This is a genomic window from Sinorhizobium sp. Y406 (assembly GCF_058732025.1).
Genome location: NZ_CM178974.1, coordinates 2932501 through 3159288 on the forward strand (window position 1 = coordinate 2932501; position 226788 = coordinate 3159288).

Sequence of the window (226788 nt, forward strand, 5' to 3'; positions counted from 1 at the left end):
AATAAGTGCGCTTGAGCTCGACTTCCCCCGGCAGCACGATCTCGAGGGCGGGTTCGTTGCGCGCCATAAAGTGCGGCAGCACGCAGAGACCGAGTCCCTGGCAAGCGGCTTTCAACTGGGTCAGGATGCTCGAGCTCTGGAAATGAGCCCGCAGCCCCGGCTGTATCTCGCCGAGATAGTCGAGGCCCGGCGCGAAGATCATATCCTCGATATAGCCGACGAAACGGTGCGACGCGAGATCGTTGCGCGTGCGGATCAGCGGGTGCTTGGCCAGATAGCTGCAGGCGCCATAGACATGCAACGTATAGGGCGTGAGCACCTCGGCATGGTAGGGACCGGCTTTCGGCGCGGCGAGCGAAACGGCGATATCGGCCTCTTTGCGCGACAGCGCCATGATCTGCTGGATCGCCACCAGCTCCAGCGAGATGTTCGGATAACGGCTGGCAAAATCGCTGAGGCGATCTGCGAGGAAGAAATTTCCGAAGCCCTCGAGCGTGCTCAGCCGCACCACGCCGCGCTGTGCCGTGGCGCTGTCGCTGATGTCGAGCTGCAACTGCTCCGTTTCCCGCTCGATGCGCTCGGCGGTCTCGACGAAGCGCTGGCCCATTGCGGTCAACACATAGCCGCGCGGATTGCGCTCGAAAAGCTTGACCTTGAGGGAGAATTCGAGCCGGTCGATGCGGCGCGACACGGTCGCGTGACTGGTCCTCAGCCGCCGTGCCGCCGTGGAAAGCTGACCGGTCCGCGCGACCGCCAGGAAGAACTGCAGATCGTCCCAGGTGAAATTCGCATTCATGCCGCCGCCTCCCGTCTGTTCAGAAATGAACAGATCCTGTTTGCAATTTAAGGTTTGACACGCTTGCGTCAAAGCGAAATTTTCCCGATGGTAAAAGAAGAGCCGGACGTAGGAGGAGCATGTCTGGCCAAATCTGAACAGAGCGAATGAACCGAGTTGCCGCCCGAAACGCTGAAAGCGTCCCGGGAACGACTCCGCGTTCAAGAGAACTCGTGCAGACGGCTCTGATGTTTTGGAGGAAATATGATGCGTAAGACACTGGTCGCCGCCTTTGCAATGCTTGCCAGCAGCACGGCGGCTTTCGCCGATGCATCCGACGGCAAGGTCAAGATCGGAATCCTCAACGACCAATCCGGCGTCTACGCCGATTTCGGTGGCAAGTCCTCCTACGAGGCCGCGCTGATGGCGGTGGAGGATTTCGGCGGAACGGTTCTCGGCGTTCCGGTCGAAGTCGTCACAGCCGATCACCAGAACAAGCCGGACATCGCCTCCAACATTGCACGCCAGTGGTATGACACCGAGCAGGTGGACAGCATCATGGAGCTCACCACCTCTTCCGTTGCGCTCGCCGTCCAGGCGATCTCGAAAGAAAAGAAAAAGATCGACATCGTCACGGGCGCCGCGACGACGGAACTCACCGGCAAGCAATGCAGCCCCTATGGCTTCCACTGGGCCTATGACACCTATTCGCTTGCCGTGGGCACCGGCGGTGCGCTCGTCAAGCAGGGCGGCGACAGCTGGTTCTTCCTGACGGCGGACTATGCCTTCGGCTATTCGCTCGAGGAAAATACCGGCAATTTCGTCAAGCAGAACGGCGGCACCGTCGTCGGCGCCGTTCGCCATCCGCTGGCGACCACAGATTTCTCGTCCTTCCTGCTTCAGGCCCAGTCTTCCGGGGCCAAGGTGATCGGCCTTGCCAATGCCGGCCTCGACACCTCGAACGCCATTAAACAGGCGGCAGAATTCGGCATCGTCCAGGGCGGGCAGCGCCTTGCGGCGCTTCTCTTCACGCTGGCCGAGGTGCACGGCCTCGGCCTCGACGCCGCGCAGGGCCTGACGCTCACCGAAGGCTTCTACTGGAATAGGGACGAGGAAAGCGCCAAGTTCGGCAAGCGCTTCATGGAACGCACCGGCAAGATGCCGAACATGGTCCATGCGGGCACCTATTCGGCCGTTCTGCAATATCTCAAGGCGATCGAAAAAGCCGGCAGCGACGATGCCGACGCTGTTTCCAAGGCGTTGCACGCGATGCCGGTCAATGACGTCTTCGCGCAAAACGGAACCGTCGCGCCGAATGGCCGCATGATCCATGACATGTATCTGCTCGAGGTGAAGAAGCCCGACGAAGTCAAGGAGCCGTGGGACTATTTCAACGTCCTTGCGACCATTCCCGGCAAAGAAGCTTTCATCGATCCGGCCGAGAGCGGCTGCGAACTGGTGAAGTCCTGATCGGCGGCGGGCAATGAGCGTCGCCGTGCCTGCCGAGGACGGCGCGCCGCGGGTGGTTCTTTCCGCCCGCGGTCTCCGCCGCGACTTCGGCGGCTTCACCGCCGTCAACAACGTCGACCTCGACGTCCAGCATGCCCGCGTGCACGCTTTGATCGGCCCGAACGGAGCCGGCAAGACGACCGTCTTCAACCTCTTGACCAAGTTCCTGCAGCCGACCCACGGAACCATCATCCTGCTCGGCGAGGACATCACCAATATGGCGCCGGACAAGGTCGCCCGCATGGGCCTCGTGCGCTCCTTCCAGATCTCGGCGGTGTTTCCGCATCTGTCGGTACTCGACAACGTCCGCGTCGCGCTGCAGCGGCCGAACCATCTTGCGATCCAATTCTGGAAACCCCTTTCGGCGCTCGATGCCCTGAACGCCAGGGCCGATCATCTGATCCGCTCCGTTGGGCTCGAAAAGGAGCGCCACGCCATTGCCGCCGATCTCTCCTATGGCCGCAAACGCGTGCTGGAGATCGCCACGACGCTGGCTCTCGATCCAAAGGTGATGCTTCTCGACGAACCAATGGCCGGCATGGGTCATGAGGACGTTGGCATGGTGGCCGAGATCATCCGCGAGGTTGCGCGCGAACGCGCCGTGCTGATGGTCGAGCACAATCTGTCGGTCGTCGCCACCCTTTGCCATCACGTCACGGTGCTCCAGCGCGGCGAGATCCTGGCGGAAGGCGACTATGGCACCGTCTCCGACGATCCGCGCGTGCGCACCGCCTATTTGGGCACGGAGGAGACCTGAGATGAAACCGCTTCTCGAAGTCTCGGGCCTTAATGCCTGGTATGGCGAAAGCCACATCCTGCATGGCGTCGACATGACCGTCGGCGAGGGCGAGATGGTGACGCTGCTCGGCCGCAACGGCGTCGGCAAGACGACGACGCTCCGGGCGATCATGGGTATCGTGCGCGAACGCAAGGGCGGCATCCGTTTCGCCGGCGAGGATCTGATGCGTCTGCCGCTGCATCGCGTCGCCCATCGCGGCCTCGGCTTCGTGCCCGAGGAACGCGGCATCTTCTCGACATTGTCCGTTTACGAGAACCTGCTGCTGCCGCCCGCCGTCGCGACAGGCGGGATGACGATCGACGAGATCTTCGAACTCTTCCCCAACCTCCACGAGCGCCGCAACAGCCCGGGCACCAGGCTCTCCGGCGGCGAGCAGCAGATGCTGGCGATCGCCCGAATCCTGCGCACCGGCGTCCGGATGATGCTGCTCGACGAGCCGACCGAGGGTCTCGCGCCGGTCATCGTGCAGCGTATCGGCGAGGTCATGAAGAAGCTCAAAGAGCGCGGCATGACGGTCCTCCTCGTCGAGCAGAACTTCCGTTTTGCAAGCAAGGTCGCGGATCGTTTCTATCTCATGGACCATGGCCGGATCGCCGGCGAGTTCCCGGTGTCGGAACTGCCCGAGCGCATGGACATGCTGCATGATGTGCTCGGGGTTTAAGCCATGACGATGATCTTCGGGATTCCGCTCCAGGCGCTTCTCGGGCAACTCCTGATCGGGCTCATAAACGGCTCCTTCTATGCGCTGTTGAGCCTCGGCCTCGCGATCATCTTCGGCCTTTTGCGCGTCATCAATTTTGCCCATGGCGCGCAATATATGCTGGGTGCCTTCGTCGCCTGGCTGCTTCTCTCGTATCTCGGCATCGGTTATTGGCCGGCGCTCGTGCTCGCGCCGGTTCTCGTCGGTCTTCTCGGCGCGGCGGTCGAGCGGACCATGCTCCGGCGACTCTATTCGCTCGACCCGCTTTACGGCCTGCTCTTCACCTTCGGACTGGCGCTAACGGTCGAGGGAACATTCCGCTACCTTTACGGCGCCTCCGGCCAGCCCTATGCGACGCCAGCGCTTCTGACCGGCGGCACGAATCTGGGCTTCATGTTCCTGCCCGTCTACCGCGGCTGGGTCATCCTCTTTTCGCTGATCGTCTGCCTCGGAACCTGGCTCGTTATCGAAAAGACCAAGCTCGGCTCCTATCTGCGCGCTGCGACGGAAAATCCGGTGCTGGTGCAATCCTTCGGCATCAATGTACCGTCCCTGCTGACGCTCACCTATGGACTCGGCGCGGCGCTTGCCGCCCTTGCCGGCGTGCTTGCCGCGCCGATCTATCAGGTCTCGCCGCTGATGGGATCGAACATCATCATCGTCGTCTTCGCCGTGGTGGTCGTTGGCGGCATGGGCTCGATCATGGGCGCGATCGTCACCGGCTACCTGCTCGGCGTCGCCGAGGGACTGACCAAGGTCTTCTATCCAGAGGCCTCGAACATCGTGATCTTCGTGATCATGGCCATCGTTCTCCTGATACGGCCAGCAGGCCTCTTCGGCCGGGATGCCTGATATGACGCTGACACTCGAACTTGAAAAGCGGAAGGAACGCTCGCCCGTCGTCGCCCAGACGGTGTTTCTCGGCGTCGGTCTCGCCTTCTTCATCTTCGCACCACTTTTCCTATACCCCGTCTTCCTGATGAAGCTTCTGTGTTTTGCGCTCTTTGCCTGCGCGTTCAACCTGCTTCTCGGTTATACGGGGCTGTTATCCTTCGGCCACGCCGCCTTCTTCGGCGGCGCGGCCTATTTCACGGCGCATGCGGTCAAGGAATGGGGCCTCCCGCCCGAGCTCGGCATCCTCGTCGGCGTGATCGGCGCTGCCTTTCTCGGTGCGGTGGTCGGCTTCTTTGCCATTCGTCGCCAGGGCATCTATTTTGCGATGATCACGCTGGCGCTGGCGCAGATGTTCTATTTCTTCTGTCTGCAGGCCGAATTCACCCATGGCGAGGACGGCATCCAGTCGGTGCCGCGCGGCTACCTCTTCGGCTTCCTCGATCTTTCCCGACCGATGAACATATATTATTTCGTCCTCGCCGTCTTCGTCATCGGCATCGGCATCATCTGGCGGATCATCAATTCGCCCTTCGGCATGATCCTGAAATCAATCCGCGAGAACGAGACGCGCGCGATCTCGCTCGGCTATTCGGTCAGAAACTACAAGCTAGCAGCCTTCGTGATGTCGGCGGCGCTTACGGGCCTTGCGGGCGGCCTGAAGGCGCTCGTTTTTCAGTTTGCGACGCTGACCGATGTGGGCTGGCAGATGTCGGGCGAGGTCATTCTGATGACGCTGCTTGGCGGCATCGGCACGCTGATCGGGCCGCTCTTCGGCGCCGGACTCGTGGTGACCCTCCAGAACTACCTGGCGACGTCCGAATTTCCGGTGACGATCATCACCGGGCTCGTCTTCATGGCCTGCGTGCTCGTCTTCCGCCGCGGCATTGTCGGCGAGTTCTACAATTCACGCCTCGGCCGAAAACTCGGCTTCGAGTACCGCCACTCGCACTGACGCCAGTTGCCCGATTGCTTTTTAGCCGTGCCGATACCAGAGAAAGCCCATGGATACCTTCGATTTCATCATCGCTGGAGCGGGAAGCGCCGGCTGCGTTCTCGCCAACCGCCTTTCGGAGAATCCGGCGCATCGCGTGCTGCTGCTCGAGGCCGGGGGCCGCGACAACTATCACTGGATCCACATTCCTGTCGGCTATCTTTATTGCATCAACAATCCGCGCACCGACTGGTGCTTCACCACCGCACCGGAGGAGGGGCTGAACGGGCGGTCGCTCGGCTATCCGCGCGGCAAGGTGCTCGGCGGCTGCTCCTCGATCAACGGCATGATCTACATGCGCGGCCAGGCGCGCGACTACGATCATTGGCGCCAACTCGGCTGCACCGGCTGGAACTGGGAAGCGGTTCTGCCGCTCTTCAAGAAGTCCGAGGACCACTATCGCGGTGGCGACGCCATGCACGGCGCCGGCGGCGAATGGCGGGTCGAGAAGGCCCGTGTCCGCTGGGCTGTACTCGACGCCTTCCAGAAGGCGGCGGCCGAGGCCGGTATTCCGGAAACGGACGATTTCAACCGCGGCACCAATGAGGGCTCGGGCTATTTCGATGTCAACCAGCGCTCAGGAATTCGCTGGAACACCGCCAAGGCTTTCCTGAAGCCGGCCAGGCGCCGCCGCAATCTCACGATCATGACCAAAGCGCATGTCCGGAGGCTGATTCTCGAAGAGGGACGTGTCGCCGGCGTCGAATTCCAACACGACGGCGTCACCAAGCGCGTGCGGGCCCGCCGGGAGACAGTGCTTTCGGCCGGCGCCATCGGCTCGCCGCACATTCTGGAGCTCTCGGGCATCGGCGACCCGGAAATCCTCCGGCAGAACGGCGTCGAAGTCCGTCACGACCTGCCCGGCGTCGGCGCCAACCTGCAGGATCACCTGCAGCTTCGCCTCGCCTACAGGGTCACCGGCGTACCCACGTTGAACGAGAAGGCGAACTCCCTCCTCGGCAAGGCTGCCATCGGGCTCGAATATCTCGTCTGCCGCTCCGGGCCGATGGCGATGGCACCAAGCCAGCTCGGGATCTTTACCCGCTCCGGACCGGAAAAGGAGACGCCGGACCTCGAATATCACGTGCAGCCGGTCACCTTGGAAAAATTCGGCGAGCCCGTGCACCCATTTCCGGCGATCACGGCCAGCGTCTGCAATTTGAGGCCGGAAAGCCGCGGATCGGTGCATCTAAATGGCCCGGATTATGCCGCGGCACCCGACATCCGCCCCCATTATCTGAGTACCGAGACCGATCGCGAGGTGGCTGTGAAGGCAATCCGGCTCACCCGCCGCATCGTCGCGCAGCCCTCTTTCGCGCGCTACGATCCGGTCGAGTTCAAGCCGGGCCCGGCCTACGAGACCGATGAGGAACTGAAGCGAGCGGCGGGCGATATCGGTACGACGATCTTTCACCCCGTCGGCACATGCCGGATGGGCGCCGACCCCGAAAGCGTCGTCGATCCGCACTTGCGCCTCCGCGGCCTTGACGGCCTTCGCATCGCCGACGCTTCGATCATGCCGACCATCACCTCCGGCAACACCAACTCGCCGACGATCATGATCGCGGAGAAGGCGGCCGAGATGATCCTGGCGGCAAACCGGTAGAACGCCGGCCTATTCCGCCGCTTGCGTCTCCGGCATCGGCACATAGTTCAGGATCGGCGACAGCCAGCGCTCTGCCACGCGAACATCCATGCCCTTGCGCTCGGCATAGTCCTCGACCTGATCCCGCTCGATCTTGGCCACACCAAAATAATAGGCATCCGGATGGCCGATATAGAGACCGGAAACCGAGGAGCCCGGCCACATCGCAAAGCTCTCCGTCAGCCTGACACCGATCGCAGCCTCGGCATCCAGGAGCCGGAACAGTGTTTCCTTCTCCGTATGATCCGGCTGTGCCGGGTAGCCGGGCGCCGGGCGGATGCCCCGATAGGGCTCCGCGATCAGTTCCTCGGGTGTGAAGGCTTCCTCCGGTGCGTAGGCCCAAAGCTCCTTGCGCACATATTCGTGCATGCGCTCGGCGAAGGCTTCCGCGAAGCGATCGGCAAGCGCTTTGACCATGATCGAGGAGTAATCGTCGTTAGCGCGTTCGAAACGCTCGGCAATCGCCACCTCCTCGATGCCGGCCGTCACCACGAAGCCGCCGAGATAATCATGCGTGCCGCTCTGAACCGGCGCGACGAAATCGGCGAGCGCGACATTCGCTCGGCCGTCGCGCTTTGCAAGCTGCTGGCGGAGCGTGAAGAACGTGGCAAGCTTGCTCTCACGCGCCTCATCGGTGAAGAGGCGGATATCGTCGCCGACCGTACCGGCCGGCCAAAAGCCGACGACCGCCTTCGGTGCGAACCATCTCTCCGCGATAATCTTTGCGACCATCGCTTGGGCATCCTCGAAGAGCTGGAGGGCGGCCCGTCCCTGCTTCTCGTCGTGGAGAATCCGCGGATAGACGCCTTTCAGCTCCCAGGTCTGGAAGAAGGGCGTCCAGTCGATATAGCGCGCGAGCTCTGCGAGGTCCCAGCTCTCGAATACGCGGGTACCGAGGAAAGAGGGCGTCTTCGGCCGATAAGCGCTCCAGTCGAGCCTGTGGGCGTTGGCGCGGGCCTGTGAAAGCGGCAGGCGGCGTTTTTCCGCCTCGTTGCGGGCATGCACCTCGGCAACCTTCAGATATTCGGCGCGCACCGTCTCCATGTAGGCCATCCGCACTTCAGGCGACATCAGGCTCGAGACGACGCCTACGGCGCGGCTCGCGTCGGTGACATAGACGGTCTGCCCGAGCGTGTAGCGCGGATTGATCTTCACCGCCGTATGGACGCGGCTGGTCGTCGCCCCGCCGATCAGCAGCGGAATGTCGAAACCTTCGCGCTCCAGTTCGGAGGCGACGTGCACCATCTCGTCGAGTGACGGCGTGATCAGGCCGGAAAGCCCGACGGCGTCGACCTGCTGCTCCCTGGCCACTTCGAGGATCTTTGCGGAAGGCACCATGACGCCGAGGTCGATGATCTCGTAATTGTTGCAAGCGAGCACGACGCCGACGATGTTCTTGCCGATGTCGTGCACGTCGCCCTTGACGGTCGCCATCAGGATCTTGCCGGCGCTTTCGCGCGCGTCGCCGCCATTGGCCGCCTTTTCCGCCTCCATGTAGGGGAGCAACACGGCGACCGCCTGCTTCATCACCCGCGCCGATTTGACCACCTGCGGCAGGAACATCTTGCCGGACCCGAAGAGGTCGCCGACGACGTTCATGCCCGCCATCAGGGGCCCTTCGATGACATGGAGCGGGCGCTCGGCGGCACGCCGCGCCTCGTCCGTGTCCGCTTCGACGAATTCGGTAATGCCGTTGACGAGCGCATGCTCCAGGCGCTTCTCGACCGGCCATTGCCGCCAGGCGAGGTCCTTTTCCTTGCCCTGTGCGCCGCCCTGCCCCCGATAGCGTTCGGCGATCTCCAGGAGCCGCTCCGTCGCGTCTTGGCGGCGGTTGAGCACGACGTCCTCGCAGGCCTCGCGCAGATCCGGGTCGATCGCGTCATAGACCGCGAGCTGCCCGGCATTGACGATGCCCATGTCCATGCCGGCCTGGATGGCGTGATAGAGGAAGACCGCATGCATCGCCTCGCGCACCGGCTCGTTGCCGCGGAAGGAGAAGGAAAGGTTGGAGACGCCGCCCGAGACGTGCACATGCGGCAATGACGCAGTGATTTCCCGTGCTGCCTCGATGAAATCGACGCCGTAATTGTTGTGTTCCTCTATGCCGGTCGCAACGGCGAAGATATTGGGGTCGAAGATGATGTCCTCCGGCGGGAAGCCCACCTCCTCAGTGAGCAGCCGATAAGCACGGCGGCAGATCTCGACCTTGCGAGTCTTCGTGTCGGCCTGCCCCTTTTCGTCGAAGGCCATCACCACCACGGCAGCGCCATAGGCGCGCACCAGCCGGGCGTGATGCAGGAACGCCTCCTCCCCCTCTTTCAGCGAGATCGAATTGACCAGCGCCTTGCCCTGGACGCATTTGAGGCCGGCCTCGATCACCTCCCATTTCGAGGAATCGATCATCACCGGCACGCGGGCGATATCCGGCTCTGAAGCGACGAGGTTCAGGAACTCGACCATGACCTGCTTCGAGTCGATCAGGCCCTCGTCCATGTTGACATCGATGATCTGGGCGCCGTTCGCCACCTGATCGCGTGCGACGTCGAGGGCAGCGGCATAGTCGCCAGCGGTGATCAGCTTGCGGAACTTCGCCGAACCGGTGACATTGGTGCGCTCGCCGACATTGACGAAGGGAATCTCGTCGGTGAACGTGAACGGCTCGAGGCCGGAAAGGCGCATGCGCCGTTCGATCTGCGGAATCTCGCGCGGCGGATATTTTTCGACGGCCTCGGCAATGGCGCGGATGTGGTCGGGCGTCGAGCCGCAGCAACCGCCGACGATATTGACGAGCCCGTCGCGCGCAAAACCCTCGATCTGCGCCGCCATCGCCTCGGGGCTCTCGTCATAGCGGCCGAACTCGTTCGGCAAGCCGGCATTCGGATAGGCGCAGATAAGCGTATCGGCAACCGACGAAAGCTCGTCGATATGGGCGCGCATGGCATTGGCGCCGAGCGCGCAGTTGAGCCCGATCGTGAAAGGCTCCGCATGGCGCACGGAATACCAGAAGGCTTCCGACGTTTGGCCGGAAAGCGTGCGGCCGGAAAGATCGGTGATTGTGCCTGAGATCATGATCGGCAGACGAACGCCTTTCTTGGCGAAGATTTCCTGCGTTGCAAAGATCGCCGCCTTGGCGTTCAGCGTGTCGAAAATCGTCTCGATCAGGATGATGTCGGCGCCGCCGTCGATGAGCCCGCGGACCTGTTCGGCATAGGCGAGCCTCAGATCGTCGAAGCCGACGGCGCGATAGCCAGGATTGTTGACGTCCGGCGAGATCGACGCGGTGCGGTTCGTCGGCCCGAGCGCGCCGGCGACGAAGCGTCGCCGGCCGTCCTCGGCGTGAGCGCGCTTGGCCGCCCGCCGGGCAAGCCGCGCGCCGTCGTGGTTCAGTTCATAGACCATGTCCTCCATGCCGTAATCGGCCTGGGCGATGCGGGTCGAGGAAAAGGTGTTGGTTTCGAGAATGTCGGCGCCGGCAATGGCATAGCGATAGTGGATGTCCTCGATCGCCTTCGGCTGCGTCAGCGTCAGAAGATCGTTGTTTCCCTGCTGGTGACAGCTGCAGCCCCCGAACCGGGCGCCGCGGAAGTGATCCTCGGCGAAGCCGAACTGCTGGATCTCCGTTCCCATGGCGCCGTCCATGATCAGGATGCGCTCTGCCGCCGCCTGACGCAGGGCCCGGAAGATTTCCGATCCGTCAGGCTTCGGTGAAACATCTCCGAAGAGGGAGTTGGCGGCCATGGGAAATCTCCCGTTCTGAAAACGACATCAACTAACTCACATAAACATATCTTTATGTCAACATACGAGGAGATCACAATTTGACTTCCGGCAAGAAAAAGCCCGCCGTAATCGCGGCGGGCGGCAGATACTCGTTCTCTGAAGGGCGGAATGGCCGGAAGATGCAGCCCCTCGCAGGCTTGCAGCATCGCATGTGCGTCGACCACGGTGCTGGAGGCAATCTCACATCCGCTTGAGGCAATCCTCAAGTTCGTAGATCGCGCAGAGGATGTGATAGAAGCTGCTGGCCGGCGCGGGCTCGTCGACGAAGGTGCCGTCCGCCTTCAGCTTGTCGCGCCACAAACCGGGAACCGGTGTTTGCAGAAAGCGGTCGAGCGCGGCCGCTGCGCGTGAAGCCGAGGCGAGATAACGCGTCCGCTCCGCGCCCTCGCCCAAGGCCGCGAATCGGATCGCCGCCTTCAGCCATTCCGTCTGCGGCCAGAGCCGCGCCACCGGATCAGCGACGGAAAAGTCTTCGAAGAGCGTCATGACGGCGACGCCACGGTGCTCACAGATGCCGTGCGTCTCGCCGATCTCGAAGAGCCGTCGCGCCGTAACGATCGCTTGCGACTTGCCGCGCCGCTCCGCCCAGCGAAGAAGCAGCCACGCCCATTCGAATTGGTGGCCGGGTTCGACGATCCGGCCTTTCTCCCCCGGAAAGGGCGCCCAGTCATGGTCGAAGAACTCGCGCAAGGCGCCGGTTTCGGCGTCGACGAAATGCTCCATCGCCAGATGCGCGATCTCGTCGGCAAGATTGGCCCAGGCGACCCGGTCGAAGCGTTCCACCTCTTCACTGGCGAGACAGGCCTCGAAGAGGTGCATATGCGGATTGGAGCAGAGCGGCAAACGCGGCGGATTGTCCTCCTCGAAGCCGGCGATCGGATGCTTGCAATGGGCCTCGAGGCTGAGCCTCATCTCGTTGCTGCGCTCAGCCATCTCCGCGTTTCGCTCCGGCACGACTTCGCCCAGATGGGCGAAGGCAAGCAGCGCGAAGGCCTGGTTATATATGTCGAAGCCGGTATCGATGATCTCGCCGTCGGCATCAGCAAGCGCCCCGTAAAAGCCGCTCGGCTGACGGTAGACCCTATCGAAATAGTGAAGCCCGCCCTCGACGACAGTGCGCCAATCGCCGCTCCAGCCGCGCCGCCCCGCTTCCGCGAAGCAATAGACCTGCCGCGGCTGCACGCGCGAGCGGCGAGCGGCGCGGGTCGGCTCGCCCTGCAGGTCGATCGTTTCGACGAAGCCGCCGCCGACCGCGTCATAGCCCTTCTGCCGCCAGAGCGGCAGGGCCGCCTCGGCGAGCCAGCGGTCGAACTCCCGTGCCTGCAAGTGAATGTCCATACCCTGCGCGTTCTCTCTCAGTCCTCGAGTTTCAGTGCATCATGGTCGGCGCCCAGGACCTCGCAAAGCGCCTCGACGACCAGATTGTGATCATCCCGCTGCGGCAGACCGGAAACCGTGACGGCGCCGATGCATCCGGTGCCTTTGACGACAATCGGAAAGCTGCCGCCATGGGCCGCGTAGTCGGCATCCGGCAGGCCGAGCTTCGCCTGCAGGTTCGTCTGCTGCTTGAGCAGGTTCAAGCCGGTGGCATAGCTGCTTCTGAACAGGCGGAACACCGTGTTGCGCTTGCGCCGCACCCAGTTTGGATTGTCCGGCGTCGCCCCTTCGAGCGCCGCATAGAAGACCGGCATGGAAAAAAGCGTGATGTCGATGACGACACCCAGATTGCGCTCGGCGGCCATGCCGCGTAGCGTCGAGCCGAGCAGCCAGGCAGCGTCGAGGTCTAAGCGGTCGAACTGCAGCTCTTGTTCCTGAAGCGCGATACGGCGCAGGTCGTTGTCGATGTTCATGATACCTCAGCGGGTTCTGTTTCAATTAGACGCACGGATCGGGCGATAAATCGTCGCCGCGCTCCGAACTTACTCCTTCCAGAGCCAGGCGGCGCCGCGCACACCGGAACTGTCGCCATGCACCGCCTTCAGGATCGGCGTCTCGAAACTGTCGGCGAAGACGTACCGGGTGATCAGGCTCGGCAGTTCACCATAGATCTCGTCGACATTGGACATGCCGCCGCCGAGCACGAAGACATCCGGATCGACGATATTGGTTAGAAGCGCGAGGCTCCGGGCGAGGCGATCGACGAAGCGTTGATAGACGCCGGTCGCGGCGGGGTCGCCCGCGCGCTTCAAATCGATGATGTCGCGGCCGCGGCGGTCGACGCCGGTGGTCGTGCGATAGTCGAGCTCGAGCCCGGTGCCGCAGGCATACATGTCGAGGCAGCCGAGCTTGCCGCACCAGCACCTGTGGCCGGGATATTCTTCCGGCCTCATCCAGGGAAGCGGATAATGCCCGATTTCGGCGGCAATGCCCTGATAGCCGGCGTGAACCTTCTTGTTGATTGCCAGCCCTCCGCCATGACCGGTGCCGGCAATGATGCCGAAGACGATGCGCGCCTGCCTGCCGGCTCCGTCGACGGCTTCGGAGACCGCCAGGCAATTGGCGTCGTTGGCAAGGCGCACCGGCCGGCCGAGGGCCGCTTCCAAGTCGCGCCCGAGCGACTTGCCGTTGATGAGCACGGCATTGGAATTGCGCACGATGCCGGTGCGCGGATTGGGGCTGCCGGGGATGCCGATGCCGATCGACCCGCGCTCCCCCGCCGTCTGCTCCGCGGCGGCCACGAGGTCGACCACGGCACGGACGCAATCGTCATAGCCGCCGGTCGGGGTTGGAACCCGGTGCCTTGCACGCGTGCCGCCATCGCGGCCGAGCGCGATGACCTCCATTTTCGTGCCGCCCCAATCGATACCGATGAACATGTGTGGATCACGTCCCAGGATGGTGTCTTTCAGATGGCGCCTCTCCCCGAGGCCGCCGTCACCCTTGCTTAGCATCCGCTCCGTTGGCGCCGCTAGTCCATCCGCCAAAATGGCGACGCCATCGAAAAACACTTGGCGAACAAGCCTCGCTTTTGTATGGGTCTATAGCAAGTGGTCCCGTAGCTCAGCAGGATAGAGCACCAGATTCCTAATCTGGGGGTCGCGCGTTCGAATCGCGCCGGGATCACCATTTCTTCCCTTGCCAAAGCAGCGTAGTAACCGGGCAGCCCGCCGGCGCATGATGCTACCGGACGGACCGATGTGGCGCGGCTCCAGGACCCCTCATCGCCCATTTGGGGGTGGCCCAACGGAGTTGCGCACCACCAGGTCGGGTCTGAGCAGGATCTCCGTTTCGGAAGCTGCCCGGTCCGAAAGCATGTCGAGCAGCAATGCCATCGCATGCTTGCCGATCGCGGTGCGTGGCTGGCGGATTGTGGTCAGGGAGGGGGTCATGAAACTCGCTTGCGGGATGTCATCGAAACCGGTGATCGAAAAATGGTCCGGTATTTCGTAGCCGCGTGCCTTCACCCCGAGAGCGACGCCAAGGGCGGTCTGATCGTTGACGCACATGAAGGCGGTGGGAAGATCATCGCGCATGAAGAACTGTTCCAGCGCGAGCCTTCCGCTTTCCACCGATCCGTCACCTTCAAGGACCAATTGCCGTCTCAAGGGAATGCCGGCCGCAGCAAGCCCTGCCTCGTATCCCGACCGACGGCGACGATAGGCAAGGCGCGTGCTGGAGTCCCCGATGAATGCAATTCGCCGGTGACCTTCCGAAATGAGGAGGTCAACAGCCTTGCGAGCACCCTGGACGTCGTCGACCCCGACATAAGGAATGCCGCCATTGAAGACCGGCTCGAATACGCCCACGGTCGGCGGCAGACGTGCGGTCATGGCCTCGTGACCGAAAGGAAGAATGCCCGTAAACAGGATCATGCCCGCGGCCTGGTTCGAATTGAAGAATTTCAGGTATTCCAGCCCACGCTGCGCGTCGTTTTGTGTGTGGCCGATCAGCACGCCGTAGCCGTGGCCCCGGGCTTCGTTTTCAAGGCCCACCAGAATACTGGAGAAATTCGGGTCGCCAATATCGGGCGCGACCACGAGTATCATATTCGAGCGCCCGAGCCTTAGGCTGCGCGCCATCGCATTGGGCGTGTAGCCGGTTATCGCGATTGCTTGATTGACCTTGAGTCTGGTCGATTTGGCGACCTTCTCCGGCATGTGAATGGCCCGCGAAACTGTCGCGATCGACACTTCGGCCATCCGTGCGACATCTTCGATGGTGGCGGGCGGGGAACTGGACACTCGATTGGCCTCGGACTCTATGGCGAGACACTACACAGACTTGCCCGACGGTCAAATGCGCGACCAGAAAAAATTGCCGGACAAACAGCATGTAAACCTTTACATCGGGCAGTGTAAAGGTTTACATCAACAAAAATGAGGTGGAGGCCTCAGGGAGGGGAACATGGGCACGGACGTCGTCGAAAGCGCTCCCGTCGTGCTGTCCGCGCGACGCGTCAGCAAATCGTTCAGCGGTGTGCAGGTGCTGTTCAGCGTCGATTTCGAGCTGCGCCAGGGCGAAATCCACGCGCTGATGGGTGAAAATGGCGCCGGCAAATCCACACTCGTGAAGATTCTCTCCGGCTTCGAGCAGCCGACCTCGGGCGAGATCCTGTTAGACGGCAAATCCGTGACGCTTCCGCCCAACGGTGCCGCCGAGGCGCTCGGCATTGTCATTATCCATCAGGAATTCAATCTGGCGGAACATCTCACCGTCACCGAGAGCCTCTTTCTCGGGCGCGAGGTAACCCGTTTCGGAGTTCTCGACCGCAAGTTCATGCGTGCGGAAACACGCCGCGTCCTCGATCTCCTCGGCTCTCACGTCGACGAAAACGCGATGATCGGCTCTCTGTCGATTGCCGAAAGGCAGATGGTCGAGATCGCCAAAGCCATCAGCCGTGACGCGCGCGTCGTCTTCATGGACGAGCCGACGGCAGTGTTGTCGCGCGAGGAAACGTACTTCCTGTTCCAGCTGGTGCGCAAGCTGCGCGAAAAGGGCACCAGCTTCGTCTTCGTGTCGCACAAGCTCGACGAGGTCATGGAACTGACGGATCGTGTGACGGTGTTGCGCGACGGCCAGTGGATCAAGACGGCGCCCACCTCCACCCTCGACGGCGAGGCTATCGCCCAGCTGATGGTCGGCCGCGAACTATCGAGCCTCTACCCCGGTAAAAGCGAGCCCAACGTCGACGAAGAAGTGGTGCTACGGGTCAGTTCGGTATCCACCGGCTATGTCCGGGACGCGAGTTTCGAGGTTCGCCGCGGCGAGGTCCTCGGCTTTTCAGGGCTGATCGGCTCCGGCCGAACGGAGTTGATGGAAGCGCTCGTGGGACTTCGCTCGCGCCTGAAAGGCGAGGTACTGGTTCGCGGCCAGCCGGTACCGTCAGGTGATGTCCATGCGATCAACAAGGCCGGCCTCGTCTACATGACCAAGGATCGAAAGGCCAAGGGGTTGTTGCTCAATGCCGGGATGATGGCGAACCTGACGCTGCAGTCGCTCGGCCGCCATACCCGCCTCGGCTATCTCGACCCGGCAAGCGAGCAAGCGGCTCTCGTCAGGGCTCGCCGCCGCTTCGATATCCGCGTCAGGGACGACACTATCGTCGCCGGACGCATGTCGGGGGGCAATCAGCAGAAACTCCTGCTTGCCAAGGTCATGGAAACTGATCCGAGTATCATCATCATCGACGAGCCGACGCGGGGCATCGACATCGGCACCAAGCAGCAGATCTATCACTTCATCTCGGCGCTGGCCCGGGATGGCCGCTCGATCGTCGTCGTTTCGTCCGAGATGCCGGAGATCATCGGCCTCTGCAGTCGCGTAGCGGTCATGCGGGAAGGCCAAATTGCCGGCATACTCGAGGGCGACGAGATCTCTGAACAGGAGATCATGCGCTACGCCGCAGGTCTGAAGAAGAAGGCGGCCTGATCCGCGCGGGCGGATCCTTTGCCGCCGACGGCAACAATGCAATTCCCGAAAGGTGAGGCGGAGGCCCGATTGGATATGAGCGTGAACCAGGAAAGCAGTCAGGTGGCGATCCGCCGCCGCAGCTGGCGTGACATTGATCTGAGGGCTGTGGCGCCATTCGTTGCGCTGGCTTTGCTCCTCCTGGTGGGCGCGCTGGTCAATCCCAACTTCATCAGCATCAATAATCTCGCCAACGTCGCCACCCGAAGCGCATTCATCGCCATCATCGCAGTCGGGGCGACCTTCGTGATTTCCTCAGGCGATCTCGACCTGTCCGTCGGCGCAATGGTCGCCTTCATCGCCAGCCTGATGATCCTCTTCATGAATTCCGGCGTAATTGCCGATCCGGTGCTCATGCTCCTGACGGCTATCCTTTTCACGATAATTGCCGGTGCGCTATGTGGCCTCACCAACGGTCTGATCACGACGGTCGGCAGGATCGAGCCCTTCATAGCGACGCTCGGCACCATGGGCATTTATCGGGGGCTGACGACCTGGCTTTCGCAGGGCGGAGCAATCACGCTCAAGGAGCCTCAGCTCCAGGAGATGTACCGTCCCGTCTATTTCGGCACGATCTTCGGCGTGCCGGTTCCCATCGTCGTTATTCTTTGTGTGACCGCCGTCGCCGCCTTCATTCTCTACCGCACCCGCTACGGGCGGCACGTCGTCGGCGTCGGCTCCAATCGTGACGTCGCGCGATACTCGGGCATTTCCGTCAATCGCGTTCGCACGGTCGCATTCGTGATCCAGGGGCTGTGCGTAGCGGTAGCCGTGCTGCTCTACGTGCCGCGCCTCGGCTCGACGTCGGCGACCACAGGCATCCTGTGGGAACTGCAGGCGATCACAGCCGTCGTGATCGGCGGCACGGCACTCAAGGGTGGGGCGGGTCGGGTGTGGGGCACAATCTGCGGTGCCTTCATCCTCGAGCTGGTCGGCAACATCATGCTGCTGTCCAACTTCATCAGCGAATACCTGATCGGCGCCATTCAGGGCGCCATCATCATCATTGCGATGCTCGTCCAGCGCTCGCTGGTGCGCAAATCGTGAGACAGCCGGGTCCACAGGTCTCCCGGCCTGCAAAAGGTTGACCTGTTTTGGGAGGTACATAATGCGTAAGAAGCTATTCGGCCTGACCCTCGCGGCCATGACCGCCCTCACCGGCGTGACGCATGCGCAGGAGGAAAAGAAAGTGACGATCGGCGTGTCGATACCGGCAGCCGATCACGGCTGGACGGCCGGTGTGGTCTTCCATGCCGAACGGGTCGCAAAGCTCCTGATGGAGCGAAATCCGGGTCTCCACGTGATCGTCAAGACCTCGCCCGATCCGGCGAGCCAAGCCAACGCCGTGCAGGATCTCGAGACACAAGGCATCGACGCTCTGGTCATTCTGCCGACCGATCCGGATCCGCTCGTCAACGCCATCAAGGAAGTGAAAGACAAGGGTACTTTTGTCGCCCTGGTCGATCGTGCGCCGAGCGTCAACGACGCATCCGTACGTGATCTCTACGTTGCGGGCAACAACCCGGCACTCGGCCAGGTCGCTGGTGAGTACATCAAGGCAACGACACCGGATGCCGAAGTCGTCGTAATCCGCGGCCTGCCGATCCCGATCGATCAGCAGCGCCAGGACGGCTTCGACAAGGGTATCGAGGGGTCGAACGTCAAGGTTCTCGACCGCCAGTACGGCAACTGGAATCGCGACGATGCCTTCAAGGTCATGCAGGACTACCTGACCAAGTACCCGAAGATCGATGTCGTCTGGTGCCAGGACGACGACATGGCTGTCGGCGTGCTGCAGGCCATCGAACAGGCGAAACGCACCGACATCCAGTACGTCATCGCCGGTGCCGGCTCGAAGGAGATGATCAAGAAGGTCATGGACGGCGACAAGATGATCCCGGTCGACGTGCTCTATCCGCCGGCGATGATCGGTACTGCGCTCGAGATGACCGCTGCCAATTTCTACAGTCAGGTTCCAGTCCGCGGTGTCTACACGATCGACGCAACGCTCGTGACCGAGGATAATGCGCAGGACTTCTACTTCCCGGATTCGCCATTCTGATCCGGCATTGAGCAGAGGCGGCCCCTATTTGCACGGGCCGCCTCGATCGGGTCGCATGCAATCTGCATACGTTACGCAAAGCTGCGGACAGAGCCGGGGAGACCATCCGTGCGGTCGTCCCAAGCTCCGCCGGGCCCCAGGATCGCTACCTCAGTTGCGCCTCTATCCCCTTTTGACGCAAACCACCCCCGGATCCTCCTCGCCCTTCGTCACGTCGAAGAGCGTCGCCTCCTCGCCTTCGGTCCACCAGATATAGCGTCCGCCAGCATAGCGCGCGCCCGAGCCTGAGATAATTCCCGAGGCGGCGATGTAGTGGCCGCCGATCGAGAAGGTGACGAGCGACAGGGGGCCGGCATTGATATATTCGGCGTCGACGCCCTCCCCGGCGCAATCGTATCGCACCGTCTGCCGGTCGACAGCGCCGGCACCGGGCACACGCAGGATGACCTCCGCCCCGCCCGCTGCCGCGGCCTCGGTCGATACGAGCCGCATGACCGGAGTGCCGTCGGCGCCCGCCAGCGTGAGCCTTGTGCCGTCTATACTCCAGTCGAGCCTATTCCGCAGAGCGTCGAAGAACTTCTGCTCCTGCTCCATGATGGCCGGTTCGCACATCTTGCGCGCCGCGGCGGTGGGTCCGAAGGTGATGGTCTTGCCCGAGAGGGTGAAGGCGCCGGTGAAAAAGTTGCAGCCGCCCATGCCGCCATAGGTACCGTCCTCCCGGATATCCAGTTCCGTCTCGAATTCGTCGACGACGCCTTCGCCGCCGATCGCCTCGGCGCGCCAGGAACCGACGAGCTCCTGCGGCACGTTCTCGGCGGCGACCGTATTCATGGAGGCAACTTCGATCAGCACGCAGGCGCACATGGCAGCCGTCAGGGTCTTTGACATGGGAAGTTCCTCGCGCAGAGAGCGACGCATGGTTGCAGCCAGGCGGATTCTTAGCGCAGCGGTGCCGGAAAGAGAAGAGCGGCGGCTTCTGCCCTTGTTGCCGAGGGCTTTCGGCTGTAGAGCCTATGGGAAACTCCAGAACCAGAAGAATACGGGAATTGGCAATGGCATCCGGCGACGAGAAGCGCCGCCTGACGATATTGGGCTCCACCGGTTCGATCGGCACCAGCACGCTCGACGTGATCGAGCGACTCGGCGGCCGTAAGAATTTCGAGATTGCGGCACTCACCGGAAACGGCAACATACCCTTGCTCGCCGAACAGGCGCGCCGCCTGGGGGCGGAGCTTGCGGTCACCGCCGACGCGGAGCGCTACGGCGAATTGAAGGAGGCCCTGAGCGGCAGCGGCATTGCCGTGGCGGCCGGCCGCAGCGGCCTTATCGAGGCGGCCGAGCGCGACGCCGGCTGGGTGATGGCGGCAATCGTCGGCAATGCCGGGCTTGCTCCGACCCTTGCCGCCGCGCGGCGCGGCGCCGCCATCGCGCTTGCCAATAAGGAGTGCCTCGTTTCCGCGGGCAGCCTCTTCCTGGAAGCGGTCCACAAGGGGGGCGCGCGGCTGCTACCCGTCGACAGCGAACATAATGCCATCTTTCAGGTCCTCGAAAACGAGCAGCGACACGCGGTCGAACGCATCATCCTGACGGCCTCCGGCGGCCCGTTCCGCACCAAGTCGCTCGAGGAGATGCGGCACGTCACCGCCGACATCGCCCGCGCCCACCCCAACTGGTCAATGGGGTTGAAAATATCGATCGACAGCGCCTCGATGTTCAACAAGGCGCTGGAAATGATCGAGGCGCGCCACCTCTTCGGGCTGCGTCCGGATCAGATCGAGGTGATCGTCCATCCGCAATCGGTGATCCATTCCATGGTCGGCTATAGCGACGGATCGGTGCTGGCGCAACTCGGCTGTCCCGACATGCGCACGGCGATCGGCTATGCGCTCTCCTATCCGAAGCGCTCAGCGCTGCCGGTCGAGCGGCTCGATTTCGCAAAGCTCGCGCGGCTCGATTTCGAAGCACCGGACGAAATCCGCTTCCCGGCGCTCCGCCTGGCGCGCCGGGCGATGGAGGCGGGCGGCGTGCAGGGGGCGGTGCTAAACGGCGCGAAGGAAACCGCACTCGAAGCCTTCATCAAGGCGAGGATCGGCTTCCTGGCGATGGCGGAAATCGTCGAGGAGGTGATGGATGCGTTGGCTGACCTGCCGGCGGCCGCCACCATGGACGATGTCTTCGCGGCGGATGAAAAAGCCCGGCATACTGCGGCCGGGTTGATTGAATAACACGCGATATTCGGTTCGAACTGTCCCTCATCCGCCCTTCTCCCCGCAAGCGGGGCGAAGGAGACTCGCGGCGTGCTTCCCACCCCACCCATTCACCCACAGATGAGGAGAAGGTGCAAGTCCGTCCCCTCTCCCCGTTTGCGGGATGAGGGGCTTCGGCTCGTGAGCGCTTACGCCACCGCCCTTGCCAGCGCGCAGCGCGACCAGAGTGAATGCAGGGCGCCGACCAGGTGATCGATATCGGCATCCGAATGCAGCGGCGTCGGCGTGATACGCAGGCGCTCGGTCTTCTTCGGCACCGTTGGATAGTTGATCGGCTGCACATAGACGCCGCAATTGTCGAGCAACAGGTCCGAGATCCATTTGCACTTGGCGGCATCGCCGACCATCACCGGCACGATATGGCTCGGATTGAGCATGTGCGGAATGCCGCGCTTGTCGAGCAGCGAGCGCAAGCGTCGCACCCGCTCCTGATGCGCGAAGCGTTCGACCTGGCTCTCCTTCAGATGCCGGATCGAGGCGAGCGCGCCGGCGGCGAGCGCTGGCGGCAGGGCAGTCGTGAAGATGAAGCCGGAGGCAAAGGAGCGGATGAAATCGCAGAGCGCCGCCGAACCGGTAATATAGCCGCCCATGACGCCGAATGCCTTGCCGAGCGTGCCCTCGATTACAGTCAGGCGATGCATCAGCCCCTCGCGCTCGGCGATGCCGCCGCCGCGCGAGCCATACATGCCGACCGCATGCACCTCGTCGAGATAGGTCATCGCGCCGTATTTGTCGGCGAGATCGCAGATCTCCCTGATCGGCGCGATGTCGCCGTCCATCGAATAGACCGATTCGAAGGCGATGATCTTCGGCGCGCGCGGATCGGCCGCCGCGAGCTTGGCTTCAAGATCGGCCACCGAATTGTGCTTGAAAATGACGCGTTCGCATTTCGAATGACGAATGCCCTCGATCATCGAAGCGTGATTCCCAGCATCCGAGAAGCAGATGATGCCGGGAATCCTGGAACAGAGAGTTCCAAGGGCGGCCCAGTTCGACACGTATCCCGAAGTGAACAGCAGCGCGGATTCTTTGCCGTGCAGGTCGGCAAGCTCGCGCTCGAGCAGGACGTGATAATGGTTGGTACCGGAGATGTTGCGGGTACCGCCGGCGCCGGCGCCGCATTCGTCAATCGCCCGCTTCATTGCCTCGACGACCACCGGAGATTGGCCCATGCCGAGATAGTCGTTCGAGCACCAGACGGTGACCTGCTGGCTGCCCTCGGCCGTGTAGCGTGTCGCCTTCGGGAAGTCGCCACGGTGGCGGGCGAGATCGGCGAATACGCGGTAGCGGCCTTCCTGATGCAGCCCGTCCAACTCGGCTTTGAAGAAACTCTCGAAATCCATCATCATCTCCACAACCCTGCCCGCCTTTGTTCCTTGAAAGCGGTCAGAGGGTCAACCCCGGAAAGCCCCCGTTGCCTGCGGCAAATGGCCCTCAGTTTTGAACTGTTCCAAGATAGCTAGTTCAACTCAATCCCCGCAACTTTGACCGAAGTCAAGCAATTACGAAAAAGGACGGCCGCTGCCGCCCTTTTCCGATGCAAAGTCCCCCCTTTCACGCGGCCGCCACGGCGCGCTTCGTCATCACCTTGATGAGATTGGCGCGATAGGGTGCGGTCGCATGAAGGTCGGAAAGCAGGTCCGAGGGATCGACCGTCACGTTCGCCACCGCGTCCGGCGACCAGTTGCCGGCAAGCGCCGATTCGAGGCCCGCATGGCGGAACACGCCGTTGGAGCCGGCCCCGGTCACGGCGACGCGAACGTCGCCAACGTCGCGACGGGCGACGAACACGCCCGTCATCGCATAGCGTGAAGCCGGGTTGGCGAACTTCTGATAGCTCGCCCTTTCGGGTGCCTCGAAGCGGATGGCGATGATGATTTCGCGATCACTGAGTACCGTCTCGAACAATCCGGTGAAGAAATCGCCGGCCCTGATTTCCCGCCTGTCCGTGACCACCATCGCGTCGAGCGCCAGGATGGCCGCCGGATAGTCCGCCGCCGGATCATTATTGGCGACGGAGCCGCCGATCGTGCCCATGTGACGGACATGCGGATCGCCGATGTGGCTCGCCAGCGCGCAAAGGGCGGGACAGACGGCCTTTACTCGTTCCGAGGTCGCGACCTCCTCATGCGTCGATGCCGCGCCGATCGTGACCGTCCGCCCGTCGACCGTGATGCCCTTCATTTCGGCGATGTGCCTGAGATCGATGAGGTCGCTCGGCGCAGCGAGCCGCTGCTTCATGGTGGGAATAAGTGTCATGCCGCCGGAAAGATATTTGCCCTCCGCAGCGGACCCCATGAGCTTCAGTGCCTCGTCGATCGAAGAGGCACGGCGATAATTGGTCTCGTACATTCTCGTTCCTCCCGATCAATGGCCGGCCTGCGCGGCGGCCCAGACCTTTTCGGGCGTCGCCGGCATGGTGACCGCATTGTTGCCGATTGCGTCGGTGATCGCGTTGATCAGTGCCGGCGGTGATCCGATCGCCCCCGCCTCACCGCATCCCTTGATGCCGAGCGGATTGTTCGGGCATGGCGTATTGGTCGTCGATACGCGGAAGGACGGCAGGTCATCGGCGCGCGGCATGGCGTAATCCATGTAGCTCGCCGTCAACAACTGCCCGCTGTCCGGATCGTAATGCACGCCTTCGAGCAGCGCCTGCCCGATTCCCTGGGCAATGCCGCCATGCACTTGCCCCTCGACGATCATCGGATTGATGATATTGCCGAAATCATCTGCTGCGACGAACTGGACGATCGTCGTCTTGCCCGTTTCCGGATCGACCTCCACCTCGCAGATGTAGCAGCCGGCCGGGAAGGTGAAATTGGCCGGATCATAGAAGGCGCCCTCCTTGAGACCCGGCTCCATGCCGGCGGGCAGGTTGTGGGCGGTATAAGCGGCGAGCGCCACCTGAGACCAGGGGATCGACTTGTCGGTGCCGGCAACCTTGAGCGCGCCGTCCTCGACGACGATATCGCTCTCGTCGGCCTCCATGATGTGCGCCGCGATCTTCTTCGCCTTGGCTTCGACCTTGTCCAGCGCCTTGACGATCGCCGACATGCCGACCGCACCCGAACGAGAGCCGTAGGTGCCCATCCCCATCTGCACCTTGTCGGTATCGCCATGCACGATGTTGATGCTGTCGATCGGCACGCCCAGCCGGTCGGCGACGAGCTGGGCAAAGGTGGTCTCGTGGCCCTGGCCGTGGCTGTGCGAGCCGGTCATCACCTCGATCGTGCCAACCGCGTTGACCCGGACCTCGGCCGACTCCCATAGGCCGACGCCGGCGCCAAGCGAACCGACCGCGGCCGAGGGCGCAATTCCGCAAGCTTCGATATAGCAGCTCATGCCGATGCCGCGTCTCATGCCGCGCCGCTCCGATTCCGCCCTGCGCGCGGCAAAGCCGTCGACATCGGCGGCCGCCATGGCGGCATTGAGCGACGCATCGTAGTCGCCGGCGTCATAATTCATGATGACCGGCGTCTGGTGCGGGAACGACCGGATGAAGTTGATGCGCCGGAGTTCGGCCGGCGAAATGCCGAGCTCGCGCGCCGCCGTTTCCATCGTCCGTTCCAGGAGATAGGTCGCTTCCGGGCGACCGGCGCCGCGATAGGCGTCGACCGGGGCGGTGTTCGTATAGACCGTGCGGACATTGGCGTGTATCGCCGGGATGTCGTATTGCCCGGAGAGCAGGGTCGCATAGAGATAGGTCGGCACGGCCGAGGAAAAGAGCGACATATAGGCGCCGAGATTGGAGATCGTATCGACCTTCAGCGCCGTGATCCGATGGTTCGCGTCGAAAGCCATTTGCACGGTCGAAACATGGTCGCGGCCATGCGCATCGGTGAGGAATGCCTCGGTGCGGTCCGAGGTCCACTTGACCGGCACGCCGGTGCGCTTGGACGCCCAGAGACAGACGATCTCCTCCGGATAGATGTAGATCTTGGAGCCGAAGCCGCCGCCGACATCGGGCGCGATCACCCTCAGCTTGTTCTCCGGCGCGACGTTATAAAAGGCGCTCATCACCAGGCGCGCCACATGCGGGTTCTGGCTGGTCGTGTAGCAGGTGTAGTGGTCGTCGCCCGGATCGTAAATGCCGAGAGTTGCGCGCGGTTCCATCGGGTTGGGCGACAGGCGGTTGTTGAGGACCTTGAGCTCCGTCACATGCGCTGCGCCGGCAATCGCCCGGTCGACCGCGGCAGCATCGCCGATCTCCCAGTCGAAGATCAGGTTGCCTGGAGCTTCTGAATGGATCTGAGGCTGGCCGTCACCCAGCGCCTGCACCGGATCCGTGACCACCGGTAAAGGATCATAATCGACGATCACCGCTTCCGCCGCGTCGCGGGCCTCGGCGACGCTGTCGGCCACGACGACCGCGACCGCATCGCCCACATAGCGCACGGTCTTGTCCGCAAGCGGCCGCCAGACGCCCATCCTCATCGGCGAGCCGTCCTTCGAATGGATCATCCAGCCGCAGATGAGATTGCCGATTCCGTCAGCCAGCAATTGCTCTCCGTCGAGCACGTCGATGACGCCGGGCATGGCCTTCGCGTCCGTCGCGTCGATCCTCGCGATCCTGGCATGCGCATGCGGGCTGCGCACGAAGACCGCATATTTCATGCCCGGCACCCTCATGTCGTCCGTGTAGCGCCCCTTGCCGGTGAGGAACCGCCTGTCTTCCTTGCGCGCGACCGGCGCGCCAATCCCTTCAACACCCATTGCCTATCTCCTCCCGAGATATTCAGCACACTCCTGGAATTCCGATGCGGTTTTCCGCCCGCATCCCGCGTCCCGACGAATCTGTGCCCCCGCTCATTCCGCGGCCTGGCGTGCGCCGCCGCCCATCTCGGCGGCCGCGGCCAGGATCGCCTTGACGATATTGTGATAGCCGGTGCAGCGACAGATATTGCCCTCGAGCTCGGCACGCACCGTCGCCTCGTCGAGATTGCCGCCATGGCGGCGGATCATGTCGACGGCGGTCATGACCATGCCCGGCGTGCAGAAGCCGCATTGCAGGCCGTGATGCGCATTGAAGGCCGCCTGGACCGGATGAAGCTCGCCCTGTTGCGCCAGCCCTTCGATGGTCGTGATCGCCGATCCCTCCGCCTGGGCGGCGAGGATCGAACAGCTCTTGACCGATCGGCCGTCCATCAGGATGACGCAAGTGCCGCACTGCGTCGTGTCGCAGCCGACATGCGTCCCCGTCAGTCCGAGATTTTCGCGGATGAAGTGCACCAGCAGCGTCCGGTCGTCGCAGGTGCCCGTCACCTGGCGGCCGTTGACCGTCATCGTTATTTTCGCCATTTCGCTCCTCCGGGGGTTGGTCGGTGCCAACTCGAGCGCGGCCTTGAAGTCGGGTGAGATCTGTTCACGCGACGGAAGGACGCGCCCACTGAAATCGATGCCCTCTGCCAGCGCCCACTCCTCCCGGGCCGAACTGGCACGCTGCATCATTTGTCTTTTTTTCAAATGTCGCAACCGTTTGCGGCCACGGAACGGCAAAAATTCCGCCGCCGTCTGTTCCGGCCTGGCAACCGCCTTCATCTTCTGTTCAGGAAAGATGACATTATCTTGCCGAGGAAGATTCGCCGCCTCCCGTAGACATTGCCGGACAGTGGATTATCTTCCAGGTTGCAAATTCAAAGGGGAAGCAGCCGGTTGCGCTGCCCTTCCATCACCCAGGAGACGGACGAGGCGACAGGCTGAGATCCGTAGAATTCGGAGAGGACAAGATGAAGAAAGCCATCGCACTTGTGCTGGTCGCCCTGGCGGTCGCAAGCTGCACGCAAACGGAAAAGGGTGCCGGCATCGGTGCCGCCTCGGGCGCGATCATCGGCGGCGCGATCACGAACGACGTACGCGGCGCGGCCGTCGGCGCAGCCATCGGCGGCGTGTCCGGCGCGGTCATCGGCCATGTCACCGAGCAGCCGGGCCAGTGCTACTACCGCGACCGCTACGGCCGCCGCTATATCGACGCCTGCTGATTGCGGCGACCAACGAAAAGGAAGCCCCCGGCGCGATTGCGGTCCGGGGGCTCTTTTTTTTTGACCATGCGCCGAATTGGCGACCACGTTAGTCCCGCAACGGAACTTTTGCGGCTCACAGAGGTTCCGCCAAACGAGGAGCATCGGCATGATCGCGACGGCCCACCGGGTAAGCAGCCAGACCTCGCGCGAGATCAATCGCAGAATCCGGCAGGAGACCGAGGAACGGCTTGCCCACTACGAGTCGCATCCGGAAGAGATCGAGCAGAGACTGGCCGAACTGGATCTCGAGTGGGATATCGAGCGGACGCTCGAAGCTAATGCATCGTTGCTTGCCTTCACCGGTGTCGCACTCACGGCGACGGTTGATCGGCGGTGGCTCGCCCTTCCCGCTATCGTCACCGGCTTTCTGTTTCAGCACGCGATCCAAGGCTGGTGCCCCCTTTGCCTGTACTTAGAAGACTGGGATTCCGCACCGCCGAAGAAATCAACCAGGAGCGCTACGCATTGAAGGCGCTAGGCGGAGATTTCAACGGCGCTCGGGGTCCGGGCAGGCTCGCTTCCGTACTGCGCGCGGTAGGGATACACCGCGAGCTTGGTGGTCAGGCCTGACTCCGCGCGGGAGAAGGTGATTCCGGTTTGCCAGCATTCGTCTTAACCTCGGAAAGCTTCTTCGGCGGCATACTCCTGCACCAACATTCTGCAGTGGCGTCGTAATTTTCGGCGCAACGACCGTTGTGCAGCGTCTGCTTTGCACAGCGAGCGTGTGCTCCTGGGACCACATCGCCCGCCGATTTTGTCAGATACATCGGCCGACTCCCCTTCCCGGAATGGAACGACCGCGCCACGATCATTAACAAATGGGGAACCATGCCATGCTAACATGGCCATTGCCGCACAAGCAGGCAGTGAGTAAAGAGTCGCCTGAAACGGGATGCGGAGGGAATGTCGCCACCACGGTCGAGTACTGCGCACTGGAAGGGAGCGGCGGCGTTTGTCCTTGCGGCGTCGACGGCGCTTGGCCCGTTTTCCGCCGGTAAGGCGCTTGCGATCAACATCTTCGGCCTGCGGCTCTTCGAAAGCGCGGAGGAGGAGATCCAGGTCATCGACCCTGTCCGCTATGCCCTCACTTTCGAATCCGGCGCGGACGACGCGGATCTGCGCGAGGCGCTCGAAAACGCATCCAGGCTTTACCAGGATCGCGACAAACCGGTTTCCGGTGACCTTGGCCTCTTGATCAAGGCGCGCGACGACCGGGAACGCCTGCTTGCGGCTCTCTATGAAAACGCACGCTATGGCGGTGTCGTCAGCATCCAGATCAATGGGCAGGACATCGAAACGCTGCCGCCGGATCCCTCCTTTCCGGATGGCGCGGTGCCGGTGGCGGTGCGGGTCACCCCGGGGCCGGTATTCACATTGGGCAGGGTAACTCTGCAAGGCGATGCGGCGCAGTTCGCCCCTTCTGCGTACGGGCTTACGCCCGGCGCACGTGCCAACTCGACGCTGATCATCAGGGCAGGCGAGCAGATCGTCGCCGATCTGAAGGAACAGAGCCGGCCTCTTGCGAACCTTACCGAACGCAGCGTCGTTGCCGACCACGCCACTTCGACGGTCGACGTCACGATCGCCGCCGAGGGCGGCCCGGTCGCCCCCGTCGGCGATCTCACGGTCACCGGCACAAGGACCGTCGATCCGACATTCGTGCGCGATTATTCGCGCCTCAACGAGGGTCGGCCCTACTCGCCGGAAAACATCCGCAAGGCGGCCGAGCGTCTGCGGCAGTTGAATGTCTTTTCCAGCGTCACCATTACTGAAGCCGATCGGCTTGCGCCGAACGGTACCATTCCGATGACCATTCAGGTTTCAGAGGGCAAGCACCGCTATTTCGGCTTCGGCGGCCAGGTCTCGACGACCGACGGCCTTGGCCTGCAGGGCTACTGGGGTCACCGCAATCTCTTCGGCCGCGCCGAGTCGATACGGATCGAGGGCTCGGTCGATCGAATCGGTGAAACGGCGGATATCGGCGGGCTCGACTATTCCGCCAGCATCCTCTTTGCGAAACCCGGCGCCTTCGGCCCGGCATCGACCTTCACGGCGAGCGTGAAGGCTGCCATCTCCGACCCGGATGCCTATCGCGCCAAGACCATTACGGCGGCGGCGGGCGCCGGTTTCGAGCTTTCGCCGGAGGATACGGTCTCGGCCGGCGCGGAGCTGAGCCTGGCCGATGTCGACGACGCATTCGGGTCAAACCGCTATCTCACCGCCGCCATTCCGCTCGAATATGTTCGCGATACCCGCGACGACAAGCTGAACGCGAAGGAAGGCTACCGTGCGCTGATCAGCGCTAAGCCAAGCTACGAGATCGAGGGAAAGACCTTCTTCAGCTCATTCGAGGCCACCGCCTCCGGCTATCAGGCCCTCGGACCCGAGAACCGTTTCGTGCTCGCCGGCAGGATCGGCGCTGGCACACTTGTCGGTGGCGGCGAACTCGCCGACATTCCGGCGCCGCGGCGCTTCTATCTCGGCGGCGGCGGCTCGGTGCGCGGCTACGCCTTCCAGGAGATCGGCCCGCGCAATGCCGACAACCAGCAAACCGGCGGCCGATCCTATGTGAGCGGTTCGCTGGAGGCGCGCATTGCGGTCACCGACACGGTGGGCATCGTACCTTTCATCGATGCGGGCAGCGTCTCGGCGGGCGAACTGCCGGACTTTTCGGATGTCCGCGCCGGCGCCGGTATCGGCCTGCGCTATGCGACGCCCTTCGGGCCGATCCGGCTCGATTTCGCGGTGCCGCTCAACAAATATCCCGGGGGCACCGATTACGGCATTTATGCTGGAATCGGCCAATCTTTCTGATTTGTGCCGATCGGCCTGTTATAATCATCGTTGCGGCACCCCACCTCCGTCCTGCCGATTCCAGAGCGGCGTAACATGGGCTATGGATAGGATATGAATCAGGTCATCCGCTTTCTCCGGCTCGCATTGCGCTATCTGTCTGCCGTCTTCGCCGTCGCGTTGGTGCTATTGCTCCTCGCCATCGGCTTTCTGGGTTTCACGACGCCCGGCGCGCGGGTGGTCGCCTGGGCGATCGAGAAATACGCGGCAACCCCCGACCAGATCGTTCGCATCTCCGATCCGAGCCCTTTGCTGGCTGGGCAATTCACCGCCGGCAGTGTGACGCTCTTCGATGGAGAGGGCATCTATGCGGAGGTGCGGGATCTGGCAATCGACTGGTCGCCGGCGGACCTGCTCTCCATGCGCTTCGACGCGTCGAAGGTCTCAGCCGGCTCCGTCCGGCTGGAACGGATGCCGGTTCCATCGCATGAGACGGAGGAGGTACGTTCGACCTTGACGCCACCGCTCGACGTGAAAGTCGACGCGTTCGAGCTGAACGAGATCGTGATCGGCGAGGCGATCGCAGGTGAGGACCAGTTCCTGACGGCAACCGGCAGCGTTCACGCCACCGATTCGAGCGTGGCTCTCGCCTTCGAGGCATCCGAGCGCGACCGCCGCGAGGCGCGCGCCGTCGCCGATCTCGTGTTCGATCCGGCCGGCAACCAGTTGAAGATCGAAGCAAAGCTTTCCGAACCGAAAGGCGGGACACTGGCGAAGCTGCTGCGCCTGTCGGGCGAACCGGCCGTCGATATCGCGCTGACCGGCGAAGGCCCGCTCTCCGACTGGGCAGGATCGGGCACCGCCGCGCTCGACGGCACGGAAATTCTTCGTCTCCGGGGGCGCCACGTCCTCGCCGCCGACGGCATGCACAATCTTACGCTTTCCGGCGGCGGCGCTTTCGCGCCGCTGATGCCGGCCGCCCTCAAGCCGCTCTTCGAGGGCACGACCGAAATCGACCTTGCCGCCGCCTTCGACGCCGAGAGCATGATCCGCATCGAGTCCGGCAGGCTTTCCACCGGCGCGCTGACGCTCAATGCCTCGGGAAGGATCGACAGCCGCGGCGAGAACAATCTGCAGGCAAGCCTCGCCGGCACGGACGCCCCGGTCGACTTCCGCTGGCCGATCGGGGACGGAGATCTGCGGGCGCTGATCAACACGGCCAATCTGTCGCTGGTCGGCGACGGGCAATCGGCGATCCTCGATATCGCCGCCGATGTCGCGTCCGTCGAACTGCCGCAGGGTTCCCTCGGAGACATACGGCTGTCGGCGCGAAGCGACGCATTCGATCTGCAAGCGCAGAGGGGAGTGCTGAAGACGACCCTGGAAATCGGCGAAAGCCGTTTTGCGAGCGCGGAACTCGACAGGGCGATACAGGCGCCGTTTGAGGTCGAAGGCATGCTTGCCGTCGCCCCGGAGACGATCCGTTTCGATCCGCTGACGATCGAGAGCGCCAGCATCGGCGGCACCGTCAGCGGCGCACTCGACCGCTCCAGCGGGCTGATCGAGGCTGCGTTCAAGCTTTTTGTGATCCCCGAGGTTCTTCCGCCCGCGATCGCCGGAAAGTTCGACGGCACGATTGCCCTTTCCGGCAATCTCTCGGCCGAAGCGGATGGACGGATCGAACTGAGCAAGCTTGAGGTCAAGTCGGAAACGCTTGCCGCCTCCGGCTCGCTCGCCCTTGCGGGCGAGACCCTGACGGCAGATCTCTCCGGCCAACTGCCCGATCTCGGCAGGATCATTGACGATGCCGCAGGGCCTGCCGCCTTTCGCGCAGCCATCGAGGGTCCTCTCGCAAAGCCCGGCATCAAGGCGGAGGTGACATCCACCGGCGCCACGCTTGGCGGCCGCACGCTCAACGATCTTACGATCAACGCCGATGGAACGGTGGTATCCGGCGCCCCGCAGGCGAAAGTCACTGCAACCGGCACGCTCGACGGGCAGCCGATCGACCTGCGCGCCGACGTGGTTTCGCAAGACGGCCGCACCTCGGTGCCAACCATCGAAGGAACGGTCGGTGGCAACCGGCTGACCGGCAGGCTCGATCTCAGCTCCGGTTTCAAGCCGAGCGGCACGATCAATTTCGACCTGTCGGACCTCGGCCTCATCACAAGCATGCGGGGCCAGCAGGTCTCCGGCGACCTGTCCGGCACCGCGACCATAGAGACGACCGACAGCACGACATCCGTCGCCATCAAGGCGCAGGGCACCCATGTCGCGCTCGGCGCGATAACGGTCGCTACGCCGGAGGTGGACATCCGCATAGCCGACATCGCCAGGCCGGCAATCATGAGCGGCCAGATCCAGGCGGAGAGCCTCGCGCTCGGGAACAACCGCGTGTCGGAACTCGGCATCACCCTCGAACAGCGGCAGGCCGCAACCGACTTTTCGCTGCAGGGCAGCTATGACGGTGCACCGCTGACCGCATCGGGCGAGTTTAGCCAGAATGCCGGTGGCGCCGAGATCCACCTTTCCTCCGTTTCCGCCGCACCGAGGGGCGTGCCGCTCGAGCTTGCGGGCCCGACAGCCGTGGCGATCGAAGACGGTGCAGCCCGCCTCGACGGGCTGACGATCCGCGCCGCCACCGGCACCGTCACGATCACCGGCACCGCCGGCGACAAGCTTGACCTCACGGCACGAATAGACGCCCTGCCCGCCGGCCTGATCGATCGCTTCGCACCAACACTTGGGGCGCAGGGCACGATTTCGGGCAGCGCCAAGGTAAGCGGCGAGGCTCAGTCGCCGGTCGTCGATTACGATCTCGCCTGGAGCGAGGCTTCCGTCGCATCGACGCGATCGATCGAGATCGCCGCGCGCGACCTGAATGCCAGCGGCAAAATCACCGTCACCGAAGCGGCCATCCGCTTCGATCCGACGGCGATCGAAGGTGCAGAGTTCCGCGGCAGCATTACCGGCACGCTCGACCGGACCAGCACGACGGCCGAGGTCGAGTTCGAACTCACGGCCGAACCGAATGCGCTGCCTGCCGGGCTGGCAACGCGTTTCGACGCGCCCGTGACCGTTTCGGGCAAGATCGAGACCGGAGGAGAGGCCACGCGGTTGAGTGCGCTCGAGATCACCTCCGGGACGGTTACCGCCACCGGTACCGCAGCCCTTGCCGAGGGTGCGCTGACGGCCAAGGTCGAGGGTGCGTTGCCGGACCTCGGCAAGCTTCTGGGCGATGCGCGAGGACAGGCGTCCTTCAATGCCGACATCTCCGGTCCGCTCGATGCGCTGAGCCTGAAGGGAGAGATCACCTCGAGCGGCGCCACGCTCGCCGGCCGTTCCCTGACGGACCTGACGATCAGCGCCGACGCGACGCTGGAGCCGGGCAGCCCTCAGGCGAAGCTCAGCGCGACCGGCGCGCTCGACGGACAGGCAATAGACGTCCGGGCCGAAGTGGTTTCGAGGGAAGGACGCACGTCCATCCCGACGCTTGAGGCGACGATCGGCGACAACCGCGTGACGGGCGCACTCGATCTCACCCAGGATTTCAGGCCCCAAGGCACGATCAACTTCAGTCTGCCCGATCTCGGCCTGATCGCCGCCATGGCCGGGCAGCAGGCCTCCGGCGACCTTTCCGGCTCGGCAGCCGTGCGGACCGCCGATGGCACGACCTCGGTTTCGCTGAACGCCTCCGGCAGCGCCATCAAGCGCGGCGCGCTGACGATTGCCAAGCCCTTCGTGGACATCAGCATCGCCGATGTCAGCGAGCTGGCGATCCGGGGCAGCGCCAAGGCCGAGAGCGTCATGCAAGGCGAAAACCGCGTGACCGATGTCAACCTCACCTTCGACCAGCAGGGCGAGAGGACGGGCTTTGCCGTCGACGGCCGATATGATGGCAGTCCGCTTACCGCCAAGGGCGATCTGGCGAGAGCCGGTGACCGCACGGAAATTCGCCTCACCTCCTTCACGGCCGCTCCGCGGAACATCCCCCTGAGCCTTGCCGAACCCGCCGTGATCACCATCGAGAACGGCGTCGTCCGACTTGGCGAAATGACCATACGGGCGTCGGATGGCACCATTGACGTCACCGGCACTGCGGGGGAAATGCTGGACATTTCGGCGAGGCTGAACGCACTGCCTGCCGGCCTTATCAATACCTTTGCCCCGACGCTGGAGGCCGCAGGCTCGATCAACGGCACGGTCGAGGTCAAGGGAAGCGCCGGCGAGCCCGTCATTACCTATGATCTTCGTTGGAGCGATGCCTCGCTCGCCACCACGCGCGGCGCCGGTGTGGCCGCACTCGATGTTTCGGCCACCGGCCGATATGCCGGCAATCGCGTCACGGTCGAGGCAACGGTGTCCGGTCCCGGCGAGTTGTCCTTCCGGGGTGGCGGCCATGTCGATCTCGGCGGCACCATGCCGCTCGAAATGACCTTTACAGGAGACGTGCCCTTCACGCTGCTTGCAGGCGTCATGGCGGAACAGGGCTTCACCCTCACCGGGTCGGCCGATGTCAATCTTACGCTCTCAGGTTCCGCAAGGTCGCCGCGGATCGCAGGCACCCTATCGACAAGCGGCAGCCGTCTCGTCGACGTCCGGCGCAATCTCGCCCTCAACAACCTCGCGGCCAATGTCACGCTTGACGGGCAGCAGGCAAGGATCTCCGATCTCTCGGCCAATCTTGCAACGGGCGGATCGATCCAGGCAAGCGGCAGCGTCGGCATAACGCCAGGCTCCGGCTTCCCGGCGGATATGAGAATCCGCCTGAATGATGCCACCTATATCGACGGCACCTTGTTCATGGCCAATCTTACGGGGGATCTGACGCTCACGGGTCCGCTCACCGCAACGCCGGTCCTCGGCGGCCAAATGTCGGTCCGCAGAGCGGCGATCACGATTCCCGAGAAGCTGCCGGCTTCGCTGGCCTCGATCAACATCGAACACAGGAATGCGCCGGCTGGGGTCCGGAAGATGGCGAATGAGGTGCTCCGGGACAAGCCGGCCGATGCCGGCGTCAACGGCGACGGCATCATTGCCTTCAATCTCGACGTCCGTTCGCCCGGGCAGTTCTTCGTGCGCGGACGCGGCATCGATGCCGAACTCGGCGGGAATCTCACGATCCGCGGCACGGCCAGCCAACCGATCGTCTCAGGCGGCTTCGACATGCGGCGTGGTCGCCTCGAGATCCTTGGGAAGCGTCTGACCTTCACGGAAGGCCATATCGGCTTTGGCGGCGATCTCGTACCGACTCTCGACCTCGACGCGACCTCGAGCGCGGGCTCGACGACCATTACCGTCACCATCGCCGGCCCCGCCAACAATCCGGCGGTGACCTTCTCCTCCTCCCCGGCGCTGCCGCAGGACGAAATCCTGGCGCAACTGATCTTCAACCGGTCGCTGAACAACCTGTCGGCCTTCCAGATCGCGCAACTTGCCACCGCAGTCAGCCAGCTCGCCGGCGGCGGCTCGACCTCGCTGCTCGATGGTCTGCGCAACAGGCTCGGCGTCGACGATCTCGACATCACCACCGACGAAAGCGGCGGCGCACAGCTGCGCGCCGGCAAGTACCTCAACGACCGAACCTATATAGAACTGCAACAGGGCTCCGACTCGGCGTCCAGCAAGGCGACGATCAATCTCGATATCGGCCGCGGCGTGAAGCTGAAGGGCTCGGCGGCCGGCGACGGCTCGGCATCCGGCGGCGTCTTCTTCGAGAGGGAATACTAAGAGAAGACAAGAGGTTGGCGCTGCCCCCTCCCCACAAGGGGAGGGGCAGGAATTTGCAGCGCCGCCTCAGCTTCATTCACCCTCTCTCGCAGCAGCGACGGCGGAGAGGAGCGAGGCGGGAGCAGCAGGTGAGACCCCTCCCCCTTGTGGGGAGGGGTGGGGGAGGGATTTAGCAAATGGCCACGCGAAGGGTCGGAGGAGCAAGTCTCTCCGATCACGCGGCATTCCGCTCGGCGGTGAACGTGTCCAGCACCTCCCCCTCGTCCGTGAGCGTGAAGAGCGCCCAGATGTGACCGAAGGGATCGATGAGCGCGCCGACGCGATCCCCCGTTGGCAGCGTCTCGACTGCGTTGCGCAGGCTTGCGCCGGCGCCGATCGCGCGCTCGAGCACCCGATCCACGTCGTCGACATGGAGTTCCAGAATTGCCGCGGTCGTGCCGAGAGCGTGCGGCGAGCGCGGACCGCCGAGCCGCGGTTCCGCATCCCGGCGCGGATTGGCGCCCGCCACCCTGAATAGGGAATCGCCGACGCAGAGATCCGCGCTCGTCAAAATCCCGCTCCATTCATGGCGACGGAGGAGTTCCGCACCGAAGACGTCACGATAGAAGGCGATCGCGCGCTCCTCTTCCCCATGCCTGACGAACAGTTTTATGCAAATCTGCCGCGCCTGCGGGCCGCCTGGAAAACCGAGCATGACATCCCTCCATAGGTCGCGCCTGTCTGGACCAGTCCGACCCGGAACAGCAAACGCGACCGACTTGTGACGATTGAAATGGAACGACGCCGAAGACCGCGTCGTTCCTGTGCCTCTCTTTGTGCTGAGGCGACTATGATATACGAAGCTCAGAACAAATCAAGAACAAAAACCAGTGTGCCTCAATATGCCCCGGCCATCTTGCTGGTCTTGAGCAGGATGTTCGATTCCGTGATCGTGATGCCGTCGATCAGCCGGATGCGCCGCAGGGTCGCGTCGAAGCTTGCAAGATCGCGATCCTCGAGTTCGGCAATGAAGTCCCACCGGCCGTTGGTGCTGTGCAGCGCCCGCACCTGCGGCAGACCCCGCAATTGCTCGGCCACGCGGTCGGCCATCTTGCCGTGCACCTCGATCATGACCACGGCGCGTACGCCGGAGGCGGAGATTTCCGATCCGGTGCGGATGGTGAAGGCGGCAATCGTGCCATTTGTCACCAATCGATCGATCCGCGCAGCAACCGTCGCTCGCGAAACGCCGGTCAAGGCGGAAAGCGTCGACACGGGTGTTCGCGAATTTTGCCGCAGCGCGCTGATGAGCGCTTGATCGAGATCGTCCATGCCGTCACTTTGCCAAAGCGAGCTTATCACTTTGCCAAGAGTAGCCTTCTGATTGACAGTTTTCCATCTTTTTGTCGTCATCGCATTCGGTGATAATCCGCACCGGCTCCAGGGAACCGAACCAAAGGAAGAGGCGGAAAATGAAAACCATCACATTGATCGGCGCACCCATCGAGGAAGGCTCCGGCCGCCGCGGCGCGGCCATGGGCCCGACGGCGCTTCGGATCGCCGGCATCGATACGGTTCTTGCTGAACTCGGCCATGGGGTCGAGGACGAAGGCGATTTCCGGCCTTCCGCGGCGCGCGACCTCGCCAGCCACCCGGGCGCCAACAATCTGCAGATGGTTGCCGCTTTCACCCGGGCGCTCAACGATGCGGTGCACGACGCCGCCCGCAAGGGGCATGTTCCGATCATCCTGGGCGGCGACCACGCGCTCTCGATGGGCAGCGTCTCCGGAATGGCGCGACATGCAGACGAAGTGGGTCGGCCGCTCTTCGTGCTTTGGCTCGACGCCCATGCCGACTTCAATTCGCCGGCGACCTCTCCCTCGGGCAACATGCACGGCATGCCCGTTGCGTTCTTCTGCGGCGAGGCCGAGTTCGCCCCGATCCTTGCGCCGGACCGGCCGCTGGTCGATCCGAAGCGGGTGTTCCAGGTGGGCATCCGCTCGGTGGATGCGCGCGAACGCGACGAAATCGCCGATCACGGGGTAAACGTCTATGACATGCGGGCCGTCGACGAGCTGGGCATGGCCCATATCATGCGGCACATCCTGGATGAGGTGCGCGCTGCAAACGGCCTCCTGCATGTGAGCCTCGATGTCGACTTCATGGATCCGGAGCTCGCGCCGGGCGTCGGCACGACGGTTCCGGGCGGCGCCACCTTCCGCGAAGCCCATCTGATCATGGAAATGCTCTACGACAGCGGCCTCGTCTCCTCGCTTGACCTGGTCGAACTCAATCCCTTCCTCGACGACCGCGGCAGGAGCGCCCGCGTCCTGGTCGAACTCACCGCAAGCCTTTTCGGCCGCCGCATCCTCGACCGGCCGACCCGCGGCGCCTGAGAACGACAAATGACGGCGGCTGTAAATGCCGCCGCCGGTCGAACACCGCATTGTCGATAGGGGAAAAGCAAGTCTTAACGATTCCCGGGATAGGATAACCGTCAACGCGCAAAGCGGACTACCCGCGCATGATGCAGCTTGCGCCTCGCCGAATGCCCTCGGCGGACCATGGTTCTCGTCCGAACCGGCGCGGCGCGCATTCGAAGGGAACCTCACGGATTTGGCGAAGTCGGCGCACGGGCGTCGACGGATAAGCTTGAAGGACCTTCGATGACAGGCACATTGAAAACGGCCGGCTTCGACGGCGAAACGCTGGAAATCATCGCGTTCCGCCTCCATGATCAGGAATTCTGCGTCAAGACGACGACCATTCGCGAGATCCGCGGCTGGGCGCCGTCGACGCCCATCCCGCATTCGCCACCGGAAGTAATCGGCGTGATGAACCTGCGCGGCACCGTTATCCCGATCATCGACCTTGCCCATAAACTGGGCATGAAAACGACCGTCGCCAACGAGCGCAGCGCCATCGTCGTCGCCGAGGTCCACAACATGGTGATCGGCCTCGTCGTCGATCGCGTCTCCGACATCCTCACCGTCCAGGGCAGCCAGGTGCAGCCGGTGCCGGAAGTGACCGCCTCGTTCGACAAAAGCTTCGCCGAAGGCGTTATCGCCAACGAGTCCGGCATGATCTGCTTCCTCAACCTATCGCGGATGTTCAAGGAACGCGAGGTGGAAGACCTCGCGGCCTGAGAAGCCCCCTCCCCACAAGGGGAAGGACTCGCTGAGCCACCCCGTCTCCGGCCACAAACCCTCTCCAACAGCCAGACAGATGCTAAGCTGATGAAATCTCATGATTTCGCCGCAGGCACCAAGCCCCTCCCCCTTGTGTGGAGGGGTTAGGGAGGGGTTTTTTCTTCCAACTTACCGGCTATCAGCTGGCGCTACGCCGCCTCCGGCCGCCGGATCTTCGAAGCCGCTTCCAGCACCAGAGGCTTCAGCCCCTCGCCGCCCTGCTCGATATGCTCGAACAGCTTGCGGCGCATGCGCGGCTCCCAATACTTGTTGATGTGCGTCGCGACGCCTGCGGCCGCCTCGTCCGCCGGTTGGCTCTGGAAGAACGTGGCGATCTGGTTCGCCATGTAGATGAGCTTTGCATTAAAATTCTCAGAGGACATCGGGAAGGGCTCCGGTTTCAGCGCGTGAGGGGGACGCGGGCGGCAAGCCGCGCGACTTCCTCGCTCCGCTCTATGCGTTCGGCATGGGTAAAGATTTCGAATTCGTCGCCGCGCACGAGCGCGACCAGCGTCATGCCCGCTTCCTCTGCCGCGCGGATAGCAAGCGCCGTCGGTGCCGAGATGGCGATGATGATCGGGCTACCGGCGATGGCGGTCTTCTGGACCATTTCGACCGACACGCGGGAGGTGACGACGACGGCTCCCTGGGCGCCCCTGAAGCCGGCGCGTGCCGCAGCCCCGGTCAGCTTGTCGAGCGCGTTGTGGCGGCCGACATCCTCGCGAACGGCAACCAGGCCCCGCCCCGGCACATAGAACGCCGCGCCATGCACGGCGCGCGTTTGGTTATGCAGGGGCTGCTGCCCGTCGAGAAGCCCGACTGCCTTGACCACGTCCTCATCGCTGAGCTTCAGGGGCGATGTCGACACGTCGGGCGTAGAGCGCACGGCCTGCTCGATCGATTCGATCCCGCAGAGCCCGCAGCCGACCGGCCCCGCCATGTGGCGGCGGCGCAGCCGCAGGGCCTCGTTCACCTCGTCCTTGAGAGTGATTTGCAGGTCGATCCCCTTTTCTTCGGCCACGACATCGATCGCCTCGATCTGATCCGGATCGGCGATGATGCCCTCCGTCAGGCTGAAGCCGACGGCGAAATCCTCGAGATCGGCGGGGGTCGCCATCATCACCGCATGGGTGGAGCCGCCATAGGTCAGGGCGACCGGCACTTCCTCCGGTACCACGCGCGATTGACCGACACGTTTGCCGGCACGCCGCGCCCGCTCGGGAACCGTCTGCGTCGTCTGGAAGCGGGTCATGTCGGCCGCCCGGATGGGCACGGCCGACGGGGAGGTCGATTGCTTGTCCGCCATCCCGCCTCCTATTCCGCCGCCTCCAGCTTGCCGGTAATGCGCCGCGACTGGCGGGCCTGCTCGTCATAATCACGCTGCCAGTCGGTCGGGCCGTTCGAGGGCGCGACCTGCACCGCGGTCACCTTGTATTCCGGGCAGTTCGTCGCCCAATCCGAGAAATCGGTGGTAATGACGTTGGCCTGCGTCGTCGGGTGATGGAAGGTGGTGTAGACGACGCCCGGCGCCACGCGGTCGGTGATCAGCGCCCGAAGCGTCGTTTCGCCCGAACGGCTGGCAAGCTTCACCCAGTCGCCTTCGCGGATGCCGCGCTGTTCGGCATCGTGCGGGTGGATCTCCAGTCGGTCTTCGGGATGCCAGACGACGTTTTCCGTGCGCCGCGTCTGTGCGCCGACATTATAGTGGCTGAGGATGCGGCCCGTCGTCAGAAGCAGCGGGAAACGCGGGCCGGTCTTCTCGTCGGTCGCCACATATTCCGTGCGGATGAACTTGCCCCTGCCGCGCACGAAGCCGTCGACATGCATGATTGGCGAACCGAGCGGCGCCTTCTCGTTGCAAGGCCACTGCACGGAGCCCATCTTGTCGAGATAGTCATAGGACACCATGGCAAAGGTCGGCGTGGTCGCTGCGATCTCGTCCATGATTTCGGATGGATGCCCATAGTTCCAGTCGAGCCCCATCGCCTGGGCGAGCTTTTGCGTCACCTCCCAGTCGGCATAGCCGTTCTTCGGCCGCATCACGCGGCGCACGCGGTTGATGCGCCGCTCGGCATTGGTGAAGGTGCCGTCCTTTTCCAGGAAGGTCGAGCCCGGCAGGAAGACATGGGCGTAATTGGCCGTCTCGTTGAGGAAGAGATCCTGCACGACGACGCATTCCATCGCGGCAAGGCCGGCGGCCACGTGCTTGGTGTCCGGGTCGGACTGCAGGATGTCCTCACCCTGGATGTACAAGCCCTTGAAGGTGCCGTCGACGGCAGCATCGAGCATATTGGGGATGCGCAGGCCCGGCTCATTGTTGAGCGTCACCCCCCAGAGCTTCTCGAAGGTCTCCCGCGTGGCATCGTCCGAGATATGCCGGTAGCCGGGCAGCTCGTGCGGGAAGGAGCCCATGTCGCAGGAGCCCTGCACGTTGTTCTGGCCGCGCAGCGGATTGACGCCGACACCGGGCCGGCCGATGTTGCCGGTGGCCATCGCGAGATTGGCGATCGCAATGACGGTGGTCGAGCCCTGGCTGTGCTCGGTGACGCCGAGGCCGTAATAGATCGCGCCGTTGCCGCCGGTGGCATAGAGCCGCGCCGCGCCGCGGACCAGGTCCGCCGGCACGCCGGTATAGGCTTCGGTCGCCTCCGGGCTGTGATAGGGCTCGGAAACGAAGGCCGCCCAATCCTCGAATTCCGACCAGTCGCAGCGCTCGCGGATGAAGGCCTCGTCCGCCAGTCCCTCGGTGACGATCACGTGCGCCATCGCCGTCAGGATGGCGACATTGGTGCCGGGCTTGATCGGCAGGTGATAGGCAGCTTCGACATGGGCCGAGCGGACGAGGTCGATCCGGCGCGGGTCGATGACGATCAGCTTCGCGCCCTGGCGTAGCCGCTTCTTCAGCCGAGACGCGAAAACCGGATGGCCGTCGGTCGGGTTGGCGCCGATGATGACGGCGACATCGGTGTGTTCGACGCTGTCGAAATTCTGCGTGCCGGCCGAAGTACCGAAGGTCTGGTTGAGGCCATACCCGGTCGGCGAATGGCAGACGCGCGCGCAGGTATCGACATTGTTGTTGCCGAAGCCGGCGCGCACCAGCTTCTGCACCAGATAGGTTTCCTCGTTGGTGCAGCGCGAGGAGGTGATACCGCCGACCGAATCTCGGCCATACTGGTACTGGATGCGGCGGAATTCGGAGGCGACATGCGCATAGGCCTCCTCCCAGGTGACCTCGCGCCAGGGATCGGTGATCTTCTCGCGGATCATCGGATTGAGGATGCGATCCTTGTGCGTCGAATAGCCATAAGCGAAGCGGCCCTTGACGCAGGAATGGCCGCGGTTCGCCTGGCCGTCCTTCCACGGCACCATGCGCACCAGCTCCTCGCCGCGCATTTCCGCCTTGAACGAACAGCCGACGCCGCAATAGGCGCAGGTGGTGACGACGGAATGCTCCGGCTGGCCGATCTCGATCACCGATTTTTCCGTCAGCGTCGCCGTCGGGCAGGCCTGCACGCAGGCGCCGCAGGAGACGCATTCCGAGGAAACGAAATCCTCGCTCATTCCGGCGGAGACGCGCGAATCGAAGCCGCGGCCGCTGATCGTCAGCGCGAAGGTGCCCTGCACCTCCTCGCAGGCGCGGACGCAGCGCGAGCAGACGATGCATTTGGCGGGATCAAAGGTGAAATACGGATTGGAGTGGTCTTTCGGCGCCCAGTTGATGTTGATGTCGCCATTGTTGCGCGCCTGCACATGATTGGCGCCATCATAGCCATAGCGCACGTCCCGAAGACCCACGGCGCCAGCCATGTCCTGCAGCTCGCAATCGCCGTTGGCCGCACAGGTCAGACAGTCGAGCGGATGATCGGAGATGTAGAGCTCCATCACGCCGCGGCGGACGTCCTTGAGGCGCTGCGTCTGAGTGGAGACGCTGATACCCTGTGCCACCGGGGTGGTGCAGGAGGCCGGCATGCCGGCACGGCCTTCGATCTCGACGAGGCAGAGCCGGCAGGAGCCGAAGGCGTCCATCATGTCGGAGGCGCAGAGCTTCGGCACTTCGATGCCCGCTTCCATCGCCGCGCGCATGATCGAGGTGCCCTCCGGCACGGTGATCTCGCGCCCGTCGATCGTCAGCGTTACCAGCTTTTCAGACATGGAAGCAGGAGTGCCGTAGTCGATTTCATGAATGAGGGACATTACTGGGCCTCCTGGGAATTGGCGTTTAGTGAGGTGGACGTCGCCGCCATCATTCCGCCGACTCCCTCACCGGCGCCGGCTGGAAATCCTCCGGGAAATGCGTCATCGCGCTCACCACCGGATAGGGCGTGAAGCCACCAAGCGCGCAGAGCGAGCCGAATTTCATCGTGTTGCAGAGATCGGCAAGCAGTTCGCGGTTCTTTTCGGGCTCGACCCCGTCCCTGATCTTGTCCGCCACTTCGACCCCCCGCGTCGAGCCGAGGCGGCAGGGCGTGCACTTGCCACAGCTCTCCACCGCGCAGAATTCCATGGCAAACCGCGCCTGCTTCAGCATGTCGGCCGTATCGTCGAAGACGACGATGCCGGCATGGCCGATGAGGCCGTCCTTCGCCGCGAAGGCTTCATAGTCGAACGGCGTGTCGAACAGCGCCCGCGGGAAATAGGCGCCGAGCGGACCGCCGACCTGCACCGCCTTGACCGGCCGGCCGCTTGCGGTGCCGCCGGCGATGTCGTCGACGATCTCGCCTAGCGTCAGGCCGAAGCCGATTTCGAACAGGCCGCCATGCTTGACGTTGCCGGCGATCTGGATCGGGATCGTGCCACGCGAGCGCCCCATGCCGAAATCGCGGTAATAGGCGGCGCCCTTGTCGAGGATCACCGGCACCGAGGCGAGCGAGATGACGTTGTTGATGACGGTCGGACGGTCGAACAGGCCCCTGTGGGCGGGGAGCGGCGGTTTGGCGCGCACCAGCCCGCGCTTGCCTTCGAGGCTGTTCAGGAGCGACGTCTCCTCGCCGCAGACATAGGCGCCAGCACCAGTACGGACCTCCATGTCGAAGGCGTGGGCGGACCCGAGCACCGCGCGGCCGAGGACGCCGGCGGCTCGCGCAACCTCGATCGCCTCGGTCATCGCCGCGATCGCGTGCGGATATTCGGAACGCGTATAGATATAGCCCTTCGTGGCGCCCGTCGCGATGCCTGCGACCGCCATGCCTTCGATCAGCACGAAGGGATCGCCTTCCATGATCATCCGGTCGGCGAACGTGCCGCTGTCGCCTTCGTCGGCGTTGCAGACGATATATTTCTGCGGCCCCGGCGCTTCGAGCACCGTCTTCCACTTGATGCCGGTCGGGAATCCTGCGCCGCCGCGGCCGCGCAGGCCGCTTTCGGTAACCTCGGCGACGATTGCCGCAGGCTCCATCGCAACCGCCTTCTCGAGGCCGTTGAGGCCGCCATGGGCGCGATAGTCGTCGAGCGACAGCGGATCCGTAACGCCGCAACGGGCAAAGGTCAGCCGCACCTGACGCTTGAGGAACGGGATCTCCTCCGTCTTCCCGCGACAGAGCGGATGCGAGCCGCCGGTGACGAGACCCGCATCGAGGAGAGATGCAACATCGCCTGCCTTTACCGGGCCATAGGCAATACGACCCTCGGGGGTTTCGACCTCGACCAGCGGCTCCAGCCAATGCAGGCCGCGCGACCCGTTGCGGACGATCGTCGCATCGAGACCGCGCGCCGCCAGTCCCTCGGCCATCGCCGTCGCCACTTTTTCAGCGCCAAGCGCCAGCGCCGCCGCATCCCGCGGAATATAGATCTTGGCGGTCATCGGCGTACCTCCTCGACCAGCGCTTCGAGCGCCGCATCATCGAGCCGGCCGTGCACCTCGCCATCGAGCATTGCCGACGGCGAGCAGGAACAGAGCCCGAGACAGTAAACGGGCTCGAGGGTCACCTCGCCGTCAGGGGTCGTCTCGTGGAAATCGATGCCAAGCAGGGCCTTCGCCCGGTCGGCCAGCCGGTCCCCGCCCATCGACTGGCAGGCTTCGGCGCGACAGAGCTTCAGCACGTGCCGCCCGGCCGGGTGTTCACGGAAGTCATGATAAAAGGTGACGACGCCGTAGACCTCGGCGCGCGACAGGTTGAGCTCGCGCGCAATCACCGGCATGGATTCCTGCGGCACATAGCCGAACTCGTCCTGCAGCGCGTGCAGGATCGGAAGCAACGGGCCTTCGAGCCCCTTAAATTCGTCGATGATCGCCAGCGTTTGCTCGGCCACGTCCGCGCGCGGCAGATGGATATTCACGCCAAGAGCCCTCCCGGCTCGCGGCGCGGTGCGCTCCAGACCTGGGCCCGATCGCCTTCCGCACCGAATGTCTCCAATTTCGCAGGGGCTGGAGCCTCGTCGACCCCTGCACGTCTGACCAGCTTCGCGCTTATGGCCGGATGGGTCAATAATGCTGTTCCGTTGGACGATAGAAAAAATCTATCGAGCTGCGTTGCGCTCACCGAGGATGCGCGCCTCGTGCAGCAACGCCGACACCAGCGGCGTGAATGGTTCGCGATAGGTGGCAACGAGTCCGACGGTGTGCCGCACATCCGGTTCGACGATCGGGATCATTCGGATATCTTCGTGAAAACCAAATGATTTCGCGACATTATAGGGCATGATGCTCGCCCATCGACCGGTGCGGACATGGGAGAAAAGCACGATCATCGAGTTGGATTCGAGCGTCGGGCTGGCGACGGCTCCCGCCTCGGAGAAGTGCTGATTGATGATCCGCCTGTTCTGCATGTCGGCCGTCAATAGACAAAGCCGAATGTTGCTAACCTCTTTCCAGGTCACGCTTTCGCGATCCGAAAGCGGTGTCCCGGCGGCCGTCACGAGGTGATATTGCTCCACCTGCAGCGGCACGCTGGTGACGCGGCCGAGCGGCTCGTTCTCCAGGTAGGTCAGACCCGCATCGATTTCGAGATTTTCGAGCAGCGCCAGAATCTGCAGCGACGTCGTCGAGAGAACCGAGAACGTCACGTCCGGGTGTTTCTCCTGGAACGGCGCCGTGATCATCGGCACCATTGCGAGCGTTGTCGGGATCGAAGCAAGTCGGATATGCCCCGACAGCCCCTTGCGCGCCGCCCGCATCTCCTCGCGCATGGTGCGGCTGTCTCCGACGATCCGTCGCGCCCATTCGAGCACCCGCTGGCCCTCCGGCGTCAGCCCCTGAAAGCGCGAGCCGCGATTGACGAGCATCACGCCGAGCTGGTCCTCGAGCTGCCGGATTGCCGCCGACAGCGTCGGCTGCGTCACGCCGCATTCCTCGGCCGCCCGTCCGAAGTGCCGCTCGCGGGCGAGCGCGAGAAAGAATTCCAGCTTGTCGATCATGCCTTATCCCTTCAGGACGAATTGGTGCCGCCCCTCTCCTCGGGTTTGACCCGAGGATCGGGTTTAATCCGAGGACTGACCTCTCGCCCTCGCGCCTCTCTAGGGGAGAGGCGGTCGGAGCGTGCCGCTTGTCCCTTCTCCCCGCCCGCGGGGAGAAGGGACAAGCGGCAGCGGGATGAGGGAAAAAGCACTCTGATGCCGCTTAGCAGATCAACTGACCGCCGTTCACTTCCAGTATCTGACCGGTGATATAGCCCGAAAGCGCATGCGAGGCGAGGAAGAGATAGGCAGGCGCGCAATCGTCGGCTGTCCCGAGCCGTCCGAGCGGAATCGATTTCCGCGTCGCCTCCAGCTTCTCCGGCGTGGAATAGCGCTGATGGAAGTCGGTGGCGATCGTGCCCGGCGAAACACAATTGACCCGGATCCCTTCCGGTGCCAGCTCACGCGCCAGCGCCTTCGAATAGGTGGCGACGAAGGCCTTGGTGGCGGAATAGATCGACGAGCCGGCGCTGCCGCCCGTGCGCGCCGAAATCGACACGGTGTTGACGATCGCCGCATGCGCGCCCTTGCGCAACAGCGGCAGCATGGCACGCGTCATCTCGACGACGGAGGTCTGGTTGAGCCGAAGGATGGCACGGTATTCCTCATCAGTGAGTTCCGCGGCTGGGAAGCGACCGACCATTGTGCCCGCATTATTGACAAGCACGTCCAGGCTGTCGAATCGGCTCCCCACCTCGTCCGCGAGAGCTTGCACGCCGCCAGATTCGACAAAATCCGCGCCGCAGAGAAACGCCCGGCCCTCGCCCGCCGCGAGATCGAGGAAGACGGGACGGTCACGGGGAATCGTCCGCCCCGTATGAACGACCACTCTAGCGCCGCAATCAAGGAATTGCCGGGCGACCTCGAGGCCGATGCCGCGGCCGCCGCCGGTCACCACCACATTCATGCCGCTGAACAAGGCCGGATGAAACATGTCTTGCATTCCTTTCCTGAAGCAGGCGAGCGCATCGCTGGACGGACTGCAACTTCTATATCGATGCCTGTGGCGAGCGAAAGCCCGAGTCTGCGCAATTTCGCCGATTCTGAAATTGCACGGCTTTCGTTTTTGCATATTATGAAACCAAACGAAAACAGAGGGAGCGCGACATGTATCTCACCGGACGCCAGGAAGAAATCCTCGCGCTCGCCAAGACCGAAGGACGGGTGCTCGTCGAGGAACTCGCCCAGCGCTTCTCGGTGACGCCGCAGACGATCCGCAAGGACCTGAACGATCTCTGCGACGCGCGCGTCCTCAATCGCGTCCATGGCGGCGCCATCTTCCCGAGCGGTAATGAGAACGTGAAATACGATGCCCGCCGGCAGATCGCCGCGGCGGAGAAGCAGGCGATCGGTCGCGCGGCAGCGGCCCTGATCCCCGACAACGCCTCGCTCTTCATCAACATCGGCACCACCACGGAGGCGGTCGGCGAAGCGCTGCTCGACCACAAGGAATTGATGGTCATTACCAACAACATCAACGTTGCCAATCGGTTGCGGATCTATCCATCCATCGAAGTGGTGATTGCCGGTGGCGTCGTGCGCGGTTCGGACGGCGGCATCGTCGGCGAGGCGGCCGTCGATTTCATCAGGCAGTTCAAGGTGGATTTCGCCGTCATCGGCGCCTCCGCAATCGACAGCGATGGCGCGCTCCTCGATTTTGACTATCGCGAAGTGAAAGTGGCGCAGGCGATTATCGCCAATGCGCGGCACGTTATCCTGGTCTCGGATTCGACGAAGTTCGAACGCACCGCGCCGGTCAGGATCGGCCATATCTCCCAGGTCCAGACCTTCATCACCGACCGTTGTTTCGCCGAAAATGTTCGCAGAATTTGCGCCGACCAGGGTGTGAAGCTGATCGAGACCGAGGTGTGAGCGCCCGCGTTTTCGCTTCCGTGAAGACTCGCAAAACATTCGTTTGACATTCGAAATGTTTTCGTTTTTACTGCCGTTACTTTCGCATTTGCATTCAATTTGTGCATTGCGAAAAGAGGAGGGGCAATCGCAGTGTCAGAGCAGGCAATCTTCGACGTCTTTGTCATAGGCGGCGGCATCAACGGATGCGGCATCGCGCGTGATGCGGCCGGCCGGGGCTATTCCGTTGCGCTGGCCGAGATGAACGATTTCGCCTCCGGCACCTCGTCCGGCTCCACCAAGCTCATTCATGGCGGCTTACGCTATCTTGAGCATTACGAGTTCCGCCTCGTGCGCGAGGCGCTGATGGAGCGCGAGGTGCTTTGGGCCATGGCGCCGCATGTCATCTGGCCGATGCGGTTCGTGCTGCCCTACCACAAGGGCGGGCCGCGCCCGGCCTGGCTGATCCGCCTCGGCCTGTTTCTCTATGACCATATCGGGGGCCGCAAGCTGCTGCCTGCCACAGGCACGCTGGACATGACCCGCGATCCCGCCGGCGAGCCGCTGAAGCGCCTCTTCACCAAGGCTTTCGAATATTCCGACGGCTGGGTGGACGACGCCCGCCTCGTGGTGCTCAATGCGCGCGACGCAGCCGACCGCGGCGCTCGCATCATGGCGCGAACCCGCGTCGTCTCGGCCCGGCGCGAGGGAAGCGTCTGGGCAATCGAGGCCGAAAACGCGGCGACGGGCGCCCGCGAAACTCTGCGCGCCCGCATGCTCGTCAATGCCACCGGCCCCTGGGTGGACCGGGTACTTAGCGACGCGCTGCACAAGACGGACGTTCACAATGTCCGTCTTGTCCAGGGCAGCCACATCGTCGTGAGGAAGAAGTTTGACGACCCGCGCGCCTATTTCTTCCAGAATCCGGATGGGCGCATCATGTTCGCCATTCCTTACCAGGGCGCTTTCACCCTGATCGGAACGACCGACCGGGACTTTGGCGGCAATCCGGCGGAGGCGCATATCAGCGATGCCGAGATGGACTATCTCTGCAAGGCCGCGAGCGAATACTTCGCCGACCCGGTAACCCGCGACGACATCGTCTGGAGCTATTCGGCCGTTCGCCCGCTCTATGACGACGGCGCAAGCAAGGCACAGGAAGCGACCCGCGACTATGTGCTGCGGCTTGAGGGCAAGAACGGGGAGGCCCCGCTGCTGAACGTCTTCGGCGGCAAGCTCACGACCTATCGGCGGCTCGCCGAATCCGCGCTCGACAAGATCGGCGAGGCGGTCGGCGTCAAGGGCGGCAAATGGACCGCCTCTTCGCGCCTGCCAGGCGGCGACTTCCCCCCGACCGCCTATGAGGCGGAGGTGGACAAGCTGAAGGCACGCTACCCTTTTCTCGCCGCCTCCCACGCCCGCCGGCTGGTCCGGCTCTATGGGACCTTGGCGGCGCGGCTCCTCGGCAAAGCGGCAGGCAGTGCCGACCTCGGCAAGCACTTTGGCGGGGACCTTTACGCGGTCGAGGTGGACTGGCTGATCCAACAGGAATGGGCGCGGCGCGCGGAGGACGTGCTGTGGCGCCGCACCAAGCTGGGATTGCAGCTCTCGCGGACTGAAGCCGCTGAACTGGAGGATTATATGCGCGGCGCCGTCAACGCCGCCGCCTGACGCATGTGGCCCAAGTGTGTGCAGCGGTTTTGGGGCAACGACATGCATGAACTGCCGATGGCTGGGTGGAACACCGGAGAATTCAATGCTTGAAATGAAGAACATATCGAAGGTCGTGGGCGGGGAGACGCATATCTACCCGACCAGCCTTGCGCTGGAGAGGGGGTCGCTCAATGTTCTGCTCGGCCCGACGCTTTCCGGCAAGACCTCGCTGATGCGGCTGATGGCCGGTCTCGATAAGCCCGCCTCCGGTTCGCTCCATTTCGACGGCGCCGATGTCACCGGCCTGCCGGTGCAGAAGCGCTCGGTGGCAATGGTCTACCAGCAATTCATCAACTATCCGGCGATGACCGTCTACGACAACATCGCCTCGCCGATGCGCATCAAGGGCCTCGACAACGCCACAATCGACCGGGAGGTGCGCAAGGCAGCCGAGCTCCTGAAACTCACCCCCTATCTCGACCGCACGCCGCTCAACCTTTCCGGCGGCCAGCAGCAGCGCACAGCGCTTGCCCGCGCCATTGTCAAGAATGCGGATCTGGTGCTGCTCGACGAGCCGCTTGCCAATCTCGACTACAAGCTGCGCGAGGAGCTGCGGGAGGAACTGCCGAAGATTTTTGCCGCTTCCGGGGCGATCTTCGTCTATGCCACGACGGAGCCATCCGAGGCGCTGCTGCTCGGCGGCAATACCGCCACCTTGAGCAAGGGCCGCATCACGCAGTTCGGCCGCACCATCGACGTCTATCGGCGGCCGGCTGACATCGTCACCGCCCGCACCTTCGCCGATCCGCCGCTGAATACCATCGACCTCGTCAAGTCCGGGTCGCATTTCATGCTGGAAGGTAAGCCCGTGCTTTCGGTTCCTCAGCATCTGGCAACCGTTGCCGACGGGCCCTGCACGGTGGCCTTCCAGCCGCATCACATCTCGTTCGGACGGCAGAACGGCAGCGGAAATCCGCTCACGGTCAAGACGGCGATATCGGAGATCACCGGATCGGAGAGCTTCATTCACGTCGGCTTCGCCGATGCGCGCTGGGTGATGCTGGCGCCCGGCGTTCACGACATCGAACCGGATGCGGACCTCGAGGTCTTCGTCGACACCCGCCATTTGATGGCCTTCGGGCCGAACGGCCGGGCGACCGGCGGCACGGCCTGAGCGGAGCGCTGGGAGGAGACCATGGCACGTATCAATCTCGAGCATATCCGTCACGCCTACGGAGCCAAGCCGAAGTCGGAAGCCGACTACGCGCTGAAGGAAGTCCATCACGAATGGAACGACGGCGGCGCCTATGCGCTGCTCGGCCCTTCGGGCTGCGGCAAGACCACGCTGCTCAACATCATTTCCGGGCTCATCAATCCGTCGGAGGGCCAAATCCTCTTCGACGGCACCGATGTGACGCATCTCGCCACGCAGCACCGCAACATCGCCCAGGTGTTCCAGTTCCCGGTCATCTACGACACGATGACGGTCTACGACAATCTCGCCTTCCCGCTGCGCAACCGCCATGTGCCGGAAGCGGAGGTCGACCGCCGGGTGAAGGAGATCATCGAGATGATCGGCCTCGGCGGCTGGGCGACGAAGACCGCGCGCGGGCTGACCGCCGATCAGAAGCAGAAGATCTCGCTCGGCCGCGGCCTCGTGCGCTCCGATGTCAGCGCCATTCTGTTCGACGAGCCGCTGACCGTCATCGACCCGGAGATGAAATGGGTGCTGCGCTCGCAGATCAAGCGCCTGCACAAGCAATTCGGCTTCACCATGGTCTATGTTACGCACGACCAGACCGAGGCTCTGACCTTCGCCGACAAGGTGGTCGTCATGTATGACGGACAGATCGTCCAGATCGGCACCCCTGCCGAGCTCTTCGAGCGGCCGAGCCACACCTTCGTCGGCTATTTCATCGGCTCGCCGGGCATGAACGTGCTGCCGGCCGAGATCGATGGAGCCACGGCGGCGGTCGGCGGCGAAAGCATTGCCCTCGGCTTCCTGCCGAAGATCAAGGCCGGCGCCGCGACCGAACTCGGCATCCGCCCGGAATTCATTTCGCTCGGCCGCGAAGGCATGCCGGTCGCGATCACCAAGGTCGAGGACATCGGCCGCCACAAGGTCGTGCGCGCCCGCTTCGCCGACCGGCCGATCTCGATCATCGTCGGCGAGGACGGCGATATCCCCGCCGAGCCGCGCATCACCTTCGATCAGAAGGCCATCAATATCTATGCCGATTCCTGGCGCGTCGGCGAGGAGGCCTGATATGGAAAAGACCTGGAACAACAAGGCTTGGTTCATGGTCCTGCCGGTGCTGGTGCTCGTCGCCTTCTCGGCGGTGATCCCGCTGATGACCGTGGTCAATTATTCCGTGCAAGACACCTTCGGCAATAACGAGTTCTTCTGGGCCGGCACCGACTGGTTCCAGGACGTGCTCGAATCCGACCGTTTCTGGGACGCGCTCACCCGCAACCTGATCTTTTCGGCGATCATCCTGGCGATCGAAATCCCGCTCGGCATCGTCATCGCGCTGAACATGCCGAAGAAGGGCATTGGCGTGCCGATCTGCCTCGTCTTGATGGCGCTGCCGCTGCTCATTCCGTGGAACGTCGTCGGCACCATCTGGCAGGTCTTCGGTCGCGTCGACATCGGCCTGCTTGGACGCACGCTCGCGGCGCTCGGCATCAACTATAATTACGTGCAGAACCCGATCGACGCCTGGGTGACGCTGATCGTGATGGATGTCTGGCACTGGACGAGCCTCGTGGTGTTGCTCTGCTATGCCGGTCTCGTCTCGATCCCGGACGCCTATTACCAGGCCGCCAAGATCGACGGCGCCTCCCGTTGGTCGGTCTTCCGCTACATCCAGCTTCCGAAGATGAAGCGCGTGCTGCTGATCGCCTTCCTCTTGCGCTTCATGGACAGTTTCATGATCTATACGGAGCCCTTCGTCGTTACCGGCGGCGGTCCCGGCAACTCGACGACCTTCCTGTCGATCGACCTCGTCAAGATGGCGATCGGCCAGTTCGACCTCGGCCCGGCCGCGGCCCTCTCGATCATCTACTTCCTCATCATCCTGCTGCTCTCGTGGATCTTCTACACGGTGATGACCACGAGCGACGCAAAGGGCTGAGAACGGGAGGGAGGAGAAAACCATGATGACCACCAAGCAACCGCTGTCGCAGCGCCTCTCCTGGCTGGTGCCGACGCTCTACATCGTCTTCCTGCTCCTGCCGATCTACTGGCTCGTGAACATGAGCTTCAAGGAGACGAGCGAGATCCTGAGCACCTTCTCGCTGTGGCCGCAGAACCCCACGCTGCGCAACTACACCGTGATCTTCACCGACCCGTCCTGGTACAACGGTTACATCAACTCGATCACCTATGTGGTGATGAACACGGTGATCTCGGTTGCTGTGGCTCTACCGGCGGCCTATGCCTTCTCGCGCTACCGCTTCCTCGGCGACAAGCACCTGTTCTTCTGGCTGTTGACCAACCGGATGGCGCCGCCGGCCGTCTTCGCGCTGCCCTTCTTCCAGCTCTATTCCGCCTTCGGCCTGATCGACACCCACATCGCCGTCGCGATTGCGCACTGCCTCTTCAACGTCCCGCTCGCCGTCTGGATCCTGGAAGGCTTCATGTCCGGCGTGCCGAAGGAGATCGACGAGACCGCCTATATCGACGGCTACTCCTTCCCCCGCTTCTTCGTGAAGATCTTCGTGCCGCTGATCGCCTCGGGCATCGGGGTCGCCGCCTTCTTCTGCTTCATGTTCTCCTGGGTCGAACTCCTGATCGCCCGCACGCTGACGACGACCGACGCCAAGCCGATCGCCGCGACGATGACGCGGACGGTATCGGCCTCCGGCCTCGACTGGGGCGTGCTCGCCGCCGCCGGCGTGCTGACGATCATCCCCGGCGCGCTCGTGATCTATTTCGTCCGCAACTACATTGCCAAGGGCTTTGCCCTGGGGAGGGTCTGATGGCAATCGTCGCCACGCGCAACAACCGCTGGCCCGTCGCACTCGTCGCCGTGCTCGTCATCTATGTCGCCGCCGCGGGCCTGCTCATCTCCGCTCTGCCGGTCAAGGACGGCGAGCGCGACTGGTTCGCCTCGCTCGTTCCCGGCGGCTGGATGGCCTGGTCATTCCCGACCGCCATGTTCTTTCTGACGATCTTCGCGCTCCTGTCGCTGATGGCTGTCTGGGAATATGCCCGGCCCGGCGGCAATCCACGCGTCGGCATCCTGCGCTTCGAAACGACGCGCGGCGACCGCCTCTTCGTGTCGCTTCTCGGAAGCGCATTCATTCACCTCGCCTGGCTGGGACTGATCGGCGCAAATCTCTGGTGGGCGATCGCCCTCTCGGTGATCTACGCCATCGGCGTGTTCCGCTACGTCTGAGGCATCGGAATGAAGGGTGTTCCCGAGGGGTGCCCTTCGAAACTGCAAGGCATCGCAATCGCAAACCCAAGGGAGGAATTGATGCGACGGCACCTTTTGACAACGACGGCAGCCATGCTGCTGGCCCTAACCGGCTCGGCCTTTGCCGGCATGGATGAGGCAAAGCAGTTCCTGGACAAGGAGATCGGCGATCTCTCCTCGCTCGACCGAGGCGCCCAAGAGGCGGAAATGCAATGGTTCGTCGATGCGGCGAAACCCTTCGCCGGCATGGAGATCAAGGTGGTCTCCGAAACGATCACCACCCATGAATACGAATCGAAAGTGCTGGCGCCAGCCTTCACCGCGATCACCGGCATCAAGATCACCCACGACCTGATCGGCGAGGGCGACGTGGTCGAGAAGCTGCAGACCCAGATGCAGTCGGGCGAGAACATCTATGACGCCTATATCAACGATAGCGACCTGATCGGCACCCATTGGCGCTATCAGCAGGCCCGGAACCTGACCGACTGGATGGAAAACGAGGGCAAGGACGTCACCAATCCCAACCTCGACGTCGACGACTTCATCGGCAAGTCCTTCACCACGGCTCCGGATGGTAAGCTCTACCAGCTTCCCGACCAGCAGTTCGCCAACCTCTACTGGTTCCGCTACGACTGGTTCAACGACCCGAAGATCCAGGAGGAGTTCAAGGCCAAGTACGGCTACGACCTCGGCGTGCCGGTCAACTGGTCGGCCTATGAGGACATTGCCGAGTTCTTCAACGGCCGCGAGATCGACGGCAAGAAGGTCTATGGCCACATGGACTACGGCAAGAAGGACCCGTCGCTCGGCTGGCGCTTCACCGACGCCTGGCTGTCCATGGCCGGCAACGGCGACAAAGGCATCCCGAACGGCAAGCCCGTCGACGAATGGGGCATCAAGGTCGACGAGAACTCCAGGCCCGTCGGCTCCTGCGTCGCGCGCGGCGGCGACACCAACGGCCCGGCCGCCGTCTACTCGATCGAGAAGTACCTGACCTGGCTGAAGAGCTACGCGCCGCCGGAAGCGCAAGGCATGACCTTCTCCGAAGCCGGCCCGGTTCCGGCCCAGGGTGCGGTCGCCCAGCAGATGTTCTGGTACACCGCCTTCACCGCCGACATGGTCAAGGACGGCCTGCCGGTCGTCAATGCCGACGGCACGCCGAAGTGGCGCATGGCGCCCTCCCCGCACGGCGTCTACTGGAAGGACGGCATGAAGCTCGGCTATCAGGACGCCGGCTCCTGGACTCTTCTGAAGTCCACGCCCGAGGACCGCGCCAAGGCCGCCTGGCTCTACGCGCAGTTCGTCACGTCCAAGACCCTCGACGTGAAGAAGAGCCATGTCGGCCTCACCTTCATCCGCCAGTCGACCCTCGACCATCCGAGCTTCACCGAGCGCGCACCGAAGCTCGGCGGCCTGATCGAGTTCTATCGCTCGCCGGCGCGCGTGCAGTGGACCCCGACCGGCACCAACGTGCCTGACTATCCGAAGCTGGCACAGCTCTGGTGGCAGGCGATCGGCGATGCCTCTTCCGGCGCCAAGTCCGCGCAGGAAGCGATGGACTCGCTCTGCGCCGAACAGGAGAAGGTGCTGCAGCGCCTCGAACGCGCCGGCATCCAGGGCGATATCGGTCCGAAGCTCGCCGAAGAGCACGATCTCGAATATTGGAACGCGGAAGCCGTCAAGGCCGGCAACCTCGCTCCGCAGTTGAAGGTCGAGAACGAGAAGGAACAGCCGATCACCGTCAATTACGACGAACTGGTCAAGAGCTGGCAGACGAACTGAGGCTATCGACTGATAAGCGCCGCCCGGAACTTTCGGGCGGCGCACGAAATCGGAGATGCGGCGCCGGGGCTGGAAACAGCCCCGGTTTTCGCTCTTCAGCAGTGAACGGATCGAAGAAAAATTTCAGTAGTGAAATCCGGTAAAGCGAGGATACCCCCTCTGGCCAGAGGGGGTGCTTCGCTGCCAGTGCCAGTGACAGGATTCGATCCAGAAGAGCCTCACTCAATCCTTGCGCTTGCGGCAATAGAGCTCCAGCCGGTGGCGCACCAGATCGTAGCCGAGTTCGGCGGCGATCTCCGCCTGCAGCTGCTCGATCTTGTCGGAGCGGAACTCGATCACGTCGCCGGTGTCGATGTCAATCAGGTGGTCGTGGTGGGGCGCGTCGGCCGTCTCGAAGCGGGCGGTGGCGTTCTCGAAGGCGTGCCGCTGCACGACCCCCTGCTGCTCCAGCGCCGAAAGCGTCCGATAGACGGTGGAGAGCGATACCGTTGCATCGATCTCCTTGGCACGCCTGTGCAACTCGCTTGCATCCGGATGGTCTTCGGCCTCGGCCAGGATCTTCAGGATGGCGGCCCGCTGGCGCGTCACGCGCACGCCACCATCGCGCAGGATTCCCTCCAATTCCTCGACCTTATTCTTCGTCTTTGCCATCCGCCGACACTATCCAAGGGCGACGACATTGAAAATAGCTAGTTGCAAATGGTTCTCATTTGCATTGACTTATGCAGACTATTCGCCTACCCATAGTGGGAGTTGGCAAAATGGAGTTGTGAATGATCGATCTGACGAGGCGCACGATACTGGCCGCCGCCGCGGCAATGGCCGCCCTATCCCTCACGCCCACGGCTGCAGCGGCGGAAAAATTCAAGGCCGTCACCACCTTCACCGTCATTGCCGACATGGCGCAGAACGTCGCAGGCGACGCGGCGATCGTGGAATCGATCACCAAGCCGGGCGCCGAAATCCACAACTACCAGCCGACCCCGCGCGACATCCTCAAGGCGCACGGCGCGCAACTGATCTTCTGGAACGGGCTCAATCTCGAACTCTGGTTCGAGAAGTTCTTCCAGAACTTCGACGATATTCCCGGCGTCGTCGTATCCGACGGCGTCGAGCCGATGGGCATCGCCGAGGGTCCGTACACGGGCAAGCCGAACCCCCATGCGTGGATGTCGCCAACGTCGGCGCTGATCTATGTCGACAATATCCGCGACGCCTTCGTCAAATACGACCCGGAAAACGCGGAGACTTACAAGGCGAACGCCGAGGCCTACAAGAAGAAGATCGAGGCGGCGATCACGCCGATCCGCGCGGAACTGGACAAGATCCCGGCCGAAAGGCGCTGGCTTGTCTCGAGCGAGGGCGCCTTCAGCTATCTCGCCCGCGATTTCGGCCTGAAGGAGCTTTACCTCTGGCCGATCAATGCCGACCAGCAGGGTACGCCGCAGCAGGTGCGCAAGGTGATCGACGCGGTCAGGGCCAACAACATCCCGGTGGTCTTTTCCGAGAGCACGATCTCGCCCGATCCGGCCATGCAAGTGGCGCGCGAGACGGGTGCAAAATATGGTGGGGTGCTCTATGTGGACTCGCTGAGCGAGGCGGGCGGTCCCGTTCCGACCTATATCGACCTGCTGCGCGCCACCTCCGAAACCATCGCGAAAGGTCTTTCGCAATGAACCTGCAGACAAAGGCCCGGCCGGTCAGGCGGCCGGTGCCCCAAGACGAGGGAAGCGGCATTCGCGTCCGCGACGCGACGGTCGTCTATCGCAACGGCCACCGGGCGCTCAGCGATGCCTCCTTCGAAGTCCCGACCGGGACGATCGCCGCCCTTGTCGGGGTCAATGGCAGCGGCAAGTCGACGATGTTCAAGGCGATCATGGGTTTCGTCCGCCTCACCAAGGGCGAGATTTCCGTCCTGGGCCTAAGCGTGCCGCAGGCGCTGAAGAAGAACCTTGTCGCCTATGTGCCGCAGGCCGAGGAGGTCGACTGGAACTTCCCGGTCCTCGTCGAGGACGTGGTGATGATGGGCCGCTACGGCCATATGAACATGCTGCGCATACCGAAAAAGGCGGACCATGAGGCGGTCGAGGCGGCGCTGGCGCGCGTCGGCATGAGCGATTTCCGCAAGCGCCAGATCGGCGAGCTGTCCGGGGGACAGAAGAAACGTGTCTTCCTCGCCCGGGCGCTCGCCCAGGATGGCCGCATCATCCTGCTCGACGAGCCCTTCACCGGCGTCGATGTCAAGACCGAGGACGCGATCATCCGCTTGCTCCTCGGCCTGCGCGACGAGGGACGGGTCATGCTCGTCTCCACCCATAATCTCGGCAGCGTGCCGGAATTCTGCGACCGGACCGTGCTCCTCAAGAACACCGTGCTCGCCTACGGCCCGACCGAGTCAACCTTCACCCGCGACAATCTCGAACTCGCCTTCGGCGGCGTGCTGCGTCACTTCGTGCTCGGCGGCGAAAGCCTGCATGACGACGCTGATCCCCGTCAGCTATCGGTCATCAGCGACGACGAGCGGCCGCTCGTCATGTATGGCGCGAAAGGACAGATGGTGCCGCAGCCGGCCAAGCCCGAAACGGAAGCGGAGACGGACGCCGGATGATCGCGACGCTCCTGGAGCCGTTTACCTATTCCTACATGCTGAACGCCATGTGGGTCAGCGCGCTGGTCGGCGCCGTCTGCGCCTTCCTCTCGGCCTATCTGATGCTGAAAGGCTGGTCGCTGATCGGCGACGCGCTCTCCCATTCGATCGTGCCCGGCGTCGCCGGCGCCTATATGCTCGGCCTGCCCTTTTCGCTCGGCGCCTTCTTTTCCGGAACGCTTGCCGCCGCCGCCATGCTGTTCCTCAATCAGCGGACGCGGCTCAAGGAGGATACGATCATCGGCCTGATCTTCACCTCCTTCTTCGGGCTCGGGCTTTTCATGGTGTCATTGTCGCCGACCTCGGTGAACATCCAGACGATCGTGCTCGGCAATATCCTCGCCATCACGCCCGCCGACACGCTGCAGCTGGCGATCATCGGATTCGTCTCTCTCGCGATCCTCTCCGCCAAATGGAAGGATCTGATGGTGACCTTCTTCGACGAGAGCCACGCCCGCTCGATCGGCATCAACACGATGTTCCTGAAGGTGCTGTTCTTCGCCCTGCTCTCCGCCTCGACCGTGGCCGCGCTCCAGACCGTCGGCGCCTTTCTCGTCATTGCCATGGTCGTGACGCCCGGCGCGACCGGTTATCTGCTGACGGACCGCTTCCCGCGGCTGATCGTCATCAGCATTGCCATCGGCGCACTCACCAGCTTCGTCGGCGCCTATGCGAGCTATTTCCTCGACGGGGCGACCGGCGGCATCATCATCGTGCTGCAGACGCTGATCTTCCTTCTCGCCTTCGTGCTTGCCCCGAAACATGGCCTCATCGCCGCTCGCCGCCGCGCATCCGCAGCCCTGGAGGCTCAGCGATGATATCTCTCGACATGCTGACCGCCGTCTTTGAGTTCGAGTTCATGCGCAACGCGCTGATCATCTCGGTGCTCGTCGCAATCCCCACCGCCATGCTCTCCTGCTATCTCGTGCTGAAGGGCTGGTCGCTGATGGGCGACGCGATCTCGCATGCGGTTTTCCCGGGCGTCGTCGTCTCCTACATCGTCGGCCTGCCGCTTGCCGTCGGCGCCTTCGCCGCCGGCATGTGTTGCGCGCTCCTGACCGGCTATCTCAAGGAGAACAGCCGCATCAAGCAGGACACTGTGATGGGCGTGGTCTTTTCCGGCATGTTCGGCCTCGGGCTCGTGCTCTACGTGAATATCCAGAGCGATGTGCATCTCGATCACATCCTCTTCGGCGACATGCTCGGCATCGGCTGGGCCGACATCCTCGAGACCGGTGTAATCGCACTCATTGCCGCCGGCGTGCTCGCGGTCAAATGGCGCGACCTGCTGCTTCACGCCTTCGATCCGGCCCAAGCGCGTGCGGTCGGACTGCCGGTCGCGTGGCTGCATTACGGCCTGCTTGCGATCCTGTCGCTGACGATCGTCGGCGCGCTGAAGGCCGTCGGACTGATCCTCGCAATCGCCATGCTGATAGCCCCCGGTGCGATCGCCTATCTGCTGACCCGGACCTTCAGCAGCATGCTCGTGACCGCGGTCCTGATCGCCGTCGTCGCGTCCTTCTCCGGCGTCTACATCTCCTTCTTCATCGACAGCGCCCCGGCGCCCACCATCGTGCTGCTGATGACGGCGATATTCCTTCTCGCCTTCGGCTATTCCACCTGGAGGACGGCACGGATGGAGGCGCAGCGCAGCCGCACCCGTTAGCGGCGAGAAGCCACTGGAGAGCGGCACCCTGATCCCCTATTGTGCGCCCTTTCAGTTGAGTGAAAGTGAGTTGCAGACCGATGGAGAGAAAGCATAGGGGCCGCGCCGGCATTGCTTTCTTCACGGGTGCCGTCGCGCTGATCTTCACGGCGATCCTGGCCACCGTGCTTCTTGCAAACGAGCAGCGTAATCTGAAGCAGCTTCTGGCCGCACTGGGACTACCGGCAAGCACACCGGAACCGGAAGAACCGCCCGCGCCACCTCGCCCACCGCCGCGCATGCCACCGCCGCAGGTGATGCTTCCGGAGCGTATCTTTGCGGATCTCGATGCGCCGGAGCAGCAGTTCCTCCGGCAGATCCGCAGCAATCCGCGAGCGCTTTGCGACGGCCTGCGCGATGCCGGCTTCCGCAATCTCGAATGGACGGCCGCCGAAAGCGGCCGCTGGGAGTGCTCCTCGCTCGTCCCCTTCCCACGGCCGGGGGAGGAGAAGAGCTCGTCGATCTTCATCTTCGTGAAGGGCAGCGACCAGGACGAGATCTCCTCCTTCCGGGTGAAGTTGAACATCGAACATCCCGAAGACGCCCAGGCCGTGACCAGCGCTGCGGCACGGGCCGCATCGGTGTTTCTCACCCATGTGCGCTGGGCCGACCGCGAGAGCATCGCGCTCAAGATCCAGGCGCTCGACGCGTTCGATCTTGAGCGCTTCGGCAGCCGCATCCGGTTCGCCCAAGAATCCGGCGAAACCCCGCGTTACAACTTCCTTGCCAATCAAAGGACCGAAACGCGGGCGAAGACCATTGCCGGGACCTACTTCGATCGGGAGAAATGGCTGACGCCGGGCGACGGTTCGCCGGTTACCTTTGTCCTCGGTCCCGCGGCCTGGAATGCCGGTGGCGCTGGGCGGAACGATAGACGCTGACAGCGACTCTCAGCGATCGATACGGGTCGAAAGGATGATCGAGGAGAGCGTCTTTTCCACGCCGTCGATTTCGCCGATACGGTCGATCAGCAGATCCAGCTCGCTGATCGAGCTTGCCGCGACGACGGCAATGAGATCGAAACTGCCGCTGACCGAATGCAGCGTCCGGATCTCCCGGATCGCCGCAAGCTCGGGCGTGACGCGGCTCAAGGCCCGCGGCGCGATGGTGATCAGCATATGCGCCTTCACCAGCCCCTTCTCGTAAGTCTCCGACAGCCGCACGCCGTAGCCGGCGATCACGCCCTCGCGCTCGAGCCGCTCGATGCGCGCCTGCACGGTCGTGCGCGAGAGGCCGAGCCGCCGCGCGATCGTCGCCGTCGGCATGCGGGCGTTTTCGCTGAGGATGGCGAGAAGTTCACGGTCCTTGGCGGTAACCTGCATAATGTCGATCCTGATCGGCGAAATGCCGATTTCCTCACATCGATTTAGTCATTTCAACGCTTCAAAGCAATGGTGGATAGGAGGAGAATGATAATGGAAGGCTCAGGGGGAAGAAGAATGAAAGAGATCGTTGTCATCGGTGCCGGCAAGATCGGATCGACCATCGCGCGCATGCTCGCCCACTCCGGCGATTACCGTGTCTGCGTCGTCGACCGCAACGCCGAGCAACTGCAGGACGTCGCAAAGCACGACGCCATCTCGTCGGCCGTCGTCGACATCGCCGACGGACAAGCGCTCGTCGATCTGCTCAAGGGCAAGTTCGCGGTGCTGAGCGCCGCACCGTTTCACCTCACGGTCGCGATCGCCGAGGCGGCCGCTAGAGCCGGTATTCATTATCTCGACCTGACGGAAGACGTCGAATCGACCCGGCAGGTCAAGGCGATCGCGGCAAAAGCCAATTCCGCCTTCATCCCGCAATGCGGGCTTGCGCCCGGCTTCATCTCGATCGTCGCCTACGATCTCGCCAAGCGCTTCGACAAGCTAGAAAGCGTGCGCATGCGCGTCGGCGCCCTGCCGCAATATCCGTCGAATGCACTCAACTACAATCTGACCTGGAGCACGGACGGAGTCATCAACGAGTATATCGAGCCCTGCGAGGCCATCGTCGAAGGCACGCTGGTCGAAGTGCCGGCCATGGAAGCGCGCGAGGAATTCTCGCTCGACGGCGTCACCTACGAGGCCTTCAACACCTCGGGCGGCCTCGGCACGCTCTGCGAAACGCTCGCGAGCAAGGTTCGCACGCTGAACTACAAGACGATCCGCTATCCCGGCCATGCCGCCATCTTCAAGGCGCTCCTGAACGATCTCGGCCTGCGCCATCGCCGCGAGGTCCTGAAGGACATCCTGGAAAACGCCCTGCCGACCACCACGCAGGACGTCGTGGTCATCTTCGTCACCGTTTCCGGCTTCCGCGACGGACACCTGGTCCAGGAAACCTATGCCAACAAGGTCTATAGCGGCGTCGTGGCCGGGCGGATGCAAAGCGCCATCCAGATCACCACGGCCGGCAGCATCTGCGCCGTGCTCGACCTTCTGGCAGAAGACAAGATCCCGACCGAGGGCTTCATCCGCCAGGAGGATATCGCGCTCGACACCTTCCTCTCCAACCGCTTCGGCCGCCACTACGCGCAGAAGCATGAGGCAGAGCGCGCGGCGAGCTGACGCGCGGCCCGACTATTCCAAAATCCAGTCGCAAAAGGGGCCGATTTCATTCGGATTTTTGCGACAAGGATCCCTCGTCCACTTGCCTGAAGGTTTTCGATGCGGGCCGCGAGGTGACGGTTGCCACCGGGTGCATTCCGACCCGCGTTGGAAAACGTTCAGGATAACGGAGATTCAGTTCGAAGGCAGCGGAGGGCTGCTTGGGGCATATCCGCCTTGTCCTTGGGCAAGGAATTGCACGATTACCGAGAGCAATGCCTCCGCACTATAGCGATCGAGCATGACCTCGACTGTTGTGTCGGTGGATGATGTTAGGTCAAGGGTTCCGATGAGCGGGTCCCTCGACGAGACAGCAATGTCATTGCCATGAAACTCCGCTCTGATCGTGGCTCCGTCTTCCATGTGACGCTTCCCCTCGACGCCAATTGTTTCAGGCAAGTCGAGCGGAATTTATCCGTATCCGTCAACCGGCTAAATGGGATGAGCCCGATCCGTATCTTCCGAACTACTCTCTGATCCCCCCCCGCCTTGGTTGCGTACGCAGTCATTGCAGTGACCGCCAGCATTGGCCTTTCCTGTAAATCCCTGCCGCCCCCCCCCTGACCTTCCAACGCCACCGGCTTTGGCGCGAAATCTGGGATATTTGCGAAGGATCATACGGCGGACGGAATACGCGCGATGACCTTGATCTCGAAATCGAAGCCAGCCAGCCAGTTCACGCCGATTGCGGTCCAGTTTGGGTAGGGCGGCTTGCTGAAAATCTGCTGCTTGACGGCCATGATGGTTCCGAACTGGTTCTCCGGGTCTGTGTGGAACGTCGTCACGTCCACAATATCGTCAAACGTGCAGCCGGCTGCGTCCAACGTTGCTTTGAGGTTTTCGAAAGCCAGTTGCACCTGATGTTCGAAATCCGGGTGAGGCGTGCCATCTAAGCGGCTGCCGACCTGTCCGGATACGAACAAAAGGTCACCGGATCGAATGGCGGCCGAATAGCCGTGCTCCTGGTAAAGGGCATGCCTGTTTGCAGGAAAGATTGCGTCACGGTGGTTCATTTTTTCATCCCTTTTCACTGGCTCGCACCCGGTGCATCGAGCTTCACAAGCCGTGCAAGCTGATATACGGTACGTATATGAACTATGAGATATACGCTCCGTATGTCAACTGTAAAATACGCGACGTATGCGAAATAGAGGACGAGATGGCGAGACGACGCGCCGAGATGATGGAGGAGAATCGGGTCAAGCTGATCGCGGCTGCACGAAAGGCCTTCGCCGAAAAAGGGTATTCAGCCGCTTCAATGGATGAGTTGACCGCCGAAGCCGGTCTGACGCGGGGCGCGCTCTACCATAACTTCGGAGACAAGCGTGGGCTTCTGGCGGCGGTCATACATCAGATCGACTCTGAAATGGCGTCGCACGCGCAAGAAATAGGCGAACGTGCGGGAGGCGATTGGCAAGGATTGCTGGCAGAGGGTGCGGCCTATATCGAGATGGCGCTTAATCCGGAAGTGCAACGCATCGTTCTGCTCGATGGACCTGCGGTCTTGGGCGATCCTTCGCAGTGGCCGAGTCAGAGCGGTTGTCTGCAGGCGACTGAGCGAACCGTAGAGCGGCTCATCAAACAAGGAATCATCAAACCCGTTGACGCAGAAGCTGCCGCTCGGCTTCTCAACGGCGCTGCCCTTAATGCTGCTCTATGGATCGCTGCCAGTGACAATCCGCAGGATGTGCTGCCCAAGGCTGTCGAAGCATTCCACTCCTTGGCCACGGGGCTTCTTGTTAGGCACGCATAAACGACCGGCGATCCTAGAGCGCCGCGCGTCTTATTAGACGGGCAAAGGTCGCTGTAGCACTTTGAATTGCTGCATGTCTTTGCCCTTTAATCGAGGTCGATTAAAGGAGACATGCAGTAGGTGTCGTGGATATCACTCGTTTGCACTCGGTTGAAATCCACGCAGCCCGCCGGCACTGCCGCATTCCTCATCGCACAAACAAGAAACCCCGCGGGAAGCGGGGTCTGCTGCATCTCCTGGTCAGTCTCCCTTTTCGGGATGACCCTTTCAGGCCGGGATGACGACCTCGCCGAGCTTGGTCAGTTCGGCGATGAACTGTTCGATGCGAGTCCTCTTCTCGTCGCCGGCACCTTCGAGTTCGGCGCGCACCGAGGCGATGCGGTTCTCGAGCACCGAGACGTCGAGTTCGTCGACATGGACCGCCGATTCGGCAAGCAGCGTGCAGCCGGTCGGCAGGATATCGGCGAAACCGCCGAACACGGCGAAACGCTCGCTCGTGCCGTCGGCCATCTTGACGGTGACAACGCCCGGCTTGACGGTCGTCATGGTCGGCGCGTGATTGGCCATCACGGTCATTTCACCCTCGGTTGCCGGGATGACGACTTCGGTCACCTGCGCGGAAAGCAGCAGGCGCTCCGGGGAAACAAGTTCGAAATTGAAACTGTCGGCCATGACCATTCACTTCTGGTAAGCGCACCGCAACGAACGGCGGCTGTGCATGTTCTCAACCGCTGACGCCGCGGCAGAATGAAAACCGTGGCGCCATGCGCCACGGTTTACGATGTCAGGATCAGGCGGCTTCGGCAGCCAGCTTCTTGGCCTTCTCGATGGCTTCGTCGATGGAGCCGACCATGTAGAAGGCGGCTTCCGGCAGGTGGTCGTACTCGCCATTGACGAGGCCCTTGAAGCCCTTGATCGTGTCTTCGAGCGCGACCAGCTTGCCCGGCGAGCCGGTGAAGACTTCGGCAACGAAGAACGGCTGCGACAGGAAGCGCTCGATCTTGCGGGCGCGGGCGACGGCGAGCTTGTCCTCTTCGGAAAGCTCGTCCATGCCGAGGATGGCGATGATGTCCTGGAGCGCCTTGTAGCGCTGCAGCGTGCCCTGGACCTTACGGGCGACCTCGTAGTGCTCTTCGCCGACGATCATCGGGTCGAGCATGCGCGACGTCGAGTCGAGCGGGTCCACGGCCGGATAGATGCCCTTTTCGGCGATCGAGCGCGACAGAACCGTCGTGGCGTCGAGATGCGCGAACGAGGTCGCCGGCGCCGGGTCGGTCAAGTCGTCAGCCGGAACATAGATCGCCTGAACCGAGGTGATCGAGCCCTTGGTGGTCGTGGTGATGCGCTCCTGCATCGAACCCATGTCCGTGGCGAGCGTCGGCTGGTAACCCACGGCCGACGGAATGCGGCCGAGCAGCGCCGACACTTCCGAACCCGCCTGGGTGAAGCGGAAGATGTTGTCAACGAAGAACAGAACGTCCTGACCTTCGTCACGGAACTGTTCGGCAACCGTCAGGCCGGTCAGAGCGACGCGAGCGCGCGCGCCCGGCGGTTCGTTCATCTGGCCATAGACGAGAGCGGCCTTGGAGCCTTCGCCGCCGCCATGCTTGTTCACGCCCGATTCGATCATTTCATGATAGAGGTCGTTGCCTTCGCGGGTGCGTTCACCCACGCCGGCGAAGACCGAATAACCGCCATGCGCCTTGGCGACGTTGTTGATCAGTTCCATGATCAAAACGGTCTTTCCGACGCCAGCGCCGCCGAAGAGACCGATCTTGCCGCCCTTTGCGTAAGGCGCAAGCAGGTCGACCACCTTGATGCCGGTGACGAGGATCTGCGCTTCCGTCGACTGTTCGACGTAGGAGGGAGCGTCCTGGTGGATCGCGCGGCGTGCCGAGGTTTCCAGCGGGCCGGCTTCGTCGACCGGCTCGCCGATGACGTTCATGATGCGGCCGAGCGTTTCCTTGCCGACCGGAACCGAGATCGGGCCCCCGGTGTCGGTGACCGACTGGCCGCGAACCAGACCTTCGGTCGAGTCCATGGCGATCGTGCGAACCTCGTTTTCGCCGAGATGCTGCGCGACTTCGAGAACGAGGCGGTTGCCCTTGTTGTCGGTTTCCAGCGCGTTCAGGATCTGCGGGAGGTTGCCCTCGTCGAAGGCGACGTCGACGACGGCGCCGATGACCTGCGTGACGCGGCCGACAGCACCGGTAGCCACAGCGGCCGTCTTGGCGGGAGCTGCCTTCTTCGGAGCAGCAGGCTTCTTTGCCGCTGCGGTTTCTTTCGGGGTAGCTGCCTTAGCCATAATTCTTACCCTCTTCTCGTAACCTTAGAGCGCTTCCGCGCCAGAGATGATTTCAATGAGTTCCTTGGTGATCTGCGCCTGCCGCTGACGGTTGTAATTGAGCGTCAGCTTGTTGATCATCTCACCGGCATTGCGCGTCGCATTGTCCATGGCACTCATCTTGGCGCCCATCTCACCGGCGACGTTCTCGAGCAGGGCCCGAAAGATCTGGACCGAAATGTTGCGCGGAATGAGATCCGTGAGGATGGCCGCGGCGTCCGGCTCGTATTCGTAGATCGCCGATGCGCTGCCTGCCTCGGCGGCAACGGTTTCGGCCGATGCCGGGATCAGCTGCTGGGCAGTCGGAACCTGCGAAATGACGGACTTGAACTCGGAATAGAACAAGGTGCAGACGTCGAACTCGCCCTTTTCGAAGAGTTCGATGACCTTGTGACTGATCCGGTCGGCGTTCTCGAAGCCGATCTTCTTGACCTCGCGCAGATCGACGCGGTCGATGATCAGCGACGCGAATTCCCGCCGAAGGATGTCGAAGCCCTTCTTGCCGACGCAGATGATCTTGACCGTCTTGCCCTGCGCGAGCAGCTTGCGCACGTGATCGCGGGCAAAGCGGGCGATCTGCGAGTTGAAGCCGCCGCAGAGGCCGCGTTCGGCCGTGCAGACGATCAACAGGTGCGTGTTGTCCCTGCCGGTGCCCGTCATCAGCTGCGGCACGCTGTCGTCCGCGCCGACCGCCTGGGCGATATTGGCGAGAACGGCAGCCATGCGCTGCGAATAGGGCCGGGCGGCCTCGGCCGCCTCCTGGGCGCGCCGAAGCTTCGCCGCGGCGACCATCTTCATCGCCTTGGTGATCTTCTGCGTCGCCTTGACGGAGGCGATCCGGTTCTTCAGATCCTTAAGTGAAGGCATCCGTTGTCCGTCCTAGTTGGAGTCCGCTCAGGCGAAAGACTTGGCGAAGCTGTCGATAGCGGCCTTCAGCTTGCCCTTGATGTCGTCCGAGATCGCCTTCTCCTTGCGGATGGCCTCCAGCACGTCCTTGCCTTCCGAACGCAGGTAGGAAAGCAGGCCCTGCTCGAACTTGCTGACCTGATTGACGGGCAGCTTGTCGAGGTAGCCGTTGACGCCGGCGAAGATCACCGCAACCTGCTCTTCCGTCTTAAGCGGCGAGAACTGCGGCTGCTTCAGGAGTTCGGTCAGGCGGGCACCGCGGTTCAAGAGGCGCTGCGTCGCGGCGTCGAGATCCGAGCCGAACTGGGCGAAGGCCGCCATTTCGCGATACTGCGCGAGTTCGCCCTTGATCGAGCCGGCAACCTGCTTCATCGCCTTGATCTGGGCGGCGGAGCCGACGCGCGACACCGACAGACCGACATTAACGGCCGGGCGGATACCCTGGTAGAACAGGTCGGTTTCCAGGAATATCTGGCCGTCGGTGATCGAGATCACGTTCGTCGGAATGAACGCGGACACGTCATTGCCCTGGGTCTCGATGACCGGCAGTGCCGTCAGCGAGCCGGCGCCATTGTCGTCGCTGAGCTTCGCGGCACGCTCCAGCAGGCGCGAATGCAGGTAAAAGACGTCGCCCGGATAGGCTTCGCGGCCCGGCGGGCGGCGGAGCAGCAGCGACATCTGGCGGTAGGCGACGGCCTGCTTGGAGAGGTCGTCATATCCGATCAGAGCGTGCTTGCCATTGTCGCGGAAATATTCGCCCATCGTGCAGCCGGCGAAGGGCGCCAGATACTGCATCGGCGCCGGATCGGAAGCGGTCGCGGCGACGATGATCGAGTACTGCAGCGCACCGCGCTCTTCGAGCACCTTCACGAACTGCGCAACCGTCGAGCGCTTCTGGCCGATGGCGACGTAGACGCAATAGAGCTTGTCACCTTCCGGACCGTTGTCGTGAATGGCCTTCTGATTGAGGATCGTGTCGAGGATGATCGCAGTCTTGCCGGTCTGGCGGTCGCCGATGACGAGCTCGCGCTGGCCGCGGCCGACGGGGATCAGCGCATCGATGGCCTTGAGGCCGGTCGACATCGGCTCGTGAACCGACTTGCGCGGAATGATGCCGGGCGCCTTGACGTCAACGCGGGCGCGCTGCTTGGCATTGATCGGGCCCTTGCCGTCGATCGGGTTGCCGAGCGCGTCGACGACGCGGCCGAGCAGCTCCGGACCAACCGGAACATCCACGATGGCGCCGGTCCGCTTGACCGTGTCGCCTTCCTTGATGTCACGGTCGGAACCGAAGATAACCACGCCGACATTGTCGGATTCGAGGTTCAGCGCCATGCCGCGAATTCCGCCGGGGAATTCGACCATCTCGCCTGCCTGGACATTGTCGAGGCCGTAGACGCGGGCAATACCGTCACCGACGGAAAGCACCTGACCGACTTCGGAGACTTCTGCTTCCTGGCCGAAATTTTTGATCTGATCTTTGAGAATTGCGGAGATTTCCGCGGCGCGGATATCCATCAGCCGACCTCTTTCAGTGCAAGCTTAAGGGTAGAGAGTTTGGTGCGAAGGGAGGTGTCAATCTGGCGGGACCCGACCTTGACGATCAGACCTCCAAGAATAGACGGGTCGACGGTGACGTTGATCGCCACGTCTTTGCCGGTGACGCCTTTCAGCGTCGCCTTCAATTCGGTTTGCTGCGCTTCAGTGAGCGCATGCGCCGACAGGACGTCGGCGGTGATTTCGCCCCGGTGGCGCGCAGCGATCAGGCGGAAGGCCTGGATGATGCCCGGCAGCGCAAAGAGGCGACGATTGCGGGCAATGACCTTGAGGAAGTTGCCGACCAGCCCGGAAAAGCCGACCTTCTCGACAAGCGCGGAAACGGCCTTGAACTGGTCGTCGGCGGAAAAGACCGGGCTCACGACCAGCCGCTTCAGGTCGTCGCTGCCGTCGATCAGCGCCTGGACGCGAACGAGTTCGGCGCCAACCACCTCGACCGAACCGGCCTCGAGCGCCAGCTCGAAGAGCGACGAGGCATATCTTTCTGCAACACCGGAAATAAGCTGGGATGTGTCTGCCACGGGCACAAGCTTCTCTCAAAATCATCCAAGAGCGTCAGCGACAGCGAACTGCTCACCTAACACCTTGAATTTGCTGCAATAACTCGCAGGATATCGAGGCCGTGAGACCCACTTCCCCCGCAATTCGCGGTTCGTCTAGCATAGGATGTTTGGACTCGCAACACGCCAGGGCCAGGAATGCGGCATTACGCGTCCGGTTCGCGTTGATTTTGCCGTAAATTCCGCTGCGTCCCCGCGACTCCGGTCAGATCAGCCCGAAGACATAGGCAAGCGGAAGAGCCGCGAGCGCCGCCTGGACGGCGAGTGCGAGCCAGTTGAAGAGAGTTGCGCCATCGTCGCTCATCATCGACAGAGCGCGACCGAAAGCCGCAAGTGCAAAGGCGGCCCCGACGGCGAGATAGACCATCGGCTGGGCGAGCAGGACGGCCCCGAGACCAAGGCCGACATGCATGCCGCCCATCGTGGACCGGGCCTCCGCCAGGCCGCCGCGGCGGCCTTCGGCAAGGCCGATGCCGGCCGCGCGAAAGGCAAGGCGCGGGGCGATCAGCATGACGAGACCGATCAGCGCCGCCACGCCGGCCGCTGAGAAGGCCACGAACTCCCCGGTTTCCGTCGGAATATAGAACTCCATGTCCATTCCCCCGCGGCAGATGATTTGCGGCGCCTCGTTCATGATTGCGGCATTTCCGGCATGCGGCAGGTGATTCGCCGTTGCGCCTCCCCATCTAACCGAAATGCGCGGCTATGGGAATCGGCCGTCTCTTGCAACACACGATCACAGGAAACTCTGCGGATCGACGTCGAGCTGGACGCTGACCGATCCGCGCTCCTTCGGACCCGCGGCGATCATCGCTCTCAGGAAGGCCTGCATGTCGCTGCTGCGCCGTCCGTGGACGAGCAGGCGGAAACGGTGGCGGCCGCGGATCAGCGCCAGCGGCGCCTCGGCCGGCCCGAGCACCGAAATGCCGTCGACATGCGGCGCGGCGCTGCGCAAGGACCGCGCATGTCCCTCGGCGTCCTGGCGGGAATCGGCGGAGACGATGATGGAGGCGAGCCGGCCGAAGGGCGGCAGCATGGCGCGTTCCCGCTCCTGGATCTCGCGCTCGTAGAAGGCATCGGAGTCCCCCGAAACGATCGCCTGCATCACCGGATGCTGCGGCTGGTAGGTCTGCAGCAGCCCGAGGCTCTTCAGGCCCGTTCGTCCTGCACGGCCCGTGACCTGCGACAACAGTTGGAACGTTCGCTCGGCCGCACGCGGATCGCCATTGGCAAGGCCGAGATCGGCGTCGACGATGCCGACCAGCGTCATCATCGGAAAATTGTGGCCCTTGGCCACGAGCTGGGTGCCGATGACGATATCCGCCTCGCCGCTCGCGATCGCCTCGAGTTCCAGCCGCAGCCGCTTGACCCCCATCAGGTCGGAGGACAGCACGATGGTGCGGGCCTCGGGAAAATGCCGCTCGACCTCCTCCGTAATGCGCTCGACGCCCGGACCGCAGGCAACGAGATGATCAAGCGTGCCGCATTCGGGACACGCCTCCGGCGTCCGTTCCGCATAGCCGCAATGATGGCACTGGATCTGCCCGCGGAACCGGTGCTCGACGAGCCAGCTGGAGCAATCCGGGCATTGGAAGCGGTGGCCGCAGACGCGGCAGAGCGTCAGCGGCGCGTAGCCGCGGCGGTTCAGGAACAGAAGAGCCTGCTCGCCCCGGCCGATCGTCTTGCCGATCTCATTCAGGAGGACCGGCGAGAGAAAGCCTCCGCGCTCCGGCGGATGGCGGCGCATGTCGACGATGCCGAGATGCGGCAGCGCCGCGTCGCCGAAGCGGGTCGGCAGATGGATCGGCCGGTAGCGCCCGACCTCGCCATTGACCCGGCTTTCGATCGAAGGCGTCGCGGAGACGAGCACGACCGGGAAGTCGCTGATCCGCCCGCGCACCACGGCCATGTCGCGGGCATTGTAGAAAACGCGATCCTCCTGCTTGTAGGCGGGATCATGCTCCTCGTCGACGATGATGAGGCCAAGATCCTCAAAGGGCAGGAAAAGGGCAGAGCGGGCGCCGGCGACGACGCGCACCTGGCCGGTCGTCACCTGCCGCCAGACCTTTTCCCTTGTGCGTGGCGCCAGGTCCGAATGCCACTCCGCCGGCTTCGCCCCGAAACGGTCCTGGAAGCGTTCGAGGAAGCTGGCGGTCAGCGCAATTTCGGGAAGCAGGATCAGCACCTGCTTTCCCGCCCGAAGCGTGGCGGCAATCGCCTCGAAATAGACCTCGGTCTTGCCGGATCCGGTAATCCCGTCGATCAGCGATACCGAGAACTTGCGCTCCTCGACCGCCGCGAGCAGATCGGCGGCCGCCTGCTTCTGCGGCCCTTCGAGACGCGGAGCGGTAAAGTCGGGATCGGGGGCGGCAACGACCGGCGGCGGCGGCATGAACTGCGTTTCGAACACGCCCTGCGCCTGTAGACCGTCGATGACGCTCAAGGAGACGCCGGCCGCATGGGCAAGACCGGAGCGGGTCCACGAATACCCGTCGCCGGCCGCGGCGATCACCCGCTCGCGCGCCGCCGTCATTCGTTCCGGCCGCATCTCCGTCAGGCGCAGCGCTTCCACCATCGGTTCGGGATCGAAGGCGGTGGGCGCGCGAAGCGCCATGCGGGCGACGAGGCCCGGCGGCGTCACCGTATAGGCGGCCACCCAGTCGAGAAAGGCACGCATGTCGGGGGTCAGCGGCGGGCAGTCGAAGACCTTCTCGACCGCTTTCAGCTTCTTGCGGTCGACCGTGCCGTCGTCGGGACCGTCCCACACGACGCCGACGACCAGCCGGGGGCCGAGCGGCACCTGCACGATCGAACCCGGCTCGACCGCCATCCCATCGGGCACCGCATAGGAATAGGCCTTCGGCGCCGGCATCGGCAGCAGAACGGGCACCACGCGGCGGTCGAGTACGGCCCCGAATAAATCGGTTGAATTGAGAGTCATTTTGCCGTGACCTTGCCACCGCTTTCAGATAAAGAAAACCGCGCAGCGAACCGCCGCCTTGTGGATAGCAGGGTTTGTCATGGTTCCACCCGACTTTCAACGCGCGCAATCTCCGCCATGGTTCTTACGGCAGTGGATATGCGCCTGAACGGCTGAGTGCCAAAGGAAGGCTCCCATGAAATTTTTCGTTGATACCGCCGACGTGAAGGAAATCCGGGAACTGAACGATCTCGGCCTGCTCGACGGCGTCACCACCAACCCCTCGCTGATCCTGAAGTCGGGCCGCGACATCGTCGAAGTCACCAAGGAAATCTGCGACATCGTCGACGGCCCCGTTTCGGCGGAAGTCACGGCTACCGAATATAGCGAGATGATGAAGGAAGCGGCCGCTCTTTCGAAGATCGCCGACAATATCTGCATCAAGGTGCCGCTGACGCTTGACGGCCTGAAGGCCTGCAAGGCGCTGACCTCCGACGGACATCAGACCAACGTCACGCTCTGCTTCTCGGCCAACCAGGCGCTGCTCGCCGCCAAGGCCGGCGCGACCTTCGTCTCGCCCTTCATCGGCCGCCTCGACGATATCGCCTTCGACGGCATGGACCTGATCCGCGAGATCCGCCACATCTTCGACAATTACGGCTACGAGACCGAAATCCTCGCCGCCTCGGTGCGCACGGTCAACCACGTCAAGGAAGCCGCCCTCATCGGCGCCGACGTCGTCACCGCACCGCCGGCAACCTTGAAGGCGCTCGTCAAGCATCCGCTGACCGACAAGGGCCTCGAAATGTTCCTGGCCGACTGGGCGAAGACCGGTCAGAAGATCGGCTGATCGAATCGCGTTCGGAAAGAAGACATCAAGGCCCCGCGGCGATGCGGGGCCTTTTTGGTTCAGCCAATGCGCCAAAAACAGAAGGCCCCGGAAGCCCCCCCGGAGACCGCCACTCCGACCGGAAAACGCGCACCGAGGGGGACAGGCACTTCCAGCGCCTTGTCCGCCCCCATACCCCTGATCTGCATGCCTGCGCCGCTGTCAAGCACGGCCAATGCGCTACAGCGCCGGGCGTCTTATTAGACGCGCAAGGGTCGCTGTAGCGCTTTGAATTGCTGCATGTCTTCATCCTTTAACCGAGGTCGACTAAAGAAGATATGCAGTAGGCCCTCATGGCACAGTCTCGAGATCGGTTTCGCGAAACTCATCATCGGTCGCCAAGATCGGAACCCGATAGTATTTGGCGCATGCGTAATGGATGCAGTCTGCCAGATTGAGGCCATGACGGCCTTTACGGTAACGATGTGCAGCCGAGAGCGCGAGATTGTTGGCGCGCTTCGCAGGCGGCAGATCGCAGATTTCAATGGCCCGGGCTTCGAGAAAGTCCATGATCAGCGGTTCCAGCGCCTCTATGGCCATATCGAACTTGTCGGGCCGGGAAAGCGCGAGAGCCGTTTCGAGAATGGCGAGCGGTGATGTAATGCGCGTCTGCGCCTTCATCAGCGCCTCAGAAACGCGATCCGATTCCCCTTCGTCGGACAGGACGGCGATTGGTGCGCAGGCGTCGACGAACACGCGCCTTACGCCTCCCACATCTCATCAAAGGCTTCCTTTGGCAGCGGCTTTCTGGCTTTCTCATTGAGTTCGACGTGGTATTTTTCGCGCAACCGCGCTGCGGTCTGAGCGGGCGTTTCGACGTTCAATCGCCGTTCGATCGCCTCGCGCATGGCGATGATGATGGCATCGGAAATGCTCACCTTCGCGATCTTCGCGAATTTCCGGGTGAGTTCGTCGGCCCTCTCATTGGTCACGTTGATCGCCATGGTCGCAGCCTGCATGTAGATAAATTCCCGACCTTGTGTAGATCCTTCTATCTAATTCGCAATTGTGTCCTGGCCGGCTGAGACGCCTTGGTCGGGCGCTAATGTGTCCATCGCAGGTACGGTTCAAGCAGCTTCGGCGGGTGCTGCGAACACCGCGTCGCTATCCCGCGCGAGCTCGATCACCGTATGGCGCTCAAGCGCACGGGTGACGTCCGCCGGATCGCCTTCCAATGCCTCGGGTGCGATGAGGTTGCCGATCCGGAAGTCGAAGAGGTCGCCCTTCTTGTTCAAAAGTTCATGGAAGACGGTCATGTCGCGCAGTTCCGTCGACCACTTGGCGAACCAGTAGAACAGGCCGGAATTGCGGGCGCTCATGTGCACCGGCAGGATCGGCAGGCCGTATTTGCGCGCAAAGCTCACCGCCGAGCTTTTCCAGGGCCGTTCATTGAGACGCCCATCCGCCCAATAAGCGATGCGGCCGGAGGGAAAGAGCACGGTCGCCTTTCCCGCTTCGATCGCCCGATTGGTGACCTGCAGGGTCTCGCGCGCCTTGAGCTTCGACTTGTACTCTTCCCGCCACTCGACCGGGATGATCATCTCGACGAAGCGCGGATTGACGCGGATGGCATCGCGATTGGCGAAAAACATCATGTCCGGTCTGCGGCTCTTGAGAAGGTCGAAGACGGCGATGCCGTCGGCAATGCCGGTCGGATGATTGCTGACGAGCAGGAATCCGCCGCTTGCCGGGATTCGCTCCGGCCGGTCGACACGAACATCGAGCGAGAGAACCGAACTCAGATGCTCAAATGCCTGGAAGCCCTGCATGTTGGCGACGGAATCGGCGAATTCGATCGCCTTGCGGTAGTTGAGCAGCGTGTAGAGAAATGGCCGCACCACCGGCCACAGCGGGTGGTGAGCGATCTTGCGCCCGCGCTCGGCGATCAGCGTGTCGACGATATGGCCGGGCTGCCCCTGCGAGACCAGGGCAATCGCCTCTGCAAAATGCGCCAGCGCGCTCGCCGAATCACGTCTCGCCATGGTCCCACCCGCTGTTGCTGATCGAACATCGCAGTTCAATATGATCGAACAATGACAAATTCCAAGGGTGCCTCATCAAACAAAATGCATGTTGCCGCGCCGCGCGTCTTTCAGACGCGCAACAGTCGTCGCAACTCTTTCAATCTGCGCATCGAGCTTTCCGAAAGTCGGGTGCGATTTTCGGGCCGATGCGTTAGCAAAAACATAAGGCACCAGTGGCATGGTCCGGGCACGCATGAGGACCGGGCCGACGATGAACGAACTTCTTGTGATAGGCCATCCCGAGGTGATGGCGGAGCGTCAACGGTGGCTTGCCAGCCTTGCCGGAGAACGCCGCCTGTCGGAAAAGACGATCGAGGCTTATGAACGCGACACGCGGCAATTCCTCACATTCCTGACGGGGCATCTCGCCAGCCCTCCCCGGCTTGCCGATATCCACAGCCTCCGTCCTGCCGATCTCCGGGGCTTTCTCGCGCAGCGGCGCAAAGGCGGCGCGGGCGCGCGCACGCTCGGACGCGGACTTGCGGGTCTACGCTCGTTCCTGCGTTATCTCGAACGAAACGGCCTCGCCAACGCGGCAGGCGCTGCTGCCGTACGCTCGCCGAAACAGCCGAAATTGCTGCCTAAACCGCTCACCGATCGCGAAGCGCTTAAAGTGGTGACGACGGATGCGCAATTGGCCGAAGAGCCTTGGATCGCCGCGCGCAATGCCGCGGTGTTGACCCTTCTTTATGGGTGCGGCCTGCGCATATCCGAAGCGCTCGAACTGTCGCCTGAAGACATCGCCGGCGCCGCCTCGCTGCGCGTCGTGGGCAAGGGTGGCAAAACCCGCATCGTTCCTCTGATCGACGCGGCGAGCGAAGCGGTTGCGGCCTATCGCCAGCTCTGCCCCTATCACCTCGGCCCCGACGAGCCGCTGTTTCGCGGCGCCCGCGGCGCCAGGCTGCAGCCGGCGATCATCCAGCGCGAAATGCAGAAGCTGCGCGCCGCCCTCGGTCTTCCGGATTCGGCGACGCCGCATGCGCTCCGCCACTCCTTCGCGACGCACCTGCTTGCCGGCGGTGGGGATCTGCGCACCATTCAGGAACTGCTCGGCCATGCCAGCCTCTCGACGACCCAGGTCTATACGGGGGTCGATTCGACCCGGCTGCTCGAAATCTATGATCGCGCCCACCCGCGCGCCTGAAGCGCCAAAACACGCCATTCCGGCCGAGGGACATGCAAACGAATTATGGCCCGCTCTCGACCCTGATCGAAAAACGGGGGCGCACTCCTGGCCAAGATGCATTAGGGTCAGGAGCTGGGGCCAGGAGCTATGATCCGGCGCTTGCCCGTTAACCACGCCCGTTAAGGGTCCCGTGACCATGGAAGCGTAAGGTTCCTTGTTATCACTCGGGAACAGACAGCCATGACGACGATGCTCAGACCCGCTCGCACCCTCGCGGCCAAGGCCGCCGACGGCCTCATCTGGCTGATCGCGCTCATTCACGTCCTGACGGCCGCAAGCCTTGTCCTCGTCCTGCTCACCTTTTCGCCGGCGCGCGCCGCCCAGGAGGTGGAGTGCAGCGGCAGCAATATCCTGGCAGGTCTGGAACAATCCGATCCGGACCGGCTTGCAGCCCTGCGCGAGGAAGCCGCTGCCGTGCCCAACGGAAAGGGCCTGCTCTGGAAGATCGAAGGCGGCGGATTGGCCCCTTCCTTCCTGCTCGGAACCATGCACGTGACCGATCCGCGCGTCCTGGCCATGCCCGCGGGCGCCGCCGAGGCCTTTGCAGCGGCCGCCACCGTGATCGTCGAATCGGACGAGATCATCGACGAGAGGAAAGCCAGCGCCGCCATCATGATGCGGCCCGACCTCACCATGTTCGCCGACAACAGGACGATCGACGATTTCCTCGAGCCGCAGGACCGGGAGCGCCTCGCCGCCGGCCTCAAGGCGCGCGGCATTCCCCTGCCGCTGGTCTCGAAAATGAAGCCGTGGATGATCGCAAGTTTCGTGGCGCTGCCGGCCTGCGAGTTCAGCCGCAAGGCGGCCGGCGCCTCCTTCCTCGACAAGAAGCTCGCCGAAGACGCCGTCGGACAGGGCAAGCGCTTGAAGGGCCTGGAGACGCTGGTCGAACAGCTCTCGGCCATGGATTCGCTTCCCGTCGAATGGCATCTCCAGGCCCTGATCGACACGCTCGCGCTCGGTCGGACGATCGATGACGTCCTGACGACGACGACCGATCTCTATCTCACCGGCGACACCGGCATGATCATGCCGATGATGAAGGCCGTCTCGGCGCAGGTATCGCCCCACGATCTCGGTTATGCCGATTTCGAACAGCGGATCATAATCGACCGCAACAGGACAATGGCAGCCCGGGCCGAGCCGATCCTGAAGCAGGGCAACGCCTTCATGGCCGTGGGTGCGCTGCATCTTCCGGGCAAGGATGGCCTCGTCGAGCTCTTGCGCCAGCAGGGTTTCACAGTCACCCCGGTCGATTGACGGTCATCGCGTCGCATTTAGTTCGGCAAGCAGGGCGGGAACGATCGCCTTGTGAAAGGGCGTCACGGCCGCAAGATAGAGGTAGCCGAACAGGTTTCTGCGGCGCACCAGCGTCGTGATGCCGATGACCTGGCTCTCCGCCGGTCCGTCACGCACCTCGACGACGATACGAAAATCCAGATGGCGGTCGTCGAAGCCAAGGACGGTGGCATGCTCGCTCTCGCACACGATCGAGAAGGCGCCGATCAGGTCTGAATCTGCGGCGGGTGCCGGGGCCTTGAGACCGAGGGGCAACGTCAGCCGATTGCGCAATCCCAAGAGATTTCGCACCCAGCGCGGTGCGCTGCCAAGCGTCCGCCTTGCCGCTTCGAGCGCACTCATGCGCTCGCCGAAAAACAGAAGTTCGTGGCAATCGGCCCAGTCGGCGCCGGGCAAGCATGCGTTCGGCAGGCGGGCGGCTACGCTTCGCGGTCTCATGAACACCAATCCTCCTTCACGCGCCAGCCTTTCGGGAGGGCTATGGCTGCGGTGGCGTGTTCATGATTGCGCCCGATCGGGGCGCGAAGGCAGGGGGCCGCTTGTCGCAGCCCCCCGGCCAATTGTCACAGGGGGCCGCTTGTCGCAGCCCCCGGCCAATTGTCACAGGAGCCCGGTTGTCACGTGCGCCGCAGCCCTCGAGGGCTGGGGGTTTTACCCAACCGTGCTTTCCGAAAATCGGCTCCGACTTTCGGGGCCGATGCCGTCGAGTCACATGTGGATTGGCTTGGCGAAGGTCGCGAGCGCCGCTTCCTTGACCGCTTCCGACATCGTCGGATGCGCATGGCAGGTGCGGCCAAGATCTTCCGACGAGCCGCCGAACTCCATCAGCACGGCGATCTCGTGGATCATCTCGCCGGCGCCGAAGCCGACGATATGGCCGCCGAGCACGCGGTCGGTTTCCTTGTCGGCGAGGATCTTCACGAAGCCGTCCGTCTGAAGCATGGCGCGGGCGCGGCCATTGGCGGTGAAGGGGAACTTTCCGACCCTGTAGGCGACGCCCGCTGCCTTCAGTTCCTCTTCCGTCTTGCCGACGGAAGCGACCTCCGGCTGGGTGTAGACGACGCCCGGGATTACCTCATAATTCACGTGACCGGCCTGGCCGGCGATGATCTCGGCCACCGCCACGCCTTCGTCTTCGGCCTTGTGGGCGAGCATCGGGCCGCGCACCACGTCGCCGATCGCATAGACGCCGGTAATGCTCGTCTGGAAATGATGATCGATCTCGATCCGGCCGCGGCTGTCGAGGACGACGCCCGCCTTGGCCAGGCCCATATTTTCCGAGCACGGTTTGCGGCCGGTCGCGACCAGCACGACATCCGCTTCGAGCGTGGTCGCCTCGCCGCCCTTGACCGGCTCGAACGTAACCTTGGCGCCGTTGTCCGACTTCTCGACACCGGTCACCTTGGCGCCGAGTTTGAATTCCAGCCCCTGCTTCGTCAGCATCCGCTGAAGCTGCTTGGCGACCTCGCCATCCATGCCGCCGAGAATCGTATCCAGGAACTCGACGACGGTCACCTTGGCGCCGAGGCGCGCCCAGACCGAGCCGAGTTCGAGGCCGATGACGCCGCCGCCGACGACGATCATGCTGGCCGGCACTTTCTCCAGTTCCAAAGCACCGGTCGAGGAGACGATCACCTTCTCGTCGAATTCGAGATCGACGCCAGGGATGCCGGCAACGTCCGACCCCGCGGCGATAACGATATTTTTCGCCTCGAGGATCTGCTCATCGCCATTGTCTTTGGTGACGGAAACCTTGCCTTGGCCCAGAACCTTGCCCAAGCCCTGAAAACCGTCGATCTTGTTCTTCTTGAAGAGGAAGGAGACACCGTCGACATTCGCCTTAACCGTTGCGTCCTTGTGCGCCATCATCTTCTTGAGATTGAGCGTCGGGCTTGCGACCTCCACGCCCAGCGCATCGAGGCCGTGCGCGGCGTGGTGGAACATTTCGGAAGCGTGCAGCAGCGCCTTCGACGGAATGCAGCCGACATTGAGGCAGGTGCCGCCATAGGTGCTGCGCTTTTCGACCACGGCGACCTTCATGCCGAGCTGCGCCGCCTTGATGGCGCAGACATAGCCCCCCGGACCGCTTCCGATTACGATGAGATCATAAGCCATTTGATAATCCTTCTTGGGAGGGGCGGTCACCGGCCGCCACTGACATTAAGAATGGCTCCCGTCACGTAAGTCGCCTTGTCGGACAGGAGATAGAGAATTGCATCGGCAACTTCGCCGGCCGTGCCGGGACGCTGAATGGGGATGGAGGGCGCAAGATCCCGCGCGCGGTCTGGCAGACCGCCGGAGGCGTGGATCTCTGTGTCGATGATGCCGGGGCGAACGGCGTTGACGCGAATGCCTTCGCCGGCAACCTCACGCGCCAGGCCGACCGTGAAGCTTTCGATCGCCCCCTTCGAAGCGGCGTAATCGACATATTGGCCGGGCGCGCCGAGCACGGCTGCGACGGACGAGAGATTGACGATCGAACCGCCGCGCCCGCCGCGACGCGTCGACAGGCGAAGCACCGCCTCGGCGGAGCAGCGGATCGCGCCGGTCACGTTGACGCGAAACATCCGCTCCAGCCGCTCGGGCGAAATCTCGTCGATCCGCTGCGGGGGACCGACGATGCCGGCATTGTTGACGAGCCCGTCGAGCCGCCCGAATGCCGCGTCGACCGCCGCAAAGATTGCCCGCACCCCATCTTCGGTGCCGACGTCACCCTGAACCGCAATCGCAAAGCCGCCGCTTGCAGAAATGCGGCCGACGATATCCTCCGCCGCCTGGACGTTCGCCGCATAGTTGACCGCGACCCGCCAGCCTTCGGCTGCGGCCGCAAGACACACGGCCGCCCCAATGCCGCGGCTGCCGCCGGTCACGAGAAGAACGCGGCGCTCGCTCATGCGGCGCATCCCGTGAACCGAAAAGCGTCGGAACTGTCCGACTGCGCCTTGCCTTCGCCCCAGGCGGTCGAGGCGCGCAGCGACGGTCCGAAATCCGGAAGCAGGATCTGTACGGCAGCCGGTGAGTCCTCCGCTTCGAGCAGGCCGATCTTGCCGGCGCCGTCGACCGTATAGATCGGCCCCTGCCAGACCGTGCAGGCCGACAGCTCGGCACCGGTCACGTCGCCGGTCGGGCAATCATGCATGACGATGCCGTGCGGACGTTCCGGCTCACCGGCGGCCATGACCACCCCGTCGAGAGCCAGGCTGGCGCCGGCAATCCTGATCTTGAAGTGATTGCTGGTGACAGCGGCCTCGGATCCGACCGGCTCGAAGCGGAGCTCATGGCCGGCCTGGTCCTCATAGATCGCGTTTGCCTGGCTGCATTCGCTGCCATGCGCCGGGCATACCCCGAGCGCAAGCGCGAGCGCGGCGAGGAGAACTTTGCCGCCACGCATCGTCAGGCAGCCTTTTCGGTCGCGAGTTTCAGGCCGAGCGCGATGAAGACGAGGCCGCTCGCCCGATCGATCCACTTGCTTGCGCGAGTGAAGGCCGCCCGCATCCTAGGCGTCGTCATGAAAAGGCTGACGGCGACGAACCAGAGGATCAGCGCACTTGCCATAATGAGGCCGTAGGCGAACTTGACCGCCATCGGCGTATGCGCGCTGACGACGGTCGAGAAGATCGACAGGAAAAAGAAGACCGCCTTCGGATTGAGTGCATTGGCCGCGAAGCCGAGACCGAACGCCTTCAGCGCCGACTGCCCCTTGGGCGCGCCGGTGGACTGCCCCGTCTCGACCGCGATATGCGTCTCACCGGCTCTGAGCGCCTTGACGCCGATATAGATCAGGTAAGCGACACCGCACCATTTGACGATGTTGAAGAGGTATATCGATTGCGAAATGATCAGCCCTAGGCCGAGAATCGTGTAGGTGACATGGAACATCAGCGACGCGCCGATGCCGAAGGCGGTGATGATTGCCGGACGCCGACCGTGCACCAGCGACTGCCGCATCACCATGGCGAGATCCGCACCGGGCGAAACGATGGCGAAGGTGAAGATCGCCATCAGGGATGCCAGTTCGACCAGGTAGTTGCTCATGGTTTGCGACCGATAGTTCGAGGACCCGTATGGTGCCGAAGAGAGTATTGGATGCGCGCAGAGCGTGCGTTTCAGAACCCTAACCGCTGGCTCCGTGCCTGTCGATGCCCCTACCGGTACGCGACCCGAACGGTGCGCATCGACAACCTGGCATGGGGGAGAACGAAAGGGGCTCTCGCCCCTTCCTTAAAGATCGAGCACCAGGCGTTCCGGATCCTCGAGGCTCTCCTTGACACGGACGAGGAAGGTCACGGCTTCCTTGCCGTCGACGATGCGGTGATCATAGGAGAGCGCCAGATACATCATCGGGCGGATCACCACCTGGCCGCCGATGGCGACCGGGCGATCCTGGATCTTGTGCATGCCGAGGATGCCGGACTGCGGGGCGTTGAGGATCGGCGACGACATCAGTGAGCCATAGACGCCGCCATTGGAGATAGTGAACGTGCCGCCCTGCATGTCGGCCATCGACAGCGCGCCGTCACGCGCCGCCTTGCCGAGACGGCCGATTTCTTTCTCGATTTCGGCGATCGACATCTGGTCGGCATCGCGCACGACCGGCACGACGAGGCCCTTCTCGGTGCCGACGGCGACGCCGACATGGCAGAAGTTCTTATAGATGATGTCTGTGCCGTCGATCTCGGCATTGACCGCCGGCAGTTCCTTGAGTGCGTGGGTGACGGCCTTGGTGAAGAAGCCCATAAAGCCGAGCTTCACGCCATGCTTCTTCTCGAAGACATCCTTGTACTTCGTGCGCAGGCTCATGACCGCGCTCATATCCACCTCGTTATAGGTGGTGAGCATCGCCGCGGTGTTCTGCGCATCCTTGAGGCGCTTGGCGATCGTCTGACGCAGGCGGGTCATCTTGACGCGCTCTTCGCGTGCAGCATCCTCGGTCGGCGCGGGTGCGCGGGCCTGGACCTTGGCGGGTTCCGCGGCGGCCGGCGCAGAAGTACCCTTGGCGATCACGGAAAGCACGTCGCCCTTCAGGACCTGGCCGCGCTTGCCGGAACCATCGATCTGGTCGGCGGAGAGGTTGTTTTCGGCGATGAGCTTGGCAGCAGCCGGAGCCGGCCGGCTCGCCGCAATCGCAGCGCCCAATATGTCTCCGAGTCCTGCGATTTCCGGATCAGCAGCGGCAGGCTGGGCCTTCTTCTCGGCCGGAGCAGCCGCGACGGGCTCGGGCTTCTTTTCGGCCGGAGCAGCGGCGGCGGCGCCCGCGCCTTCGGCGATCTGGCCGAGCAGCGCGCCGAGGCCGACGGTCTCGCCCGCTTCAACGACGATTTCGGAGAGCGTGCCGGCGGCCGGCGCCGGCACCTCGATCGTCACCTTGTCGGTTTCCAGTTCGAGCAGAGGCTCGTCGGCCTTGATCGCATCGCCGACCTTCTTGAACCAGGTGCCGACGGTCGCTTCGCTGACGGATTCGCCAAGGGTGGGAACGCGGATTTCTGTTGCCATGATTTTTGTTCCGTTGATCAGATATCTGTTTCTGTCGGTTGGCGGACGTGGAGGGCGTAATCACCCCCCCAGCGCGTCCTCGAGGAAGGCGGCAAGCTGCGCCAGGTGCTTGGACATCAGGCCCGTGGCAGGCGATGCCGCGGCCGGACGGCCGGTGTAGCGCACCCGCTGGTACTTGGCGTCGATATGGGCGAGCACCCATTCGAGATAGGGGTCGATGAACGACCAGGCGCCCATGTTCTTCGGCTCTTCCTGGCACCAGACCATCTCCGCATGGCGGAAGCGGCTGAGCTCGTTGATGAGCGCCTTGGCCGGGAACGGATAGAGCTGCTCGACGCGGAGCAGATAGACGTCGTCGATGCCGCGCTTCTCGCGCTCTTCCAGGAGGTCGTAATAGACCTTGCCCGAGCACATCACGACGCGGCGGATCTTCGAGTCCTTCTGCAGCTTGATCGGGCCGTTCTTGTTAACCTCCGCATCGTCCCAGAGCAGGCGGTGGAAGGAGCTTTCGCCGGCCATTTCCGAGAGGCTGGAAACGGCGCGCTTGTGGCGCAGCAACGATTTCGGCGTCATCAGGATCAGCGGCTTGCGGAAGTCGCGCTTCACCTGGCGGCGCAGGATATGGAAATAGTTCGCCGGCGTCGTCACATTGGCGACCTGCATGTTGTCTTCCGCGCAAAGCTGCAGGAAGCGCTCGAGGCGAGCCGAGGAGTGCTCCGGTCCCTGGCCTTCATAGCCGTGCGGCAGCAGGCAGACGAGGCCCGACATGCGCAGCCACTTGCGCTCGCCCGACGAGATGAACTGGTCGAAGACCACCTGCGCGCCGTTGGCGAAGTCGCCGAACTGGGCTTCCCAGAGCGTCAGCGCGTTCGGGCGGGCGAGCGAATAGCCGTATTCGAAGCCGAGCACCGCCTCTTCCGAGAGCATCGAGTTGATGACCTCATAGCGCGCCTGCGTCGGCGACAGGTTGGCAAGCGGGATGTAGCGTTCTTCGGTCTGCTGGTCGTAGAGCACCGAATGGCGCTGCGAGAAGGTGCCGCGCTCGCAGTCCTGGCCCGAAAGGCGGATCTTCGTGCCCTCGGTCACCAGCGTGCCGAAGGCCAGCGCCTCGCCCATGGCCCAGTCGATGCCCTCGCCGGTCTGGATCATGTTGGCGCGGTTTTCCATGAAGCGCTGGATGGTGCGGTGCGCGTTGAAGCCAGCTGGAATCTCGGAGATCTTGCGGCCGACCTCCTTCAACTGCTTCATCGGCACCGAAGTCCGGCCGCGGCGCTGCTCATCCTGGTTGTCGGCGGTGCGCAGGCCCGACCAGACGCCGTCGAGCCAATCGGCCTTGTTCGGCTTGTAGGACTGGCCGATCTCGAACTCCTGCTCGAGTTGAGCGCGCCAATCCGCCTTCATCTTTTCCACTTCGCCTTCGGTCATCAGGCCTTCGGCGATCAGGCGTTCCGAATAGAGCTGCACCACCGTCTTGTGGGCGCGGATCGCACGATACATTTTCGGCTGGGTGAACGCCGGCTCGTCTCCTTCGTTGTGACCGAAGCGGCGATAGCAGAACATGTCGATGACGACCGGCTTGTGGAACTTCATCCGGAACTCGGTCGCGATCTTCGCCGCATAGACCACCGCTTCCGGATCGTCGCCGTTCACGTGGAAGATCGGCGCCTCGATCATCTTTGCGACATCCGACGGATAGGGCGACGAGCGCGAGAAGGCCGGATTGGTGGTGAAGCCGATCTGGTTGTTGATGATGAAATGCACGGTGCCGGCGACGCGATGACCGCGCAGACCCGAAAGCCCGAGGATTTCGGCGACGACGCCCTGACCGGCGAAGGCGGCATCGCCGTGCAGCAGCATGGGCATCACCTTGACGCGCTCGCGCAGCGGAATGATGTCGCCTTCGAAGACGGCGGCGATCTGGTCCTGCTTGGCGCGCGCCTTGCCCATGACGACCGGGTTGACGATTTCCAGATGCGACGGGTTCGCCGTCAGCGACAGGTGCACCTTGTTGCCGTCGAACTCGCGGTCGGACGAGGCACCGAGATGGTATTTCACGTCGCCCGAGCCCTCCACCTCGTCGGGCGCATAGGAGCCGCCCTTGAACTCGTGGAAGATGGCGCGGTGCGGCTTGGCCATGACCTGGGAAAGAACGTTGAGTCGGCCGCGATGCGCCATGCCGAGAACGATTTCCTTGAGGCCGAGCTGGCCGCCACGCTTGATGATCTGCTCCAGCGCCGGAATCAGCGATTCGCCGCCGTCGAGGCCGAAGCGCTTCGTGCCCTTGTATTTGACATCGATGAACTGCTCGAAACCTTCCGACTCGATGAGCTTCTGCAGGATGGCCCGCTTGCCCTCGGGGGTGAATTCGACCCCCTTGTCCGGCCCCTCGATCCGCTCCTGGATCCAGCCCTTCTCTTCCGGGTTGGACATGTGCATGAACTCGACACCCATCGTCGAGCAATAGGTGCGCTCGAGAATTTCGACCATCTCGCGCACGGTCGCGTATTCGAGGCCGAGCACGTTGTCGATGAAGATCTTGCGGTCGTAGTCCTTCTCCTCGAAGCCGTAAGTCTTCGGCGAGAGCTCTTCGTAATCCTCGACCGGGTCGGCAAGGCCGAGCGGGTCGAGCTTGGCATGCAGGTGGCCGCGCATGCGGTAGGCGCGGATCATCATGATGGCGCGGACGGAATCGCGGGTCGACTGATGAACCTCGGCCTCGCTCACCGGAACGCCGGCGGCGGCGGCCTCCTCGGCCTTCGCCTTGACCTTCTTCTCGACGACCTTCTCGACCGTGCCCCAGTCGCCGTCGAGCGCCGAGACGAGTTCGCCATTGGCGGCGATCGGCCAGTTGCTCTTCTTCCAGGAGGCGCCCTTGGCCGCCTTCACCACATCTTCGGGCCGGTCGGCAAGCGTCTTGAAGAAGGCCTGCCATTCGGCGGAAACGGACGACGGATCCGCTTCATAGCGCGCGTAGAGCTGCTCGATATAGGCGGCATTGGCGCCGTCTAGAAACGAAGTGAGCTGGAATTGCTCGTTGGCCTCTTGCCTTGTCATGGTTTCTCGCGGACTTCCATCCGCCTCCTGACTTGAAGATTGGGATGCCGGGTGGTCCCGGCCGTTCATACATGCCTGATGCCGGGATCGGGTGATCGAATGATCGGGAGACAGTCCCGATTCCGGCCTGTGTCGGCCGGAGCGGAGTGCCGGACGCCCGCTCGGTGCCCTTGCCGCATCCCGCTCCGATGCCTTCTTTGCGTCGTTCATGGCCCGACGGGGCGACTTCAGCGCCGCCCCGTCGATCGTATCGTTTAGCCCTTCAGGACCTCGACAAGCGTCTTGCCGAGGCGAGCGGGCGACGGCGAAACGCGGATGCCGGCCGCTTCCATCGCCGCGATCTTGTCTTCCGCCCCGCCCTTGCCGCCGGAGATGACGGCGCCGGCATGGCCCATGGTGCGACCGGGAGGTGCGGTGCGGCCGGCGATGAAGCCGACCATCGGCTTCTTGCGTCCGCGCTTGGCCTCGTCTTTCAGGAACTGCGCCGCATCCTCTTCCGCCGAGCCGCCGATTTCGCCGATCATGATGATCGACTTCGTCTCGTCGTCGGCGAGGAACATCTCGAGCACGTCGATGAACTCGGTGCCCTTGACCGGGTCGCCACCGATGCCGACCGCCGTCGTCTGGCCGAGACCCTCATTGGTCGTCTGGAACACCGCCTCGTAGGTGAGCGTGCCGGAACGCGACAGCACGCCGACCGAACCCTTGCGGAAGATGTTGCCGGGCATGATGCCGATCTTGCACTCGTCGGGAGTCAGGACGCCGGGGCAGTTCGGGCCGATGAGCCGCGAGGACGACTTTTCGAGCCGCGCCTTGACCTTGACCATGTCGGCGACCGGAATGCCTTCGGTGATGCAGACGATCAGCGGGATTTCCGCTTCGATCGCCTCGATGATCGCCGCAGCGGCACCGGCCGGCGGGACATAGATCACCGAGGCGTTGGCACCGGTGACCTCGCGGCCCTCGGCGACGGTCGCGAAGATGGGTAGCTGTTCGCCCTTGGAGCCGGTCCAGGTCTCGCCGCCTTTTTTCGGATGAATGCCGCCGACCATCTTGGTGCCGTGATAGGCGAGCGCCTGCTCGGTATGAAATGTGCCGGTCTTGCCGGTCAGGCCCTGAACGAGAACCTTGGTGTCTTTATTGATCAGGATGGACATGAAACCTCAGGCTCCCTTGACGGCTGCAACGATCTTCTGGGCGGCATCGTCCAGGTCATCGGCGGAGATGACGTTCAGGCCCGATTCGTTGATGATCTTCTTGCCGAGTTCGACATTGGTGCCTTCGAGGCGTACGACGAGCGGCACCTTGAGGCCGACTTCCTTGACCGCGGCAAGCACGCCCTCGGCGATGACGTCGCATTTCATGATGCCGCCGAAGATGTTGACCAGGATGCCCTTCACCGCCGGATCGGCCGTGATGATCTTGAAGGCGTGCGTGACCTTTTCCTTGGAAGCGCCGCCGCCGACGTCGAGGAAGTTCGCCGGCTCCGCGCCGTAGAGCTTGATAATGTCCATCGTCGCCATGGCGAGGCCGGCGCCGTTGACCATGCAGCCGATATTGCCGTCGAGCGCCACATAGGCGAGGTCGTGCTTCGAGGCTTCGATTTCCTTCCCGTCCTCTTCCGTCGTGTCGCGCAGCGCGACAATATCTTCGTGCCGGAAGAGCGCATTGCCATCGAAGGAGACCTTGGCGTCGAGCACGCGCAGACGGCCATTCTTCATGACGATCAGCGGATTGACCTCGAGCAGGCTCATGTCCTTCTCGACGAAGGCCTTGTAGAGGATCGGAAAGAGCTTTTCGCCGTCGGCGCGGGCTTCACCCTCAAGTTCCAGCGCGTCGGTGAGCGTCTTCAGGTTCTCGGCCGTGACGCCCGCATTGGGATCGATCGCAACGGTGACGATCTTCTCGGGCGTGTGCTCGGCAACCGCCTCGATGTCCATGCCGCCTTCTGTCGAGACGACGAAGGCAACGCGGCCGACGGAGCGGTCGACGAGGATAGAGAGATAGAGCTCGCGTTCGATGTCGGCGCCGTCTTCGATATAGAGGCGGTTGACCTGCTTGCCGGCGGGACCGGTCTGCTTCGTCACCAGCGTGTTGCCGAGCATTTCCTTGGCGTTGGCGACGACCTCTTCCACCGATTTCGCCAGCCGCACGCCGCCCTTCGCATCGGGCCCCAGTTCCTTGAACTTGCCCTTGCCGCGGCCGCCGGCATGGATCTGGCTTTTCACGACATAGAGCGGTCCCGGCAGCTTGCTTGCGGCCGCTTGCGCCTCGTCGGCGGTGAAGATCGCGACACCTTCCGCGACCGGCGCGCCATAGCCCTTCAACAGGGCCTTGGCCTGGTATTCATGAATGTTCATGGGTTCTTTCCTGTCTGATTGGCCGGACGGCGGTTAGTTCAGGCTGGGTGCAATGTTGATGCAGGCCTCGCAAAGGCCGGCGACGGCCGCTACCGACTTGTCGAAGGCTTCCTTCTCGCCCTTGTTGAGGTCGATCTCGATGATGCGCTCCACGCCGCCGGCGCCGATCACCGTCGGCACGCCGACATACATGTCGTTGACGCCATACTGGCCGGAGAGATAAGCCGCACAGGGCAGCACGCGCTTCTTGTCCTTGAGATAGGCCTCGGCCATCTCGATCGCCGAAGCCGCCGGCGCGTAATAGGCCGAGCCGGTCTTCAGGAGGCCGACGATTTCCGCGCCGCCGTCACGGGTGCGCTGGATGATCTGGTCGAGCTTTTCCTTGGTGGTCCAGCCCATCTGCACGAGATCCGGCAGCGGGATGCCGGCAACGGTGGAATAGCGGGCGAGCGGCACCATCGTGTCGCCATGGCCACCAAGCACGAAGGCGGTGATGTCCTTGACCGAAACCTTGAATTCCTCGGCGAGGAAAAGGCGGAAGCGGGACGAGTCGAGGACGCCGGCCATGCCGACGACCTTGTTCTTCGGCAGGCCTGAGAACTTCTGCAGCGCCCAGACCATGGCGTCGAGCGGATTGGTGATGCAGATGACGAAGGCGTTCGGAGCATATTTCTTGATGCCGGCGCCGACCTGCTCCATGACCTTCAGGTTGATGCCGAGCAGATCGTCGCGGCTCATGCCGGGCTTGCGCGGTACGCCGGCGGTGACGATGCAGACATCGGCGCCTTCGATTGCCGCATAGTCGCTCGCACCCGTCAGCGATGCGTCGAAACCTTCGACCGGCGAAGACTGGGCGATGTCGAGGCCCTTACCCTGGGGGATGCCGTCGGCAATATCGAAGAGGACGATATCGCCCAGTTCCTTGAGGCCGGCGAGATGCGCCAGCGTGCCACCAATCATCCCTGAACCAATAAGTGCGATCTTGTTGCGCGACATGAAAGTGCTTCCTTTGTGATCCATGATCGAGGCCTGAAACGCGGCAAACGCCAAACCTTCGGGAAAGCCCTTAACCGGCAAAGGTTAAAATATCAATCGCTTATTTTTGGTGAAGCAAATTCAATCGGTTAAACGTGAAAATTCTTACGTAAACGTAAGAGTTCTCACTGCTGTTCCGTCATAAAACGGTCAATTTTGCAGGGTGTTGGGCGGCATATTCGGCGCTCTGCATCTCGATGAGCCGCGAGACGGTGCGGTCGAACTCGAAGCCTTCCGTGCCCTTTTTCGAGGTCAGAAGGTGCTGCGGTTCGGCGACGGCCGAGGCAAAGAGACGGGCGCCCTGGTCGTATAAGGCATCGACGAGAATGATGAATCGCTTCGTCTCGTTGCGCGCCTGCGGCCCGAGATGCGGCACGTGGTCGAGGAAAATCGTCCGGTATCGCGACAGGAGCGCAAGGTAATCGGCTGCGCCGAGCGGCTGGGCGCAGAGGTCGGAAAAGGTGAAGCGGGCGCTGTCGCCGGCGGCTGCCGGCACATGGATCTTGCGGCCCTTGCGGCCGATCTCGGCGGGGACGGCCGGCGCGCCGCCCGTTTCCACGTACCAGGCGCGGTCCATCGCGGCTTCCGTTTCCGGCCCGAGCGGCGACAGCCAGACCGGCTGGCCATCCGTTTTGCCGAGGCGGTAGTCCGTCTCGGTGTCGAGCGACTTGATCTCGGTATTCGCCTTCAGGAGATCGATAAAAGGCAGAAAGAGGCCGCGGTTGAGCCCGTCGCGATAGAGCTCCGACGGCTCCACATTGGAGGTGGCGACAAGGACGCAGCCCTTGGCGAAGAGCTCGCCGAAGAGGCGCGCCAGGATCATCGCATCGGCAATGTCGGTTACAGAGAACTCGTCGAAGCAGAGAAGTCGCGCCTCTCCGAACAGTTCCGAGGCGACCGGCGGAATCGGATCGGCCTGCTTCGTCTCGCCATTCTTGAGCTTCTGCCGGTGCCTGAAGATGCGTTCATGCACGTCGGCCATGAATTCATGGAAATGGGCACGGCGTTTGCGCTCGATCGGAACCGCGTCGAAGAACATGTCCATCAGCATGGTCTTGCCGCGCCCCACCCCTCCGTGGATGTAGAGCCCCTTGACCGGTGTCTGGTGTCTCTTGCGCGCGGCGAAGAGCCAGCCGAGCGCATTGGCCTTGCGCGACGGGCGGCTCGCAAGCAGCTCCGCCGTGAGATGATCGAGCCGCCTCGCGATGGCGGCCTGAGCCGCATCATGTTCACGCTCGCCCCTTGCAACGAGCGTTTCGAGCTTGTGAAGAATACTGTCGTCAGGATTGAGCACGGTGCATCCGCCCGAAAATCGGGCCCGACTGTTGGGCCAATGCGCTACTGCATGTCTCCTTTAATCGACCTCGATTAAAGGGCAAAGACATGCTGCAATTCAAAATGCTACAGCGACCTTTACGCGTCTGATAAGACGCGCGGCGCTGTAATGCATGTCGCCCAAAAGGGCGCAGCGGTTTTGGGGCAACGGCATGCATGAAAACAAGGAACTAGAGCGCGTTGCAAGAATACGCATATACGCGATGCGCTTTAGCGGCTGAGGCTGACCGGCTGGCCGCTATTGGTCGACCCGTCGAAGCGTGCGTCCGCGGTCTTGTAGAGGCGCGCGATCGCATTGCCGTTCCGGTCCTTGAGCACGACCTGCTTGCCGGCCACTTCCCACGACCCCATGGTCGTCAGCTCACCGGCGCAGCCGCGAGTGCCGCCGCGAGAACCGCTGCCGAGATTGGTCAGCGTCAGGAACATGTCGCAGGAGCTGCCGGCGCTCGAGACACGCCAGCTTCCGACCATCGACTCCTTCGTGACGTCCAGAGCACTGGCCGCGGCGGCAACGTCGGTGCCGCCCGGCAAGCCGCCGGGCGTCGTACCGCTCGGCGCGGCCGGGAACTGCGACGTGCTGGTCGTCGGATCCGGCAGCTGACTGGAGGAGACCGATGGCACCGGCGCCGCTTGCAGGGGAGCAGGAGCGCGGGAAATCTCCTGAGAACCGAAGCCACCAAAGGATGTTCTCTGGCATCCGGCCAGCGCGAGCACAATAACAAGCCCTGCCGCCGCATGATAAACCCGCATATCTTTACCCCCGCTATTGTTCGCAGATCATGATGCAATGCGATAATAAGGGCCGAATTACAGCAAATCCACCTGACAAATCAAGGCAAGCCATTTCTGCAACGGCTGTTGCGCATGGGAAACGCTTGCCTGGCGGCCCGGTCGGGCCCGGACCGGCGATGCGCATCAGTGCCTGACCCCGGCATAGGCGCGCTCGCCCCACAGCGCCTCCACCGTTCTGTTTCTGAGGCAGCTGCTCCGGTAATACCAGTAGCGAAGCGGATTTCGTGCGGCGTAGTCCTGATGATATTCCTCGGCCGGCCAGAACCGGGCAGGCCCCTCTACGGGCGTGACGATCGGCCGCCCCAACTCGGCCTCGGCCTTGATCTTCTCCGCCCTCGCATCCATCGCCTGGGCGTCGTCGAGCGCATAGATCGCCGTCGTATAGGCAAAGCCGCGATCGCAGAACTGCCCGCCGGCATCCGTCGGGTCCGTCGTGCGGAGCAGGATGTTGACGAGTTCCGCATAGGAGACCCGGGCGGGATCGAACTTGATGCGGACCACCTCGCGGTGACCGCCCTGCTCATAGGTCTTGTAGGTCGGATTCGGGCTCTTTCCGCCGGCATAGCCGGAGATCGTCTCGAGAACGCCCGGCACGGCGTCGAAATCGGATTCCACGCACCAGAAGCAGCCGCCCGCGAAGATCGCATATTGCGGCTCGGCCGATCGCGCCGGGATGATCAGCAGAAGAAGCGCGGCTAGGCCAATGAACGGGCGCAGCATAGGCGATCTCCATCCTCCGCTGGCGCATCGGCCGAAAATCGAACCCGACTTCGGAAAGCTCCGATGCGCCGATTCAAGCATTACACCGACCTTTGCGCCGCCCTGTAATACCTATCCGCCTGGCCGCGGCTTTCAAATCACATAGCAACACGTCGGTGTGAGAGCCGTGATAAAGAAGACGGCGAGCCACCTTCGTGGCCCGCCGCCCAAATCGCCGGACCGGATGCCGACCGTCAGAACCGCCGCTCGACAAGCATCTTCTTGATCTCGCCGATCGCCTTGGCCGGGTTCAGGCCCTTCGGACAGGCCTGGGCACAGTTCATGATCGTGTGGCAGCGGTAGAGCCGGAACGGATCCTCGAGATTGTCGAGCCGCTCGCCGGTTGCCTCGTCTCTGGAATCGATCAGCCAGCGATAGGCCTGCAGCAGGACGGCCGGGCCGAGATAGCGGTCGCCGTTCCACCAGTAGCTCGGACAGGATGTCGAGCAGCAGGCGCAGAGAATGCACTCGTAGAGCCCGTCGAGCTTGGCGCGATCCTCATGGCTCTGGCGCCATTCCTTGGCCGGCGTCGGCGAAACCGTCTTCAGCCAGGGCTCGATCGACCGGTGCTGGGCGTAGAAATTGGTGAGATCCGGCACGAGGTCCTTGACCACCGGCATGTGCGGCAACGGATAGATCTTTACCGCGCCCTTGACCTCGTCCATGCCCTTGGTGCAGGCGAGCGTATTGGTGCCGTCGATGTTCATCGCGCAGGAACCGCAAATGCCCTCGCGACAGGAGCGACGCAAGGTCAGCGTCGGGTCGATGTTGTTCTTGATGTAGAGCAGCCCGTCGAGCACCATCGGCCCGCAATCGTCGACATCGATATAATAGGTATCAATGCGCGGGTTCTTGCCGTCGTCCGGATTCCAGCGATAGACCCGGTATTCACGGAAATTCATCGCGCCGACCGGTTTCGGCCAGACCCGGCCTTCGGTGATCTGCGAGTTCTTGGGAAGAGCGAGTTCAACCATATGCCTTAATCCTCGAGATCAATAGACGCGCGCCTTCGGCTCTATCTTCTTCGCATCGATGCCGTCCGCAATGAGCTCGGTGTGGACAGGGCGATAGTCGAGCCGGACCTCGCCGGCTTCATTCACCCAGGCGAGCGTGTGCTTGCGCCAGTTGACGTCGTCGCGTCCGCCGAGCGGCCCTTCCGAGTAGTCCTCACGCGCATGCGAACCGCGGCTCTCCTTGCGGGCCTCGGCGCCGTAGATGGTGGTAATGGCGTTGGCCATCAGGTTTTCCAATTCCAGCGTCTCGACGAGATCGGAGTTCCAGATCATGGAGCGATCAGTGACCTTGACGTCCGCGAGTTCCTTCCAGATCGCGGAGAGGCGGCGGCAGCCGGATTCGAGCGATTCCTGCGTGCGGAACACCGCCGCGTCGTCCTGCATGGCGCGCTGCATCTTGTCACGCAGCACCGCCGTCGGAGTTCCGCCATTGGCGAAGCGCAGCCGATCGAAGCGATCCATGATGCGATCGCAGGCAGCCGTATTGACCTCCGGCACCGACTCATTGCGGTCGATGATCTGCCCGGCGCGGATCGCCGCGGCGCGACCGAAGACGACGAGATCGATCAGGGAGTTTGAGCCGAGCCGGTTGGCGCCGTGCACCGAGGCGCAGCCCGCTTCGCCGACCGCCATCAGGCCCGGCGCGAGGCGCTCGGGGTTCTGGGCGTCGGCATTCAGCACTTCGCCCCAGTAATTGGTCGGGATGCCGCCCATATTGTAGTGGACGGTCGGCAGCACCGGGATCGGCTCGCGGGTCACGTCGACGCCGGCGAAGATCTTCGCCGATTCCGAGATGCCTGGCAGGCGCTCGTGCAGCACGGCGGGATCCAGGTGGTCGAGATGCAGGAAGATATGGTCCTTGTTCTTGCCGACGCCGCGGCCCTCGCGGATCTCCATCGTCATGCAGCGCGACACGACGTCGCGCGAAGCCAGATCCTTGGCCGAGGGGGCGTAGCGCTCCATGAAGCGCTCGCCCTCGGCATTGACGAGATAGCCGCCCTCGCCGCGCGCACCTTCGGTGATGAGACAGCCCGCGCCATAGATGCCGGTCGGATGGAACTGGACGAATTCCATGTCCTGCAGCGGCAGGCCGGCACGCGCGATCATGCCGCCGCCGTCGCCGGTGCAGGTATGCGCCGATGTCGCCGAGAAATAGGCGCGGCCGTAGCCGCCGGTCGCCAGTACGACCATCTTCGCGGCGAAGCGGTGGATCGTGCCGTCGTCGAGGTTCCAGGCGACGACGCCGGTGCAGCGGCCGTCGTCGGCCATGATCAGGTCGATCGCGAAATATTCGATGAAGAATTCGGCGTTGTTCCGGAGCGACTGGCCGTAGAGCGTGTGCAGGATCGCATGGCCGGTGCGGTCGGCCGCCGCACAGGTGCGCTGCACGGGCGGGCCTTCGCCATAGTTCTGCATGTGGCCGCCGAAGGGCCGCTGGTAGATCTTGCCTTCCTCGTTGCGCGAGAAGGGCACGCCATAATGCTCGAGCTCATAGACCGCCTTCGGCGCTTCCATGGCGAGATATTGCATGGCGTCGACGTCGCCGAGCCAGTCCGACCCCTTCACCGTGTCGTAGAGATGCCATTGCCAGCAGTCCGGCGTCATGTTCCGCAGCGAGGCGGCGATACCGCCTTGGGCCGCAACCGTATGCGAGCGCGTCGGGAAGACCTTGGTAATGCAAGCGGTCTTGAGGCCCTGCTCGGCCATGCCGAGGGTCGCGCGCAGGCCCGCGCCGCCGGCGCCGACGACGACGACGTCGAAGGCGTGGTCGACATATTGATAGGCCTTGCCGTTTGCAGCGGCTGAACTGATCGATGCCATGACGAAATTATCCTGCAAAAGCGATCTTCAGGATGGCGAAAAGACAGAGGCCGCCGATCGCGATCGCAAAAAACGTGTTGAGCATGAGGAGTGCGATCTTGGCGCCCTCGGCGTGAACATAGTCTTCGATGATGACCTGCATGCCGATCCGCATGTGGGTGAGCGCGGAGGTCACCACCAGAGCCATGACCACGGCGACGAACGGGTTCGAAAGCGCCGCGACGATATCCGCATGCGGGGCCCCGGCATAGCGGGCAACGAAGAACACGAAGAAGATCAGCAGCGGAACATTGGCGACGGCGGTCAGGCGCTGGCGCCAGAAGTGATCCGTGCCCTCCTTGGCCGAACCGAGACCGCGGACCTTGCCGAGCGGCGTGCGCATATTCATGGTGAAGCCCTTTCAGCGCGCCAGAAAACCGATGATCCAGATGAGAAGCGTCAGCGTCACCGAACCGGCGAGCGTCGCCTTGGCCATCTTCGTCGCGAAGTGCTTCTCGTAACCGTAGCCGAGGTCCCAGGCGAAGTGGCGGATGCCGCCCAGCATGTGATGCATCAGCACCCAGGTGTAGCCGAAGAGCACGATCTTGCCGATCAGCGTCCCGAACAGCCAGCTGACCCAGTCGTAATAGGCCGCACCCGAGGCAGCGGCGATCAGCCACCAGGCAACCAGAATCGTGCCGAAATAGAGTGCACCGCCCGTGATGCGGTGCATGATCGACATGACCATCGTCGGAATCGGTTTGTAAATCTGAAGATGCGGCGAAAGCGGCCGGCTTCTTGTGACATCCGTCATCGGAACCTCACGAAATGGCCGGATAAACCCCCGAAATCCATGCTTATCCGGTATCGCACCCGATTGTGCGCAATTCAGTCCTCCGGACCTTTAATCACCATATTGCTTAACGACAAGTATGTTTGCAGTGCAAAATAAATAAAATCGATTAGACGAAAAGCGGCATTTTTACGTCCGGGCGAGACATTCGCCGCCGTTAACGATGCGGCGAAAAAGCCAATCATTTCCGTGACATTTGCCCGCGATTGCCGCAGGATGCGGTTAACGTTTCGTTAACGGTGATCGGGAGGCGAGGGCAGGATGTTTCTGCTGCGAGCGGTTCATGCGACCAAAGTGCTAGTACTGGCGGTAAGCCTTGCCATGCCGGTCGGCCTGCCGGCGACGGCGGGGGATGGCCTCGCGCAAGTCCAGACGCGGGTACGCCATAACCAATTCAAGCACCGCCCGCTGCACCACGCATTTCGCAAGCCGCATGATCGTCATCGCTTCCTTGCCGGGAAACGGCGCCAGCGCTCGGTCACGACCAGCATCGGCTTTTCGTCGATCGGCTCGCGGGATTTGTTCAGCGTCGACACCAAGACCCGGCACATCCGGCTGAAGGACCGTCGGCACCGTTTCTCACGCCGAGACCGCAAGGCGCTTCCTCGCGTCATCGTCATCGGCGGCTATGCGCCCCTCTCCTATGGCAGCCATGTCGGCTATGACAGCTATGACAGCTATGAGGTGCCTTCGGTGATCCCGGGCATCGGAACCTATGCCGGCAATCTCTCCGCCTATCGCGACGAGGGCAACGGCATCTATTTCAGCCGGGCGAGCAGCTATGGCTATATCGCCGAGAACGGCTTTTATCCCCAGGCGCCGGGCAAGCGCGCGAAAATCATCGTCGTCACGCCCGGAACGAATGCCAGCGCCTGCTCCTTCGAATCGGGCGTGTGCGTCGTCCGGCCGTGAACTCTGTCATCCGGTCTCGGCGAACCGCCAGACCGTCGTCCGTTTGACTTCGCTGTCCTCGAGCGCCCGGGTCACCGGCACCTCATAGGTCGCAAGCGCCGACATCATCTCGCGCGGGCAATAGCTTCGACCCGGATCGCCGACGAGAACGGCAGCACCGGCTTGCGCCAGTGCGCCGAACCACGGTCGAAGAAGGTTGGCAAATTCCTTGTCGTAGAAAACGTCACCGGCGAGATAGACCTCCGCTTCTCGTTCCCGGCCGATGATGTTCCTGCCGAGGAAGTCGACCGCGACGCGGTTCAACTCCGCATTGAGCCGCACCGCCGTCCCCGCCCAGGGGTCGATGTCGACCGCGACGACGTCTTGCGCACCGGCCATCTTCGCGGCAATCGCCACAAGGCCGGAGCCGGCGGCGAAATCGACGACGCGGCGTCCGCGCACGCATTCCGGATGGTCGAGGACGTAGCGCGCCAGCCCCTGCCCGCCCGCCCAGGCAAAGGCCCAGAACGGCGGCGGCAGCCCGATCTCCTCCAGTTCCTCCTCCGTCTTCAGCCACAGATCATGCGCTTCGTTCGCGAGATGCAGCCGGATTTCCGGCACATGCGGCGGCGAGAGAATGCCCGTATTGGCGCGGATGAAGCTTTCGGGATCGGTCTTCAAGATAAGGGACTCTCAGAGCGTAACCCGAAAAGTGGGTACTGGTTTTCGGACAAATCACGCGGCAAAAACAAACTACTTCGGCGGATCGTCGAGTCCGCCCATGCGGCAGACCTCGATCCATTCCTCCTCGGTCACCGGCTGCACGGAAAGCCGCATAGAGGTGACGAGCGCCATATTGGCGAGCTTCGGGTTCGCCTTCACCGCCTTGAGCGAAACCGGGAGCGGCATGTCCATGACGGCGCGGATGTCGACGCAGTCCCAGCGCGGATCGCCCTCCGCCGTCGAATCCGGATGCGAAAGGGCGCAGACCTCGGTGATGCCGACGATCTCGAGCCCCTCGTTCGAATGGTAGAAGAAGCCCTTTTCCCCGAGCTGCATCGCCCGCATGTTGTTGCGGGCGAGATAATTGCGCACGCCGGTCCATTCGGTGCCCGCCTCGCCGGCATCCTTCTGCATCTGCCAGGACCACTTGAACGGTTCGGATTTGTAGAGCCAGTACGCCACCCGCCTCAAGCCTCCGGATTGTTGAAGACCCAGTTGTAGGCCTTGACCTCGACATTGGCGAAAAGCCCTGCCTTTGCGTAGGGGTCCGCTTCGGCGATCGCTTTTGCCTCTTCGATCGTCTCGGTCTTGACGATCACGAGACTGCCCGTCGGCTTGCCGTCCTCGCCGAGGAATGGCCCGGCAACCTTGAGAATGCCCCTGGCATTGAGATCCTCGAGATAGGCAAGGTGGTCGGGGCGGGTGTCGAGCCGCAATTGGAGCGCCCCCGATTTATCCGTACATAGAAGTGCGAAGAGCATCGTTCCTCCTGAAATTATCGATCGAAGTGATGGAGGCGGAGATCCGCCCAACCGTTTCTCGTTTCGCTCGCGGAAATCATTCCTGCGTGATCGGGCGCGACATCAACTGTTCGAGCGCGGTGCGCACATCGAGCTTGCCGTCGATGATCGCCGCGACCGCCTGTGTGATCGGCATCTCCACGCCAAGCTCGCCGGCCACATGCGCCGCAACGGAGGCCGCAAAGGCGCCTTCGACGAGTTCGCCGCTGCCGTCCGCGCGGCCGTTCCGGCCGAGCGCGATGCCGAAGCGCAGGTTGCGCGACTGGTGGCTCGTCGCCGTCAGCACGAGATCGCCGAGGCCCGACAGCCCGCGCACCGTGTCCGCCTCGCCACCTCTTGCCGTCACGAAGCGCGACATTTCCGCAAGGCCGCGCGCAATCAGCGCCGCGCGCGCCGAATCGCCAAGCCCGGCCCCCTCGACGATGCCGCAGGCGATCGCCAGCACGTTCTTCAGCGCTCCGCCAAGCTGCACGCCGATGCGGTCCGTCGACGGATAGAGCCGGAAGGTCGGTCCGGAAATCGCTGCGGCGAGGTTCTTCGCCAGCGTCATGTCGGATGCCGCGATCACCATTGCCGTCGGCAGGCCCTTGGCAATGTCGGCGGCAAAGCCCGGGCCGGACAGCACGGCGATCCTGTGGCCCGGCAGTTCCTCGTCGAGAACATCCGTGAGAAGCCGGCCCGTCGATTGCTCCATGCCCTTGGCACAGGTCACGATCGTTGCGCCGGCACCGATAGAGGCACCGTAGCTGCGGGCGGCGGCCCTGTGCTCCTGCGACGGCATCGCGAAAAGCACGATATCGGCATCCATGAGCACTGCCGTATCGGCGGAAAATTGAAGCCCCTTAGGCAGCGAAATGCCGGGCAATGCCGCCTCGTTGCGCCCGGTCCGGCGGCATTCCGCGGCCGTTTCCTCCCGGCGTGCGAGCAAGAGGACGTTGGCGTTCGCCCTTGCCGCCGCGACGGCGGCGAGCGCCGTTCCGAAGGCGCCCGCGCCGATGACCACGATCTTGGGATTGCCGCTCATTTTCCGTCCATCATGCCTTGGCGCCGCGCTTGCCGGAGCCGATCAATGCCTGGGCCCCGCCGTCGAGCGGCCAGCGTGAGCGCGGCGCGACCTCGAACCCGTCCGCAGGCAGCCCCGCCGCCAGCCTTTCCGCCCCCGCCCAGGCGATCATTGCCGCATTGTCCGTGCAAAGCTGGAGCGGCGGCGCAACGAAGCGAAAACCGTGCGCGTCGCAAAGCGCCTGGAGCGTCGCTCTCAGCGCCTGGTTGGCGGCCACGCCGCCGGCGACGACCAATGCGGGTTGAGCGACCGACGAATAGTCTTCTTTGAAGCGCTTGAGCCCGCGGCCGACGCGGTCCTTGAGCGTGCGCGAGATCGCGCGCTGGAACGAGGCGCAGATATCTGCGATATCGTTCTCGGTCACCGGCTCCAGCGATTGCGCCGCCTGGCGGACGGCTGTCTTGAGGCCTGAGAAGGAGAAATCGAGCCGGGCGTCGCCGACGAGCGGCCGCGGAAAATCGAAGCGCTCAGGATCGCCGGCCACCGCCGCCCGCTCGACCGCCGGCCCGCCGGGATAGGGAAGGCCGAGCAGCTTCGCCGTCTTGTCGAAGGCTTCGCCGAGCGCGTCGTCGATCGTCGTGCCCCAGCGCTCGTAGTCTCCGACGCCCTTCACCAGAATCAGCTGCGTATGGCCGCCGGAGACGAGTAGCATGAGATATGGAAAGGAAAGCCCATCCGTCAGCCGTGCCGTCAGCGCATGGCCTTCGAGATGATTGACGGCATAGAGCGGCTTTCCCGTTGCCCGGGCAATCGCCTTGCCGGTCATCAGCCCGACGATCAGCCCGCCGATCAGGCCGGGACCACTCGTCGCGGCGATCGCATCGATGTCCTTCAGCGTCACGTCGGCGCGCAAAAGCGCTTCCTCGATCAGCGTGTCCAGCGCCTCGACATGGGCGCGGGCCGCGATCTCCGGCACCACGCCGCCATAGGCGCTATGCTCTTCCAACTGGCTGAGCACCACGTCGCCCAGAATCCGGCCGCTGCCCTTCTCGTCGCGCAGCACGACCGAAGCCGCGGTCTCGTCGCAGCTTGTCTCTATGCCGAGGATGCGCAGGGGCGTGGACATACGTCGTCTACTCAATGATTGCGGTCGCGCCGAAAGGTGGGTACACCGAACTCGACAGCGCCGCGCTTCTTTCAGCCCGCCAAATGACGCTGTAACGCTTTGAAGTGCTGCATGGTTTGATCCCTGAAAAGAACCCTATTCAGGGAACCACGCAGTAACAATGGATGACCGATGATGCAAACGAAACCTTTCCGCATCGGCACGCGCGGCAGTCCGCTGGCGCTGGCCCAGACCCAGGAAACGCGCGACCGGCTGGCCGCCGCCCATGGCCTGCCGCCGGAAATGTTCGAGATCGTCGTCCTCTCGACGAAGGGCGATCGGATCACCGACCGCTCGTTGGCGGAAATCGGCGGCAAGGGCCTGTTCACCGAGGAGCTCGAGCAGCAGCTCCTGTCCGGCGAACTCGACTTCGCCGTACATTCCTCGAAGGACATGCCGACGAAGCTTCCCGATGGGCTCACCCTCTCCGCTTTCCTGCCGCGCGAGGACATTCGCGACGCCTTTATCGGCCGCACGGCGGCGAAACTCGTCGACCTGCCGCAAGGCGCAACCGTCGGCTCCTCGTCGCTGCGCCGCCAGGCGCTGATCCGGCGTCTCAGGCCCGACATCAACGTCATCACCTATCGCGGCCAGGTCGAGACGCGGCTGCGCAAGCTTGCCGAGGGCCAGGTCGACGGCACCCTGCTCGCCTATGCCGGGCTGAAGCGACTCGGCATGACGGACGTGCCAACCGAACTGCTCGATCCAGAAGTGTTTCCGCCGGCGCCTGCCCAGGGCGCGATCTGCGTCGAGAGCCGCATCGGCGACGACCGCGTCGACACCCTGCTGGCGACGATCGACGACAAGCGCACCCATCAGGCGGTTTCCTGCGAGCGCGGTTTCCTGGCGACGCTCGACGGCTCCTGCCGCACGCCGATAGCCGGCTATGCCGTATCCGAGGGCTCGCATATCCGCTTTGCCGGCATGATCCTGACGCCTGACGGTGCCACCTGCCACCGCATCGAAATCGAGGGCAAGGCGACCGAGGCGACAGAGCTCGGGCGCAGGGCCGGCGAAGAGGTCCGGGCCAAGGCGGGCCCCGGCTTCTTTTCGAGCTGGACCTGATCCGTGCGCCTGCTCGTGACCCGCCCGCAGCCGGCCGCCGAGAGGACGGCGCGGAAGCTGGAAGCGCTGGGACACGAAGTGGCCGTCCTGCCGCTAATGCAGGCGCAACATTACCCCGACGCTCTCGAGGCGTCACTCGATCGGCGCCACGATGCCCTCGCCGTCACCAGCGCCGAGGCCATCCGGGCGCTCGCCACGCTCGGCCCGGCACTTGACCCCCATCTGGCAACACCGCTCTTCGCGGTCGGCGAAGCAACCGCACGCACCGCCGCAGCGCTCGGCTTCACCGATATTCGCATCGGGCCGGGAACCGGTGAGGCGCTCGCCGCCCGGATACCCCCGGAAACCGGAACGCTCGTCTATCTCGCCGGCGCCCCGCGTGCCCTCGGCTTCGAGCAGGTGCTGACCGAGAGGAAGGTCAAGCACGTGACCGTCGAAAGCTACCGAATGGTTCCCATCGCCTACGGGCCGCAAATCCTGCCCGATCTCCTGCGTGGCGGCCCTTTCGACGCGGTGCTTCTCTATTCGCGTCAGACGGCGCGGCACTTCGCCACGCTGCTTGCGGAAGGCGGCCTCGATGCGGCGGCTTTCTCCGCGCGCTATCTCTGCCTGAGCGCGGCAGTTCAGGACGAGCTGCCGTCCGGCGCCATTGCCGATGTCGCCGCAGCGCCCGACGAGGAGCATCTGTTTGAGCTGCTTGGAAACGGAGAGAGAAGCCTGCCGCCCGCCTGATGCATGTCACTCGGGTCAGTGCAATGGTTTGGTCAACGGCATGCACGGAAGCGCGTGGCACGCTATGGGCGGAATCAGCAAAGCCGACGCCGATTTTCCGGCGGACTTTCGGGACCCGCGTAAGGTCATCTGGGCAGGTTTCGAAAGAGCGTGCCGCGGTTTCGCGATTAGAGCCTGGCAAGCAAGCAGCATTCGCGGAGTCCTCACGAAATCCTGCTTCGGCGCGAAAACGGAACTCGGGGCTTTCCCTGCAGCGCTTCCCTGATTAGGTTTGGTTGTGAGCGGGACAAGGAATACGGGACTGGCCGCCGCTCCGACGAAGAATTTGCCAAAAGGCGAGAAAACGCGAAGGGATCACCATGGTATCGGAAAAGCCGCCGCGCCGGTCGAAACCGGACAAGGAACCGTTGACGATCGACCTCGAGGCGGAACGGACGGTGACCGAAGCTGGCGCTGACGCTGATCGGGAGCCGGTCACCGACGAGCCGGCGGCCTCGAGCCGGACGCCCGTCCAGGACGAGGCGGAGCGCCCTGAGACAGAGCACGAAGGGACAGGGGACCGGGAGGCAGAGCGCCAGGAGGAAGCGGAGGCGGAACGGGCCGCCGCGGCCGCCGCCGCCTTCGACGAGGAGCCTCCGCACTTGGACAATACGGCGCCATCGGAAACCAGGACCAGACGGCCGTCCGCTTCCGGCGCGCTCGCCGCCGGCATCCTCGGCGGTCTGGTGGCGCTTGCCGGCGCCGGGGTGCTGCAATATGCCGGCTACCTCCCCGCTCTCGGACCGGAACGCGGCAACGGCACGGCGGAGCAGGAACTCAGGAGCGAAATCGAGGCCGTGAAGGCGGAGCTTCAAGCCCGGCCGCAGCCGGCACCGGTCGACATCGCTCCCCTGGAGGACCGCGTCGCGGCGCTGGAACAGACGCCCGCGACGCCGGCTGGCGAGGGTGCGCCGGCCGTGGCGGCTCTTCAGGCCGAGTTCGACAATCTGACCCAGGAAATCGCCACGCTGAAGAGCGGCCTCGCCGACGCCAGGCAGACCGCGGAGACCGAAAGATCCGAACTGGCGGCCCGCATCGATCAGGCGGAGCAGAAGCTGAATGAGCCGGCTAACGATATCCGGATGGCAAAGGCCGTTGCCATCACGGCGCTCAAGACGGCGATCGATCGCGGTGGACCTTTCCTCGCCGAACTCGATCAGCTGCGCAGCGTCGCGCCGAAGGATGAGACGGTGACGGAACTGGCCGACGACGCCCCGACGGGTGTTGCCACGCGCACGCAATTGCGGATGGAATTCCCGGCGGCAGCCTCGGCGATGCTGGACGCGCTCATCCAGCCCGCTCCGGACGAGGGAATTTTCGACCGCCTCGTTTCGAGCGCGATGTCCGGCATCCGGGTGCGTCCGGTGGGCAGCGTCGAAGGCGACACGCCGGAAGCGGTAATCGCCCGCATCGAGGACAAGCTCGACAATGGCGATCTCAAGGGCGCGTCGCTCGAATGGGCCAATCTTCCCGAGGCCGCGAAGTCCGCCGGGCAGGCGTTCAAGGGGAAGCTCGACCGGCGGCTGCATGTCGAAACGGTCATCGATGCCGCCATGGCCGAGGCCATGGCGCGCAGCGGCACGCAAGGCTAGCGCATCGGCCCGAAAATCCTGACCGATTTTCGGAAAGCCCGATGCGCAGATTTAAAGCGTTACAGCGTCCTTTGCGCGTCTGATGGGACGCGCGGCGCCGTAAGGGAAGAAAGAAGACTACATGATCCGGATACTGTTCTTCATCCTGCTCGTCCTCGCTCTCGCCCTCGGCTTTGCCTGGCTTGCGGACCGGCCGGGCGAGCTTTCGCTGATCTGGCAGGGACAGCTCATCGAAATGAGCCTGATGCGAGCGGCCACCATCCTGATCTCGCTCTTTGCGCTGGTCCTCATCACGATCTGGCTGGTCCGGGCGATATGGCTGTCGCCGCACACCGTCACCCGCTATTTCCGCGCCCGCAAGCGCGACCGGGGTTACCAGGCGCTTTCGACCGGGCTGATCGCCGCCGGCGCCGGCGACGCCATTCTCGCCCGCAAGATGGTGGGCCGGACGCGCAGCCTGATCCGGGTGGACCAGGAGCCGCTGATCCACCTGCTCGAGGCGCAGACGGCACTGATCGAGGGCCGGCATGACGACGCGCGCCGGAAATTCGAACAGATGGCGGACGACCCGGAGACGCGCGAACTCGGCCTGCGCGGGCTTTACCTCGAGGCCAAGCGCCTCGGTGCCCATGAGGCTGCCCGCCAATATGCCGAGCGCGCCGCCGAGAAGGCACCGCATCTGGCCTGGGCCACGCTCGCGACGCTTGACGATCGTAGCCAGGCGGGCCGATGGGACGAGGCGATCCGTCTCCTCGACCAGAGCCGCTCCGCCAATGTCCTCGGCAAGAAGGAGGCGAACCGGAAAAAGGCCGTACTGCTGACGGCACGCGCCATGGGCAAGCTCGAAGCGGATCCGAAATCGGCGCGCGACGACGCGCTGGCGGCGCTGAAGCTCGAAGAGCGGCTGGTGCCGGCGGCGCTGATCGCCGCCAAGGCACTGTTTCGCGAAGACAATCTGCGCAAGGGGGCCACGATCCTCGAAAGAAGTTGGAAGCTGGAACCGCATCCCGAGGTGGCGCGCCTTTACGTGCGGGCACGCGGTGGCGATACCGCGCTCGACCGGTTGAAGCGTGCGAAGAGGCTCGAAACCTTGCGCGGCAACAACGCCGTTGCGCTGGCGACCGTGGCCGAGGCGGCGCTCGAGGCGCGCGAACTCGACCTTGCCCGGCAAAAGGCCGAGGCCGCCGCCCGGCTCGCGCCGGCCGAGAGCATCTTCATGCTGCTTGCGGATATCGAGGAGGCGGACACCGGCGACGAGGGCCGCATCCGCCACTGGATGGCGCAGGCGCTGCGCAGCCCGCGCGATCCGGCCTGGACCGCCGATGGGGTGATTTCACCCTCCTGGCTGCCGGTCTCGCCGGTCAGCGGCCGGCTCGATGCCTTCGAATGGAAGGCGCCGCCAACGCAGCTTGCGGCCACGACGGAAGAGGGCCGGCCGGACCCCGACGCGGCAATCCGCAGCCTGCCACCGGTGGCGCCCGGGATACCGGCGGCCGCAGCCGAACCGCCGGAGCCCACGGAAGCAGAGGCGCCGGCTGCGCCGGCCGAAGCCGAGGCGCCGATCGAATTGCCGGAGCGAAAGGAACAAGCCGCAGCGCCGGCCGAGAGCAAGGAGCCGGTCGGCGAAGAGGAACCGGCCCCCTTCTTCGGCCGTCGTCCGGACGATCCGGGCGTTCGCGACTCCATGGCAGGGGACAGGGACAAGGCCAATTTCCGGCCTTTCTGAAGACTGGCGCGGAGATTTCTCCGCTCTAGCTATGGATCTGATGTTTCGACGGGCTATGGGCATAAGAGATGTTTGAACGGTTTCGAGCCTTCCTCGAGGGGCTGACGGGTTCGGCTGCGCAGATCGAAAGGGGCGATCCCCGCGTTGCCGTCATCGGGCTTTGTTTCCAGGTGATGGAAGCGGACGGGAAGATCCGCTTTTCCGAGCGCCGCAAGATGCGGGCGATCATCAAGGAGTACTATCAACTCGACGACAGCGCCCTCAATGCCCTGGTGGCGGCCGGCGAAACGGCGGAAAGCGAGGCGATCGACTTTTACCAGTTTACCGCCGAGATCAAACGCCACTTTGCGGAGGAACAGCGCGTTGAGCTCGTCGGCATGCTCTGGGACATTGTCTATGCCGATGGCGCGCGTAGCGAGATGGAGGACCACGTGATCTGGCGGATCGCCGATCTTCTCGGCGTTTCGGGGCGCGACCGTGTCTTGAAGCGGCGGGAAGCCGCCGCCAGGATCGACGGGGAGGAGGCCGCAGGCGAGCAACAGGAAGGCTGACGATGCCGCGAGAGGGCTGCGACACCAAGAAACCGATCCTCATCATCCTCCATCAGGAGCGCTCGAGCGCCGGACGTGTCGGCCATATCCTCGAGCAGAAAGGCTTCAGCCTCGATATCCGCCGGCCGGCGCTCGGCGACGATCTGCCGCCGACATTGAGCGACCATTCGGGCACGATCGTCTTCGGCGGGCCCATGAGCGCGAATGATGAGGAGGAGTTCGTTCGGCGCGAAATCGACTGGCTGTCGGTGCCGTTGAAGGAGAACAAGCCCTATCTCGGGATCTGCCTTGGTGCGCAGATGCTCGCCCGCAATCTCGGCGGCAAGGTTGCGCCCCATCATGAGGGCATGACCGAGATCGGCTGGTACCCGCTCAAGGCCACGGAAGTCGGCCGGGCGCTGATCGACTGGCCGGCCATGGTCTACCATTTTCACCGCGAAGGCTTCGATCTGCCGAAGGACGCAGAGCTGCTGGCGACCGGCGATACCTATCCGAACCAGGCCTTCCGCTATGGCAACAATGCCTGGGGCATCCAGTTTCACGGAGAGCTGACGCGGGCGATGATGCATCGTTGGGTCGTCCACGGCGCCCACCGCTTCGTGCTGCCTGGCGCCCAGATGGGCAAGGCCCATCTCGACGGTCGCATGCTCCACGACCGCCCCTTGCGGACCTGGATGGAGAATTTCCTGGAGCTCATCTTCCTGCGCGGCGGCAAGACGGAGAAGCCGCCGCAACGGCAGGGAGCCTCCAGTCAGGTAAGGATGTAGACAGGTTGCTCACCGCAACTCAAACGCTCCGGTGCTCCGCCGGCACGTCGAGCGTGTCGATCTTGCGCAGTTGCGGAAAACCGATCGCCCAAAGAACCGATACGAGCAAGGTGCCCATGCCGCCGAAGACGACGGCGAAGACGGAGCCGAAGCCTGAAGCCATCATTCCGGCCCGGAATTCGCCAAGCTCGTTGGAGGCGCCGATGAACACCATGTTGACGGCATTCACGCGGCCGCGCAGTTCGTCCGGGGTCCAGAGAGTGATCAGGATCTCGCGCACGTAGACGGAAATCATGTCCGCAGCCCCCATGACGATGAGCGCGGTGATCGAGATCCAGGCCGTCGTGGAAAGGCCGAAAACGATGGTGGCAAGACCGAAAAGCGCGACGCCGGTGAACATATAGAAGCCGGCGCGGTTTCGAATGGGGTGGGCGGCGAGCCAGATGGCCATGCCGACGGCGCCGATGCCCGGCGCGGCGCGCAAAAGTCCGAGGCCCCACGGCCCGAGCGCCAGAACGTCGCGTGCGAAGACCGGCATCAGCGCCACTGCGCCGCCGAGCAGGACGGCGAAGAGGTCGAGCGAGATCGCTCCGAGCACCACTTTTTCGGCCCTGATATAGCGGAAGCCGGCGGTGATCGTCTGCCAGCTCTGCCCCGCTTGCGCCGAACGCTGGGCGGGTTTCGGCACCGCCAGCACCATGAGCGCCGCCGCGGCGAAGAAGCAGAGACTGACCGTATAGGGCACCGTCGGACCAAGTCCGTAGATCAACCCGCCCACCACCGGCCCGACGATCGTCGCCGTCTGCCAGGACGAGGAATTCCAGGCAATCGCATTCGCCAGGTCTTCGGCCGGCACGAGATTGGGCGCCAGCGACTGCGAGGCCGGTGCAAGAAACGCCCGCTCGATGCCGAAGACGATCAGGATCGCATAGACCGGCCAGGGCGAAAACAAGCCCGTCACCGTCAATGCCAGGAGGGCCGCGGCACAGAGCGTGCTGAGCAACATGCAGAGCCCCATGATGACGCGGCGGTTGTAGCGATCCGCCACGCTGCCGGTGACGAGGATGAGGACGAGCGAGGGCAGGAACTGGAAGAGACCGATGAGCCCGAGCGCGAAGGGGTCGCGGGTCAGGTCGTAGATCTGCCAGCCGACCGCAACCGACATGATCTGGACGGCAAAATAGGCGAGGAAGCGGGAGAGGAAATAGCGCCGGTAGCCGACATGCCGGAAGGCGGCGAAGCGATGCGCAGCATAATCGGCCGACATGGTGAAAGCACTCCTCGGAGAGACCTGGAGGCCGGCGCCGTTAAACATGACGGAGCCCGGCGAAGCGACGTACTTGCCCGTTTAGTTCCCAATGTCTACATGTCTGTCAACTACGAATTGGAGACCGGCATGCTCGCAGTCATCGCAACCTTGAACCTCATCATCAATATCGCCTGGTTCCTGATCATCGCATCGGCCATCTTCTCCTGGCTCTACGCATTCAACGTGATCAATGTGAACAATCAGGCGATCAACATGATCGGCCGATCGCTCTATCAGTTGACCGAGCCTCTTTACCGGCCGATCCGCCGGTACCTGCCGGACATGGGCGGCATCGATCTGTCGCCGCTGATCGTTCTGGTGATCCTCTATTTCATCTGGTATTTCCTGAACACGACCGTCGCTTCGGCGCTGCTCGGCTAGCGCATGGCCCGAAAATTGTACCCAATTGTCGGGAAGCTCGATGCGCAGATTCAAAGAGTTACAGCGACCTTTGCGCGTCTGAAAAGACGCGCGGCGCTGTAAGGTGACGCGCGGCGCCCTCACGAGTTTCGGGGACCATGCGCGCCTTACCGTGCGGCTGACGCCGAATGGCGGGCGCGACGCGGTCGACGGCTTCGAGACGGCTTCCGACGGAGAGGAGCACCTGAAGGTCAGGGTTCGCGCCGTGCCGGAGAAGGGCAGGGCGAACCAGGCACTGATCGCGCTCCTTGCCAAGACGCTCGGCGTGGCGAAGAAGAGGATTTCGCTTCTTTCGGGAGACACGCAGCGCAAAAAAATCCTCCGGATCGAAGCCAATCCGGAGGAAATCGAGAACCGTCTTGCCGAGATCGTCGGCGAGACGAAATAGTTGCTACTTCGCTTGTTACTTCTGCGCCTTGGCGCGTTCGATCGCCTCGACGATCAGCTGGCGGGCGACGCTCGCATCCTTCCAGCCGAAGATCTTCACCCACTTGCCGGGCTCCAGGTCCTTGTAGTGCTCGAAGAAGTGCTCGATCTGCTTGAGCGTGATTTCCGGCAGATCGGTATAGTCGTCCACCTTGTCGTAGCGCTTGGTGAGATGTCCCGACGGCACGGCGATGATCTTCTCGTCCTTGCCGGAATTGTCTTCCATCATCATCACGCCGATCGGGCGGACATTGATGACGCAGCCCGGCACCAGCGGCCGCGTGTTGCAGATGAGCACGTCGATCGGATCGCCATCATCGGAAAGGGTGTGCGGCACGAAACCGTAATTGCCCGGATAGGTCATCGGCGTGTAGAGGAAGCGGTCGACGACCAGCGTGCCGGCTTCCTTGTCCATTTCATACTTGATCGGATGCCCGCCGACCGGGACTTCCACGATCACATTGACATCTTCCGGTGGATTCTTTCCGATGGAAATCGCGTCGATCCGCATGAGCACCTCCAGGGTAACAGAAAAATCGCCCCGTCGGATAAAGGGAAACATGCCGCATTGCAACATGACTTTCGTCCGAGGGATGGAAATGCTCTACGGCGCAGCGCGTCCTGTCAGACGCGCAAAGTCGCTGTAGCGCATTGGCTTGCTGCCTGTCTTTGTCCTTAAATCGAGGTCGATTTAGGGAGACATGCAGAAGGAGACATGCAGTAGGCAGGCCCCGCGGCTAAATAGAGGCACGTCGGAAAATTTCCCGGTCACCCTGAGAGAGAGAGAGAGAGAGAGAGAGAGAGAGAGAGAGAGAGACGCGAAAAGGCGCGCTCACGTCCAGACGAAGCCGACCTTCTTCAGGTGCTTCTCGCCGAAATCCTCCATGCCCTCGGCAATATCGCGGCCGCCGGCCGACTGGAAGAAATGATAGGCCTGGTCGCTGTCCTCCAGACACCAGACCACGACGCCCTCGCAGCCGAGCGATTTCAACAGGCTCCGGGCCTCCCCGAACAGCACCCGCCCGAGGCCCATGCCCTGATATTCGGGGCGAAGATAGATCTCGTAGATCTCGCCTTCCTGCGGCAGCGCCCGCGCGCGGCTCAGGCCGAGCGTCGCATAGCCGGCTATCGTTCCCGCGACATCGATGACGAGCAGTGTCGCCGGCCCCCGCGTGGCTTTGCGCCACCACGTTTCGTCGCGGCGATTGACCATCCGGATCAGCGGGCGGTGCGGGATCAGGCCGCCATAGGCCTGCAGCCAGGAAGCGCGATGAACGTCGGCGATCGCCGCCGCCTCGCGTGGCTCCCCGGGCCTGACCTCGATCGAAACAGTCTTCATGACTCGACTCTAAACATACGGTGCGGCGAACCGGAATCCCGCCCAAGCCGCTGCGCGGCGTTAACCCACAGGCAACTTTGACGGCACCCAATGGAAGGTTAACGCCTTTTTAACTTTATCCGCAACCCGGCCGCAAAAGACACACACAGCAAAATCGGGGACGCCGGAACCGGGGAATCCATGCGGTCCGCCGCGATCACGCCGATTGCGAAACCATCGGAAAATTGATATGAGCACCGGCCATGGAATCCAAATTCGGATGTCGCGAACAGCAAATCGTCGTGCTGCAGGACCACAAGCGTCTGCCGGCACGCTTTTTCGCGCGTGTTTGCGGCGCGCTTACGAGCCGCCTATCCTGATCGCTCGATCAGTCATGTTTCCGGCCGCACTGCCGCCGGCTTTTCGTATTCTGACAATTCGATGGACATATCGCCATGAGCGCACCGCGTACCCTCTATGACAAGATCTGGGACGACCATCTGGTAAGCAGCCAGGACGACGGCACCTGTCTTCTCTACATCGACCGTCATCTCGTCCACGAGGTGACCAGTCCGCAGGCCTTCGAAGGCCTGCGCATGGCCGGCCGCAAGGTCCGTGCACCGGAAAAGACGCTCGCCGTCGTCGACCACAACGTGCCGACCTCGCCGGACCGCCACCTCGGCATCAAGAACGAGGAAAGCCGCATCCAGGTCGAAGCGCTCGCGAAGAACGCCGCCGATTTCGGCGTCGAATATTATTCCGAGAACGACAAGCGCCAGGGCATCGTGCACATTGTCGGCCCCGAGCAGGGCTTCACACTGCCGGGCATGACGATCGTCTGCGGCGATAGCCATACGTCGACGCATGGCGCCTTCGGCGCGCTCGCGCACGGCATCGGCACCTCGGAAGTGGAGCACGTGCTGGCGACGCAGACACTGATCCAGAAGAAGGCGAAGAACATGCTGGTGCGCGTCGACGGGCAATTGCCGCCCGGCGTCACCGCCAAGGATATCATCCTCGCCATCATCGGCGAGATCGGCACGGCCGGCGGCACCGGCCACGTCATCGAGTTCGCCGGCGAAGCGATCCGTTCGCTGTCGATGGAAGGCCGCATGACCGTCTGCAACATGACCATCGAAGGCGGCGCCCGCGCCGGCCTGATAGCACCGGACGAGACGACCTTCGCCTATATCAAGGACCGGCCGCGCGCGCCCAAGGGCAAGGCCTGGGACATGGCGCTCGACTATTGGAAGACGCTCAACACGGACGAAGGCGCCCATTACGACCGCATCGTCGTGCTCGATGCCGCCAACCTGCCGCCGATCGTCTCCTGGGGCTCGTCGCCGGAGGACGTCGTCTCCGTCCAGGGCGCCGTGCCCAACCCGGACGACATCGAGGATGAGACGAAACGTACGTCGAAGTGGCGCGCGCTCGACTATATGGGCCTGAAGCCGGGCACCAAGATCACCGATATCGCCATCGACCGGGTGTTCATCGGCTCCTGCACCAATGGCCGCATCGAGGATCTGCGCGCCGTCGCCAAGGTCGTCGAGGGCCGCAAGGTCGCCCCGACCGTTTCGGCGATGATCGTGCCGGGCTCCGGCCTCGTGAAGGAGCAGGCGGAAGCGGAAGGCCTCGACAGGATCTTCAAGGAAGCGGGCTTCGACTGGCGCGAGCCCGGCTGTTCCATGTGCCTGGCGATGAACGACGATCGGCTGAAGCCGGGCGAGCGCTGCGCCTCGACCTCGAACCGCAATTTCGAGGGACGTCAAGGCTTCAAGGGGCGCACGCATCTCGTCTCGCCGGCAATGGCTGCGGCGGCTGCGGTGGCGGGCCACTTCGTCGACATTCGCGAGTGGAAATAGCCTCTTCGGCTTCGCTCGCTTTTGCAGCGCCGCGTCCTTTGGGACGCGCAAAGGACGCTATGGTGGCCGCCCCTCGGGGCGGCCTTCTGTTATTGCCTTTGCGGACATCCGTGGAAGACAAGGCTGCGCAACGGTGCGACAATGTGGTTCATGTCGCCCGAAACAGGAAGCTGTCCCGGGTCGGCGACATGCATCACAAAATGACCTGATGCGTCAGGCCCGCCAACGACACATGAAGAGCGCCATGTCCGATCGCCCCTTGCCGCCAAAGCGCCGCCTCATGCTGCTGCGTCACGCCAAATCCGATTGGCCGGAGGGCGTGGCCGATCACCGCCGACCCCTTGCGGAGCGCGGACGAAGGACGGCGCCGGTCATCGGCGCCTATATGGCCGAGCACGGGCTCGTCCCGGACCTCGCGATCGTCTCGACCGCGCGGCGCGCGCAGGAGACCTGGGAGATCGTCTCCGAGGCACTGCCGGTAAGCGTCGCAGCTCGCGATGCCGTCGGGATTTACGAGGTGGCGGCACCGGCCATACTCAAGGTCATACGCGACGTGGAACCTTGGGTCAGCTGCCTTCTGCTCGTCGGACATAATCCGGGAATGGCGGAACTGGCGCTGCTGCTCGCCGGCGGCGGCGAAGATTTACCGCGCCTCCGGGAGAAATTTCCGACGGCCGGGCTGGCCGTCATCGATTTCGACGTCGGCAAATGGTCGGATGTGGCACCCCGCAAAGGCCGCCTTGTCCGCTTCGTCACACCGCGCCTGCTCGATGCGAAATGACCGCGGCGCCAGCCGTCTATCTGCAGCGGCCTTTGCGCGTCTGAAAAGACGCGCGGCGCTGTGAGGAGAGCGTCAGAGAACCTTCACCACCGTGCCCCGGCGCATGTGGCGGAGCAGCCGTTTCATCGCCGGCAGGTTGACGGCAACGCAACCCTGCGTCGGCTCATAGCCGGCGCGGATGAGATGGAAGAAGATAGCGGAACCCAGATGGCGGCGTCGGGACGAGATGTTCCAGTCCATGACGAGACAGACATCATAGAGCCCATCGTCCCGCATCATCGCCTCGTGACTCGAGGAAAACGGAGCCCTGACCGGCCGGTTGTAGCAGGCATGCTTCGCAGCGTCGCACCAAAGCATGTCGCCTCGGGTCGACAACAGCGGCAGGCGCGTCGGCGGCAGGCGAACGCGATCCCGCCGTACATAGCCGCCGATCAGCCTCATCGACCCGCGCGGCGTCGCGCCATCGCCTTCGCGCTTGAGGGAGCTCACGCCGCTTCGTCCGATCGCCGCCTCGACGGTGCTGCCGCCGAATTGCACGAGCGCCCGCCTGCGGTCGCGCGGCGCCGCTCTTACGAGGATCACCGATTTTTCCGATCGCGCTTCCGACTTTTTCTTGCGCATCATCCTCACGGTTTATTGCCTACAGCGCCGCGCGTCTTATTAGACGCGCAAAAGTCGCTGTAGCACTTTGAACTGCTCCATGTCTTTGTCCTTTAATCGAGATCGCTTAAAGGAGACATGCAGTAGCGCCGCGCGTCTTATTGGACGCGCAAAGGTCGCTGTAGCACTTTGAACTGCTGCATGTCTTTGTCCTTGAATCGAGGTCGGTTAGAGGAGACATGCAGCAGCCGTGATACCGTCGCGACCAAAGGCATGATTGCATATATAAAGGCAGTGAGCGGCGTCGCGCTTTGCCAAGAGCGGTATTTGAGCTAGTTTCGAATCAGGAAGCAAACAGGAATTGCCCCATGGCGACCCGTACCATACTCCTTGTCGACGATGACAATGACCTGCGTGAGACGTTGATCGAGCAACTCTCCCTCTACGAGGAGTTCGAGCTTCTGCAGGAGGCAACCGCCGGCAAGGGCATACAGACGGCACGCTCCCGCCAGGTCGATCTGCTGATCATGGATGTCGGACTACCGGACATGGACGGACGCGAGGCCGTGAAGCTTTTGCGCAAGGGCGGGTTCAAGGCGCCGATCATCATGCTCACCGGCCACGACACCGATTCGGACACGATTCTCGGCCTCGAGGCCGGCGCCAACGACTATGTCACCAAGCCCTTCCGCTTCGCGGTGCTCTTGGCACGAATCCGCGCTCAGCTTCGTCAGCACGAGCAGAGCGAAGACGCCACTTTCAGCGTCGGCCCGTACACATTCAAGCCGAGTCAGAAGCTCTTGACCATGGAAAACGGCCAAAAAATCCGCCTGACCGAGAAGGAGGCGGCGATCATCCGCTATCTCTACCGCGCCGACCAGAAGGTGGTGACCCGCGACGTGCTGCTCGAGGAGGTCTGGGGCTACAATTCCGGCGTGACGACGCACACGCTGGAAACGCATGTCTACCGGCTGCGCCAGAAAATCGAGCGCGACCCTTCCAACGCGGAGATCTTGGTGACAGAGAACGGCGGTTACAAGATCGTTCCCTGAAGCGTCGCGTTTAATGGTATTCGTGCAACGGCTTTGGTTCTTTGCTTTCATGCGCGTCGTTGTCCCAAAACCGCGGCACAGTTTTTGGCGACATGCATTGGGATCAGGACCGCAGTCCGCTTTTCCACCGAACTGGGAGTATCGTCGCTTGGGGCTGAATGACGACATCGCGCTTCTGTCCAACGTCTCGCTCTTTGCGGATATCGGCGAAGACAAGCTGCGGCTGATCGCCTTCGGCGCCGAGCGCCGCCGCGTCGCCAGGGGGCACGAACTGTTCCGCGAGGGGGCGCCGGCCGATTGCGCCTATGCGGTTGCATCGGGACGTTTTTCGCTGACTAAGGACGGCCCCGAAGGCAAGCCGCAGCCCATCGGCACCGCCGCTCGCGGCACGCTGCTTTCGGAGCTGGCACTGATATCCATGGTCGAGCGCAAGTTCACGGCGACAGCCGATGAGGATAGCGAGGTGATCCGAATCAACCGGCCGCTCTTCCGCCGCATGCTGGAGGAATATCCGGAAGTCACCGCCATGGTCGAGGCCCGCATCCGAGAGAATATCCAGGCGATGATCCGCCGCGTCGAGGCGCTCGCCGGACGTTTCGCCTGATGGCCCCTCGCCCGCATGCGGGCGAAGCAGAATGCAGCGTGCGCCTCCCCCGATGCGAGTCTGGAGTCAGGAGCGGGAGGCAAACCCCTCAAAAATCGAAATGTGCGATCACCGGAACGTGGTCCGACGGGCGGTCCCAGCCGCGCGCTTCCCGCAGGATGTCGACGCGAGCGAGCTGGCGCGCGAGGTCGGCGGACGACCAGATGTGATCGAGCCGGCGGCCGCGGTCGGCGGCGGACCAGTCTTTCGCCCGATAGCTCCACCAGGTGTAAAGCTTCTCCGGCGGCGGCGTGTGCTGGCGCATCAGGTCGATCCAGGCGCCGCCGGTCATCACCGCGGTCAGACCCTCTGTTTCGATGGGCGTATGGCTGACGATCTTCAGGAGCTGCTTGTGCGACCAGACGTCGTGCTCGAGCGGCGCTATGTTGAGGTCACCGACGAGGATCGACGAAATCCCCGCCTCGGCCTCGGCATGCAGGAGCCTCATCTCGTCCACGAAATCGAGCTTGTGGCCGAACTTGGGATTGATCGCCCGGTCCGGTTCGTCGCCGCCGGCCGGCACATAGAAATTGTGCAGCCGGATCTTCTTGCCGCCGACCTCGAAGACGACCGAGAGATGGCGCGCATCGCCGACGCCGCAATAGTCGCGGCGGTCAGTCAACTCATGGAGCGGCAGGCGGGAAATGGTCGCAACGCCGTGATAGCCCTTCTGCCCGTGCATCTCGATATAGTCGTAGCCGAGGCGCTTCAGCGGGCCGGAGGGGAACTGCTCGTTCGGGCACTTGGTTTCCTGCAGGCAGAGGATGTCCGGCTGCCATTTCTCCAGAAAATGCGCCACCAGCGGCATTCGCAGGCGGACGGAGTTGATGTTCCACGTGGCGATGGAAAGGGCCATTCCTCGTTCCTTTGGAAATGTCGCCGGTGGGGGGTCGGTGTCCGGCAGCGCGGGAGCGTTTTAAACAGCTTCGGCGCCTTCCGACAAGTCATGAAAAAGGCCGCCCAAAGGCGGCCCGAAGAGTGAGCTCGGCGCAGCAGACGGTGACAGTGCCGCGCGTCCTTCAGACGCGCAAAGGCCGCTGCGACTATTCGGACCCGCGAATCGAGTCCAATTTTCGCACCGATTCGTTAGCCGCCACCCTTGTTGCGCACCTCGTCATAGGGAATGCGGAAGACCTTGTCGTCCAGTTGCAGCCCGGTCCTGACATTGAATATCATCACGGACGTGTCCTTCCTCTGCGCGTCGGTGATCGTCCATTGCCTGAGATCATAGGTTCTCGGGTCGAACATCATCGTGATCGTCGAATCGCCGAAGACCGAACGGTCGCCTAGTACGATGGTGATGAGGTCGGACTCTTCGCGAACGGCGCGCACCATCCGGCTGCTGAGATCTATCCTCTCGCTGAGCAGGAGGTTCAGCGGCGTCTTCGACAGCGGATAGATGTCCCAGGTCTTGAGCTTCATGTTGCCGATGACGACCGATTTGCCATCGGCGATCACGCGCATCGGCGATGGCGCTTCATAATTGAAGCGGATACGTCCCGGACGGTGGATGTAGAACTTGCCTCCCGTCTGTTCGCCGCGCGGCCCGAACTGCACGAACTCGCCCGCCATCGTCTTCACCGACGAGAAATGATCGGCGATCTTCTGCGCGACGCTCGACGCCTGCGCCGAGGCGTGCGACGCGTTGAGCAATGTGCCGGCCGTTCCGGCGAATGCCGCAAGGCCGCAAACGAAGACGCGCCGCGAGATCGCCAGATTTCCGCCGTCGACGGTTTTTCTCTCTGTCATCGCAGTCTCCTTCATATCAGCGTCATGTGGAGCGCAAGTGGGGCCTCTTCAAGGCGTTGGCGGACCTGGGCACGCTACATGTTCAAATGATCGTGACCGGCGGGAGGAAGTCGGGGTCAGCGGCCGGAAATCTCTGCTTCCGTCGGCACCAGGATCTCCCGCTTGCCGGCGTGGTTCGCCGGACCGATGATCCCCTCCTGCTCCATCCTTTCGATCAGCGAGGCTGCCCGATTATAGCCTATACCGAGCCGCCGCTGCACGTAGGACGTCGAGGCCTTGCCGTCGCGCAGCACGATCGCCACCGCTTGGTCGTAGGGGTCCTCGGAATCGGCGAGATTGGATGTTCCCGCCGGGCCGCCCTCGCCGTCCTCCTCGTCGTCCTCGGTGATCGCGTCGAGATATTGCGGCGTCCCTTGAGTCTTCAGATAGGCGACGACTTCCTCGACCTCCATGTCGGAAACGAAGGGCCCGTGCACGCGCTGGATGCGCCCGCCGCCGGCCATGTAGAGCATGTCGCCCTGCCCGAGCAGCTGCTCCGCCCCCTGCTCGCCGAGGATCGTACGGCTGTCGATCTTCGACGTCACCTGGAAGGAGATCCGGGTCGGGAAGTTCGCCTTGATCGTGCCCGTGATAACGTCGACCGAAGGGCGCTGCGTCGCCATGACAACATGAATGCCGGCCGCGCGCGCCATCTGGGCAAGCCGTTGCACGGCGCCCTCGATGTCCTTGCCGGCAACCATCATCAGATCGGCCATCTCGTCGATGATGACGACGATGTAGGGCATTGGCGAAAGGTCGAACTCTTCCGTTTCGTAGATCGCCTCGCCGGTCTGGCGGTCGAAGCCGGTCTGGACCGTGCGGGTGATTGCCTCGCCCCTGGCAAGCGCCTGCTCCACGCGACTATTGAAGCCGTCGACGTTGCGCACGCCGATCTTGGACATCTTCTTGTAGCGTTCCTCCATCTCGCGAACGGTCCATTTCAGCGCCACGACCGCCTTCTTCGGGTCGGTCACGACCGGCGAGAGCAGGTGCGGAATGCCGTCATAGACGGAGAGTTCCAGCATCTTCGGATCGATCATGATCAGCCGGCATTGCTCCGGGGTGAGCCGGTAGAGCAGCGACAGGATCATGGTATTGATCGCCACCGACTTGCCGGAACCGGTGGTGCCGGCGACGAGCAGATGCGGCATCTTGGCAAGGTCGGCGATGACCGGCTCGCCGCCGATGGTCTTGCCGAGCGCCATGGCGAGCTTGGTCTTGGTCGTTTCGAAGTCGCGCGAGCCGATCAGTTCGCGCAGATACACCATCTCGCGTCGCTGGTTCGGCAGTTCGATGCCGATCGCGTTGCGGCCCGGCACGACGGCGACGCGGGCGGCGATCGCGCTCATCGATCGGGCGATGTCATCGGCGAGGCCGATGACGCGCGATGACTTGATGCCGGGCGCGGGCTCGAGCTCGTAGAGCGTCACGACGGGGCCGGGGCGGACGTGGATGATCTCGCCCTTGACGCCGAAATCCTCGAGCACACCTTCGAGCATACGGGCATTCTGCTCGAGCGCGTCCGCCGAAAGCGAGACATCGCGCGCGACATTTTTCGGCTCCGCGAGAAAATGGATCGGCGGAAGCGCGAAATCGCCGTCGTCGTCGACGAAGGAGCGCTGCGCCTCGCGCTCGATGCGCTGGCCGCTCTTCGGCCGCGGTACCGGTGCGGCGACGCGTGATCCCGCCGGCGCGATCAAGGCCTTCGGCGGGGCGGCCTGCGGTGCCCAGTCGGCGGCGACATCTTCCTCGTCGTCCGGAAGAATACCGGCGGGGCGCCGTTCGTCGATGTCGAAGGGCGGATCGTCGTCGTCGATGACGATTGACGGCGGCCTTACGATGCGGCGCTCGGTGCGATCGAGCGACGGTTCGACGCGGTCGGCGGCCGCGACCGCCTTCGGCCGCACGGGCTCGTTCAGCGTGCCAAATTCATCGTCGTTGAAATCATAAGGGTCGTCCGGCCGTTTGGCGGAGCGGGAGCCGCTCATGCCGAAGGCCCGGCGCAGACGCGCCTGTGCGGTGAAACGCATATGGGCCAGCGAGCCCATCAACAGGGTCAGCGGACCTTCGTCATCCTCGTCCTCGAGTTCGTCCCGTATCGTGCGCGCCTTGCTCGCCGCCGGCTCCGCCACGGGCTCCTCCTCGTCCTCTTCGCTGACACCGATGAGGCCGGCGCTGTAGACGAGCGCACCGGCGGCCGGCGCGGAAAGGAGGCAGGCGAGCACGGTCGCGAAGGTGCCGGTCGGGAAGGCACCGGTGAAAAGTGCCGGAAAGCGCAGGATCATATCGCCGAACACGCCGCCGAGGCCGTTCGGCAAAGGCCAGGTGACCGGTGCCGGCACGCAGCTCAGCGCCGCGCTTGCCAGCACCGATCCGAGGAACCAGAAACCGAGCCGCTTCAGGGCTTTGTCGAAGGGCTTGTTGCCGATCAGGACGAGAGCCCAGGCCACGACCGGCAAAAGCGCCACGACGCTGGCCAGGCCGAAGAACTGCATGAAGATGTCCGCGAAAGCCGCACCGCCATAGCCGAGCAGGTTGGTCGGCTCCGACGACGTGGCATAGGAAAAGCTCGGATCCGAAACATTCCAGGTCGAGAGTGCAGCAACCGCGAGCGCCAGCGCAATGAAAAGCGCAAATCCCGCCAGCGACGCCAGTTGGCGCCAGAGGAAGGTGCTCAGCACAAACCGGTTTGAACGGCTGTCAAGCGTTGCGGTATTGCTTCTGCTCATGTTGCCTGCTGCCCGTTTCGATCTGCCGGAGCGCCACCCCGAGTCGGGGAACACCGTTCCGGTCGATGTTGATTCCGGAACATGCCGCCCGTCCTGCCGACATCGGCGCCGAATCGGAACGCTCCGGACACATTGCGTGCCATGGGAGCAACCTAAGCGGAGGTCGGTTAATGCGACATTAACCATGCGCGTGTGCGAACGAGATTGCGGTGGAGGACGTGCTGACCAGAAAAAAGCCCGGATCGCGAGGATCCGGGCCAAGGGCGATCCGCAGGAATGCGGACCGCGACGGGACTGTCGGCAGCGCCGTTGCCGGCGCCGCGATCCGTTTAGCTGACGTGGTAGGCGGCCTCGCCGTGAGAGGAGAGGTCGAGACCTTCGCGTTCCGCCTCGACCGTCACACGCAGACCGACGATCGCGTCGACCACCTTGTAGAGGATGGCGGAAACGATGCCGCACCAGACGATCGTGATGACGACGGCGGTAAGCTGGGTCATGAACTGGCCGCCCATGGAAACGCCCTCGGCATAGCCAATGCCGCCGAGCGACGAGGAGGCGAAGATACCGGTTGCCAGTGCGCCGAAGAAGCCGCCGACGCCGTGCACGCCGAAAACGTCCGCCGTATCGTCATAGCCGAACTTGTTCTTGATGACCGAGACGAAGAAATAGCAGAGCGGCGAGACGGCGAGGCCCATGATGATTGCGCCCATCGGCCCGGCAATGCCGGCGGCCGGGGTGATGGCGACGAGACCGGCGATCATGCCGGAAGCGGCGCCGAGCATGGAAGCCTTGCCGCGGGTCAGGGTTTCGACGACGCACCAGGACAGGACTGCCGCGGCGGTCGCTAGGAAGGTGTTGACCGTCGCAAGCACTGCGCCGCCGGATGCCTCGAGGTTGGAGCCGGCATTGAAGCCGAACCAGCCGAACCACAGCATGGCCGCGCCGACGAGGGTCAGCGTCATCGAATGCGGTGCCATCATGTCACGGCCGTAGCCCGTGCGCTTGCCGACCATGATCGCACCGACGAGCCCGGCGATCCCGGCATTGATGTGCACGACGGTGCCGCCGGCAAAGTCGAGCGCGCCCATGTTGAACAGGAGACCATTGCCGTCCCAGACCATATGGGCGATCGGGAAATAGACGAAGGTCGCCCAAAGGACGGAGAAGAGGACCGCCGCCGAGAACTTGATGCGCTCGGCAAAGGCGCCGACGATGAGCGCTGGAGTGATCGCGGCGAAGGTCATCTGGAACAGCATGAAGATGTATTCCGGGATGACGACGCCGTCGGTGAACGTCGCAGCGGTGCTGTCGACCGTCACGCCTGCGAGGAAGAGCTTGGCAAAGCCGCCGAAATAGGCGCTCTCCGAACCTCCGAAGGCGAACGAGTAGCCGTAGATCACCCAGACGATCATCATCGCGGCGCCGACGACGGTGCACTGCATCAGCACGGAGAGCATGTTCTTTGCGCGCACGAGGCCGCCGTAGAAGAGCGCAAGGCCCGGGATCAGCATGAAGAGAACGAGCAGCGTCGAGATGAACATGAACGTGGTGTCGCCCTTGTCCGGAACCGGTGCGGCAGCGGCGGCCTCGGCGGCGGCGGGAGCCGCTTCCTGGGCGAAGGCAACGACCGGCGCGAGCAAGGCGGCAGCGGTTGCGCCCACGCGTCGAAGAGAGGTGGAAAGGTAATGTGAGGACATCGAATAATGCTCCCTGAACGGCGTGGCTTACAGCGCTTCTGAGTCGGTTTCGCCGGTGCGGATGCGCACGGCGTGGTCAATCGAATAGACGAAGATCTTGCCGTCGCCGATCTGACCCGTCTTGGCTGCCGAGGCGATCGCATCCACGGCCTTGTCGACGATCTCCGACGGAACCGCGATCTCGACCTTCAGCTTCGGCAGGAAGCTCACGGCATATTCGGTACCACGGTAAATTTCGGTATGCCCCTTCTGGCGGCCGTAACCCTTCACTTCGGTTACGGTCAAACCCTGGATGCCAACGGCAGTGAGGGCTTCGCGAACCTCATCGAGCTTGAACGGCTTGATAATGGCCATCACAATTTTCATCGGTTTCCCATCCTTGTCTGCCTCCGGTCGGAGGCCGTCTCTCCTTGCTGCTTAAGCGCTGAAGCGCCGGGCAACCGAAAGGCTACATTCAAGGGGCGTGCCAGATTCGAAGACGAAGGACGAATGGGCGGAAAAGACACGAAAAAACCGCATTTCGCGCGGCTTCGGCCGCTAAATGCTAAAAAAGACGCCAGTCATTTTGACTAATAAATGTGCAAAATCTCAAAATTGCATATTGTTTATTCAATTGCCTTTTTGCGAATCAATCCCTCTTGCGCCACGGAGGCGATCAACACGCCTGAGCGATCGAACAGGCTGCCGCGGGTCATGCCGCGCGCGCCATGCGCATTCGGGCTGTCCTGGGCGTAAAGCAGCCAATCGTCCATCTTGGAGGGACGGTGGAACCACATGGCGTGGTCGAGGCTTGCGACCTGCAGCGTGCGGTCGAACACGGACGTGCCGTGGGCATAGAGTGAGGTGTCGAGGAGCGTCATGTCGGAGAGATAGGCAAGGATCGCCGCCTGCAGATGGCGCTCGTCGGGCACGGCGCCCACCGCCTTCACCCAGACTCGCTGCGTCGGAAGCGCTCCGTCCTGCAGCGGTTCGTTCCTCGGCGTTTTCCGGCGCGAAAAATAGTCCTCCAGCGATACGGGCCGGATTTCGATCGGCCGCGGCCGCTCGAAGTAGCGGCGGATCGCCTCGGGCGCCTGAACGAGGTACTTCTCCTTCAGCTCCTTTTCACCCGGCAGGTCCTCCGGCATCGGCACGTCCGGCATCTTGAACTGATGCTCGAAACCGTCCTCGTCGTACTGGAAGGAGGCCGACATCGAGAAAATCGCCTTGCCGTGCTGGATCGCCACCACCCGCCGGGTCGCGAAGCTCGATCCGTCGCGGATGCGGTCGACCTCGTAGATGATCGGCACGGACGGATCGCCGGGCCGCATGAAATAGGCGTGCAGGGAATGGACATAACGCCGCTGGTCGACGGTGCGTTGGGCGGCGACCAGCGCCTGGCCGATCACCTGGCCGCCGAACACACGCTGCCAGCCAACCTGCGGGCTCAAGCCGCGAAACAGGTTTTCTTCCAGCTTCTCCAGATCGAGGATCTGAAGCAGCGCGTCCATGGGGGTGACGGTCTCGGCTGGGCGCGACATTTCGGCGGTCTCCGATGGTAGGAACAGCGATTGCATTGATCTATATAGGCGAGAGATGATGCTCAAGTGCGATGGGAGTGACGGGATGATCGACGTGTTGATTGCCGGAGGCGGCTATGTCGGCCTGTCGCTTGCCGTATCGTTGAAGAAGTCCGCGCCCCATCTCGACGTCCTGGTCGCCGATGGCGCGCCGGAAGGCGCCTGGAAAAAGGACGAGCGCGCTTCCGCGGTTGCGCTGGCCGCCGAGCGCATGCTCGACATTCTCGGCGTCTGGAGCGCAATCGCGCCCGAGGCCGAGCCGATCCTGAAGATGGTGATCACCGATTCGAAAGCGGCCGATCCGGTGCGCCCGGTCTTTCTGACCTTCGAAGGCGACGGCGGCGAAGGACGGCCCTTCGCCCATATGGTGCCGAACACGGCCCTGGTGGGGGCGCTGCGCGACGCCTGCGCGGATCTCGGCGTTGCGATCCGGCAATCGACGATGGTGGAAAGCTTCCAATCGAGCGATCATGCGGTCGCGGTGACGCTCGGCGGTGGCGAGGAACTGGAGGCGCGGCTTCTGGTCGCCTGTGACGGCGTGCGCTCGAAGCTCCGGGAAGCGGCCGGCATCAAGGTCGTCGAGTTCGACTACGGTCAGTCGGGCATCGTCACCACCGTCGAGCACGAGCGCCCGCATAACGGCACCGCGGAGGAGCATTTCCTGCCGGCCGGTCCCTTCGCAACCCTCCCGCTCAAGAACAACCGATCGTCGCTCGTCTGGACCGAGCGCACGTTCGATGCCGAACGCCTGGTCAAGGGCGACGATTTCCTGTTCCAGGAGGAGTTGGAGCGGCGCTTCGGCCATAAGCTCGGCCACCTCAAGGTCGTCGGCGGCCGCCGGGCCTTTCCGCTCGGACTGACGCTCGCGCGCGAGTTCGTCGCGCCCCGCCTTGCGCTGGCGGGCGACGCCGCCCATGGCATTCACCCGATCTCCGGCCAGGGGCTCAATCTCGGCTTCAAGGATGTGGCGGCGCTTGCCGAAACCATCGTCGAGGCCGACCGCCTCGGGCTCGACATCGGCTCGCTCGCGGTGCTGGAGCGCTATCAGACCTGGCGGCGCTTCGACACGTTCCGCATGGGGGTCACCACGGACGTGCTGAACCGGCTGTTCTCCAACGACATCATACCGGTCAGGATCGCCCGCGATGTCGGCCTCGGCCTGGTCGATCGCCTGCCGCCGCTCAAGAATTTCTTCATCCGCCAGGCCGCCGGCACCGCCGGCCGCAGCGACCCGCGCCTGCTCGCCGGCGAGCCGATTTAGGAAAAACATGGGGGTGTGTCGCGGTCCGCCCCTCATCCGCCTGCCCGTCCTCCGCAGCAGCTGCGGAGGGTGGACCGGCACCTTCTCCCCGCAAGCGGGGAGAAGGGACAAGCGGCGCCCGCTCGGCCTCCGGTTAAACCCGGGGAGAGGGGCAAATTACAACCGACGATAGGGGAAATTCCAGCTGCAGAGCAGCCCTCAGCCCTCGATCTTGCGCGCCTCGGAAACCAGCATGATCGGCACGCCGTCGCGGATCGGATAGGCGAGGCGCGCCTTTTCCGAGACCAGTTCATTGGCTTCCGCGTCGTAGCTGAGGCGCCCTTTCGTCAGCGGACAGACAAGCAGTTCGAGCAGTTTCGGGTCGACCTTGCTGGCGTTGATGTCCATGGTTGCACGTCACTGCAGAATGTTGTCCGGATCGCCGAAATTGCGGGCAAGCACGATCTCGGTGATGGCGATCAGCGTCTCGGCGCGGGTCTTCAGGTCCGGAGCCTCGAGCAGCGCCTGCTTTTCCGCCGGCCCGTAGGGGGACATCATCGCCATGGAATTCACCAGGGTCCGGTTGCTCGCCCGCTCGACGCTTTCCCAGTCCGCTTCCAGCTTGTTGGCATCGAGATAGGCGCGGAAGGCGGCGAGAAGAGCCTCACGATCGACGAGCCCCTCGTCCTCCGGACCTTCGAGATCGGCGCCGAACGGACCTATGCGAAAGCGGCGATAGCCGCGGGTTCCAGCGACTTCGGCAAAGAGGCGAAAACGGCAGACGCCGGTGAGGGAAGTGATGTAGCGCCCGTCACCGGTCTCCGCGAAGGAGGTGATGCGGCCGATGCAGCCCACCTGGCAAAGGGCCGGAACCGGGCCCGACGCGATATCGCTGCGCCCCCCGGAAAAGGAGGGCTGGACGATGCCGATCAGCCGATCGCCGGCGAGAGCGTCGTCAAACATGGCGATATAGCGCGGTTCGAAAATATTGAGCGGAAGTTGTGCGCCGGGAAGCAGGAGCGCACCCGTCAGCGGAAATACCGGAATTATATCCGGCAAGTCCTGCGGACCGAGGTAACGCGCATTTCCGACATGCATTCTTCCGGACCCTGCAGATAACTGCCCGGCCGCGCCTCCTCGTGATTCCCGCGCGGTCCCCAGGCTCAACAAATGGTGCGCCCCTCGAAAATCTCAAGGGAAAAACGGGCATCGAAGGCGCAAAAACAGCTCAACGACGCCGCTGCTTCCATTCAGGAAAAGAGCAGCGCCGACAGCTTGCGCCGGGCGGCGATCGTCGCCGGATCCTTCGGCCCCCATACCTCGAAGAAATTCAGGAGCTCGCGGCGAGCGGCGTCGTCCTCGAAGTCGCGATCCCGCTTCATGATCATCAGAAGGTGGTCGGCGGCCGCAGCTCTGTCGCCCTCGACGTTGCGGATCTTCGCGAGCTTCAGCCTTGCCGCGTGATCGTCTGGCTCGAGGGCAAGCCGGTGCTCCAGCGCCACGGGGTCGCCGAGCTTGCGCGCTTCCTCGATCTGGTCCAGCTTTTTCGACGCGGCGGAGACGGCAGCGGCCTTGGCGAGCTCTTCCGGCAATTGCGAAAGCGCCTGGCGCGCTTCGGCAAGCTGCCCAAGGGCAATCATGCACTCGATCATCCCGGCGATCGCCTCCGGGTTCTCCGGATCAGCCTGCAACACGGCACCATAGAGACCGGCGGCGTTCTGCGCATCGCCGGCATCGATCAGCGTCTTGGCTTCCGCAAGCAGGGCCTCGACTTCGGCCTTGGCGTCGTCCACGGCCGGGCCGGCGATCCGGTCGATGAATTGCTTGATCTGGCTCTCCGGCACGGCGCCCATGAAACCGTCGACCGGACGGCCGCCGACGAAGGCGATGACGGCCGGGATCGACTGAATGCCGAGCTGGCCGGCAATCGAGGGATGGTCGTCGATGTTCATCTTGACGAGTTTCACCCGGCCGGCGGCTTCCTTGACCACCTTCTCGATCACCGGGGTCAGTTGCTTGCACGGCCCGCACCAGGGCGCCCAGAAATCGACCAGGACCGGCTGCTGGCGCGACGCCTCGACAACGTCGCGGGCGAAGGTGGCGGTCGTCGTCTCCTTGATGAGGTCGCCCGCGCCGCTCGGCGCCGGCTGGCCACCGAACGAGGCCGAAGCCGTCATCTGGTTGCCGAAAGATCCTGCATAGGGATTGTCGCTACCGCCCATTCTTCTCTCCTTGCGGGCTTCGCCCGACGTCATGCGTTCCGCGCCAAAGATCGTATGTCAGGCCGACACTTTCAAGACAAGCGCTTCGTGGCCGGTCGCGTCCATGAAGCGCAACATGTCCTTCGACGCGATCGAGGTCGTCTGGTCGTTGGCGAGCGGATGGCAGTTGATCACATCGAACTCCATCAGCGCCTCGTCGAAAACGAACTTCACCCTGCCTTCCGTGTCGTTGATCGCACCAAACGCGGTTACCGCTCCGGGAATGACGCCCAGAAATTCCATCAGCTTCTCCGGCTTGCCGAAAGAGACCTTGCTTGCTGCGCCGATGGTCTGATGAATGGTCTTCAGGTCCACCGTCGCATTCTCCTCGACGGTCAGGAGGAAATAATTGTCCTTTTTGTCCTTGAGGAACAGGTTTTTTGTATGTCCCCCCGCAATTTCGTCGCGCAGTTCCACCGATTCGGCGACCGTGAAGACCGGCGCGTGCCGTTTGGTCGTATGCTTGATCCCAAGTTCGTCGAGAAAGCGGAACAGATCCTCCGCATTCTTCGGCTGTGCCTCGCTCATGGTTTCGCTCCCTTTCGACATTGCGTTTTCCCTTTCCTTACGGAGAAGGCCCGCCTTCCGCAATCTTGAGCGCGGCAGGTCCCATGCGCCGGAGCGTCATGCAGGCGGTTGCCGAGCGGTTCTTTCGCGAGTTGTGGGGAGCGCGGCCCTCAGGCGGGAAGGGAAAAGCGGCGCTCCCGGCGCTTCGCCGCGCGCCGAAAAAATCTTCGCATCGGCGCCATTTCCCTGTTGCATTTGAAAATGGCTTGGTCCATATACCGCCCGTCGCCGCGAGACGGGGCGGCAACCCACGGTCCACCGACTACCCCGGACCTGGGTCTGATGAGCGGGTGTAGCTCAGGGGTAGAGCACAACCTTGCCAAGGTTGGGGTCGAGGGTTCGAATCCCTTCGCCCGCTCCAGTTTTCTTCTTGTCCAGCCCGAAGACATAGGTAACAGTTTGTACCTAAGACATGGGTGACAACCTCGTGCCGAACGGGTTGTCGATGGTTTGCAAGGTCCTCTGCTCCAGGTCGATATATCCCAAATCATAATGCATGAAGCTGATGAGCCAAATTCCGTCCTCGACTTCCTTGATGCCAAGCCTCTGACCGGCCATGACGGTCGAGATGTTGATCTTCTCGCGGTGAATGCGCTGAGTTCGCCGCCGTGCCAAACTCGCCTGTAGTTCGGTGGCTATCCGGTGCCGGCTGCTTGAAGGGCGGCCTGAATTTCAGCCACGGCCGCTTGATGCCCGGCCTGAGTGAGCCGGTATCCGACCTTCCCATCACCGTGTAGGAGCTTCGCGCTCCGCAATTCGCCCAGGCGGTTCTTCACCGAACTGGGGCTCCGTGCGCTCATGGTGGCGAGAATAGCGGGCACCAGCACCCGCTCAGGGAAATGGCTGTGCAGCAGAATCAGGATTTCGCCGCGCACCGAGGTGTCAGCGTGGACCAGCCGGACGCCATCGATCTCTTCAACGAGGGTGCCTACCGGAGCTTGGACCAGCGCGATGAGGGCACCGGCCTCGTGCATTGTGATGCCCGTTGCATTGCGCAGGAGCTCCGCCATAATCCAGGCTGCGCCATGGTGGGCGAGTCCAAGGTCGAATCGGTTGGGATCGACCGGATTCTTGTGAGCGATATTTCGCTTGTTGCGGAAGGTGTAGATGGAGCGCGCCAGGCGAGCGCCACAGATGCGCAGGCCTTCCGGCAGCTGCGCCTCGTTCTCTGCTTTCTTGCTCAAGTAGCCGTCAACGTCGGGCTTAGCGTCGTACGTCCCGGTCGCGAGCTGCTGTAAGCACTGCACGAACGTCTCCACGAACTTACCCGGAGAGGCCCGCTCCAAGGTGCCGGTGGAGCAGTCGCGCCGGAGCTTGACGAAGTCGCATGCGAGTTCGACCGACAGCGTGGTGCCCAGGTAGCTCACCAGTGCGGCTGACAGGCGACCTTCATCCACCGATCATGGCCTCCACGGCCCTGATGCCCGCGACGGTGATCTTGTAAAGCTTTCTTGCCTGCCGCGACTTGCCGCTCTTCTTGAGCTGTAACGCGAGCGCGGGCTTCTGCCCCTTGAGCGTGTCGATGGCGGAAGTGACGTTCGACAAACCTTCGCCCAAGTGCTTGAGCTCCTTATTGACCGAAAAGCCGTCGAAGCTGTCAGCTGCCTGGCAGACTTGCAGCCAGTAGCCAGCTACTAGGGCCTTATCAGACGTTCTCTTAGGCTGGGCCGCGTCGAACAGCTCGGCAAAGGATCCGAATTTCGGAGCCGCATCTTGCTCCTGCTCCAGAGCGGGCTCATCTTCATCGCTGCGGCAGGCGTCATGCGGCTTAGCGACGGCCCGGGTGACCGGCGCAATGCCCAGCCGAGATGAGACATAATCGAGAACGCGGACGCGTGCCTCTTCATCCAGATTTTGCAGTGCAGTGAAGACTGTTTGCATCGCGCCGAACTCAAGGTCCGGGCCTGTGGCTTCCGCCGTCATAGAATCGACCTCCGGTTACTGACGATCCTTTGCTATTCGATTCGCTCGCGTATTGCAAGATAACGACGATACACGAGATGAATAAGACTAGTCATGCTGCCCATCATCCCAAGCCATTGCAAGCATGGTAAATGGAACATATACGGAATTTATGCGCAACATGTAGGGGTATCGCTGGATGGTTCTGCATGATTGTGAGGCGTCCGAAAGCACCCATGTCCCAATGCCGGAATGAATATTCCGGTCGTTCTTGTTCGAGTTAGATATAAATATTGATATTTATCAATGACTTATTAGATTATTTCTGAAGTCGAAGAGCGAGCATCGCTTAACATGAAGAGGACAGTCAATGTTATGCTTTGACTCTTTCTGCGAACATGTGCGCCCGCACCTCGGCCGCCAGGGTGAGCCCTTGAGGCAATGATCAAGCGTGGCTTCCCGCACGTGAGATTGGCAACGTCGTGCTGTGGTGCGGTTCGGGAGCCGAGAGGATCACGGATCAGCGTTTCGCAAGATAGCCTCGCTCCCAAGGGGCGGGACGCTTTGCCAGTTCCACGATTTCAGGGACACGGGTTGCCGGTCCGGAAGCTGCAGACATGAATTCGGCGAAGCCCTGGGGACTCATGCGGATCAGCCAGTTCTCCATCAGCACATCCTCGGCCGCGGGGACGGCGACCCCACGCACGAAGTCCGTGCGCGACCGGCCGTGGAGGCGGCGGCGCAATCGATCATTGCGATGTCTGCCTTTGGCAGTCGCATCGAAATCGTCGACGGCAAATCCCCTCAGCCTTGGAAAATCGCGCTTCCGGCCACGCCCTCAAACGAACCTTGCCCGAAACAGCGCTTCGCCGGGGGCGATGTCGTTGGTGATGGCGGTGCGCAGCGCGCCGTCGAGGCGGGGGTCGTCCGGCGCGTAGAGGCCGCAGAGAGAGAGCGCCTGGCGCAGGTCGACGGAGTGGCCGAGATAGTCGTAGACCACCCGGGCGCAACAGGGCATGCGCTCGCCGCTGCCGGAAACGCCGAGTTTCAGGCCGGTGAGCCGCGTGATCCGGTTCTTGAAGGAAGGGAACAGGATCGTCTGGCTGATTTCCAATCCCGTCAGCGTTTCATAATCGACGAGGAAAATGCGGTCGGTCAGGAAATGCGCCATGCCGCGATAGACGGCGCGATAGGCCCTCTCGCCCGGCCGCTCGATGAGCCGTTCGCTGCGGCGGTAGAAGACACCGCCCTCGCGCTGCTCGAAGCGGACGATATTGCGCAGGACCCTGCCCGGATAGGCCATCGAGCAATAGGTCTCGAAATAATAGCCGAGATACTTCTCCAGCCCGGCGCTGCCGATCGCTTTCAGCCGGCCGAAATGCGCGGCCTCGGGAGAACTGGCGGCGGCGTCGATGCGCGGTGCGCGCGGGCGCAGCCGCACCAGTTCCGCGAAGCGGGCGGCCGGAAGCAGGATTTCATATTCCTCGACACCGAAGAAGTCGCAGAGCCGCCGCAGGATATGCGCGGAAGGCAGGTGCCGGCCGCCGAGATAGCGGTTGAATTGCGGCCGGTTGATCTTCAATAACCGGCAGACTTCGGCGATGGAGCCACGATAGCTGCACAGAAGCCGGAGATTGGCGGCGAAATCCTGATGCATTCCCTCCCCCAGCGCCAAAAAGCGAAAGCGCATTCTAGCGCGGAACCTGCACCAGAATGCGCCAATTGGCAACAGGCCGGCAAATTGCAACGCCGGGTTTCAACCGGCATAGCGATTGCGGGAGACTATCAGGCTTTCGGCGCCGGGCCGGGAAGCCATCCAGCGCGCCGCCCGCGCCGGCGGCAATGGGAGGACATGTATGCTCGATTTTCTCAATGATCTCTTGTGGAGCAAGGTGCTGATCGTGGTTCTGATCGGCCTCGGCCTGTGGTTCACCTTTGCCTCGCGTTTCGTGCAGCTTCGCTATTTCGGACGCATGTTCCGTATTCTCGGGTCCGGGCAGGCCTTCGCCAGCGGATCCGATGGCCATCTCTCCTCCTTCCAGGCGCTGATGCTCTCGGTCGCCGGCCGCGTCGGCGGCGGCAATATCGCCGGCGTTGCCGTGGCGATCACCCTTGGCGGCCCGGGCGCGGTCTTCTGGATGTGGGTCGTCGGCCTCATCGGCATGGCGACGAGCTTCTTCGAATGCACCCTGGCGCAGGCCTACAAGCGCGCCGAGCCGGATGGAACCTATCGCGGCGGACCGGCCTATTACATCGCGCACGGCCTCGGCGAGCGCTGGAAGTGGCTTGCGGGCCTCTATTCGGTGCTGCTGCTGGTCACTTTCGGTTTCGGCTTCAACGGCGTGCAGTCCTATGCGGTCGCCACCTCGCTCAACGACGCCTTCGGCGTGCCGGTGATGGCGATCGGCCTCGGCATCGCCGTGCTGGTCGGCATCATCATCGCCGGCGGCGTCCGGCGCATTGCCCGCATTGCCGACGTGCTGGTGCCGGTGATGGCGCTCGGCTACATCGCCATGGCCCTGGTCGTGCTCGTGCTCAACATCGACGCTCTCCCCGCCACGCTCATGCTGATCGTCAAGAGCGCCTTCGGCCTGGAGCCGGCGGTCGGCGGCGGCATCGGCGCGGCAATCGTCATGGGCGTCAGGCGCGGGCTCTTCTCCAACGAAGCCGGGCTCGGCAGCGCCCCGAATGTCGCGGCCGTCGCCGAAGTCCCGCATCCCGCCTCGCAGGGCGTCGTCCAGGCCTTCTCCGTCTTCATCGACACGCTGATCGTGTGCTCCTGCACCGCCTTCATCATCCTGCTCGGCGACGTCTATCGCCCGGGTGCCGAGGAGGTTGGCGGCATCGCACTCGCACAAGCCTCGCTGGCCGGCCATATCGGCGAAGGGGGCCGGGTCTTCGTCAGCATTGCGATGATGCTCTTCGGTTTCACTACGATGATCTACAACTACTATCTGGGCGAGAACAGCCTTGCCTGGCTCGGCGGGCAGAACAGGCCGCTGATCATCGTCTATCGCATTGCGGTGATCGGCCTCTGCGGCTGGGGCGCCACCTCCGACCTCGGCACGATCTTCGCCTTTGCCGACGTCACGATGGGCCTGCTGGCGCTCGTCAATCTCTTCGCGCTCGTCATGCTCTTCAAGCCCGCTCTGAAGTTGATGCAGGACTACGACAGCCAGCTTGCGAAGAACGCCGGCGAGCCGGTCTTCGATCCGGAAAGGTTCGGCTATGCCGGCATCGACCGCAAAGCCTGGAGCGGCACGGCATGGGGCGAGGAACCCGAAGCCGTAGCAGCGGGCGGAAGCGCGCGCGCCTAAGCGTCAACCGAAAACGAGCAGGTAGAGCGGGAAAGCGCCGGAAAACCGCAGACGGTTTTCCGTTTCCCGCTTTAAAACTGGTGCAGGGCCGGGACCGCCGGCCCGTCGTTTCAATCCATCGCGAGCGAATCCCATGAACATGACGCGTATCGAACATGATCTGCTCGGCGACCGGGAGGTGCCGGCGGACGCCTGGTACGGCGTCCAGACGCTGAGGGCCATCGAGAACTTTCCGATCACCGGCGTGCCGATCAGCCATTTTCCGCATTTCGTCGCAGCACTCGCCATGGTCAAGGCGGCGGCGGCCCGCGCCAATCGCGATCTCGGCCTCATCGCGCCGCAGAAGGCCGAGGCGATCATCGCCGCCTGCAAGGAGATCGTCGCCGGCCGCCTCAACGATCAATTCGTCGTCGATCTGATCCAGGGCGGCGCCGGCACGTCCACCAACATGAACGCCAACGAGGTGATCGCCAACCTCGCGCTCGAAAAGCTCGGTCACCCCAAGGGCGCCTACGCGCATCTGCATCCCAACGACGACGTGAACAGGTCGCAATCGACCAACGACGCCTATCCGACCGCCGTCTGCCTCGGCCTGCAATTCGCCGCCGAGCCGCTCGTGGCGGCGATCGCTTCGCTGCAGCAGGCGCTTTCGGAAAAGGGGCGGGAGTTCGCCGACGTCATCAAGATGGGCCGCACCCAGCTTCAGGATGCGGTGCCGATGACGCTCGGCCAGGAATTCGACGCCTTCGCCGTCAATCTCGGCGAGGACGTCGATCGTATCGGCGAGATCCTGCGTCTACTCTGCGAGGTCAATCTGGGCGGCACCGCCATCGGCACCGGCCTCAACACCCATCCGGACTACGCCGTTCTCGCGGTTCGCCATCTCGCCGAGATTTCGGGCAAGCCGGTGGTGCCGGCCGCCAACCTGATCGAGGCGACCTCGGACATGGGTGCCTTCGTGCTCTTTTCCGGCCTGCTCAAGCGGCTGGCCATCAAGCTTTCGAAGCTCGCCAACGATCTGCGCCTCCTGTCCAGCGGACCGCGCGCCGGGCTCGGCGAGATCGTGCTGCCGGCGATGCAGCCCGGCTCATCGATCATGCCCGGCAAGGTCAACCCGGTCATTCCCGAGGCGGTGAACCAGGTTGCCTATCAGGTCATCGGCAACGACCTTGCCGTGACGCTGGCAGCCGAAGCCGGCCAGCTCCAGCTTAATGCCATGGAACCGCTGATCGTCTATAACCTGTTCTCATCGATCAAGATGCTGGCGACCGCCTGCCGCATCCTCGAAGAGCGCTGCATCCGCGGCATCCGCGCCAATCGCGAGCAGTGCCGCCAGGACGTGGAACAGAGCATCGGGATCGTGACCGCTCTCGTGCCGCATATCGGCTACGCCAACGCCACGCGCATCGCCGCCGAGGCGCTTGCAAGTGGCGCCACCGTGCGCGAACTGGTGGCGGCCGAAGGGCTGCTGACGCCAGCGGAGCTCGACCGGTTGCTGAGCCCGCAGGCAATGCTCAGTCCCGCAGCAGGTATCGCATGAGCCGGCGCGTCCTCATCCTGCATACGGGCGGCACCATCGGCATGGAAGCCGCGCCAGGCGGCCTCAAGCCCATGGCCGGCTTTGGTGCCCTGCTCAAGCGCCGGCTCGGCGAAACGGCCTCGGCGACGCCGCTCCCGGATTGCGATGTCGTCGAGCTCGACAGCCTGATCGACAGCGCCAATCTGCAGCCGGCGCAATGGCCGGTCATTGCCGGCGAGCTCGTCCGCCGCTGGGATGCCTATGAAGGCTTCGTCGTGCTGCATGGCACCGACACCATGGCATGGACCGCTTCGGCGCTCTCCTTCATGCTGCGCGGCCTCGACAAGCCCGTGATCCTGACGGGCGCGCAGATCCCGCTGACGGCGCCGCGCAGCGACGGGCTCGAAAATCTCGAGATGGCGCTGATCCTCGCCGCACAGCATCCGCTGCGCGAAGTCGGCCTCTGTTTCGGCCGTAAGCTCTTGCGCGGCAACCGCAGCCGCAAGATCGCGACCGACCGCTTCGATGCCTTCGATTCGCCCAACTATCCGGCGATCGCCGAGGCCGGCATCAACATCGTGCTGCGCCGGGAGCTGTTGCTCGCCGCCGAGCCCAAGAGCTTCTTTCTGCCGGACCATTTCGATCCGGAGGCCGTGGCGGTCATCACCATCCACCCCGGCCTTTCGCCGCGCGTCGTCGAGGCGGTGCTCTCCGATCCGATGCTCAAAGGCGTTGTGCTGCGCAGCTACGGCGTCGGCAATGTGCCGGAAGCAAACGCGCGGCTGCTCGCCGCCCTCGGCGCGGCGCTCAAGCGCGGCGTCACGGTGGTCAACACGACGCAATGCGTGATCGGCGCGGTGGCGCAGGACACCTATGCCACAGGCGCCGCGCTTGCCCGCATCGGCGCGGTGTCGGGCGCCGACATGACGCTCGAGGCGGCCTTTGCCAAGCTGCACGTGCTGATCGCCGAGGGATTGCCGCCCGAGGACATCCGCGCCCGCATGGCGGTGCCGCTCGCGGGCGAGATGATCGCCGGTTGAAGCTCAGCTTTTCGTGAAAACGTAGTCGGTTTCCTGGCGGAGCGTTTCGCCCGGGCGCAGCACCGCCCTCGGGAAGCCGTCGTGATTGATGGCGTCCGGCCAGATCTGGGTCTCGAGGCAGAAGCCGGCGAAGGGGCCATAGGGGCGGCCTTCGAGACCCGGAGCCGAGACGTTGAGCTTGCTGCCGGTATAGAGCTGGACCCCCGGCTCGGTGGTCAGCACCTCCAGCGTCACGCCGGACCCGATGCTGCGCACCAGCGCTATCGAGCGCTTCTCCATGCGCTCGGGCGAGAGGCAGAAATTGTGGTCATAGGCAATCCCGTTGCCGTCCATCTGCCGCCGCATCGAGGTCATTTCCCGGAGATCGAAGACGGTGCCTGCAACCGGACGGATCTCGCCGGTCGGGATAAGATGCTCGTCCACCGGCAGGTAGTGGTCGGCGGCGATCATGATGTCATGCCCGAGCGCGTCGACGCTGCCGTCGAGATTGAAGTAGCTGTGCTGGCATAAATTGGCGAGCGTCGGCGCGTCGGTGACCGATTCGTAGAGGACGTTCAACGTGCCGCCCGGCTTCAGGCGATAGGTGCAGGTGATCGTGCAGTTGCCCGGATAGCCGGCCCGGCCGTCGGGATCGGTGATCCTGAGCGTGACGCTGTCCCCGGTCCTCGCGATGATCGTCCAATTGCGCTTGCCGATATTGTCGCTTCCGCCATGCAGATGCGTGACGCCCTTCTCGTTGAGCTCGAGCTGATAGACCTTGCCGTCGAGGGTGAAGCGTCCTTCGCCGATCCGGTTGGCATTGCGGCCGGGGGTGGCGCCGAAATAGGAGGAATAGGCGGGATAGCTGTCGAAATCCTCGAATCCGAGCACGAGCGGCGGCGCGTGGCCTTCGAGCCTGAGATCCTGGATGACGGCCCCCCAGCTCAGAACCTTCGCCGTCAGCCCGCCACCGCTGAGGGTCACGCGGTGGACCGGTTCGCCGGAAGGCAGGTGGCCGAAGACTTCCGTGTCGGTGCTCATTTTCTGTCCCTCGCTCCTTATCCCGATGCCGGCGCCAAACTGCGTCATTTCCAGCCATGCGGCAACGGGAAAGTTCAGCGGGGCAATTGCTTGGTCGCCGCCTGCAGACCGGCGTGCGTCACCGTGATCTTTTCCGTCTTCAGTTCGAGGAAGAAGGGAATGAACATTAAGGCTCGGCACCGATCTTCGCGAGTTCGTAGGGCGTCGTCTGGTAGATCTCGTTGATCCAGTTGCCGAAGAAGAGATGCGCATGGCTGCGCCAACGGTTCTGCGGCGGCAGCGCCGCGTCGTTGTGCGGGAAATAGTCGTGCGGCAGCTTGATCGGCACGCCGGCATCGACGTCGCGGAAATATTCCTCCGACAGCGAGGTGGAATCATATTCGACGTGATTGAACATGTAGAGCCGGTTGCCCTTCCGTTCGTGCACGAGGCAGACGCCCATCTCCTTCGATTCCATCAGGATCTCGAGCCCCGGCACCCGCTCGATATCGGCGCGGCGCACCTCCGTCCAGCGCGAGACGGGCACGGCGAAATCATCGGAAAAGCCGTTCAGATAGACCGAGGAAGGCTTCAGGTTCTGGTGCCGGTAGACGCCGAAGGCCTTTTCTTTCAGCGAATATTTCGGGACGCCGTGGAAATGGTAGATCGCCGCCATGGCGCCCCAGCAGACATTCATGGTCGAATGCACATTGGTCGCCGTCCAGTCGAAGATGCGCTTAAGCTCGTCCCAATAGGTGACCTCCTCGTAGTCGAGGGTCTCGACCGGCGCGCCGGTGATGATGAAACCGTCGAACTTGCGGCCCTTCACCTCCTCCCAGGTCTCATAAAAGGCGAGCAGATGATCCTCCGGCGTGTTCTTCGGCCGATAGCCGTTGACCCGCACCAGCGACAGTTCGACCTGCAGGGGCGTGGCGCCGATCAGCCGCGCCATCTGGAGCTCGGTCTTGATCTTGTTCGGCATGAGATTGAGAAGCCCGATCTGGAGCGGGCGGATGTCCTGCCGGATCGCCGCGGTCTCTGTCATCACCCGCACACCCTCGTTGACCAGGGTCTCGAAGGCGGGCAGCGCGTCGGGAATCTTGATGGGCATGGGCTCCACTCGATCAATACAAAAAAACCGGCGGCGAGATCATCGCGACCGGTCCTCGGAAATCGTTCTCCTCGGCCCTTTAGCGACTTCTTTAACGTGGCTGCAAGCCGGCCGGCCAAATCACCACGGATCGTTTGATAGCGCGAGGACTGCCGTATGGTCAACGAAAAACGATTCCGGATGGCCAAACAAGGACGCGCGGAAGGACGTGCGCATTAATGAGCCGGCTACCGAATTGCGCCAAGCGATCCTGCGTCCATGGTCGAGCGATCCTCAGGTCGTGGTCGGCGACATAGTGCATCGGCTCGTCGTTCTCCTCAGCCTCTGAACGCCGTGACCTCGATCTCGATCAGCATTTCCGGGCGGATCAGGTCGCAGACGATCATCGTCGCGGCCGGACGGATGTCGCCGAACAGCTCGCCGAAGATCGGAAAGACGCGGTCGGCGAAGCTGGCGTCCGTGACGTAGCAATGGCTGCGCACGACATCCGAGAGCGAGAAGCCGCCCTCCTTGAGCGCGCCCTCGATCGTCTTCAGACAGTTGCGCGCCTGTTCCTCCACCGTCTCCGGCATGATCATGGTGGCATAATCGTAGCCGGTCGTGCCGGAGAGGAAGCACCAGTCGCCCTTGACGACGGCACGCGAATAGCCTGCCGCCTTCTCGAAGGGCGAACCGGAGGAAATAAGCCTGGCCGCCACTGGGCGCTTATGCCCAGGGCCGGGAGGTAGCGGTTGCCGTCTCGAAATTGTCGATGGCGCTCGCCTTCTCCAGCGTCAGGCCGATATCGTCGAGGCCGTTCAGCAGGCAATGGCGCTTGAAGGCGTCGATCTCGAACTTGATCGAACCGCCATCCGGGCCGGTGATCTCCTGCGCCTCGAGATCGACGGTGAGCACCGCATTGGAGCCGCGGCTGGCGTCGTCCATCAGCTTGTCGAGGTCGGCCTGGCTGACGACGATCGGCAGGATGCCGTTCTTGAAACAGTTGTTGTAGAAGATATCGGCGAACGAGGTCGAGATGACGCAGCGGATGCCGAAGTCGAGGAGTGCCCAGGGCGCGTGTTCGCGCGAGGAGCCGCAACCGAAATTGTCGCCGGCGACGAGAATCCTGGCGTCCTGGTAGGCCGGCTTGTTGAGCACGAAGTCCAGGTTCAGCGTGCCGTCTTCGTTGTAGCGGGATTCGGCGAAAAGCCCCTTGCCGAGGCCGGTGCGCTTGATCGTCTTCAGGTAGTCCTTCGGAATGATCATGTCCGTGTCGACGTTGACGACGGGCAAGGGCGCGGCAACGCCGGTAAGCTTGACGAACTTTTCCATGTCTTGGCCTTCGATTTCAGCGGGAAGTGTTGGCAGAAGCGTTTAGATCAGTTTTGCGCTGAATTGAAGGAGAATCTGCGTTTGCCGGACTCGGGTAACCGAGCGCAATGGTCGTTGAAGGCAGATCACAGATCGATGATCGTGCCGCGGCCGTCGTTCCAGATCCGTATTTCCCGCTCTCGACCGGCGGAAGCCGCGCGGGTATGCGCTGGCCGCGGCCGCGGGCCGAGTCTTGCGGCGATCGCGCTGCCGATCGCGATCGCGGCGGCGATGCCGGCAAGCGCCAGCGCGAGGGAAGCGGTGAAGACGAGAGCGGCCAGCGAGAGGACGATGGCCGCGGTCATGAAAAGAACAGAGCGGATGCTGCGCATAGGACTACCTTTCTGTCACGCATGTGGGTGTGCGCCCGCGCGCTTGCAAGGGGCGCAGGAGAGCTGCAAGAGCGCCGGCTTGCGCGAAAGCGCAAAGGGGGGCACAACGACGCCTATGACGAGACCGACCGACCACCATCCCGTGCGGCTGCGCCGCTCCGTGCTCTCCGTTCCGGCGGACAACCCCCGTGCGCTCGCCAAGGTCAAGGTTCTGACCGCCGATGCCGTCATCTTCGATCTCGAGGATGCCGTGGCGCCCGAGCGCAAGAGAGAGGCGCGCGACGCGCTGGTACGACATCTTTCCGAGGACCGGCCTGAGATCGAAACGGTCATCCGCATCAACCGGACGGAGGCGGGTTTCAACGAACTGGATCTTGCCGCCGCACTCGCCGTCAGTGCCGATGCGGTCCTCCTGCCCAAGGTCGAAGTCCCCGCCGACATTCAGGCCGCTCTCGACTGGCTCGCGGAAAACGACGCACCGGAAAGCGTGAGGCTCTGGGCGATGATCGAGACGCCGCGCGGCGTGATCAATGCGCCGGCGATCGCCGAGACCGGGCGCACGCGCGCCGACCGGCTCGACTGCCTCGTCGTCGGCCTGAATGATATGAGAAAGGCGACCGGCGTCGCCGACCTCCCGGGCCGCCCCTATCTCCTGTCCTGGCTGATGCAGATCCTCCTTGCCGCCCGCGGCAGCGGTCTCGATGCCGTCGATGCGGTCTTCAACGACTTCCGCGATGCGCAAGGTTTCGAAACCGAGTGCCGGCAGGGACGCGACATGGGCTACGACGGCAAGATGCTGATCCACCCGGCCCAGATTGCTTTCGCCAACGACGCCTTCGGCATCGATGACGCAGCGCTCGCGGAGGCGCGCGCGATCATCGCCGCCTTTGCCCTTCCGGAAAATTCCGGCAAAGGCGTGATCAGTCTCAACGGCCGCATGGTCGAGCGGCTGCATCTGGACGAAGCGCAGAAACTCGCCGCCAAGGCGGATATCATCGAAACACGAAAGGCAAGATCGTGAAACTCTATCGCTTTCTCACCGGCCCCGACGACGCCTCTTTCTGCCATAAGGTGACGGCGGCGCTGAACCAGGGATGGGAGCTCCACGGCAATCCGACCTATGCCTTCAACGCCGACACCCAGCATATGCAGTGCGGCCAGGCGGTGGTGAAGGAAGTGTCGGGCAAGGATTACCATCCGGACGTCAAGCTCTCGGAAGAGTGAGCGCAACGTCGCGATCGTCTCCCTGTAGCGAGAGGTCAATCGAGAACGCGCGGCGGCCGACGACGACTTGTCGCCGTGTCATGCGAGTTGGGAAGCGGCCGACATCAGTTCTTCGGGATTCAACGCCCGGCATACGTTTCGGCCATCCTCTTCGACTTCGGTGAAACTCCAGCGTACCACGCCGTCGCGGTCGAGCAGGAAATGGCCGACAAGCTGCATATGACCGGGTATCCGCACCTGCTCATCGGCTTCCGTGACTTCATACCCGTCCTTGCTGCTGAGAAGATCGCCGCCGCTCGCCGGATTCATCGGTTCGGGCAACTCCCCCGGCCAATCGACCCGCATCGCCGAGACCGCGTCCATTCCGACCCTCTGCGGCCAGTTGGTCTCATTTTCCGTAAACTCGATGAGAGGCAAGCCGAAGACGCGGTGCGAAGCGCGCTCGGTGTCGGATGCGGCGAGCAGGCCGGGTATAGGCTGGTAGCGGAAATAGAGGCGTGCGCGTTCCACCGGGGTGTTGACCACCGCCAGCGAGGCGACGCCTTTCTCGCTAAGGGCCGGGTTGAGCCGGGCCATCGCCGCCACATGGCGTCGGCAGAACGGACAAAGCAGCCCTCGAAACAACCCGATCAACACGGGGCTTCGACCGCGAAAATCATCAAGCGCGATCCTCCCCTCGCGGGATATCGCGTCCAGCACGATGTTGGGGGCCTGGTCGCCCGGCTGTAGCGGATGGTCTGGATAGTGCTCAGACATGGTCGACCTCCTCGCCCGAAGGACCAGCCAAGAAGAGGCAGTATGGCTCAGAATCGAGGCGAAAATGGTCCGGTCGCCGACGGGCAAGCGTAAACAGCTGCGATCCCTGCCGCGGTGAAATGCGCGTCTTTTCAGACGCGCAAAGGTCGCTGTAACTCTTTGAATCGGCGCATTGAGCTTTCCGAAAATCGGGTACGATTTTCGGGCCGATGCGCTAGCCGCCCAGATGTTCGACGCTCGCCTCGATCCGCTCCATGTCGTCGTCGGACAGGCCGAAATGGTGGCCGATCTCGTGGATCAGCACATGGGTGATGATGTCGCCCAGCGTTTCGTCGTTTTCCGCCCAATAATCGAGGATCGGGCGACGGTAGAGAATGATCCGGTTCGGCAGTTCGCCGGTTTCGAGCGTGAAGCGTTCGCCGATGCCGCGGCCTTCGAAGAGGCCGAGCAGGTCGAAAGGCGTCTCCAGCGCCATGTCTTCGAAGACGTCGTCGCTCGGGAAATCGGCAACTTCGATGGTGAGATCCGTCGTCAGCTTGCGGAATTCCTCCGGCAGATGGATGTAGGCTTCAAACGCAAGCTGTTCGAATGTCGTAAGCGTCGGTGCGTGGCGTTCCCGCCAATCTTCGGTCTGGTCTATGCGGGCCATGGGCACTCCTTGTCGCCCTCATATAGCGGTTTCGCCTTTGTTTTTCGAGTGTTGAATTCCACCCGGACGAGGCAAGGAATAAATTCTTACATCATGACGGTTGACTCTTTTCGCAAGCTCTGGAATCCATAAGAACATAACGTGAACATATGATCGGAGTTGACCGTCATGGCCGAGAACGCCGTGCAACGGCAAACCATTCTTTCCCTTCGTGAAAGCATAGCACGGATTGAGAACGGCTGCTCGTCCGCTGTCGTGCCGGCGATCCGGGATGCCGATCGCGGCGGCTTTCGCCGCGGCAGGGAGAGCGCGCCGGACCGCCAGGTCATGCCCCTTGGAATTGCCTCGCTCGACGATGTGCTCAAAGGCGGGTTGCCGCTCGAGGGCCTGGTGGAAATCCGCAATGCCGAAACCCGCGATGCAGGCGCGGCGGCCGGCTTCGTCATGGCGCTTGCCGTTCTCTACCAGCAGCGGAGAAGGGAAAAGGGGCATCTCGCCCCGGTCCTGTGGATCAGCCAGACGCTTGCTGCGCGCGAGGCCGGCAATCCTTATGCCCCCGGACTGAGGAGCTACGGGCTTGATGCGGAACGGCTCCTCTTCGTGTCCGCGGGCAAGGTCAAGGATGCGCTCTGGATCGCCGAGGCGGCGCTTTCGGTGCCGGTCTTCGCCACGATCGTGCTGGAAATCCGCGGCAATCCCGCCTCTCTCGCCTTGAGCGAGAGCCGGCGCCTGCACGTCAAGGCGCGGGCCGGCCAGGTTCCGCTTCTTCTCTTCCGGCAGGCGGGGCAAGAGGAGGCGAGCAGCGCCTTTTTCCGCTTCCAGATCAAGCCGGCGCCGGCCGGCGAACGTCCCCTCCCCGATGGCTCGATGCTTTGCGGCAGCGTCGGCCATCCAAGCTTTCACCTCCTTGTCGAAAAAAACAGGGCGTCTGCCCCTCACGACATCTTTCTCGAATGGAACGCCCATGACCGCCGCTTCTCTCCCCTCAATGAGCGCCGAAGCGCCGCTCTTCAGGCAAACGACCCGCCAGAGAATCCTGGCGATCCACTTTCCGCATCTGCCGGCCGATCGCGTCGCGCGGAGCCGCTGGGGCGCCTCCTGGCTTTCGCGCGGGCGTCCTGATCACCCGCCCGTCGTTTTCGCCGCGAAGATCGACAATGCCATGCGCCTCGTCGCGCTCGATACGCTTGCGGAGCGGATCGGCCTGAAGCGCGGCCAGGGGGCGGCGGAGGCGCGCGCCATGTGCCCGGCGCTCGACGTGATCGCCGCCGACCCGGCGGCCGACCAGGCCTTTCTGGAAGGGCTTGCCGACTGGTGCGACCGCTATACGCCGCTTGTCGCGCTCGACGGCAAGGATGGCCTGTTCCTCGACATCACCGGCTGCGCGCATCTCTTCGGCGGCGAAAAGGCGCTGGTCAGCGATGTGCTCTCCCGGCTTTTTGCGCTCGGGGTTGAGGCGCGCGCGACCATTTCTTCTTCCGCCGGCCTCTCCTGGGCGGCGTCCCGCCATGGCCATGACGCGGTCATCGGCCCCGAGGAGGCCGATCGGATCCTGGCGCCCCTGCCGGTCGCGGCGCTCCGCCTGCCGGCGGAAACCGCCGCCGCACTCGAACGCGTCGGGCTGAGAGAGATCAGCGATCTTCTCAAGGCGCCGCGCGCGCCGCTTGCCCGCCGCTTCGGTGCCCAACTTCTCCTCAGGCTCGATCAGGCAAGGGGCCGGGTGGACGAGCCGCTCTCACCGCGCCTGCCGGTGCCGAGCTTTTCCGCCGAGCGCCGCTTTGCCGAGCCGCTGCAGGACGAGGCGTATATTCTCGAACTGACCCGGCATCTCGCCAAGGACGTCCGCGCCTCTCTCGAGCGGCAGGGCGAAGGCGGGCGGCTGTTCGAGCTCCTGCTGTTCCGTGTCGATGGTCGGGTATTCCGCGTTCAGGCCCACGCCGCCGTTGCCTTGAATGACGCCGGGCGGATCGCAGCACTCTTTCGCGAGCGGCTGCAGGCGATCCATGACGATCTCGATGCCGGATACGGCTTCGAAATCCTCCGGCTTGCCGTGCTCAGGAGCGAGAGGCTCGATCCCGCCCAGCAGGATTTTTCCGGCGTCCCCGATGAAAGCCAGCCGCTTGCCGCCTTCGTCGACAAGGTTTCCGCCCGCTTCGGGCCCGATTGCCTGATGCAGGCGCGCTTTGCCGAAAGCCATCTGCCGGAGCGGGCGGGCGGATTTGCCCCCTTGCGGGACGTCGCAGCACTCCTGGATGCCCCAGGCCTGAAAGGCGGGGTTTTTCCTGAAAACCGTCCTTTACGGATTTTCGCCCATCCCGAACCGGTGGAGGCGACGGCCGAAGTGCCGGAGGGGCCTCCGCGCAGCTTCAACTGGCGCAAGACCCGCTACCGCGTCGCCCGCGCCGAGGGGCCGGAACGCATCGCCGCCGAATGGTGGATCGATGGCGAGGACCACCCGACCCGCGACTATTTCCGGGTCGAGGATCAGGAGGGCCGGCGGTTCTGGCTGTTCCGCGAAGGCCTTTATGAACGGGAGGTCTCCTCGGCCCGCTGGTTCATGCATGGAGTTTTCGCATGAGCGAGAAACCCAGCTTCTACGAGCTCCCCATCTTCTATGAGCTAGGCGCACGCACGAACTTCTCCTTTCTCGAAGGGGCGGCGCCGGCAGAGGAGATGGTCGTCTTCGCCAAGAAGATCGGACTTTCCGGCCTCGGCATCGCCGACCGCAACAGCGTCGCCGGCGTTGTCAGGGCCCATGCCAAGGCGAAGCTGGAACGCTATCCTTTCCAGCCGGGCGCCCGTCTCGCCTTTGCCGACGACACGCCGGACATCCTTGCCTATCCCCAGAACCGGCGCGGCTGGGGGCATCTCTGCCGCCTGCTCAGCGCCGGGAACCTGCGTTCGAAGAAAGGCGACTGCACGCTTTATTTCGCCGATCTCCTCGAATGGCAGGAAGAGCTTCTCCTGATCGTCCTGCCGAAGGACGGCCGGCCGGAACCCGAAACTCTGGACGCGCTTCTGCAGACATTGCAGGAGCCTCTCGGCAACCGGCTCCATCTCGGCCTGACGCCGCGCTATGACGGCTTCGACCGGCACGATTTCGCCGCTCTGGCCGCCGTCGCCCGCAAGACCGGCGTCCCGCTTCTCGCCACCAACGACGCGCTCTACCACGACCCGCATTACCGCCCGCTCGCCGATGTGGTGACCGCGATCCGCGAGCATGTGACGGTCATGAGCGCCGGGTTCCTCCTCCAGAAGAATGCCGAAAGGCATCTGAAGGGGCCGAAGGAAATGGCGCGGCTTTTCAGCGATTATCCCGAGGCGATCGCCAATGCGCGCCGGTTTTTCGAGCGGCTCTCCTTCAGCCTCGACGAGCTCAGCCATCAATATCCGGATGAAAACGAGAAAGGCGAGAGCCCGGCGACAAGCCTGCGCAGGCTCGTCGCGGAAGGGGCGATCGAGCGCTATCCGGGCGGTGTGCCGGACAAGGTCAAGCGCCAGATCGACTACGAGCTCGAACTCATCCACGAGAAGAAGTACGAGCCCTATTTCCTGACCGTCCACAAGCTGGTGAAATTCGCCCGCAGCGTGGACATCCTCTGCCAGGGGCGGGGATCGGCGGCCAATTCCTCGGTCTGCTTCTGCCTCGGCATTACCGATGTCGATCCGCAGAAATTCACGCTGCTGTTCGACCGCTTCCTGTCGAAGGACCGCGACGAGCCGCCCGATATCGATGTCGATTTCGAGCACGAGCGGCGCGAGGAGGTCATCCAATATATCTACCGGACCTATGGCAGGGAGCATGCGGGCCTCACCGCCGCGGTGATCAGCTATCGCTCGCGCTCCGCCGGGCGCGAGGTCGCCAAGGCCTTCGGCCTTTCGGAAGATGTGCAATCGGCGCTCGTAAGCTCCATCTGGGGCTGGGGAACCTCGCCCTTCACCGAGGAGCAGGCCAGAGGCGCCGGTCTCGACATCGCCGATCCGCTGACGCGGCGCGTCCTTGCCTATGCGAGCCTGCTCATGAACTTCCCGCGCCATCTCTCCCAGCATGTCGGCGGCTTCGTCATCACCCGCGACCGGCTCGATGAGGTCGTGCCGATCATGAACACGGCCATGCCCGATCGCTACATGATCGAATGGGATAAGGACGATCTCGACCAGTTGAAGATCCTCAAGGTCGACGTGCTGGCGCTTGGCATGCTGACCTGCCTCGCCAAGGCCTTCAAGCTTCTGGAGACGCATTACGGCGAGCCGAAGATACTGGCCGAACTCTACCAGGACCAGCGGGAGGCCGTTTACGACATGATCTGCCGCGCCGATACGGTCGGGGTCTTCCAGATCGAAAGCCGGGCGCAGATGAGCATGCTGCCGCGCCTACGCCCACGCGAAATGTACGATCTGGTGATCGAAGTCGCGATCGTCCGCCCCGGGCCGATCCAGGGCAACATGGTGCATCCCTATCTGAAACGGCGCGAGGCGCAGCGCCGGGGCGAGCCGGTCGATTATCCAAGCGCGGAATTGAGGGCGGTGCTTGAAAGGACGCTGGGCGTGCCGCTGTTCCAGGAACAGGCGATGCAGATCGCAATCACCGCCGCCGGCTTTTCCCCGAGCGAGGCCGATCAGCTCCGCCGCGCCATGGCGACCTTCAAGCGGACGGGCACGATTCATACCTTCGAGCGCAAGATGATCGACGGCATGGTCGCAAACGGTTACGAGCCGGAATTCGCCGAGCGCTGCTTCAACCAGATCAAGGGTTTCGGCGAATACGGCTTTCCCGAAAGCCATGCCGCCTCCTTCGCCTCGCTCGTCTATGCCTCGTCCTGGTTCAAGGCTTACTATCCGGATATCTTCTGCGCGGCGCTTTTGAATTCGCAGCCGATGGGTTTCTACGCCCCCGCCCAGCTCGTGCGCGACGCGCGCGAGCACGGGGTCAAGATGCTGCCGGTCGACATCAACCATTCGGATTGGGACGCCCTGCTCGAAGGCGCGGACCTGTTCAACAGGGATGCGATCGATCCGCGCCACGAGGCCATGCGGGATGTCATCCGGTCGCGAAAAGCCGTCCGGCTGGGCTTCCGGCTGGTCAAGGGGCTGCGCCGGACGGATATGGAAACGCTGGTTGAGCACCGCGGCGATGATGGATACCGCTCCGTTCACGAGCTCTGGATCCGCTCCGGATTGACCCGTCCCGTGCTGGAGCGTCTCGCGGATGCCGATGCCTTCCGCTCGATCGGCCTCGACCGGCGCGCGGCACTTTGGGCGGTGAAGGCGCTCGACGAAGCGTCTGCGGTCGAGCGGCTGCCGCTGTTCGACGGCGCAGGCGCCGAGGACCTGCAGGCCGAACCCGCAGTCACGCTGCCGGTAATGCCCGAGGGCGAGCATGTCATCCACGACTATCGCACCCTGACGCTCTCGCTCAAGGCCCATCCGGTCTCCTTCATGCGGCAGGATTTTGCGCGCATGGGCATCACTTGCAATCGCGACCTCATGAAGACGCCGGCTGGAAGACGGGTGACGGTGGCAGGGGTCGTGCTCGTCCGCCAGCGCCCGGGTTCGGCAAATGGCGTCATCTTCATGACGATCGAGGACGAGACCGGCGTTTCCAACATCATCGTCTGGGAAAGGACGTTCCGGAAATACCGGGCGGAGGTCATGGGATCGCGGCTCGTGAAGATCCGCGGCCGCCTGCAGAGCGAAAGCGATGTCATCCATGTGGTCGCCGAATATATCGAAGACATGACGCCGATGCTCGGCCTCTTGCGCAAGGAGGCAAGACGCTTCGGCGCCAGCGACCGTGCGGACGCGGCCTTGCGGCCGACGGCCGATGCCCGCGACAAGCGGCGGCTCCGGCAGCAGCAGCTGGGCCAATCCGCCTATGATCCGCCGGCGGACGCGGCGGACGCGGCGGGCGAGGCGGCCGAGGTGATGCCGAAAGGGCGCAATTTCCATTGAACCGCAACCGATCCGCCCATCACCCGCAGAACGGGCTCTACCGACGCAGGCTGCGTAAAAATGTCGCAGCATCCCGAACGAAGCGAAAGGATTCATGCCCGGGAACAGGAACCTTAGAATCCGCTAATGGAATGAAAATACGAAGCTTTTTATCACGTTTAGAACGCCTCTAACAAATCGGCCCGCTACGCGCCCAAGAGTTTTTTCTTGACGCTAAACGTCCTCTTTTGCTTTATGAGGCAATTCAGGACGTTGCGTTTGACAGGCAAGGCGACATGCTGGTTTGCAGCTGCAATTACATCACGGAAAAAGAGATCGAGGACACGATCGTCAGCCTCCTCGACGAGGACTGCTGGCAATTGATCGTGCCGGCGAAAGTCTATCATGCGATGGAAAAGCGCGGCCGCTGCTGCGGCTGTTTCCCCAACGTCGTCGACATCATCATCCGCACCACGGAAGCCTATCACGCCCGCCGCGACTCGACGGAAGCCGAGATATTTGATTTCATGACCCGGCTCAGACAATTCCATGAAGAGAGTCGGAGGGCGGATCTTGAAAGGCGACGCAAAGGTCATCGAGCAGCTTAACGAAGCGCTCTTTCTCGAACTTGGTGCCGTAAACCAGTACTGGCTGCATTACCGCCTTCTCGAAGACTGGGGCTACACGCTCCTTTCGAAGAAGGAGCGCGAAGAATCCATCGAGGAGATGCACCACGCCGACAAGCTGATCGCGCGCATCATCTTCCTCGAGGGCCATCCGAATCTGCAGACGGTCGCGCCGTTGCGCATCGGGCAGAACGTCAAGGAAGTGCTGGAGGCCGACCTCGCCGGCGAATACGACGCCCGCAATGCCTATAAGAACTCCCGCGACATCTGTCACGCGGCTGGCGACTATATTTCGATGCGGCTGTTCGAGGAGCTGCTCTCCGACGAGGAGGGCCATATCGACTTCCTCGAATCGCAGCTGCAGCTGCTCGACTCGATCGGCGAAGAGAAATACGGCCAGCTCAACGCGGCCCCGGCCAATGAGGCCGAATAGGCGGCGCAGCTTTTGCAACCCGCTGAGATCAAATAGGCCCTTGCACGCCCGCTCCGGCCCTATCGCACCAGATGCGCGAAAGCGGCGACGACCTCCTCATAGGCCTTGCGCTTGAAGGGCACGATCAGGCCGGGCAGCTCGTGCATCGGCTTCCATTCCCAGGCATCGAATTCCGGATCATGGCCGCCCGGCGGCGGGTTGATGGCGATCTCGCTCTCGTCGCCCTCGAAGCGGAAGGCGTACCAGCGCTGCGCCTGGCCGCGATATTTGCCCTTGAGACCGATGCCGACGAGATGCGGCGGCAGGTCGTAATGGATCCAGTCAGGCGCCTCCGCGAGCAGCGAAACCGAGCGGATCCCGGTCTCCTCATAGAGCTCGCGATAGGCCGCCTCGAGCGGGTCTTCGCCTTCGTCTATGCCGCCCTGCGGCATCTGCCAGAGCTGCGGCGAGCCGTCATATTCCGAATTGCCGACGGCGAGCCGGTGTCCGGCCCAGACCAGTCCTTCGCGGTTGAGGACCATGGCGCCGACACAGGGCCGATAGGGCAGATCCTCCGCCTTCAACACCTTGCCTTTGTCCTTGCCCATGTCGAATTCCCTTGCTGTCCGCCTGCTGTGTAGATCAGTTTTGTTGCGGATCCTTGACGACGGCCGAAACCCCGACGAATTCGATGCCGCGACCGCCGGCCTCTTCCATCCATTCCGCGATCGCCGCCACGCTTTCCTCGAAGGCCGAGGCGACGCCGACCGCGGTACCGTTGCGCCGGGCGACGCGTTCGAGTTCATCCAGCCTGCGCAGGATCGCGCCGCGGCTGAGCTCGCCGTCGACGACCATGTCGGCGAAGCCGTGCGGCACGTCGAAGGCGCCGGCGAGCGTGCCGGATAGCGACTGCGCGGAGGTGCCGTCGTCGAGAAAAAGCAGACCGCGCTTGCCGAGGTCGCGCATCACCGGTCCGAGCGCATCCGCGTCGGAGAGGAACCGCCCGCCGAGATAGTTCATGATCCCGGTGTAATTGGTGATCCGGCCCATGCTCCGGTGCAGTTCGGCAAGATTCTTCCGCTGAGACTGGGAAACGAGCAGCGCCTGCGGTCCGGGATCGCTGCTCGGATAGTCGAACGGCTCCATCGGAATCTGCAGGAGGATTTCGTGGCCGTCGCGCCTTGCCTCCTGCATCCAGCGCTGCAGGCTGTTGCCGGCCGCGGCGAAGGCGAGCGTCACGTCCGGCGGCAGCGCCTGGATCGCGCGCAGCGTTCCGGTCTGGCTGAGGCCGAGGCCGCCCACCACCAGGGCTATCCGGGTGCCGCGGGTCCCGGACCAGGGCCGCGCATATTGATCCATGGGCCGCAAGCCCTCCGGACCGACGATCGGCAACCGGCCTTCCGGCGTGGCTTCGAGCAGATCCTCGTTCGGAAGCGCCGCCATGCGCGGATCCTGACCGCGCGTCGGCCCGGCGCTGATCAAAGCCGGACCGTCACTCCCGCGCGGCCGCGGCGTGTATTTGGTGACGGTCGCGCCATCGCCCGTCACAATTTCCTCGACACGCGCTCCGGAAAGCGCGCCGCTCACGCGCACCGTCCCATGCTTGGCATCGCCGCTTCGTTCCGACGGCCCCTCCGTGCCGGGGACCGCCACGGCCGTGGCGTCTTCCACAGTGGCAGGCGTGCGGATCAGGCGGTCGGGCGCAAAAGCGCTCCAGCCGGAAAGCCCGAGGACGGCGAAGACGCAAGTAGCGAGAAGCGCATGGGCGACGATGCGGCGCGGATTTAACCGGCGCGCAGCGCGCTTCCGGCGGCCTTGGCCAAGGGGGGCATTGAGATCAGTTCCCAAACGGAGCCTCGGTCGCCTCGAATCCAATCGTTTGGAGCGCAATGCAAGCGGAGAACCGCTCGAGCCGGCCTCGTCCCGCTCCAGGATATTGCCGGTGAGGTGCGCCGCCCGGCGAAGAATCACCGATGGCCGGCCGCTTCGCCGATCCTTAGCGCATCGGCCCGAAAATCGGAACCTATTTCGGAAAGCTCGATGCGAGCCGAAGCGACGTTTGCGGGTCTGAAAAGACGCGCGGCGCTGCAAAATAAAGGCGCCGGGTTGAACAGCCCGGCGCCCATCATCTCCTGCCCTGCGGGCAGATTTACTTCTGCAGTTCGGCCTGCTCGGGATTGGCGGGGAAGGCCGGATCGGTCTTGTTGCCGCGAAGCAGGTCGAGCGCATAGTTGAGCTGGATGTCGTCCTTGGTCTCCGGCGGCACATAGGCGATCGAGCCGGAGCCTTCCTCCGTTTCGTTCTGCCCCGGGATATGACCGCGCAGACCGGACTCGCCCTGCGCCTCCACCTTGCCCAGGAGCTCCGGCGGCAGCGGCTGCTCGACCTTGATGTCCGGCGTGATGCCGGTGCCCTGGATCGATTTGCCGGACGGCGTGTAATAGAGCGCCGTCGTCAGGCGCAAGGCGCCGGCGTCGCCGAGCGGAATGATCGTCTGCACCGAACCCTTGCCGAAGGAGCGCGTACCGAGCACGGTCGCGCGCTTCAGATCCTGCAGCGCGCCCGCGACGATTTCCGATGCCGATGCGGAGCCGCCATTGACGAGCACGATCACCGGCTTGCCGTCGACCAGATCGCCCGGCGTCGCATTGAAGCGGCGGGTCTCGTTCGGATTGCGGCCGCGGGTCGAAACGACCTCGCCACGGTCCAGGAACGCGTCCGACACATTGATCGCCTGGTCGAGCAGGCCGCCCGGATTGAGGCGCAGGTCGAGCACATAGCCCTTGAGCTTGTCCGCCGGGACCTCGGCCTTGATCTTGTCGATGCCCTTCTTCAGGTCCTCGAAGGTCTTTTCGGTAAAGGAGATCACGCGCAGGTAGCCGACATCGCCTTCGACGCGGAATTTCACCGCACGCACGGCGATCACGTCACGAACGATCGTCACTTCGATCGGCTTCTCGGCACCCTGGCGCAGGATGGTGAGCTTGATGGGCGTGCCGACGGCGCCGCGCATCTTGTCGACCGCTTCCTCGAGCTTCAGCCCGCGGACATCCTGCCCGTCGATCTTCGAGATCAGGTCGCCGGCAAGCACGCCCGCGCGGGCGGCCGGGGTGTCGTCGATGGGGCTCGTCACCTTGACGAGATCTTCCTCCATCGTCACCTCGATGCCGAGGCCGCCGAATTCGCCCCGCGTCTGCGTGCGCATATCCTCGGCGTCGGTCGAGTTCATGTAGCTCGAATGCGGATCCAGCGACTGGAGCATGCCGTTGATCGCATTTTCGATCAGCTTGTCGTCCTGCGGCGGCGTCACATACTGCGCGCGCACGCGCTCGAACACGTCGCCGAAAATCGCCAGCTCCCGGTATGTCGACGAGTTGGCCGCCACGGCCGGAATCGCCGCCGAATAGACGACGCCCATTGCCGTCGCCCCCATCAGCGCCCCGACCAGAACAAGTGAAGCTCTACGTATCATTTCGCGCCCTTCCAACCTCTGCTGCGGTCCACCACGGTCGGGAATCAACCGGTTTCCCGTCTTTTCGAAACTCAATGTAAAGTGTCGGCCGGTCCGTTTCCAGCGTCAAGGCCGCCGCACTCGCCACTCTTTTTGCCCCCATTGTCGCGACCGGCTCGCCGGCCACCACGAATTGCCCCGGGCTGACACCGACGCTCTCCATTCCGGAAAGCACGATGTGATAACCGTCACCCGCATTGAGGATGATCATCTGCCCATAGCTGCGGAACTTGCCGGCATAGACAACCCACCCATCCGCCGGTGTGGTCACCAGCGCGCCCGCATTGGTCTCCAGCATGATCCCCTGCAAGGAATGCCCCGTGCCGTCGGCATCGCCAAACTGTCGCAGCAGCGAACCCGCGACGGGATAGCTGAGCTTCTGCCGTAATTCGGAAAAAACATATGCGGGCGCAATGCGGTTTTTGTCGGGCACGGCGCTCCTGGCGAGTTCCCGTGCCGTCTCGCGTTCGGCCTCGCTCATGCGCCGGCGCTCCTCGGCCTCGGCGCGCGCGGCCTCCGCGGCATCGCGCACCGAGGAAATCTCGGTTTCGAGCGACGAGATCAGGCCCTCGAGATTGGTCGCCTGCTGGGCGAGTTCGCTGGCCTTGCGCTGCTCGGCGGTCAGGTCCGCCGCATTCTGCCGGCGCAGCTTCTCCTTCTCGGCGACGAGCATCGCCATGCGCCGCTCCTCCTCGAGATTGGCGGCCATCGCCGCCGTCAGCTCGTCGCGCTGACGGCCGATTCCGCGCCGGATTTCGGCGAGCGCCGCGAGATCGGCGACGAGGCTCTCGGTTTCCTTGCGGATGCCCGGAACGACGGCGCCAAGCAGGATGGCGCTGCGCACGGAGGCGAGCGCGTCCTCCGGCGTCACCAGGATCGCCGGCGGCGGATTTCGCCCCATGCGCTGAAGCGCCGCCAATACCTCGGCGAGCAGGCCGCGCCGGGCCCTGAGCGAGTGCTTGACCGCGTCTTCCTTGACGCGCAAGTCGCCCAGCTTCGTCTCGCCACCGGCAATCTGCCGCTCCAGGTCCTGGCGCTTGCTTGCCGACTCGACGATTGCCGAGCGCAACGCCGCATTGCTCTTGTCGATCTCGGCGATCGTCCGCTCGAGCGCCTCGGCGCGCTCCTTAGACAGCGTGATCGTCCTGGAAAGCGCCTGGAGTTCGCTGCGCGTGCTGTCGCGCCTCAGCGCAAGACCGGCCGCCGGATCCGCGGCCCCTTGGTCCGTGGTCGCCGCGCCGGCGGGCGCGTCTTCGGCGAGCACCGGGGCAGCCGTCGCCAGCAGCAGCGCCGCAAGCGCGGCACCGCCGCCCAACCGCCGCACGCCAAGTGCGCTCCGGCCCCGATTCGCGGCTGCTTTCCCTCGGCGTCTCATCCAGTCCCATGCATCAAAAAAGGTAGCAGACCCTAATCCGATTTGGCCGGGCCACCAACACATAATCGCGTTATCGCTCCGGGAGGGTGCTCGCGAATTCGCCCGCAACAGGAACAAAGCCATCCCCGCCCCCTCCCCACAAGGGAGGGGCTTACGATGCCGCGCCCCTCCCTGCCAATTCCCTACCTCGCAACGGACGCTAAGGCGTTGAAATCGCAGGAGATCGCCGCGAGCACGGAGCCCCTCCCCTTGTGGGGAGGGGATGGGGAGGGTTTGATCTAAGCCCGGTGGTAGGGATGGCCGGAGAGGATCGTCACGGCGCGATAGAGCTGTTCGGCGATGAGGATGCGCACGAGCTGATGCGGCCAGGTCATCTTGCCGAGGCTGAGCACCGCGTCGGCGCGCGCGTGGAGCGCCGGATCGAGCCCGTCTGCGCCGCCGATGGCGATCATCAGATCGCGTTTGCCGCCATCGCGGAAGGTGGCGAGCAAACTCGCAAAGGCCTCCGAGTCGATCGCCTTGCCGCGCTCGTCGAGCAGCACCAGCAGGCTGCCGTCGGCGAGCGCCTTTTCGAGCTGGGCCGCCTCCTCGCGCTTGCGCGTCTCGGCATTGGCCGCCCGGCTCTCGTTGACTTCGACGAGGCGCGAAAGCTCGAGGCCGACGGCCGGCCCCGTCTTGGCGAAGCGGTCGAGATAACGGGCCGCAAGTTCCTTTTCCGGCCCCGCCTTCAGGCGGCCGACTGCGAAAAGTCCGATACGCATGCCCGTTTGGTCCCCCGGGACGGCCGGTCGTTCGGCCGGCAAAATACCGCTCCTGCTGTCATCGGCCTTGAGCCATGACAGCCGCAATTCAAAATTCGGCACCGGTCGGCGCTCCGTCCCAAGGCTAACGGGTCAGGTACGGGCGGCGTGTCTCAGTGCAGGGTGCTCTCCTCGACGTCCGGGGCGGCCCACATCTTTTCGATGTTGTAGAACTCCCGGATCTCGGGCCGGAAGATGTGGACAATCACATCGCCGGTGTCGATCAGCACCCAATCACCACCTTCGAGACCTTCGACACGGGGGGTGCCAAGTCCCTCGTCCTTCAGGTCCGTCGTCAGATGGTCGGCAATCGCCATCACATGCCTGTTCGATCGCCCGGAGACAACGACCATGAAGTCTCCCAGCGCCGACTTTCCGGCAATGTTGATGGTAACAATATCTTCTGCCTTCGAGTCCTCTAGGCTTTCGAGGACCAGCTTGAGCGCACGGACAGCGGCTTCGTCGCTCGGTTCCGTGCTGCGCGGGATTGCGGAGATCGCATATCCCTTGGCGTGTGCTGTTGTCAGGGTTTTTCCTTTCCGAATGAACAGAACAAGCACTTCCGGTTCGTGATTCTCTTCGAACCGTAACTAAATGTAGGCATCAAACCCTTGCGGTTTCAAGAGATGGCTAGAGACATGGGCGACGAAAACGCCGGAATTCAGCGCGGCGCTGCAGAGCGCAGCGCCGTCGAGCTCAGCGGCGAGCGCCGCCCGTGAATGAAGGTCCAGGCCGGCGCAGGCCGAAAAGCGAGCGTCGAGGCGTCATCCTCGTCGATGCGCGCATGGCTGAACGTCCGCGCCATCGGCGACGAAAGATAGGCGAGCGTCGACCCCGGCCGGTCCACGACCGCGATCGGAAAGGTGGCGACGATCTGCCGCCAGTCCTGCCAGCGATGGAAGCTTTTGAGATTGTCCGCCCCCATGATCCAGACGAAGCGCACGCCGGGATTGCGGGCGCGGACGAATTCCAGGGTGCGGGCCGTATAGCTCTGGCCGAGCGTCTTTTCGAAGGCGGTCACCTTGATGCGCGGATTTTCGGCGAGCCTCTCGCTGGCGGCGATGCGCTCGCCAAGCGGCGCCAGATTGTGGTTGTCCTTCAACGGATTGCCCGGCGTCACCATCCACCAGAGCTGGTCGAGGGCAAGCCGGCGCAGCGCCGTCTCGGCAACGAGGGCATGGCCCTGATGCGGCGGATTGAAAGAGCCGCCGAACAGCCCGACGGCCATGCCGCGCTCGACATGCGGCATGCGCAGATGGGCCGGCTTGACTTCGGCTGCCGTCGTCAGGGCCGCACCTGTCCTGTGCCGCGGACGCGATATTTGAACGAGGTCAGCTGCTCGACGCCGACGGGGCCGCGGGCGTGCATCTTGCCGGTGGCGATGCCGATCTCGCCGCCCATGCCGAACTCGCCGCCATCGGCGAACTGCGTCGAGGCATTGTGCAAGAGGATCGCCGAATCGATCTCCGAGAAGAAGCGCTCGACGACGGCCGGATCCTCGGCGATCACCGCTTCCGTGTGGGCGGAAGACCAGCGGTTGATGTGCTCGATGGCGCCGGAAATGCCGTCGACGAGCTTTGCCGAGATGATCGCGTCGAGATATTCGGTCGCCCAGTCCTCCTCGCTCGCGGACTTCAGCCCGGCAAGCATGCCGGAGAGCTCTTCCGACACGCGCACCTCGCAGCCGGCCTCGAGCAGCGCCTCAAGCAGCGGCCTTGCCAGCCGGTCGGCGGCATTCCGGTCGATCAGCAGCGTTTCGGCGGCGCCGCAAATGCCGGTGCGGCGCATCTTGGCATTGACGACGATCTTCGTCGCCATGTCGAGATCGGCCGACGCGTCGACATAGATATGGCAGAGGCCCTCGAGATGGGCAAAGACCGGCACCCGCGCCTCGCTCTGCACGCGGGCGACGAGGCTCTTTCCGCCGCGCGGCACGATCACGTCGATCGCGCCCTCGAGGCCGGTGAGCATGGCGCCGACGGCGGCGCGGTCGGCAACCGGCACCATCTGGATCGCATCTTCCGGCAGTCCCGCCGCCTTCAAGCCTTCGACGAGGCAGGCATGGATCGACCGCGAGGAATGGAAGCTGTCGGAGCCGCCGCGGAGAATCACGGCATTGCCGGCCTTGAGGCAGAGCGCGCCGGCATCCGCCGTCACATTCGGGCGGCTTTCGTAGATGACGCCGATGACCCCGAGCGGCGTGCGCACGCGCTCGATATGCAGCCCGTTCGGGCGGTCCCATTCGGCGATCACCGCGCCGACCGGATCCTTGAACTCGGCGATCGCGCGAATGGCGTCGGCCATGTCGCGGATGCGGCCCGCGTTCAGCGTCAGCCGGTCGATGAAGGCCTTGGCCACACCGGTCTTTTCGGCATTGTCGAGGTCGATCGCATTGGCGGCGAGGATTTCGCCGCTCCGGGCAAGCAGCGCATCCGCCATGGCGATCAGCGCCGCGTGCTTGCGCTCGGCGCTCGCGACCGCGAGCGGACGGGCGGCCGCCTTCGCGCGCCGGCCGATCTCCAGCATGATCGCGTTGACGTCCTCGCCATTCTTCGCCGTCTCAAGCATGAAGCTTGCCCTTTCTCTCGTCCTCATCCTGCCCGGGCGCTTCACCCTCGGGGCGCTTGCCAGGAGGCGCCGTCATCACCAGGTCGTCGCGATGCACCATGGCGGCGCGGCCGGCATAGCCGAGAATCGCGGCGATCTCGGCCGATTTCTTGCCGGCGATCTGGCGCGCCTCATGGACGTCGTAGCCGGCAAGGCCGCGGGCGATCTCGCGGCCCGTCGCTCCGAGGATGGCGATCGTATCGCCGCGGCTGAAGCTGCCCGTCACCTGCCGGACGCCAGCCGGAAGCAGGCTCTTGCCGGAGCGCAGCGCGTTTTCGGCCCCGGCATCGACCGTCACCGAGCCGGCGGGCAGAAGCTGGCCGGCAATCCAGGTCTTGCGGGCGGTGACCGGCGAGCCGGACGGCGCGAACCAGGAGGAGCGCGCCCCCGCCTCGATGGCCTTCAAAGGGTGCTCCGGCTTGCCGGAGGCGATGATCATGGCGCAGCCGGCGGTGGTGGCGATCTTGCCGGCATCGATCTTGGTGCGCATGCCGCCGCGCGAAAGCTCCGACGCCGCGCCGCCGGCCATCGCCTCGATCTCCGGAGTGATCTCGGCGATCGTCTCCAAAAAGCGGGCCTCCGGATCGAGATGCGGCGGCGCCGTATAGAGCCCGTCGATATCGGAGAGCAGCACGAGCAGGTCGGCGCCGACCATGGTCGCGACCCGCGCCGCCAGCCGGTCGTTGTCGCCATAGCGGATTTCGGTGGTGGCGACCGTGTCGTTCTCGTTGATGATCGGCACGGAGCCGAGCTTCAGCAGCTGGTTGATCGTCGCGCGCGCATTGAGATAGCGGCGGCGCTCCTCCGTATCGCCGAGCGTCAGCAGGATCTGGCCGGCAATGATCTGATCGGCCGAGAGGCTCTCCGACCAGGCCCGGGCAAGCGCGATCTGGCCGACGGCGGCGGCCGCCTGGCTGTCCTCGAGCCTCAGGACGCCGGAGGGCAGGTTCAGCACCGTGCGGCCGAGCGCGATCGCACCGGAGGAGACGACAAGCACCTCGACGCCCTTGGCCTTCAGCGCCGCGATATCGGCCGAGAGCGCATCGAGCCAGGCCTTCTTCAGCCCCGACTTGCGCTCGACGAGCAGCGCCGAGCCGATCTTGATGACGATGCGCCGGTATTTGTCGAGCGGTTTGCGCGTGGCGGCCATGTCAGGCTTGCTCCTCGCCGGCCTTGGCGGCGGAAATGACGTCGCGCAGCGCCCGGAGCGCCTCGGTCATGCCCCGGTTGGTGACGGCGGACAGGAGCAGCGGCGGCGAGCCGCAGGCCTTCGCCAGCGCCCTCGCCTTCGCCTTCAGTTCCGCCTCGTCGAGCACGTCGATCTGCGACAGCGCGACGATCTGCGGCTTCTCCTCGAGCCCGCCGCCATAGGCTTCGAGCTCGTGCTTCACGGTCCTGTAGGCCTTGGCGACGTCCTCCTCCTGCGCGGAGACGAGATGGAGCAGCACGCGGGTGCGCTCGACATGGCCCAGGAATCGGTCGCCGATGCCGACCCCCTCATGGGCGCCCTCGATCAGCCCCGGAATGTCGGCGATGATGAATTCCTGGCCGTCGACGGTGGCGACGCCGAGATTGGGGTGGAGCGTGGTGAAGGGATAGTTGGCGATCTTCGGCCGGGCGCGGGTGCAGGCGGCCAGAAAGGTCGACTTGCCGGCATTCGGCAGGCCGACGAGGCCGGCATCGGCAATCAGCTTCAGCCGCAGCCAGATCGTCTTTTCCTCGCCCTCGAGGCCGGGATTGGCCCAGTTCGGCGCCTGGTTGGTGGAGGACTTGAAATGGGCATTGCCGAAGCCGCCATTGCCGCCGGCGGCGAGCCGGTAGCGCTGCCCCTCCTCGACGATGTCGACGATCAGCGTCTCGTTGTCCTCTTCGAAGATCTGGGTGCCGACCGGCACTTTCAGCGTCACGTCTGAGCCCTTCGCGCCGGTGCGGTTGCGGCCCATGCCGTGCGTGCCGGTCTTTGCCTTGAAGTGCTGCTGGTAGCGGAAATCGATCAGCGTGTTGAGGCCGTTCACCGCCTCCACCCAGACATCGCCGCCGCGGCCGCCGTCGCCGCCGTCCGGGCCGCCGAACTCGATGAACTTTTCGCGGCGGAAGGAAACGGCGCCCGCGCCGCCATCCCCGGACCGGATATAGACTTTTGTTTCATCGAGGAATTTCATCGCTTCGCCATTCCATGGATTTCGCGTTCGCCGCCTTCGATATAGGCGCTTCCGGCCAAGGTCAAAGATTATCGTCAAAACGAACCCCGCCAAAGCGGGCCTGGCGGGGTTCTCTTTCGTCGTTCAGTGCGGCCGGCGCAGGTCTTCGGCCGTCAGGCGCGTTTCGATATGCGCGACCATGGCGTTGCGGGCGCGCGCGAACACCTGGCTGCAGCCGGTGATCTTGAAGCCGAGCTTCTCCTGCACCTTGAGCGAGGCCGGGTTGTCGGCGAAGACGCCCGAATGGAGCGTCGCCCCCGGCATGCGCCGGAAGAAGCGCTCGACCGCCGCATAAACCGCCTCGGACATGAGGCCCCTGCCCCAATAGAAGCGGTTCAGCCAATAGCCGACATGCCATTGGCCCTCTCTCAGCTCGATGCCGACGCAGCCGATATGGACGTCGTCGCCGGACGTGATCGCCAACGCCCAATCGGCCTGGAGCGCCTGGCGGTTCAGCCAGTCGAGCGCATCCTGCCGATGAAAGGGCGCCGGCACGCGCATGAGCATGCGCGCCACCTGGAAATCGGCAAGCGACTCGGCGATCGCCGGCGCATCGGCAAGCCGGTGCGGCCGGAGCACCAGACGCTTGGTTTCGATCACCGGGCAAGGGCCAGGGTCGGGCCGCGCGACGAGGCGCGCTCGGTCTTGAACGAGCGCGTTCATCGGTTTCCTCCCCAGCTTCTGAGCGAGACCCAGGTCTTGCGGTCGAGCCGGTACCATTCGACCGCCATCATGCCGCCGAGCGCGAGGCTGCCGACCATGCCGGAGCCCTGAAACTGAAAGCCGCACTTCTGGATGACCCGGCGCGAGGCGACGTTCATGACCCGGCAGCGCGCATCGATCTGGTCGATGTCGCGGGTGCGGAAGGCCATGTCGGTGAGCGCCTGCGCCGCTTCCGTCGCATAGCCCTGGTTCCAGTAGGGCTGGCCCAGCCAGTAGCCGAGCTCGACTGTCTTGCCGTCCTCATGCGGCTCGATCCCGCAGCAACCGAGGAATGCGCCATTGTCCGCCTTCGTGATCGCGTAGACGCACTTGCCGATCGTGCCTGCAATCGTGCCGGCTTTTGCGCGTCGCACGAAATCGGCCGCATCCGCCGTGGTGTAGGGGTGCGGCATGCGCGAGACCATGGTGGCGATGTTGGCGTTGTTGGCAAGATGGGCAAGGGCGTCGATATCGTCTTCATGCGGCGCGCGCAGAACGAGCCGAGGTGATAACAATATCGGGCAGTCGGTCCTTGACCTCTTGGGCCTCAGCCTTTGTTCGGGAGACCGGGATTGGTCTTCCCTCAGGAGCTCGGTTTGCATGGTTCTTCCTCCAGACATGCGAAAAGGGGAGTTGGGTATTGCCCCATCTCCCCTTTGAAGTCTGGCTTCGGAACCTTGTGGGCGCTTCAGCCGGGTCGATGAGACGCCGGCTGTTTTAGAGCGCTACCGGCTTATTCCGCTGCTTCGGCTTTCGGCATTACAGACACGTAGACTCGGCCGTTGGCCTTCGTACGGAAGTCCACGTTGCCAGCCGTAAGCGCAAAAATCGTGTGATCCTTGCCGAGGCCGACATTGGCGCCCGGATGCCACTTCGTGCCGCGCTGGCGCACGATGATGTTGCCCGCGATGACGGCTTCGCCGCCGAACTTCTTCACGCCAAGGCGCTTGGACTCGGAATCGCGACCGTTGCGCGACGAACCGCCAGCTTTCTTGTGTGCCATTGGTGTTCTCCTTTAAACCTTCGATCCCGAACTCAGTTTGCAGCTTCAGCTTCAGCGGCGGCTTCGGTCTTCTTCGAAGCCTTCTTCGCCTTGCCGCCGGCCGCAGCGATGTCCAGGATGCGGACCTTCGTCTGATGCTGGCGATGGCCGCGCGAGCGCTTGGAGTTCTGGCGGCGACGCTTCTTGAAGGCGATGACCTTCTTGGCGCGGCCCTGGTCCACGACCTCGGCGCTGACAACGGCACCTTCGACAAACGGAGCGCCGATGGTGGCATCGGCGCCGGCGCCGACCATCAGGATCTCGGTGAATTCGATCTTGTCGCCAGCTACGCCTTCCAGCTTTTCGATGGTGATGACGTCGTTGGCCGCCACGCGGTACTGCTTACCGCCGGTCTTGATGACTGCGAACATTTTTTATCCTTTCATGTTCGGTCCGGCTCTCTGCCCCAAATGAGACAAGGCCGTCTTTTTATCAGTCGTTTCGGTTGAGCGGAGCGCTTCGGGAAACCCTCGTTTCGGGAAAACCCTGACCTCCGCCAGTGAACGGGCACAAGCCCATTTTCGCTGCAGTGCGGGCAGGCCACACCACTTCACGGCGCGGATTACGGGAGTCGCCCACCCTTGTCAAGGCGAAAGCCATGATCCCGCAGATATTCTTCTTTTCGCCCCTTGCAAGCCGCCGAACTTGCCGCTATGTACCGCCCGCGCTTCCAAGCGCCAACCGGCCCCGCGGAGAGGTGGCAGAGTGGTTGAATGCACCGCACTCGAAATGCGGCATGGGTGCAAGCCCATCGGGGGTTCGAATCCCCCCCTCTCCGCCATCGCTAAGCTATGAAAATTCTACCCGTCTTCCCGTTTAGTGTCAGCCGCTTGGCAAACTTTGCCATGCGCCAATTGTGAAGCATCGTAAGGGTGCCTCGGCCTGAAGTTCGTAGCTTCATGGGTGGTCGTCACTCAGATTTGCGACCGATCCTATCAGATCGGTGCGCGCTGGCAATTTATCTGGACAATGCCGAACGGACCTTTGGGTGCAATCACGCTGTGCATAAACCAAAATTTCACGTGGAATACATGCGATCTTCGGTCGATAAATGAAGCGAGGCTTACCTTTACAGAGAATGCCGAAAGAGCGTGTGGCCATGAACTTCAATCAGAACATTTCTCTTTTGCAGGTGTTGGCAAACGCACGGCGAAAGCTACTAGAGACTGGCACGCGCAATCGTCTGGTGCATGTCAATCGGGCCAATGCGCGGTCGAACAGCCTCAACATTGTCAATGAGCAGTCAGAAGATGTTTATTGCATCCTCCGGATCGCGGGTCGTCGGATGCGCTTCAAGGCGATGGGGAAGGATCGGCTGACCTCCGAGGAGGGTGAGGGTCCGCGGCTCGCCGATTACCGGCCAGACGGCGAGGTTACGGAGGACAGAGTTCGGGACGACTTTCTCGAAACCCCTCTCGGCCCGGAGGCGCTTGCTCGCCGGGTTCTCCGAATGGCAAAGGATTCCCGCACCGCAGAGGAGGAGCAAGGGCTAAACATCCTGTTCCTGGCGCTCGGTTTTCTTCGATGGAAGGAAAGCCCGTCCTCTGAAATCTTGCGGGAAGCGCCACTAATATTGCTGCCCGTAGACTTCGTTCGAAATGAACGAACATCGACCTATGATCTCAAGGTCCGCGAAGACGACGTCGCCACAAACCTACCACTCAAGGAGCGCCTTAGGCAGGATTTCGGCATTGTGCTGCCGGAGATCGAAGAAAGCGATGACTGGTCGCCATCGAGCTACTTTGACAGTGTCGCCGAAGCCATCTCCGGACAGACTGAGTGGTCGCTAGATCGCGACGGCATGCAACTCGGCTTCTTCTCGTTTGCTAAGTTGCTGATGCATCACGATCTGGAACTCGAAAACTGGCCGGAAGGGACCTTTGAGAATCACAACCTACTGAATGGCTTGCTGCTCTATGGGTTCGAGTATGAAGAGCCGATCTTCCCGGATGATGCCAAGCTAGACGAACATCTGGATCCTGCGGATATCATACAAGTGGTGGACGCGGATGCCTCGCAGACCAAGGTGATTGAAGAGGTACGCAGGGGCGCCGATCTGGTTGTGCAAGGTCCTCCCGGGACGGGAAAATCGCAAACAATCACAAACATACTCGCCGCAGCCGCACATGACGGGAAAACAGTGCTCTTCGTCGCCGAGAAGATGGCGGCACTATCCGTCGTTCACGATCGCCTGGTGAAGTGCGGCCTTCGGGATATCTGCCTTGAGCTCCATTCCCGCACGGCGAACAAGAAGGCCGTGGTTCAGGAGTTGGGTCGCACGCTTGCCGCAAGTGGACGAGCCCTGCCCGGAGTTTCAGATCCTGCGAGGCTGCGTGAAGTCCGGGACGAGCTGAATACCATTGCGGGGCTGCTCCATGCTCCCATCAATGAAGCCGGAGACACTGCATTTGACGCAGTCTCCGAGATCATTCGGTTCATGAACGCCGGCGCCCGGCCACCTTCAATCCCGCTTCAGGGATTAGATAAGCTTGGACGCCAGGACCGGGATCGTGGCCGGCAAGCCTTGGTGAAGCTGGCCCAAGCACTGGAGGAAGCGGGGCCGCCCGAAAAGCATCCCTTCAAAGGCGTGAAGGCGCTCGGTCTTCAGCCGATGGACCTTGCGCGACTTGAGTCAGAGATCAACGGTGTCGTGGAGGCAATCGACGAGCTCCTTTCGGAGAGTCGCCGCATCGCAGATGCAGTATCGACCCTGTCTCCCACAACGCTTGCCACCGTCGAAAGACTGAGCGGTGGATTGCGCGCTTTGATCGACGCCCCGAAGGACATCCCACGAGATATCGAAGGGCTCTTCGAACTCGCAGACGAGCCGCGCCTGTATGAAGCCTTGACTGTTGGAGCCGTCTGGCAGGAAGCACACCAAGTGGCGCAGCGGTCATTCTCTGCGGCAGCTTGGAGCATAGACAGCACGACCATTCGCCAAGCGATCGTTGCCGGAAAGACTTCGATCTTCCAGCGTTGGTTTGGCCCCTACAAACGCGCGTCGGCCGAACTGGCAAGTGTCCTGACAGGGGCGTTGCCCAATGACGCCAGCGGAAGGCTCGCGTTGATCGATGACCTTATTGGCGTCCAGCAGAAACGAGCACAGCTCACCTCTGAGGAGCCTTGGCTTCAAGCAAACCTGAAGGAGCACTGGCGCGGAGAAAGAACACCTTTTCGGGACCTTGCCAGCCTGTGCGAATGGCTTTCCGCAATCCGAACCGCGGGGGCGTTCCAGCAGGCAACGCAAGTTACCAGTGCGCTCGGGAAACTTGGAAACCCAGTCGAAACCGGCAACGCACTGCTTTCGAGGTCCAGTCGCCTGCGCGAGTCGATCAGCGCGATCTTGAATCGGTTGGCGTTAGATCTCGACGTCGCTGGCTTTGAAGCGGATGTCGAGAAACTCTCCCTGCCAGAGCTAAAAGCGGTGTTGCTTCGCATGGCAAACGATCTTTCCAGCTATGCCAGCTGGGTGGCTCTCCAACGGGCGATTGAATCCGGTAAGGCCGCTGGCGCCGAGCCGGTCGTGGAAAGAGTTCTGAAACGCCAGCTCAGCGCCGATCAATCGACAAGTGAGTATTTCTATGCATGCGCAGAAGCTCGTTGGACGGAGGCTCGGCGCAAACACCCGATGATCGAGCGCCTTCGAGACATGGACCGTCATGAGCTGGTGGCGGAATTCGGCGAGCTAGAGCGAAATCGAATTCTCGACGCCCGCAAGCTTGTCCGGTTGAAACACAGTGAAAGCGTTCCGAGGGGAACTGCCGGCGAAATGGGTATCGTTCGGGGCGAGATCGGACGGAAAAAAGGCCACAAGTCCATTCGCTGGCTGATGAAGAATGCGGGCTCTATGGTTCAGCGTATCAAACCTGTCATGCTGATGAGCCCTATCTCGGTAGCACAGTATCTTCCAGCTGGAGCGATCGAGTTTGATCTATTGGTGATCGATGAAGCCTCCCAGGTCAGGCCCGAAGATGCGCTCGGGTGTATTGTGCGCGCAAAACAGGTCGTCGTCGTCGGAGACCAGAAGCAGCTACCGCCGACGTCATTCTTCGACCGCATGGTCGACGATGGAGAGAACGACACAGAGGAAGATGATGGCGCACCAGCTTACGCCGCGGATATGGAGAGCATCCTCACGCTGTTCGAATCGCGAGGGGTCAATCAACGCATGCTCTCCTGGCACTACCGCTCGCGGGACCCGTCGCTCATCCGTGTTTCCAACGCTGAATTCTATGATGACGGCCTGGTGCTGCCCCCTTCACCACTGCAGCTTGACGACAACTACGGTCTGAAGCTGAGGCGAGTAGCCGGGATCTATGCACCGAAGAACAGCGGCCTCGGCAGGGCTGGGACGAACAGGATCGAAGCGGAGGAGATCGCGAAGGCAGTAGCCCTTCACGCCAGAAACCACCCGTCCTTGTCTTTGGGGGTGGTGGCGTTCTCGAAAGCCCAGTCCGACATGATCACAGAGGTGCTGGAGAACGCCCGACGAAAGGATACGATTCTTGACCGCTTCCTCCAAACGGGGAGAACCGAAGACTTCTTCGTGAAGAACATTGAAAACGTTCAAGGTGACGAACGCGATGTGATCATGATCTCAGTCGGCTACGGTCCTCAGGTTGCCGGGGGGCGGCTGACCAGCATGGCGTTCGGACCTATCAACGGCGAAGGTGGGGGGCGACGATTGAACGTTCTGTTCAGCCGCGCACGCACGCGGTGTGAAGTGTTCGCATCCTTCGACCCGGCAGATATCGATCCCAGTCGCTCCAGTCGCGACGGCCTGAGGATCCTCAAACGGTTCCTGGATTTTGCCAAGACCGGGATAATGGCGGAACACCTCGCAACGGGCCTCGAGGCTGATAGCCCGTTCGAGGAAGATGTTGCGAACGTCATTCGTTCGCTCGGCTTCGAGCCCGATCCTCAGGTTGGTTCGTCCGGATTCAGAATCGACATCGGCGTGCGTCATGCTGATCGACCAGCGCAATACATCCTCGCCGTCGAATGTGACGGTGCAGCCTACCACTCGGCTCTATGGGCCAGAGAACGTGACCGCTTGCGACAAGAGGTCCTGGAAAGCCTCGGCTGGCGCTTCCATCGCATATGGAGCACGGACTGGTTTCATCGACGTGACCGTGAAATCGGTCGATTGCGCGACGCATTGATCCATGCAAAGTCCGTTTCAGAGGATGGGTTCGGTGCCGCCAGCGCCACTGATGTCGAACTCGATCTTGCGGGGGATGAGCCGTCAGACGAGGTCGTGCAGTACACTGATATCTCTCTGGACCACCTGACCCTGACCGCAGAGCCATATGTGAAGGCGGAGCTTGCGGCCAATTCCAGCGCTGAGCCCCACGACGCACCGATTTCACTGCTATCCAGGCTGGTTGGCGAAATTGTTGAGATAGAGGGCCCATTGCACGTGGAGGAAGTTGCCCGACGAATATCCTCTGCCTTCGGCAAGAGCCGGACGGGAAGCCGGATCCAAGCGGCCACAGAGCAGGCAGTCGCCCACGCTATGAGACAAAATGCCGAGTTACGTAGGCGCGATGGGTTCGTGTTCACTCAGCAGCAACAACAGAATCCTCCCATCCGAGACAGATCCGGAGTGGATGGAACATTGTTGAGGGCTGAGTTCTTGCCGCCAATGGAGATCACCGCAGCGGCGGAGCTGATCCTTCAAGAAAGTGGTGAGATGCGCAAGGACGAGCATGTTCGCTCGGTGGCCAATCTTCTTGGCTACCAGCGCCTCGGACCAGATCTGGCTCGCGTGATTGGGGACGTGATCGCCGATACTGTCGACGCCAGTTAACGTTGAATTTACGCACTCGAAACGCGGCATAGGTGCAAGCACATCGGGAGTTCGAATCCCCCTCTCCGCCAGAACCGTTGCCGGCTTTCTTCCAGCGCTGGTCATCTTTCTCAATTCAAGCTGATGATTTTCGTCGGCGCGAAGCTCTGGAATTTCTTGATGCCGCTGATCATCCCTTTACCGAATGCCGGCGACCCGATTGTGCCCTTCAGCCAGCATTCCTTCTTCGCTCGAATGTAAGTGAATGCCACGCAGCGCCTATCGTCGACGCAAGCAAGCCGACAGTCGAGCGGCGTTTTCGCAGCTTTGATGGGATAACGCGAGAGATCGCCGCCTGGCAGATCAACATCATCGAAGAGAGCGCTCTGCGGATCGATCGTGCCTAGCGTGAAAGCCGGCGGATCGGCTTCTGCTCCACTGAGGAACCGACCAGAGAAAGCAACGCTGTTGCCGTCCGCGCGGCCGGCACTGGATTTGAGGAAGCAGTTGGGGCCTCTTTTGATCCTGGGGTTAGTGTTGAACGTGAATGCCTTGCACTGGCCGTTCATAAGAAGACAGTTTTGTGCGCACTCTCCTGCACCCGTTACGCGGATCGTTGACAGGTCGTCGCCAAACAGATCGAGGCCGGCGTAGACCGCGACCCGGTTGGGCTGCTTTGTAAACTCTTCGATTGGAGATGGATTGGCTTGGGGCTGTGCGACTGCGGAAGGTAGGGCCGGCTCACTCGATGTTGTGGACTCGGAACTCGAACTGCTGGTCCCATTTGGTGATCGATCAGCCTTGGTGGCGATTGTGGCGGTTGAGTCGACCAGATGCTCAGCAGGCTCGCCGCTTCTCCGATTAAGTTTGTAGCGCTCGATCTCCTCCGGGGTGAAGACGTGCATTTGATCAGGAGGCGTCTTGAACATCACGCTCATCACGTCCACCGGCGTGTCGAAGCGGTTCAGCACGTCGAGGATGTCGGAGACATCACCTCCCTGCTTAGGGGAGGTTGAACTACTGGTTCAGGTGGATCTTCCCGTTTTCCCATCGTCGCGAAAGGCCCGAATGCGCAAAGACAGTCCGGCAGACTCGGCGCGCAAATAATCATTGTGTGGAAAAGTATCTGCCGCCCTGGGCGTCATAAGTTGTGCGGCCCATAGTTGTAGCATGATTCAATGCCCGTTCTGTACTGCCGAATTAAGTCGCATCGCTTACATGGACGATCATGTGATCGCGCTGTGGGACGCCTTCCCCGTCTCGCCGGGGCACCTCCTCGTCGTCCCCCGCAGGCACGCAGAGACATGGGATGATCTCTCCACGGAGGAAAAACAGGCGGTCTGGCAGAGCGTCGATTGGGCAAAGCTAGAGATCGACCGCAAGCATCAGCCTGATGGATACAATGTCGGCTTCAATCTAGGCGAGGCTGCAGGGCAAACGGTCTTTCACTTCCACTTGCACATCATACCGCGTTACCGCGGCGATGTTGATGATCCGAGAGGCGGCGTTAGGCACGTGGTGCCACACAAGGCCAATTACCTGATCAAAGAAGTGAACAGCACGGACGAGGTGAAGCGCCTCGTAACGGGTGGAAGTGACCACTTTCTACCTCACCTAATCTTGCACATGGACCAGGCAAACGCCTGCGACATAGCCGTGGCATTCCTGTTGGACAGTGGCGCGAGACTTATTGTCGAGCACCTTAAGGACTTTCTCGCCCGTGGTGGGCGGGCCCGGATTCTCGTCGGAGATTACCTGGACGTGACCGAGCCGATGGCGTTGCGCCGATTGGCCGATCTCGACGGTGACCTGACGCTCCAGGTCTTTGAAGCCCTCTCGCAAGGCTTTCACCTAAAGACGTACATCTTCCTTTCGGACAGGGAAGGCGTCGCCTTCGTCGGTAGCTCCAACCTGTCAGAGGCTGCGCTCACCACCTCTATTGAATGGAACTACAAGGTCATCTCCAGTCACGATAAATCGGCCTTTTCCCAGATCACCAGTGGTTTCGAAGACTTGTTCAATTCGTATAGCGCCGTGCCCGTCACGCCGGAGTGGATCGACCGCTACGAGAACCGCAGGAACCCACACGGCTTTAAGGATGCGGGCGTAGAATACGAGCCTCCTCTGCCGGTCCCAGAACCACACACCATCCAGCAACAGGCCCTCTTAGCCCTCGAGCGGACACGGCAGGACGGATACGCAGCGGGGCTCGTGGTTCTCGCTACAGGTCTCGGCAAAACCTGGCTGGCAGCTTTCGACAGTGATCGTATTGAATATCGCCGAATTCTGTTCGTTGCCCATCGTGAGGAAATCCTGAATCAGGCCATCGCGACATTCCGGCGCGTGCGGCCAACCGCGCGGATGGGCAGATTGTCGGGCGATCACAAGAACACAGACGCCGAACTGCTCTTCGCCTCTGTTCAGACACTCGGCAAGGCAGAGCAGATCAAGCAGTTTCGTCCCGACGCATTCGACTACATCGTCATCGATGAGTTTCACCATGCCGCAGCGGGCACCTATCGACGGATCATCGATTACTTCGAGCCCAATTTTCTTCTCGGTCTCACGGCGACGCCCGAACGGAGCGATGGAGCCGATCTTCTTCGCTTATGCCAGGAGAACCTGGTTTTCCAGGCCGGCATTCATCTCGGTATCGAGGGCGGACATCTGTGCCCTTTCCACTATTTCGGCGTCCCTGATGATGTTGACTACCGAAACATTCCTTGGCGTAGCGCGAAGTTCGACCTCACGGAACTTACCGCGGCCGTTGCCACAGAAGCCCGCGCGGAAAATGCTCTCGAACAGTTACGACTACGGGGCGGGAAAAAGTGCATCGGTTTCTGCTGCTCTCAGACGCATGCCGATTTCATGGCGAGCTTTTTCAACCAGCGTGGGGTGCGAGCGGTTGCAGTCCATTCGGGTAGCAACTCGGCGCCACGAGCCACGTCCCTGGAAAGACTGGAGGCAGGAGAGCTCGACGTCGTCTTCGCCGTTGACATGTTCAACGAAGGTGTCGATGTCCCAAGCATCGACACGGTATTGATGTTGCGGCCGACCGAATCGACCATCATTTGGCTTCAACAGCTCGGCCGTGGACTCCGAAGGTCTGTGAACAAGGACCGCCTCGTCGTTATCGACTACATCGGCAACCATCGCATCTTCCTGACCAAGCTTCGTGCAATCGCCTCTCTCGCCAACGTCGATGCTTCATCCAGCGGTCATATCCGCGAGCTTCTGGAACGGTTGCAGGCTGATCAGATCGCCCTACCGGCAGCCTGCGAAGTGACCTATGACCTGGCTGCGGTCGATATCCTGCAGCGGTTAATGAAGCCAACGAGCACGGAGAATGCACTCGAGGATTTCTGTCGAGACTTCCTGGAGCGGCACGGCGTCCGCCCCACGGCATCGGAGGTTTTCCATGCAGGAATCAATCCAAGAAGTAGCAGCGAACACTCATGGCTTGGCTTCTTGGAACGCATACGCGGGTTGGACGATCTGGAGCGTGCGACCTGGTCGGAGCACGCGGACCTCTTCCGGGAAATGGAAAAGACTGAACTGACAAGGAGCTACAAGCTCGTGACGCTTTTGGCGCTGTTCGACGAAGACATGATACAGGACCTATGCACTGTTGATAAAATTGTGGATCGCATCGCCAGGCTTGCCTCTCGCATCCACAAGCTTGAGCAGGATTTTTCAGTCGATCTCGCAGATCAAAGAGCCCTTAAAGGGCTGCTGCTCAAATTTCCGATTGACGTGCTGTTGAAGTTGCGTGACAGCAAGGGCAATCCCTACTTCCTTTTGGACGAAGGTTGGTTCGGCTTTGCAAAACCGCCGCGAGACAGAGCAACGTTCGGCCAACTCCTACGAGAAATCCTGGATTGGCGCCTCGCGCAATATCTGAGCAGAAGCGGTAGTCGCGACGAACCGTTGGATGCGGTCTGTCGAGTTGCGCGGAACATGAGTGGGCAACCCATTTTGTTTCTCCCAACGACGCCCGGCGCAAGCCAGCTCCCGCAAGGTCCGCTGGAGATTGTCGTCAACGATCAGCCAATGCAGGCGACAGTCGCAAAGATTGCAATAAATGTTGTTCGAAAAGAAGCCGACCCGACCAACAAGTTGCCTGAAATTCTCTTTGGATGGTTCGGCGAAGACGCGGGGTTGCCCGGCAAAGGCCACCGCGTACGGCTTCGCGCCCAAGATGATGTCTGGCGGATGGAGCCGATGGGCGCGCAGAGCCAAGCACAGGCCGGCCTTCGCCTTTGGGAGCGGTATTCACGCGAAGTCATTGCTCCGGCCTTTGGCCTGACATTCGATCAAGCCACATGGAATGCCGGCTTCGTGTCGAAGCCACCTCATATCTTCCTGCTTGTAACTTTGGAGAAGCAGGGGATGATGGATGAGCACCGCTACACCGATCACTTCATCTCGGCTAAGGAATTCTCCTGGCAAAGCCAGAACAGAACGCGGCAAGACTCGAAGCATGGCGAGATGATCCGCGCCCATCGAGCGCTGGGCCTTCATGTCCACTTATTGGTCCGCAAGACCAAGAAGATCGGACCGAAGCCGGCACCTTTTATCTATTGTGGTGAGGTGGATTTCAAAGATTGGACGGGCGAGACACCGATAACTGTGACATGGCAACTACGGGTTGCAATGCCTCCCTCTATTCTGTCACAATTTAATGGACCTTAAGTTTGAAAATGCGGCTCGTTGCTGGTTCGGCGCGCGTACATCAACATGAAAGGGAAGCGCTCTAATTGGACTAACTGGAAGCCGAGTCCATCGCCGCTCCGAAGGTAAGCGTGACGGGTGGGCGTTTTCCAGGAAACGCACGACCTCACGTCGACCATACAGTTCTCGCTAGCTTCGATCGCAATACGGACACCCCCGCCCGCGTGACAGCCGCCCCCGTCCATGCCATAGGGGTGCCCGCAACCAACCAGGCCGGCTTCCCCATGATCCGTATCGATAATATCAGCAAGTCCAACAGCCACCGCATCCTCTACATCGAAGCCTCGGCAGCGTTGAACCGTGGCGAGAAGATCGGTCTCGTCGGCCCGAACGGGGCGGGAAAGACGACGCTCTTTCGGATGATCACCGGCGAGGAACTGCCCGACGAGGGGCAGGTCTCGGTCGAAAAGGGCATGACGATCGGCTATTTCGATCAGGACGTCGGCGAGATGAGCGGACGCTCGGCCGTCGCCGAGGTGATGGAAGGGGCGGGACCGGTGAGCGCGGTGGCGGCGGAACTGCGTTTGCTCGAGGCGGCGATGTCGGATCCGGACCGCGTGGATGAAATGGATCAGATCATCGAGCGCTATGGCGAGGTGCAGGCGCGCTACGAGGAGCTCGATGGCTATGCGCTGGAGGGGCGTGCCCGCGAGGTTCTGGCGGGCTTAAGCTTCAGCCAGGAGATGATGGACGGCGACGTCGCCAAGCTTTCGGGCGGCTGGAAGATGCGCGTGGCGCTCGCCCGCATCCTCCTGATGCGCCCGGATGTCATGCTGCTCGACGAGCCGAGCAACCACCTCGATCTCGAAAGCCTGATCTGGCTGGAAGATTTCCTGAAAATCTATGACGGCGCGCTGCTGATGACCTCGCATGATCGCGAGTTCATGAACCGGATCGTCACCAAGATCATCGAGATCGATGGCGGCGCGCTGACGACCTATTCCGGCGATTACGGCTTCTATGAAGAACAGCGGGCGCTGAACGAGAGGCAACAGCAGGCGCAGTTCGAGCGCCAGCAGGCGATGCTCGCCAAGGAGATCAAGTTCATCGAGCGCTTCAAGGCCCGTGCCTCGCACGCCTCGCAGGTTCAAAGCCGGGTGAAGAAGCTTGAGAAGATCGACCGCGTCGAGCCGCCGCGCCGGCGCCAGACCGTCGCCTTCGAGTTCCTGCCGGCGCCGCGCTCCGGCGAAGACGTCGTCAACCTCAAGAACATCCACAAGGCCTATGGCAGCCGGACGATCTATGACGGGCTCGACTTCATGGTGCGCCGGCGCGAACGCTGGTGCATCATGGGCATCAACGGCGCCGGCAAGTCGACCCTCTTGAAGCTCGTCACCGGCACCACTACGCCGGACAAGGGCAGCGTGGCGCTCGGCGCCAGCGTCAAGCTCGGCTATTTCGCCCAGCACTCCATGGACCTGCTCGACGGCGACAGCACCATACTGCAATGGCTGGAGGAACGCTTTCCCAAGGTGGGCCAGGCGCCGCTCCGGGCGCTTGCCGGCTGTTTCGGCTTTTCCGGCGATGACGTCGAGAAGCGCTGCCGGGTGCTCTCCGGCGGCGAGAAGGCGCGGCTGGTGATGGCCGCAATGCTGTTCGACCCGCCGAACTTCCTCGTCCTCGACGAGCCGACCAACCACCTCGATCTCGATACGAAGGAAATGCTGATCAAGGCGCTCTCGGCCTACGAGGGCACCATGCTGTTCGTCTCGCACGATCGCCGTTTCCTGTCGGCGCTTTCCAATCGGGTGCTGGAGCTCACACCGGAGGGCATCCAGCAATATGGCGGCGGCTATGCCGAATATGTCGAGCGCACCGGACAGGAGGCGCCGGGCCTGCGCGGGTGACGGGCTGCACCTGCACGATCTGCGTCAGCGGAACAGCGCCGGCGTCCCCTTTGAGACGCTTGAGGACTCCGCCATACGCGTCGGTTTGGCCGATGCTCTTTTCGCCAAATGCACGCGTTGAGTTCCAAATTCGCGGAGATTTGGCAGACAAAGACCTTTGTTTCTCACAGAAGGATGTCAAATCACGTTGACTCTCAAAATGTCGGCTTTGCGACGGACAAACTGTGTTGGCTAGCCGGCCCGGACCAATGGCCGGCTGCACAATTGAGCCGCCCTGTTCTCCGCCAGCGCCCGCCGCGCCCAATCCGCCCAAAGGGCCGCCGGCGGCAGCCAGAACCAGCCGCCGGCCTCGTCGCCCACCACCTCCGCCTTGCCGGCCGCGGCACAGGCCGCCGTCAACAGGCAGATCCAGGCCGCCCGCCTTTCATGGTCGCGCTCGTCCGTCACCCTCTCGAGCACGCGCCCGTCGTTCCAGCCGATGAACTTCAGCAGCTCCGCGAACACACCGCTCTCAAGCGCATGATCGTAGAGCCAGTCGAACTTCTTGCGCTTCGCCGCCTTCGACAGGGCAAAGCGCTCGTCCGCGATGAGAACGCCGAGAAAGGCATTCGGAAAGGCTTCGATGATCGCGGCGCCGGGGATCACGGATGGGCCGACCGGCGCTGCGGCGGCGAGGTGGGCGACCTGCGCGGCCGTCTCGGCGGCGGCTTTTCTTAAAGGCCGGCCGTAGCCGTGATGGCTGAGGCCGGGTTTGCAGCGCATCTGGAAGGCGCCGCGGATGAAGAGGCGCTCGCAGAGGCGGGCGAGATCGTCGGGAGCGCCCGGCGGCGTCAGCGGGCCGTCGATGGCGATCACTGAGAATGTCGTCGCGGGCGGGATCTTCTGCTTTCGGCGCTCCCAATCCGAGTGGGTCTTCGCGGCGTCCACCGCGCCGGCAAGGCTCCAGGCGATGCCGGTGGTCGGCCGCGATTGTGAAAAGCCGACGTCGATGCCGAGCAGGCTGTCGAAGCTCATGTCTTTCCCTCGGTTGCCGCCGCGTTTGTCACGCCCCCGCATTCTCCCGCAGCCACCGTTCCAAGCCCGCGATCACCGCCAGACGCAGGCTTGCATTCCAATTGAGCGCGCGGGCGAGCGCCCGCCCGTCGGAGGCAAAGCCGATCTCGTTCATCACGTCTTCCGGGGTAATTTTCCGTCGCGCCATAATCGCCCGGATTTCCCGGATCGCCGCGGGAAGCAGGTAGCGGCCGCTGGCGATCGGCGCATGGTCTGCTCGTGCGCCCTCCGAGCGCGATCCGGCCGCGGCCGTGCTTTCGGGAAGGGCGCCGGTGGCGCCGAGCCAGGCGAGGAAGGCGTCGCGTTCGCCGTCCGTCGCCTTCGTCCAGGACTTCTTGAGCTTGTCGAGCCGGCTTCGCTCCGGCTTCAGCCCGGCTAGCACGAGGGCCTTGCGGAGCGAGGGAAGCCGGCCGGCGAGGAGCGCGTCGTGAACGTCCGGAAACTCGGCCTTCAGCCGCCTGAGGTCGTCGTCGTCACGCTTCTTCGCCATTCTCGCCATTCTCGCCTTCCGATCGGGATATTTGGGGCACGCTCTATTCAGGCGCGCCAAAGCCGCTGTAGCATTTGGACGGCTGCATGTCTTTGTTCTTGGGGGCATGGGGGGTTCTTGCATCGGGATCGATGAGGAGACATGAGGGGCGGCCCAAGTTCTGCCCCTCAAGCTCTGCACAAGTCAGCCTGCCTAGGATCGCGTCCGATGAGCCGCAATGGGCGCGGCCGAGAAGGAGACGATGGATGTCCAACGACGTGGAACAGTATAGCGACCCGCAGGAAGCGATGATCGCCCAGTTCCTCATGATCAATGATGGCGACGACCTGACGGATATCCTCGTTGCCGCACTCGAAGACGCCTTCCGGATCCTCGACGAAGAATTCCAGACGCTGCATTGAGCGCCCGGGAGGCGGGCGCTCGGCCGACAAGGCAACGCCGGGCTGTGCCATCTGTATAAAAGGCAGTGCGTTTGTTATAGAATGGAAAGCGACTTCTGGACGCCAATCGGGAGGACGCTGATGCCTATAGTCAAATCATCCGCGGTCCTGGACTCTTCCGCCATCCACGACGTCGCCTATGACGTGCGGACTCGCACCTTGACCATCTGGCTCCTCGGCAATCGCCGCCCTTATCACTACCTGGATGTGCCGCTGGAGGTTTACGAGGAACTGGTGCATGCGGAATCTGCCGGCCACTTTTTCAACGAGCACATCCGCCACCATTACAAGTACATGCATTGAGGGCCCAGCGTCGCAGCGGTCTGTTCTGCGGACCGTCCTCGGCGTCTTCCCGCATGCCCGTGTTACGGTAGGCCAATCATCCAGCGCGTGCGGCACGCGCCTTCCATGAGGCCGATCCGCAGTGTCCCGGCTGAGCCGCGGCGCATGACGCTCGATCCGGGGGCCGTTGCGTGAGCGCGACGCTTTGCGCAGTCCTGCCCTGCGAGCCGGCCCCCTTTCGCGATCGCGAAAAAACCTGTATGAGCGCGGCAACTGAAAAGCGGCGCCCGCCTTGTCGCGCGTGCCTGAGACACTTCCGAGAGAAAAAATGAGCATTCGCAACATCGCGATCATCGCGCACGTCGACCATGGAAAGACCACGCTCGTCGACGAACTCCTGAAACAGTCGGGCTCGTTCCGCGAGAACCAGCGCGTCGCCGAACGCGTGATGGATTCCAACGATCTCGAAAAGGAACGCGGCATCACCATCCTCGCCAAGGCGACCTCGGTCGAGTGGAAGGGCACGCGCATCAACATCGTCGACACCCCCGGCCACGCCGACTTCGGCGGCGAGGTCGAGCGCATCCTGTCGATGGTCGACGGTGCCATCGTGCTGGTCGATGCCTCCGAGGGCCCGATGCCGCAGACGAAGTTCGTGGTTGGCAAGGCCTTGAAGGTCGGCCTGAAGCCGATCGTCGCGATCAACAAGATCGACCGTCCGGACGGCCGCCACGAGGAAGTCATCAACGAAGTCTTCGACCTCTTCGCCGCGCTCGATGCGACCGACGAGCAGCTCGATTTCCCGATCCTCTACGGTTCGGGTCGTGACGGCTGGATGAACATCAATCCCGAAGGTCCGAAGGACCAGGGAATGGGACCGCTGCTCGACCTGGTGCTGAACCATGTTCCCGAGCCCACCGTGGGCGAAGGGCCGTTCCGGATGATCGGCACGATCCTCGAGGCCAATCCCTTCCTCGGCCGCATCATCACCGGCCGCGTCCACTCCGGCTCCGTCAAGCCGAACCAGGCGGTCAAGGTCCTCGGCCAGGATGGCAAGCTGCTCGAAACCGGGCGTATTTCGAAGATCCTCGCCTTCCGCGGCATCGAGCGTCAGCCGATCGAGGAAGCCCATGCCGGCGACATCGTCGCCATCGCCGGCCTCACCAAGGGCACCGTCGCCGACACCTTCTGCGATCCTTCCGTGGCCGAGGCGCTGACCGCCCAGCCGATCGATCCGCCGACCGTCACCATGTCCTTCATCGTCAACGATTCGCCGCTCGCCGGCACCGAGGGCGACAAGGTGACCTCGCGCGTCATCCGCGACCGCCTGTTCAAGGAAGCGGAGGGCAATGTCGCCCTGAAGATCGAAGAGTCGTCGGAAAAGGACTCCTTCTTCGTCTCCGGCCGCGGCGAACTGCAGCTCGCGGTGCTGATCGAGACGATGCGCCGCGAAGGCTTCGAGCTCGCCGTTTCGCGTCCGCGCGTCGTCATGCACAAGGACGAGAGCGGCCAATTGCTGGAGCCGGTCGAGGAAGTCGTCATCGACGTCGACGAGGAATATTCCGGCGTCGTCGTGCAGAAGATGTCGGAGCGCAAGGCCGAGATGGTCGAGCTTCGTCCGTCCGGCGGCAACCGCGTCCGCCTCGTCTTCTTCGCCCCGACCCGTGGCCTGATCGGCTACCAGTCGGAGCTTTTGACCGACACCCGCGGCACGGCGATCATGAACCGCCTGTTCCACGACTATCAGCCCTACAAGGGCGAGATCGGCGGCCGCGTCAACGGCGTGCTGCTTTCGAACGAAGCCGGCGAGGCGGTCGCCTATGCGCTCTTCAACCTCGAAGACCGCGGCCCGATGGTGATCGAGCCCGGCGAGAAGGTCTATGAGGGCATGATCATCGGCATTCACACCCGCGACAACGACCTCGAGGTCAATGTCTTGAAGGGCAAGAAGCTCACCAACATGCGCGCCGCCGGCAAGGACGAGGCCGTGCGGCTGACGCCGCCGATCAAGATGACGCTGGAGCGGGCGCTCTCCTGGATCCAGGACGACGAACTGGTGGAAGTGACGCCGAAGTCGATCCGGCTCCGCAAGCTGCATCTCGACCCGCACGAGCGCAAGCGCTTCGAAAAGGCCCGCACCGCCGGCGCGGCGTAAGGATCGGACGAAGGGGCGCGGCAGCCGCCCCTTCAGCCGTGAAAGCCTGCTCATGGTGACTCGCGGCCGAAAGAATGCTAAAGCGCCTCGCAAATTCGGAGCCCCGCGCCTCTTGAGCGCGCATTGAGGCTCGCCAGATTTCAACTTGCGCATCGGGGCTGGAACCGGGATCGTTCCCGGACGGCCCTTGGCTTTACGACAGGACATCACGCGCATGCCGGCCACGGAGACCTTGAACAGGGACAGCGTCAAGACGCCTGAAGTCGGCGCCATGCCGCGGACGGAGAAGCCGTCGCTGATCGGCATCTCGCGAGAGGACATGGCGAAGGCGCTCACCGAGAAGGGCGTGCCGGAACGGCAGGTCAAGATGCGGGTGAGCCAGCTCTGGCACTGGCTCTATGTGCGCGGCGTCTCCGACTTCGACCAGATGTCGAATGTCTCCAAGGACATGCGCGAAATGCTGAAGGAGCATTTCACCATCGCGAGGCCGGAGATCGTCGAGGAGCAGGTTTCGGGCGACGGCACGCGCAAATGGCTCTTACGCTTCCCGCCGCGCGGCGCCGGTCGGCCGGTGGAGATCGAAACCGTCTATATTCCCGAGGAAGGCCGCGGTACGCTCTGCATATCGAGCCAGGTCGGCTGCACGCTCACCTGCTCCTTCTGTCACACCGGCACGCAGAAGCTGGTGCGCAACCTGACGGCCGAGGAAATCCTCTCGCAGCTGCTGCTTGCCCGAGACCGGCTCGGCGATTTCCCGGAGCGCGACACGCCGCAGGGCGCGATCGTGCCGGCCGAAGGCCGCAAGATCACCAATATCGTCATGATGGGCATGGGCGAGCCGCTCTATAATTTCGACCACGTCAAGACGGCGCTGCTGATCGCCTCGGACGGCGACGGCCTGTCGCTGTCGAAGCGCCGCATCACGCTCTCGACCTCCGGCATCGTGCCGGAAATCTACCGCACCGGCGAGGAGATCGGCGTGATGCTGGCGATCTCGCTGCATGCCGTCAACGACGAGCTGCGCGACATGCTGGTGCCGATCAACAAGAAATATCCGCTGAAGCAGCTGATGGAGGCCTGCCGCGCCTATCCGGGGCTTTCGAATGCCCGCCGCATCACCTTCGAATATGTGATGCTGAAGGACGTCAATGACAGCCTGGAAGACGCCAAGGAGCTGGTGAAGCTCCTGAAGGGCATTCCGGCGAAGATCAATCTCATCCCCTTCAATCCCTGGCCGGGCACCAATTACCAGTGCTCGGACTGGGAGCAGATCGAGAAATTCGCCGACTTCATCAACCAGGCCGGCTACGCCTCGCCGATCCGCACCCCGCGCGGCCGCGACATCCTCGCCGCCTGCGGCCAGCTCAAGTCGGAATCCGAGCGCATGCGCAAGGTCGACCGCCTTGCCTTCGAGGCGATGATGATCGCCAATCACGGCGAGGATTGAGTGGCGGTGCCAGGCAGCGATTGCCGGCGCCTTTCCAATATCGGAACAGAAGCGACGAGCCGAACCCGTCTGAGGCGAATGCGGATGAATGGGTGTACAATCAAGAAGTTTGATGGGTGAAGCTGTTTCCGTCGATTGATCCGGTCCTTCCGCTCTCCTAAGAAACGGCCCAGGTCATCTGAGCGGGACGCATTCAAGGCCGCTCGAAGAACAGGAGGAACCCCCATGCGTTCACTTCTCATCGCGCTTGCCGCCACCGTCGCGCTCGCGCTGCCGGCGCGCGCCGAGGACGTGACGGTCGCCGTGACGGCGATCGTCGAGCATCCGGCGCTCGATGCCGCCCGCGACGGCGTCAAGGATGCGCTTGCCGCCGCCGGCTACAAGGAAGGCGAGAACCTGAAATTCGTCTACGAGTCGGCGCAGGGCAATCCCGCGACCGCCGCGCAGATCGCCCGGCAGTTCGCCGGCGATGCGCCGGACGTGATCGTGCCGATCTCGACGCCGTCCGCCCAGGCCGTCGTCTCCTCGATCCGCGACATTCCGGTGGTCTTCACGGCCGTCACCGACCCGCTCGGCGCCCAGCTCGTCAAGGACATGGACAAGCCCGGCGGCAACGTCACCGGCCTTTCCGACATGTCGCCGGTCGCCGAGCATGTGGCGCTGATCAAGGAGATCCTGCCCGAGGCCAAGTCGATCGGCTTTCTCTACAATTCCGGTGAAGCCAATTCGGTCTCGCTGCTGGAGGTCCTGAAGGAAGAGGCCGAAAAGGCCGGTCTTAGCGTGGTCGAATCCGCCGCGACCAAGTCGGCCGAGGTCCAGGGCGCCGCCCGCGCCCTCGTCGGCCGCGCCGACGTGATCTATGTTCCGACCGACAACACGATCGTCTCCGCGCTCGAGGGCGCCGTGGCGGTGGCCGAGGAGAGCAAGCTGCCGCTCTTCACCGCGGACACGGATTCCGTTTCCCGCGGGGCGATCGCGGCCCTCGGCTTCAACTACTACGACGTCGGCAAGCAGACGGGTGAGGTGGTCGTGCGTGTCCTCAAGGGCGAAAACCCCGGCGATATCCCGGTCAGGGTCGCGGCCGGCACGGACCTGGTGGTCAACAAGAGTGCCGCCGAGAAGATGGGCGTCGCCCTGCCGGAAAGCGTACTTTCCCGCGCGACCCGCGTGATCGAGTAACGGCGGCCGGAACTGTGGCGCCGTGTCGATGTTTCGGCGTGGATCCTCGGGTCAAGCCCGAGGATGACGAAGTGGAAATGTAGGCGCAACTCCAAGGCCGGCGATGAGCCCCTGCCGCCGTCATCCTCGGGTCGTCCTCGGGTTAGACCCGAGGATGACCCGAGGATCCATGCCTGAGCGATGCCACAGGCAGCGGTACCAGTCCGCCGAAGGCGCACCGATCCGGCTTTTTGCCGTAAACTGCAGTCACCGGCTTTAGCCGGGGGGTGTTCACATGATGAAGTTCCGCGTCTCGCGGAGCGCCGAATGAGAGGACTACCGGTCTTGAGCCAAATCGCTTTCTGGGGAGCCGTGGAACTGGGACTCGTCTATGCCTTCATCGCCGTCGGCGTCTTCCTGGCCTTCCGGGTGCTCGACTTTCCCGACCTGACCGTCGACGGCTCGTTTCCGCTCGGCGCGGCGGTGACGGCGGTGCTGATCATCGCCGGCGTCAATCCGTGGCTCGCCGCGGCCGTCGCCATGGCCGCCGGGGCTGCCGCCGGCCTCGTCACGGCGCTCCTCAATGTACGTTTCCGCATCCTCAACCTCTTGGCCTCGATCCTGACGATGATCGGGCTCTTCTCGGTCAATCTGCGCATTATGGGCCGGCCGAATGTCGCGCTGATCAATGCCGACACCATGCTTTCGCCCTTCTATGGCCTGGGTCTCAGGGATTTCTACGTGCGGCCGTTCTTCGTCGGCATGCTGGTCGTCGTCGCGGTCGTCCTCGTCTGGCGCTTCCTCGAAAGCGATGCGGGGCTGGCGATGCGCGCGACCGGCGCCAATGCCCGCATGGCGCGGGCGCAAGGGGTCGAGACGAGCCGGCAGATCTATCTCGGCATGGCGCTTTCCAACGCGCTCGTCGCGCTCGGCGGGGCGCTATTCGCCCAGACCAACGGCTTTGCCGACGTAACCTCCGGCGTCGGCACCATCGTCGTCGGGCTCGCGGCGGTCATCATCGGCGAGACGCTGCTCGGCGCCCGCGGCATCCTGATCGCGCTTATCGGCTGCGTCTTCGGCTCGATCCTCTATCGCATCGCCATCCAGCTCGCGCTTTCGAGCGATGTGCTCGGCCTCAGGGCATCCGACCTCAATTTCGTCACCGCCGCTCTCGTTACCGTGGCCCTGATCCTGCCCCGCCTGCGCCGCGGAGGTGTCGCATGATCAATTTCAAGGACATCCGGGTCGTTTTCGGCAAGGGCACGCCGCTCGAGAAGCAGGCGCTGAACGGCGTCAGCCTGACGATCGACGAAGGCTCCTTTGTCACCGTGATCGGCTCGAACGGCGCCGGCAAATCCACCCTGCTCGGCGTGCTCGCCGGCGATGTGATAGCGAGCGCCGGCAAGGTGACGATCGGCGACACGGACGTGACGCGCAAGGGAACGGCGGCGCGTGCCGGTCTCGTCGCCCGCGTCTTCCAGGACCCGCTCGCCGGCAGTTGCGGCGCGCTGTCGATCGAGGAAAACCTGGCGCTTGCCGCCCGGCGCGGCGAACGTCGCGGGCTGGCGCCGGCGCTTGGGATCAAGCGCCGCGCGCATTTCCGCGAGCGCATCGCCGAGCTCGGCCTCGGGCTCGAAGGCCGCATGGGCGACCGCATGGACCTGCTTTCCGGCGGTCAGCGGCAGGCCGTCTCGCTGGTCATGGCGACGCTTGCCGGCTCGAAGGTGCTGCTGCTCGACGAGCACACCGCCGCGCTCGATCCCGGCATGGCGGAGTTCATCATGAACCTCACGCAGAAATTCGTCACCGAGCGCAGGCTGACGACGCTGATGGTCACCCATTCGATGCGCCAGGCGCTCGATTTCGGCCACCGCACGATCATGCTGCACGGCGGCGAGATCGTGCTCGACGTAGCGGGCGACAGCCGCAAGACGCTGGAGGTCGAGGACCTCATCGCCATGTTCCGCCGCATCCGCGGCCAGACGCTCGACGATGATGCGCTGCTGATCGGGTGAGTCGAACTCCGACGATCAGTCGCTACCGCCGCAGGCTCACCGCGCTTGCGTCAGAAAAATCTTCACCGCGAAGGCCGAGAACACCCCGGCGAAGCTGTAATCCATCGCCCGCATGACACGTCGGTTGCGCTGCAGCCACGCGGCAAGCCAATCTGCCGCGAACACCACGAGCGCGTTGACCGGCATGCCGATGACGATGAAGAAGAAGCCGAGGAACAAGAGCTTGCCGGTCACCGCCGGATCGCCGGCACTGACGAATTGCGGCAGGAAGGTCATGAAGAAGATCACGACCTTCGGGTTGAGGATGTTCACCGAAAAGCCCGTCGCGATGTTGGAGAGTGCCGAGCCCTTCGCTTCCGTCACCTTCGCCACCGAAAGGCTCGAGCCGTAGCGGATCGCCTGGATCGCGAGCCAAAGGAGATAGGCAGCACCCCCGGTCTTCAAAACCAGGAACGCCGTCGGCGACGCTGTGATCAGCGCCGAGATGCCGAAGGCGACGAGCAGCGTGTGGACGACGATGCCAAGCCCGGTGCCGAGCACCACGAACAGCGCCGCCTTCTTGCCCTGGGCCAGCGCCCGGCTGATCGAGAGCGTCATGTCCGGTCCGGGTGTGGCCGCCAGGAGCAGGCTCGCGGCAGCAAAGGCAAGGAGCGTCGGCAGGCTGGGCACGAAATCCATGGCTGTTCCTCGGGCGGATGATCTTTTCTGCTACCGCAGGATCCGCGCCTTTGCCAGCAGATTCGTCCGAATGCCGCTGGTTGCGCTTGTATCGCTCCGAGTTCTGGCTAAAGTGCCGCAGATTTTTCACGGGGCGCAGCAACGCCCTCAAAGACCAGACGGACAGACATCATGACATCGCACAAAGACGTGAAAAAGGTCGTTCTCGCCTATTCCGGCGGTCTCGACACCTCGATCATCCTCAAGTGGCTGCAGGCGGAACTCGGCGCCGAAGTGGTGACCTTCACCGCCGATCTCGGCCAGGGCGAGGAACTGGAACCGGCGCGCAAGAAGGCCGAGATGCTCGGCATCAAGGAGATCTATATCGAAGATGTCCGCGAGGAATTCGTGAAGGACTTCGTCTTCCCGATGTTCCGCGCCAATGCGGTCTATGAGGGCGTCTACCTGCTCGGCACCTCGATCGCCCGGCCGCTGATCTCCAAGCACCTGATCGACATCGCCCGAAAGACCGGCGCCGATGCGATCGCCCATGGCGCGACCGGCAAGGGCAACGACCAGGTCCGCTTCGAACTCTCGGCCTATGCGCTGAACCCGGACATCAAGATCATCGCCCCCTGGCGCGACTGGTCGTTCAAGAGCCGCACCGAATTGCTGGAATTCGCCGAGAAGCACCAGATCCCGGTCGCGAAAGACAAGAAGGGCGAGGCCCCCTTCTCCGTCGACGCCAACCTGTTGCACTCCTCCTCGGAAGGCAAGGTTCTCGAAGACCCGGCCCAGGAAGCGCCGGAATATGTGCACATGCGCACGATTTCGCCGGAAGCCGCTCCCGATAAGGCGACCATCATCAAGATCGGCTTCGAGCGCGGCGACGCGGTCTCGATCGACGGCGTTCGCCTGTCGCCGGCAACGCTGCTCGCCAAGCTCAACGACTATGGCCGCGACAACGGCATCGGCCGCCTCGACCTTGTCGAGAACCGCTTCGTCGGCATGAAATCGCGCGGCGTCTATGAGACGCCAGGCGGCACGATCCTGCTCGCCGCCCACCGCGCGATCGAGAGCATCACACTCGACCGCGGCGCCGCGCATTTGAAGGACGAGCTGATGCCGCGCTATGCCGAGCTCATCTATTACGGCTTCTGGTTCTCGCCGGAGCGCGAGATGCTGCAGGCGGCGATCGACAAGAGCCAGGAACATGTGGAAGGCGAAGTGACGCTGAAGCTCTACAAGGGCAATGTCATGGTCATAGGCCGCGAGAGCGACAAGTCGCTCTATTCCGACAAGCTGGTCACCTTCGAGGACGACCAGGGCGCTTACGACCAGAAGGACGCCGCAGGCTTCATCAAGCTCAATGCGCTGCGCCTGCGCACGCTGGCCGCGCGCAACCGTTGAGTTTGGTAGAGATTTGGAAGAAAGCCGCGGCGGAGCGATCCGCCGCGGCTTTTTGATTGGCACCTATTCCGCCGCGCCCTGCAGAGGTTCTTCGGCAAGCTCCGGCGCCGTCAGAGGTCTAAGACGAACGGTTCTGCGATACCAGAGATAGCTGGCTATCGAGATCAGCCCGAAGCCCGGGATGATCGTTCCGAGCGCCAGCACCGGCGCGCCGACGAGAGCGGCGAGCGCTCCGCCGACGAGCCCCGCCCCCATCTGGATGAAGCCCATCATCGCCGATGCAGTGCCGGCTATATGCGGGAAGGGCGCCATCGCCGCCGTCATCATATAGGGCATGACATAGGCGATGCCGAAGGCATAGAGACCGATCGGCACCATCACCGAGAAAAAGCTCGGATCGAGCGCGTGCATGCTGAAGGCCAGGCCGAGGCTCGCCGCACCGATGAAGAAAAGTCCCGCCGGCACCAGCGCCTGCGGCGTGAAGCGCCGCATCAGGAGCCGCACGGTGACGGTGCCCGAAAAGAAGAGCCCCGATTGCATCAGCATGCCGACGCCGAATTCGGTCGGCGTCAGGCCCACTTCGCCGATCAGCACGAAGGGCAGCATCGTCGCCCAGGCATAGAGGGCGCCGACCGCGCCGCCGATCACCAGCGTCGAGGAGACGAAGCGGCTGTCCCTCGACAGTTCGCCATAGGCCCGGAGAATCGGCAGGAGATGCCCCTTGCTGCGATCCGGCGTCGCCGTTTCGGCCATGAAGAACTGCACGGTAATACAGGCCATCAGCGCGAAACCGACCATCAGCAAGAAGATCGACCGCCAGCCGAAGAGGCCGAGCGCGATGCCGCCGAGCGTCGGCGAGACGGCGGGCCCGAGCGCGAGCATCATGCCGATCATGTTCATGAGGCGCGCGGCCGTCGTGCCGGTGAACTGGTCGCGAACGATGGCGCGCGCCACCGTCATGCCGACCGATGCGCCGATTCCCTGCACGAGCCTTCCGGCCAGCAGCATCGCGACGGACGGAGCAAAGGCCGCCATCAGGCTGCCGGCGAGATAGATCGCCATGAAGATCAAGGTCGCCCGGCGCCGGCCGATGACGTCGGACAGCGTGCCGGAAACGAGCTGAGCGAAGGCGAAGCCGCCGAAATAGAGCGACAGCGTCATCTTGATCGCCGCTTCGCTCGAAGAAAAGGCGCGTACGAGCTCCGGCATGGCCGGCGTGTAGAGCGCCATGGAAACGGGGCCGAGCGCCACGAGGAAGGCACCGATGATGCTCGTGCGCCGCTCGCTCATCCGCAGCGTCATTCGGCCGCTCCCTTGTCCTTGCGGGCAAGGCAGGGATCGAGCCGGCGGAGATTGTCGCGCAGGATCTTCAGATTGGCGCGCAGCAGCTCCCGTCCCTCCTCTCCGAGGCCTTCGGTATAGGCGTTCATCATCTCGCGCAGGCCTCCGGTCAACGCGGAAAGCAGCGGATCGGCGCTGTCGGTGACGACGACATTCTTCGCGCGTCGGTCGGCCGGGTCCGGCACACGCGCGACGAGCCCCATCGTCTCGAGGCGATCGAGATAGGTCGAGAGCGTCATCGGCTCGATTCCCATGCGGGTGGCGATTTCCGCCTGCTTGATCCCTTCGGTCGCCGCCACCTGGATCAGGGCCCGCGCCTCGCCCGGGGTGATGCCGAGCGCCATCTGATTGACCTTGCGGTCGAAGGCGCCGCGCAACAGGCGGGAGACATCGGTGAGCAGCATTCCGATCGCATCGGAATCGAATTTTGTCGGCATGGAATGGGTTCTCAATGAAGATAATAAGGTTTACTTATCATATCCATTGAAGGTGCTCAATGCGGGATGGAGAGACGCCGGCTGAGGCAGGCGTTCTGGCGTTTCTAGGGTCTCAGCCCTCGAGCTCCTCGCGCAGCATTTCGAGCTCCAGCCACTCCTCCTCCATTCGCGCGAGCCCCTCTTTCAGCTTTTCGAGCTCGGCGGCAAGCCTGGCAAAACCGTCCGGATCGCGGGAGAAGAGGTTGGGGTCGTGCATCTTCTCTTCCCGCCTGGCGATCTCCGCTTCGGCCTTGGCGATCTCCTTCGGCAGGGTCTCGAGCGCGAATTTCTGCTTGTAGGAAAGCTTGCCCTTCGCCTTCTGCGGCTCGGCGGTTTCGGCAGCAGCGTCGCTCGCCCTGGCCTTCTCCGACCTTTCCGCCTTGCGCCGCTCCTCGATCGCGCCCCGGCGCTGCGCCATCATGTCGGTATAGCCGCCGGCATATTCGATCCAGCGACCGTCGGGCGCCTCCGGATCGGCCGGTGCGATGGTGGAGGTCACCGTCCGGTCGAGGAAGTCGCGATCGTGGCTGACGAGGATCACCGTGCCGACGAAGCCGGCGACGATCTCCTGCAGGAGGTCGAGCGTCTCGATGTCGAGGTCGTTCGTCGGCTCGTCGAGGATCAGCAGGTTTACGGCGCGCGCGAGAATGCGGGCGAGCATCAGCCGCGCCCGCTCGCCGCCGGAAAGCTCGCGGATCGGCGTGCGCGCCTGCTCCGGCTGGAACAGGAACTCCTTCATGTAGCCCGTGACGTGGCGCTGCTCCCCATTGACCAGCAGCGTCTCGCCGCGCCCGTCGGTCAGATAATGCGCCAGCGTATCGTCGAGGTTGAGCTCCTCGCGTTTCTGGTCAAGCGTGGCGATCTCGAGATTGGTGCCGAGCCTGACACTGCCGGAATCCGGCTCGAGCTGGCCGGTCAGAAGCTTGAGCAGCGTCGTCTTGCCGGCGCCGTTCGGTCCGACGAGGCCGATCCGGTCGCCGCGATGGACGCGGATCGAGAAGGGCGCGACGATGGTGCGATCGCCATAGGCCTTGGTGATCTTTTCCGCCTCGATGACGAGCTTGCCCGACTCCCTGGCATCGGAAACGCCCGCCTGGATCGTGCCCTGCGGCCCTTTGTGGCCGCGATAGCGGGCACGCATGTCCTTGAGTTCGCCCAGCCGGCGCATGTTGCGCTTGCGCCGCGCGGTGACGCCATAGCGCAGCCAGTGCTCTTCCCGTTCGATCGCCTTGCCGAGCTTGTGCTGCTCCAGTTCCTCCGCCTCCAGCACCTCGTCGCGCCAGGCCTCGAAATGGGCAAAGCCGCGATCGAGCCGGCGCGACTGGCCGCGGTCGAGCCAGACGGTCGCGGTCGAGACCCTTTCGAGGAAACGCCGGTCGTGGGAGATCAGCACCAGCGCCGAACGGCTGCGCACGAGCTCGTCTTCCAGCCATTCGATCGTCGGCAGGTCGAGATGGTTGGTCGGCTCGTCGAGAAGCAGGATATCGGGCTCCGGCGCCATGACCCGCGCCAGCGCGGCGCGGCGCGCCTCGCCGCCGGAAAGCCGCTTGGGATCCTCTTCCCCCGTCAAACCGAGATGCTGCAACAGATAGCTGACGCGATAGGGGTCGTCGCCCGGGCCGAGCCCGGACTCCGCATAGGCCTGCACGTTGTCGTAGCCCTCGAAGTCCGGCGCCTGGTGCAGGTAGCGGATCGTCGCCGAGGGATGGCGGAAGACCTCGCCGGATTGCGGTTCGGCAAGGCCGGCGGCGATCTTCAGCAGCGTCGACTTGCCGGAACCATTGCGGCCGACGAGGCAGATGCGGTCGCCGGGCTCCACCTGCAGGCCGGCGCCGGCGAGAAGCGGCGCGCCGCCGAAGGTGAGGAAAATGTCGTCGAGTTTCAGGATGGGGGGCGCCAAGGCGTCAGGCTCCGGAAAGATCATAGGGCCGGGCAAGCACGACGGCCCGGCCGGATTTCAGGGAAAGGCGAACGGGGCCTTCCGCCACGTTGGAAATCGTCCGCGACGATCCGAAGGGCAGATGGAAATCGTCGAGCGGATAACGCGCGTTTTCGATGGTAAGGCCGGAAAGCTCGGTGAAACCGAGGATCGAGAACAGGCTGCCCTTGGGCAGGTCGATCTCCCGCGACCCCGGCCGCAGCGGCCAGGCCTCTTCCTCGCCGGAGGTCATGAAGACCGCAAGCCCCTCTTCCGCGAGCGCGGCGAGCCGCAACAAGTGCAGAAAGGCATGGTCGCTACGGGTGCCGCCGAGCGCACCGGCAAAGATCAGCGATGTCGCGCCGCGCGAAAGCGCCGCCTCGACGGCGATCTCGCCATCGGTGGCGTTCTTCTCCGCCGGGTATTTTTCCCGCGGCACCTCGGCGAATTCCGAAAAGAGTGACTCTTCGGTCGAATCGAAGTCGCCCACCCAGAGGTCCGGCAAGACTTGCAGCGTCCTCGCATGGCGCATGCCGCCGTCGGCGGCGATAAACCGGCTGCCGGCCAATTGCGCCGTTAGCCGCTCCGTCAGGGTAAGCGCGCCGCCGAGAAGAATTGTGAAGGGTGATTGGCTCATGGCAGAAGCCCATAGCGCAAAGCGGCTCTGAAGGGAAAGGCCCGGCACCGCCGTTTGCGTCCGGTATCCTTCGCCAACGTCACTCGCGCGGCTCGGGTTCCGCGCCATTGTCGGGCCGGAGCAGATCCGCATAGATGCCGGGCGTCGAATCCGGTATTTCCACCGCACCGACGGTACGCGTGTAGAATTCGGTCGGACCGGCACCGCCGATGATCGCATAGGCGTAGCCGGCCGCGCGCATCGCGATCAGGCTTTCAATGAGCAGCGCCTCGCCGATGCCGCGGCCGCGCATCGTCCCATCCACTCCGGTAGGGCCGAAGAAGCCGAGCGCGGTCACGTCATGGCAGGCGAATCCGACGAGCGCGCCCTGATGGAGCGCGATATGGATGCGTGTCGGCGTCGAGGAGAAGGCGGCTTCCGCCTCTCCCGCCCAGCCGGCGCCGAAATGCTCACCCACCCAGCAGACGACGGTCCGGCGCTCGGGCGCCATGGCGCGCCGGATCGAGATGTCGGGGCCGAGCCGGCCGGCGCGACTCTCCGGCAGGGCGTAGAGCCGAACGAGCATGTCTGGCATCAACCCATACCCCGCGCCTTGTGACCGGCCGTCCGTGAACTAACTTCGCCGGTACGTGTTGAACATGTGAGGAAGGCCTCCGCATCTTGATAGCGCAGACGGCGTGCCAAGCGAAAGCCCCTGACGCATCGCCGCAGACCTCATCAGACGCGCGGCGCTCTTAAAACTGCGCTTGCGTTGACTGCCCCCGGAAGCTAAATCTTGGCCTGCTCTAACGGGGTGCCATCCGCCGGCTTTCGGGCGGTGGCTGAGAGGCGTCACGCCAACCCGCGGAACCTGATCCGGCTCGTACCGGCGGAGGGATTAGAAGCGATCGGACCGAACGCCCTTTTCCCGTGCAGCAAGAACAACAGGGAAGAGGTGCCACATGCCCAGTTCATTCCACAGCAAGATAGTCAACCGGCTTGCGATCGCCGCCTTTGCCCTCGCCGCCTCTTCGGCAAGCGCCCTTGCCGCGGAAAAAACGCTGACGATCTACACCTATGAGAGCTTCATCAGCGAATGGGGCCCGGGCGCCAAGGTCGCCGAGGCTTTCGAGAAGAGTTGCGGCTGCAAGGTCGACTATGTCGGCGTCGCCGACGGGGTCGAGTTGCTGACGCGGCTGAAGCTCGAGGGTGAAGCCACGAAGGCCGACATCGTCCTCGGACTCGACACCAATCTGGTTGCCGAAGCCAAGGCCACCGGCTTGTTCGCGCCACACGCCCTCGACACCAAGGGGCTCGAGGTTCCCGGCGATTTTTCCGACGGCGTGTTCATTCCCTATGACTACGGCCACTTCGCCGTGGTTTATGACACGGAAGTGCTGAAGGAGCCGCCGAAGAGCCTGAAGGAACTGGTCGAAGGCGATCCGTCGCAGAAGATCGTCATCGAGGATCCGCGCACCTCGACGCCCGGCCTCGGGCTGCTGCTCTGGATGAAATCGGTTTATGGCGACGAGGCGGGCGAAGCCTGGGCCAAGCTCAAGGAACGTGTTCTGACGGTGACCCCCGGCTGGTCGGAGGCCTACGGACTCTTTACCAAGGGCGAGGCGCCGATGGTGCTTTCCTACACCACCTCGCCCGCCTACCATATGGTTGCCGAAAACACCGACCGCTACCAGGCGGCGCCATTCGCCGAGGGCCATTACATCCAGATCGAAGTGGCCGGCATGACGAAGAATGCGGACGATCCGGAACTTGCCCGGCAATTTCTCGCCTTCATGATCGGACCCGAATTCCAGTCGATCATTCCGACGACCAACTGGATGCTGCCGGTCGGCGAAACCAGGGAGCCCCTGCCGGAGGCGTTCGGCAAGCTCGTCCAGCCTGAAAAGACGTTCCTGATGTCGCCCCAAGACGTCGCCGATAACCGCAAGGCCTGGATCGACGAGTGGCTGGCGGCGATGAGCCGAAACTGAGGCCAAGCAGGTTCCGGGAAGTCGCACGCGAATTCCGATGAGAACCTGCAAAGGAATAAGAGCTAAATTGTTTGCGCGCGAGAACAGGATGACGATTGCCGCCGGGGGCTTGGTCCTCGGCGGCATCCTGCTTTTCGTCGGCCTCGCCGCTGCGGCTCTGCTCGCACACGGCGGCGCCGATGGCCGCCAGGATCTTTTCGACGCCTATGTCTGGCGCGTCACCCGGTTCACGCTTCTGCAGGCAAGCCTCTCGACCGGACTGTCGATCCTCTTCGCGATCCCCGTCGCCCGCGCGCTTGCCCGCCAGGCCGCCTTTCCGGGCCGCATCTGGCTGTTGCGGCTGATGGCGCTGCCGCTGGGGCTGCCTGCGCTGGTCGCCGCGCTCGGCCTGATCGAGGTCTGGGGTCGGCAAGGCTTTCTCAACCGGGCCCTGACGGCCATCGGCATCGTCGCACCAATCAGCATCTACGGGCTTTTCGGCATCCTTTTGGCCCATGTCTTTTTCAACATGCCGCTGGCCGTGAGGCTTATGCTCGCCGGACTTGAGCGTATCCCGGCCGAATACTGGCGCACCTCCGCCAATCTTGGCATGGGCTCGTTCGCGATCTTCCGCTTCATCGAATGGCCGGCGATCCGCGGCCTGCTGCCGGGCATTGCCGGCCTCGTCTTCATGCTCTGCGCCACCAGCTTCACGCTGGTGCTGACGCTTGGCGGCGGCCCCGCCGCAAGCACCATCGAGGTGGCGATCTACCAGGCGCTGCGTTTCGATTTCGATCCGCCGCGGGCGATCGCGCTGGCCGGCCTCCAGGTGGTGCTGACCGGTCTTCTGCTTTTCCTCCTCAAATTCGTGGCGCCGCCGCCGGAGGAGGGCGAGACCAGCGGCAGGGCGATCCGCCGCTTCGACGGTTCTAAAGGCGTTGCGCGCCTTGCCGATCGGATCTGGCTGACCCTTGCGCTGATTTTCGTCGGCACACCCTTCGCCGCCATCGCGGCGTCCGGCTTGCGGGCGGATCTGGCCCGGCTGCTTTCCGAACATGCCTTCCACCAGGCACTGCTGACGAGCGCCGCAGTCGCACTGCCTTCGGCGGCGATCGCCGTCGCAATCGCCGCCCTGATGATCCGCACCCAGCGGCTGGTGCTTTCTCGGCGGCGCCGCGGCATGCCGGCCCGGTTCTTTGCCGGTACGATCGGCGCCAGCATGTCCTTTATCCTGCTCGCCCCGCCGATCGTGCTCGGCGCCGGGTGGTTCCTGCTATTGCGCCCCTTCGGCGACGTCGCCCGCTTCGCCCCCTTGGTCGTTATCGCCATCAATGCGCTGATGGCGCTGCCGTTCGTGCATCGGGTGCTCGCCCCCGCCATGGCCACCCATGCGGTGCGAACCGAGCGTCTCGCCGCAAGCCTCGGCATAGGCGGCTTCCATCGCCTGCGATGGATCGATTGGCCGCCGCTGCGCAAGGCCTTCTTCACGGCCTTTTCCTTTGCCCTCGCCCTGTCGCTCGGAGATCTTGGCGCGATCGCGCTTTTCGGTTCGCAGGACCTCGCCACCCTGCCCTGGCTGCTCTATAGCCGCATGGGCAGCTACCGCACCGCCGACGCGGCGGGGCTCGCCCTTCTACTCGGCATCCTGTGCCTGATCTTCACCATGCTCGGCACGGCGGGGGATGACAAAACGCGAGGCCTGCGGACATGACTTCCGCAGCCGTTATCCTCAGGGACGCAAAGGTGCGCTTCGAAACGACGGTTCTGGCGTTCGACTGCACCGTTCCGGCGGGAGAGATCGTCGCCGTCGCCGGTCCCTCCGGCTCGGGAAAGTCGACGCTCCTCAACGTCATCGCCGGCTTTGAGGAGCCGGACGAAGGCGAGGTCCGCATCTTCGGCGACGACATGGCCGGCCGCCTGCCGGCCAACCGGCCCGTCTCGGTCATCTTTCAGGAAAACAACCTCTTCACGCATCTCGACGTCGCCGCCAATGTCGGTTTCGGCATCAGTCCCTCGCTTCGCCTGTGCCGCGGCGATCGCGAGAGGATCGAAGAGGCGCTCGACCGAGTCGGCCTTGCCGGCTTCGGCGAGCGATTGCCGCCGACGCTTTCCGGCGGCGAACGCCAGAGGGTGGCGCTTGCCCGCGCGCTGGTGCGCCACCGGCCGCTGCTTCTGCTAGACGAGCCCTTCGCTGCGCTCGACCCCGGCATGCGCGCGGAAATGCGCAACCTGCTTGCCGATCTCCATCACGAGGAGGGCAATACCATCCTGATGATCACGCATCATCCCGATGACGTGAGGCTCTTCTCCGACAGCGTGCTTTTCCTCGATCAGGGACATATAGTCGCCCACGATCCGATCGACCGCTTTCTGGGGCGGCGGGACCTCACGGCGATCAACCGCTTTCTCGGCCAAGAATCAGGACGATGAAATTTAGCACGGCGAAATTTAATCTGCCCTTCGCCACAATTTGACCGCCGGGCTGTGCGACGGGCGGAACACCCGGCCGGGTGGACGCGTTACTCGCGCATCCGTTGCTGCGATACCACGGGGCAACTATTTCTATCGGGATCGGCTAGGCAGATGGCGCTTAAATCGATAGAGCAGGGATCGTAGCTGACGAAACCCTATGCCGGGGAACCCTATCCGGCTGAAAAGGTGGGATTTTTCATCGCTGACGGTAGATGGGACCGAGAGCCCGGGCGACTTCGGCGGCTGAGATTGGGCTGAGGCATGGCAAGGCAGACAGTCACAAACGACTGGTTTCCGGCGTGGCGCGGAGGCAAGACGGCGCGATCCCTGGTTGTGTTATCCAGTGCCGCGCTGCTCTCCGCCTGCCAATCGCTGATCGAGCAGACCTACGAGCCGACCGTCTCGCCCTCCTCCAATCCGCAGATCGTCGAGGAAGTGCAGAAGAACGATCCGCGTGCCCAGCTCGGCGCGCGCGAACATCCGCGCATTGTGGCGAGCTACGGCGGCGAATATCGCGACGCCAAGACGGAGCGGCTGGTCGCCCGCATCACCGGCGCGCTGACGGCGGTCTCCGAAAACCCGCAACAGTCCTACCGCATCACCATCCTCAATTCTCCGGCGATCAACGCCTTTGCGCTTCCCGGCGGTTACCTCTACGTGACACGCGGCCTGCTGGCGCTTGCCGACGACGCCTCCGAGGTCGCAGCCGTGCTGTCTCACGAAATGGCGCATGTCACGGCCAATCACGGCATCCAGCGCCAGCAGCGCGAGGAAGCCGAGGTGATCGCCAGCCGCGTGGTGGCCGAAGTGCTCTCCTCCAATCTCGCCGGCAAACAGGCGCTCGCCCGCGGCAAGCTCAGGCTTGCCGCCTTCTCGCGCAACCAGGAACTGCAGGCGGACGTGATCGGCGTGCGCATGCTGGGCGAAGCCGGCTATGATCCTTATGCGGCGGCACGCTTCCTCGATTCCATGGCCGCCTATGCCCGCTTTACCGCCGTCGATCCCGAATCGGACCAGAGCCTCGACTTCCTCTCGAGCCACCCCAATGCGCCGCAACGCGTCGAACTGGCACGCCGTCATGCGCGCGCCTTCGGCCCGGAAGGGACGAGCGGCGACCGCGGACGCGACTATTATCTCGCCGGCATCGACGGACTGCTCTATGGCGACAGCCCGCAGGAGGGCTACGTGCGCGGGCAGACCTTCCTCCACGGAAAGCTCGGCATCCGTTTCGACGTTCCGACAGGCTTCCAGATCGACAACAAGGCCGAGGCCGTACTCGCGACCGGGCCGGGCGACGTCGCAATTCGCTTTGACGGTGTCGCCGACACGGCACGACGCAGCCTGACGGATTACCTGGCCAGCGGCTGGGTCACCGGTCTGCAGCCCGATACGATCAAATCCGTCATGCTCAACGGTCTGGAGGCGGCGACCGCTTATGCCTCCGCCGACCGCTGGGACTTCGACGTTACGGTGATCCGGATCGACGATCGTATCTACCGGTTCCTGACGGCCGTACCGAAGGGCTCGGCCGCACTCGAAGCCACCGCGAGCCATTTGCGCAATTCCTTCCGTCGGATGGCTCCGGGAGAGATCAAGTCGCTGAAGCCGCTGCGTATCCGTGTGGTGACCGTGAAGCCGGGCGAGACCATCGCCACATTGACCTCGCGCATGATGGGCACCGACCGCAAGCTCGACCTTTTCCGGCTGATCAATGCGATGCAGGTCACCTCCACCGTCAAGCCGGGCGACAAGGTGAAGATCATCTCCGAGTGAAACGCACCGGTCGGAAAATCAGAACCAATTTTCGGAAGGCTGGATGAGCCGATTCAAAGTCACGACGCCACGTGCCATGCCATGCCTGGCGCACGTGCAAAAAAGGCCCGGCAATCCACCGGGCCTTCGTCAATAGGAAAGCTTGACTTGCCTCTTACTTGCAGGCCTCGATCTGCTTCAAGGCGGCAGAGATGCCGGACAGCGAATAGGAGTAGGAGGTCTCGGTGCCACGGCGTGATTTGGCGCTGACGGACATGGCTTTGCCGGACTTCATAGCGGCGACCATTGCCGGCTCCTCGGCGGCGTTTTCCACCCAGGCGGAGTTGCCCTTGGTGAACAGGACGAAAGTCCGCCCGTCGATGACGACGTTCACCTTCGAATTATCCTGCAACGGGTAGCCCATCATGGCCTGCGGCTCGTAGCTGATGTTCTGGCCCGGGCGCTGCGAGACGAGAAAGAAGATGTCGCCATGATCGACGCCGGCCGGGCTCTTTTCCTTCGGCACGGAGAGAACATAGCAAACCTTGCCGTTGCCCGACTGGTAGGAATAGGCGCCCCAGGCATTGAATTGCTGAATTCGCGTCGGCGATTGCGCAGAAGCGACGCCGGCTGCAGCCATGACGAGTGCGATTGCAGTTGCGATCTTTCTTACAAACATGAGTTCCTGCCGATTTTCTTGGTCGCGATACCCGCAACAGGCTTACACGGGCTACGCATAGTCACGATTTGAATTTATTTTGACTTAATTCAGGTTACCAAATCGTCAACGATCGTCGAAATCGCTGCATCTCGCCCCTCCCGAACGGACCTGGGAAAGCCTCGCGGGACCCGATCCCCATTCTTGCGGGAACCACCGTCGATGGCTTTACCACAAGGCCTTGCCGGCCGGTACCCCTGTATCAAATCCAACCACCATCCGCCGCCTTCGCGCGCGGCCGATTCGTTCCGGAACTCTATGCCACAAAGAATCGGGCAAGAGTTTGTCTTTGCTGGCGGAAATACGGCAACGCGTCGGCGGAAGCAACGATCACTCGTTCGGCCGGTCGCGCATCGCCTCGTCGGCCTTCTGGTAGTGCCGCTCCTTGATCTGACCGCTGACGGCCGCAATGGCGGCGGTCAGAACGGCGATGTCGTCGGAAAAGCCGAAGCCGGCCAGCATGTCGGGAATGAAGTCGAGCGGCAGGACGAAATAGGCGAGCGCCGCGAGCAGTATGCCCCTGGTCCGCGTCGGCGTCTTTGGATCCACCGCACAGAAATAGGCGGCGACGACATCGCGGCTGAACGGAATCTGGCGGACGGCGCGACGAAAGGTGGGCCAGAAGCCGCTGCGCACACGGCGCTCCCGGCGCTCCTGCTCGGATTCCTCGCCGGGCAGGAGAATTTCTCCGATTTTTATATCATCCATCGCATCCGTTCCGCTTCGATCAGGAGCCGTCGCGCTTGCATCGCAATCATATGGGAAGAGCAGACGTTATTTCAAATGATCGGGCATGCGCCCGTCGGCAGCCTTGTCCATTTTCGTCGCCAGTTTGAAGTCGAGCTCCGTCAGTCCGCCGACGTCATGCGTCGACAGCGTTACATCAACCTTGTTGTAGACATTGAACCACTCGGGATGATGATCGAGCTTTTCCGCCGCGAGCGCGCATTGCGTCATGAAGCTGAAAGCCTCGGCAAAGGTCTTGAAGCGGAACGCCTTCCAGATCGAGGCACCGTCCTCAGCCAGAACCCAGCCCTCCATCTTGTGCAGGTGTTCAGCGATAGCCGCCGCGTCCAGTTTTTCCGGCCGCATTCTGTTCCTCCTTGCACCGTTCTGTCCTCTACGGCGCCGCGCCCTGTCACGCGCAAAGGCCGCCGCGGTTCTTTGAAGCTACCCTTTGAGCTCCGAAAATCGGTTCCGATTATCGCGCCGATGCGCTAACAACGACACCGCGACCCGGAATGTTCGCCTGAGCTTTTGCATTTCGACCGCGGCGACATCGATTATGACAAGTGAAGACGATGAAAGACACGAAAATCCTTTTCGTTTGTCTCGGCAATATTTGCCGGTCGCCTCTTGCGGGGATCATGCGTCACCTACAGCGCCGCGCGTCTTGTTAGACGCGCAAAGGTCGCTGTAGCACTTTGAATTGCTGCATGTCTTTGTCCTTAAATCCAGGTCGATTAAAGGAGACATGCAGTAGCGATGCGGGCAGGACGCGATGCTACGATCTCCGTCGATTCCGCCGGGACCAGTGCCTGGCCATGCGGGCGATCCGCCCGACAGGCGCTCCATTGCGGTCGCCGACGCCCATGGTATAGACATCCGTCACATGCGCGGACGCCAATTGCGCGTCGCCGATTTCGACAAATTCGAGCTGATCCTCGGCATGGATGGACACAACGTTCGCACCGTCAGCGGACTCGCTCCGATGGCGTCAGCGCACAAGGTGCATCTTTTCATGGACTACGCGCTCGGCCGGCACGCTGACGTGCCGGACCCCAATACGAAATCGACCCCGCCTTCGAAGCGCTTTACCAGATGCTGGAGGCCGGGTGCTCTTCGCTACTTGCGAAGCTGGAGTGCGCTTCATGAAGCGGAAACACCTCTTCCGTCACGTAAGGCCCGCCACCGACCGAATCGCGCGAGGACATGAGAACGAAGCGCGAGACCGTGAAGGGCGCGGTGACGAAGTTGCCCCGTCCGGAGAGATATTCGACGACGTCCTCGACGCGTGAGGACCGCAGGCGCGCGAGCGAGACATGTGGGGTGAACTTGCGCGGGTCCGCTGCAAGGCCAAGCCGCTGGCAGATGCGTTCGATTTCCGCCTGCAGCGCGAACATTTCGGGAGTGTTGCTGACGCCGGCCCAGACCGAATGCGGTTTCTTCGAGCCGAAGGCGCCGGTGCCGGTCAGTTGCAGCTGGAATTCCGGCCGTTCGATCCGATCGAGGCTGTCGACAACCTCGTTGGCAGTCCGCCAATCGACGTCGCCGATGAAGCGCAGCGTGATGTGGTAATTCTCCACATCGATCCAACGAGCTCCGGGAAGGCCTCCGCGCAGCAGAGAAAGGCTCAATGCTGCATTGCGGGGAATTTCGAGGGCGGTGAACAGTCTCGGCATGGCGAGCTCCCCGAATCTCTTGCAGATGTCTCAGCGAATCACGCATCCGACATACACGCAACCATTATTTAACGGGCGAAGGCGTTAACGTTTCCTTACCTGTGGATCGCGATCACTCTCCTTTCTGGACTGCGGCGATGAACTGCTCGGCCGTCGGCAGGAAACGTTCCACCATCAGGCCGATGCCGTCGCTATTCGGATGCATCCCGTCCTCGAGCTTGAGGCCCGCCTCGGTCGCGACCCCGTCGAGGAAGAACGGATAGAGGGCGAGATCGTATTTTTTCGCGAGGTCCGGATAAATCGGGTTAAAGCGTGCCGCATAGTCGCCGCCCATGTTCGGCGGCGCCAGCATGCCGGCAAGCAGTACGGCGATGCCGCGTTGCTTCAGCCGCGCAACCATCGCATCGAGGTTCTTGCGCGTCTCTTCCGGCGCAATTCCCCGTAGCGCATCATTGGCGCCGAGTTCGAGGATGACGCCCTTCGTCCCATCCGGTACCGACCAGTCGATGCGGGCAAGGCCGCCGGCAGTCGTATCGCCCGAGACGCCCGCATTGGCGATCGTGACGTCGAAGCCCTTTTCCCTCAGCGCCTGTTCAAGGCGCGCCGGGAAGGCATCGTCCGGGGCAAGCTGATAGCCGGCCATCAGGCTGTCGCCAAAGCCGACGAGGCTGATCGTCTCGGCGCGCGCAACGGCCGATAACGCGATTGTCATTGCGACGCCGAAGAAAACGGGCAACAAATCTTTTAAAGCCATGGATGGGTTCCTAAATGCCGGCAGCAATCATTTCGTTATTCCATCTTTCTTTCATATAGGGCCGTTTCGCGTGGCAGAAACCATCATCGAGGTGAAAAATGCGGAGCTGACTCTCGGTGAGGCGGCGGCCTCGGTGCACGTGCTGAAGGGCGTGAGCCTCACGGTGCAGGCGGGCGAATCGATCGGCATCGTCGGTCCGTCGGGCTCGGGAAAGTCCACCCTGCTGATGGTGCTTGCCGGCCTCGAACGGCTCGACAGCGGCGAAATCTATGTCGACGGCACGCCTCTGCATCGCCTGAACGAGGACAAGGTGGCCGACTTCCGCGGCCGCAACATCGGTATCGTCTTCCAGTCTTTCCACCTGATCCCCAATATGACCGCGCTTGAAAACGTCGCGGTGCCGCTGGAGCTCGCCAATGTCCGCAATGCCTTCGAGATCGCGCGCCAGGAGCTGGTCGCGGTCGGGCTCGGCGAGCGCCTGACGCATTACCCCGGCCAGCTTTCCGGCGGCGAGCAGCAGCGCGTGGCGATCGCCCGGGCGCTGGCGCCCTCGCCGAAACTCCTGATTGCCGACGAACCGACCGGCAATCTCGACGCCGAGACCGGCCGCCAGATCGCCGACCTGCTTTTCTCCGAACAGCGCGAGCGCGGCATGACGCTGGTGCTCGTCACCCATGATGCGGCGCTCGCCGCGCGCTGCAGCCGGCAGGTAAGGGTCCGCTCCGGCGAGATCGTCTCCGGCGCCGAAGCCCAGCCGCTCTCCGCCTCGGCCCGTCAGGGGGTGGCCTCCGCATGAATGCGGCAGCCGCGATCCACCGTCTTCGTCCCGTTCTGGCACTTCGGCTGGCACTGAGGGAGATGCGCGGCGGGCTCCGCGGCTTCTATATTTTCCTGGCCTGCATCGCACTCGGCACGGCGGCTATCGCAGGCGTCAATTCCCTCGCGCAATCGATCAGCGCGACGATCGATTCCGAGGGCCAGCAACTGCTCGCCGCCGATATCCGGTTCGAGCTCAACAGCCGCGTCGCCACCTCCGAGGAGCGCACCTTTCTGGACGGCCTCGGGCGGATCTCCGTGTCTGCGGGCCTGCGCTCGATGGCGCGGCTCCCGGACGGATCGAACCAGGCGCTGGTGGAACTGAAGGCCGTCGACGGCGCCTATCCGCTCTACGGCACCCTTAAAAGCGAGCCAGCGGCACCGCTCTCCGACCTGCTGGCCAAGGATGGTGATACATACGGCGCCGTCGCCGCTCCGCTGCTTCTCGAGCGGCTCGGGATCGTCCCGGGCGCGGAGCTCCTGATCGGCAATGCCCGTCTCCGCATCGCTGCCACCCTTCTTCGCGAGCCCGACGCCGTTTCCGACGGATTCGGCTTTGCACCGCGACTGATGATTTCCGCGGAGGCACTGGCCGCATCTGAACTGGTGCAAACGGGCAGCCTCGTCGAGCACAGCTACAAGATCAGGCTCCAGGATCCGGCGCAAGTCACCGTCATCCGGGCGCAAGCGCAGCACCGGTTCCCGTCCGCCGGCTGGTCGATACGCACGAGCGGCAATGCCGCACCGTCGCTGACCGCCAACATCACCCGCTTTTCGCAGTTCCTGACGCTGGTCGGTCTCACGGCGCTCATTGTCGGCGGCGTCGGCGTCGGCAATGCGGTGCGGTCCTATCTGGACGGCAAGCGCAGCGTGATCGCCACCTTCAAGTGCCTGGGCGCACCGGCATCGCTCGTCGCAACGGTGTATCTGGCCCAGATCCTGATGATCGCGCTGATCGGCATTGCCATCGGCCTCGTGTTCGGCGCCTTCATACCCTTCGTCGCCGCCCAGTTTCTCGCCGACATGCTGCCGGTCTCGACCGATTTCGAGCTGTTTCCTTCGGCGCTGGGCCTGGCGGCGCTTTTCGGGCTGTTGACGGCGCTCGCCTTCGCGATCCTGCCGCTCGGGCAAGCACGCCGGATCCCGGCAACCGCGCTTTTCCGCCAGCAGGGTTTCGAGCCGAACGGCATCCCCGCCTGGCCCTATCTCGCGGGTGCGCTCACCTGCCTTTCGGCGCTTGCCGGGCTTGCCGTCTGGGCGGCCTATGACCGCTACATCTCGCTGGTCTTCCTCGGCGCGGTCGCCTTCGCCTTCGTCGTGCTGAGGGCGGTCGCGCTGCTGATCGCCTGGCTCGCGCGACGCAGCCCACACGTCCACTCTCCGGCCCTGAGACTGGCGATCGGCAATATCCATCGACCCGGCGCCCTGACGCCGTCTGTCGTGCTGTCGCTCGGTCTCGGCCTCGCACTCCTGGTGACGCTGGCGCTGATCGATGGCAATCTTCGGCGCGAGCTCACCGGCAACATGGCCGAGCGTGCGCCCAATTTCTTCTTCGTCGATATTCAAGGCAGCGAGATCGACGGCTTCCGCTCGGTTCTCGGCGAAGCCATGCCGAGGGGCAAGGTCGTCGAGGTGCCGATGCTGCGTGGGCGCATCGTCGCGCTCAATGGCGAGGACGTGAACAGGCGCACCGTGCCGCCCGGCGGTCAATGGGTGCTGCGCGGCGACCGCGGCATCACCTATGCGAAGAACAAGCCGGAGAATTCGATTTTGACGGAAGGCGCCTGGTGGCCAGCGGACTACAGCGGCGAACCGCTCGTCTCCTTCTCGGCGGAGGAGGCCGGCGAGCTCGGCCTCAAGCTCGGCGACACCGTCACCGTCAACGTGCTCGGCCGCGACGTCACCGCCCGGATCGCCAATTTCCGCGAGGTGCAATGGGAATCGCTGTCGATCAATTTCGTCATGGTCTTCTCGCCTAACACCTTCGCCGGGGCGCCGCATGCCTGGCTCGCGACAATCATCGATCCGGAGGCCACGCCAGCGGAGGAGGCCTCGGCGCTTCGAGCCGTCACCAACGCCTTTCCGACGATCACCAGCGTCCGCGTCAAGGACGCGCTCGACATCGTCAATGCATTGCTAGGCCAGTTGGCCACGGCCATCCGGGCAGCGGCCGCCGTCGCCCTGATCGCCTCCGTCCTGGTTCTGGCCGGGGCGCTCGCCGCCGGCAACCGGGCGCGCATCCACGATGCGGTGGTCCTGAAGACGCTCGGCGCCACCCGTGCAACGCTGATCCGGGCCTTCAGCTACGAATATGTGATCCTCGGCCTCGCCACCGCCCTCTTCGCGTTGTTTGCCGGCGGCGTCTCGGCCTGGTTCATCGTCAGCCGCATCATGATGCTGCCGTCGCGCTTCCTGCCCGATGTCGCCGTCGCCACGGTCGCGGTCGCGCTCGTGGTGACCGTCGGCATCGGACTTGCCGGGACCTGGCGCATTCTCGGGCAGAAGGCGGCTCCGGTGCTGCGCGAACTCTGAAGTCCCCTAGGGGCCGCGGATTCTCTTGCCGCGCCCGGCGATCTCGCCGACGGCTTCGGTTGCGCGCGCCCTCCAAAACGTCACGCAGCCCGAATTAACCGTAAATCACTCTTGTTTGATGCTCCGAAGCCCCGCTTTCGCGCGATTCCGGACGTTCCACCCTTGTGCGTGACGCGTTTCAACATCATATTTCTCGGCAGGCATGCTGGAGCCCCGCAGCGGCGCCTGGGCGCGTCAACAGACCGCCGCCCGACACCGTCACACAAACCGGGGCTTAAATGAGGAAACAATGGCTGATCTGAGAAACTACCAAACCCGGATGTCGCCCGCCGGCGCTCAGGCGGGTGCCGTAATCGATGAAGGCCTTCGCGCTTACATGCTGAAGGTCTACAACCTCATGGCGCTTGGCCTGGCGATCACCGGCGTGGCAGCTTACGGAACCTACGCGCTTGCCGTCTCCAACCCGGCTTTCGCCCAGCTCATCTACGCGTCGCCGCTCCGGTGGGTCGTGATGCTGGCCCCGTTGGCGCTGGTTTTCTTCCTGAGCTTCCGCATCCAGAACATGAGCGTTTCGGCCGCCCAGACTACCTTCTGGATCTACGCGGCGCTGATGGGCCTTTCGTTGTCCTCGATCTTCCTGGTCTTCACCGGCCAGAGCATCGTGCAGACGTTCTTCGTGACGGCTGCCTCGTTTGGCGCCCTCTCGCTCTACGGCTACACGACGAAAAAGGACCTGTCCGGCTTCGGCACGTTCCTGATCATGGGTCTTTTCGGCCTGATCATCGCGTCGATCGTCAACATCTTCCTCGCCTCTTCGGCGCTCGGCTTCGCCATCTCGGTGATCGGCGTTCTGGTCTTCGCCGGCTTGACCGCCTACGACACGCAGAAGATCAAGGAAATGTACTTTGAGGCCGACGATGTCGCGGTTGCCGGCCGCAAGGCGATCATGGGCGCTCTGACGCTCTATCTCGACTTCATCAACCTGTTCATGTTCCTGCTGCAGTTCCTTGGCAACAAGAACGAGTAGCCAGCGACACGGATGGCGAAAAGGCGGCTCCGGCCGCCTTTTTTGTTGAGCCTATTAGCCTTGATCGGCTCGGGCATTCCGTGCGATGCAACACATTCGACCTGCGCAGTTGCCTTTTGTGTGTCTGCAGATGGCATGACAGCCTACAGCGTCGTGCGTGTTTTCAGACGCGCAAAGCTTGCTGTAGCTCTCAGAATCTGCGCATCGATCGGCTCCGATTTTCGGACCTATGCGCTGAGGCGATCAACCGACAATGACTGCGATGACGTTCACCCTCCGCGATGCTGCCGTCGCCGACCTTCCTGCAATCACCGAAATCTATCGCGAGTCCGTCCTCAACGGTGTCGCGACCTATGAGGTGACGCCGCCGAGCGAGGCCGAGATGATGCTTCGCCTCACGACCATCACCGGCAGCGGCTATCCGTACCTGGTCGCCCTCGATGAAAGCGATGCGATCCTCGGCTATGCCTATGCCTCCGCCTTCCGCACCCGCACCGCCTATCGGTTCCTGGTGGAGGATTCCATATATCTCGCACCCGAGGCCCGGGGGAAAGGGATCGGAAGGGCTCTGCTCAAGGAACTGGTGAGCCGGTGTACTGCCCTTGGCTTTCGCCAGATGGTGGCGGTGATCGGCGGCGCGCATCCTTCGTCGATCGCACTCCACAGGGCCGTCGGCTTCGAGCATCAGGGGCTGATGAAAGCGACCGGCTTCAAGCACGGCCGCTGGCTGGACACGGCCATCATGCAAAGGCCGCTTGGTGAGGGGATGGAAACGCCGCCGACGGAGGGTGTCTATCCGGACACGCTCTACCAAGGCTGATTCACAAAGTCCTGAACGCGAAATTGCTGCATGTCTCCTTAAATCGAGGTCGATCGAAGGAGACATCCAGCAGCGGGAAGAGGAATGGCCGTCGGTCGGATTAGAGGCAGGCGGGCGGAGGACCACCGTGATCGGCCGCGTTCAGGTCTGGACGAGCTTCAACACTTTGTCGAAAACCTTGAGCACCTGGGCGAGTTCGTGACCGCGCTTCAAGACGATGCCGCTGGCGTTTACGACGCTGTAGGCGCCCTGTTTGTGAGTGAGTCTCGGGTTCTTCTCGATTCGGTAGAGCGGCACCTCTCCGGCGCGCTTGAACACAGCGAAGACGGCACGCTCCTTCGTGTGGTCGATCGCATAATCGCGCCACTCGCCCTCGCCAACCATGCGGCCATAGACCTTGAAAATCTGGTCCAGCTCACGGCGCTGAAACGTGACGGGAGGTGGGTTTTTGGCTTTCTTGTACTCGTGAAGATCAACGACCACATCCGTGGTCTGGCCCTGGTGACGCGGTTCGCCTCGCGTCAAATCCGGTTGATCGGTCATCGGCATTTCGGCCTTCTGATGTGACAGGTCCATGACAGTTTGCCTGACACGAGCCGAAAAGCAAGCCGGATGCTGTTGATTAATACCGGCAATTCTTACCCTTGCCGCAATTCAGTCAAATCGCCGCCCCAATTCACCGCAAAACTCCGTTCGCTGCCGGACAGAGTCGTTGCCACCGTTTGTCCGGACAGGTCGTCATGCTGCGGGAGGTTCCCGAACGCAGGCATGGCCGGTTCGGTCCGGTAACTTCGAACCCTCAGCCCCAGCCCCTCGATGCTGCCGGGCCGAACCACCCCTTGATGCCCCGATTTGTGCGTCCGCCTCCTTTAGCCACTCGCCCGACACGAACGATGCGCTAAAGTTTGCCCTGCGGTCCGGCGAGAATAGTTGCCGCACCAAGGATCGCGCCGGGCGTCTCCTTGTCCTTCATCGATTGCAGCAGGATTGCGCAGCCGCTATTGCCGCGGCCCTCGATCAGGACCGAGGCCGGCAAGGTGAACTGCGTCGGTGTGCCGTCCCACAGGCCGATCGTCTGGATGTCTCGCACCGCGTGCCAATAGGCAATGCGTTTGCCCCTGTTCTCGCCCCGTTCGACATTGACCACCCGGGCCCGGTCGAAATAGACCACCACGACATTCGCCTTGCCGGCGCCGCCACCGACCCGGATCGAGATGCCGTCACCGGCCATCGCCGCCTCGACCGGCACCGCAAGTCCCTTGTCTCCGGCGCGCATCGTCTCGAGCCTGCTCCTGATCGCCTGCAGGTCGGAGCCGTTCATATGGTCCCGTCCGTTCAGGATCGCCTGGGGCGTATAGACGCCATTGCGTCCGAGCATCCGGGCATAGGCGTATTGACGCTCGGTATTTTCCTTGGAGGCGAGCGTGTCCGCCCAGCCGAGATAGTTCCAGTAGTCGACGTGATAGGCGAGCGCCACGACGTCGCCCTCGTCGATCAGCGTCTTCAACGCCGCATCCGCCGGCGGACAGGATGAGCAGCCCTGGCTGGTGAAAAGCTCGACGACGCCCTTGATCGCGCGGCCGTTGAACGCCTTGCCGCCGTCAGCAGCAGCCGCGCCGCTCAAGGCGCCGAAAAGCCCCATCGTCAGCACGAGATGACGGATCATTGGTCTGAAGGCGAGTGTCATTGCTTCACTTTTGCGATCGGCGCTCATCTTTCCGTGGAAGGCATGACTTTACATACGACGGCCCGCCCTCAACAGAAAGTCACGTTGGAGTGACCATCCGCAAAGCGCGGGAAACAGCGTCGTGAATGCGCGGGATCGCCTTGCTATTCTGCATGCTCAGCACGGGAGAAAGCCGGGGCATCGGCTGACGCCCCGGCTTCCAAGTTCCATATTCTGTATTCAGGCAGCGAGATCGCGCAGAACCGTCTGCAGGATGCCGCCATTGTTGACGTAGGTGACCTCGTCCAGCGTATCGATGCGGCAGATGAGCGGAACTTCCTTCACCGAGCCGTCGCCATAGGTGATCTTGGCAATGCGCTTTTCGCGCGGCTGGACATTGGCAAGGTTTTCGATCGTCACCACCTCGTCGCCCTTGAGCCCCAGCGACTCCCAGGTCATGCCTTCCTCGAAGACGAAGGGGATGACTCCCATGCCGACCAGGTTGGAGCGATGGATGCGCTCGAAGGATTGGGCGATCACCGCCTTGACGCCGAGAAGATTGGTGCCCTTGGCCGCCCAGTCGCGCGACGAGCCGTTGCCGTATTCGACGCCGGCGAAGATGACGAGCGGAACGCCCTCTTCCTTGTACTGCATGGCCGCGTCATAGATCGACATCTCCTCCTTGGAGGGATAGTGGATTGTATAGCCGCCTTCCTTGCCGTTCGGACCCAGCATGTGGTTGCGGATGCGGATGTTGGCGAAGGTGCCGCGCATCATCACCTCATGGTTGCCGCGGCGCGTGCCGTACTGGTTGAAGTCGGCAACCGTGACGCCATGACCAAGCAGGTAGGAACCCGCCGGCGACGCGGCCTTGATCGAACCGGCCGGCGAAATGTGGTCGGTGGTGATCTTGTCGCCGAAAAGGCCGAGAACGCGCGCGCCCTTGATATCGGAAATGCCGGCGCCCGTCTTGCCCATGCCGACAAAATAGGGTGGGTTCTGGACATAGGTGGAGGCCCCATCCCAGGCATAGGTCTGCCCGGCCGGAACCTGCACGGCCTGCCAGTTCTCGTCGCCCTTGAAGACGTCCGCGTATTTCGTCGCATAGAGCTCGCGGGTGACGTATTTGAAGATGAACTCCTGGATCTCCTGCGAGGTCGGCCAGATGTCCTTGAGGTAGACGGGCTGGCCGTCCTGGTCCTCGCCGATCGGATCCTTGGTCAGATCCTTCTGGACGGAGCCGGCGAGCGCGTAGGCGACGACGAGCGGCGGCGAGGCGAGGTAGTTTGCCTGGACGTCCGGCGAGATGCGGCCCTCGAAGTTGCGGTTGCCGGAAAGAACGCCCGCGACGATCAGGCCCTTGTCGTTGATCGTCTTGGAGATCGGGCCCGGCAGCGGGCCGGAGTTGCCGATGCAGGTGGTGCAGCCGAAGCCGACCAGGTTGAAGCCGAGCTTGTCGAGATCGACCTGCAGACCGGACTTCGCCAGATATTCGGCGACGACCTGCGATCCGGGCGCGAGCGAGGTCTTGACCCACGGCTTCGTCTTCAGGCCCTTGGCGACGGCGTTGCGGGCGAGCAGGCCAGCCGCGATCAGCACCGACGGGTTCGAGGTGTTGGTGCAGGAGGTGATCGCCGCGATCGCGACGTCACCATGGCCGAGGTTGAAATCCGTGCCTTCGACGGCATAGCGGTTCGAAAGCTGGCCGGGCTTCTTGTAGTCGTTGTCGAGCGCGGCCGCGAAACCGGACGCGATGTTCTCGAGCGCGATGCGCCCTTCGGGGCGCTTCGGACCGGCCATGGACGGCACGACGTCGCCGAGGTCGAGTTCGAGCGTGTCGGTGAAAACGAGGTCGGAGCCGTCACCCTCGCGCCACATCCCTTGCGCCTTGGAATAGGCTTCGACCAGCGCGATGCGGCTCACTTCGCGGCCGGACATGGTGAGATAATTGATCGTTTCGGCATCGACCGGGAAGAAGCCGCAGGTCGCGCCGTATTCCGGGCCCATGTTGCCGATCGTCGCGCGGTCGGCGAGCGTCATGTTGTCGAGGCCCGGGCCGAAAAATTCGACGAATTTCGAGACCACGCCTTTCTTGCGCAGCATCTGCACGACGGTCAGAACCAGGTCGGTCGCCGTCACGCCTTCCTTGAGCTTGCCGGTGAGCTTGAAGCCGACGACTTCCGGCAGGAGCATCGACACCGGCTGGCCGAGCATCGCTGCTTCCGCTTCGATGCCGCCGACGCCCCAGCCGAGCACGCCAAGGCCGTTGATCATCGTCGTGTGGCTGTCGGTGCCGACGCATGTGTCCGGATAGGCGATCGTCTCGCCGTCCTCTTCCTTGATCCAGACGGCCTGGCCCAGATACTCAAGGTTCACCTGATGACAGATGCCGGTGCCGGGCGGCACGACGCGGAAGTTCTTGAATGCCTGCTGACCCCATTTGAGGAAGCGGTAGCGCTCGCCGTTGCGCTGATATTCGAGTTCGACGTTGCGCGCAAAGGCCGTCGGCGTGCCGAATTCGTCGACGATGACCGAATGGTCGATGACGAGGTCGACGGGGACGAGCGGATTGATCTTTTCCGGATCGCCGCCGAGCGAGACCATGGCGTCGCGCATGGCCGCGAGGTCGACGACCGCCGGAACGCCGGTGAAATCCTGCATCAGCACGCGTGCGGGGCGGTAGGCGATTTCGTTTTCCGCCGTGCCCTTGTCGCCGAGCCAGGCGGCGACGTTTTCGATGTCCTGCTTGGTGACGGATCGGCCGTCCTCATTGCGCAACAGGTTTTCCAGCAGCACTTTCATCGAATAGGGAAGCTTCGAAACGCCGGCAAGGCCGTTCGCCTCCGCCTTCGGAAGGCTGTAATAGACATAATCCACGCCATTGACCGTGAGCGTAGAGCGACAATTGAAACTGTCTAGGGATTTGGACACTGGAAATACCCCGTTCCGTCTGATCGCCAAAAGCTGACGTACGAACGCCCGAGCGCCTGAGAAGCGCAAAATGGGATGCGGGTGCGGCCATTTCCGCTGTCCGTACGTGGAATGTCATTCCATGTTCGGCGCTTGGATGAAATTCACGCCGACCGCTGGCGTGTTGGCCGCCTTATAGATAATTTCTTGAAATCGTGCCAGACCAACCAAGGTCCAAACGGAACTTTTTTTGCCCTGCGGCAAGAGCGTCGAGGAAAGCTTAGAATTCATGCGCCTGCTGGTAGAAGGTTTGAGTGCAAGGCGTGGCGAGGAACTGATTTTTAACGATATTTCCTTTGCGCTGGCAGCCGGTGAAGCGCTCCTCGTGACGGGTCCGAACGGCTCCGGAAAGTCCACCTTGCTGCGCGTTCTGGCGGGCCTGCTCGCAGCCGAATCGGGCAGCCTTCTTCTTGTAGACGCACCTGCCGGTTTCGAGCATCCGCGCGAGCTCAGCCACTATCTCGGCCATCGCAATGCGATGAAGCGAGAGCTGACTGTGGAGGAAAATCTTTCCTTTTGGCAGCGTTTTCTGGGTGATTCTCCCGGCGGCTCCGGGATCGATCTTGCCGCGGCGGCCGAAGCCGTCGGCCTTGCCGGCATCTCCCATCTGCCCTTCGGCTATCTCTCGGCCGGCCAGCAACGGCGCATGGCGATGGCAAAGCTCCTCGTCGCCTACCGGCCGATCTGGATCCTCGACGAACCGACCGCGGCACTTGATGCCGGCGCCGACAGGCTCTTTTCCGGTTTGGTCGCCGACCATCTCGCGCGGGGCGGCATCGTGATTGCCGCAACCCACCAGCCGCTCGGCATCGGCCGGGCGCAGACCTTGCAGATGACGGGGTTCGTCCATTGATCGCCCTCTTCTTCCGCGACCTGAAGCTTTCCGTGCGCGCCGGCGGCGGCGCGATGATCGGCGTCCTCTTCTTCATGACGATCGTCGCCGTCATTCCCTTCGGTGTCGGACCGGATCTCAATCTGCTCGCGCGCATCGGCCCGGCCATCCTCTGGATCGGCGCGCTGCTTGCCTCGCTGCTTGGTCTCGACCGGCTTTTCCAGGCGGAACGCGAGGATGGCTCGCTCGATCTGCTTTTGATGCAGGAGACGCCGCTCCTCCTGACCGTCTTCGTCAAATGCGCCGCCCATTGGGCCGCAACCGGCCTGCCGCTGGTGGTCGCCTCACCCTTTCTCGGCCTGTTCATGAACATGGACGAAGTCGCGATCGGAGCCACCGTGGTCACGCTTCTGGCGGGCACGCCGGCGATCACCTTCATCGGCGCGGTCGGCGCGGCGGTTGCCGTGGCGCTGCCACGCGGCGGCCTGCTCGTCTCGATCCTTGTGCTGCCGCTCGCCGTGCCCGTGCTGATCTTCGGCGTCAGCGCCGTCTATGCGGCGATCCAGGATCCGGCCCCTTTCCTGCCGCCATTCATGATATTGATGGCGATAACCCTGTTCTTCGCGGTGATCGGGCCGGTCGCGGCCGCTGCCGCGCTTCGGCATTCGGCCGATTGAGGTCGACCGCACGAGCGCGAGGCGAAAGCCCGTCCAGGCGTGGATCTCGGCGGACCGTAACGCAATCGTGATTGACCACTGCATAATTCCTTAGATCGACTTCGATCCAGGGATAGAAATATGCAGCAAATCGAAGTGCTACAGCGACCTTTGCGCGTCGAAAGGACGCGCGGCGCCGTAGATCAATTGCGGAAGTGGTGCTTCCGCGTTAAAGAGCCGTCATGAGGGAAAACAGCCTGGCCATCCGCAAGTTCAGCGACCTCGCCAATCCAACACGGTTCCTGGCGCTTGCCGCTCGCGTGCTGCCGTGGCTTGCCGTGCTCACGGTGCTGTTCTTTGCCGTGGGCCTGTGGCTCTCCTTCACGACCGAGGGCGATTACCAGCAGGGCGAGACGGTGCGCATCATGTATGTGCATGTGCCCGCGGCCTGGCTGTCGATGATGTGCTACACGGTCATGGCGATCTCGGCCCTCGGCACCCTCGTCTGGCGCCATCCGCTCGCCGACGTTTCGGCCAAGGCGGCGGCTCCGATCGGCGCCTCCTTCACCTTCCTGGCGCTCGTCACAGGCTCACTCTGGGGCAAGCCCATGTGGGGCACCTGGTGGGTCTGGGACGCGCGGTTGACCTCCGTCTTCGTGCTTTTCCTCATGTATCTTGGGCTGATGGCGCTCAATCGGGCCATGGAGGATCCGGCCCGCTCGGCGCGCGTCTCGGCCGTCTTGGTGCTGGTCGGCTTCGTCAATATCCCGATCATCAAATTCTCCGTCGAGTGGTGGAACACGCTGCACCAGCCGGCGAGCGTCATGCGCCTCGACGGGCCGACCATCGACCCGGAATTCCTGTGGCCGCTGATGGTGATGGCCATCGCCTTCACGCTTCTGTTCTTCTCGCTACATATCGCCGCCATGCGCAACGAGATCTGGCGCCGGCGGGTGACCTCGCTCAGGCGTCAGGCGGCGCGCAATGCCGGACGGGAGTCGCTCGTGCCATGATGAGCCACGCTGCCTATGTCCTCTCGAGCTATGCGGTTGCGGTCGCAACCGTTGTCGGACTGGTGCTCTGGGTCGTCGGCGACGGCCGCGCCCGCCAGCGCGAACTCAAGGCGCTCGAGGCCGCCGGCATCCGCCGCCGTTCGGCCGAGGCGACGGGTGGAGAGAGCACATGACGAGCACGCCTGCGCCGCGGCCGGACGAGCGCAAGCCCGGCGCCTTGCGCTACTTGCTCGCCGCCCTGCCGCTCCTGATCTTTGCGGGGCTTGCAGCGGTCTTCTGGAGCCAATTGAACTCCGGCAGGGACATCGGCGAAATCCCCTCCGCGCTGATCGGCACCAAGGCGCCGATGCTCGACATGCCGCCGCTCGAAGGTGCCGTGACGCCGTCGGGCGAGCCGATGCCGGCGCTGACCGATGCCGCGGTCAAGGGCAAGCTGAGCCTCGTCAATGTATGGGCCTCCTGGTGCGTGCCCTGCCGCCAGGAACATCCCATCATTCTTGAGTTGTCGAAGGATCCGCGCCTGACTGTCGTCGGCATCAACTATAAGGACCGGAACGAGAACGCCCTGAGATTCCTCGGCGAGCTCGGCAATCCCTTCTCGGCGATCGGCGTCGACCCCAACGGCAAGGCGGCAATCGACTGGGGCGTCTACGGCATCCCGGAATCCTTCCTCGTCGCCGCCGACGGCACGATCCTCTACAAGCGCGCCGGTCCTTTCGACGAGCAGACGCTGAAGGAAGGGCTGATGCCGGCGATCGAGAAGGCGCTGGCGGGGTCGTGAGCGGGCCCGCGGTTTCACCGCATCCGCCCCTCCGGCCTGCCGGCCACCTTCTCCCCGCAGGCGGGGCGAAGGTGACTCGCGGCGTCCCCTCACCCTCGTTCCTCCCTCGCGGGTGAAGGACTAAAGATTCGCGTGTTCCCACTTTTGTCCTACTCGGGAACGAGGAACTCGGCGTTGTCGCGAGTCCCTTCTCCCCGCGAGCGGGGAGAAGGTGCCGGTCCACCCTCCGCAGCTGCTGCGGAGGACGGGCAGGCGGATGAGGGGCCAATTCGCTGCGCCCTCAGCCCCCCGCCTGCCACACCTTGACCGAATCGAGCGGCCAGACGAGCATCAGCACGTTGAGCGTCAAATTGTCGCGGATCATCCAACCGGTAAAAAGCTCGAGGGCGATCGCGAGCGCGATCGTCATGGCCACCGGCAGCCGCGAGGCGAGCAGGAAGCCTGCCGCCATGGCGAGCGTATCCATGGTCGAATTGAGGATGCTGTCGCCGAAATAGTCGAGCGAGATGGTCGCGGAGCGGTAGCGGTTGATTACCACCGGGGTGTTTTCGGCAATTTCCCACGCCGCCTCGATCGCAGTTGCGAGCAGCAGCCGCGCGCTCAGAGGCTTGCCGCGCAGTAGAAGATGGCCGAGGCCATAAAAGAGGAAGCCATGGATGATGTGTGACGGCGTGTACCAGTCGGCGATGTGCTGGGAATTGCCGCTGGAATTGACGGCACCCTCCCAGAGCTTCACATAGCCGCATTCGCAGATCCAGAGCCGCCCCATGAGGTGCTGCACCAGCATTTGAACGGCAATGACGCCGAGGCAGGCTATCAGCCAGATCCACACCCGCTGCCTGTTGTCTTCGGTGCCGGCGGCCAGCGTCATTCGGCGCTTTCCCGTTCCAGCGAATGCCGCATGATCAGCGGCATCTGGAGAAGCGTGAAGAGGATGGTGATCGGCATCGTTCCCCAGACCTTGAAGGCGACCCAGAAATCGGTCGTGAAGGAGCGCCAGACGATCTCGTTCAGCACGGCGAGAAACAGGAAGAACAGGCCCCAGCGGATCGTCAGCTTGCGCCAGCCATCCTCGTCAAGCTTGAAGGCGGCATGGAAGACATAGCCGAGCAGAGACTTGCCGAAGAGGAGCCCGCCAAGCAGGATCGCGCCGAAGAGCGTGTTGACGATAGTCGGCTTCATCTTGATGAAGGTGTCGTTCTGCAGCCAGAGCGTCAGCGCGCCGAAGACGAAGACGACGATCCCGGAAATAAGCGGCATCATCGGCAGCGTGCGGGTCATGATCCAGGAGGCGATGAGCGCCGCCGCCGTCGCCGCCATGAACAGGCCGGTCGCGATGAAGATCGGGCCGCCCAGCTCGCCGAGCACCGGAAAGCGGCTCGCCAGCCATTCGCCGCGCGAATTGGCGAAGAAAAAGACCATCAGCGGGCCGAGCTCCAGCACGAGCTTCAGAAGCGGGCCTACCTCTGTCCGCGGCTTTGCGGCCTCGATTGTCGACATTTGCGGATCCTGTTCTCTCATCTCTCGCCTGGCTTGAGCGGGACGCAGGCGGAAAACCGCTTCACATTTTTCCTCACCCCGCTCCGGCAGCTCATAACACCAGCATTGCGGCAAAACCATATCAACCGGTGCTTTCGCCGCACAGCTTCGCCGCCGGTCACGCGCCGCCGACACCCGCGATCGCCTCGGCGAAGTCCTTCGCCTCGAACGGCTCGAGATCGTCGATCCCCTCGCCGACACCGATGAAATAGACCGGCAACTTGTGCTTGGCGGAGATCGCCACCAGGATGCCGCCGCGCGCCGTGCCATCCAGCTTGGTCATGATCAGCCCGCTGACACCGGCGACATTGCGAAAGATCTCCACCTGCTGCAGCGCGTTCTGCCCGGTCGTCGCATCGAGAGTCTGCAGCACCGTGTGCGGCGCTTCGGGATCGAGCTTGCCGAGAACGCGCACGATCTTTTCGAGTTCCGCCATCAGCTCGGCCTTGTTCTGCAGCCGGCCGGCGGTGTCGATGATCAGCACGTCCGACTTCTTCTCGCGAGCCCGCTCATAGGCCTCATAGGCGAGACCCGCCGCATCGGCGCCAAGCTTAGAGGCAACGATGTCGGATTTCGTCCGTTCCGCCCAGATCTTCAACTGCTCGATCGCAGCGGCGCGGAACGTATCCCCGGCCGCCAGCATCACCTTCAGCCCCGCGCCCGAGAGTTTCGCGGCGAGCTTGCCGATAGTCGTCGTCTTGCCGGTGCCGTTGACGCCGACGACGAGGATCACATGCGGTTTGTGGCTGAGGTCGAGCTCCAGCGGCCTAGCGACGGGCCCCAGCACCTTGGTGATTTCGCCCGCCATGATGCGGGAGACGTCTTCGCCGGTCACATCCTTGCCGTAGCGCTCGGAAGCGAGCGTATCGGCGATGCGCATCGCCGTCTCGACGCCGAGATCGGCCTGGATCAGCAAGTCCTCCAAATCCTGCAGCGTCGCCTCGTCGAGCTTGCGCTTGGTAAAGAGGCTGGCGATCTGTCCGGTGAGCTGCGAGGAAGTGCGCGCGAGGCCGCGGCGCAGGCGCTGGTACCAGGAAAGCTTCAGCTGCGGTGCGGGCGCTTCCTCCTCGGGGCGTCTTTCCGCGGCTGCGAAGCCTTTGGGGAGGTGGGGCGCCGCCGTGGCTGCCTCGGTTGCGTCACCCCCCTTGCCAGGCATCTCCCCCTCGAGGGGGGAGAGCGCAGGAGGTGTGGGTTCTTCCTCTCCCGTCACGACAGCGTCTGCAGCGATATATGCACTTGGTTCCGGGGCTTCCTGCGCGGCACTCGCTTCGGCACCGGCCTGCTTTTCGGTCCGGTTGCTCTCGGAGGGGGCGGCAGCCTCCGCCTGATCTCCCCCCTTATGGGGGAGATGTCCCGAAGGGACAGAGGGGGGCATCGCCGCCTCGTCGGCTAGTGCAGCACGGTCGGAAGGGGCTTCACCCCCCTCTGCCCTGCCGGGCATCTCCCCCCCTAGGGGGGAGATTGGATGCGGAGCGCTCTCTTCCTCCACCGCGACGCCTTCGTCAGCAGCGACGTTCGTGCCTTTCTCAAAGCTTTCGCTTGATGTGTCGGCCCCCGGTGCGGTTAGCTCGGGCGGGATGGGGAGATCCTCTGCACCGAGCTTCGCCTCCTCGAAGGCGGCTCGATCGTCCTCGGCGCCCGCTTCGGTCTCCCCTTGCTCCCCCTTGTGGGGGAGGTGACCCGAAGGAATAGGGGGGGATGCCGCCGCTTCGTCCGCAATCACGGCATCACGTGTCTCCGGCGCCGCCTCCTGCGGCGGCACGGGTTTCTCCTCGACGGTGTCCTTGCCGAAGGAAAAGATCTTCTTGATGAAACCAATTGCCATGGGACTATCCAGGTATCAGGCCGCAGCCATCTGTTTGGGCTGCATCATCAGATGCTTGCCGTTATGACCGGTGATCGCGACCCTGGCGAGAGAGCGCGGCTCGAGCCCGGCGGCGTCGACGAGCGTGAAGTTTTCCGTGTGCGCAAGGCCGTTCATCTCGACGAGGATCGTCTGCTCGCTGCCGATCATGCGTTCGAGATGGGCGGCGTAGAGGTCAGCCCCCTTCGCCCTCAGCCTTGCGGCGCGTTCCTTGACGAGCGCTCGGTCGAGCTGCGGCATGCGCGCGGCCGGCGTGCCGGGGCGAGGGCTATAGGGAAAGACATGCAACTGCGCGATGCCGCATTCTTCCGCGAGCCGCAACGAATTGGCGAACATTTCCTCGGTTTCCGTCGGGAACCCGGCGATCATGTCCGCGCCGAAGCTGATCTCGGGCCGCAAGCGGCGTACCTCGTCGCAGAAGGCGCGCGCATCGGCGTTCGAGTGCCGCCGCTTCATCCGCTTCAGGATCAGGTCGTCACCGTGCTGCAGCGACAGGTGCAGATGGGGCATGAAGCGCGGCTCTTCGGCGATCACGTCGAGGAGGTGCCGATCCGCCTCGATGCTGTCGATCGAGGAAAGCCTGAGGCGCAGGATCTCCTGCACGTGCTTCAGCAAGGTCTTTGCAAGAAGCCCGAGCGTCGGTGTCCCGGGTAAGTCCACCCCGTAGCTCGTGGCGTCGACGCCCGTCAGCACGATCTCCTGGTAGCCGCCGTCGACAAGCCGGCGCGCCTGCTCGACGACCGCACCCATCGGCACCGAGCGGGAATTGCCGCGGCCATAGGGAATGATGCAGAACGTGCACCGATGGTCGCAGCCGTTCTGCACCTGGATGAAGGCGCGTACATGGCCGTCGATATGCTTCACCATTTGCGGCGCGGTGGCGCGCACACTCATGATGTCGTTGACGCGCAGCTTCTCCTCGGCCGAGACGCCGAAATCCGGCAGGGCGCGGTAGGAGGCGCTCTTGAGTTTTTCCTCATTGCCGAGCACGGCATCGACCTCCGCCATTTCGGCGAAGGTTTCCTTCTCGGTCTGGGCGGCGCAGCCGGTGACGATGATACGCGCATGCGGGTTTTCGCGGCGCGCGCGGCGGATCGCCTGGCGCGCCTGGCGCACCGCCTCGCCGGTGACGGCGCAGGTGTTGACGAGAATGGCGTTGTTCAGCCCCGCCTTCTCGGCCTCCGCCCGCATGACTTCCGATTCATAGGTGTTCAGCCGGCAGCCGAAGGTTATGACCTCGACGCCGCTCAAAGCGCCCGGGCTCCGCTTTCGCCGCTCGTCTCGTCGCGCTGAAAGGCGCCGCTGGCGGGATCGACCGTTCCCGACCATTCCCATTCGGCCGGTCCGGTCATGATCACGTGATTGTCCGCATTGCGCCATTCGATCAGCAGCGGACCGCCCGGCACGTTCACGGTCACCGTGCGCTCCGTGCGGCCGGTTCTCGCGCCGCTGACGGCGGCTGCGCAGGCGGCCGAGCCGCAGGCGAGCGTCAGACCCGCACCGCGCTCCCACGTCCTGAGGTCCATCTCGGTCCGGGAGCGGACATGCGCGATCGATATATTGGCGCGCTCGGGGAAGATCGGATGGTTTTCGAGCAGCGGTCCGAAGCGGTCGAGATCGTAGCTCCAGACATCGTTCTCGACCCAGAAGATCGCATGGGGATTGCCCATCGAGGCGACGGACGGCGAGTGGAGGACCGGATCGTCGATCGGCCCGATCTGCAGCTCGATGCGGCGCGTGTCGTGGAATTCCTCCGCGAGCGGTATTTCGTTCCAGCCGAAACGCGGGCTTCCCATGTCGACGGAGATCGTGCCGTCATCATGCTCCTTCGCCTCGAGCAGGCCGGCGACCGTATGGAAGAGGAAGACCTTCTTGCCGGTCTCGGCGGCGAGCGCCTGGACGACGCAGCGCGTGCCGTTGCCGCAGGCCTGCGCCATCGAGCCGTCGGAATTGACGATGTCGATCCAGGCGTCGGTGCCTGCGGCCTTCGGATCGTGGATCGCCATGATCTGGTCGAACTGGGTCGCCGGATCGGCATTGAGCGCGATCGCGGCCGCGGGCGTGACGCGATCCTTGCGGCCGCGCATGTCGACCACCAGGATCTTGTTTCCAAGCCCGTTCATCCGGGCAAATTGCACCTGATCGGCCATGTCGCGATCGTCCAAACCTGGCCTCCCACCGGGGGAGGCGCCCAATTTGCGCTGTATATGGCGGAAAAGCCCGGAAATTACCAGTGCCGGCGTCGTTCTCATGCGGCCGGCGCAAGAGGCACATCGTAGACCTCGCCCGGGCGCAAGGCCCTGAACCGGTCCGCTTCGATGCCGGCCTTTTCGAGGGCAGCCTCAAGCGCTCTCAGCGGCTCCTCGATCCCCTCATTGGTCAGCCGGAAGGTGCCCCAATGGTGACCGGCCACATGTCCGGCGCCGCAGGCGAGCATGCCCATCACCGCCTCTTCCGGATTCTGGTGCTGGCCTTCCATGAACCAGCGCGGTTCGTAGCAGCCGAAGGGCAGGTTGGCGAGGCGGAAAGCGCCGTGCTTTCTCCGCGCGCTCCGGTAATTGGTACCGCCGTGAAAGCCGGTGTCGCCGATGTGATAGATCTTGCCGGCCGGGGTCTCGAGGACGAAGGCGGCCCAGAGCGCCATCCGCCGGTCGCTCGTGCGGCGCGCGGACCAATGGTGGCAGGGTTCCGCATGGACGACGATGCCGTCTTCGAGGTTGAGCCGATCGCCCCAGTCCATGACGGATATCCGAGCGCCCGGCACGGCACGGCGGATGATCGTGTCGTTGCCGAGCGGCGTAACAATATGCGGTTCATGCCCGGCATGGAGCGCGTCGAGCGTCTTAAGATCGAGATGATCGTAGTGATTGTGGGTGACGAGGACGACGTCGATCGGCGGCAAGTCGTCCATCAGGATACCGGGCGCGTTGCGGCGACGGGGTCCGGCAAAGGCGAAGGGGCTTGCGCGGCCCGACCAGACCGGATCGGTCAGGATGTTGACGCCCGCCACCTGGATCAACAGCGTCGCGTGACCGACCATGGTCACGCGCAGGCGGTCGCCGGCAACGGCAAGATCGGGTTTGGCCTGATGGAAGGGGCTTTGGTAATGCGCCGGCCATTGCACGCGTCTGCCGCCGAGCTGCCAGCGAATGAGGTGCGCCAGACCGCGCGGCGGGAAGCCGCCGGGGTTGAAGAAGCGGACACCGTCGAAATGATCGGAAATCGGGCCGCTGTAATAGGGATTGACGTCCTTCCTCATGGCTGCCTCGACCGCATGCTTGCGAAAGATAGGAGAGCAGACTGGCCAAGGACAGGGGGGCGCGGCGGACCGTCAAGAATTTCTTGAAGACGGCAACTCGATTGCTACCATGCTTCAATGCTGGTCCGATTCGACAAACAGGAGCGCCTCTATAAGGCGATCAGGCTCATCCGCCCCGTCCACCTCAATGTCGGCAGGACGATGGAGAAACTGCTGCAAGCGGCGGGGATCAGCGTCGCCGAGCGCGCCGTCCTCGAGCTCATCTGCGGACAGCCGCTGACGGTTCCGGAGGCGGCCAGGCAGCTCTGCATGAAGCGGCAGTTCGTGCAGCGCATGGCCGCCGGGCTCATTTCCAAAGGCCTGATCGAGAAGACGCCCAATCCCGAGCACCGCAGCGCCTATATCTGCGCGCCGACCGCCGCCGGGCGGGATCTGTTCCAGACCGTTCACCGGCGCGAGCTCGAGATGCTGCACGCCGTTCTCGGCGACATCAACCAGACCGAAGTGGTCGTGGCGCTGCGGGTGATGATGCGCATTGACGCCGCCTTCGAGGCGCTCGCCGCGGCCAGTGAAGGCGGGGAGGAGAGATTGTGACGCCGCTCCTCTGGGCGCTCGCGGCGATCGTCGTCGTCGCGCTGCTTTTTGTCCTCGAATTGCGGCGCGAACTCAAGGCAGCCTATACGCCGACGACCGGCGAACGCATCGATGTCTCCCTGCGGCCGAACCTGGCGCTGCTCATCATCGACATGCAGGAGGATTTCACCACCGTCGGCGGACGGTACGGCTGGGACGAGGCCTATCTGAAGGCCCGTATCGAGGCGATCGACATTATGGCCGCCAAGGCGAAGAAAGCGGACATCCCCGTGATCGCCATTCGCCATGTCTATCGCGCGCCGCTCATACGGCTGATGATCCGCCTCTTCGGCGAGGGGCGCGGTATTCCCGGCTCCAGGGGCCTCGGCCTCATGAGGCTCCCGGTCGAGCCGGATTTCGAAGTGCTGAAGGCGCGCAGCGACAGCTTCTCGTCACCGGAGCTGGAAGGCTATCTGGCGGCGAAACAGATCGGAACTCTCCTCCTCACCGGGCTCGACGGCTCCTATTGCGTGCAGGCCACCGCCAACGGCGCGCTCAATCGCGGCTATCGGGTCGAGATCGTCGAAGACGCGGTGCTGAGCCGCGATCAAGCGGATTGGGGCAGGCAGGTCGCGGCGCTCAAGGGCCGCGGCGCCGTCCTGATTTGAAGCCGGGCGCTCCGGTTTCACCTTCCGCTCCTTGACTTTCCGCCGGCTTTCCTGTTTATCCGGGCAAAATCCTTCGCAAGTGATGACTTCGAAGCCGCCGACCGGGGCCCGAAAAGGTGTAAAGAGAGCCCGGAGGCCACCATCCGACAGCGCGTCGCGCCCTCGGGTGGTTTTTGGCTTTGCGCTTTGTTTTCCACGCGAGGGACCCCACGTTTCCGGCGAGCCTAGAAGGCCAACCGGAACCAGAAGGATGAGAGTATGTTCGAGAGCCTGCAGGACCGTCTTGGTTCCATATTGAATGGACTGACCGGCCGCGGCGCCCTGTCGGAAGCTGACGTTTCCGCGGCGCTACGGGAGGTTCGCCGTGCGCTGCTCGAAGCCGACGTCGCTCTCGACGTCGTGCGCTCCTTCACCGAAAAGGTCCGCGAAAAGGCGGTCGGCGCGGAAATCCTGAAGGCGATCAAGCCCGGCCAGATGGTCGTCAAGATCGTCCATGACGAGCTTGTCGCCATGCTCGGCTCGGAAGGGGTGACGATCGACCTCAACGCGCCCGCCCCAGTGGTCATCATGATGGTGGGCCTGCAGGGCTCGGGCAAGACGACGACAACCGGCAAAATCGCCAGGCGGCTGACGACGCGCGACAAGAAAAAGGTCCTGATGGCCTCGCTCGACACCCGTCGCCCGGCCGCCCAGGAACAGCTGCGCCAGCTCGGCGTCCAGACCGGCATCGACACGCTGCCGATCATCGCCGGCCAGTCGCCGACCGATATCGCCGTCCGCGCCGTGCAGGCGGCGAAGCTCGGCGGCCATGACCTCGTCATCCTCGACACCGCCGGTCGCACCCATATCGACGAGCCGCTGATGATCGAGATGGCGGAGATCAAGCGGAAATCCAATCCGCATGAGATCCTGCTCGTCGCCGACGCGCTGACTGGCCAGGACGCCGTCAATCTCGCCCGCAACTTCGACGAACGCGTCGGCATCACCGGCCTCGTCCTGACCCGCATGGACGGTGACGGCCGCGGTGGCGCCGCCCTGTCGATGCGCGCAGTCACCGGCAAGCCGATCAAGCTCATCGGCGTCGGCGAGAAGATGGACGAACTCGAGGAGTTCCATCCCCGCCGCGTCGCCGACCGCATTCTCGGCATGGGCGACATCGTCTCGCTGGTCGAGAAGGCGGCGGAGAACATCGACGCCGAGAAGGCGGCGGCCATGGCCGCCAAAATGGCCAAGGGAAAGTTCGACCTGAACGACCTCGCCGATCAGTTGCGGCAGATGCAGAAGATGGGCGGCATGGGCGGCATCATGGGGCTGATGCCGGGCATGGCGGGCATGAAGGACAAGATGGCCGCCGCCGGCCTCGACGATAAGCTGTTCAAGCGCCAGCTTGCCATCATCTCCTCGATGACGAAGGCCGAGCGGGCTAATCCAGACATCCTCAAGCATTCGCGCAAGAAGCGCATTGCGAGGGGCTCCGGCACCGATGCCTCCGATATCAACAAGCTCCTGAAGATGCACCGCCAGATGGCGGACATGATGAAGATGATGGGCGGCAAGGGCAAAGGCGGCATGATGAAGCAGATGATGGGGGGCCTTGCCAACAAGATGGGCCTCGGGGGCTTAGGCGGCGGCATGCCCGATCTCTCCAAGCTCGACCCGAAACAGCTCGAAGCGCTGCAGAAGCAGGCTGAAGCGGCCGGTCTCGGCAAGCCGGGCGGGATGCCGGGCCTCGGCGGCGGAAATGGTTTGCCCGGCCAAGGTTTACCGGGCCAAGGTTTACCAGGATTGGGCGGCGCCAAGCTGCCGGGTCTTGGCGGCGGATTCCCGGGCCTTCCCGGCCTGCCGAAGAAGAAGTGAGGATCGCGACGAATGCTTGATCCCGAGATCAAAGAGGAATTGGCGAGCTACCGGCAGTCGATCGACAATATCGATGCCGCTCTCGTCCATATGCTGGCCGAACGCTTCCGCTGCACCAAGGCGGTGGGTGTTCTCAAAGCCAAGCACAGCTTGCCGCCGGCCGATCCGGCGCGCGAAGAATACCAGATCGAACGCCTTCGGCACCTTGCCAAGGATGCCAATCTGGACCCGGATTTCGCCGAGAAGTTCCTGAACTTCATCATCAAGGAAGTCATCCGGCATCATGAAGCCATTGCCGCCGATCGCTCGCAGCCCGCGGGCAGCGCCGGCACCACCCGTTCCGCTTGAAAGAAGCGGTCAAGAAAGCCTGCAAGGAGTAAATTGATATGGCACTGAAAATTCGTCTCGCCCGCGGCGGTTCCAAGAAGCGCCCCTATTACCAGATCGTCGTTGCCGATGCCCGCTCGCCGCGTGACGGCCGCTTCCTCGAGAAGCTCGGTTCCTGGAATCCGATGCTTGCCAAGGATGACGAAAAGCGCATCGAACTGAACGCCGAGCGCGTGAGCCACTGGATCGCCCAGGGCGCGCAGCCGACAGACCGCGTGCTCCGCTTCCTCGACCAGGCCGGTCTCGCCAAGCGCCCGGCCCGCAACAACCCGACCAAGGCACAGCCCGGCAAGAAGGCTCAGGAGCGCGCCGCCGAAGCCAAGCAGCGCGCCGAAGACGCAGCAGAAGCTGCCGCGGAATAATCTGCATCAAAACGATGTGGCGGACGGGCGGCATTTCCATGCCGCCCGTTTTGCTTTATGTGCAGCCCACAAGACCCCGCATGGATGCCGGCGATGACGACACTCAAGAACCCTGTCCTGATGGCGACGATCGGTGCAGCGCAAGGCCTGCGCGGCGAAGTCCGGTTGAAATCCTACACGGACGATCCGACCGCGCTCGGTGATTACGGCCATCTGCACAGCGACGACGGCCGCGTCTTCGAGATCCTGGAAGTCCGCGAGGCAAAAAACGTCGTCATCGTGCGTTTCCGCGGCATCAACGACCGGACTGCTGCCGAGGCGCTGAACGGGCTCGAACTCTTCATCGAGCGCGACAACCTCCCCGACGATGACCTCGAAGAGGACGAGTTCTTCTATGCGGACCTCGAAGGCCTGGAAGCTGTCGACAGCGCCGGAAAGAGCTACGGCTCGGTGACGGGCGTTTTCGATTTCGGCGCCGGCGACCTTCTGGAACTGAAAGGCCCGGGCAGAAGACCGGTGCTCATTCCCTTCACCGAATGGTCGGTTCTGGAAATCGACCTGGAGGCCGGCAAGCTGCTGGTCGACCCGGTAGCCGCGGGCCTGGTCGAGGACAAGGACGAGGGTATCGGCAAATCCTTCCCCACCAAGCGCAAGTGAGACGGCAATGTCCTTTCGCGCGACGGTGCTGACGCTTTATCCGGAGATGTTCCCGGGGCATCTCGGCCTGTCCCTTGCCGGCAAGGCGCTCGAACGCGGGCAATGGTCGATCGAGGCCGTGCAGATCCGCGATCACGCCGAGGACAAGCACCGCACCGTCGACGACACGCCGGCCGGCGGCGGCGCCGGCATGGTACTGAAACCCGATGTGCTTGCCCGCGCCATCGATCATGTCTCGTCGGATGACGATCGGCCGCGCCTGTTGATGAGCCCGCGCGGGCGGCCGCTGACCCAGGCACGGGTGCGTGAGCTTGCGAGCGGCCCCGGCGCGGTCATCGTCTGCGGCCGCTTCGAGGGAGTCGACCAGCGCGTCATCGATACGCGCCAGCTCGAGGAGATCTCAATCGGCGACTACATCCTCTCCGGCGGCGAGCCGGCGGCGCTGGTGCTGCTCGATGCGGTCGTGCGCATCCTACCGGGGGTGATGGGCAACGACCTTTCCGGCGTGCATGAGAGCTTCGAGGGCGGATTGCTGGAGCACCCGCACTATACGCGGCCGCAGGTCTTCGAAGGTCAGGAGATCCCGGCGGTACTGACCTCCGGAAACCACGGGGCAATCGCCAGATGGCGCGAGGCCGAGGCGCGGCGGCTGACGGAGGAGCGCCGTCCGGACCTTCTGAAGCGTGATCCGGCTCAGCCCGTGAAGAAATAATAGGCGGCCAGCAGCAGGCCGACGGCCACGACGAGCGCGCGGATCACCGATTGGGGAACCCGCCGCGCCGCCCAGACGCCTGAATAGCCGCCAAGTGCCGCGCCCGGCACCATGATCGCCGCGTGCAGCCAGGAAACGACGCCACCCGCCGCGAAGACGAAGATCGCGATCGTGGCAATCACGATCGAGATGAAGTTTTTGAGCGCGTTCAGCCGGTGATAGCCACCGCCGGTCGCAAGTCCGAGCACCGCAAGCATCATGATCCCCATGCCGGCCCCGAAGAAGCCGCCATAGACCGAGGTCGCCATCTGGCTTGCGACGCCCAGCGGGCCGATCCTGTGCTCGTCGCTGCGCGCCTTCGGCTTCAACAGGGGCCCAGCGGCGAAGATCGCGGTGGCGGCAATCAGCAGCCAGGGCACCATGGCGCGGAAGGACGGATTGGAGAGCGACAGGAGGATCAGCGCCCCCGCAAGTCCGCCGATCGCCGAGATAAGTCCCAGGACGATCGCGTTGCGACGATCGGCGCGGATCTCCTTGGCATAGGCGAGCGCCGACGTGACATAGCCGGGCAACTGGATGATCGAGGAGGTCGCATTGGCGACGATTGGCGGCAGACCGCCGAGCGTCATGGCGCCGAAGGTGAGAAACGTGCCGCCGCCAGCGATGGCATTGACGACGCCGGACAGAAATCCGGCAACGAACAGCAGTAGCACATGGAATAGCGTCATCATCTCCCCCCGAACGGCCTGGACATCGGGATAGCCGCTTGCGATATCGGCTGCAAGCACCGAGAAATTCCGCTTTCGGGGATGACAAGCGGGCCCGTTTGGTGTATGTGCCGGCCCGGTTCGGGTTCTTGCCCGAGACCGTAAACAAAGACGACCATAAACAAAGAATGGTGAAACCGCTCCTGCCCGACCGGGCAAGGCCCGAAGGAATCCGACGGGCCGGTCGAGAGCGCTCTGGCTGTTTCAGAAAAGCAAAGGTTTAGACCGATGAACATCATCCAGCAGCTGGAAGCCGAACAGGCCGCCAAGATCGCCGCCAAGCGCACCCTTCCGGAATTCTCCGCCGGCGACACCGTGCGCGTCAACGTCCGCGTCGTCGAAGGCAACCGTACCCGCGTCCAGGCCTATGAAGGCGTCTGCATCGCCCGCTCCGGCGGCGGCATCAACGAGAGCTTCACCGTTCGCAAGATCTCCTATGGCGAAGGCGTAGAGCGCGTCTTCCCGGTCTACTCGCCGCTCGTCGAAAGTGTAGACGTGGTTCGCCGCGGTAAGGTCCGCCGCGCCAAGCTCTACTACCTGCGCGACCGCCGCGGCAAGTCGGCCCGTATCGTCGAGAACACCGGCACGCGCGCCCGCAAGCTGAACGAAGCCGAGCGTCAGGCAGTTGCCGAGGAAAAGGCTCGCATCGAGGCTGAAAAGGTTGCAGCCGCCCAGGCGCTCGCCGCCGAAAAGGCAGCCGCCGAGGCCGCCGAGAAGGCCGCTGCCGAGGCAAATGCAGCGGAAAACGCCGCAGAATAAGAAATCGCATTTTCCGGGATTTGCAGGAAGGCGGCCTCGGGCCGCCTTCTTTATTTGGGGATCAATGCGCAACAGTCTCGGCCCAAATCCCGCTCCACCCGCGAAGAGGGCCTACCACAAGCCTGGCAACCTCGAATCTCCGCGACCCATTTGGCTTGTATTCCCCTGAAATTTTGTGACATCTTCTGTCGCCATAAATTTCCAGGAGTACCTTCCATGACAATCCGCCGCCAGGTGCTTGCGGGCATCGCCGCCGCCCTCGCCCTTCCCTTCGCCTTCTCCGCGCCCGCTGTCGCCAGCGACCTGCCGGATCTCGGCGGCAGAACGGTCGTCGTCGCCACCGAGAACGCCTATCCCCCGCTGCAATTCGTCGACCCGCAGAGCGGCAAGGCAGTCGGCTGGGAATACGACGCCATGAACGAGATCGCCAAGCGGCTGAACTTCAAGGTCGAGTATCAGAACGTCAGCTGGGACGCCATGATCCAGGCGGTTTCCGACGGCCAGTACCAGATCGGCATGACCGGCATCACCATCAAGGACGACCGCAAGGAGAAGGTGGATTTCTCCGATCCCTATATGCGCTCCCAGCAATTCATGCTGGTGCGCAGCGACGAGGCGCGCTTCAACGACGCCAAAAGCTTCGCCACGGTCGAG

208 protein-coding genes, 3 tRNA genes, 4 pseudogenes and 2 riboswitches (2 of these 217 cut by a window edge) are annotated in these 226788 nt (G+C 63.3%); of the genes and pseudogenes, 96 read left to right on the forward strand and 119 right to left on the reverse strand.

Annotated elements, in window-relative coordinates; genetic code table 11:
* On the reverse strand, positions 1-796 hold the 5' portion of the coding sequence (locus AC4P1R_RS13910; protein ID WP_492177112.1) for a LysR family transcriptional regulator. It extends 152 nt beyond the left edge of the window; only the first 796 of its 948 coding nucleotides appear in the window; its start codon is at positions 794-796; its stop codon lies off the left edge, out of view.
* 246 nt (positions 797-1042) lie between these two features.
* Here AC4P1R_RS13910 and AC4P1R_RS13915 point away from each other — a divergent pair, with 246 nt between their 5' ends.
* The 6 genes from AC4P1R_RS13915 to AC4P1R_RS13940 are packed head-to-tail and all read left to right on the forward strand — an operon-like array spanning position 1043 to position 7274.
* Positions 1043-2245, forward strand: coding sequence for an ABC transporter substrate-binding protein (locus tag AC4P1R_RS13915; protein WP_069458947.1), 1203 nt, complete (start codon positions 1043-1045; stop codon positions 2243-2245).
* 13 nt (positions 2246-2258) lie between these two features.
* The gene (locus AC4P1R_RS13920) at positions 2259-3041 is read left to right on the forward strand and encodes an ABC transporter ATP-binding protein (protein ID WP_492177113.1); all 783 of its coding nucleotides are present in this window, start codon (positions 2259-2261) and stop codon (positions 3039-3041) included.
* 1 nt (position 3042) lies between these two features.
* The gene (locus AC4P1R_RS13925; RefSeq protein WP_492177114.1) at positions 3043-3744 is read left to right on the forward strand and encodes an ABC transporter ATP-binding protein; all 702 of its coding nucleotides are present in this window, start codon (positions 3043-3045) and stop codon (positions 3742-3744) included.
* 3 nt (positions 3745-3747) lie between these two features.
* Positions 3748-4635, forward strand: coding sequence for a branched-chain amino acid ABC transporter permease (locus tag AC4P1R_RS13930; RefSeq protein WP_069458638.1), 888 nt, complete (start codon positions 3748-3750; stop codon positions 4633-4635).
* Positions 4628-5629 (forward strand): branched-chain amino acid ABC transporter permease, encoded by a 1002-nt coding sequence (locus tag AC4P1R_RS13935; RefSeq protein WP_069458639.1) that lies wholly within the window; start codon positions 4628-4630, stop codon positions 5627-5629. The genes AC4P1R_RS13930 and AC4P1R_RS13935 overlap by 8 nt, the downstream gene beginning before the upstream one ends.
* Positions 5630-5678: 49 nt before the next feature.
* Positions 5679-7274, forward strand: coding sequence for a GMC family oxidoreductase (locus tag AC4P1R_RS13940; RefSeq protein ID WP_492177115.1), 1596 nt, complete (start codon positions 5679-5681; stop codon positions 7272-7274).
* 9 nt (positions 7275-7283) lie between these two features.
* Here the strand turns inward: AC4P1R_RS13940 and metH are convergent, their stop codons facing one another.
* From metH to AC4P1R_RS13960, 4 genes are all read right to left on the reverse strand, one after another.
* Positions 7284-11051, reverse strand: a complete 3768-nt coding sequence (gene metH, locus AC4P1R_RS13945; protein WP_492177116.1) for a methionine synthase — start codon at positions 11049-11051, stop codon at positions 7284-7286.
* Between the two features lie 222 nt (positions 11052-11273).
* Complete coding sequence (pmi, locus tag AC4P1R_RS13950) at positions 11274-12431, reverse strand: mannose-6-phosphate isomerase Pmi (RefSeq protein ID WP_151611658.1); 1158 nt, start codon at positions 12429-12431, stop codon at positions 11274-11276.
* Positions 12432-12448: 17 nt separating this feature from the next.
* A complete protein-coding gene (locus AC4P1R_RS13955; protein ID WP_069458643.1) occupies positions 12449-12943 on the reverse strand; it encodes a heme-degrading domain-containing protein in 495 nt (164 codons plus the stop codon).
* A 69-nt stretch (positions 12944-13012) separates the two neighbouring features.
* Positions 13013-13909: an ROK family protein gene (locus tag AC4P1R_RS13960; RefSeq protein WP_069458644.1), complete on the reverse strand. Its 897-nt coding sequence runs from the start codon at positions 13907-13909 to the stop codon at positions 13013-13015.
* 173 nt (positions 13910-14082) lie between these two features.
* On the opposite strand from AC4P1R_RS13960, the gene AC4P1R_RS13965 reads away from it, so the two are divergent.
* Positions 14083-14159: transfer RNA gene (locus AC4P1R_RS13965), tRNA-Arg, on the forward strand.
* Positions 14160-14251: 92 nt separating this feature from the next.
* Here AC4P1R_RS13965 and AC4P1R_RS13970 read toward each other — a convergent pair.
* Entirely contained in the window at positions 14252-15274 is a 1023-nt protein-coding gene (locus AC4P1R_RS13970) for a LacI family DNA-binding transcriptional regulator (RefSeq protein WP_069458645.1), read from the reverse strand.
* 163 nt (positions 15275-15437) lie between these two features.
* Here AC4P1R_RS13970 and AC4P1R_RS13975 point away from each other — a divergent pair, with 163 nt between their 5' ends.
* The 3 genes from AC4P1R_RS13975 (at position 15438) to AC4P1R_RS13985 (ending at position 19062) form a co-directional block, all read left to right on the forward strand.
* Positions 15438-16961, forward strand: a complete 1524-nt coding sequence (locus AC4P1R_RS13975) for a sugar ABC transporter ATP-binding protein (RefSeq protein ID WP_492177117.1) — start codon at positions 15438-15440, stop codon at positions 16959-16961.
* A 75-nt stretch (positions 16962-17036) separates the two neighbouring features.
* On the forward strand, positions 17037-18047 hold the full coding sequence (locus AC4P1R_RS13980; RefSeq protein ID WP_069458647.1) for an ABC transporter permease: 1011 nt from the start codon (positions 17037-17039) through the stop codon (positions 18045-18047).
* Positions 18048-18108: 61 nt separating this feature from the next.
* Entirely contained in the window at positions 18109-19062 is a 954-nt protein-coding gene (locus tag AC4P1R_RS13985) for a substrate-binding domain-containing protein (protein WP_069458648.1), read from the forward strand.
* Between the two features lie 162 nt (positions 19063-19224).
* Here the strand turns inward: AC4P1R_RS13985 and AC4P1R_RS13990 are convergent, their stop codons facing one another.
* Positions 19225-19950, reverse strand: a complete 726-nt coding sequence (locus AC4P1R_RS13990; protein WP_069458649.1) for an META domain-containing protein — start codon at positions 19948-19950, stop codon at positions 19225-19227.
* A 164-nt stretch (positions 19951-20114) separates the two neighbouring features.
* Here AC4P1R_RS13990 and dxr point away from each other — a divergent pair, with 164 nt between their 5' ends.
* A complete protein-coding gene (gene dxr / locus AC4P1R_RS13995; RefSeq protein ID WP_151611661.1) occupies positions 20115-21287 on the forward strand; it encodes a 1-deoxy-D-xylulose-5-phosphate reductoisomerase in 1173 nt (390 codons plus the stop codon).
* A 170-nt stretch (positions 21288-21457) separates the two neighbouring features.
* Here the strand turns inward: dxr and hemA are convergent, their stop codons facing one another.
* The 4 genes from hemA to AC4P1R_RS14015 form a co-directional block, all read right to left on the reverse strand.
* Positions 21458-22672 carry a 5-aminolevulinate synthase gene (gene hemA / locus AC4P1R_RS14000; protein ID WP_069458651.1) on the reverse strand — a complete coding sequence of 405 codons (1215 nt, stop codon included), beginning with the start codon at positions 22670-22672 and terminating at the stop codon, positions 21458-21460.
* Positions 22673-22883: 211 nt separating this feature from the next.
* Positions 22884-23681 carry an FAD binding domain-containing protein gene (locus tag AC4P1R_RS14005; protein ID WP_225191947.1) on the reverse strand — a complete coding sequence of 266 codons (798 nt, stop codon included), beginning with the start codon at positions 23679-23681 and terminating at the stop codon, positions 22884-22886.
* A 15-nt stretch (positions 23682-23696) separates the two neighbouring features.
* The gene (locus tag AC4P1R_RS14010) at positions 23697-26045 is read right to left on the reverse strand and encodes a xanthine dehydrogenase family protein molybdopterin-binding subunit (RefSeq protein ID WP_492177118.1); all 2349 of its coding nucleotides are present in this window, start codon (positions 26043-26045) and stop codon (positions 23697-23699) included.
* 93 nt (positions 26046-26138) lie between these two features.
* Entirely contained in the window at positions 26139-26630 is a 492-nt protein-coding gene (locus AC4P1R_RS14015; protein WP_069458948.1) for a (2Fe-2S)-binding protein, read from the reverse strand.
* Between the two features lie 428 nt (positions 26631-27058).
* On the opposite strand from AC4P1R_RS14015, the gene AC4P1R_RS14020 reads away from it, so the two are divergent.
* The 4 genes and pseudogenes from AC4P1R_RS14020 (at position 27059) to AC4P1R_RS14035 (ending at position 35875) form a co-directional block, all read left to right on the forward strand.
* Positions 27059-27310: a YMGG-like glycine zipper-containing protein gene (locus AC4P1R_RS14020; protein WP_069458654.1), complete on the forward strand. Its 252-nt coding sequence runs from the start codon at positions 27059-27061 to the stop codon at positions 27308-27310.
* A gap of 148 nt (positions 27311-27458) precedes the next feature.
* Positions 27459-27922 (forward strand): annotated as a pseudogene (locus AC4P1R_RS14025) (hypothetical protein).
* Between the two features lie 333 nt (positions 27923-28255).
* The gene (locus AC4P1R_RS14030) at positions 28256-30166 is read left to right on the forward strand and encodes an autotransporter assembly complex protein TamA (RefSeq protein ID WP_492177119.1); all 1911 of its coding nucleotides are present in this window, start codon (positions 28256-28258) and stop codon (positions 30164-30166) included.
* A gap of 93 nt (positions 30167-30259) precedes the next feature.
* Positions 30260-35875 carry a translocation/assembly module TamB domain-containing protein gene (locus AC4P1R_RS14035; protein ID WP_492177120.1) on the forward strand — a complete coding sequence of 1872 codons (5616 nt, stop codon included), beginning with the start codon at positions 30260-30262 and terminating at the stop codon, positions 35873-35875.
* 214 nt (positions 35876-36089) lie between these two features.
* Here AC4P1R_RS14035 and AC4P1R_RS14040 read toward each other — a convergent pair whose 3' ends face one another.
* Positions 36090-36569: a VOC family protein gene (locus tag AC4P1R_RS14040; RefSeq protein WP_151611668.1), complete on the reverse strand. Its 480-nt coding sequence runs from the start codon at positions 36567-36569 to the stop codon at positions 36090-36092.
* 182 nt (positions 36570-36751) lie between these two features.
* Positions 36752-37186: an Lrp/AsnC family transcriptional regulator gene (locus AC4P1R_RS14045; protein ID WP_069458659.1), complete on the reverse strand. Its 435-nt coding sequence runs from the start codon at positions 37184-37186 to the stop codon at positions 36752-36754.
* Between the two features lie 140 nt (positions 37187-37326).
* Here AC4P1R_RS14045 and rocF point away from each other — a divergent pair, with 140 nt between their 5' ends.
* Both rocF and AC4P1R_RS14055 read left to right on the forward strand, forming a co-directional pair.
* A complete protein-coding gene (gene rocF, locus AC4P1R_RS14050; protein WP_069458660.1) occupies positions 37327-38250 on the forward strand; it encodes an arginase in 924 nt (307 codons plus the stop codon).
* A 270-nt stretch (positions 38251-38520) separates the two neighbouring features.
* On the forward strand, positions 38521-39000 hold the full coding sequence (locus AC4P1R_RS14055) for a chemotaxis protein CheW (protein ID WP_069458661.1): 480 nt from the start codon (positions 38521-38523) through the stop codon (positions 38998-39000).
* A 191-nt stretch (positions 39001-39191) separates the two neighbouring features.
* Here the strand turns inward: AC4P1R_RS14055 and AC4P1R_RS14060 are convergent, their stop codons facing one another.
* The 7 genes from AC4P1R_RS14060 to AC4P1R_RS14090 all read right to left on the reverse strand — a co-directional run bounded on the left by AC4P1R_RS14060 (position 39192) and on the right by AC4P1R_RS14090 (position 47368).
* Positions 39192-39425 carry a formate dehydrogenase subunit delta gene (locus AC4P1R_RS14060; protein WP_151611669.1) on the reverse strand — a complete coding sequence of 78 codons (234 nt, stop codon included), beginning with the start codon at positions 39423-39425 and terminating at the stop codon, positions 39192-39194.
* Between the two features lie 17 nt (positions 39426-39442).
* A complete protein-coding gene (gene fdhD, locus AC4P1R_RS14065; protein WP_069458949.1) occupies positions 39443-40294 on the reverse strand; it encodes a formate dehydrogenase accessory sulfurtransferase FdhD in 852 nt (283 codons plus the stop codon).
* A 62-nt stretch (positions 40295-40356) separates the two neighbouring features.
* Positions 40357-43236, reverse strand: coding sequence for a formate dehydrogenase subunit alpha (fdhF, locus tag AC4P1R_RS14070; RefSeq protein WP_151611670.1), 2880 nt, complete (start codon positions 43234-43236; stop codon positions 40357-40359).
* A gap of 49 nt (positions 43237-43285) precedes the next feature.
* Positions 43286-44842 carry a formate dehydrogenase beta subunit gene (locus tag AC4P1R_RS14075; protein WP_492177121.1) on the reverse strand — a complete coding sequence of 519 codons (1557 nt, stop codon included), beginning with the start codon at positions 44840-44842 and terminating at the stop codon, positions 43286-43288.
* Complete coding sequence (locus AC4P1R_RS14080) at positions 44839-45318, reverse strand: formate dehydrogenase subunit gamma (protein ID WP_151611671.1); 480 nt, start codon at positions 45316-45318, stop codon at positions 44839-44841. Before AC4P1R_RS14080 ends, AC4P1R_RS14075 begins: the two co-directional genes overlap by 4 nt.
* Before the next feature lie 180 nt (positions 45319-45498).
* Complete coding sequence (locus AC4P1R_RS14085) at positions 45499-46395, reverse strand: LysR family transcriptional regulator (protein ID WP_069458666.1); 897 nt, start codon at positions 46393-46395, stop codon at positions 45499-45501.
* A 202-nt stretch (positions 46396-46597) separates the two neighbouring features.
* Positions 46598-47368, reverse strand: coding sequence for an SDR family NAD(P)-dependent oxidoreductase (locus AC4P1R_RS14090; protein ID WP_069458950.1), 771 nt, complete (start codon positions 47366-47368; stop codon positions 46598-46600).
* Positions 47369-47541: 173 nt separating this feature from the next.
* Between AC4P1R_RS14090 and AC4P1R_RS14095 the strand changes: the two genes are divergently transcribed.
* From AC4P1R_RS14095 to AC4P1R_RS14130, 8 genes are all read left to right on the forward strand, one after another.
* The gene (locus AC4P1R_RS14095) at positions 47542-48306 is read left to right on the forward strand and encodes a DeoR/GlpR family DNA-binding transcription regulator (protein WP_069458667.1); all 765 of its coding nucleotides are present in this window, start codon (positions 47542-47544) and stop codon (positions 48304-48306) included.
* 132 nt (positions 48307-48438) lie between these two features.
* Complete coding sequence (gene glpD, locus AC4P1R_RS14100) at positions 48439-49956, forward strand: glycerol-3-phosphate dehydrogenase (protein ID WP_151611672.1); 1518 nt, start codon at positions 48439-48441, stop codon at positions 49954-49956.
* An 85-nt stretch (positions 49957-50041) separates the two neighbouring features.
* Positions 50042-51112: an ABC transporter ATP-binding protein gene (locus AC4P1R_RS14105; protein ID WP_069458669.1), complete on the forward strand. Its 1071-nt coding sequence runs from the start codon at positions 50042-50044 to the stop codon at positions 51110-51112.
* 21 nt (positions 51113-51133) lie between these two features.
* On the forward strand, positions 51134-52204 hold the full coding sequence (locus AC4P1R_RS14110) for an ABC transporter ATP-binding protein (RefSeq protein WP_069458670.1): 1071 nt from the start codon (positions 51134-51136) through the stop codon (positions 52202-52204).
* Position 52205: 1 nt separating this feature from the next.
* Positions 52206-53072 carry a carbohydrate ABC transporter permease gene (locus AC4P1R_RS14115; protein ID WP_151611673.1) on the forward strand — a complete coding sequence of 289 codons (867 nt, stop codon included), beginning with the start codon at positions 52206-52208 and terminating at the stop codon, positions 53070-53072.
* Positions 53073-53094: 22 nt separating this feature from the next.
* Positions 53095-53919 carry a carbohydrate ABC transporter permease gene (locus AC4P1R_RS14120; RefSeq protein WP_069458672.1) on the forward strand — a complete coding sequence of 275 codons (825 nt, stop codon included), beginning with the start codon at positions 53095-53097 and terminating at the stop codon, positions 53917-53919.
* Positions 53919-54338, forward strand: coding sequence for a DUF2160 domain-containing protein (locus AC4P1R_RS14125; RefSeq protein WP_069458673.1), 420 nt, complete (start codon positions 53919-53921; stop codon positions 54336-54338). Before AC4P1R_RS14120 ends, AC4P1R_RS14125 begins: the two co-directional genes overlap by 1 nt.
* Positions 54339-54419: 81 nt before the next feature.
* Positions 54420-56144: an ABC transporter substrate-binding protein gene (locus AC4P1R_RS14130; protein WP_069458674.1), complete on the forward strand. Its 1725-nt coding sequence runs from the start codon at positions 54420-54422 to the stop codon at positions 56142-56144.
* Between the two features lie 222 nt (positions 56145-56366).
* On the opposite strand, the gene AC4P1R_RS14135 is transcribed toward AC4P1R_RS14130, so the two are convergent.
* Complete coding sequence (locus AC4P1R_RS14135; protein ID WP_069458675.1) at positions 56367-56795, reverse strand: Fur family transcriptional regulator; 429 nt, start codon at positions 56793-56795, stop codon at positions 56367-56369.
* A gap of 122 nt (positions 56796-56917) precedes the next feature.
* On the opposite strand from AC4P1R_RS14135, the gene AC4P1R_RS14140 reads away from it, so the two are divergent.
* From AC4P1R_RS14140 to AC4P1R_RS14160, 5 genes are all read left to right on the forward strand, one after another.
* Positions 56918-57820, forward strand: a complete 903-nt coding sequence (locus tag AC4P1R_RS14140; protein WP_069458676.1) for a metal ABC transporter substrate-binding protein — start codon at positions 56918-56920, stop codon at positions 57818-57820.
* On the forward strand, positions 57817-58752 hold the full coding sequence (locus tag AC4P1R_RS14145) for a manganese/iron ABC transporter ATP-binding protein (protein WP_069458677.1): 936 nt from the start codon (positions 57817-57819) through the stop codon (positions 58750-58752). The genes AC4P1R_RS14140 and AC4P1R_RS14145 overlap by 4 nt, the downstream gene beginning before the upstream one ends.
* On the forward strand, positions 58749-59609 hold the full coding sequence (locus AC4P1R_RS14150; protein ID WP_069458678.1) for a metal ABC transporter permease: 861 nt from the start codon (positions 58749-58751) through the stop codon (positions 59607-59609). Before AC4P1R_RS14145 ends, AC4P1R_RS14150 begins: the two co-directional genes overlap by 4 nt.
* The gene (locus tag AC4P1R_RS14155; RefSeq protein ID WP_151611675.1) at positions 59606-60457 is read left to right on the forward strand and encodes a metal ABC transporter permease; all 852 of its coding nucleotides are present in this window, start codon (positions 59606-59608) and stop codon (positions 60455-60457) included. Before AC4P1R_RS14150 ends, AC4P1R_RS14155 begins: the two co-directional genes overlap by 4 nt.
* An 80-nt stretch (positions 60458-60537) precedes the next feature.
* The gene (locus AC4P1R_RS14160; protein WP_151611676.1) at positions 60538-61377 is read left to right on the forward strand and encodes a DUF6030 family protein; all 840 of its coding nucleotides are present in this window, start codon (positions 60538-60540) and stop codon (positions 61375-61377) included.
* Positions 61378-61386: 9 nt separating this feature from the next.
* On the opposite strand, the gene AC4P1R_RS14165 is transcribed toward AC4P1R_RS14160, so the two are convergent.
* Positions 61387-61818, reverse strand: coding sequence for an Lrp/AsnC family transcriptional regulator (locus AC4P1R_RS14165; RefSeq protein ID WP_151611677.1), 432 nt, complete (start codon positions 61816-61818; stop codon positions 61387-61389).
* A gap of 117 nt (positions 61819-61935) precedes the next feature.
* On the opposite strand from AC4P1R_RS14165, the gene AC4P1R_RS14170 reads away from it, so the two are divergent.
* Entirely contained in the window at positions 61936-63039 is a 1104-nt protein-coding gene (locus tag AC4P1R_RS14170) for a saccharopine dehydrogenase family protein (protein WP_151611678.1), read from the forward strand.
* A gap of 653 nt (positions 63040-63692) precedes the next feature.
* Here AC4P1R_RS14170 and AC4P1R_RS14175 read toward each other — a convergent pair.
* Entirely contained in the window at positions 63693-64091 is a 399-nt protein-coding gene (locus AC4P1R_RS14175) for a RidA family protein (RefSeq protein WP_069458684.1), read from the reverse strand.
* A 146-nt stretch (positions 64092-64237) separates the two neighbouring features.
* Here AC4P1R_RS14175 and AC4P1R_RS14180 point away from each other — a divergent pair, with 146 nt between their 5' ends.
* On the forward strand, positions 64238-64831 hold the full coding sequence (locus AC4P1R_RS14180; protein ID WP_069458951.1) for a TetR/AcrR family transcriptional regulator: 594 nt from the start codon (positions 64238-64240) through the stop codon (positions 64829-64831).
* 267 nt (positions 64832-65098) lie between these two features.
* Here the strand turns inward: AC4P1R_RS14180 and AC4P1R_RS14185 are convergent, their stop codons facing one another.
* From AC4P1R_RS14185 to AC4P1R_RS14215, 7 genes are all read right to left on the reverse strand, one after another.
* A complete protein-coding gene (locus AC4P1R_RS14185; RefSeq protein WP_069458952.1) occupies positions 65099-65503 on the reverse strand; it encodes a F0F1 ATP synthase subunit epsilon in 405 nt (134 codons plus the stop codon).
* A gap of 118 nt (positions 65504-65621) precedes the next feature.
* Positions 65622-67136 (reverse strand): F0F1 ATP synthase subunit beta, encoded by a 1515-nt coding sequence (gene atpD, locus AC4P1R_RS14190; protein ID WP_083265329.1) that lies wholly within the window; start codon positions 67134-67136, stop codon positions 65622-65624.
* Positions 67137-67160: 24 nt separating this feature from the next.
* Positions 67161-68042 carry a F0F1 ATP synthase subunit gamma gene (locus tag AC4P1R_RS14195; protein ID WP_069458685.1) on the reverse strand — a complete coding sequence of 294 codons (882 nt, stop codon included), beginning with the start codon at positions 68040-68042 and terminating at the stop codon, positions 67161-67163.
* Between the two features lie 27 nt (positions 68043-68069).
* Positions 68070-69599, reverse strand: a complete 1530-nt coding sequence (gene atpA / locus AC4P1R_RS14200) for a F0F1 ATP synthase subunit alpha (RefSeq protein ID WP_069458686.1) — start codon at positions 69597-69599, stop codon at positions 68070-68072.
* On the reverse strand, positions 69599-70165 hold the full coding sequence (locus tag AC4P1R_RS14205; RefSeq protein WP_225191941.1) for a F0F1 ATP synthase subunit delta: 567 nt from the start codon (positions 70163-70165) through the stop codon (positions 69599-69601). The genes atpA and AC4P1R_RS14205 overlap by 1 nt, the downstream gene beginning before the upstream one ends.
* Positions 70166-70403: 238 nt before the next feature.
* A complete protein-coding gene (locus AC4P1R_RS14210) occupies positions 70404-70790 on the reverse strand; it encodes an AGROH133_08824 family phage infection protein (RefSeq protein ID WP_225191940.1) in 387 nt (128 codons plus the stop codon).
* Positions 70791-70934: 144 nt separating this feature from the next.
* Positions 70935-73139 carry a primosomal protein N' gene (locus AC4P1R_RS14215; RefSeq protein ID WP_225191939.1) on the reverse strand — a complete coding sequence of 735 codons (2205 nt, stop codon included), beginning with the start codon at positions 73137-73139 and terminating at the stop codon, positions 70935-70937.
* A 175-nt stretch (positions 73140-73314) separates the two neighbouring features.
* On the opposite strand from AC4P1R_RS14215, the gene fsa reads away from it, so the two are divergent.
* The gene (gene fsa / locus AC4P1R_RS14220; protein WP_069458689.1) at positions 73315-73968 is read left to right on the forward strand and encodes a fructose-6-phosphate aldolase; all 654 of its coding nucleotides are present in this window, start codon (positions 73315-73317) and stop codon (positions 73966-73968) included.
* A gap of 330 nt (positions 73969-74298) precedes the next feature.
* Here the strand turns inward: fsa and AC4P1R_RS14225 are convergent, their stop codons facing one another.
* The 3 genes from AC4P1R_RS14225 to AC4P1R_RS14235 all read right to left on the reverse strand — a co-directional run bounded on the left by AC4P1R_RS14225 (position 74299) and on the right by AC4P1R_RS14235 (position 75989).
* A complete protein-coding gene (locus AC4P1R_RS14225; protein WP_225191938.1) occupies positions 74299-74703 on the reverse strand; it encodes a type II toxin-antitoxin system VapC family toxin in 405 nt (134 codons plus the stop codon).
* Between the two features lie 5 nt (positions 74704-74708).
* The gene (locus tag AC4P1R_RS14230) at positions 74709-74966 is read right to left on the reverse strand and encodes a type II toxin-antitoxin system VapB family antitoxin (protein ID WP_255642815.1); all 258 of its coding nucleotides are present in this window, start codon (positions 74964-74966) and stop codon (positions 74709-74711) included.
* A 108-nt stretch (positions 74967-75074) separates the two neighbouring features.
* Complete coding sequence (locus AC4P1R_RS14235; protein ID WP_069458691.1) at positions 75075-75989, reverse strand: GNAT family N-acetyltransferase; 915 nt, start codon at positions 75987-75989, stop codon at positions 75075-75077.
* Between the two features lie 253 nt (positions 75990-76242).
* On the opposite strand from AC4P1R_RS14235, the gene AC4P1R_RS14240 reads away from it, so the two are divergent.
* Together AC4P1R_RS14240 and AC4P1R_RS14245 are read left to right on the forward strand one after the other, a co-directional pair.
* Positions 76243-77175, forward strand: coding sequence for a tyrosine recombinase XerC (locus AC4P1R_RS14240; protein ID WP_273362137.1), 933 nt, complete (start codon positions 76243-76245; stop codon positions 77173-77175).
* 222 nt (positions 77176-77397) lie between these two features.
* On the forward strand, positions 77398-78477 hold the full coding sequence (locus AC4P1R_RS14245) for a TraB/GumN family protein (protein ID WP_069458693.1): 1080 nt from the start codon (positions 77398-77400) through the stop codon (positions 78475-78477).
* Between the two features lie 3 nt (positions 78478-78480).
* Here the strand turns inward: AC4P1R_RS14245 and AC4P1R_RS14250 are convergent, their stop codons facing one another.
* The 17 genes from AC4P1R_RS14250 to sdhC form a co-directional block, all read right to left on the reverse strand.
* Complete coding sequence (locus tag AC4P1R_RS14250; protein WP_069458694.1) at positions 78481-78954, reverse strand: DUF2867 domain-containing protein; 474 nt, start codon at positions 78952-78954, stop codon at positions 78481-78483.
* 270 nt (positions 78955-79224) lie between these two features.
* The gene (lpdA, locus tag AC4P1R_RS14255; RefSeq protein WP_069458695.1) at positions 79225-80631 is read right to left on the reverse strand and encodes a dihydrolipoyl dehydrogenase; all 1407 of its coding nucleotides are present in this window, start codon (positions 80629-80631) and stop codon (positions 79225-79227) included.
* Between the two features lie 26 nt (positions 80632-80657).
* The gene (locus tag AC4P1R_RS14260) at positions 80658-81410 is read right to left on the reverse strand and encodes an SDR family oxidoreductase (RefSeq protein WP_069458696.1); all 753 of its coding nucleotides are present in this window, start codon (positions 81408-81410) and stop codon (positions 80658-80660) included.
* Complete coding sequence (locus AC4P1R_RS14265) at positions 81407-81907, reverse strand: hypothetical protein (protein ID WP_492177123.1); 501 nt, start codon at positions 81905-81907, stop codon at positions 81407-81409. Before AC4P1R_RS14265 ends, AC4P1R_RS14260 begins: the two co-directional genes overlap by 4 nt.
* A 2-nt stretch (positions 81908-81909) precedes the next feature.
* Positions 81910-82551, reverse strand: a complete 642-nt coding sequence (locus AC4P1R_RS14270) for a LysE family translocator (RefSeq protein ID WP_492177124.1) — start codon at positions 82549-82551, stop codon at positions 81910-81912.
* Positions 82552-82737: 186 nt separating this feature from the next.
* The gene (gene odhB / locus AC4P1R_RS14275; RefSeq protein WP_151611687.1) at positions 82738-84009 is read right to left on the reverse strand and encodes a 2-oxoglutarate dehydrogenase complex dihydrolipoyllysine-residue succinyltransferase; all 1272 of its coding nucleotides are present in this window, start codon (positions 84007-84009) and stop codon (positions 82738-82740) included.
* Between the two features lie 60 nt (positions 84010-84069).
* Positions 84070-87063 carry a 2-oxoglutarate dehydrogenase E1 component gene (locus AC4P1R_RS14280; RefSeq protein WP_069458700.1) on the reverse strand — a complete coding sequence of 998 codons (2994 nt, stop codon included), beginning with the start codon at positions 87061-87063 and terminating at the stop codon, positions 84070-84072.
* Positions 87064-87317: 254 nt separating this feature from the next.
* Complete coding sequence (gene sucD / locus AC4P1R_RS14285; protein WP_069458701.1) at positions 87318-88220, reverse strand: succinate--CoA ligase subunit alpha; 903 nt, start codon at positions 88218-88220, stop codon at positions 87318-87320.
* A 6-nt stretch (positions 88221-88226) separates the two neighbouring features.
* Positions 88227-89423 carry an ADP-forming succinate--CoA ligase subunit beta gene (sucC, locus tag AC4P1R_RS14290; protein WP_069458702.1) on the reverse strand — a complete coding sequence of 399 codons (1197 nt, stop codon included), beginning with the start codon at positions 89421-89423 and terminating at the stop codon, positions 88227-88229.
* A gap of 33 nt (positions 89424-89456) precedes the next feature.
* On the reverse strand, positions 89457-90419 hold the full coding sequence (gene mdh, locus AC4P1R_RS14295) for a malate dehydrogenase (RefSeq protein WP_069458703.1): 963 nt from the start codon (positions 90417-90419) through the stop codon (positions 89457-89459).
* Positions 90420-90597: 178 nt separating this feature from the next.
* Complete coding sequence (zapE, locus tag AC4P1R_RS14300; protein WP_069458704.1) at positions 90598-91752, reverse strand: cell division protein ZapE; 1155 nt, start codon at positions 91750-91752, stop codon at positions 90598-90600.
* 251 nt (positions 91753-92003) lie between these two features.
* On the reverse strand, positions 92004-92543 hold the full coding sequence (locus AC4P1R_RS14305; RefSeq protein ID WP_069458705.1) for a protease inhibitor Inh/omp19 family protein: 540 nt from the start codon (positions 92541-92543) through the stop codon (positions 92004-92006).
* A gap of 165 nt (positions 92544-92708) precedes the next feature.
* Complete coding sequence (gene msrA, locus AC4P1R_RS14310) at positions 92709-93305, reverse strand: peptide-methionine (S)-S-oxide reductase MsrA (protein ID WP_069458706.1); 597 nt, start codon at positions 93303-93305, stop codon at positions 92709-92711.
* A 233-nt stretch (positions 93306-93538) separates the two neighbouring features.
* Positions 93539-94318, reverse strand: a complete 780-nt coding sequence (locus AC4P1R_RS14315; RefSeq protein WP_069458707.1) for a succinate dehydrogenase iron-sulfur subunit — start codon at positions 94316-94318, stop codon at positions 93539-93541.
* An 18-nt stretch (positions 94319-94336) separates the two neighbouring features.
* The gene (sdhA, locus tag AC4P1R_RS14320; protein WP_069458708.1) at positions 94337-96178 is read right to left on the reverse strand and encodes a succinate dehydrogenase flavoprotein subunit; all 1842 of its coding nucleotides are present in this window, start codon (positions 96176-96178) and stop codon (positions 94337-94339) included.
* A 7-nt stretch (positions 96179-96185) separates the two neighbouring features.
* Positions 96186-96566, reverse strand: coding sequence for a succinate dehydrogenase, hydrophobic membrane anchor protein (gene sdhD / locus AC4P1R_RS14325; protein ID WP_069458709.1), 381 nt, complete (start codon positions 96564-96566; stop codon positions 96186-96188).
* Between the two features lie 12 nt (positions 96567-96578).
* Positions 96579-96971: a succinate dehydrogenase, cytochrome b556 subunit gene (gene sdhC / locus AC4P1R_RS14330; protein WP_069458710.1), complete on the reverse strand. Its 393-nt coding sequence runs from the start codon at positions 96969-96971 to the stop codon at positions 96579-96581.
* Positions 96972-97271: 300 nt separating this feature from the next.
* Between sdhC and AC4P1R_RS14335 the strand changes: the two genes are divergently transcribed.
* The gene (locus AC4P1R_RS14335; RefSeq protein WP_069458711.1) at positions 97272-97922 is read left to right on the forward strand and encodes a hypothetical protein; all 651 of its coding nucleotides are present in this window, start codon (positions 97272-97274) and stop codon (positions 97920-97922) included.
* A gap of 6 nt (positions 97923-97928) precedes the next feature.
* On the opposite strand, the gene AC4P1R_RS14340 is transcribed toward AC4P1R_RS14335, so the two are convergent.
* The 5 genes from AC4P1R_RS14340 to tsaD all read right to left on the reverse strand — a co-directional run bounded on the left by AC4P1R_RS14340 (position 97929) and on the right by tsaD (position 101553).
* Positions 97929-98582, reverse strand: coding sequence for a class I SAM-dependent methyltransferase (locus tag AC4P1R_RS14340; protein WP_069458712.1), 654 nt, complete (start codon positions 98580-98582; stop codon positions 97929-97931).
* Positions 98583-98654: 72 nt separating this feature from the next.
* The gene (locus AC4P1R_RS14345; protein WP_069458713.1) at positions 98655-99086 is read right to left on the reverse strand and encodes an EVE domain-containing protein; all 432 of its coding nucleotides are present in this window, start codon (positions 99084-99086) and stop codon (positions 98655-98657) included.
* A gap of 5 nt (positions 99087-99091) precedes the next feature.
* On the reverse strand, positions 99092-99385 hold the full coding sequence (locus AC4P1R_RS14350; RefSeq protein ID WP_069458714.1) for a YciI-like protein: 294 nt from the start codon (positions 99383-99385) through the stop codon (positions 99092-99094).
* A gap of 76 nt (positions 99386-99461) precedes the next feature.
* Entirely contained in the window at positions 99462-100448 is a 987-nt protein-coding gene (locus tag AC4P1R_RS14355; protein WP_069458715.1) for an NAD(P)H-dependent glycerol-3-phosphate dehydrogenase, read from the reverse strand.
* Between the two features lie 10 nt (positions 100449-100458).
* Positions 100459-101553: a tRNA (adenosine(37)-N6)-threonylcarbamoyltransferase complex transferase subunit TsaD gene (gene tsaD, locus AC4P1R_RS14360; protein WP_069458716.1), complete on the reverse strand. Its 1095-nt coding sequence runs from the start codon at positions 101551-101553 to the stop codon at positions 100459-100461.
* A gap of 174 nt (positions 101554-101727) precedes the next feature.
* Between tsaD and hemC the strand changes: the two genes are divergently transcribed.
* The 6 genes from hemC to AC4P1R_RS14390 all read left to right on the forward strand — a co-directional run bounded on the left by hemC (position 101728) and on the right by AC4P1R_RS14390 (position 108064).
* Entirely contained in the window at positions 101728-102657 is a 930-nt protein-coding gene (hemC, locus tag AC4P1R_RS14365) for a hydroxymethylbilane synthase (protein ID WP_069458956.1), read from the forward strand.
* Positions 102658-102660: 3 nt separating this feature from the next.
* Positions 102661-103389 (forward strand): uroporphyrinogen-III synthase, encoded by a 729-nt coding sequence (locus tag AC4P1R_RS14370; protein ID WP_069458717.1) that lies wholly within the window; start codon positions 102661-102663, stop codon positions 103387-103389.
* Between the two features lie 359 nt (positions 103390-103748).
* Positions 103749-105020: a COG4223 family protein gene (locus AC4P1R_RS14375; RefSeq protein ID WP_069458719.1), complete on the forward strand. Its 1272-nt coding sequence runs from the start codon at positions 103749-103751 to the stop codon at positions 105018-105020.
* Positions 105021-105141: 121 nt separating this feature from the next.
* The gene (locus AC4P1R_RS14380) at positions 105142-106746 is read left to right on the forward strand and encodes a heme biosynthesis protein HemY (protein WP_069458720.1); all 1605 of its coding nucleotides are present in this window, start codon (positions 105142-105144) and stop codon (positions 106744-106746) included.
* Positions 106747-106814: 68 nt separating this feature from the next.
* Positions 106815-107297 carry a tellurite resistance TerB family protein gene (locus AC4P1R_RS14385; RefSeq protein WP_069458721.1) on the forward strand — a complete coding sequence of 161 codons (483 nt, stop codon included), beginning with the start codon at positions 106815-106817 and terminating at the stop codon, positions 107295-107297.
* A gap of 2 nt (positions 107298-107299) precedes the next feature.
* Entirely contained in the window at positions 107300-108064 is a 765-nt protein-coding gene (locus tag AC4P1R_RS14390; protein ID WP_069458722.1) for a glutamine amidotransferase, read from the forward strand.
* A gap of 19 nt (positions 108065-108083) precedes the next feature.
* Here the strand turns inward: AC4P1R_RS14390 and AC4P1R_RS14395 are convergent, their stop codons facing one another.
* A complete protein-coding gene (locus tag AC4P1R_RS14395) occupies positions 108084-109331 on the reverse strand; it encodes an MFS transporter (RefSeq protein WP_069458723.1) in 1248 nt (415 codons plus the stop codon).
* A 129-nt stretch (positions 109332-109460) separates the two neighbouring features.
* Between AC4P1R_RS14395 and AC4P1R_RS14400 the strand changes: the two genes are divergently transcribed.
* Together AC4P1R_RS14400 and AC4P1R_RS14405 are read left to right on the forward strand one after the other, a co-directional pair.
* Entirely contained in the window at positions 109461-109754 is a 294-nt protein-coding gene (locus tag AC4P1R_RS14400) for a YggT family protein (RefSeq protein ID WP_106407842.1), read from the forward strand.
* Positions 109755-109857: 103 nt separating this feature from the next.
* On the forward strand, positions 109858-110181 hold the full coding sequence (locus AC4P1R_RS14405) for a DUF167 domain-containing protein (RefSeq protein ID WP_069458725.1): 324 nt from the start codon (positions 109858-109860) through the stop codon (positions 110179-110181).
* A gap of 15 nt (positions 110182-110196) precedes the next feature.
* Here AC4P1R_RS14405 and ppa read toward each other — a convergent pair whose 3' ends face one another.
* Both ppa and AC4P1R_RS14415 read right to left on the reverse strand, forming a co-directional pair.
* Positions 110197-110730, reverse strand: a complete 534-nt coding sequence (ppa, locus tag AC4P1R_RS14410) for an inorganic diphosphatase (RefSeq protein ID WP_069458957.1) — start codon at positions 110728-110730, stop codon at positions 110197-110199.
* 321 nt (positions 110731-111051) lie between these two features.
* Positions 111052-111558 carry a GNAT family N-acetyltransferase gene (locus AC4P1R_RS14415; protein WP_069458726.1) on the reverse strand — a complete coding sequence of 169 codons (507 nt, stop codon included), beginning with the start codon at positions 111556-111558 and terminating at the stop codon, positions 111052-111054.
* Positions 111559-111992: 434 nt separating this feature from the next.
* Here AC4P1R_RS14415 and leuC point away from each other — a divergent pair, with 434 nt between their 5' ends.
* Positions 111993-113402 carry a 3-isopropylmalate dehydratase large subunit gene (gene leuC / locus AC4P1R_RS14420; RefSeq protein WP_069458727.1) on the forward strand — a complete coding sequence of 470 codons (1410 nt, stop codon included), beginning with the start codon at positions 111993-111995 and terminating at the stop codon, positions 113400-113402.
* A gap of 244 nt (positions 113403-113646) precedes the next feature.
* Entirely contained in the window at positions 113647-114183 is a 537-nt protein-coding gene (locus AC4P1R_RS14425) for a SixA phosphatase family protein (RefSeq protein WP_069458728.1), read from the forward strand.
* Positions 114184-114255: 72 nt separating this feature from the next.
* Here AC4P1R_RS14425 and AC4P1R_RS14430 read toward each other — a convergent pair whose 3' ends face one another.
* Positions 114256-114804 (reverse strand): L,D-transpeptidase family protein, encoded by a 549-nt coding sequence (locus tag AC4P1R_RS14430; RefSeq protein ID WP_069458958.1) that lies wholly within the window; start codon positions 114802-114804, stop codon positions 114256-114258.
* Between the two features lie 347 nt (positions 114805-115151).
* Here AC4P1R_RS14430 and AC4P1R_RS14435 point away from each other — a divergent pair, with 347 nt between their 5' ends.
* A complete protein-coding gene (locus AC4P1R_RS14435; RefSeq protein ID WP_069458729.1) occupies positions 115152-115835 on the forward strand; it encodes a response regulator transcription factor in 684 nt (227 codons plus the stop codon).
* Positions 115836-115983: 148 nt separating this feature from the next.
* A complete protein-coding gene (locus AC4P1R_RS14440; RefSeq protein ID WP_069458730.1) occupies positions 115984-116439 on the forward strand; it encodes a cyclic nucleotide-binding domain-containing protein in 456 nt (151 codons plus the stop codon).
* A gap of 88 nt (positions 116440-116527) precedes the next feature.
* On the opposite strand, the gene AC4P1R_RS14445 is transcribed toward AC4P1R_RS14440, so the two are convergent.
* The 6 genes from AC4P1R_RS14445 to tesB all read right to left on the reverse strand — a co-directional run bounded on the left by AC4P1R_RS14445 (position 116528) and on the right by tesB (position 124212).
* Positions 116528-117334: an exodeoxyribonuclease III gene (locus AC4P1R_RS14445; RefSeq protein ID WP_069458731.1), complete on the reverse strand. Its 807-nt coding sequence runs from the start codon at positions 117332-117334 to the stop codon at positions 116528-116530.
* Between the two features lie 230 nt (positions 117335-117564).
* Positions 117565-118227 carry an outer membrane lipoprotein carrier protein LolA gene (locus AC4P1R_RS14450; RefSeq protein WP_069458732.1) on the reverse strand — a complete coding sequence of 221 codons (663 nt, stop codon included), beginning with the start codon at positions 118225-118227 and terminating at the stop codon, positions 117565-117567.
* Positions 118228-118343: 116 nt separating this feature from the next.
* The gene (locus tag AC4P1R_RS14455) at positions 118344-120995 is read right to left on the reverse strand and encodes an FtsK/SpoIIIE family DNA translocase (RefSeq protein WP_069458733.1); all 2652 of its coding nucleotides are present in this window, start codon (positions 120993-120995) and stop codon (positions 118344-118346) included.
* Positions 120996-121324: 329 nt separating this feature from the next.
* Positions 121325-122692: an ammonium transporter gene (locus tag AC4P1R_RS14460; protein ID WP_151611702.1), complete on the reverse strand. Its 1368-nt coding sequence runs from the start codon at positions 122690-122692 to the stop codon at positions 121325-121327.
* A 27-nt stretch (positions 122693-122719) separates the two neighbouring features.
* Positions 122720-123058, reverse strand: coding sequence for a P-II family nitrogen regulator (locus AC4P1R_RS14465; RefSeq protein WP_034852964.1), 339 nt, complete (start codon positions 123056-123058; stop codon positions 122720-122722).
* 239 nt (positions 123059-123297) lie between these two features.
* The gene (tesB, locus tag AC4P1R_RS14470; protein WP_069458735.1) at positions 123298-124212 is read right to left on the reverse strand and encodes an acyl-CoA thioesterase II; all 915 of its coding nucleotides are present in this window, start codon (positions 124210-124212) and stop codon (positions 123298-123300) included.
* An 85-nt stretch (positions 124213-124297) separates the two neighbouring features.
* Between tesB and AC4P1R_RS14475 the strand changes: the two genes are divergently transcribed.
* On the forward strand, positions 124298-125512 hold the full coding sequence (locus AC4P1R_RS14475) for a ubiquinone biosynthesis hydroxylase (protein WP_069458736.1): 1215 nt from the start codon (positions 124298-124300) through the stop codon (positions 125510-125512).
* 198 nt (positions 125513-125710) lie between these two features.
* Here the strand turns inward: AC4P1R_RS14475 and AC4P1R_RS14480 are convergent, their stop codons facing one another.
* From AC4P1R_RS14480 to AC4P1R_RS14495, 4 genes are all read right to left on the reverse strand, one after another.
* Positions 125711-125899, reverse strand: a complete 189-nt coding sequence (locus tag AC4P1R_RS14480) for a Trm112 family protein (protein WP_034852960.1) — start codon at positions 125897-125899, stop codon at positions 125711-125713.
* Positions 125900-125908: 9 nt separating this feature from the next.
* On the reverse strand, positions 125909-126589 hold the full coding sequence (locus tag AC4P1R_RS14485) for an LON peptidase substrate-binding domain-containing protein (protein ID WP_069458737.1): 681 nt from the start codon (positions 126587-126589) through the stop codon (positions 125909-125911).
* A 152-nt stretch (positions 126590-126741) separates the two neighbouring features.
* Positions 126742-127713 (reverse strand): thioredoxin, encoded by a 972-nt coding sequence (gene trxA / locus AC4P1R_RS14490; RefSeq protein ID WP_069458738.1) that lies wholly within the window; start codon positions 127711-127713, stop codon positions 126742-126744.
* Between the two features lie 57 nt (positions 127714-127770).
* Positions 127771-128280, reverse strand: a complete 510-nt coding sequence (locus AC4P1R_RS14495) for a prolyl-tRNA synthetase associated domain-containing protein (RefSeq protein ID WP_069458959.1) — start codon at positions 128278-128280, stop codon at positions 127771-127773.
* 325 nt (positions 128281-128605) lie between these two features.
* On the opposite strand from AC4P1R_RS14495, the gene AC4P1R_RS14500 reads away from it, so the two are divergent.
* Positions 128606-128680: transfer RNA gene (locus AC4P1R_RS14500), tRNA-Gly, on the forward strand.
* 44 nt (positions 128681-128724) lie between these two features.
* On the opposite strand, the pseudogene AC4P1R_RS14505 reads toward AC4P1R_RS14500, so the two are convergent.
* The 5 genes and pseudogenes from AC4P1R_RS14505 to AC4P1R_RS14525 all read right to left on the reverse strand — a co-directional run.
* A pseudogene (locus AC4P1R_RS14505) lies at positions 128725-128910 on the reverse strand (transposase); the annotation flags it as partial.
* A gap of 44 nt (positions 128911-128954) precedes the next feature.
* Positions 128955-129716: a hypothetical protein gene (locus tag AC4P1R_RS14510; protein ID WP_069458739.1), complete on the reverse strand. Its 762-nt coding sequence runs from the start codon at positions 129714-129716 to the stop codon at positions 128955-128957.
* On the reverse strand, positions 129709-130242 hold the full coding sequence (locus AC4P1R_RS14515) for a hypothetical protein (protein WP_492177126.1): 534 nt from the start codon (positions 130240-130242) through the stop codon (positions 129709-129711). Before AC4P1R_RS14515 ends, AC4P1R_RS14510 begins: the two co-directional genes overlap by 8 nt.
* Before the next feature lie 499 nt (positions 130243-130741).
* The gene (locus AC4P1R_RS14520) at positions 130742-130927 is read right to left on the reverse strand and encodes a type II toxin -antitoxin system TacA 1-like antitoxin (protein WP_492177753.1); all 186 of its coding nucleotides are present in this window, start codon (positions 130925-130927) and stop codon (positions 130742-130744) included.
* A gap of 132 nt (positions 130928-131059) precedes the next feature.
* The gene (locus AC4P1R_RS14525; protein WP_069458961.1) at positions 131060-131878 is read right to left on the reverse strand and encodes a helix-turn-helix domain-containing protein; all 819 of its coding nucleotides are present in this window, start codon (positions 131876-131878) and stop codon (positions 131060-131062) included.
* Between the two features lie 199 nt (positions 131879-132077).
* Here AC4P1R_RS14525 and AC4P1R_RS14530 point away from each other — a divergent pair, with 199 nt between their 5' ends.
* The 3 genes from AC4P1R_RS14530 to AC4P1R_RS14540 all read left to right on the forward strand — a co-directional run bounded on the left by AC4P1R_RS14530 (position 132078) and on the right by AC4P1R_RS14540 (position 136097).
* The gene (locus AC4P1R_RS14530; RefSeq protein WP_225192083.1) at positions 132078-133538 is read left to right on the forward strand and encodes an alanine/glycine:cation symporter family protein; all 1461 of its coding nucleotides are present in this window, start codon (positions 132078-132080) and stop codon (positions 133536-133538) included.
* Between the two features lie 133 nt (positions 133539-133671).
* A complete protein-coding gene (gene aspA / locus AC4P1R_RS14535) occupies positions 133672-135078 on the forward strand; it encodes an aspartate ammonia-lyase (RefSeq protein WP_492177128.1) in 1407 nt (468 codons plus the stop codon).
* Entirely contained in the window at positions 135075-136097 is a 1023-nt protein-coding gene (locus AC4P1R_RS14540; RefSeq protein WP_225192081.1) for a type I asparaginase, read from the forward strand. The genes aspA and AC4P1R_RS14540 overlap by 4 nt, the downstream gene beginning before the upstream one ends.
* Positions 136098-136100: 3 nt before the next feature.
* On the opposite strand, the gene AC4P1R_RS14545 is transcribed toward AC4P1R_RS14540, so the two are convergent.
* The 5 genes from AC4P1R_RS14545 to AC4P1R_RS14565 form a co-directional block, all read right to left on the reverse strand.
* A complete protein-coding gene (locus AC4P1R_RS14545) occupies positions 136101-137117 on the reverse strand; it encodes an aldose epimerase family protein (RefSeq protein WP_225192080.1) in 1017 nt (338 codons plus the stop codon).
* A 166-nt stretch (positions 137118-137283) separates the two neighbouring features.
* Complete coding sequence (metA, locus tag AC4P1R_RS14550; RefSeq protein ID WP_069458745.1) at positions 137284-138207, reverse strand: homoserine O-acetyltransferase MetA; 924 nt, start codon at positions 138205-138207, stop codon at positions 137284-137286.
* A gap of 59 nt (positions 138208-138266) precedes the next feature.
* Positions 138267-138344: riboswitch (SAM riboswitch) on the reverse strand.
* A 180-nt stretch (positions 138345-138524) separates the two neighbouring features.
* Positions 138525-138905: a RidA family protein gene (locus AC4P1R_RS14555; protein WP_069458746.1), complete on the reverse strand. Its 381-nt coding sequence runs from the start codon at positions 138903-138905 to the stop codon at positions 138525-138527.
* Positions 138906-138912: 7 nt separating this feature from the next.
* Positions 138913-139518, reverse strand: coding sequence for a 3-isopropylmalate dehydratase small subunit (gene leuD / locus AC4P1R_RS14560; RefSeq protein WP_492177129.1), 606 nt, complete (start codon positions 139516-139518; stop codon positions 138913-138915).
* 125 nt (positions 139519-139643) lie between these two features.
* The gene (locus tag AC4P1R_RS14565) at positions 139644-139889 is read right to left on the reverse strand and encodes a hypothetical protein (protein WP_069458748.1); all 246 of its coding nucleotides are present in this window, start codon (positions 139887-139889) and stop codon (positions 139644-139646) included.
* Positions 139890-140004: 115 nt separating this feature from the next.
* Here AC4P1R_RS14565 and AC4P1R_RS14570 point away from each other — a divergent pair, with 115 nt between their 5' ends.
* On the forward strand, positions 140005-140910 hold the full coding sequence (locus tag AC4P1R_RS14570; protein ID WP_273361645.1) for a CoA ester lyase: 906 nt from the start codon (positions 140005-140007) through the stop codon (positions 140908-140910).
* Entirely contained in the window at positions 140907-141113 is a 207-nt protein-coding gene (locus AC4P1R_RS14575; RefSeq protein ID WP_069458750.1) for a DUF1737 domain-containing protein, read from the forward strand. Before AC4P1R_RS14570 ends, AC4P1R_RS14575 begins: the two co-directional genes overlap by 4 nt.
* A 78-nt stretch (positions 141114-141191) precedes the next feature.
* On the opposite strand, the gene AC4P1R_RS14580 is transcribed toward AC4P1R_RS14575, so the two are convergent.
* Both AC4P1R_RS14580 and AC4P1R_RS14585 read right to left on the reverse strand, forming a co-directional pair.
* Complete coding sequence (locus tag AC4P1R_RS14580; protein WP_069458751.1) at positions 141192-141869, reverse strand: redoxin family protein; 678 nt, start codon at positions 141867-141869, stop codon at positions 141192-141194.
* A 214-nt stretch (positions 141870-142083) separates the two neighbouring features.
* On the reverse strand, positions 142084-142518 hold the full coding sequence (locus AC4P1R_RS14585) for a metallopeptidase family protein (protein ID WP_069458752.1): 435 nt from the start codon (positions 142516-142518) through the stop codon (positions 142084-142086).
* A gap of 168 nt (positions 142519-142686) precedes the next feature.
* On the opposite strand from AC4P1R_RS14585, the gene AC4P1R_RS14590 reads away from it, so the two are divergent.
* The 5 genes from AC4P1R_RS14590 to bfr all read left to right on the forward strand — a co-directional run bounded on the left by AC4P1R_RS14590 (position 142687) and on the right by bfr (position 149508).
* Positions 142687-143640: an ImuA family protein gene (locus AC4P1R_RS14590; protein ID WP_225192078.1), complete on the forward strand. Its 954-nt coding sequence runs from the start codon at positions 142687-142689 to the stop codon at positions 143638-143640.
* A gap of 40 nt (positions 143641-143680) precedes the next feature.
* Positions 143681-145096 (forward strand): Y-family DNA polymerase, encoded by a 1416-nt coding sequence (locus AC4P1R_RS14595; protein ID WP_345790222.1) that lies wholly within the window; start codon positions 143681-143683, stop codon positions 145094-145096.
* Positions 145093-148470: an error-prone DNA polymerase gene (locus AC4P1R_RS14600; RefSeq protein ID WP_273361641.1), complete on the forward strand. Its 3378-nt coding sequence runs from the start codon at positions 145093-145095 to the stop codon at positions 148468-148470. Before AC4P1R_RS14595 ends, AC4P1R_RS14600 begins: the two co-directional genes overlap by 4 nt.
* Before the next feature lie 275 nt (positions 148471-148745).
* A complete protein-coding gene (locus AC4P1R_RS14605; protein ID WP_069458755.1) occupies positions 148746-149057 on the forward strand; it encodes a (2Fe-2S)-binding protein in 312 nt (103 codons plus the stop codon).
* On the forward strand, positions 149023-149508 hold the full coding sequence (bfr, locus tag AC4P1R_RS14610; protein ID WP_151611716.1) for a bacterioferritin: 486 nt from the start codon (positions 149023-149025) through the stop codon (positions 149506-149508). Before AC4P1R_RS14605 ends, bfr begins: the two co-directional genes overlap by 35 nt.
* Positions 149509-149567: 59 nt before the next feature.
* Here bfr and AC4P1R_RS14615 read toward each other — a convergent pair whose 3' ends face one another.
* The 14 genes from AC4P1R_RS14615 to rplU form a co-directional block, all read right to left on the reverse strand.
* Positions 149568-150095 (reverse strand): RNA pyrophosphohydrolase, encoded by a 528-nt coding sequence (locus AC4P1R_RS14615; protein WP_069458757.1) that lies wholly within the window; start codon positions 150093-150095, stop codon positions 149568-149570.
* A 34-nt stretch (positions 150096-150129) separates the two neighbouring features.
* On the reverse strand, positions 150130-151335 hold the full coding sequence (locus AC4P1R_RS14620; RefSeq protein ID WP_069458962.1) for a divergent polysaccharide deacetylase family protein: 1206 nt from the start codon (positions 151333-151335) through the stop codon (positions 150130-150132).
* Positions 151336-151636: 301 nt separating this feature from the next.
* Positions 151637-152959: a S41 family peptidase gene (locus AC4P1R_RS14625; RefSeq protein WP_069458758.1), complete on the reverse strand. Its 1323-nt coding sequence runs from the start codon at positions 152957-152959 to the stop codon at positions 151637-151639.
* Entirely contained in the window at positions 152949-154373 is a 1425-nt protein-coding gene (locus AC4P1R_RS14630) for a murein hydrolase activator EnvC family protein (protein ID WP_492177130.1), read from the reverse strand. The genes AC4P1R_RS14625 and AC4P1R_RS14630 overlap by 11 nt, the downstream gene beginning before the upstream one ends.
* A gap of 278 nt (positions 154374-154651) precedes the next feature.
* Positions 154652-155134 carry a 23S rRNA (pseudouridine(1915)-N(3))-methyltransferase RlmH gene (gene rlmH / locus AC4P1R_RS14635; protein WP_069458963.1) on the reverse strand — a complete coding sequence of 161 codons (483 nt, stop codon included), beginning with the start codon at positions 155132-155134 and terminating at the stop codon, positions 154652-154654.
* Positions 155135-155286: 152 nt separating this feature from the next.
* Positions 155287-155733 (reverse strand): ribosome silencing factor, encoded by a 447-nt coding sequence (gene rsfS, locus AC4P1R_RS14640; protein WP_069458760.1) that lies wholly within the window; start codon positions 155731-155733, stop codon positions 155287-155289.
* 101 nt (positions 155734-155834) lie between these two features.
* Positions 155835-156401, reverse strand: coding sequence for a nicotinate-nucleotide adenylyltransferase (locus tag AC4P1R_RS14645; protein ID WP_245314635.1), 567 nt, complete (start codon positions 156399-156401; stop codon positions 155835-155837).
* 56 nt (positions 156402-156457) lie between these two features.
* Positions 156458-157741 carry a glutamate-5-semialdehyde dehydrogenase gene (locus AC4P1R_RS14650; RefSeq protein ID WP_151611720.1) on the reverse strand — a complete coding sequence of 428 codons (1284 nt, stop codon included), beginning with the start codon at positions 157739-157741 and terminating at the stop codon, positions 156458-156460.
* Entirely contained in the window at positions 157734-158930 is a 1197-nt protein-coding gene (proB, locus tag AC4P1R_RS14655; RefSeq protein ID WP_492177131.1) for a glutamate 5-kinase, read from the reverse strand. Before proB ends, AC4P1R_RS14650 begins: the two co-directional genes overlap by 8 nt.
* 1 nt (position 158931) lies before the next feature.
* The gene (obgE, locus tag AC4P1R_RS14660; RefSeq protein ID WP_492177132.1) at positions 158932-159942 is read right to left on the reverse strand and encodes a GTPase ObgE; all 1011 of its coding nucleotides are present in this window, start codon (positions 159940-159942) and stop codon (positions 158932-158934) included.
* A gap of 123 nt (positions 159943-160065) precedes the next feature.
* Positions 160066-160644, reverse strand: coding sequence for a GNAT family N-acetyltransferase (locus AC4P1R_RS14665; protein WP_492177133.1), 579 nt, complete (start codon positions 160642-160644; stop codon positions 160066-160068).
* A complete protein-coding gene (locus AC4P1R_RS14670; protein WP_492177134.1) occupies positions 160641-161285 on the reverse strand; it encodes a GNAT family N-acetyltransferase in 645 nt (214 codons plus the stop codon). The genes AC4P1R_RS14665 and AC4P1R_RS14670 overlap by 4 nt, the downstream gene beginning before the upstream one ends.
* Positions 161286-161416: 131 nt before the next feature.
* Positions 161417-161686, reverse strand: a complete 270-nt coding sequence (gene rpmA / locus AC4P1R_RS14675; RefSeq protein ID WP_034852900.1) for a 50S ribosomal protein L27 — start codon at positions 161684-161686, stop codon at positions 161417-161419.
* Positions 161687-161718: 32 nt separating this feature from the next.
* Positions 161719-162096 (reverse strand): 50S ribosomal protein L21, encoded by a 378-nt coding sequence (rplU, locus tag AC4P1R_RS14680; RefSeq protein WP_492177136.1) that lies wholly within the window; start codon positions 162094-162096, stop codon positions 161719-161721.
* A 320-nt stretch (positions 162097-162416) separates the two neighbouring features.
* Here rplU and AC4P1R_RS14685 point away from each other — a divergent pair.
* Together AC4P1R_RS14685 and AC4P1R_RS14690 are read left to right on the forward strand one after the other, a co-directional pair.
* Positions 162417-162506, forward strand: a tRNA-Ser gene (locus AC4P1R_RS14685).
* Between the two features lie 318 nt (positions 162507-162824).
* Positions 162825-167534, forward strand: coding sequence for a DUF3320 domain-containing protein (locus AC4P1R_RS14690; RefSeq protein WP_492177137.1), 4710 nt, complete (start codon positions 162825-162827; stop codon positions 167532-167534).
* Positions 167535-167644: 110 nt separating this feature from the next.
* On the opposite strand, the gene AC4P1R_RS14695 is transcribed toward AC4P1R_RS14690, so the two are convergent.
* The gene (locus AC4P1R_RS14695; protein ID WP_492177138.1) at positions 167645-168484 is read right to left on the reverse strand and encodes a PAN domain-containing protein; all 840 of its coding nucleotides are present in this window, start codon (positions 168482-168484) and stop codon (positions 167645-167647) included.
* 247 nt (positions 168485-168731) lie between these two features.
* Between AC4P1R_RS14695 and AC4P1R_RS14700 the strand changes: the two genes are divergently transcribed.
* The gene (locus AC4P1R_RS14700) at positions 168732-172205 is read left to right on the forward strand and encodes a DUF3427 domain-containing protein (RefSeq protein ID WP_492177139.1); all 3474 of its coding nucleotides are present in this window, start codon (positions 168732-168734) and stop codon (positions 172203-172205) included.
* A gap of 263 nt (positions 172206-172468) precedes the next feature.
* Entirely contained in the window at positions 172469-174091 is a 1623-nt protein-coding gene (abc-f, locus tag AC4P1R_RS14705; RefSeq protein ID WP_492177140.1) for a ribosomal protection-like ABC-F family protein, read from the forward strand.
* Positions 174092-174322: 231 nt separating this feature from the next.
* Here abc-f and AC4P1R_RS14710 read toward each other — a convergent pair whose 3' ends face one another.
* Positions 174323-175105, reverse strand: coding sequence for a DUF429 domain-containing protein (locus tag AC4P1R_RS14710; RefSeq protein ID WP_492177141.1), 783 nt, complete (start codon positions 175103-175105; stop codon positions 174323-174325).
* Positions 175106-175133: 28 nt separating this feature from the next.
* Positions 175134-175643, reverse strand: a complete 510-nt coding sequence (locus tag AC4P1R_RS14715; protein WP_069458772.1) for a hypothetical protein — start codon at positions 175641-175643, stop codon at positions 175134-175136.
* Positions 175644-175879: 236 nt separating this feature from the next.
* On the opposite strand from AC4P1R_RS14715, the gene AC4P1R_RS14720 reads away from it, so the two are divergent.
* The 7 genes from AC4P1R_RS14720 to AC4P1R_RS14750 all read left to right on the forward strand — a co-directional run bounded on the left by AC4P1R_RS14720 (position 175880) and on the right by AC4P1R_RS14750 (position 183131).
* A complete protein-coding gene (locus AC4P1R_RS14720; RefSeq protein WP_165614717.1) occupies positions 175880-176035 on the forward strand; it encodes a hypothetical protein in 156 nt (51 codons plus the stop codon).
* A gap of 120 nt (positions 176036-176155) precedes the next feature.
* Positions 176156-176377, forward strand: coding sequence for a KTSC domain-containing protein (locus AC4P1R_RS14725; RefSeq protein WP_225192063.1), 222 nt, complete (start codon positions 176156-176158; stop codon positions 176375-176377).
* Positions 176378-176684: 307 nt separating this feature from the next.
* A complete protein-coding gene (gene typA, locus AC4P1R_RS14730) occupies positions 176685-178511 on the forward strand; it encodes a translational GTPase TypA (RefSeq protein WP_492177143.1) in 1827 nt (608 codons plus the stop codon).
* A 271-nt stretch (positions 178512-178782) separates the two neighbouring features.
* Positions 178783-179958: a dual-specificity RNA methyltransferase RlmN gene (gene rlmN / locus AC4P1R_RS14735; RefSeq protein ID WP_165614719.1), complete on the forward strand. Its 1176-nt coding sequence runs from the start codon at positions 178783-178785 to the stop codon at positions 179956-179958.
* Between the two features lie 225 nt (positions 179959-180183).
* On the forward strand, positions 180184-181137 hold the full coding sequence (locus AC4P1R_RS14740; protein WP_225192061.1) for an ABC transporter substrate-binding protein: 954 nt from the start codon (positions 180184-180186) through the stop codon (positions 181135-181137).
* 324 nt (positions 181138-181461) lie between these two features.
* A complete protein-coding gene (locus tag AC4P1R_RS14745; protein ID WP_071016201.1) occupies positions 181462-182340 on the forward strand; it encodes an ABC transporter permease in 879 nt (292 codons plus the stop codon).
* On the forward strand, positions 182337-183131 hold the full coding sequence (locus AC4P1R_RS14750) for an ABC transporter ATP-binding protein (protein ID WP_492177144.1): 795 nt from the start codon (positions 182337-182339) through the stop codon (positions 183129-183131). The genes AC4P1R_RS14745 and AC4P1R_RS14750 overlap by 4 nt, the downstream gene beginning before the upstream one ends.
* Before the next feature lie 36 nt (positions 183132-183167).
* On the opposite strand, the gene AC4P1R_RS14755 is transcribed toward AC4P1R_RS14750, so the two are convergent.
* Positions 183168-183809, reverse strand: a complete 642-nt coding sequence (locus tag AC4P1R_RS14755) for a LysE family translocator (RefSeq protein WP_069458779.1) — start codon at positions 183807-183809, stop codon at positions 183168-183170.
* A gap of 171 nt (positions 183810-183980) precedes the next feature.
* Here AC4P1R_RS14755 and AC4P1R_RS14760 point away from each other — a divergent pair, with 171 nt between their 5' ends.
* Positions 183981-185198, forward strand: coding sequence for an argininosuccinate synthase (locus tag AC4P1R_RS14760; RefSeq protein ID WP_151611757.1), 1218 nt, complete (start codon positions 183981-183983; stop codon positions 185196-185198).
* A 63-nt stretch (positions 185199-185261) separates the two neighbouring features.
* Here AC4P1R_RS14760 and AC4P1R_RS14765 read toward each other — a convergent pair whose 3' ends face one another.
* From AC4P1R_RS14765 to AC4P1R_RS14785, 5 genes are all read right to left on the reverse strand, one after another.
* Positions 185262-186500 carry a multidrug effflux MFS transporter gene (locus AC4P1R_RS14765; protein WP_492177145.1) on the reverse strand — a complete coding sequence of 413 codons (1239 nt, stop codon included), beginning with the start codon at positions 186498-186500 and terminating at the stop codon, positions 185262-185264.
* On the reverse strand, positions 186497-186976 hold the full coding sequence (locus AC4P1R_RS14770; RefSeq protein WP_225192059.1) for a MarR family transcriptional regulator: 480 nt from the start codon (positions 186974-186976) through the stop codon (positions 186497-186499). The genes AC4P1R_RS14765 and AC4P1R_RS14770 overlap by 4 nt, the downstream gene beginning before the upstream one ends.
* 112 nt (positions 186977-187088) lie before the next feature.
* Positions 187089-188915 (reverse strand): ABC-F family ATP-binding cassette domain-containing protein, encoded by a 1827-nt coding sequence (locus AC4P1R_RS14775; RefSeq protein ID WP_225192058.1) that lies wholly within the window; start codon positions 188913-188915, stop codon positions 187089-187091.
* A gap of 4 nt (positions 188916-188919) precedes the next feature.
* The gene (locus tag AC4P1R_RS14780) at positions 188920-189570 is read right to left on the reverse strand and encodes a thiamine diphosphokinase (protein WP_069458965.1); all 651 of its coding nucleotides are present in this window, start codon (positions 189568-189570) and stop codon (positions 188920-188922) included.
* Between the two features lie 79 nt (positions 189571-189649).
* Positions 189650-190144 (reverse strand): GNAT family N-acetyltransferase, encoded by a 495-nt coding sequence (locus tag AC4P1R_RS14785; RefSeq protein WP_069458783.1) that lies wholly within the window; start codon positions 190142-190144, stop codon positions 189650-189652.
* Positions 190145-190349: 205 nt separating this feature from the next.
* A riboswitch (TPP riboswitch) is annotated at positions 190350-190464 on the forward strand.
* A 47-nt stretch (positions 190465-190511) separates the two neighbouring features.
* Here AC4P1R_RS14785 and thiB point away from each other — a divergent pair.
* From thiB to AC4P1R_RS14805, 4 genes are all read left to right on the forward strand, one after another.
* On the forward strand, positions 190512-191540 hold the full coding sequence (gene thiB / locus AC4P1R_RS14790) for a thiamine ABC transporter substrate binding subunit (protein ID WP_492177146.1): 1029 nt from the start codon (positions 190512-190514) through the stop codon (positions 191538-191540).
* Positions 191541-191628: 88 nt separating this feature from the next.
* Complete coding sequence (thiP, locus tag AC4P1R_RS14795) at positions 191629-193230, forward strand: thiamine/thiamine pyrophosphate ABC transporter permease ThiP (protein WP_492177147.1); 1602 nt, start codon at positions 191629-191631, stop codon at positions 193228-193230.
* Positions 193227-193949, forward strand: a complete 723-nt coding sequence (locus tag AC4P1R_RS14800) for a thiamine ABC transporter ATP-binding protein (RefSeq protein WP_492177148.1) — start codon at positions 193227-193229, stop codon at positions 193947-193949. Before thiP ends, AC4P1R_RS14800 begins: the two co-directional genes overlap by 4 nt.
* 303 nt (positions 193950-194252) lie before the next feature.
* Positions 194253-195764: a M48 family metalloprotease gene (locus AC4P1R_RS14805; RefSeq protein ID WP_069458786.1), complete on the forward strand. Its 1512-nt coding sequence runs from the start codon at positions 194253-194255 to the stop codon at positions 195762-195764.
* Positions 195765-195918: 154 nt separating this feature from the next.
* Here AC4P1R_RS14805 and AC4P1R_RS14810 read toward each other — a convergent pair whose 3' ends face one another.
* The 3 genes from AC4P1R_RS14810 to AC4P1R_RS14820 form a co-directional block, all read right to left on the reverse strand.
* On the reverse strand, positions 195919-196422 hold the full coding sequence (locus AC4P1R_RS14810) for an invasion associated locus B family protein (RefSeq protein ID WP_069458787.1): 504 nt from the start codon (positions 196420-196422) through the stop codon (positions 195919-195921).
* A 369-nt stretch (positions 196423-196791) separates the two neighbouring features.
* On the reverse strand, positions 196792-197169 hold the full coding sequence (locus tag AC4P1R_RS14815; protein WP_069458788.1) for a YkvA family protein: 378 nt from the start codon (positions 197167-197169) through the stop codon (positions 196792-196794).
* A gap of 66 nt (positions 197170-197235) precedes the next feature.
* Complete coding sequence (locus AC4P1R_RS14820) at positions 197236-197553, reverse strand: 4a-hydroxytetrahydrobiopterin dehydratase (RefSeq protein WP_069458789.1); 318 nt, start codon at positions 197551-197553, stop codon at positions 197236-197238.
* 209 nt (positions 197554-197762) lie between these two features.
* On the opposite strand from AC4P1R_RS14820, the gene AC4P1R_RS14825 reads away from it, so the two are divergent.
* A complete protein-coding gene (locus AC4P1R_RS14825; protein WP_083265333.1) occupies positions 197763-197861 on the forward strand; it encodes an arsenate reductase/protein-tyrosine-phosphatase family protein in 99 nt (32 codons plus the stop codon).
* A gap of 101 nt (positions 197862-197962) precedes the next feature.
* A pseudogene (locus tag AC4P1R_RS14830) lies at positions 197963-198202 on the forward strand (arsenate reductase/protein-tyrosine-phosphatase family protein); the annotation flags it as partial.
* 73 nt (positions 198203-198275) lie between these two features.
* On the opposite strand, the gene thpR reads toward AC4P1R_RS14830, so the two are convergent.
* Together thpR and AC4P1R_RS14840 are read right to left on the reverse strand one after the other, a co-directional pair.
* Positions 198276-198863, reverse strand: a complete 588-nt coding sequence (gene thpR / locus AC4P1R_RS14835; RefSeq protein ID WP_069458790.1) for an RNA 2',3'-cyclic phosphodiesterase — start codon at positions 198861-198863, stop codon at positions 198276-198278.
* Positions 198864-198975: 112 nt separating this feature from the next.
* Positions 198976-199617: an arylesterase gene (locus AC4P1R_RS14840; RefSeq protein WP_069458791.1), complete on the reverse strand. Its 642-nt coding sequence runs from the start codon at positions 199615-199617 to the stop codon at positions 198976-198978.
* 70 nt (positions 199618-199687) lie between these two features.
* On the opposite strand from AC4P1R_RS14840, the gene AC4P1R_RS14845 reads away from it, so the two are divergent.
* The 4 genes from AC4P1R_RS14845 (at position 199688) to AC4P1R_RS14860 (ending at position 204812) form a co-directional block, all read left to right on the forward strand.
* Complete coding sequence (locus tag AC4P1R_RS14845; RefSeq protein WP_069458967.1) at positions 199688-200413, forward strand: ABC transporter ATP-binding protein; 726 nt, start codon at positions 199688-199690, stop codon at positions 200411-200413.
* On the forward strand, positions 200410-202965 hold the full coding sequence (locus tag AC4P1R_RS14850) for an ABC transporter permease (protein WP_492177149.1): 2556 nt from the start codon (positions 200410-200412) through the stop codon (positions 202963-202965). Before AC4P1R_RS14845 ends, AC4P1R_RS14850 begins: the two co-directional genes overlap by 4 nt.
* A gap of 289 nt (positions 202966-203254) precedes the next feature.
* Positions 203255-203992 carry a Bax inhibitor-1/YccA family protein gene (locus AC4P1R_RS14855; RefSeq protein WP_069458793.1) on the forward strand — a complete coding sequence of 246 codons (738 nt, stop codon included), beginning with the start codon at positions 203255-203257 and terminating at the stop codon, positions 203990-203992.
* Positions 203993-204254: 262 nt separating this feature from the next.
* Complete coding sequence (locus tag AC4P1R_RS14860) at positions 204255-204812, forward strand: GNAT family N-acetyltransferase (RefSeq protein WP_069458968.1); 558 nt, start codon at positions 204255-204257, stop codon at positions 204810-204812.
* Positions 204813-204953: 141 nt separating this feature from the next.
* On the opposite strand, the gene AC4P1R_RS14865 is transcribed toward AC4P1R_RS14860, so the two are convergent.
* The 3 genes from AC4P1R_RS14865 to acnA form a co-directional block, all read right to left on the reverse strand.
* Positions 204954-205361 (reverse strand): DUF2794 domain-containing protein, encoded by a 408-nt coding sequence (locus AC4P1R_RS14865; RefSeq protein ID WP_492177754.1) that lies wholly within the window; start codon positions 205359-205361, stop codon positions 204954-204956.
* A gap of 349 nt (positions 205362-205710) precedes the next feature.
* Positions 205711-206499 (reverse strand): DUF1223 domain-containing protein, encoded by a 789-nt coding sequence (locus tag AC4P1R_RS14870; protein ID WP_069458970.1) that lies wholly within the window; start codon positions 206497-206499, stop codon positions 205711-205713.
* 219 nt (positions 206500-206718) lie between these two features.
* Positions 206719-209409 (reverse strand): aconitate hydratase AcnA, encoded by a 2691-nt coding sequence (acnA, locus tag AC4P1R_RS14875; protein WP_492177150.1) that lies wholly within the window; start codon positions 209407-209409, stop codon positions 206719-206721.
* 331 nt (positions 209410-209740) lie between these two features.
* Here acnA and ccmA point away from each other — a divergent pair.
* The 5 genes and pseudogenes from ccmA to AC4P1R_RS14900 all read left to right on the forward strand — a co-directional run.
* Positions 209741-210301 (forward strand): annotated as a pseudogene (gene ccmA / locus AC4P1R_RS14880) (heme ABC exporter ATP-binding protein CcmA); the annotation flags it as partial.
* Positions 210298-210957 carry a heme exporter protein CcmB gene (gene ccmB / locus AC4P1R_RS14885; RefSeq protein WP_069458796.1) on the forward strand — a complete coding sequence of 220 codons (660 nt, stop codon included), beginning with the start codon at positions 210298-210300 and terminating at the stop codon, positions 210955-210957. The pseudogene ccmA and the gene ccmB, both read left to right, overlap by 4 nt.
* A gap of 221 nt (positions 210958-211178) precedes the next feature.
* Positions 211179-211949, forward strand: coding sequence for a heme ABC transporter permease (locus tag AC4P1R_RS14890; protein ID WP_069458797.1), 771 nt, complete (start codon positions 211179-211181; stop codon positions 211947-211949).
* Positions 211946-212122: a heme exporter protein CcmD gene (gene ccmD, locus AC4P1R_RS14895; RefSeq protein WP_083265334.1), complete on the forward strand. Its 177-nt coding sequence runs from the start codon at positions 211946-211948 to the stop codon at positions 212120-212122. Before AC4P1R_RS14890 ends, ccmD begins: the two co-directional genes overlap by 4 nt.
* A complete protein-coding gene (locus AC4P1R_RS14900; RefSeq protein ID WP_069458798.1) occupies positions 212119-212730 on the forward strand; it encodes a DsbE family thiol:disulfide interchange protein in 612 nt (203 codons plus the stop codon). The genes ccmD and AC4P1R_RS14900 overlap by 4 nt, the downstream gene beginning before the upstream one ends.
* A 280-nt stretch (positions 212731-213010) precedes the next feature.
* On the opposite strand, the gene AC4P1R_RS14905 is transcribed toward AC4P1R_RS14900, so the two are convergent.
* The 6 genes from AC4P1R_RS14905 to AC4P1R_RS14930 form a co-directional block, all read right to left on the reverse strand.
* Positions 213011-213601 (reverse strand): DUF2585 domain-containing protein, encoded by a 591-nt coding sequence (locus AC4P1R_RS14905; protein ID WP_069458799.1) that lies wholly within the window; start codon positions 213599-213601, stop codon positions 213011-213013.
* On the reverse strand, positions 213598-214230 hold the full coding sequence (locus AC4P1R_RS14910; RefSeq protein ID WP_083265335.1) for a septation protein A: 633 nt from the start codon (positions 214228-214230) through the stop codon (positions 213598-213600). Before AC4P1R_RS14910 ends, AC4P1R_RS14905 begins: the two co-directional genes overlap by 4 nt.
* 157 nt (positions 214231-214387) lie before the next feature.
* Positions 214388-216094: a signal recognition particle-docking protein FtsY gene (gene ftsY, locus AC4P1R_RS14915; RefSeq protein ID WP_492177152.1), complete on the reverse strand. Its 1707-nt coding sequence runs from the start codon at positions 216092-216094 to the stop codon at positions 214388-214390.
* A gap of 15 nt (positions 216095-216109) precedes the next feature.
* Positions 216110-217384, reverse strand: a complete 1275-nt coding sequence (gene mtaB, locus AC4P1R_RS14920; protein ID WP_492177153.1) for a tRNA (N(6)-L-threonylcarbamoyladenosine(37)-C(2))-methylthiotransferase MtaB — start codon at positions 217382-217384, stop codon at positions 216110-216112.
* Entirely contained in the window at positions 217381-218283 is a 903-nt protein-coding gene (gene dapF, locus AC4P1R_RS14925) for a diaminopimelate epimerase (protein ID WP_069458972.1), read from the reverse strand. The genes mtaB and dapF overlap by 4 nt, the downstream gene beginning before the upstream one ends.
* A 98-nt stretch (positions 218284-218381) precedes the next feature.
* Complete coding sequence (locus tag AC4P1R_RS14930; RefSeq protein ID WP_069458803.1) at positions 218382-219392, reverse strand: MBL fold metallo-hydrolase; 1011 nt, start codon at positions 219390-219392, stop codon at positions 218382-218384.
* A 117-nt stretch (positions 219393-219509) separates the two neighbouring features.
* Here AC4P1R_RS14930 and AC4P1R_RS14935 point away from each other — a divergent pair, with 117 nt between their 5' ends.
* From AC4P1R_RS14935 to trmD, 7 genes are all read left to right on the forward strand, one after another.
* Entirely contained in the window at positions 219510-219986 is a 477-nt protein-coding gene (locus AC4P1R_RS14935) for a MarR family winged helix-turn-helix transcriptional regulator (protein WP_492177155.1), read from the forward strand.
* Complete coding sequence (locus AC4P1R_RS14940) at positions 219983-220633, forward strand: cysteine hydrolase family protein (protein ID WP_151611767.1); 651 nt, start codon at positions 219983-219985, stop codon at positions 220631-220633. The genes AC4P1R_RS14935 and AC4P1R_RS14940 overlap by 4 nt, the downstream gene beginning before the upstream one ends.
* A gap of 258 nt (positions 220634-220891) precedes the next feature.
* The gene (gene ffh / locus AC4P1R_RS14945) at positions 220892-222490 is read left to right on the forward strand and encodes a signal recognition particle protein (RefSeq protein ID WP_069458806.1); all 1599 of its coding nucleotides are present in this window, start codon (positions 220892-220894) and stop codon (positions 222488-222490) included.
* Between the two features lie 12 nt (positions 222491-222502).
* Positions 222503-222838 carry a chorismate mutase gene (locus AC4P1R_RS14950; RefSeq protein WP_069458807.1) on the forward strand — a complete coding sequence of 112 codons (336 nt, stop codon included), beginning with the start codon at positions 222503-222505 and terminating at the stop codon, positions 222836-222838.
* Between the two features lie 38 nt (positions 222839-222876).
* Complete coding sequence (gene rpsP / locus AC4P1R_RS14955) at positions 222877-223239, forward strand: 30S ribosomal protein S16 (protein WP_492177156.1); 363 nt, start codon at positions 222877-222879, stop codon at positions 223237-223239.
* A 93-nt stretch (positions 223240-223332) separates the two neighbouring features.
* Positions 223333-223896: a ribosome maturation factor RimM gene (gene rimM / locus AC4P1R_RS14960; protein ID WP_069458809.1), complete on the forward strand. Its 564-nt coding sequence runs from the start codon at positions 223333-223335 to the stop codon at positions 223894-223896.
* 7 nt (positions 223897-223903) lie between these two features.
* Positions 223904-224608 carry a tRNA (guanosine(37)-N1)-methyltransferase TrmD gene (gene trmD / locus AC4P1R_RS14965; protein WP_069458810.1) on the forward strand — a complete coding sequence of 235 codons (705 nt, stop codon included), beginning with the start codon at positions 223904-223906 and terminating at the stop codon, positions 224606-224608.
* Here trmD and AC4P1R_RS14970 read toward each other — a convergent pair.
* On the reverse strand, positions 224590-225336 hold the full coding sequence (locus AC4P1R_RS14970) for a sulfite exporter TauE/SafE family protein (RefSeq protein ID WP_069458973.1): 747 nt from the start codon (positions 225334-225336) through the stop codon (positions 224590-224592). The two genes, trmD and AC4P1R_RS14970, sit on opposite strands and share 19 nt — an antisense overlap.
* 267 nt (positions 225337-225603) lie before the next feature.
* On the opposite strand from AC4P1R_RS14970, the gene rplS reads away from it, so the two are divergent.
* On the forward strand, positions 225604-226134 hold the full coding sequence (gene rplS / locus AC4P1R_RS14975) for a 50S ribosomal protein L19 (protein ID WP_069458811.1): 531 nt from the start codon (positions 225604-225606) through the stop codon (positions 226132-226134).
* Positions 226135-226350: 216 nt separating this feature from the next.
* Positions 226351-226788 carry the 5' portion of a basic amino acid ABC transporter substrate-binding protein gene (locus AC4P1R_RS14980; protein ID WP_069458812.1) on the forward strand. The gene runs 372 nt beyond the window's last position, so 438 of the gene's 810 nt are visible here — the first part of the coding sequence; the start codon lies at positions 226351-226353; its stop codon lies beyond the right edge, outside the window.

Excerpts from the sequence above, each read along its gene's own strand:
- AC4P1R_RS13915 (WP_069458947.1), top strand. The coding sequence starts at position 1,043 with ATGCGTAAGACACTGGTCGCCGCCTTTGCAATGCTTGCCAGCAGCACG.
- AC4P1R_RS13920 (WP_492177113.1), top strand. The coding sequence starts at position 2,259 with ATGAGCGTCGCCGTGCCTGCCGAGGACGGCGCGCCGCGGGTGGTTCTT.
- AC4P1R_RS13925 (WP_492177114.1), top strand. The coding sequence starts at position 3,043 with ATGAAACCGCTTCTCGAAGTCTCGGGCCTTAATGCCTGGTATGGCGAA.
- AC4P1R_RS13930 (WP_069458638.1), top strand. The coding sequence starts at position 3,748 with ATGACGATGATCTTCGGGATTCCGCTCCAGGCGCTTCTCGGGCAACTC.
- AC4P1R_RS13935 (WP_069458639.1), top strand. The coding sequence starts at position 4,628 with ATGCCTGATATGACGCTGACACTCGAACTTGAAAAGCGGAAGGAACGC.
- AC4P1R_RS13940 (WP_492177115.1), top strand. The coding sequence starts at position 5,679 with ATGGATACCTTCGATTTCATCATCGCTGGAGCGGGAAGCGCCGGCTGC.
- metH (WP_492177116.1), bottom strand. The coding sequence starts at position 11,051 with ATGGCCGCCAACTCCCTCTTCGGAGATGTTTCACCGAAGCCTGACGGA.
- pmi (WP_151611658.1), bottom strand. The coding sequence starts at position 12,431 with ATGGACATTCACTTGCAGGCACGGGAGTTCGACCGCTGGCTCGCCGAG.
- AC4P1R_RS13955 (WP_069458643.1), bottom strand. The coding sequence starts at position 12,943 with ATGAACATCGACAACGACCTGCGCCGTATCGCGCTTCAGGAACAAGAG.
- AC4P1R_RS13960 (WP_069458644.1), bottom strand. The coding sequence starts at position 13,909 with ATGTTCATCGGTATCGATTGGGGCGGCACGAAAATGGAGGTCATCGCG.
- AC4P1R_RS13975 (WP_492177117.1), top strand. The coding sequence starts at position 15,438 with ATGGGCACGGACGTCGTCGAAAGCGCTCCCGTCGTGCTGTCCGCGCGA.
- AC4P1R_RS13980 (WP_069458647.1), top strand. The coding sequence starts at position 17,037 with ATGAGCGTGAACCAGGAAAGCAGTCAGGTGGCGATCCGCCGCCGCAGC.
- AC4P1R_RS13985 (WP_069458648.1), top strand. The coding sequence starts at position 18,109 with ATGCGTAAGAAGCTATTCGGCCTGACCCTCGCGGCCATGACCGCCCTC.
- AC4P1R_RS13990 (WP_069458649.1), bottom strand. The coding sequence starts at position 19,950 with ATGTCAAAGACCCTGACGGCTGCCATGTGCGCCTGCGTGCTGATCGAA.
- dxr (WP_151611661.1), top strand. The coding sequence starts at position 20,115 with ATGGCATCCGGCGACGAGAAGCGCCGCCTGACGATATTGGGCTCCACC.
- hemA (WP_069458651.1), bottom strand. The coding sequence starts at position 22,672 with ATGGATTTCGAGAGTTTCTTCAAAGCCGAGTTGGACGGGCTGCATCAG.
- AC4P1R_RS14005 (WP_225191947.1), bottom strand. The coding sequence starts at position 23,681 with ATGTACGAGACCAATTATCGCCGTGCCTCTTCGATCGACGAGGCACTG.
- AC4P1R_RS14010 (WP_492177118.1), bottom strand. The coding sequence starts at position 26,045 with ATGGGTGTTGAAGGGATTGGCGCGCCGGTCGCGCGCAAGGAAGACAGG.
- AC4P1R_RS14015 (WP_069458948.1), bottom strand. The coding sequence starts at position 26,630 with ATGGCGAAAATAACGATGACGGTCAACGGCCGCCAGGTGACGGGCACC.
- AC4P1R_RS14020 (WP_069458654.1), top strand. The coding sequence starts at position 27,059 with ATGAAGAAAGCCATCGCACTTGTGCTGGTCGCCCTGGCGGTCGCAAGC.
- AC4P1R_RS14030 (WP_492177119.1), top strand. The coding sequence starts at position 28,256 with ATGTCGCCACCACGGTCGAGTACTGCGCACTGGAAGGGAGCGGCGGCG.
- AC4P1R_RS14035 (WP_492177120.1), top strand. The coding sequence starts at position 30,260 with ATGAATCAGGTCATCCGCTTTCTCCGGCTCGCATTGCGCTATCTGTCT.
- AC4P1R_RS14040 (WP_151611668.1), bottom strand. The coding sequence starts at position 36,569 with ATGCTCGGTTTTCCAGGCGGCCCGCAGGCGCGGCAGATTTGCATAAAA.
- AC4P1R_RS14045 (WP_069458659.1), bottom strand. The coding sequence starts at position 37,186 with ATGGACGATCTCGATCAAGCGCTCATCAGCGCGCTGCGGCAAAATTCG.
- rocF (WP_069458660.1), top strand. The coding sequence starts at position 37,327 with ATGAAAACCATCACATTGATCGGCGCACCCATCGAGGAAGGCTCCGGC.
- AC4P1R_RS14055 (WP_069458661.1), top strand. The coding sequence starts at position 38,521 with ATGACAGGCACATTGAAAACGGCCGGCTTCGACGGCGAAACGCTGGAA.
- AC4P1R_RS14060 (WP_151611669.1), bottom strand. The coding sequence starts at position 39,425 with ATGTCCTCTGAGAATTTTAATGCAAAGCTCATCTACATGGCGAACCAG.
- fdhD (WP_069458949.1), bottom strand. The coding sequence starts at position 40,294 with ATGACCCGCTTCCAGACGACGCAGACGGTTCCCGAGCGGGCGCGGCGT.
- fdhF (WP_151611670.1), bottom strand. The coding sequence starts at position 43,236 with ATGTCCCTCATTCATGAAATCGACTACGGCACTCCTGCTTCCATGTCT.
- AC4P1R_RS14075 (WP_492177121.1), bottom strand. The coding sequence starts at position 44,842 with ATGACCGCCAAGATCTATATTCCGCGGGATGCGGCGGCGCTGGCGCTT.
- AC4P1R_RS14085 (WP_069458666.1), bottom strand. The coding sequence starts at position 46,395 with ATGATCGACAAGCTGGAATTCTTTCTCGCGCTCGCCCGCGAGCGGCAC.
- AC4P1R_RS14090 (WP_069458950.1), bottom strand. The coding sequence starts at position 47,368 with ATGTTTCATCCGGCCTTGTTCAGCGGCATGAATGTGGTGGTGACCGGC.
- AC4P1R_RS14095 (WP_069458667.1), top strand. The coding sequence starts at position 47,542 with ATGTATCTCACCGGACGCCAGGAAGAAATCCTCGCGCTCGCCAAGACC.
- AC4P1R_RS14105 (WP_069458669.1), top strand. The coding sequence starts at position 50,042 with ATGCTTGAAATGAAGAACATATCGAAGGTCGTGGGCGGGGAGACGCAT.
- AC4P1R_RS14110 (WP_069458670.1), top strand. The coding sequence starts at position 51,134 with ATGGCACGTATCAATCTCGAGCATATCCGTCACGCCTACGGAGCCAAG.
- AC4P1R_RS14115 (WP_151611673.1), top strand. The coding sequence starts at position 52,206 with ATGGAAAAGACCTGGAACAACAAGGCTTGGTTCATGGTCCTGCCGGTG.
- AC4P1R_RS14120 (WP_069458672.1), top strand. The coding sequence starts at position 53,095 with ATGATGACCACCAAGCAACCGCTGTCGCAGCGCCTCTCCTGGCTGGTG.
- AC4P1R_RS14125 (WP_069458673.1), top strand. The coding sequence starts at position 53,919 with ATGGCAATCGTCGCCACGCGCAACAACCGCTGGCCCGTCGCACTCGTC.
- AC4P1R_RS14130 (WP_069458674.1), top strand. The coding sequence starts at position 54,420 with ATGCGACGGCACCTTTTGACAACGACGGCAGCCATGCTGCTGGCCCTA.
- AC4P1R_RS14135 (WP_069458675.1), bottom strand. The coding sequence starts at position 56,795 with ATGGCAAAGACGAAGAATAAGGTCGAGGAATTGGAGGGAATCCTGCGC.
- AC4P1R_RS14140 (WP_069458676.1), top strand. The coding sequence starts at position 56,918 with ATGATCGATCTGACGAGGCGCACGATACTGGCCGCCGCCGCGGCAATG.
- AC4P1R_RS14145 (WP_069458677.1), top strand. The coding sequence starts at position 57,817 with ATGAACCTGCAGACAAAGGCCCGGCCGGTCAGGCGGCCGGTGCCCCAA.
- AC4P1R_RS14150 (WP_069458678.1), top strand. The coding sequence starts at position 58,749 with ATGATCGCGACGCTCCTGGAGCCGTTTACCTATTCCTACATGCTGAAC.
- AC4P1R_RS14155 (WP_151611675.1), top strand. The coding sequence starts at position 59,606 with ATGATATCTCTCGACATGCTGACCGCCGTCTTTGAGTTCGAGTTCATG.
- AC4P1R_RS14160 (WP_151611676.1), top strand. The coding sequence starts at position 60,538 with ATGGAGAGAAAGCATAGGGGCCGCGCCGGCATTGCTTTCTTCACGGGT.
- AC4P1R_RS14165 (WP_151611677.1), bottom strand. The coding sequence starts at position 61,818 with ATGCAGGTTACCGCCAAGGACCGTGAACTTCTCGCCATCCTCAGCGAA.
- AC4P1R_RS14170 (WP_151611678.1), top strand. The coding sequence starts at position 61,936 with ATGAAAGAGATCGTTGTCATCGGTGCCGGCAAGATCGGATCGACCATC.
- AC4P1R_RS14175 (WP_069458684.1), bottom strand. The coding sequence starts at position 64,091 with ATGAACCACCGTGACGCAATCTTTCCTGCAAACAGGCATGCCCTTTAC.
- AC4P1R_RS14180 (WP_069458951.1), top strand. The coding sequence starts at position 64,238 with ATGGCGAGACGACGCGCCGAGATGATGGAGGAGAATCGGGTCAAGCTG.
- AC4P1R_RS14185 (WP_069458952.1), bottom strand. The coding sequence starts at position 65,503 with ATGGCCGACAGTTTCAATTTCGAACTTGTTTCCCCGGAGCGCCTGCTG.
- atpD (WP_083265329.1), bottom strand. The coding sequence starts at position 67,136 with ATGGCTAAGGCAGCTACCCCGAAAGAAACCGCAGCGGCAAAGAAGCCT.
- AC4P1R_RS14195 (WP_069458685.1), bottom strand. The coding sequence starts at position 68,042 with ATGCCTTCACTTAAGGATCTGAAGAACCGGATCGCCTCCGTCAAGGCG.
- atpA (WP_069458686.1), bottom strand. The coding sequence starts at position 69,599 with ATGGATATCCGCGCCGCGGAAATCTCCGCAATTCTCAAAGATCAGATC.
- AC4P1R_RS14210 (WP_225191940.1), bottom strand. The coding sequence starts at position 70,790 with ATGGAGTTCTATATTCCGACGGAAACCGGGGAGTTCGTGGCCTTCTCA.
- AC4P1R_RS14215 (WP_225191939.1), bottom strand. The coding sequence starts at position 73,139 with ATGACTCTCAATTCAACCGATTTATTCGGGGCCGTACTCGACCGCCGC.
- fsa (WP_069458689.1), top strand. The coding sequence starts at position 73,315 with ATGAAATTTTTCGTTGATACCGCCGACGTGAAGGAAATCCGGGAACTG.
- AC4P1R_RS14230 (WP_255642815.1), bottom strand. The coding sequence starts at position 74,966 with ATGCAGGCTGCGACCATGGCGATCAACGTGACCAATGAGAGGGCCGAC.
- AC4P1R_RS14235 (WP_069458691.1), bottom strand. The coding sequence starts at position 75,989 with ATGGCGAGACGTGATTCGGCGAGCGCGCTGGCGCATTTTGCAGAGGCG.
- AC4P1R_RS14240 (WP_273362137.1), top strand. The coding sequence starts at position 76,243 with ATGAACGAACTTCTTGTGATAGGCCATCCCGAGGTGATGGCGGAGCGT.
- AC4P1R_RS14245 (WP_069458693.1), top strand. The coding sequence starts at position 77,398 with ATGACGACGATGCTCAGACCCGCTCGCACCCTCGCGGCCAAGGCCGCC.
- AC4P1R_RS14250 (WP_069458694.1), bottom strand. The coding sequence starts at position 78,954 with ATGAGACCGCGAAGCGTAGCCGCCCGCCTGCCGAACGCATGCTTGCCC.
- lpdA (WP_069458695.1), bottom strand. The coding sequence starts at position 80,631 with ATGGCTTATGATCTCATCGTAATCGGAAGCGGTCCGGGGGGCTATGTC.
- AC4P1R_RS14260 (WP_069458696.1), bottom strand. The coding sequence starts at position 81,410 with ATGAGCGAGCGCCGCGTTCTTCTCGTGACCGGCGGCAGCCGCGGCATT.
- AC4P1R_RS14265 (WP_492177123.1), bottom strand. The coding sequence starts at position 81,907 with ATGCGTGGCGGCAAAGTTCTCCTCGCCGCGCTCGCGCTTGCGCTCGGG.
- AC4P1R_RS14270 (WP_492177124.1), bottom strand. The coding sequence starts at position 82,551 with ATGAGCAACTACCTGGTCGAACTGGCATCCCTGATGGCGATCTTCACC.
- odhB (WP_151611687.1), bottom strand. The coding sequence starts at position 84,009 with ATGGCAACAGAAATCCGCGTTCCCACCCTTGGCGAATCCGTCAGCGAA.
- AC4P1R_RS14280 (WP_069458700.1), bottom strand. The coding sequence starts at position 87,063 with ATGACAAGGCAAGAGGCCAACGAGCAATTCCAGCTCACTTCGTTTCTA.
- sucD (WP_069458701.1), bottom strand. The coding sequence starts at position 88,220 with ATGTCCATCCTGATCAATAAAGACACCAAGGTTCTCGTTCAGGGCCTG.
- sucC (WP_069458702.1), bottom strand. The coding sequence starts at position 89,423 with ATGAACATTCATGAATACCAGGCCAAGGCCCTGTTGAAGGGCTATGGC.
- mdh (WP_069458703.1), bottom strand. The coding sequence starts at position 90,419 with ATGTCGCGCAACAAGATCGCACTTATTGGTTCAGGGATGATTGGTGGC.
- AC4P1R_RS14305 (WP_069458705.1), bottom strand. The coding sequence starts at position 92,543 with ATGCGGGTTTATCATGCGGCGGCAGGGCTTGTTATTGTGCTCGCGCTG.
- msrA (WP_069458706.1), bottom strand. The coding sequence starts at position 93,305 with ATGCTGCGCCCGTTCATTGGCCTAGCCGCGCTTCTTCTGCTGATCATC.
- AC4P1R_RS14315 (WP_069458707.1), bottom strand. The coding sequence starts at position 94,318 with ATGGTTGAACTCGCTCTTCCCAAGAACTCGCAGATCACCGAAGGCCGG.
- sdhA (WP_069458708.1), bottom strand. The coding sequence starts at position 96,178 with ATGGCATCGATCAGTTCAGCCGCTGCAAACGGCAAGGCCTATCAATAT.
- sdhD (WP_069458709.1), bottom strand. The coding sequence starts at position 96,566 with ATGAATATGCGCACGCCGCTCGGCAAGGTCCGCGGTCTCGGTTCGGCC.
- sdhC (WP_069458710.1), bottom strand. The coding sequence starts at position 96,971 with ATGACGGATGTCACAAGAAGCCGGCCGCTTTCGCCGCATCTTCAGATT.
- AC4P1R_RS14335 (WP_069458711.1), top strand. The coding sequence starts at position 97,272 with ATGTTTCTGCTGCGAGCGGTTCATGCGACCAAAGTGCTAGTACTGGCG.
- AC4P1R_RS14350 (WP_069458714.1), bottom strand. The coding sequence starts at position 99,385 with ATGCTCTTCGCACTTCTATGTACGGATAAATCGGGGGCGCTCCAATTG.
- AC4P1R_RS14355 (WP_069458715.1), bottom strand. The coding sequence starts at position 100,448 with ATGAGCGGCAATCCCAAGATCGTGGTCATCGGCGCGGGCGCCTTCGGA.
- tsaD (WP_069458716.1), bottom strand. The coding sequence starts at position 101,553 with ATGTCCACGCCCCTGCGCATCCTCGGCATAGAGACAAGCTGCGACGAG.
- hemC (WP_069458956.1), top strand. The coding sequence starts at position 101,728 with ATGCAAACGAAACCTTTCCGCATCGGCACGCGCGGCAGTCCGCTGGCG.
- AC4P1R_RS14375 (WP_069458719.1), top strand. The coding sequence starts at position 103,749 with ATGGTATCGGAAAAGCCGCCGCGCCGGTCGAAACCGGACAAGGAACCG.
- AC4P1R_RS14380 (WP_069458720.1), top strand. The coding sequence starts at position 105,142 with ATGATCCGGATACTGTTCTTCATCCTGCTCGTCCTCGCTCTCGCCCTC.
- AC4P1R_RS14385 (WP_069458721.1), top strand. The coding sequence starts at position 106,815 with ATGTTTGAACGGTTTCGAGCCTTCCTCGAGGGGCTGACGGGTTCGGCT.
- AC4P1R_RS14390 (WP_069458722.1), top strand. The coding sequence starts at position 107,300 with ATGCCGCGAGAGGGCTGCGACACCAAGAAACCGATCCTCATCATCCTC.
- AC4P1R_RS14395 (WP_069458723.1), bottom strand. The coding sequence starts at position 109,331 with ATGTCGGCCGATTATGCTGCGCATCGCTTCGCCGCCTTCCGGCATGTC.
- AC4P1R_RS14400 (WP_106407842.1), top strand. The coding sequence starts at position 109,461 with ATGCTCGCAGTCATCGCAACCTTGAACCTCATCATCAATATCGCCTGG.
- ppa (WP_069458957.1), bottom strand. The coding sequence starts at position 110,730 with ATGCGGATCGACGCGATTTCCATCGGAAAGAATCCACCGGAAGATGTC.
- AC4P1R_RS14415 (WP_069458726.1), bottom strand. The coding sequence starts at position 111,558 with ATGAAGACTGTTTCGATCGAGGTCAGGCCCGGGGAGCCACGCGAGGCG.
- leuC (WP_069458727.1), top strand. The coding sequence starts at position 111,993 with ATGAGCGCACCGCGTACCCTCTATGACAAGATCTGGGACGACCATCTG.
- AC4P1R_RS14425 (WP_069458728.1), top strand. The coding sequence starts at position 113,647 with ATGTCCGATCGCCCCTTGCCGCCAAAGCGCCGCCTCATGCTGCTGCGT.
- AC4P1R_RS14430 (WP_069458958.1), bottom strand. The coding sequence starts at position 114,804 with ATGCGCAAGAAAAAGTCGGAAGCGCGATCGGAAAAATCGGTGATCCTC.
- AC4P1R_RS14435 (WP_069458729.1), top strand. The coding sequence starts at position 115,152 with ATGGCGACCCGTACCATACTCCTTGTCGACGATGACAATGACCTGCGT.
- AC4P1R_RS14445 (WP_069458731.1), bottom strand. The coding sequence starts at position 117,334 with ATGGCCCTTTCCATCGCCACGTGGAACATCAACTCCGTCCGCCTGCGA.
- AC4P1R_RS14450 (WP_069458732.1), bottom strand. The coding sequence starts at position 118,227 with ATGACAGAGAGAAAAACCGTCGACGGCGGAAATCTGGCGATCTCGCGG.
- AC4P1R_RS14455 (WP_069458733.1), bottom strand. The coding sequence starts at position 120,995 with ATGAGCAGAAGCAATACCGCAACGCTTGACAGCCGTTCAAACCGGTTT.
- AC4P1R_RS14460 (WP_151611702.1), bottom strand. The coding sequence starts at position 122,692 with ATGTCCTCACATTACCTTTCCACCTCTCTTCGACGCGTGGGCGCAACC.
- AC4P1R_RS14465 (WP_034852964.1), bottom strand. The coding sequence starts at position 123,058 with ATGAAAATTGTGATGGCCATTATCAAGCCGTTCAAGCTCGATGAGGTT.
- tesB (WP_069458735.1), bottom strand. The coding sequence starts at position 124,212 with ATGTCGCGCCCAGCCGAGACCGTCACCCCCATGGACGCGCTGCTTCAG.
- AC4P1R_RS14475 (WP_069458736.1), top strand. The coding sequence starts at position 124,298 with ATGATCGACGTGTTGATTGCCGGAGGCGGCTATGTCGGCCTGTCGCTT.
- AC4P1R_RS14480 (WP_034852960.1), bottom strand. The coding sequence starts at position 125,899 with ATGGACATCAACGCCAGCAAGGTCGACCCGAAACTGCTCGAACTGCTT.
- AC4P1R_RS14485 (WP_069458737.1), bottom strand. The coding sequence starts at position 126,589 with ATGCATGTCGGAAATGCGCGTTACCTCGGTCCGCAGGACTTGCCGGAT.
- trxA (WP_069458738.1), bottom strand. The coding sequence starts at position 127,713 with ATGGGCGGTAGCGACAATCCCTATGCAGGATCTTTCGGCAACCAGATG.
- AC4P1R_RS14495 (WP_069458959.1), bottom strand. The coding sequence starts at position 128,280 with ATGAGCGAGGCACAGCCGAAGAATGCGGAGGATCTGTTCCGCTTTCTC.
- AC4P1R_RS14515 (WP_492177126.1), bottom strand. The coding sequence starts at position 130,242 with ATGACGGCGGAAGCCACAGGCCCGGACCTTGAGTTCGGCGCGATGCAA.
- AC4P1R_RS14525 (WP_069458961.1), bottom strand. The coding sequence starts at position 131,878 with ATGCATCAGGATTTCGCCGCCAATCTCCGGCTTCTGTGCAGCTATCGT.
- AC4P1R_RS14530 (WP_225192083.1), top strand. The coding sequence starts at position 132,078 with ATGCTCGATTTTCTCAATGATCTCTTGTGGAGCAAGGTGCTGATCGTG.
- aspA (WP_492177128.1), top strand. The coding sequence starts at position 133,672 with ATGAACATGACGCGTATCGAACATGATCTGCTCGGCGACCGGGAGGTG.
- AC4P1R_RS14540 (WP_225192081.1), top strand. The coding sequence starts at position 135,075 with ATGAGCCGGCGCGTCCTCATCCTGCATACGGGCGGCACCATCGGCATG.
- AC4P1R_RS14545 (WP_225192080.1), bottom strand. The coding sequence starts at position 137,117 with ATGAGCACCGACACGGAAGTCTTCGGCCACCTGCCTTCCGGCGAACCG.
- metA (WP_069458745.1), bottom strand. The coding sequence starts at position 138,207 with ATGCCCATCAAGATTCCCGACGCGCTGCCCGCCTTCGAGACCCTGGTC.
- leuD (WP_492177129.1), bottom strand. The coding sequence starts at position 139,518 with ATGGAAAAGTTCGTCAAGCTTACCGGCGTTGCCGCGCCCTTGCCCGTC.
- AC4P1R_RS14565 (WP_069458748.1), bottom strand. The coding sequence starts at position 139,889 with ATGCGCAGCATCCGCTCTGTTCTTTTCATGACCGCGGCCATCGTCCTC.
- AC4P1R_RS14570 (WP_273361645.1), top strand. The coding sequence starts at position 140,005 with ATGACGAGACCGACCGACCACCATCCCGTGCGGCTGCGCCGCTCCGTG.
- AC4P1R_RS14580 (WP_069458751.1), bottom strand. The coding sequence starts at position 141,869 with ATGTCTGAGCACTATCCAGACCATCCGCTACAGCCGGGCGACCAGGCC.
- AC4P1R_RS14585 (WP_069458752.1), bottom strand. The coding sequence starts at position 142,518 with ATGGCCCGCATAGACCAGACCGAAGATTGGCGGGAACGCCACGCACCG.
- AC4P1R_RS14590 (WP_225192078.1), top strand. The coding sequence starts at position 142,687 with ATGGCCGAGAACGCCGTGCAACGGCAAACCATTCTTTCCCTTCGTGAA.
- AC4P1R_RS14595 (WP_345790222.1), top strand. The coding sequence starts at position 143,681 with ATGCGCCTCGTCGCGCTCGATACGCTTGCGGAGCGGATCGGCCTGAAG.
- AC4P1R_RS14600 (WP_273361641.1), top strand. The coding sequence starts at position 145,093 with ATGAGCGAGAAACCCAGCTTCTACGAGCTCCCCATCTTCTATGAGCTA.
- AC4P1R_RS14605 (WP_069458755.1), top strand. The coding sequence starts at position 148,746 with ATGCTGGTTTGCAGCTGCAATTACATCACGGAAAAAGAGATCGAGGAC.
- AC4P1R_RS14615 (WP_069458757.1), bottom strand. The coding sequence starts at position 150,095 with ATGGGCAAGGACAAAGGCAAGGTGTTGAAGGCGGAGGATCTGCCCTAT.
- AC4P1R_RS14625 (WP_069458758.1), bottom strand. The coding sequence starts at position 152,959 with ATGATACGTAGAGCTTCACTTGTTCTGGTCGGGGCGCTGATGGGGGCG.
- AC4P1R_RS14630 (WP_492177130.1), bottom strand. The coding sequence starts at position 154,373 with ATGAGACGCCGAGGGAAAGCAGCCGCGAATCGGGGCCGGAGCGCACTT.
- rlmH (WP_069458963.1), bottom strand. The coding sequence starts at position 155,134 with ATGCGTATCGGACTTTTCGCAGTCGGCCGCCTGAAGGCGGGGCCGGAA.
- AC4P1R_RS14645 (WP_245314635.1), bottom strand. The coding sequence starts at position 156,401 with ATGGCCGTCGGGCTGTTCGGCGGCTCTTTCAATCCGCCGCATCAGGGC.
- AC4P1R_RS14650 (WP_151611720.1), bottom strand. The coding sequence starts at position 157,741 with ATGCTTGAGACGGCGAAGAATGGCGAGGACGTCAACGCGATCATGCTG.
- proB (WP_492177131.1), bottom strand. The coding sequence starts at position 158,930 with ATGGCCGCCACGCGCAAACCGCTCGACAAATACCGGCGCATCGTCATC.
- obgE (WP_492177132.1), bottom strand. The coding sequence starts at position 159,942 with ATGAAATTCCTCGATGAAACAAAAGTCTATATCCGGTCCGGGGATGGC.
- AC4P1R_RS14665 (WP_492177133.1), bottom strand. The coding sequence starts at position 160,644 with ATGAACGCGCTCGTTCAAGACCGAGCGCGCCTCGTCGCGCGGCCCGAC.
- AC4P1R_RS14670 (WP_492177134.1), bottom strand. The coding sequence starts at position 161,285 with ATGCAAACCGAGCTCCTGAGGGAAGACCAATCCCGGTCTCCCGAACAA.
- rpmA (WP_034852900.1), bottom strand. The coding sequence starts at position 161,686 with ATGGCACACAAGAAAGCTGGCGGTTCGTCGCGCAACGGTCGCGATTCC.
- rplU (WP_492177136.1), bottom strand. The coding sequence starts at position 162,096 with ATGTTCGCAGTCATCAAGACCGGCGGTAAGCAGTACCGCGTGGCGGCC.
- AC4P1R_RS14690 (WP_492177137.1), top strand. The coding sequence starts at position 162,825 with ATGAACTTCAATCAGAACATTTCTCTTTTGCAGGTGTTGGCAAACGCA.
- AC4P1R_RS14700 (WP_492177139.1), top strand. The coding sequence starts at position 168,732 with ATGGACGATCATGTGATCGCGCTGTGGGACGCCTTCCCCGTCTCGCCG.
- abc-f (WP_492177140.1), top strand. The coding sequence starts at position 172,469 with ATGATCCGTATCGATAATATCAGCAAGTCCAACAGCCACCGCATCCTC.
- AC4P1R_RS14710 (WP_492177141.1), bottom strand. The coding sequence starts at position 175,105 with ATGAGCTTCGACAGCCTGCTCGGCATCGACGTCGGCTTTTCACAATCG.
- AC4P1R_RS14715 (WP_069458772.1), bottom strand. The coding sequence starts at position 175,643 with ATGGCGAGAATGGCGAAGAAGCGTGACGACGACGACCTCAGGCGGCTG.
- AC4P1R_RS14720 (WP_165614717.1), top strand. The coding sequence starts at position 175,880 with ATGTCCAACGACGTGGAACAGTATAGCGACCCGCAGGAAGCGATGATC.
- AC4P1R_RS14725 (WP_225192063.1), top strand. The coding sequence starts at position 176,156 with ATGCCTATAGTCAAATCATCCGCGGTCCTGGACTCTTCCGCCATCCAC.
- typA (WP_492177143.1), top strand. The coding sequence starts at position 176,685 with ATGAGCATTCGCAACATCGCGATCATCGCGCACGTCGACCATGGAAAG.
- rlmN (WP_165614719.1), top strand. The coding sequence starts at position 178,783 with ATGCCGCGGACGGAGAAGCCGTCGCTGATCGGCATCTCGCGAGAGGAC.
- AC4P1R_RS14740 (WP_225192061.1), top strand. The coding sequence starts at position 180,184 with ATGCGTTCACTTCTCATCGCGCTTGCCGCCACCGTCGCGCTCGCGCTG.
- AC4P1R_RS14750 (WP_492177144.1), top strand. The coding sequence starts at position 182,337 with ATGATCAATTTCAAGGACATCCGGGTCGTTTTCGGCAAGGGCACGCCG.
- AC4P1R_RS14755 (WP_069458779.1), bottom strand. The coding sequence starts at position 183,809 with ATGGATTTCGTGCCCAGCCTGCCGACGCTCCTTGCCTTTGCTGCCGCG.
- AC4P1R_RS14760 (WP_151611757.1), top strand. The coding sequence starts at position 183,981 with ATGACATCGCACAAAGACGTGAAAAAGGTCGTTCTCGCCTATTCCGGC.
- AC4P1R_RS14765 (WP_492177145.1), bottom strand. The coding sequence starts at position 186,500 with ATGACGCTGCGGATGAGCGAGCGGCGCACGAGCATCATCGGTGCCTTC.
- AC4P1R_RS14770 (WP_225192059.1), bottom strand. The coding sequence starts at position 186,976 with ATGCCGACAAAATTCGATTCCGATGCGATCGGAATGCTGCTCACCGAT.
- AC4P1R_RS14780 (WP_069458965.1), bottom strand. The coding sequence starts at position 189,570 with ATGAGCCAATCACCCTTCACAATTCTTCTCGGCGGCGCGCTTACCCTG.
- AC4P1R_RS14785 (WP_069458783.1), bottom strand. The coding sequence starts at position 190,144 with ATGCCAGACATGCTCGTTCGGCTCTACGCCCTGCCGGAGAGTCGCGCC.
- thiB (WP_492177146.1), top strand. The coding sequence starts at position 190,512 with ATGCCCAGTTCATTCCACAGCAAGATAGTCAACCGGCTTGCGATCGCC.
- thiP (WP_492177147.1), top strand. The coding sequence starts at position 191,629 with ATGACGATTGCCGCCGGGGGCTTGGTCCTCGGCGGCATCCTGCTTTTC.
- AC4P1R_RS14800 (WP_492177148.1), top strand. The coding sequence starts at position 193,227 with ATGACTTCCGCAGCCGTTATCCTCAGGGACGCAAAGGTGCGCTTCGAA.
- AC4P1R_RS14805 (WP_069458786.1), top strand. The coding sequence starts at position 194,253 with ATGGCAAGGCAGACAGTCACAAACGACTGGTTTCCGGCGTGGCGCGGA.
- AC4P1R_RS14810 (WP_069458787.1), bottom strand. The coding sequence starts at position 196,422 with ATGTTTGTAAGAAAGATCGCAACTGCAATCGCACTCGTCATGGCTGCA.
- AC4P1R_RS14815 (WP_069458788.1), bottom strand. The coding sequence starts at position 197,169 with ATGGATGATATAAAAATCGGAGAAATTCTCCTGCCCGGCGAGGAATCC.
- AC4P1R_RS14820 (WP_069458789.1), bottom strand. The coding sequence starts at position 197,553 with ATGCGGCCGGAAAAACTGGACGCGGCGGCTATCGCTGAACACCTGCAC.
- AC4P1R_RS14825 (WP_083265333.1), top strand. The coding sequence starts at position 197,763 with ATGAAAGACACGAAAATCCTTTTCGTTTGTCTCGGCAATATTTGCCGG.
- thpR (WP_069458790.1), bottom strand. The coding sequence starts at position 198,863 with ATGCCGAGACTGTTCACCGCCCTCGAAATTCCCCGCAATGCAGCATTG.
- AC4P1R_RS14840 (WP_069458791.1), bottom strand. The coding sequence starts at position 199,617 with ATGGCTTTAAAAGATTTGTTGCCCGTTTTCTTCGGCGTCGCAATGACA.
- AC4P1R_RS14850 (WP_492177149.1), top strand. The coding sequence starts at position 200,410 with ATGAATGCGGCAGCCGCGATCCACCGTCTTCGTCCCGTTCTGGCACTT.
- AC4P1R_RS14855 (WP_069458793.1), top strand. The coding sequence starts at position 203,255 with ATGGCTGATCTGAGAAACTACCAAACCCGGATGTCGCCCGCCGGCGCT.
- AC4P1R_RS14860 (WP_069458968.1), top strand. The coding sequence starts at position 204,255 with ATGACGTTCACCCTCCGCGATGCTGCCGTCGCCGACCTTCCTGCAATC.
- AC4P1R_RS14865 (WP_492177754.1), bottom strand. The coding sequence starts at position 205,361 with ATGCCGATGACCGATCAACCGGATTTGACGCGAGGCGAACCGCGTCAC.
- AC4P1R_RS14870 (WP_069458970.1), bottom strand. The coding sequence starts at position 206,499 with ATGACACTCGCCTTCAGACCAATGATCCGTCATCTCGTGCTGACGATG.
- AC4P1R_RS14890 (WP_069458797.1), top strand. The coding sequence starts at position 211,179 with ATGAGGGAAAACAGCCTGGCCATCCGCAAGTTCAGCGACCTCGCCAAT.
- ccmD (WP_083265334.1), top strand. The coding sequence starts at position 211,946 with ATGATGAGCCACGCTGCCTATGTCCTCTCGAGCTATGCGGTTGCGGTC.
- AC4P1R_RS14900 (WP_069458798.1), top strand. The coding sequence starts at position 212,119 with ATGACGAGCACGCCTGCGCCGCGGCCGGACGAGCGCAAGCCCGGCGCC.
- AC4P1R_RS14905 (WP_069458799.1), bottom strand. The coding sequence starts at position 213,601 with ATGACGCTGGCCGCCGGCACCGAAGACAACAGGCAGCGGGTGTGGATC.
- AC4P1R_RS14910 (WP_083265335.1), bottom strand. The coding sequence starts at position 214,230 with ATGTCGACAATCGAGGCCGCAAAGCCGCGGACAGAGGTAGGCCCGCTT.
- ftsY (WP_492177152.1), bottom strand. The coding sequence starts at position 216,094 with ATGGCAATTGGTTTCATCAAGAAGATCTTTTCCTTCGGCAAGGACACC.
- dapF (WP_069458972.1), bottom strand. The coding sequence starts at position 218,283 with ATGGCCGATCAGGTGCAATTTGCCCGGATGAACGGGCTTGGAAACAAG.
- AC4P1R_RS14930 (WP_069458803.1), bottom strand. The coding sequence starts at position 219,392 with ATGAGGAAGGACGTCAATCCCTATTACAGCGGCCCGATTTCCGATCAT.
- AC4P1R_RS14935 (WP_492177155.1), top strand. The coding sequence starts at position 219,510 with ATGCTGGTCCGATTCGACAAACAGGAGCGCCTCTATAAGGCGATCAGG.
- ffh (WP_069458806.1), top strand. The coding sequence starts at position 220,892 with ATGTTCGAGAGCCTGCAGGACCGTCTTGGTTCCATATTGAATGGACTG.
- AC4P1R_RS14950 (WP_069458807.1), top strand. The coding sequence starts at position 222,503 with ATGCTTGATCCCGAGATCAAAGAGGAATTGGCGAGCTACCGGCAGTCG.
- rpsP (WP_492177156.1), top strand. The coding sequence starts at position 222,877 with ATGGCACTGAAAATTCGTCTCGCCCGCGGCGGTTCCAAGAAGCGCCCC.
- rimM (WP_069458809.1), top strand. The coding sequence starts at position 223,333 with ATGACGACACTCAAGAACCCTGTCCTGATGGCGACGATCGGTGCAGCG.
- trmD (WP_069458810.1), top strand. The coding sequence starts at position 223,904 with ATGTCCTTTCGCGCGACGGTGCTGACGCTTTATCCGGAGATGTTCCCG.
- AC4P1R_RS14970 (WP_069458973.1), bottom strand. The coding sequence starts at position 225,336 with ATGACGCTATTCCATGTGCTACTGCTGTTCGTTGCCGGATTTCTGTCC.
- rplS (WP_069458811.1), top strand. The coding sequence starts at position 225,604 with ATGAACATCATCCAGCAGCTGGAAGCCGAACAGGCCGCCAAGATCGCC.